We start from the raw sequence: 230,686 nt of genomic DNA on the forward strand, positions 1-230,686 counted from the left end.
TGAGCGTAAGAAAGTAAATGTTAGCAAGGATGTGCTCTTTTTAACTCAAGCAAACAACTGCTGGAGGCGTTCTATCAGATCTCCAAGGGGGGCAAATTTGAACATAGTTTTATCACTGCTGCTATTAGAAAGGTGTTGGGAAAATTCAAACCAATGCAACGTATGGGCGTGTAATAATCCAAGTAATTGCTGGGGGACTGTGGATGTGACCACAACAAACCAAGCTCAATATAGTGAAGATTTGTATTAGTATGAGTTTGAGGTTTTTTAAAGATGGAACCTTAATCAACGATAATTTAATTGATTATCCTACTGAAATTAACTACGAGTCACAAACAGTGATTGGTAGCAAGTCTCACTTTCGGGTATTGGGTGGTTTTGGGAATAAAGGGGTCATATGCGAAGTATAATTTTTTTGGTATCGATAATCCTAAATTTTGTATTAATTTATATAGCTTATGGTTATAACCATGATGAGAATGGGGTTTTTATTCTAGCTAATCCTTATGAAAGAAAGTGTCTAATGGACTGGAAATCTAAAGACCCAAACGTTTCTTATATCAAAGAACATAAAGTGAGCGGTCCTGAGCCTTTTAAGGAAAGTGTCATATTGGAGTTTGGAGGCTACCCTTCAAATGTATCTTTCGAATATGAGTTTTCCTCTTGTTTTAGTGATAGTTTTACTTGGGTAAAATCACTAGAAGAGTTAGATGTTACGGTGGAAATCTTCAAGTCTCAGTCAAAAAGTGTTGGATTCTATAAACCTATGGATTCAGATAGAATACTTGTTTATGGAGATCATGATCACTAAGGTGCCTCAATAGACTTTTAATCTAGAAAAATAGTTGTAATGGGTTAATTTAGCACTTTCTGATTTTGTGTAACTTCCTTTGCTGAAATGAACAGTCTAAACAAATTTGAAGGTTATTTTAAAACCAATAGGGTCAGGTCTTTCTTGTTGCCTTTTAGCTAGTCCAATGTTGTTTATAAGCAATGGTTTAATATAAGTTCTCAACGTGCTGGGCATTTTATGATGGAACAAGCACAAGTTCCGGAATGGATTTAAATCGATAAAGTGTTACTTCAATTTGGCAAATCTAAAGCGATAGCAAGCCGAAAATTTGCGCTATTTGTCGAGCAAGGAAAATAATTAGGTGATTATTTTCAATTACACTATTCGCGTGAAAGTAAGATAGTGGCAAAAGGAAAGACCTGACCCCGAGGTTCTTTAGTAGGAAGATCTTTAAGCAGTTTAACTGCCGAAGAAGCTAAACTATTGCTATCCAATAATCCATTGAATCAAGGAAAGATAAAGCTTGATGGTGGACATGTTAACTTTTCATGGGACAGCGAAGGTAGTAGTGTTTTCACCAGAGTTGCCAATACAACACCGGGGGTGAACTCAATGGCTGTGTTTCATGATGTATGGATGGCTAAATGGAACGTAACTAATGCTGTTGTTTTAGGCGTAACAATTGTTCCTGCTGCTTACATGAACTACGAAGCATTAGGTTTTAGTTACTACAAGTATTTGAGTGGTGAACTTGATGGTTAAGAAGATATTAACATTCTCTGTAGTGCTTATTGGATTAGTTGGCTGTACGACTAGTCAACATGTAAATATTGTTAATACATATTCATTGTCGCCTATTTCTTACCAAAAGGTAGGCTATAAAGACGAATGGAAAGACCTTTGGCCAATAGTTGACTTTCAAGATGGAGTGTTGGTTAAGATACACCCAGATTCATGGGAATCATTAACTTTTGGAATAAAACACTGCTCAACGAATCAGAGTAAGTTTTTCATCCAGTTCTGGTCCAATACAGATACTCTAATTGACTTTGAAAAATCATATTTCGTTACTGAGAAAGAAGATAAAGTTGCTATAAAGTCTGTCTTTTCATCAGATCAAAAAGAGACTTATTTCAGTAGTAGTAGCCACTCGCTTTTGACCAAATTAAGAAGAACAGAATTAGCTAAAAATGAAATTTTGGCTTTGTGGGAGAGCAACAATTATCAAGAATTAAAGAAAAACTCAGGGGCTTTAAGTTTAGCTTTAGAAACAGAGCGGTTTGTTGGTTGCCCTAGAGATAAATTTAAATTATTTATTAGCTTTAAGCATGAAGGTTCAGATGCTCAGCATGGTTACTGGCTCTATTTTGCTCCAATAGAGTTTAAAGCTTTTAGTAGATAAGTAATCTGCCGCTTCAGTGGTTTGGGAATAACCTAAACCGTGCAGAAGAAAGCCAGCGTGAGCTGGTTTTCTTTTATCTGGCGTTTAGCGCTTCGTGCTTCACTTCCTTTGGGTTGGTGCCAAGGGAGGCGAAGGTTTTAAATCGCTTAATATCCGCTTGGTGTCAAAGCGAGCAGATTTAATTCTATCTATTCAGAGTCAAATTGCTTAAAAAATGCCATGCAATCAAAGTAAATAAACAGGGACAGGTATTTCTTTTTAGCTAGTCCAATGTCATATATAAGCAATGTTTAATAGAAATTCTTAACGTGTTGGGCATTTTACGATGGGCAAGCACAAGTTCCGGAATGGATTTAAATCGGCAAAGTGTTACCCCTATTTGGAAAATCTAAAGCAACATCAAGCCGAAAGTTTGCTTACTTTGTTGAGCAAAGAAAAGAGTTGGGTGATTATTTTAGCCGCACAATTCAAGCATGAAGTATGATAGTGGCAAAAGAAAGACCAGACATATGGATTCTACATTCATGGATAGAAGCAATGTGCATGTATTTGATGCTCGTCAAAGCTTAAGTAATACAGGAGAATAACAAGATGAGAAAATTTATATTTTTATTATTAACACTAAGCTCTGCCATTCAAGTATCTGCTAGTGATGATGGTTATAAGCAAATAACTTGGAGTAATTTATTTGAAAGCCATAAAAAATTAGTAGGTGAAAAAGTATCTTTAACAGCTTTTTATAACTTCGCAGGTTTTTATAAAGTTCTCGAGAGTGCAGATAGTTTTTCAATGGAGTATTTGGTATTCCCATTTTATGGTGATGTTACAAAAGATTTTATTAAGCATTGCAATGAGAGATTGCTTATAGTGGAGGGGGTTATTTCTAGCCATGAAAAGAGTAGAGCCCCACGAATTAAGAAAGTAGTTAGATTAAGCCCACTTTCAGACCCTGAATATAACTGCTTGGATCAAATATCAGGTTTTGTGAATTAAAAACCAATAGGAACATTATTAACCAGCCTTTGAAAAGTTCACGAGTGGATTTCTTCCGAATATTTTTAGTAAAAACAAACAGGGATAGGTCTTTCTTTTTTACTTTTGCTAATCAAATGGTGAGTTTATGTAATGGCCTAATAAGAATCATTAAAATGTTGGGCATTTTACGATGGGCAAGCACAAGCTCCAGAATGGATTGAAATCGAGAAAGTGTTACTTCAATTTGACAAATCTAAAGTGATAGCAAGGCTAAATTGCGCGGTATTTGTTGAGCAAAGAAAAGAATTGGATGATTATTTTCAATTACACTATTCGCGTGTTAGTAAGATTGTTGCAAAAGTAAAGACCTGACCTCTAGATGCTTGCTGACACTGCTACAATTTCAATGACTCCAGCAGGTAAATAATGGACAAAATATTAGAAAAATTTTTACGTAAGCGTAAGCAAGCAATTAAAAACCCAGAAAAGTATAAAAATGTCTACGATAGAAATATAACGAGAATTACTTTTTACTTAGAACATGGCAAAACAAAAGGTGAAGAATTTTTTAATGAGAGTTTACCTTTTGCTCCTTGGGAAAAGCTTAATGTTGAATTGTCAATTCCAGGTTATTTTTGTGAAATGCAAGCACAAGCTAGTTTAGTGAAGGGTAGCGTACTCAATATCGAGCAGTTAGGATATTATTTGAGCTATGGGTATTATCAGCTAACTATTGCTCATATAAGACAAAAACGCTGTGTTATTCGCTTCGGGGAAGATAATGAAAGAGTGATATCACCTGGTAGTGTATTTCAATTAGCTACAGCTGTTTTATTACATCAGCATGATTATGCGCGGCAATTTTATAGATTATTCGAAAACGGTTATATGAAAAACTGGATAAACCGCTCAAAAAGTCATATTGGTGATTTTATCATCTTGTTGTTTGATAGGGCGAAAGGTGATAATACCCTAAAACCGATTGTAGATGACTTTGCTTACCAAGCTATTTTAGATAACTGGGATAGTACAGACTTAACAAAAGTTACCGCTTATCTAAATCAGTTATGTGATGATCAAGTCGCTCAGGTTGCATCACCACCGAGTAAAATGTTTTTTGAGTTCGATAATATGAACTGGCAATTTACACCTTATGCTGCACTTATGCTGCTAACGCTAAGAGCACAACATGGCCTTGAAAACCCTGATTTTGAGCACCCTGGTTTTGGCAATGTTACTTCTTTACTATTAACGCAGCCTGTAGCCCCTGAAAAAGATGATCTGCTTGAACAGCTTGTAGTCAAATTACATGAGCAAGGCTTTGATGAAAAAGCGTTACTAGCGTAGCATCTAAAAAGTGTCACTAAAATGGTCAGGTCTTTCTTTTTGCCTTTTAGCTAGTCCAATGTTGTTTATAAGCAATGGTTTAATAGAAGTTCTCAACGTGTAGGGCATTTTATGATGGAACAAGCACAAACTCCAGAATTGATTTAAATCGAGAAAGTGTTACTTCAATTTGACAAATCTAAAGTGATAGCAAGGCTAAAGTGCGCGGTATTTGTTGAGCAAAGAAAAGAATTGGATGATTATTTTCAATTACACTATTCAAGCGTGAGTCTGGTAGTGGCAAAAGGCAATACCTGACCCCATGGTCACGTAATATCACAGAGCGGTCGTGATTGGTATATACAGTGTTTATGCATATCAGACTACCCAAAAAGTTACTTATCACTATCAATATAACAGCAATAGTGGTAGATGGTCTTGTACTATATATTCAGGAGATGGTTAATGTTAAGGTCCCTTTTTCTTTGTTTTTTATTTTTTAGTTTTAGTTTACAAAGCAAAGTAGTGTTCACTAATATATATTCTTTGCTAGGAAACTCTGACAAATATTTAAATAAGGAAGTCAAATTTTCTGGCTATCTTGTGAAGAATACTGGCGGGATTTATGAGTTATATCCCTCAAAGTCAGATAGTGAGTTTTTTCTCAAAGATAGATATTTAGATGTCATCACCTTTTATGATGGAGTCAATTTACTTGATGCTTGCGTGCAAAGCTATGTGTTTATAAAAGCTAGATTTACTTTTCATAAAGATAATTCTGAAAGACGAGTCTTAGATAAGGTCTCTTTTGTTCATAAATATGATGAAAACGAAAAATACACTAAGTTTAGTCCTTGCTATATAAAAAATAAAAAGTAAGCGTTGAGATCTAGTATAAAAAAATCAATAGGGTCAGGTATTTCTTTTTAGCTAGTCCAATGTCATATATAAGCACTGTTTAATAGAAATTCCTAACGTGTTGAAAATAGTTGGGTGATTATCTTAAGCTTCATTACTCCTACTCAAGCGCGAGTCGGATAGTGGCAAAAAGCAAGACCCTGACCCCTAGATGCTTGCTGACACTGCTACAATTTCAATGACTCCAGCAGGTAAATAATGGACAAAATATTAGAAAAATTTTTACGAAAGCGTAAGCTGGCGATAAAAAATCCTGAAAAGTATAGAAAGGTTTATATAAATAATACAAAAGAGCTTAATTTTTATATTGAGCAAGGAGAAACGAAAAGAGGTATACCTAGCAATGATAAATTGCCTTTCTTTAACTGGGAGGTATTAAATACAGAGTTGTCAATTCCACGTAATTATTATGAGATGGATGCACAAGCTAGTTTTGTAGATGATAACTTACTTGATTTATGTAAGTTAAGCATATGCTTAACTTATGGATATCACCTGCTTATGATAGAAAACTATAACCTAAAACGCTTCACACATCGCTTTAGTCGTGAACCTTTAAGGTTGGTATCACCAACATCTGTATTTCAGCTAAGTATTGCAGTGATATTGCATAATAATGAATATGCTCGCCAAATTTATACGTTATTTCAAGCAGGTTACATGAAGCACTGGGTGAATAGATCAAAAAGTCACATTGGTGATTTTATTATCTTGCTGTTTGATAAGGTAAAAGGTGGCAATACCCTAAAGCCGATCGTAGATGATTTTGCTTATCAAGCTATTTTAGATAACTGGGATAGTACAGACTTAACAAAAGTTACCGCTTATCTAAATCAGTTATGTGACGATCAAGTCGCTCAAGTAGCATCGCCACCGAGTAAGATGTTTTTTGAGTTCGATAATATGAACTGGCAATTTACACCTTATGCTGCACTTATGCTGCTAACGCTAAGAGCACAACATGGCCTTGAAAACCCTGATTTTGAGCACCCTGGTTTTGGGAATGTGACTTCTTTACTATTAACGCAGCCTGTAGTCCCTAAAAAAGATGACCTGCTTGAACAGCTTGTAGTCAAATTACATGAGCAAGGCTTTGATGAAAAAGCGTTACTAGCGTAGCATCTAAAAACTGTCACTAAAATGGTCAGGTCTTTCTTTTTGCCTTTTAGCTAGTCCAATGTTGTTTATAAGCAATGGTTTAATATAAGTTCTCAACGTGCTGGGCATTTTACGATGGGCAAGCAAAAGCTCCAGAATGGCTTTAAATCGACAAAATGTTCGTTCAATTTGGAAAATCTAAAGCAACATCAAGGCGTAAGTTAGCTGTAATTGTCGAGCAAAGAAAAGAGTTGGGAGATTATTTTCAATTACACTATTCGCGTGTTAGTAAGATTGTTGCAAAAGGCAAGACCTGACCCATGTGTGGAAACATTATATCTCAAAGGGCTATATGAGCGTTTAATATTGCCTTCAGGAAATGTTGAACACAAATACTATGCTGGGAATACTGTAGTAATTGACAGTACTGATGCTAAGCAAAGTAAAACTTTATATACGCATAAGGACCATCTAGGCTCTGCCGTGACGGTAACAGACTCGAATGGCAGCGTTATTCAGCACATAAACTATGATGCGTGGGGGAAACAAAATCGGTTCTATACTAGTAGCTCATTATTTTCTTTGTTGAATCAACAAAGCCCCGTGGAAAGTAAAGGTTATACAGGTCATAAAGAAATATCGGATTTAGGTATTATCCATATGAACGGTCGGATCTACGATCCAACCTTGGGTAGGTTTTTGCGGGCTGATCTGTTTATTCAAGCTTCGGGCAATTCGCAATCATATAACAGATACAGTTTTGTGCTGAATAACCCGCTGAGTTATACAGATCCATCTGGATATTTTTTCAAGGCCCTTTTCAAAGCTATAGGCAAGAATAAATGGCTTTCATCGTTTATCAGTATTGCACTTAATTTCATACCCGGATGCCAAGTATGGTGTAGTGCAGTATTTAATGCTGCCGTGACTTATGCTGTGACGGGGAGCTTGAAAGCCGCTGCTATCGGATTTGTTGCTTCTGCAATTAGTCCGGGAGGAATGAACCCCGGAGCCTTTATTGCGAGGGGAATTATAGGAGGGCTAGCAAATAAAGCCCTAGGGGCGAATTTTGGGCATGGTTTCATTGCGGCGGGTGCTGGAGGTGCCGCAGGTGGAATAGGTAATGTACCGTTAAGAATATTAGCTTCGGCAGTAATAGGAGGAACTGTTTCAAAAATAACGAAAAGTGAAGATGGCACTTCAATGAGTATTGTTGCAACAATTAGCGGTAGTGCTGAAATTAGCGCTGCAGATCTTGATTCTTATGTGTCTGCCATAGAATCACAATGGACCGGGACATATTCAGATGATAATGGTAAACAGCTGTCATTAACTGTCGATCTACAAATAGTAGAGTCAGGTGGCGACATTTCAGTTTTAGCGTGTGCAAAGTGTGGCTATAGTTTAAACGAAAATAGACAACTTCGTCTTATACGTGGAATAGCGTTACAAGGAGGAAATAAAATGTGGTATAGCAAACAATACGGTGGGAAATATACAGCTGGTCACGAATTTGGCCACGTCCTTGGGTTCGACCATATTGGCACTAACCAACTAATGTCCTCAGGAGGCGGTGGTGGTTTAATTAGAAACCCTAGCTACTCGACTATAAAAACCTTGTCCGAGAATTACTAATGAAGCTAATAAATTTAATAAGTTATGTTGTTACTGTTAATTTACTTCTTGCATCACCTATTACAAAAAGTAGTGAAAAAGAAGTTTTTGTAAAAAATATTGCACCATCACTGACAACTGACGGATGGTGCAAAGGGTATGAAATTTTTTCGTTCGAAAATAAAACTACGTTAGAAAAGAAAATTTATTCAGAATCATATTGTCGTAATAGCGAAGATAGTCAAGCAAAGGTTATTACGTTAGGACCTAGCATATCGGATGAGCAAGTAAATTATGCAATGAGCTTACTGATGGCATTAGGGGTAATAGAAGGTGGATTTAATCGCTCCAGCAATAAGATTGAATTTGATTTGTCTACCCTAGAAAGCAAGGAACCACTACAGTCTATGCATGAATTAAAACACATCCATGTTGAATTAAATCAACAATGTTTACTAAATAGACATTTTAATGTTTTCGCTAAGTTAGGAAACAAAACTCACCTAGTCGAAGTTATTACTAGTGGAAAAACAGTTAAGACTATTAAAACTGAAAGAGTTGCGATTGATTGACCCGTGGTTAATTTCGAATTGAAATAGTTGGAACAAATTTTAGTTATAAGGACAAGGAGGATAAACGTTGGAGAAAAGGACTAGATATGCAAGTTCACTGGATGACCTGCTGCTAGGAGCTGTAACTGAGGTCTAAACTTCTGGGGTCAGTAGAACCAATGGGGTCAGTAGTGTTGTTTACAAAATTATCGTCATAGTTTTTACCAAATTATTTATCTGAGTTATGACGGGGATAAGAAAGGCAGCGGGAGCTGGTTTTCTTTTATCTGGCGTTTAACTTTTGAAGTTGGCGCTTCGCTTCCTTTGGTTTGGTGCCAAATCAGACAGACGCTGCTATATCTATTCAGAGTCCAATTGATTAAAAAATGTTTCGCCATCAACAAGGTCATTTTCGTCTAGATTTTGAAAACGGTTTTTGACTAACGCAAGTTTTTCAATCTCATCGACATCGCAATCGAGGTGATCTTCGCATCGAAAGATAACTTTCTTGCGAATAGCGTTAGGTCTATCTGGTGATGGTGCAATTATCTCAGTTCTAATATCGACATGCTTTTTGCAGCAGGCCGAGCATTCGGCATTGTGAAAATCAATTTTGCTTGTCGGCATTATTTGCTCCAACTTAGTAGTGGTTGATCGATGAAAACCCGCTTGGTGGCAAAGCTAATGGGCTAAAAGAAGCGATGAGCTTTATAACCCCCTAATTTACTCTGGCGAAAATCCGTGGCGAAGCATTTCGAAATCGTCTAAATCGATAACAGCTCGTTTTCCGCGTCCCTTGAGAGCGTAGCAAGAGTTGCTTGCTGTTATTACCTGCTGAGCCTTAACATTCATAACTGTAACAATATACCAGTCTTTTACTGTGGTGTTTATAAGCTGAGCCTCACATTACTCGATAGCCTATGATTGATCTTTTCATTCAACTCCAAACTAAACCCCCTCAAAAAAGTTAAAAATTTTTTCTTTACTCGCCTTTAACTAACTGCCCAAATCATAAGGGAAAATTTTTAGCTGTGTGCCATTTAGGAAAATTCGGTATAAATGTTATGCAAATATTGCCTATAACACTATTGCGAACTATTACCGTTTAGATTAATATGCTGACCATCAAGAGAAATGAGAGTGGTTTGCATTCATGTATATCTGTTTATGTCATGGTGTGACTGATAAAAAAATCGAACAAACAATTGATGATGGCGCTATGACGATGCGCGATTTATCAAAAGAGCTGCAAGTGGGTAGCCAGTGCGGCAAGTGTTGTGGTTGTTGTAAAAAAATTCTTAATCGCAAACTGATCGAAATTGCAGATATCACTGAGCAAGTAGCTTAATTACTTGCTCTTAAGCATGCGTGCTTAACAATTTTTCCTTCGTTTAATTCTTCTAATTTATCCCCATACTTACGAGTTTTTATTTGCTTTTAACCCCTTCATTTATTAGGGTTATAACAAAGCAGATACGTGTATCACACGGTCATTGGTAGGAAGCCATGATAATAGACTCTTCAAAATCACTTTTTTGTGCAGTACTCATTTTAATCACCGCGGGCTGTGCGCAGTTACCTTCACGAGAGTCCATTCAACCAAGCTATGCCATTGCAGCGGATACACCCAGTACCATAGGAGATGCAGTGGGTAATAATCATCCTGGGTTATCAGGGTTTTATCCTTTAGCAGATGGGGTCGATGCCTTTGTAGCTAGGTTGGCACTCATTGATTCTGCAGAGCACACCATTGATGTGCAGTACTATTTATACCACAGGCAGCAAACCACCATATTATTTACGGCCTTTTTATTAAAAGCCGCAGATAGGGGGGTAAGAATTCGCTTGTTGCTTGATGACTTATCGCAAGCCGACAGTGAGCTTGATTTAGCTGCACTGGCTGTTCACCCTAATATTGAAGTGCGATTATTTAATCCATTTCCTAACCGTCGTTTTAGAGCGCTTGGTTTTGTTACCAACTTTAGCCAGCTTTCACGACGCATGCATAACAAGAGCTTTATTGTTGATAATCGGATTTTTATCACTGGTGGGCGCAACATAGGCAATGCGTATTTCTCGGCTGAAGATCATTCTGAATTTATTGATTTAGATGTTATGAGTGTTGGCGAGATTGTGCCAGAGGCATCAAAAGCATTTGATTTATATTGGAATCATCAGCTGTCTTACCCTGTTGAAGATTTGCACGGTGAACGTGATGAGCAATCACTTATTGATATCACTAACACCTTATCGACCTATGTTGAGCAGAATCAGCAGAGTAATTATGTTGAGCAGTTACGCGAAAGCGCCTTTGTAAAACGTTTATTGCACGATGAAATAGAATTCGATTGGCAAAAGTCTGTGTTGTTTTATGATCATCCCGATAAGGTGATGAACGACGTCAGTGAAAAATCGGCTAATATGTCGCCAATGTTGTTTAAAGAAATGGGCGAGCCGAAACAAAAAGCAATTATTGTCTCGCCATATTTTATTCCTCGTGAGCAGGGCGTTAAATTACTGACCAATTGGGCAAAACAGGGCGTTGATGTCACTGTACTTACTAATTCTTTAGCAGCTACCGATGTATCCGCGGTGCATGCTGGTTATAAAAAGTACCGAGAAGATCTCGTAAAAGGCGGGGTTAAGCTGTGGGAGTTAAAACCCAGTGACTTAATGGCCATTAAGCGCAAAGCGGGGCGTAAAGTAACAGGGTCATCACAAGCAAGTTTACACGCAAAAACCATGACCTTCGATGATGAAAAGATTTTTGTGGGCACCATGAACCTCGACCCTCGCTCGCTTGATTTAAATACAGAGATGGGCGTATTAATCGAAAGCGAAAAGCTTAGCCGTTTTTTGGCCCACTGGGTTGATACGCAAATGCCTGAATATGCCTGGAAAGTTGAGCTTAAAGATAATGACTTAGTGTGGCTCGACACAGTGAGTAATGAGCAGTTTGATGAAGAACCACAAACGTCTTCGTGGCGACGTTTTCAAGTGTGGTTTATTTCGTTATTCCCTATCGAAGATGAGCTCTAAGCCATTCCTTAAGTATTTATACCTAAGCCCAACTTTTTAGTTGGGCTTTTTGTTTTCAGCCTTTAGTTGTTAACCATTTCGGGATAAAAAATGGCGTTTGAGCGTACACGTGTAAACCCATTGTATTCAAGTGCTTAGCGTGCAAAGAAAAAATAAATATAAAAAAATGTTAAAAAAACTGGTTGGACCAATTGATCTATTGCTCGTTTTATGACGTAATGTAGGTATTACTATCTGGTCGGATGAGTTTATTATGAGCTTACGTACAAAATTAAAAAAAGTATTACCTAGTATTTCAATTACAGAACAAGAAGCGTTAGATGCGGGTGATGTTTGGTTAGAAGGTTCAATCTACCAAGGTAAACCTGATTTCGATGCACTTCGTGACGTGCCAGCAGCTAAGCTGAGCGCTGAAGAGCAAGCATTCTTAGATGGCCCAGTAAAAGAATTATTATCAATGATTGATGATTCTGAAATTCAAAATGGTGTTCATCTTCCTGATTACATTCTTGATTTCTTGAAAAAAGAGCGTTTTTTCTCGCTTATCATTCCTAAATCATTCGGCGGTTTAGAATTCAGCCCTTATGCAAACTCTACAATCGTTGCGACTATCGCGACTAAGAGTTCTGCGGTTGCGGTAACCGTGATGGTTCCTAACTCATTAGGCCCAGGTGAGCTATTACTTCACTTTGGTACTAAAGAGCAACAAGATCACTACTTACCACGTCTTGCAAATGGTCGTGATATTCCATGTTTCGCACTAACTAGTCCAGAAGCGGGTTCAGATGCGGGTGGTATTCCAGATATCGGTGTTGTTAAACGTGGTCAGTTCAATGGCGAAGAAGTTTTAGGTTTAGAAATTACCTGGGACAAACGCTACATCACACTTGCGCCAATTGCGACAGTATTAGGTTTAGCATTTAAAGTAGTTGACCCTGATGGTTTACTAGGTGGCAAAGAAAACCTAGGTATTACCTGTGCGCTTATCCCTAAAGACCACCCAGGTGTTGAACTTGGTAATCGTCATGATCCTATGGGCATCCGTTTTTACAACGGTACGACTCGCGGTGAAAAAGTATTTGTACCAATGGACTTCATCATTGGTGGTCAAAAGAACATCGGCCGTGGCTGGCAAATGCTGGTTAGCTGTTTAGGTGCAGGCCGTGGTATTTCGTTACCAGCACTAGGTGTTAGCTCATCACAAGTAGCATTCAAAGGTGCTTCAGAGTACGCAGCAGTGCGTGAGCAGTTTGGTCTGGCGATTGGTCAATTCGAAGGTATCCAAGAGAAGCTTGCTGATATCGCAGGTAAAACTTACCTTCAAGAAGCAATGCGTGTATTAACAACAGAAGGTTTAGGCATGGGCTTAAAACCATCTGTAGTTACTGCGATTGCTAAATACCACATGACAGAAATTGGTCGTAACGTGCTTGATTCAGCAATGGATATTCAAGCAGGTAAAGCAATTCAAAATGGTCCGCAAAATACATTAGCAAGTGGATATGTTGCACAACCAATCGCAATCACGGTTGAAGGTGCAAACATTCTTACTCGTAACCTTATGATTTTTGGTCAAGGTGTAATGCGTTGTCACCCTTACCTACAAACTATGGTTGAGTCTATCCACAGCGAAGACAAAAATGCAGATAAAGAATTCAACAGCATTTTACGTAAAACAGTGGGTTACAGCGTAGCTAACAGCTTACGAGCTTTCCGTTTAGGTGTATTACCGTTTACTGCCGGTGCTAAATCGTCACTACCAGAAGTACGTGAATACGAAAAAGCAGCGCACAAACTATCTGCAAAACTTGCAGTTTACGCTGACTTCTCGTTATTGGTACTGGGCGGCAAACTTAAGCAAGCAGAAATGTTATCTGCACGTTTAGGCGACGTAATGAGCTTCTTATACGCTGCTATGGCATCAATTAAATACTACGAGCAAAAAGTAGCAAGCAGTGAACGTGAGCAAGCTGCGCCTTACTTCCACTATGCGACTCGCTTTGCACTACAAAGCGCTGAAGAAGCATTGCATAAGTTCTTAGATAACTTCCCTGCAAGTGGTACTCGTAAGTTTATGCGTTTCATTACGATGAATTACTCAATGAAAATGCCTAAGATCAGCGATGATTTAATCCGTGAACTTGCGACTCAAGCGCAAATGGATACCGCATTTAAAGCGCAAATCACTCACTTGGTTAATCCAATTGAAGGTGATGGTCATTACATCAATGAGCAAGCGTACAAAGCGAAAATGGCATGCCTTGACTTACTTAAGAAAGTTAAAAAAGCACTGCGTGCTAAAACTATTAAGCCGGGCGTTCGTTTTGCAGAAACGCTTGATAATGCACTTGTTGCAAGTGTTATCAACGAAGAAGAGTATGCAAAACTGATTGATTACAACAAGAAGCGTGAAAAAGCGATTCGTGTTGATGAGTTCGACTTTGATATGAACTTACTGGATGACAATGCAAAGCCAGTTAACCCACTTAAAAGTGTGGTAAACGAGTAATTCAACAATGCAAGTCCTGAGCAGTATTAGGACTTTATCTTCGAAAACCCGTGCTTAGCACGGGTTTTTTATTGCCTATAGGCCGTTGTGCCAATAGACAATATCACCTACCATTGCCATCGGTTTATATAAATTACAGAGCGTTATGGATCTTAGGCAATTCGTTACTTGTCACTTTTCAAATATTACAGAGCTACAGCAAGCTGCATTAGTATGGAGTGGATGCGGTGAGATTATTCGTTGCCAAATGAATGGTGCTGCTGCGGTAATTAAAGCGATTGAAGTGCCTAGCCAGATCAATCATAGTCGTATAAAACAAAGTGATTTTGCGCTTGCCAGAAAGCGGCAATCTTACTTAGTCGAATTTAATTGGTATAGGCATTACGCAGAGCAATTACCCCATGAAGCTGCGGCTATACACTGTATTGAGGCAATACAAGAGGGCAGTAAGCAAGCACTGCTATTTAGTGATTTCAGTGCACTTGGCTACCTGCAAGCAAGTGCTACACACAGCGACATTCAAGCAATTATAAGCTGGCTTGCACACTTTCATGCTTTTCATTTAGCAAGCTCTGCCGATGGCCTTTGGCCGCAAGGTAGTTACTGGCATTTAGCAACGCGGCCCGATGAGCTACAACGCATGAGCGATTTAAGCTTAAAAGCGCAGGCACACGCTATTGATATAGCGCTGAGTGAGTCACCTTATCAAACATTAATTCATGGTGATGCTAAGCTTGCCAATTTTGCGATTGCGCCACAAAACCAGCATGTTCTTGGCTATGATTTTCAATATGTTGGCAAGGGTGTTGGGGTGATTGATGTCATGTATTTTTTAGGCAGTTGCTTAAATGATACGGCATTAAAATCAGTTGCAGATGACTATTTAAATCGCTATTTTGACACCCTCACACAGGCACTAAAACGTTATCAACCGAATGTAAACCCAGCGCATGTTGTTAGCAGTTGGCGAGCGCTTTGGTGTTACGCATGGAGCGATTTTTATCGCTTTTTAGCAGGTTGGAGCCCTGATCATGTAAAAATAAACGGCTACATGCAGCAGCAATTTGTAACTTACTTAAAAATAAAGGATTAATAATGAATAAGCCAATGCGATTTGCCATTATCGGCTGTGGTGCTGTAACCGAAGTGAAAAGCGGCCCTGCTTATCAACAAGCAGAAGGTATTGCGCTTATTGGGGTGACACGCCGCGACTTAGAAAAAGCCCATGATTACGCTAAACGCCATAATGTCGCAAAGGTGTTCGCATCGCCAAGCGAACTCATTAACGATACCAGTGTTGATGCCGTGTATATTGCCACGCCGCCAGATAGCCATAAAGCGTATGCGCTTGAGGTTGCTGCGGCAGGTAAACCGTGTTGTATTGAAAAGCCACTGGCGCCAAGTTATCAAGACAGCCTTGACATTGTCGCAGCGTTTAAAGAGGCTAAACAGCCGCTATTTGTGGCTTATTATCGCCGTTCATTACCACGCTTTAATCACGTTAAACAGTTATTAGAACAAGGTGCGATTGGTAAGCCTCGTCATGTTAGTTGGCATTTAAGTAAAGCTCCTAACGCCCTTGATTTATCAGGTGAGTACAACTGGCGCACAGATCAAAATGTGGCACGAGGAGGTTACTTCGACGATTTAGCCAGCCATGGTCTTGATTTACTTGCCTACCTTTTAGGTGACTTTAGTAAGGTGCATGGTTTATGTGCTAATCAACAAGGCTTATATTCTGCATTCGATGCTATTACCGCGCACTGGCAGCATCAATCTGGTGTTACTGGCACCGGGAGCTGGAACTTTGCTTCATCTAATCGTTTTGATGATGTGATGATTTACGGCAGTGAAGGCGAGCTTAGCTTTAGTGTTTTTGACGAAAAGCTGATTGTGCTTAACAATGCACAGGGTAAACAACAGCTCGTAATTGATAACCCTGCGCATATTCAACAATATCATGTTGAAAATATGGCAAACTATTTTCATGCTCAGCAACCTCATCCATCAACCGGTGAGAGCGCACTACACACAAGTTGGGTTATGGAGCAGATTTTATCGGCTTAGTGCTCAAACGCAGCATTGAAGGCATTTACAATTTGTGTGTTTTCACCTTCGTGAAATAACTCCATCAGGCGCTCACTAATTAAAGTGCGTACCTTCTCGGTTTTAAGCGCTTTATCGAACAGCGCGATTGCTTGTTTGCCGACCTCTGTTGGTGAGCAAGCAATATAACCAAACACCGCGGCTTTTTCTGGTTTAAGGCTGATATAACGAATACTACTCAGACCGGGGAAACGTTTATAACGGTTGCTAAATACAGTTTGGTATTCTAAAACGGCATCAATTTTATTTTGAAATAACATTTGCCCGAGCCTTGGTGCATTTGTTGCCCCATCGAGTATAAAAAAGTGCTCATCATTTAAACGGACAAACTTATCAATCTCTTCTGAGTATGAACGGCCTTTAGTAACGCCAATTGTTAAGTCATAGTAATAGATAGCTTGTAGTAGGGTAATAGCGTCTGGAATGGTGGGCTTATTAAATACCACCAGTTTATTTGAAGGAAATGCCATTAGAGGGTACTGGCTAAACACAGCATGAGCTTCACGCTCAGGGGTTTTCAATTTATTGTACAAGCAAACATTATTCATTTTGCCTAATTCCTGCCACTCTCTTAAGCGGCTTGCAGGTATAAAATGTAGGCTGATTTCATCGCCTAATTCAGCTGCGGCAGCCAGCAAAAATGTGGTGGCCTCATTCTCAGGGTTGCCGCCATCTTGCGGAACAAAGTCTGCCATAACTTGAATATCGAGTGTTTCACTGTGGACCGGTAGGCAAATACACAAAAGTAGTATTAAAGTGAGGATAAACGTTTTCATTACTGCGGGCCCAAAATAAATAAAATGTTAAACATTGCCGGTGCGTGTTGTTGCAAAAAAATTAATATTTGCAGCTGGTAGTGTAATTTTAGACCAATTCAAAGAATTAATGCGATGAACATGCATTTTTGCAGTCGAGAAGACTATTTTGCGCTAAAATAGGCGTAATTTATCTCATTTAGGTTCTACTTATGTCTATCCATGTAATTACTCATCCGTTAGTTCAACACAAACTTGGCCTTATGCGTGCAGAAGGTATTAGTACTAAAAGTTTTCGTGAGCTGTCGTCTGAAGTAGGTACTTTGCTTACTTACGAAGCAACAAAAAACCTACCATTAGAAAGTGTTCAAATCACAGGGTGGGATGGTTCAACATTAGATGTAGAACATATCAAAGGTAAAAAAATTACTGTTGTGCCTATTCTACGTGCCGGCCTTGGTATGATGGATGGTGTTATGCAGTTATTACCTGCTGCAAAAGTAAGTGTTGTTGGTCTTCAGCGTAACGAAGAAACATTGGAGCCAGTGCCTTATTTTGAAAAACTGGTTGGTAAAATTGATGAGCGTTTAAGCCTTGTTATTGACCCAATGCTTGCAACCGGTGGTTCAATGATCGCAACTATCGATATGCTTAAAAAAGCAGGCTGTAAAGATATTAAAGTGATTGTATTAGTGGCAGCACCAGAGGGCGTAGAAAAAACTCTTGCAGCCCACCCAGATGTTGAAATTTTCACAGCATCTCTAGACAGTCATTTAAACGAAAAAGGATATATCATTCCAGGCTTAGGAGATGCCGGTGACAAAATTTTTGGCACAGTCTAAGGCGCTCACGTGGAAAACCATCAAACATTTTCGTTAAAAACTATTCTAACTGGCGCGCAAATGCTGTTTGTAGCATTTGGCGCACTAGTACTTGTGCCGTTACTAACAGGCCTTGATCCCAATGTGGCTTTATTTACCGCAGGTTTAGGAACCTTGCTGTTTCATGTGGTTACTAAAGGCCAAGTTCCTATCTTTTTAGCATCGTCTTTTGCTTTCATTGCACCTATTATCGCCTCGGTACAAATGTGGGGGATCCCTGCAACAATGGGCGGTTTAATGGTGGCAGGCTTTTGCTATGTTGCGCTTAGCTTGATTGTAAAATTTAAAGGCGTCAATGCACTGCATAAAGTGTTACCTCCTGTGGTTGTTGGCCCTGTTATTATGGTGATTGGTTTAGCCTTAGCCCCCGTCGCTGTGAATATGGCAATGGGTAAAGCAGGGGATGGCAGTGCACAATTAGTTCCTTATGAGCAAGCAATTTGGGTTTCTGGTTTATCATTACTGGTTACGCTGATTTTTGCGGTATGGGGTAAAGGTGTATTCAAACTTATTCCTATTCTTGCTGGTGTGGTAGCAGGTTACCTTGCTTCGTTATTTATAGGTATTGTTGAATTTAAGGCGGTCACCGAAGCAAACTGGTTTGCGGTACCGGCATTTACTTATCCTGAGTTTAAATGGCAGGCTATTTTATTTATGGTGCCTGTGGCCATTGCACCTGCAATTGAACATATTGGCGACATGATGGCTATTAGCCAAGTAACAGGTAAAGACTATTTAAAGAAACCGGGTTTACACCGCACTTTACTTGGTGATGGCTTAGCAACCTCTGCGGCATCGGTTTTTGGTGGTCCACCTAATACAACGTACTCTGAAGTAACAGGGGCGGTAATGCTTACACGTAACTTCAACCCTCGAGTAATGCTTTGGACCGCAATAATCGCTATTGTGCTCGCGTTTGTGGCAAAAATGGGCGCAGGTTTACAAACGATTCCGGTTCCTGTGATGGGCGGCATCATGATTTTACTATTTGGTTCAATCGCCGTTGTTGGTTTAAATACCTTAGTAAAATCAGGTGAAGACCTTACCGCGCCTCGCAACTTGACTATCATTGCACTGATTTTAGTGTTTGGCATTGGTGGCATGCATATCGGTGGTGATGAGTTTAGTTTGCAAGGTGTGAGCTTATGCGCAATTTTGGGGATTATCTTAAATGCTGTTCTCCCCAAAGCAGTGCAACAAGCTGATTAGAACTTAAAAACTGCTTGAATATTGCACCAAAAAAGCGCATTAAATATGCGCTTTTTTTGTAACTAACTAAAATTTAAGGAATTATAAAACTGGTCTACTAACTGCATTTATCTCTATGTCATACTGGTAGGAGCGATTATGCAAGAGGCAAATGTTGTGGATATTACCCCGTTTTTAGCGAAGCATCAGTTACCACTCAAGTATCAATACTTAAGTGAGCAGTTTTTTATACCCCTCGCGCACGATATCTTGAGCGCAAAAATGACCGGCCAACCTATGCTGGTGGCAATTAACGGCTGCCAAGGGTCAGGTAAAACGACTCTCGCTGATTTCTTAGTGACCTGGGTTAATAGCAATACCGAATTTAATAGCGTGTCATTATCAATCGATGACTTTTATTTAAGTCGTGATGCACGCAATGAGCTTGCTAAAGATGTTCATCCTTTGTTTGCGAGTCGTGGGGTACCGGGTACGCATGATACGCAATTAATGGAACAAACCTTATCAGCTTTGTTGGCAGGTAAAGTGGATGTGCCATTACCTCAATTTGATAAACTAACTGATGATCCGGTGCCAAAAGACCAGTGGTCTAGTAATCAAAAGCCGATTGATATCGTGTTTTTTGAAGGCTGGTGTGTAGCCAGTACACCTCAGCAGCCTTATCAACTGCAAACTCCGGTAAATGAATTAGAGCAACTAGAAGATGCCGACGGCATTTGGCGTCGCTGCGTAAATAGTTGCTTAGCGAATGAATATCAAAATGTATTCGCAATGGCCGATTACACCATTATGTTAAAAGCGCCTTCATTTGAAGATGTGTATGCGTGGCGCTTAGAGCAAGAGCATAAACTAATTGCCAAAAAAGGCCAGGGGCAGGGCACGTTTGACGAAGTGAGTTTAAAGCGTTTTATCTCTCATTTTGAACGTATTACGCGGGAAAATTTAGCCACTCTTGCGCACAGCGTTGATGCGTTACTATTGCTCGATACTGAGCGTGATATCACCAAGATGGAGCTTCTCGCTGACCAGATTGCTCAACCACTTATTTTTACTGACTTAGACGGCACATTGCTCGATCACGATAGTTACGAATGTGAGGTGATCAAACCATTTTTGGCAAAGTTGAATGATACCGGTGTCAATGTGATTTTTAACACCAGCAAAACCTTTGCTGAAGTCACTGATATTCAAAAAGGTTTGGATCATCATCAACCCTTTATTGTGGAAAATGGTGCTGCTGTTTATATCCCGAAAGACTATTTCAAAGTAAAGCCGATTGGCTGTGATGAATATAAAGGTTATTGGCGCTTTGCCATGACGCAAAGTACCGATAAATTGCATGAAGATCTTAAACAATATGCAAGCCAATTTAGTCATTGTGTACGTGTGTTTAGCCAATTTAGTGCACAAGAAATAGCCGAGTTAACAGGACTCCCCGTCGATAAAAGTGAATTGGCTCTACAAAGACAGTACTCAGATCCGGTTTGTTTTTCGGGCAGTGATGAAGAAAAGCAGGGCTTGATAGATGCAATGAGCCAAGCAGGCTACGAAGTGCTTGTTGGCGGGCGTTTTATCCATTTAACCAAAGGTAACAATAAAGGACTTGCACAAAAGTGGCTGTTAAATCAGTTCAAAAAAGCCTATCGCAATCCATTTACTGTGATAGCGCTTGGCGACAGTCAAAACGATGTAGCCATGCTAAAGGCGGCCGACACCGCTATTCTAATCAATAACCCTGGCAGCCAAGTACAATCACAAATATTACAAAAAGCATGGCAGCTCAGCGAAAAGCCCGCCCCTGCAGGTTGGGTTCAAGAAGTTTCTGCGTTAACTATCATCAAAGCGCGTTTTGCAGCAAAACAGGAGCAATCTCATGGCTGATTTTTATCAAAATGGCATTATCACGACCTTACACAATATTGCTGACCGCCCAGTAGAAGAACTAGAAAAAGAGTTGTTAGGCTTTTCAAAACAACGCCCAATGGGCCTGATTTTGCCCTCGCTTTACAGTGAGTTAGAAGGACCTGCTTTGCAAAATATTATTGCTGAGCTGAAACATGTGCCATATTTATCGCAAATTACCATAGGCCTTGATCGCGCCGACGAAAGCCAATATCGCCATGCACTGCAGTTTTTTGCGGAGCTTGATCAGCATCATAAGGTACTTTGGAATGATGGTCCGCGTTTACAAGCTCTTGATAAAGAACTACAAAAATTGGGCGTTGCCCCACGAGAACTAGGTAAAGGTCGCAATGTTTGGTATTGCATGGGCTATAAGTTGGCAACCTCAAAAGTAGAGTCCATTGCACTGCATGACTGCGATATTTTGACTTACGACAGAGCGCTATTAGCACGTCTAATTTACCCCGTTGCTCACCCTCGTTTTAACTATGAATTTTGTAAAGGGTTTTACCCGCGCACCGCTGAGGGCAAAATTAATGGTCGCGTGTCACGTTTGCTGGTAACGCCGTTATTGCGTTCTTTTAAAACAATATTAGGCAGCAACGATTACTTAGAATACATGGATTCGTTTCGTTACCCGCTAGCGGGTGAGTTTTCATTCCGCCGTGATGTACTCAACGATATTCGTATTCCAAGTGACTGGGGCTTAGAAATTGGCGTGCTATCAGAGATGTATCGCAATTACTCGCATAACCGTTTATGTCAGGTAGATATTGCTGATAACTATGACCACAAACACCAAGACTTATCGCTAGAAAACCAAGCGGCGGGCTTGTCGAAAATGTCGATTGATATTACCAAAGCTTTATTTAGAAAGCTGGCTACCCAAGGGGTGACTTTTACAACAGAAACGATTCGCTCATTAAAGGCAACCTATTACCGTATTGCACTCGATTTTATTGAAACTTATCACAACGATGCGTTAATGAATGGCTTAACACTTGATATTCATCATGAAGAAAAAGCCGTTGAAATGTTTGCTCAAAATATTATGAATGCAGGTCAGCACTTTTTAGAAAATCCAATGGAAGCACCCTTTGTGCCGAGTTGGAACCGAGTAGCTTCGGCAATGCCAGAGGTGTTTGCTCGCTTAGAAGAAGCCGTAGAGCTTGATAACAAAGAATATATTTAACGGGGAAGGCACGTGACTTTAGAGCTTTTGCAACAAAGGGTTATTCAGCATTTAACCTGCATCTACGGCGAGGTTGAGCTATCAACAACGCTTGAACAACTCGCAGATAGATTAATCAATACCATGTTAGGTGATGATCCTGTTCGAGACCCAACGCCGCATAAAAACCGTTGGGATGAGCAAGACATGATTTTAATTGCCTATGGTGATTCGATTATTCGTCATGCTAATACGGATGAAGCCGTTGCTAAGCCTGAAGAGCCGCCTTTGCAAACGTTACATCGCTTTGTAAAAAACCAATGCTTACCTGAACTTAATGCACTGCACATCTTGCCGTTTTACCCATATAGCTCAGATGAAGGCTTCGCGGTAATGAATTATGTGCAAGTGAATGAAGCGTTAGGTAGTTGGCAACATATCCGCGATATTTCAGCGGATGTTAGGTTGATGGCAGATTTGGTGATCAACCATTGCTCTAGCCGCAGCGTTTGGTTTGAAAACTTTATTCAGGGCAAAGAGCCGGGAAAAGGGTATTTTAAAACGGCAAGCCAGAGTGATGATCTTGTGCAAGTTGTTCGCCCGAGAACATCACCCCTTTTACAGGCGGTTGAAACTAAAGACGGTTTGCAACATGTGTGGTGTACCTTTAGTCATGACCAAGTCGACTTTGATTTTGCTAACCCAGATGTGCTCAATGAATTTGTCAGCATTATTCGTCATTATTTAGATAACGGTGTGCGTATATTCCGCCTTGATGCGGTGGCTTTTTTATGGAAAAAACTCAATACCCGCTGCATTAACCTGCCTGAGACACACGAAGTGATCAGATTACTTCGCACCCTTATTGAGCATTTTGAGCCTAATGTGATTATTATCACAGAAACTAATATCCCGAACCGCGAAAACCTATCGTACTTTGGTAATGCCAACGAAGCACATTGTATTTATAACTTCTCATTACCACCGCTGTTATTACACACTTTACTCAGTGGTGACAGCACCGCATTAAAACATTGGATGATGAGTATGCCACCTCCTCAAGAAGGCACGGCATACTTTAACTTTATAGCTTCACATGATGGTATTGGCTTGCGCCCCGTTGAAGGCTTGTTGGAGCAAAGTGAAATTGCCGAAATGGTCAATACTACGGCTAAATATGGCGGTAAAGTCTCATTACGTACCGCCCCAGATGGCACCAATACCCCTTATGAGTTAAACATTGCCTTATTTGATGCGTTGCAAGGTACCCATAAAGGCCCAGATAAATGGGGTGTTGCACGCTTTTTATGTGCGCATGCCATTATGTTTGCGCTTGAAGGTATTCCAGGTTTGTATATTCATAGCTTACTCGGTACCACCAATGATTATGAACGCTTTGAAAATAGCCAACATAACCGAGCGATTAACCGTCACCGCTGGCAAGAGTCAGATTTACTAGCAAAGCTGAGTAACGAAAATGCCCATCATCGTACTGTGTTTAAAGCGATGAAAAACCTAATGGCTATTCGTAAGGCGCAAAGTGCATTTCACCCTAATGCGACCCAATATACGTTACATTTAAGCGAAGGGCTCTTTGGTTTTTGGCGACAAAGTATCAACCGTTCGCAAAGTATGTTTTGTGTTTATAACATTAGTGACGAGCCGCAAACGCTTACGCTTGCCGACTTAAATTTGATTGGTACCGAGCAATGGCGAGATTTGATCAGCGGTGAGCAAATTACTGAGCAAACACAAACAATGTCGCTAACACCATACCAAGCTGTATGGCTCAGCAATAAATAATGTAAATGCCCTTTACAGTTTGCTATTGGTTACCTCTAAAAGAAGTGATTCAACACTGAAGGGAAGGGCATTTTTATTCGCATTACTGAAAACGCGAAAGTTAATTGCTAAGCTATCACTGTGAATTTGTTCAACTAGCTTAAGCGTTTGTTCGCTATGTTGGCTGAAAATGGCCACTTCATCATGCATAGTTCCGGTTGCGTAATTATTGAGTAGATCATGAACATTTACTATAGCTAAAGCTCCTAGCGTGACATGACCACCGATAGTGACGTCTATTTTTTCTGCCACAACTCTGAGCGGCCAATTTATTGCGCCAACCAATACATCTTTGCGTTTATTTAACTCATCAAGCGCTGCAATCGCCCCTAATGCCATGGCATCATTGGCAGCCCAAACCATATTGATGTTAGATTGATGGCTAAAGTAGCCAAGACTCTGGCGATACGCTTGTGTTGCTGACCAGTTGGCAACTGTTTTAGCGGTGATATTAGCATTATCATGCGTTTGAACACTTTGCTCTAAACCTTGCTCTCTATCAAGTGCTGCATGGGTAGTGTAATCACCATTAATCGCAAGAATATTTGCCGTGTGCTGAGTTCTTTCAATCAGTTTTTCAGCTAATAATTGACCCGCTTGTTTGTTATCGGGCACTACGCTACCTGCGATATTAATACCATGATCAATCAAGCGTTTTAGTTCTTGCTCTGATGGGCGGTTAAGTAAAAAATAGATGGGTGTAGAGGTGTGTTTTAAGCTCAAAAGTTGTTGGGTAAGCACACTTTTCTCATCAACTAAAATCAGCATATCTGGCTTTGCTTTAATCGCATTAGCCACTAATGACTTCATTTCAATATGATTTCGGTTGGCATAATGAATTGTTAAATCGAGATCAAAGTCTTTGGCAGCATCACGCATCAACTGCGACACTTCAAACCAAAACGGGCCTGTGACATTGGTATTGGCATGACCTGGGTTTATAAAAATAATTCTTTGCTTGGCAAAAACACTCGGTAAGCAAAATAGGCAGATAATGAAAAATACCGTTTTGAGCATAGTCTTATTAAGTTAAAAGGCCGATAGGGAAGAGTATAGCTTGAATTTTCAGGTTTTAAGTAAATGATTGGCATAGGATAGTTTTTAAATATCTGATAGAAAAAGGGCTACACAAATGTGCAGCCCCAAGAGAATCAAATATTTTACGATTAGAAATCGTAAGATAGTCTTAAGTAGCCGAAACGACCGATGTTGTCGTAACTTGCACTACCAGAACCTGTACCTAACGTACCGTATGGAAGTTTGCGGTTGAAGATATTATCTACACCCAGCTTAACACCAAAACCATTTTCAAAGTTATAACCAATTGTTGCATCAGAGATAACGTAAGTACCAAATGTCATTAAGCTATTTGGATTCGGGTTATCTGCAAGTTCTTGGTCAGTGTAAAGGCTTACTTCATCTAGATAACGCGTATCAAAGGTTGTAAAGAAGCCATCACGCTTATAAGAAATTGAAAGGTTTGCTTGCCATTTCGCTTCGCCAGTTGTGCCTGCGTACTCATAGTAGTCGCTCGGTTGGTCTTGGAATGGGAAAGTTTTACGCTCAATTAAGTACGTACCAATTAAACGTGTTGAGAAGTTGCCTTCTAGTGCATCAAAGTCATAACCTAATTCAAAGTCAACACCTGATGCTTCTTGACCAGACACGTTCAGAACTGAGTTTTGAATAAGTGTAATTTCACTTGACGCGCTATCACGTGTGATTAGGTTACAGTATTGGTTATTAATACCACCTTCTGCATCTACACAGCGGTCAAGAATGTCTTGTGAACCGATGGTCGAAATCGCGTCTTCAAGTTCAATTTTCCAGTAGTCAACTGTCACTACAGCGTTTTCGATGAATGAAGGTTGGTAAACAAAGCCAATTGTTGTACTGGTTGATTCTTCACCTTTCACATCTCGGTTACCACTTACTAAACCTTCAAGGGTTTGCGCATCGTAGTCTGATTCAAAATCAGCAGGTACACCAAGAGCTGCACAGTTCGCACGGCGTACTTCTGAATTTTGTAAATCATTCAAGTTATCAGCTAAACATGGATCGTCAACACTGTAGAATGTTTGGCTTGGCGCACCGAAGATTTCGCTAATGTTTGGAGCACGAAGTGCTTCTGATTGCGTTGCACGTACACGTAGTTGATCGTTAACTGTCCAATCTAAACCAAGTTTCCAGCTTGTTGCATCACCAATTGTACTGTAGTCAGCGTAACGTACCGCTGTATCGAGTACTAGGTCTTGAACAAGAGGTAAATCAGCAAGAAGTGGGATTGATGCTTCGAAGTAAATTTCATTTACATCAAACTCACCTTTGTCTTCGCCAAGCGCGTTAAAGAAGGTACCGGCTGCGTTGTCTGGCTCTTCAGTTTCGCTTTCTTCTTTACGGTATTCCACACCCGCTGCAAAACCAATGTAACCTGCTGGTAATTCATAAATTGCTGAATTTGCAAGTGAAGCAGACACAACTGTTTGAGTAATCTTTGAAGTACCTACTGAAACAGTATTGATGTAATCAATCGCTTCTTGGCTTGGTGCACCGAAGCCCATGATATTAACAGGTACACACCCTTCAGCACGTGCTTCTTCGCTGCGACAAACAACATTGCCTGAACCATCATCAATAGCATCTAGGGCATTGTAGTAGTTTGCCATGATCATGTTAGCGCCATTAACACGCTCTAAATCAGTTTGGCCATATACAACTGACGCATCTAATTCCCAGTCATTGAATACCGTGCCTTTTAAGCCTGCAACAAAACGGGTTGTTTCACGTGTATTGTTTTCAACACGACGACCTAAGTCAGTCATCATGCGGTTAACCATGATTGAGCTAACACCTTCTTGTTCCATCAGATCTTTAACACTTGAGTCAAGATAAGGGTTGTCAATCTTGATGCTGTTATTTGGGTTAAAGAAGAAGAATGCAGGCTGACCAATGCTTTGGCCTTCGCTGTTAACATACTTAGCTTCAAGATACGCATTCATGCCCTCTGCGATATCGTAGTTCGTTTTGAAGTTAATGTTGTAGCGTTCAAACTCAGGTTGAATTTGGTTAAACTGTGCTAGGTTAAATGAATCACAGTTAGCACATGCAAGGCCATCAACTTGGTCACCAATGTTAAGTTCACGATAAGTACCATCTGGGTTAAATGAATTTACATAGCCATTACTTAGCGCAAACACACCTGCGTTATTAATCGCATAGTAACCTGCATTTGGCGTATAAATGTAGTCAGGAAAAGCTGGATCATCTTTGTTTTCAGCTGTTTGAGCTGTATTACGCATATTGCGGTAAGAGCCATCAGTCCATGGGTGGTCTAACGCATTTAAAGTATCTTGACCCGAATACTCAACAGAGAATGCCACGTTACCGCGATCATTATCGAAGTTTGTGCCGTAAGAGAATGTTGCTTTTTCGTTGCTGTAATCGCTTAGGTCTGACTCGCCTCGAGTTACACTTGCGCTAAAGCCTTCGATATTCTTTTTAAGAATGAAGTTAACTACACCCGTTACAGCATCGGCACCGTATACAGCTGACGCACCACCGGTGATAATTTCAACACGCTCAACCCATGTGCTTGGAATTGTATTTGTATCAACTGATTGAGAGCCTGCAGAGCTAGAAACGTGACGCTTACCATTAACAAGTACTAGCGTACGGTCAGTACCCATATTACGTAAGTCAAGAATACTTAAACCCGCAGTACCGATGTAACGGCCAGAGTTTGAAAGTGAAAAAGTATTACCAAGAGCTGGTAATTTATTAAGTGCCTCACCGATATTAACCGCGCCTGTGTTAACTAAGTCATCACCACTGATAACTGTCACTGGCGCAGGGGCAATAGCACCTTCACGTAAAATACGAGAACCAGTTACTTCGATACGGTCGATTGTTTGTACACCTTCTTCATCAGCAGCAAATGACTGGCCTGAAATTGCAAGTGCAGATGTGCACAGGGCAAGCTTAATACTTGCACCTAAGATGTTATGTTTTTTCATTGTTTCACCTGTTAGTTTTTATTTTATCCCTTAAAGGGTTGTTAACAGTTGTTCTTAAAATGTTAACGCGGTGCACTTTATCATTGTCCCTATTATTTGCAAACAAAAACTACGTATCAATTTGTACACATCTAATTTCAATTTAAACAGTGTGTTAGATTCTTTGTGGGGTTCAGGTGTTTTTTGTTTGTTGTGAAAAGGTGATTACAGAATATTTACTTTGTTGCAGTATTAGGTATTTTAATGGTATTAGGTTTACGTAGCGTTTCGCTTTATAATGGGTGCATAATTTGTATTTGGTTGAGAGTGTATGAAAGCCATTTTTATTAGTTTTTTAATCGTTTTTTCCAGTCTGTGCGCGGCCAATAATATTGATCTTGAGGCCAATATGAAAAACATGGGGCTCGCTTATAAAAACTCAGTGCGAGCAACTGATTTAGCCACCTTTAATACCGCTATCGATGAATTTATTGAGTTGTTAGAGACTGCCAAAATAGCTGATTTTAAACAGCATAAAACAGCGTCTTTAGAAGGGCTTGATAAAGTCATAAATCAAGCAAAGCAAGCTAAGCAACTTGCAACGACCCGTGGCCTTGAAGCTGCAAAAGCGCCGCTTAAATCTATTGATGAGCTACGTAAGAAATACCATGAGCTACATGAGCCGCCAGGTTTTTGGGAGTTGTTATTTGGCAAGTAAAAATAAATTAACGAGTTAGATTTACTTTAATTTAAAAAAGGTGCCGAGGCACCTTTATTAACGCTTTTTCTTTTTACCCTGAACTGCCTTCAAGCGCGGATTGTCTTTATTAATAACATAGACACGACCTTTACGCTTTACGATTTGGCAGCCCGGGCGGTTCTTCGCGCTTTTTAATGAACTTAATACTTTCATGTTCTTTCCTATAGCAACTACTTGCTCGCTAAGTTTTTGAAACGACGATTAAACGCAGCAACACGGCCATCGCTTGCAACAGCTTTTTGCTTACCGGTATAAAACGGGTGTGAATCGCTTGATACGTCAATTGGCACATAAGGGTAGGTTTTTCCCTCAAGTTCAATCGTGCGCGAAGTTTTAATTGTCGAACCAATAATAAAGTAGCTGTCTGCCGCTGTATCATGAAACGCGACTTGCTGGTAATCAGGGTGGATATTTGGCTTCATAATGGAACTCTTTGTTATGTGATAATGTATCGATTATAGGGTGGTTGACTATTTAGATCAAGATAAAAATGATTCTTATTTATATTAATTTGTCTTAATTTTGTACAAGCTGAACAATCAATAAGCAGTTAGATTTAAAAAGCTGGATATTGTCGATAAGGCTGTTATAACTAGGTATGCGTGCTTATTTTAAAGAAGGATAAGGAAGTGAATGATAAAACTAGCCGTGAAGAACTAGATCAAAATGTAATGAACACGCTTCGCGATAAAGACCATTCTGTTTTAGCTAATCATGTAGACACCTTGTTATGTACTCACAACGATATTATTGAGTTGTTGGCACAGTATTTAGCTCTGAGTGAACAAGATGATGATGAGCGTTTCGATACCTGGTTTGATAATCTAAGTAAAGAGCAACACACCGTTGTGAAGACTTTCGAAGTGTATCGTGGTCAGTACGAGCATTTAGATTCTTAATACTTGATCAAGTTGTTTTTACATGAAAAAAGCCACCCGAAGGCGGCTTTGCTGATTAGCGCTAACTAATTAATCTAACATGTAAGCTCGCATGGTAATTTGCTCTGCTTGGCTTGAGCCGTAATCAGAAACAATCGTTCGAATATGGACAAAGTCACCAACGTTTCCTGTATTAGGGATCGTAGCTACCCATTCACCGTCAATGTGTTCAACTTGTGCATCTATCCAGTTTTCGCTTGAGAACTTCGTTGATACAGGGCAATAGATATAAGCAGGCACGTTAGCAATCGTACATTCTTGGCCGTATGCATATTGGAACTGTACATCTGCCAGCGCCACTTCACCAACACCGTCTAGTAAACCCGTTAACTTAACTTGAGCCGCTTCACCCGCTTTCATGCTGTTATTAATATCAACCGGTAAATCAACCATAGGCACTAAAATTGGCTGAACACCTTGTTGCTGCTCGTCAGCTGTAAATGTATAGAAGCCTTGGTAAAGAGAACCTAGCTTATCATTGGCTGGAGAGCGCTCACCGACACCGCGAGCATAAGATCGCATTTCTAAGGTAATTTGATGAGAGCCCGGCTCAAGGGTTAATGTGCCTTGATACGGAGATGCTGGCTCACCATTTACTTTTAAACCAAATGCTGAGCTACCCATAAAGCCGAAGATACCATCATGGTTTGCGGCATCGCCAAACGAGGCAAGATTAAAGTAAAGAACATTGGTATCGCGGCTAATAATCGCTGAGCCACTGCTGCCTAAGCTACCAGCGCGTGGACCTTTAAACCAAGTAGTGCTTTGCTCAGCACCTTCTGTCATTGCGCGTGGACCATCAAAATAAGCGCCTCCACTTTGAATTTTATAGTTTGGCATAACGACATTCGTCCATGCATTTTTTGCACTTGCTGTGTAATATTCATCACGTTGATGAGGCAACATAATTAACTGTGAGCTACCTGTTGAGTAGAACTCCCCTGTACTGTTGGTCATTGCCATAACATCAGTCCATGCAGGGCGCTCATCATTTTGCGAGTGATAAGACGCACTTATTTTATGCATTTTATGTTCAGCAATATTGATTTGCCCAGGTTGAATTCGGCCATCAGTAATATGGTTTATTGAATAAGCATAAGGTGAGCGTTCAGCCGCAATACCAGACCAGCTAACGATATTGTTGCCAGCCTCGATTTCTGCCATTAAGGCTTCACCTTGTTCGGTACTAATGCCAATCACGGGGACTTTTGGTGTGCCTGTGATTGCCCCTTTATATCGACCGCCACGACCAGGGCGATAAAAAATCACACCGCTAGCGCCTTTTTTCATCGCATTACCGACCATGTAAGACGTGAGGTAATTAGGGTTAGCAATAAGCGCAATTTTTCCGTCTAACTCAAATTGGCTCCAGTCAGTGCTGTAACCAGCATCACCTACTGGCACTACTTCTGCAGAGCCTTCACCATGAAAAGACAGTGCTAAACCTTGTTTGATGTAATCAAGTTCAACTCCGTTTTGCATAGTGACGGTTGTTTCTGGAGCCACTGCGCGGGTGGTGATAAATGAGCGAAAGCGATCGTCATGACCTTGTGACCATGCATACATATCATTTACGTAATCAGGAGCCATTTCGATAGCTGCAAGCTTCGCAACTTCTTGATCGTCGATCGCGTAAGTAAAGCCAAATGAATAACCTTGTGGATCAAGAGGCTGGTCAGCTTTAAAGGTGATAGGTTGAGCGTTACGTGCATCAAAGTTAATCTCTGTTTTGCCATCAATCTTACGATTTAATACAGCCATTTGTGCCGCTGATTCAACTAAACCAGAGCTGGTTTGCGGATTATCGTAAGTCATAATGTTAGCAATCAACGTATAGTAACCAGCAGGTACATCGATATTGGCTTTACCGCCAGTGAGCCTAACAAGACTGCCCCAATCATCTTCTTCATTTATTAAGTAAAGCTTAGATGGCGAGCCTGCTTGATTACCCCAGCGATCAGTCAGGTTAACAGTTAAATTAACGTGAGGTTGGTCAATCCAAAATGATACTGGCACAGTCACTTGTTGGTCGGTATTGCCAACGGTTGTGCCTGTGATACGACCTGTAATTGCACCATAAGCACTGTTATTAAGTGCCACACTTGGGTCTATCCACATAGGGACTTGAGCAACACCTTTGGCTGGGATTGTCACAGAGTTTACATCTAACCCTGCCAAGGTCGCTGGTAATTGTGTTTTGCCATCTTCACCAATTAAGTCTAATTTCAATTTTAATTTAATACTTTCATCAGACGTGTTTGTTAGCGTGATCTGTGTTTCTGTAAATGCACTATTGGCATTATCAAAGTAGCCAAGTTCACGGTTTGCAGGGGCCACAATAGCTTGGTCAATGGCACGGTCGATATTCATGGCACCGGCACCTTGCTCAAGTACGTGAGAATCACCACTAAATACAGATGATGTAAGCACGTCTTTAATTTCTTTTGGCGTAAGGTCTTGGCGAGCTTGCATAACAATTGCAGCACCACCGGCAACATGAGGGGCTGCCATCGAAGTACCAGAATAGACGCGGTAAGCCGTATCACCTAAGCCACCAGAAGCTGCAGCAATAACAGATACACCTTGCGAGGCAATATCTGGTTTTGCTGAGTGGCCATCTGGAGATGGACCGCGTGAAGAGAACGACGCCGTATTGCCGTCACGGTCAATGGCACCCACGGTTAATGCACTTGGTGCACAGCCCGGTGAACCAATCGTTTCGCGGGTAAAGCTATTGCCTGCAGAGATAACAAATAAAGCCTTATCACTCAGCGCTTCAACCATCTCAACCAATGGGCCACTACAGGTTGTTGCTGTGCCACCCAATGACATATTTACAATGTCAGCGCGCTCTGAAAGCACCGCCCATTGCATGCCATTTAAAATACCGTAGGTTGATCCTCCTCCTGTATTACCAAGTACTTTACCGATAATTAAATCGGCGGCTGGTGCCACACCGACCCATTTACCTTCTGACTCCTGACCATTGCCTGCAACGGTTGAGGCTGTATGAGTTCCATGACCATTTAAGTCATCTACACCGTTGCTCGAATACGTAAAATCACGGGATGCAATGACACGACCTAGTAAGTCTGGGTGCTCGGTATCGTAGCCTGTATCAAGCACGGCAACTTTAATACCTGCGCCATTATAGTTAATCGCTGACTCACCATATGCGCCGGTAAGCGGGACTGTTGGAGTCAGTGTTTCTGACTGGGTAACCTTGTGAGCATGAACGACAGCATCAAGCCAAAGACCTTCAACGTCAGCTTGTGCAACCAGGGTTTGCCAAGTTTGCGCTGCTTTGTCTTTGCTGATTGCAAATGCAGCGCTGTCGATTAGCTCAATTTCACCGGTTAATGACATACCAGCAAGCGTTGCTGGGACTGCAGGTCCTGCAAGGGTGCCGTCGCGGTATTCAACAATGATGGGGAGCGCGTCGGTTGATGCATCATCGTAACCCGATTCATATAACTTATTAATGTTAAATAACTCTAAATCGATCGCATTTGAATCAACTAAGGCTTGAGCATGGTTTGGAACAACATAGGTGTTGTTACCACGTTTAAAGATACTGGTGAATGTATCTGAACCATCTGCAGTGACTAATCGAATGCCGCCTAGCTTGCCGTCTTTATTGACAACAGCCGATACTTTGTCCCCAGTGATCAATGTGAATGTAAGGGCATCCGCTTCACTTTGTTGTGTAACAAATGATTCTTCAGCGGTTGCTGGCTGGGCAATCGATAAGCCGAGCATGGCTAAGTAGGTCGCCTTTAAGCGACCAAGCCTTGGAAAAGGTTTCATCTTTTCATCCTTTATTTTGATGTAATTAGTTTGGAAGAAAGGAGTTATTGCTAGGTGTCAAAACAACAAATATGACAAGAGCTATAACTCAACCAGACCAATCTATCGATCAAGCAGATGAAAACCTACAAAACAAAGGTAGCAAATTGTATTAACCTATTTGCAACAAAATAAACACTGCTGTAACTTTGTGCGATCGTTCAGTTTCGCTTCATTTTAAGCGCAAAAATGAGAGGTTATTTTACCGATAGATCGTACTTTGCCACTACGTCATCAATATAACGATGGCGTAAGGTGTTTTTACCTTCGTTGCCCGTACCATGACTTAACGCGCGGTTCATTAATTTGAGCGCCTTATGCAAGCTTTGGCGCTCTTCTACGCTTAAACCTGACTTAGTACGCAATTCAGTAATGTCATCAATCAATAACTTAGCTACGTCGAGCTGCACGGCTTCTTCAACTAAGCCATTTTGTGTCAGCACACCGTATTTACTGCAAAGAAATTGTTGCCAAACTTGCTGTAAGTGCTCGTCAATTTCACTGCCAAATAATTCTTCATCGATAGCAAAGCCTTGCTCGGCAAGCTTACTGAGTTGATTTGAATATTGCTGAGCAAAATAATTAAACGCTTGGCAGGATGAGCTTATGTCATGTTTGATAATTAGTTGCCCCCAACTAGCGGCACCACGAGGGTAATAGTCTTGATATTCTTCGCATTGATAAATGCCCGAATACGAACTGCATTCTAATTGACTCTGCAAACAGTAACTCGGCTTTGGAAATAAACTACTTTGTTGCCATGCTGATAGCGTTTCCTCATCAATTGAGAGGGTATGGCACAGCTCTTCAGTTGTATAAAAGTAGGTTGCCAAAAATTTTGAAAGTTGCATTATCAAATACTCACAATAAACACTGTTAATTTATACAGTGTTTGATTTTGGCTTAACTTTGATTTTTTCTCAAGTATTTTTATTTATTGCAGCACACTACTCGGAAAATGCCTGTGTTTGTGATACAACTAGCGCAAATTTTCCAAACATTAAAAAAGTTATGCGCAACCTAGAAACAATTAAACAAGCAAGTTTGATCACCGCTATAAAAACACCTTATTTAACCAATGGTGAAATTGATCTTGCATGTTATGACGACCTTGTTGAACAGCAAATTGCAGCTGGTGTTGATGGCATTATTGTCGGTGGTACCACAGGTGAAGGGCAATTAATGAATTGGGAAGAACACTTAATGCTAATTGCTCACAGTGTTAGTAAATTCTCTGACCGTTTATTAATTGTCGGTAATACAGGTAGCAACAATACACGCGAAGCGATTAAAGCAACCGAGTATGGTTTTGCCACCGGTATGGATGCAGCGCTACAAATTAACCCTTATTACGGACGTACGTCGCTGGCGGGTGTGAAAGAACACTTTAACCGTTTACTTGATATTGGTCCTGCGTTTATATACAACGTAGCAGGTCGTACAGGCCAAGACTTAACACCAGATATCATTGAGCCACTCGCTAAGCACGAAAACTTTATCGGTGTAAAAGAGTGCGGTGGCAATGAGCGTATTGCTCATTATGAACAGCAAGGTATTGCTTGTTGGTCAGGTAATGATGATGAAGCGCATGATGCAAGACACATTCATAACGCCCACGGTGTTATCTCGGTTACATCTAATATTATTCCAGGCTTATTTCGTCAGTTAATGGATGAGCAAAATGATGCACTTAATGCAAAACTACAGCCACTTATGGGCTGGTTATTCTGCGAGCCTAATCCAATTGCAATTAATACGGCACTGATGATGACAGGCGCGGTAAATCCTGTGTTCCGTCTTCCTTATGTGCCACTAACAAGTGCTCAGCAAGAAATTGGTTTAGGTTACATTAACGAACTTGATGTTGCTGATATAGTAGGCGATAAAGCACAACTTTTAACCGAAAAAGACGTTATTTTGCGATAAAAATGAATGAGTGCTTAATTGCGGCTGTAATTAAGCACCATTGTTTTACTTTTTTGTAGCTAATAGGTAAAATTAGCAATCGTTTGGCGTTATAAGAATAATATTTGTGAAATTTGTTGTTGAGAATTTGTGTTTATGGGTTGCACCCGAGCAACAAATAGCAGAATTAAGCCATCTCAATCTTCTTGACCTCGATTTAAGCTGGGTTGCACCGATGCAGCGCCGCCGCTTAAGCTCGTTTATGAAAATGGCTCTTCATACTATGCATCAAGCGCAAGGTGAGTATCAGCAGCTAGCTGTTAATTTTTCATCGCGTCATGGTGACTTACCAAAAACATCGCAACTATTGCATTCACTTGTTGAACAAGAGCCACTTTCTCCGACTGCATTTGGTTTGAGTGTACATAATGCTGCAACCGGATTGTTCTCGATTATTGCAAAAAATAAAGCCCCGATGAATGCTATCGCTGGTGGCCAAGACAGCATTATATCTGCCATGATTGATGGTTTTGCTCGTGTTTATAGTGGGGGTGAGCAACAAATTTTAATTGCTCATGCCGAAAGTGTATTACCAGATGAGTACTTACCATTTAGTGACGAGCAACAAATTGCACATAGTGTGTCGTTCGTATTATCAACAGCGCAGACCGGTAAGCCGTATTTTGAATTAACAAAACTTCCTGAATCAGAACATACTCAAAGTGACTCGTGTTTACCACTGAGTTTGCAATTAGCAGCTGCTTTAACAAGCAAAGGGTCACAATCGCTGCTTTCACATCAACAATCAGCTTGGATGCTACAGTACCATGGCGACTAACGTTTACATTAAGTTGAATAAAATTTGGCGGGTACTGGCAACCGGGTTTTGTTTTTCTGTATTTGGTTTTGGCGGTATTGTACTCACCTTGTTGGTTTTGCCTTTACAACGTTTATTTGAACCTTGCCAAGCGAAACAAGCGCTGTTAGATATTCCGCTGTATTTTGCTGATCAAAGTCATAGCAGCATTAAAACCAATTATGGTGAAGTGATCACCAACAAGAAAACCAACGCATTTAATAAAACTGACCGAGAAGCGTGTGAGTGGCTAATGCTGAGTGCATTAAAAGCATTACAAGAGCGTGCTGTTCGTGAAGGCATGAATGCAGTTGTAAATATTCAGTCATATTACAAAAAACGTGAGTTTGTTAGCCAAACAGAATATCAATGTGGTGCGGGTACATTTGTTGCTGGCGTGGCATTAAAAGGCACTTTAGTTAAGTTATAACTAACTAAAGTCATTTTTTTTCTGTATAATTTGCGGCCCTTGATATGATGGCCGCAGGTTATACAGCATGAATTTTAAATCATTTAGTTTTTCTTCTGAGCTTTTACAGGCATTAGAAGAGCTTAATTTCGAAACGCTTACTCCCGTTCAACGTAGTGCAATTCCTGCGGTAAGAAAAGGCAAAGACGTACTTGTCAGTGCGCAAACAGGCACGGGTAAAACCGCTGCATTTGCTTTACCACTTATCCAAAAATTATCAGAATCAGCGGTTAGTGAAAATAATGCACCGAGTGCATTAGTGCTTGCACCTACCCGCGAGTTAGCTGAGCAAATCGCCAATAATTTTAAAGCGTTTGCAAAATACACAGAACTCAAAACAGTGTGTTTGTTTGGTGGTATCAATATAGCGGGTCAAGCTAACGATTTGAAAGCAGGTGTCGATATCGTGGTTGCAACACCAGGGCGCTTACTTGATCATCTGCGTTTAGGTAACATCAGCTTAGCTAATGTTAAGCATTTAGTGCTTGATGAAGCTGACCGTATGCTAGACATGGGCTTTATCAGCGATATGCAAACGGTTATTAATGGTTGTGATGAAACGCGTCAAATATTGTTGTTCTCTGCCACTTTCCCGGCGGCAATTAAACAATTTGCGAGTAAAGTACTAAAGCAGCCTGAAATTATTCGTGTAGATCAAACCAACAGTACCGCAGAGACAGTGCAACACGTTGTTTATCCTGTTGAAGAGCGCCGTAAGCAAGAGCTTTTATCTGAATTGATTGGTAAGAAAAACTGGCAGCAAGTACTTGTTTTCGTAAACATGAAAGAAACCGCTGATGAGCTTGTAAAAGAGCTTAACCTTGATGGTATTCCTGCTGTTGTTTGTCATGGAGATAAAACCCAAGGTAACCGTCGCCGCGCTTTACGCGAGTTTAAAGAAGGTAAAGTTCGCGTACTAGTCGCAACTGAAGTAGCTGCTCGTGGTATTGATATTGAAGGGTTGCCACGTGTGATCAACATCGATCTACCTTGGCTTGCAGAAGACTACGTGCATCGTATCGGCCGTACAGGTCGTGCTGGTAAGCCGGGTCAAGCAATTTCGTTTGTGAGCCGTGAAGAAGAAAACACTTTATTCGATATCGAAAAGCTAATCGGACAGCGCATCAAGCGTGTTGTTTTACCAGGTTACGAAGTAAGCAGCCGTGAAGTACTGATTGATAAAATTGGTAAAAAGCCGTCGCATTTACGTCGTAGCCGTACAAATAAGGCTTCGGGTCAGGCAACGGGTGAAGCGCGTGCAAAGAACCGTTCACGAATCGCAAATGTTCGCAAATCTTTGAAAGGCAATAAATTAAGCCTTAAAAAGTAATAGATTTCGATAACAATGTATAAAAAAGCCCCATTGCTGTTTGGCAATGGGGCTTTTTTGGCTCTGTTAGTAGTACAAATGGAGTATTTTGTTAAATTTTATGACATAAAACTGAAAATTAGATTAACAAATGTACCTTGCTGAATTACAATCGCTTTGAAATCAGTCAAGTAGCGTTTCTTGCGCGTCAGTGTCTAAATGGATGTTTATGCAGTACTTAAAAAGAATAATAAAGAAAATAATCGCCCCTACTTTTTTACTTAGTGTTGTTTGTGTGCCTTTTTCTGCCAATGCATTTGATAAAGCAGAGTTCTCCCTTGCCCATATTAAAGAGTCTATTAGCGTTGATGGTGTGATGGATGAGTCGCACTGGCAATACGCCACAAAAGTGCCATTAAAATATCAGAATGAACCAACCGAAAAAGGCACGCCGCTCGTGCAAACCGATGCCTACATGTATGAAGATGGTAAATACTTGTATGTTGGTTTTATTGCAAAAGATAATGACCCTTCGCAAATTCGTGCAGCCCTTCGAGATCGTGACACACTTTGGCAAGACGACAATGTTGCCTTAATGATTGATACCTTTAATGATGAACGAACAGGCTATGAGTTTTATGTAAACCCTCTGGGTGCGCAAGGCGATATGCGCATGACGGATATTGATGATTGGGTGGAAGATCCATCATGGGATGCCATTTGGGACAGTGCAGGGCAAATTACCGACGACGGTTATGTGGTTGAAATGCGTATTCCATTCACTGCACTTCGCTTTCCAAAAGATCAAACAGAGTTAACCTGGAGTTTTGCAGTTTGGCGAAATTATCCGCGTGATGTGTATTATCAAATGTCGAATGTTGGTTTTGACCGAGATGTGAAATGTAGCTTTTGCCAGTTTGATAAACTAACAGGCTTTGCCAACATGACAGAAAGCCAAAACATTCAGCTTACGCCAACTTTAACTGCTCTTCGCCATGATACCAAAGATACAGTGCCGGGTGATTGGCAAAATGGTGATATTGATACTGAAGCGGGCTTGGACTTACGTTGGGGGGTGACGCAAGATGCGGTTATTAATGCCACCATTAATCCTGACTTTTCGCAGGTCGAGGCAGATTCACTTGAACTTGATGTAAATACTACTTACTCAATTTATTATGCTGAAAAGCGTCCATTCTTTTTAGATGGCGCCTCTTATTTTGATACCAGCCAACTAGAGCTTTTATACACACGAATGATTGCTGAACCTGATGTGGGTTTAAAATTAACAGGTAAAACCGGCGCGCACAGCTATGGCTTTATGTACGCTGACGATCAGAATACCAGTGTCTTACTCCCGACGAATCAAGGTTCGGGCTTTGCTAATCTGGCAGATAAAACGCAAGCCGTAGCAGGGCGCTATCAGTTTGATATTGGCCAAAAAGGTACTATTGGTGTGATGAGTACTCACCGTGAAAATGATGATTACCACAATACGGTGTTATCTCTAGATGGTAGTTACTGGTTTAATCAATCAGATAGTTTGCAGTATCAAGTAGCAAGCACAGATACTACTAACTCAGAATTTTTAGTTGATTATTATGGCGTTGATAAAAATCAATCAGATCAAGCTTATGCTATTGAATTTACAAGAACTAAGCGTGATTACGAAGTCTATGCTAATTACGAAAATATAGGTAAAGAATACCGCTCAGACTTAGGTTATCAAGCTAAAGTTGATTACGAGCAAGTACAATTAGGTGGTGGACAAACCTGGTATCGTGATGTTGATGATGCAATCACAGAGTACAGCTACAATGTTGAGTGGGATAAAACATGGGCGCAAAATGGCGACCTACTCGAAGAAGAATATGATGGTTTTTTTACCTTTAAAGGTAAGATGCAGTCGCAAACAGAAATTGGCTTTATTCATCGTAATGAGTTTTATGCCGGCGAGTTTTTTAATCAAAACATAGGTTATATCTATGGCGGTTTTAGACCGATCCGCGACGTGCGTTTTCTATTATATGCTCAATATGGCAGCAAAATTGACTACAGTAATGCAGCTTTAGGTACTATGGTCCGCATTGAGCCTGAGATGACGTGGGACATAAACGATCATTGGCAGGTTCAATTAGAGCACAGCTACAGCTATTTGGATAACGAGCAAAATGAACGTGTTTATACTGCAAACTTAACGGATCTGCGTGTTTATTATAAATTCAATATGCGCTCGATGCTGAAGCTCGTTTTGCAGTTTGAAGATGTCGATCGAAACAACGAAGCTTATCGATTTGATGTAAGCCAAACTAACCGCGATTATGGCAGTCAGTTAGTGTATTCGTACAAGATTAACTCGCAGACACTGTTTTATTTAGGGTATTCTGATAAAGGATATCAAGATGATTCATTGAAGAATCTTGAGCGCGACCAGCGCACCTTCTTCACTAAGCTAAGCTATGCATGGCAGCTTTAATCTTTAATGAGGCAACATTAGTTGCCTCTAATTATAAGTAGTTAATTAAGAAGTTTATTAAAGTCAGGGTGTGCAAATATTTCAGAGTTTAACTTCTGAACTGCTGGTACAAATGAACGCTGCATCTCTGAGCAAGCTGATGCAGCCGTGTAACTTGATTCGTAATCATATCGTGATTTGATGTCAAACCCATTTCCGTTTGAAGATCTTAGTGACATATCAAATTCCCAGTAGGCATTACCAATCACTGTACTTCCGTATATGTCATTCAAATTGGCGGTGATTGTACTTACAGATGCTTCATCATATAAATCTGCAACTACCATCTCAGAGAGTATTGAATCTCGTATGTAAGTTGCGAATGTTTTTCCTTCAGGTGTACCTATAGGTGTGGCTAACCTGCACATTACCTTACTTTCTTCTCTTTCTGAGTCTGTAAAATCACCTACTTTTGATTTTAATCCTGATTTTGAAACACTTCTAAGTTTCATCGTGTTTTCAGTTGAAGTTGAGTAAGTATGTACTTTATTGGCACAACCAGTTGCTAATAAAGTTACAAATAAAACTGAAGTTGTTTTTATTATTGACATTATTTTCCTTGCCCAAAATTATTTAGCAAAACTGTGCTGGGCTAAATTCGCACAGAATGCATATTACATGTATTATTTAAATACACATAAATTATACTTAACTTACTGTTTTTAATGAAATGTTTTAGTGATTACAAATGTAACTTTATGTAGCGAAGGTGACAACTGAATTGCTTAATAGTGATGATGTGCAGAGCAAAATTGGTCAGCTTATAGCTGACCAACTTCTTCGTTTACTTTACTTCTTACCACTCCTTCAAGGCTTTTTAAGCCCCATTGCTTACCAATCTCAACAGCTTCATCAACTGGCTTTTTTAAGGTTATGGCATTGTATAGCGCTACAAGAGCACCGACACGGTTGCTGCTAGCACAGTGCAGTAAGGTGGTTTGCTGTTGGTGCTCATTGAGCAAAGCCTGAAGTTTCGTAGCATTTTCAATGGTAATATCAGCCTTAGATTGCACAGGAATATGGTAATAGTTCATACCAAGCTCAGTGACTAACTCTTGCTCAGACCAATTCGTTTCGTTATCACCGCGAAGGTTGATGATGTTCTCAACACCAAGTTGTTTTAATTTCGCAAAATCAGTGTGACTTGGCTGCCCTGAAGTTAGCACATGCTCAGACTGCGCCTTAAGATTTAAAATATCCAGTTTTGTAGCAACGGTTTGTGCTGCTAATGCTGAAAATGACAGCAGCGCAGCACATGCCAATTTTATAAACTTATTCATGTTACTCCTTGAAAAGTGTTTAATTCTTGCTGTAGACGGTTTCACCGCGGCTAATGGTTTCTAGCACTTGTAAATTATGTAGCTCTGCAGGCTTTATTTTCAACGGATTGTTATCAAGGATAATTAAATCTGCTTGCATCCCTTGTTTTAATTGCCCTTTTAAGCTTTCTTCAAAGTGTTGATAAGCCGGCCATGTCGTCATTGCTTGTAGTGCAGTATACACAGAAACGCGTTGATCTGGGCCTAATACCTGATCTGTTCTAGTCGTACGGTTAACCGTTGCATCTAATACACGCAGTGCATTGGGCAGAGCTACAGGTGCATCATGATGGGTGCTAAACATTAATCCTTGTTTGCGAACCGCATGGGTGGGTGAAATAAAATCTGCACGGGGGTGACCAAGCACCGAATTTACATGCCAGTCGCCCCAATAAAAGGTATGCATTGGGAAGAGCGATGGAAATATGCCTAATTCTTTAAGACGGTTTACCTGATCTTGACGAATTGTTTGCCCATGAATAAGTACGGGGCGGCGGTCTTTTTTACCAAGCTTGTTATTAGCATTTTCAACAGCATTTAAAAATTGCTCTATAGCGGCATCACCATTTGCATGAGTCATCACTTGCCAGTCATTGGCAAAGGCAGTTTCAATATACTGATAGGCTTGTTCATCATTAAAAGTAGGGTAGCCTGCATAGCCTTGCTCCTGGCCTTCAGGTGCTTTTAAGTATGGGTGAGATAACCAAGCGGTTTTTCCTTGTGGTGAGCCATCAAAGTTAAGTTTTACACCACCAATACGAAAATGATTCGTGTAGTTTTTACTGTTATAGGGTGAGTCCATAAAACTGCTGCTGGTAGCCATATCTGCATAGGCAACCACATCAATGACAAATTTATCCGCTTTGGAAGCTCTTACCATCGAATCGTAGGCTTCTTGAGTTGCTCGGCCTTCTTGTGCTGTGGTGTAGCCGTATTTTGTGTAGAGATTTTGCCCTTCTTGCAGCATTAAATCTTGTAAGTCAGGATCAAACGACTGCATGAGTTTAAACAGTAAACCAAAGTGCGCGTTTTCTTCGAGCACCCCATTGGGTTCTTGTGAGTTGGCCATACGACGAATTAGCCCACCGTCAGGATTGTCTGAGTTTTCGTCGATGCCGGCCATGGCTAAAGCTTTACTGTTTGCAACACTTAAGTGCCCCGAAGTATGAATGATGATCACTGGCTTTTCGGTGCTAACGCGGTCTAAGTCCATTTTAGTTGGGTATCTATCAAGCTCAGCATCATCGTAACCAAAGCCTAAAATAGCACCCGTTTTTTCAATAAATGTGGTGTAGTCAGGGTTATTTTGTGCGGCGGTAAGAATATTAACGATTTGCTCAACACTATTGGCATCACCATCTGGGCTAGGTAATACATTGGCTACCATGGCTTGCAAACCAACACCATAGACATGGCTATGGCCATCAACAAAGCCTGGCATTAAGGTTTTGCCTTGCAAGTCAATTAGCTTTGTTTTGCCAAACTTATGCTCAAGGGCTTTAGTTTTATCACCCACAAAAATGATTTTTTCACCCTGCGTTGCGATTGCTTGTGCATATTCTGGTTCATCGCCAGTCATTGTAAGAATATCGCCACCAAAATAAATGGTATCTGCTGCACTTACTTGCAGTGGTAGCGTTTTAGCTGTTTGTTCTGGGGTTTTATCACAAGCCGTTAAGGCAAGTAATGAACAAGCGATTACAAGGTGATGTTTCATATAACTCTTCCTTGAATTTTGATTATGTCTAAGAATATAGTCTGTTTTAAAATTTTGTCTTTAAAAAATGGACTTAAATTTCGTTAAAGTACAAGACAATAGCTGCACCATCGAGGCTACTACCGTTGTGAATATTGATGCCGATACCAAAGTTGTCAAACCACGAGGTCCATTTCCTACTGTCCCATAAAAAGCCAATACCGTATTCATAAAAATGATCGGTCCCAAACGCTACGCGACTATCGCCGCCTAAATCGATTCGCTGGCCTTTGATGTAAAAAGCTTGCTCAAAAAGCCCAATTTTGAACATGTTAAATTTAGCTTTTATACCATTAAGTGTGCGCCATGTTTCAGGTGCTGCATTATTTATTCCATCAGGGTGAGAGAGTGCCCAGCCATAGTAGTAATTGAAGTTAAGTTTGTACTCGTAATAGCCCCAATGCCTAGGTAAGCGATAGATCATGGTCGCATTTGGGTTTAACACCAGCGCATTACTGTTGAGGTTGGTGTAAAGATTTTCAGCTAAAGGCTTAAAGTTACGCCTAGACTCGGGAGAGTTATACTCATAGTCATTGTTGTAATGTAAGTAGTGAGTATTAAAGCCAAATTGATATGACCATTTAGAGCCAAGTGCTTTTTCGGCATTAAAACCGATCATGCCGTTATATACAGTTTCTGAAATATAGTCGTCAGCCACATTATCAAATAGCGAAATGAAATCTGATTGATTCAAATAGCTTACCCTGCTGATCAAACTTAGTTTGTGTTGATAAATTGGCTCATCAAGCTGCCAAGTATAAGGAATACTGTAGAGTCTGAGTTTTTTTCTAAGCGCGATACTGTCTTCATCTTTACTGCTATGTTGTGGGTCAAACAGTGTTTGTGGGTCAAAATCCCCCATACCTAAGGTAATACTGTCCCCATCCGTTAAAACCAACGACGTTGCAAATGCGGTTTCAAGTTGCTTAGTTGGATTGGCATATAAATTAAATACACTTAATGCGTGCAACAGAAACCACAGCTTAAATAGCTTTTTCATATAAAATAACAATAAAAATTAATGTCTTAATAATAGTCGTAAAGTTAGCTTTCAACAATCTCAGGTACAAAAAAGCCAAGCTAATGCTTGGCTTTTTACCTCTCTAAGAAGATTAAGGCTGATAGTAAATCGGTGATTCAGGGCCAACTGGGAAGCCCAGAACAAATACCCATAAGTAGAATAACGCAACCCAACCAACAAAGAAGATCATACTGTAAGGAAGCATGGTCGCAACCAATGTACCAATACCCATGTCTTTCTTATACTTAGTGGCAACAGCCAGTATCAAGCCAAAATAGCTCATCATCGGAGTAATAAGGTTTGTTACCGAGTCACCAATGCGGTACGCCGCTTGAATGGTTTCTGGCGCATAGCCGATGAGCATTAACATTGGTACGAAGATAGGTGCCGTTACAGCCCATTGTGCAGATGAAGAACCTAAGCTTAAGTTTACTAATGCACACATTAAAATGAATAGCACAAATACTTCTGGGCCAGTTAGGTTTAATGCTTGTAACAGAGCGGCGCCGTTAATGGCTAAAATTGTGCCTAGGTTGGTCCATTTAAAGAAGGCAACGAATTGCGCGGCAAAGAAAACCAGCACAATATACATCCCCATCGAGCTCATGCTTTTACTCATGGCATCGATGACATCTTTATCGTTTTTCATCGTGCCAACAACGCGGCCGTAAACAAAACCCGGAATACCGAAAGTCACAAAGATAAAGACCACAATGCCTTTTAAAAATGGCGAGTGTGCAACAAGGCCTGTTTCTGGGTTACGCAAAATGCCATCTTCAGGAACAATTGTCCAAGCAAGTAATAATGAAACCACTAACAGAGAAACGCCCGCCCATTTAAGGCCTGATTTTTCTTTATCGGTTAAACCTGCAATGTCATTTTTAGGTAAATCATTGCTTGCTTCATCTGGGTTGTACTTGCCAAGACGAGGCTCAACGATTTTCTCTGTAACTAACGTACCTAGAGTCGCGATTAGAAATACTGAAATCATCATGAAATACCAGTTTGCTTCAGCGCCAACTTGGTAATTTGGATCAATCATTTGTGCCGCAGGCGTGGTGATACCAGCAAGTAGCGGGTCAATGGTGCCGAGCAATAAGTTAGCGCTGTAACCACCTGAAACGCCGGCAAATGCAGCAGCAAGACCGGCAAGCGGATGACGACCAAGGCTGTGGAATATCATGGCCGCTAATGGAATAAGTACGACGTAGCCAAGTTCCGATGCCGTATTTGATAAAATCGCAGCAAACACCACCATAAAAGTAACTAAACGCTTTGATGCGCCCATTACCATGCCGCGCATAGCAGCAGAGAGTAAACCTGAGTGCTCTGCAACACTCACACCTAATAAAGCAACCAGTACCGTACCAAGTGGTGCGAAGCTCGTGAAGTTTGTAACAAGGCCAGTAACGATGCGCTGAAGGCCTTCGGCGCTAAGTAGGCTGACAACTTCAATAACACCATCAGGATCGCGACCAGCAGCACCTTCTGGGCGTGGGTCGATAGCACTTAAACCATACCAATCGGCAATGCCGCTAAAAACTATAATGGCAACGCAGAACATTGCAAATAAAGTAATAGGGTGAGGGAGCATATTACCCAAAAATTCAACAGTGGCTAAAAATCGGTTAAACAACCCATTATTACCACCCTCATGGGTGTTGTGAGAGTTTATAGTTTTTGACATGTCCAGTTCTCGTTATTTCAAAATGGCGCTAACCTAGCATTTTTTACCGAACAGATCATGTTTTAGCGGTGGGATATCTAATAGGTACGTTCCAATACACCCTTATATAGCAAGGGGTAGCGGCGCAAACGTTTACCAATGTAATCATCGGCTAAAATTTGCGCACAGATTTGCTCTACATCGTTGCTTGCTTCAAATACCCAATCAAAGCGCTCAATAGCAAGCAAAAAGCCACGCTTGAGGAACTGTTGTTCGCGATAGTAGCTAAGGTTTTCGCGAATGATATCTAACTTATCTGGATTAGATTTTAGCTCATTAATAACTTGGTTGATAAATACCTGCTGTTGCTTTGACTCAGCTTTTACCCGTCGTTTCATTACTTCTTTACAGTTCCTGTTCTGCGATATAAAGCACTTTCTTTAAAAAGTCTTCTTTGTTCTTTTCATGTTGATAGTCAAGGTGATAGGTATTATGAAAGCCAAAGCGCAGTAACACACCACTGCCTTTTAGATATACCGTATAACCATCGATATCCGAAAAAGCGCAAATACCCTCATAAAGCTTTCCATCTTCATGATCTTCACCGTGTTGAATGATTTTTTCATACACAGATAGAATTAATTTACCGTCTAGCTCATTTTTCATGATGACTCCTTTTTGAAGTAATACGTTTCAGATCTATAAAAAGTTTAGTGCTATTTTATGCAGGTATTAAACGTGCTGTGTGTTTTTAAAACCTTACTTTGCGATAAATCACTAAAATCACATTTAGATAGCAGATGTCGAAAATTTACAATATTTTCTCTTACCTTAAACTTAAGATAGATTTTATTTGAGGGACACACAATGAAATATAAGTTTATACCCCTGATACTACTAACGGGCTTGTTGCTTGTAAGCCAAAACACATCGGCGAATACAGCCCCTTTGGTGTTAGAAAATGAAGCAGGACAAATAGTCAAACTTGGCAGCTACTTAGGCAAAAAACCAGTTTACTTAAAATTTTGGGCTACTTGGTGCAAGCCATGTATGGAGCAAATGCCGCATTTTCAGCATGCTTATGAGCAATATGGCGATAAAATTCAATTTGTGGCTATTAATATTGACCTAAATGATGACGCACACGCTGTTGCTAAGGTTAAAGAGCGCTTTTCACTCACTATGCCACTATTTACTGATCACACAGCCCAAGTTGCTAAACATTATGAATTTATGGGCACCCCGTTTCATGTGTTAATTGATAGCGATGAAAAGGTGATTTTTCAAGGCCACGAAGCTGATAAACCGCTCGATAACACGTTACGTTTGTTATCACACAATGGCAAAGTTGATAAAGCGCGTTTACTAGGCGAAAAGCACGGTCAAGCGACTCCTTTGGTTATTCCGAAACAGGGCAAAAAAGCCGTGCTGTTCACTGCAACGTGGTGCGACTGGTACTTAGTCGACACGCGCCCTGCAATGGCAAAACAGTGTGTATTAGCGCAACAACACGTTAATACGCTGGCAGAGCAAGGAATTGATGTCGAGGTTAAAGTGAGTCAGTTATGGACTGATCAAAGTGCAGTGCAAGAATATGTTGATAAATTCACTGCAACCATGCCGGTTTCTATCGATTATGGTAATGATTTATTTATCGAAAATGGCATTAATTCAGTTCCCAGTTTACTAATCTACAACGATGGAAAATTAGTTTCTAAGCAAGCTAAATTTTAGCTCAAAACCGCTTAATTTTACTTTGTTATTATGCAAATTTAGCCTATGCTCAAGGCTCATTTTACAGTGAGCCTATAGCATGATAGATAAGGCATTATTAGCAAAAACACGCGAGTTATCTGACCGATTAATCGCATTGCAAACACCCATTCGTATTCTTGATGCGATCAACTGGGATAAACAAATCAAAGAAGAGTTTTTTAAGCATAAATGCCAGAAAAACCCAACGGTTGATCAAGCCTATTACCAACAGCGTGATCTTGGTTTTGTACCAAGCGAGTTGCGCCGCGCGTTTTCTGATTTAAATCGCGATATCATCAGCCAGTTAGGCCAGCTAAATCCTATTGCCCAATACATGAGCAAGATGTGCACTGAATATAAAACAGTACTCAGTATGATTGAGTATCGTGGTACCCCAGAATTTCATGATCTGTCTGTTGAGCTGTTTGGTCATCCCAAGGATTTATTCCATGCAGGAGAGCCTTCACTTTCTGAGCTTGCAACCATGCTTGAGCAGCCGCTAAAGAGTATGCTTGATGCGGATATTTTACCGGATGATCCAAAAAACATAGATGCACAAGATGCGGTGAAAATTCTAGCGTCACAAGTGGCTCAAACGATGCCGGGTATCGATGTTGAGGTTATTCTGAGTGACGGTATTGTCAGTGATGCTGCGGCAGGTGCAAATAATATTAAACTTAATCAAGATGTTAAGTTTTCTCAGCGTGAGCTAGATATTCTTGAGGTGCATGAAGGCTGGATCCATGTCGGGACGACGCAAAACGGTCTTGCTCAGCCATATTTAACTTGTTTAAGTAAAGGCACACCGAGCTCTACGGTCACCCAAGAAGGCCTTGCTGTCTTGACCGAAATTATTACCTTAAAGTCGACGCCACGACGTTTAGCAAAATTAGTGAACCGTATTCAAGGTATTACTAAGGTTATTGATGGCGCGGAGTTCGTTGATATTTATCGTGACTATGTAGCGCAAGGTTTGAGTAAAGACGACAGTTATACACTTACTCAACGGGTGTTTAGAGGCAGCACAGCAACAGGCTTACCATTTACTAAAGATATCGCCTACATCAAAGGTTTTGTGCTGGTGTATAACCTTATTCGGGTTGCCATTCAGTTAGGTCGAATTGATCAATTGCACTTGTTATTGGTCGGTAAAATCTCAATTGATGATTTTAGACTGATATCGCAATTACATGATTTAGGTGTAATTGAAGACCCTAAATTTATTCCACCACACTTTAAAGACTTACGAGGCCTAGCAACCTGGCTAAGCTTTGGCCGCTTTATTGGTAACTTGTCGTTTGAACAATTAGAAAACGATTACAAACCACTCTTTCTTTAAACAAAGAAATAAAAAAATGCAGCTGGAATGAGCAGCTGCATTTTAAGAGTTAAAGCATGTTGCCTTACATGCTTTTAGTCGAGGAATCGATTAACCGGTGAGTGCGTCAACCTGCACTGCATCATTCAGTACTATAACTTCTGCACGTTTAAAGAAGTTAAAATCTGTTGCGGTTGCTAATGTGTAAGCGCCCATCATACGGCTGATGATTAAATCACCATTGTTTAATTTTGGTAGCATGATTGACTCACTTACTACGTCGATGCTATCGCAAGTTGGGCCTGCTAATACTGACTCTACGCGCTCGTTTGATTGCTTTAACGAGTCGATAGGGTACGAGGCTTCATCGAACAATAAACCACTGAATGAGCCGTAAATTCCATCATCTAAGTAGTACCATGGCTTGCCATCACGTATCGCTTGACCCATTACCGATGCAACACTGGTTACAGCACTAGCAACAATGAAGCGACCTGGTTCAGCAATTACGCGAACTGTCTCTGGTAACTGTGCTAAGGCATCATTGATCGGCGCACAAAACTCCTCAATTGGCAGCACATCTTTGCTGTAAGGCACTGGGAAACCACCGCCGATATCAAGCGTACTAAGCGCAGGTAATCCTAATGCGGCTACGTCGTTAATCACCTGATTACATGCAGCAATGGCAGTGACATATTTAGCTGGGCTCGCTGTTTGCGAGCCAACATGGAACGACAACCCTTTGATACGAATACCTAATTGTTGCGCGTAGCTAATGATTTCAATGGCCATTGCTGGGCTGCAACCAAATTTTTTCGATAAATCTGCGAATGCTTCCGCATTACGAAAACTTAAGCGAACAAGTAACTCAACCCGGTCTTTGTATGCAATGAACTTTTCTAATTCGTTGATGTTATCAACCACAAACACATTACAACCGTATTCAAGTGCATCACGGATATCACGATCACGTTTGATAGGGTGCGTGTGAATTGTACGATCACTAGGAACGCCTTGGCTGGCGACTAAGTCAACTTCGCCGCTGGTTGCTAAATCAAAGCTGGCACCTTCTTCTAAAAGCGTACGAACAACCGCAGGATGAGGAAGTGGCTTTAATGCAAAGTGTAAAACAACGCCAGGTAAAGCATGGCTTAATGCACGGTATTGGTGACGAACAGATTCACAATCTAGCACCATTAATGGCGCGCCATGTTGTGCAACAAGTTGCTCAATAAATTGGTTTGAAGGTTGTGCGACTGGTTCGTTTGCAGCAACCGACGCTGCAGGTAATTTGATTGTTAAGTCTTGTGTAAGTGTTGAAATAGCCATTTTACTCTCCGGCAATTAAGCAACTGCTCGGAAAAAAATGGAAGTCCGAGTCAGTTGAGTGTTATTAAGCGCACAGTATGTTCTGTGCAATCAAATACACTCTTGGATAGTTGCTCTATCGCCTTGCTACAAACAGGGTTTGTAATGTACTCGGATTGGCTATCATCAAGAAGCGGCGAGATAATAGATCTGCTTTTTTATTTGCGCAAGTATTTTTTAAATATTTTTTGAATTAATTTTGTACAGTAATTAATAGTCACTTAGTTACTGTTTTCAAAGCGTATTCCGTAGCTTTTTGAATAAATATCAAGCATAGCTTTTGCGTCATCGGGGTGATTACTTTGGCTGTGTAATTGCTGAATATAGGCTGCCATTTCTGCACTTTTCATATATTCATCGATAAGTGCAATGGCACGATAACCCGCCGCGGTTTTACTGCAGGTAAAAAAGCCATTAATAAATTCAGGGTATTCAGCAATACGCCTTGACGTGAGTTGGCTTAGTTCATGAGCAGGTATGTGCGCTTCAAGTGCTTGTTTGTAAGCAACAATGTAATCAATACGCTTATTGAGTAATAGTCGACTTAATTGTAAAAATGCATTTTCGCCATAAATAGCCGCGACGTTGTATTGTCTATTAGCAAAAACATCATCGAGTTCACGGTAGCTGGTGGAGCCAATAATGCCAAAACTACCTTTGTTTTTGAGAAGCTTAGTGACAGAAATAGGCGCAGAACCTGACTTTAAGGTGCTCTTAAGTGCATAGACTTGACGTTGCATATGCATATAGGTGGGTATTTTAGAAAATACCATGGACTCTGCTCGTTCAGGGGTTTTGATTGCGTTAAAGGTGCAACTGGCCTCATCACTAGATAAGCGCTTCATTAAGCGCGCATGATTGGTAAAGTCGACGTCTATATCGAATTCATCAGCAAGGGCTGGATTGATAACCGCAGCAAGGTGGAGGTTAATACTGAGTTTATCTGCTTCGTTGGCAAAATATGCATGAGACAAAATTGTAAGCTTGGATTTTTCTGTTGCCGTTGCTGTGTTTAGAGTAAATAGTATTACGATAAACGCAATTAGTCTCATACATATCCTTGTATACCAACTCGCTTATTTGTACTTAGCGAATTGGTATGTGCTAATTATCGAGCATTGGTGCTCTCAAAAATTTTGTCAGCTGATGCTGCTACAAAACCTGTGTATAGCTCACCATCTGGTTTTGCATAACGCAGAGCGAACTCATAAAAACAACTCGGTACGGCAACAACACCATCGCTAAATTCAACTTCGCTGTCATCAGCAAGGGTTGAAGATTGCTCAAGTAGTACTTCTGGTGAACCTTTGATTTCGCCGCCAGATGTATTTAGCGCAAAACCCGCGTCTTTAAGTGCTTGGTTTACACTTTCGATATCATCGAATTTAGCTAATTCATTGATGCTCACGGTAAAGTGATTAGCACGGTAACCCCATGCTGACATCCATGCAGCGTATTCGCTTTCTGCTAGCAACTTTTTGTAGGTGTCTGAGCTTACTTGCCAGTGCGTACCTGAATATAGGAAATTATCCGCTGTTACAGCGTTTTCGTCAATCTGATCAACCATGTCGTTAACGATAGCTTGTAATTCTTCTGAGCATTGCTCAACAAGTAATTCAGAAATGAAAACTTTAGGTTGCTTAGGATCTGAATGTTCGAAGTGCTTTGCGTATAGTTTTTTCGCTTCGAAGTGGTACTCGCCACATTCTTTGTAGCCAACAGCTAAAAAGTGCGCTGCTAGTTTTTCTAAACCGATTTTTTCATGGTTAAAAGTACGTAGTGCGATGTGATCGTTAATCACGTCATCTTTTTGTGTAGAGCCAAGTAACTCATGTACTTTTACCGCCGATGGCGTAACTGATAAATAGTTGTCCCATAGGTTTTCAAATAGGGCGTTTACATCTGTGTGCATGTTTAATTCCTTCAATTAAGGCGGCGAGGCCGCCAAACAATTATTCAATAATTAAGCCCGGCGCAAGGGTCTGTGGTAAGTTAACTTTTTCGGCTTCAACAGAAGCAACAGGGTATGCACAGTAGTCAGCAGCGTAATAGGCACTTGCTCTGTGGTTACCACTGGCACCAATACCACCAAATGGTGCAGCGCTTGATGCGCCTGTAATTGGTCGGTTCCAGTTAACGATACCGGCACGAATACGTTTTAAGAAATGCTGGTAGTCATCGCTATCATCACTTAATAAACCAGCAGATAAACCAAATGAGGTGTTATTTGCTTCATTAATCGCGCTATCGAAATCTGTGTAGCGGTAAACCTTGATAAGAGGACCAAAGTGCTCTTCATCAGGCATCTCTTTAACAGCCGTTACATCAATAATACCAGGGCTTACAAAACCAGTACCCGGTTCAAGATGCTTAAGTTCGACAAGAGAGGTTGCTCCCATATCAAGTAACTTCTGCTGAGCTGCAACCATACCTAAAGCTGCTTTTTCGCTGATCATTGCACCCATGAACGGTTGATCTTCGCTGAAGCTGTCGGCTACTTTGATATTTTTTGTTGCAGCAATTAATTTTTCTAAAATTGCATCGCCATTTGCCGAGTTCTCAATGAATAAACGACGAGAACAGGTACAACGTTGGCCAGAAGTAATGAAACCAGACTGAACAATATCGTGAACAGCCGCACTTACATCTGCGACATCTTTTACGATCAGTGGGTTATTACCACCCATTTCCAGCGCTAAAATCTTACCTGGGTGACCTGCAAATTGCTTATGCAATAGGTGACCTGTATTTGAGCTACCCGTAAAGAATAAGCCATCGATATCTTGGTGAGATGCAAGAGCAATACCTGTGTCTACTTCACCTTGAACAAGGTTGATGACACCGGCTGGTAAGCCTGCTTTTAGCCAAAGCTTTAAGGTGAACTCAGCAACCTGAGGCGTTAGTTCTGATGGCTTAAATACAACTGTATTACCCGCTAAAATAGCTGGCACAATATGGCCATTTGGTAAGTGACCAGGGAAGTTATAAGGACCAAACACCGCAACAACACCATGTGGCTTATGACGAATAAACGCTTTGGCGCCAGGCATTGGGTTTTCTGTGGTCCCAGTACGTTCGTTATAGGCTCTGATTGAAATGGCGATTTTACCCGTCATTGCACCTACTTCAGTACGTGTTTCCCAAAGCGGTTTACCTGTTTCACGGGCGATGATCGTTGCAAACTCTTCGCTGTGCTCTTTAAGCTCTGCTGCAAAGTTTTCAAGAATAACGATACGTTCTTCAAGGGTCATATCAGCCCAGCCTAGCTGCGCACTACGAGCTGCTTTTATGGCATCAGCGACTTGTTCAGCCGTGGCTGTTTTACCTTGCCAAACAACCTCGCCATTACTTGGATTGATTGAACTAAAATCATGACCAAGGCCTGCTTGCCATTGGTTATCGATAAGTTGAGTTGTGACACTCATTTTAAACTCCTTAAGTGGTTACAAACGGAAGAACCGTGCTGCATCCCCTTGTTTTAATTTAAGTGCATCTGCCACTTCTTGGCTGATGATTAAGGTGTGCTTGGCGTGGTTATAATGAGCATGTTTGGTAAATGTGGCTCTAAAGTCATTCACACCATGGTTGCAGATAGCTAATGTATCTGAGCTTTGCTCATTGATATGCGCAAGCTCACCAATAGTGATAGGGCACACTTGTGACTCACGAACACTACGAATGTTGCCAAGTTTTGCTTCAACAGTTGGCCCTGCATCGAATAGGTCAACATAACCACGGTGCTCAAACCCTTCTTTTTCTAGAAGTTTAAGTGCAGGCTTGGTTTTTTCATGAACCTTACCAATCACAGCTTGTGCTTTTTTGCTCAGTAAGTTGGCATAGATAGGGTACTTAGGCATTAACTCGCTAATAAAGACTTTATCGCCTAAACCTACTAAGTGATCAGCTTGCGGGAACTCAATGCTAAAAAAGTGTTCTTGTAACCACTGCCAAAAAGGTGAATGACCGTCTTCATCACTTACACCGCGCATTTCTGCAATAATGGTGTCAGCAAAACGTTCGCTGTGCTGGGCCATAAATAAAAAGCGAGAACGTGATAAAAAGCGACCTGTTAAGCCTTTGCGGTTTTGCTCACGTAAGAACAAGGTACAAATTTCAGAACAACCCGTGTAGTCATTGCACATACTCAGAATATCAACAGTGTTATATACGTTGAGAGTAGGTGAATGGTGAACAGTTTTACCTTGGTGGTAATGATACAAAGGAACCGACATTCCTACAGCAGCTTCGATAGCCGTTGTGCCGATAACGTCACCCGTTTCACTGTCTTCTAATACAAATAAATAGGTTTCGTCTTGTGGTTTATTAATATCTTTTGCAAAACTGCGTTCAGCGCGTTCAATTTTTTCTTGTAGTAAATTGTCGTCAACCGGTAAAGAGGTAAAACCATGACCAGATTCAACAGCAATTTGTTTTAACGCAGCAAAATCATTTGCTGTTATAGGACGTAATACTTGCATTAAGTGCACTCCAATGGCGCATGTTTAAAGCATGCGCCAACTAGGATTAACCGTTTACAACGTCTGCAACCGCTTTTTCAAAGCGAGCTAAACCTTCTTTGATATCCTCTAATGGAATCACTAAAGATGGCGTAAAGCGCACAACGTTTGTACCAGCAACAAGGCTCATTAAACCGTGTTTAGTGCTTGCTACTAGGAAATCCCGTGCACGGCCTTCAAATTTGCTGTTAAGAACTGCACCTAATAATAGACCTTTACCACGTACTTCACTAAATACGTCGTATTTTTCGTTGATTGCTGCAAAGCCATCGCGTAAAAGCTGTTCACGCTCTTTAACACCTGCAAGTACTTCTTCACTATTAACAGTATCAAAAGCCGCTTCTGCTACAGCACATGCAAGTGGGTTACCGCCGTAAGTAGAACCATGTGTGCCTACTTTTAAATGCTCTGCAATGCTAGCTGTTGTGATCATCGCGCCAATTGGGAAACCACCGCCTAACGCTTTTGCTGTTGTTAGAATATCTGGTGTTACATCTAAGCCTTGGTATGCGTATAAATCACCTGTACGGCCAACACCTGTTTGTACTTCATCAAAAATAAGTAAAGCATTGTGTTTATCACATAATGCGCGAACACCTTTGATAAAATCGCTCGTTGGCGAAATGATACCGCCTTCACCTTGTAGTGGTTCCATCATTACGGCACATGTGTTGTCACTGATAAGCGCTTCAAAAGCAGCTAAATCGTTATAATCACAGTGATCAACAGCAGCAGGCTTAGGGCCGAAGCCATCTGAGTAAGCAGCTTGACCACCTACGGTAACAGTGAAGAATGTACGACCGTGGAAACCTTTGTTAAACGCGATGATTTGGTTCTTTTGCTCGCCGTGTACATCTAATGCCCAACGACGCGCTAATTTTAATGCCGCTTCGTTAGCTTCTGCACCTGAGTTTGCAAAATACACTTTATCTGCAAATGTAGCGTCAGTTAACTTTTTAGCTAAGCGAAGTGCAGGCTCGTTTGTCATTACGTTTGATAAGTGCCAAATTTTTTCGCCTTGCTCTTTTAGGGCATTGACAAGAGCTGGGTGACAATGGCCTAAACAATTAACGGCAATACCACCTGCAAAATCGATAAATTCTTTACCGTTTTGATCCCAAACACGTGAGCCTTCACCGCGAACAGGAATCACCTCTGATGGGTTGTAGTTTGGTACCATTACGTCGTTAAAAAGTTCTCTTGTTACTTGCATTTGTTGCACCTAAATCTGGCTTAGTATGAAAAAAGTTAAATTGCAAAAAGTAGGTCAGTTAAGCCGTTCCTGCCTAATTAAGCACGATGAGATTATTTTTCTTATCTATTTTTCTTATTATCTGGGTTAGGGACTTAAATTTGCAGTGCTATTTTGTGAAAAATGACTAAAATAAAAAGCAAATTAACGAAAAGAGTAGTCAAAGTGATAACTTCACAAGATGAAAAACTATTAGCTATCTTAAGAACCAACGCGCGTGCGAGTATTTCTGACCTAGCGAGAGCGCTTAATTTATCGCGCTCAACAGTTCAAAGCAGAATGTTAAAATTAGAAGAAACAGGGGTGATCAAAGGCTATAGCGTAGACTATGGTGATGCCTATTTGAGCCAAATGGTATCGGCCCACGTTTCGATTAAAGTGAAACAAAAACTGACTACCAAAACGAATCTTGAACTAAAGCAGATTGATGCTATTTCACAGCTCTACGCAATTAGCGGTGAATTTGATTTGATTGCCGTTGTGCAAGCGCAAAACCTTGAAAAGTTAAGCCACCTATTAGATGACATTGGTAACTTAGATGGTGTTGAGCGAACAACGTCGTCAGTGATTTTAGAGACGAAGTTTAAGCGTTAACCCTTTATCGGGTAAAACTGGCTCTATTGTCTATAATGACTTTAGTTTGTTAGTTATTTAGGCTTATGTAGATGCTTGCTTCATTATTGCTTTCACTCACTGTGGCTCAGCCTTTTCAGTTAGGTACTAATCTGCCAATTAACGCACCACACAACGCAATTACGCATGTTGAATGTATTTTCAAGCAAATCAATGTGCCATTTCACTTGCAGAAGTTACCTTGGTTAAGGGCCAAAAGGGAAGTGCAGCTAAATCGTCTCGATGGTTACTTTACCGCTAACCTGTTATCGCAAATGCAAGAGTATGGTGAGCTTTCTGCCCCGATGTTTTTAGAAAACTGGTACTGGTTTACCCATGCAGATTCAGCTTCAATAGCTGAACACGATCTTCGTTATGGCGTCGTAAGAGGGAGTCATCAGGCTGATTGGTATCAATTAACCAATCGGAAAATTGAAGTCGAAGTTAACACCACCCAAGAGCTTATCAAAGTGTTCAAAAAACAGCGGGTAGATAGAATCTTGCTTGATTTAGAAGAGTTTGAGTTCAATGCTGTGCAGTTACAGATAAAGCCAGATGAATACACGCAAACATTCTATCGTTATGTGCCTTTGGGTTTATTTGCAGCAAATAAAACACTCGAGGAGTTTCCTGACTTTTTAAATGCCTTCAACAGTCACATAAGTAGTTGCTCACAAAGTCCCTTTGTATTGTCAAAAATTGAAAAACTTACTTTAGTGCAAGGGCTTTTAGAAAAAATACAGCAATTAGCGAATTCAGAACAGGTGCAGCAAGCAGTAATTAAAAATAATCAGCAACCACTCGCGCAGCAAGATCTCGAACAGCTTGATCATCAGTGGGCGCAACAAGTCCGTGACAATACACCTATACTGGCAGAGCGCTTCTTAAAACTTGAAGGTTCACAATTCTTACAAGTATGGCAAAAGCAAATGCAAGGCGTCATTACAGAAATAATTGTCACCGATAAACAAGGTAAAAATGTCTATATTAGTGAAGTCACAACTGACTATTGGCAGGGTGATGAAGCCAAATTTTTAAATATGTACCAGCAAGATGATGACTATCACATTGATACAGTGGAATTCGATGAGTCGACTAAACACTTTCAGGTGCAGTTTAGCGTGCCCATATTTGATAAGCAAAATCAGCACATGGGAGTGCTGATTTTAGGTGTAGATATCGAAAAAGCGCTCTCTAAATAATGCGCTTGGTTATTGATTGTTTTTGGGCGCTTTGCGAATGACCTTCTTTTCGGCTTCATCGAGCTTAATCACATAGGCATTACCGCCAATGCCTTTAAACTCTTCGTCTGTAAAAACAATTGTGTTGTCATCGTAAAAAGTGATTGCTTCTTTTTGTGTAACAATACCTAAGTCAATACGTGATACATCCCCTGAAAAAAACTTATCGCCTTGGTAGTTTTCAAAAAGCCAAATGCTGGTTGAATCTAGTAAAACTAACTTGGTTCTATCAGGACTAAGGGCCGCAGAAGTGATCCAACAAAGTTTTTCCATTGTGGTGCAAGTTTGAAACGAATCTATTAATTGTGCATCAAAGTTAGCCGCATGATCGCCAACTTTATACACTTTTGTAATACCATCAAATGGCTCAGTGCGATTCTTAGTAAATAAGTAGAGGTGTCGGCCAAGTGCTACAAAGGCTTCTAAATCAAAATTACGTTGTTCTGGTTGAATAGGGCTGCCATCCATTTCAGGGTAAGTGAACTTGATTATCTCTGCTTCTGTAGTGTTACTTTTAATATCGATTGGGTTTTCTATTTTATAAATGGTTAACCATTTTCTGTCGTTTTTGTTATTGCCAAAGTCCCCTAAAAAGAAGTGACCAAATTTGTTTTGTGTCATATCTTCCCAGTCAATGTTTTTAGCATTGGTTACCAAAATTTCTTTTGCTATAGAGCCATCTTCATTAAGACGGTATAGTTTTGGCTGGTCACCGCTGTCATTAATAGCCCAAAGTCGATTGAACTTATCAAATTCAATACCAGAGATTTCTCTCAGTTTTGGGTCCACAGTTAAACGTTTTTTGCTGTAAAGGGTATAAATAGAAGAGCCAACCAGTATTCCAATGATGGTGACTGACAAGATAAAAACTGTAAGTAAGCTTTTTTTTAACATTAACAAGGGAGTGGCTTTGAATAATGTGTTTAGTATAACTTACTAAAGTGGTTGCTGTATATTCCAAACCCCTGTTCCAGTAACAGACATAAAGTTAATGTTATCTTGCAATACTTTATGGCCAACATTAACAGACGACTCAGGGTGGCTCACTAGGTAGCCTTGAACACTGTTTATGCCCATCGATTTAACTAATTCAAATTGAGCGAGTTCTTCAACTCCTTCGGCGACAACTTTAAGGCCGAGTTTTCGGCCAAGCTCGCTGACAGAGTGCATGATTTCATTATATTTAAGGTTATCGTTAGCTTGTGCAACAAACAGTTTATCAAGTTTGATCACATCTACAGGTAAATCTGCAAGAGTACTTAACGAGCTAAAACCGGTACCAAAATCATCAATCGCAATGGTGATCCCTTCGCTTCTGAGTTTTTCTAATGATTGAATAATCTTGTTGCTTGCTTTGATTAAGGTTGATTCGGTTATTTCTAGCATCAGCGCTTTTGCAGGCAGCCCTGTTTTGGCAAGCTTCTCCATGACCCACTCATAAATATCGTAATGTTTTAATTGCACGCCGGATATATTCACAGAAATAGACACTTTCTTCATCCCCGCATTATACCAAGCAGACATTTGCCTACATGATTCCAGCATGATCCAATCACCAAGTTCTAGTATCAGATTAGACTCTTCAGCAATGGGGATAAACTCGTCAGGCGTGATTGAGCCTTCAACAGGGTGATCCCAGCGAACTAATGCTTCAAAGTAGTCAATGGCACAATCATCTACATGTACAATAGGTTGAAAAGACAAATGAAAACTGCTGCTAGCAATAGCAAGACGCATTTCTTCTAGCAAGTAATGATAGCGCCTAATCTTTTTACCCATTTCAGGAGAATAGACTTTAAAAATTCCACGACCATCTGTTTTGGCTCGATACATGGCAACATCAGCCATTTGCAGTAATGCTTGTGGGGTGGATGCACTATCTGGGTAAACCGCTATACCTATACTAGCGCTAATTTTGATTAGCTTGTTACCTAAGACAAAATCACGTTCGATTTCGTGCAGTACATTTTGTGCAACCTCTAATGCTTTGTCTTTATCATCTTTTAAGTTAATGAAAATAGAGAACTCATCACCACCAAGGCGTGCTAAGTTTTGTTCTAATTGACTAATTGGGGAAATATTACTTATTTTATGGTGGCGTAAAACACTGCTCAAGCGTGTTGCTACTTGAATTAACACATCGTCACCAAAACTGTGACCAAAAGAGTCATTTACCTGTTTGAACCCATCTAAATCTATAAATAGTAAAGCACAGCTGAATTTATCCATCTCAGCAAGTCTCAATTGTTTGGCAAGGTGTTCTATATAGGCATGTCGGTCAATAAGGTGGGTTAACTTATCTTGATAAATACTAACTTCAGATTCACGTGTGTAATTAGTTATATGGGTTGTAAGCGTTTGAAAATTTACTTGTAACTGTTCAAGTTGTTTATGCTTGTTTAGACCTGATTCACTGGCTAAGTTTAGACTATTGAGTAATTCAATTGCTTTAGTATTGAGCATCTTGAGAGCGTATTTCTCATGATTATTTTGAAATCTTAAGTTAACTAACCAACTGATGGCTAATGCTAACAAGATTAAAATGATAATGTTTACCGGTGAGAATAATGTAGTGAGTATAAGATCCGAAGTCGTAGCGGTTACGACTGACTCATTTGTTGTATTAATAACAATATAAGAAATATTATTATCGTAAACTAAATGCTGGCCACTTAACACGAGGTTATACCAAGGAGCTGTTACCACTGTAACATCTGTACCTTGGAAGGTATGTAGTTCTAAGCCTTTTGGCGCGTACATCAAATCATTGACCTGTTTAGTCAAGAAGATATTTAAGCCATATATAAAAGCTATTAAAGTTATAATACTTATTGATAAAGTTCGAAGAGCATTGGCCATACATTACTACCATTGTGGTGTCTTTGTTTTACAATAAAACCTCACCAGTTAATACATCGAGTATATTGTTTGTATCTAGATTAGACAAAACCTTTCTCATACTTTGGGGCATGGATGAGTATAGAATGTGAAAATTCATAGTTATTAGTGTTAATGCTCTAAAATGTTTTTCTTATGCTAATTAATTGAAGCCTTACTTTTATACTGCATTGTTGCTATTCATCGAGAAAACTTTAGCACTGTTTCCGACAAAAATGCTTAGATACTTTCATACTAATAGTGTTTATGGTTATTGTTTAGCTAAACAATAAGTCACTACTTTGTATTTATTTTATTATCTCTGATGGCTATGTGTGGAATTTATTATTTTTTTGGCTAATTGCTAATTTTTAAATGTTATATAGCAACTTTAGCTGTGGCCTGCTAATTTTATCCGAAACAGGTTTTAAGCTAGCTATTCTTGTGGTCAGAAAAAGTGGTTATAACATTACTGAAAAGCAGCACTGTTAATGCTTTCAGGGATTGGTAGTTCGTTCGAATTTACGCTTTTCTACTTATTGTGTTTGCATATGCACTGAGATAATTTTTAAAAACGTTAATTGGGTAGTGCGGGATTAGCGTCTGGTTTATAAAATTAAATTTGCGTTGCGTTTTATAAGTTTTCCTGTGATAAAAAATTAATAATCAGTCAAAAAATAAAGGTTTTATTACCATCTTGTTTGTTAATTTATTTAACGAGGCTGTACGATGTAAATCTGTTTTGTCTTTTTTTATAAATTGTTGGTAGTGTATTTTTGACGAAAGAAGTAGTGTTTATTTTAGTATGATTGCTCTAACTTTCCACTTCAATTTTATTCACTTTACCCAATCTAAATTGTTATCTACTTTTTTATAAGTTGCGAATGAGGTTGATAAAAAAGGTACTGAAAATAAAGTATATTTTATTATCAACTTGGTTCAGTTATTGCTCGTAATAATACAGCAATATGATTGTTGTAGTTTTTGTGTGTTTTATGCACTATGGTGGTGCGAAAAATATACAGATGCACTGTCATAATGCGTAAATATAGGTTTGATGTACTAGATACGAAATTGATGTTTAGTAAACAAGTTAAGAAACCTGAAACGCACAGCTTCCGCTGAATGAGTCGTTGAATGCGGTACTGTGGCAAGGATTAATTTACCAATTGGTTGAATTGGAGCCCACTATGCTAAGTAAACGTTTTTTTAAAACTAAAGACGAAACAGAAGTTACCTTTGAATTTCAACACCCTGATGCTGATGATGTGCAATTAGTTGCAGAGTTCACAGATTGGCAGCCAGTGCCAATGAAGTTTAATAAAAAAGAACAAGTATTCAAATGCAAGCAGCGCTTACCGCTTGATCAAGAATTTCACTTCCGTTACTTAATCAATGGCGAAACATGGGACAACGATCATCAAGCTGATGGTTATATTCCTAACGGTTTTGGTACTGATAACAGCATTGTTAATACCCAACGCGCTTAGGTGTTTTGATGCAGTCACTTTCGCAGTTATATTACCTGCATGGCATAGGCTATGAATATACTAAATACACTGGTGAGCATGTTATTTTCGGTGAAAGTACACGCATGCAGGCACTTAGTTGTTGTGGTGTAGATACTCAGGATACTGATGCAATTAACCAACTTAATTTTGCATTAGATGCAGGTACATGGCTGAATTTGTTGCCTCATACAAGCATTATTGAGGCACACCACCCAATTTTGAAAGTACGCGTTGATGAGCGTTTATTATCACGCTCATGTACTCTAAGCGTGCCTTCGCTTGATATTCATTTTACTTGTGAAAACTTACAAGGTTTAGCTATTCTTGGTGACTATGGTCTAAACGGTATTCGTTATCTTGAGCTTGCATTGCCAGTTCCTGAAATGCCAATTGGTTATCATGATGCCCTCATTACTGTGGCTGATCAGCAATCTCACAGTCAGCTATGGATCACACCTAAAGAAAGCTTCTCTATTGATGACAAAAAGCGTTTGGGCTTATCCATTCAGCTTTATAGCTTATGCAATGAAGAGGGGTTAGGAATTGGTGACTTCGCTGACTTAACAAAGCTTATTAAAGCAGCCGCGACAAAAAACATGGATTATGTGCTGCTTAATCCACTGCATTTACTGTTTGAACACAGCCCAGAGAGGGCGAGTCCCTATAGTCCAAATAGCCGAGCGTTATTGAACCCGCTGTATATTGCAGTGTCATTATGCGAAGACGCCAAAAATAATAATTCACTTATTAAATTGTTAGCGGATAAACCGCAAACCGATGCGACTTACATTGATTATAGATCAGTTAGTGACTTTAAATATCAAGTGTTTAGCTGTTTATATCAACACTTTTGTGAATTTGGCTCAGCAGAGCGAAAACAGCAGTTCACTCGTTTTTGTGAAACCCATAAACACAGCCTGTCGACCATGTTGGTTGGGGACCGTGATTATGCTAGCTATTTACAATGGCAAGCTCACCTTCAATTAAATATCTGCCAGCAAGCAGCCCGTGACAATGGTATGGCTATTGGCCTTATTAATGACTTAGCCGTTGGTTGTGCAGGTGATGGCAGTGAGTTCAAGAGCCAAAATGAATTATTTGCCGAAAATGCACATGTTGGAGCTCCGCCAGACCCTTGGGCTGAACATGGTCAGAATTGGGGCTTACCGGCACTTAATCCACAAAAGTTAAGTAAAGACAATTTTGCTTTTTATCGCTCACTTATCCGCGCCAATATGGAAGATGTTGGTGGTCTTAGAATTGACCACGTTATGGCGATACGCCGACTTTGGTGGTGTTTTGAAAATAACTCCCAGCAAGATGGTTGTTATGTCTATTATCCCTTTGAACAACTATTAGCAATTCTAAAGATTGAATCTCACCTCAATCAATGTGTGGTGATTGGCGAAGATTTAGGTGTTGTACCTAATGAAGTGCGTGAGGCACTAAAAGCAAGTGCAATCTATTCAAACGGGTTGTTCTACTTTGAAAAGGATCACCAAGGTGAGTTTTTAGCGGCTGAGCATTTTGCTCCTCATAGTCTTTTAATGATAGCCAACCATGACGTACCACCATTCAAAGGCTGGTGGATTGGCCATGATATTACGATTAAACAACAATATGGTTTGCTTGATGATGAGCAAACTCGGGCTCAATTCGATGCGAGAAACATTGAAAAGCATCGTATGCTTAATTTTATCGCACGAGAGTCAAATCAGCATTTATCGTTAGGAACAGATGCCTTTACGGTTTATGAAGCGTTGGCATCCTCATTAGCGGCAGCACCAGCAAAGTTATTTACCATTCAAATAGATGACTTAGATCAGCAAATACTGCCTGTAAATATCCCCGGTACTGATAAAGAGTACCCAAATTGGCGGCGTTTATTGTCGCGCTCAGCGGCGCAGATTATCGAAGCGCAACAGTCATTCTTAGCCAATTTAATTTCGATAAGGAATCAATAATGCGAAGTCGTGTTCGTCAAGAGCAAAGTGCACAACCTGTTATTTATCAAAAACAAATCGATGCATTAGCCAGTGGTTGTTTTAGAGATCCTTTCAGCTTTCTTGGGGCGCATAAAAGTGGCCCTACAAGCTATGAAATTCGTTGCTTTTTGCCTGGCGCAAGCAGTGTTTCGATTCTGCTTGGCGCAGAAAAAATCGTTGCGCAGCAACAAGGTGATAGTCATTTATTTATCGCAAATATCAAATCAAAAACTAAGCCTGACTACCAGCTAGATGTTAGCTATAGCAATGAATTTACTCATCAACAATACGATGAGTACAGCTTTGAAAGCAGTTTAGATGAACAGGCAATGTATCTGTTTAATGAAGGCAGTTTAGAGCATGCGTATCAACATTTTGGTGCACATTTTGTGACTCAACAAGGCATTGATGGTGTTCGCTTTACAGTGTGGGCGCCGAATGCCAGTAGTGTATCGGTTATTGGTGAATTTAACTATTGGCAGCGTAATCGTCATTTTATGCGTTTTCATCCTGCCAGTGGGGTATGGGAGTTATTTATTCCTGGGCTTAAAGAGCATCAATGCTATAAATTTGCTATCACCACTCTAACAGGAGAAGTGCTTGATAAAGCCGATCCATTTGCGTTTAAGATGCAACAAGCACCGGGTACGGCGTCAGTACTACAAAAGCTAAAAACAGGTATTCAGCTTTCTGAAAAGGCGTTAGCAAATCGTGCAAAACGAAACAGTATTGATGCGCCTGTTAGTATATATGAAGTGCATGCGGGTTCTTGGCAAAGACGAGATGATGGCGAGCGCTATCTCACATGGCGTGAACTTGCTGATAATCTTATTCCTTACACAAAAGAGCTCGGTTTTACGCATCTACAATTAATGCCAATCAGCGAGTACCCATTTGATGGTTCTTGGGGTTATCAACCTGTTGGATTGTTTGCCCCGACCAGTCGCTATGGCAGCTTTGAAGATTTTGTTTACTTCGTCGAGCAATGTCACGAAGCCGATATTGGCCTTATTCTTGACTGGGTACCAGGTCATTTCCCAAGTGATCCTCATGGTTTACATCGTTTTGATGGCACCCATCTATACGAACATGCTGATATTAGGCAAGGTTTTCACCCTGATTGGAATACCTATATCTACAATTATGATCGCGCAGAGGTTCGTAGCTTCCTAATTACGAATGCAATGTATTGGCTGCATGAATTTGGCATTGATGGTTTACGCGTGGATGCGGTTGCCTCAATGCTTTATCTAGACTATAGCCGTGAAGAAGGACAGTGGGTTGCCAATCAATACGGTGGCAGAGAAAACTTAGGCGCCATTGAGTGCTTAAAACAAGTCAATATGCGCTGCTATGCAAAAAATCCGGGCATTATGATGGTGGCTGAAGAGTCAACAGCATGGCCGGGTGTTACGCGCCAAGTTGACCATGATGGTTTAGGTTTTGGTTATAAGTGGAACATGGGCTGGATGAACGACAGTTTGCATTATATGCAGCGCGATTCCATTTACCGTTCGCATCACCACCATGAAATGACGTTTTCGATGGTTTACGCCTACAGTGAGAATTACATTCTACCGCTTAGCCACGATGAAGTAGTGCATGGTAAAGGCTCATTAATTGAAAAAATGCCAGGAGACGACTGGCAAAAGTTTGCAAATTTACGTGCATACTATGCCTTTATGTGGGCGCATCCAGGTAAAAAATTATTGTTTATGGGTGCAGAAATCGCCCAGCGTAAAGAGTGGAATCACGACCAATCGCTTGATTGGCATTTACTTGAACATATTAGCCACAGAGGCATGCAGCAAACGATTAAAGATTTAAATGCTGTATACACTAGCACGCCAGCTTTATACGAGCAGGATACCAGCCCTGCGGGTTTTGCGTGGCTTGATAGCAATAATGCTGAGCAAAGTATGTTTAGCTTTATTCGCTATGCAAAAAAAGCTGAAGATTTTGTGGTGGTGATCTGTAATTTAACGCCACAGGTCTATCACGACTACGTGATTGGTGTGCCAAAAGCTGGTACCTATCAAGTTATTTTGAATACCGACAAAGAGGATTATTTTGGTTCCGGCGTTGAAGCAACTAGTCATGCAGAGCAAATAATTGTAAGCCAAGCGAAAGAAAGCCATGGCTTTAATCAAAGCATAAGTGTGTCTTTGCCTGGCCTTGCGACAATTTACCTTAAGAAGGTGAGCGATGAGTCATAGTGTCGAACTAGAAGTCGGTGTGAGCTCGCCTTTAGGGGCGTCTGTTGTTGGTGAGGGCGTAAACTTTGCTGTGTACGCACCACAAGCACAACATATGTCTCTGTGCTTATTTGATAGCAGTGGTCATTCAGAAATTCTCACCCTTGCGATGCATATGAACGAAGGTGGCATCTGGACACTGAAAGTGAGCCCTCTGAAAAGTGGCGCCTTGTATGGCTTTCGCGCTGATGGTGAGTACGCACCCGAAAAAGGACTATTTTTTAATAATCACAAATTGCTGTTAGACCCGTATGCCCGAGATTTGTATGGTGAGTTTACCTGGAGTGAACGTCACTATGGGCAAATGCCTGTAGGAAAGTTAAGTCAGGTTAATAATGCTATTGATATGCCAAAATCACGAGTCCGTGAACTGGCACCTTACACAGGTAAAAAACCGAATCACTGCTGGGGAAAAACGGTTATTTATGAGTGTCATGTGGTTGGTGCAACCTGCCGCCACCCTGAGATCCCAAAACCGTTACAAGGTAAATTTTTAGGTTTAAGCCACCCTAGTTTTATAGAACATTTACGTACTATTGGTGTGACTTGCTTAGAGTTATTACCCGTTCATGCTTTTATCAGTGAGCAGTTTTTAACAGCCAAAGGCTTACAAAACTACTGGGGCTACAACACACTTAATTTCTTTACACCGCATAAAGAGTATCTGGTTAATGATGATATTAGCGAGTTTCAAGAAATGGTGGCGGCGCTTCACAAAGCAGATATCGAAGTAATACTCGATGTGGTTTATAACCACACTGCAGAGGCGGGCACTGATGGACCTATCTTGTCGCTACGTGGCTTAGACAATCTAGGTTACTACCGCACCGTTGCTGATAAACCCCAGCATTATATTAATGATACCGGCTGTGGTAACACCGTAAATATTGATTCGCCTCGCTCTTTACAGCTGGTACTTGATAGCTTGCGTTATTGGGTTGAAGTGATGGGAGTCGATGGCTTTCGTTTTGACTTAGCGACCATTTTAGCGCGTAACCCAAATGGTTTTAATCAGGCCCATGCGTTTTTCCAAGCGATTAATCAAGACCCAGTACTAAGCCAAGTTAAACTGATTGCAGAGCCGTGGGATATTGGCCCAGGTGGATATCAATTAGGGGCTTTTCCTGCGCCTTGGCGTGAATGGAATGATAAGTATCGCGATACGATAAGACGCTTTTGGAAACAAGAGCAGGGCGTAATTGGTGAGCTTGCAAAACGTTTACATGGTTCGTTTGACTTGTTTGAGCATAACCTACGTGGGCCACTTAACAGTATTAACTTTATCACCAGCCATGATGGCTTCACGCTTGCTGATTTAGTCAGCTACGAGCATAAACACAACGAAGCCAATGGTGAGCAAAATCGTGATGGCCACAGTGGCAATCACTCATTCAATTGTGGTGTCGAAGGGTTTACCAACGATCCACAAGTGAGCAAATTACGCTTACAACAACAAAAAAATATGCTGTTAACTTTGTTACTTTCTAAAGGCGTACCTATGCTTTCTTTAGGGAGCGAAATGGCACACTCACAAGGTGGTAACAACAACGCCTATTGTCAAAACAATCGTACAAGCTGGCTTGCATGGAAAGACTCTCAATTCAGTCATCCTCTAACTCGATTTATTGACGATGTACTACGCATTCGCAAGCAGTTCAGCATTTTTAAACACCGCTTTTTTGTTCACGATAATGACCCACGTTATGAAGTCGCGTGGTTCACCGAATCAGGCTCCAATATGCAACAAGACGATTGGCATCAAGGTGATCGCCAAGTGTTGATATACAGCCTGACCGACAAGCATACAAATCAAGCTTTATTGATCATATTAAATGCAGGATCAGAGCCGGTAACTTGCCAACTTCCTAGTTTAGATAAAGGAAAGTGGCAGTTAGCACTGACCAGCATTCATCCTATGTCAGCACAATTTGTTGATAAGGAACACCAGATTGCTGCAATGAGCAGCTGGGTTTTTACCGCCAATTCAGAGGATCTAAATCATGGCTAAAAATGCCGATCAAGTATGTATTGTAAAGGGCTGGCAGGATGCGCCTACAGTTGATGAAAGTACACTAGATGATGACTTATCACGCCATTTTTATTACACCCTTGGGCGTGACAAAGTGGGTAAATCACAGCTGTATTTATACCATGCATTAGCATTAACTATTCGTGACCGATTAGTTGCTCGTTGCCGTGTGACCAAACAGCAAATCCATGAACAAAAACGCCGTAAAACAGCTTACTTATCACTTGAGTTTTTAATGGGGCGTGCTCTTGGTAATGCGATTTTGAACTTAGACTTAGATGAGCAAGTCGCTAAAGCGTTACAAGAATACTGCACAGAGCTTGAGCAAGTTGCTGAGGCTGAGCATGATGCAGGCCTTGGTAATGGTGGCTTAGGGCGCTTAGCTGCATGCTTCTTAGATAGCTGTGCAAGCCTTGCATTACCTGTGGTTGGTTATGGTATTCGCTATGAATACGGCATGTTTAATCAAGCTATTGAAAATGGTCATCAAATTGAACAACCAGATAACTGGCTACGTGAAGGACACCCGTGGGAACTAAGTGCACCTGAGCAATCAAAGCGCGTAAAATTCTTTGGTCATGTTGAAAGTTATACTGATAAATATGGTCGTGAGCACCGTCAATGGCTAGACTCTCATGATGTCTTAGCTGTGCCTTATGATGTGCCAATTCCGGGTTACAAGAATGATATTGTAAATACCTTACGGTTATGGAAATCAGAAGCCACAGACGAATTTGATTTAAGCGAGTTCAATGCGGGTAGTTACTCAGAAGCTGTAGCGCGTAAAAACTTAGCTGAACAAATCACTATGGTACTTTACCCAAATGACAGTAGTGAGAACGGCAAAGAACTGCGTTTACGTCAGCAATACTTCTTATCATCAGCGAGCTTACAAGACATTATTGACACGTGGGTTAGCAAACATGGCGAAGACTTCTCTGATTTTGCTGATTACCATGTTTTTCAATTAAACGATACACATCCAAGTATTGCTGTCGCTGAGCTTATGCGTATTTTGGTTGATGAGTATGAGCTAGATTGGCAAGAAGCTTGGTCTATCACGACTAAGACCATGGCCTATACAAACCACACTTTACTTCCTGAAGCATTAGAGAAGTGGTCAGTATCTTTATTTGCTCGATTATTACCGCGTATTTTAGAAATTATCTACGAAATCAATGCACGTTTCCTCGCTGAAGTGGCTTTAGCATGGCCAGGTGATGTTGAAAAACAACGTGCGCTGTCGCTTATCGAAGAAGGCCCTGAGCCACAAATTCGCATGGCATATTTAGCGATTGTTGGTAGCTATTCGGTGAATGGTGTGGCTGCACTTCACACTGAGCTACTTAAAGCGGGCCTATTCAATGAGTTTTATCAGCTATGGCCAGAGAAGTTTAACAACAAAACCAATGGTGTAACACCTCGTCGTTGGTTAGCACATTGTAATCCTGAGCTGGCTAAACTGCTTAATCAACATATTGGTGATGAATGGGTTGCAGACTTTAGCAAAGTTAGTCAGGTACGTCGTTTATATGACGACCCTAAATTCCATAAACAATGGCAAGCTGTAAAACACAGCAATAAGCAACGCCTTGTTGAGTTAGTGAAAAACCGCTGTGGCGTAGAGTTTGATGCCGAAATGATGTTTGACGTGCAAGTGAAACGTATTCACGAATATAAGCGTCAGCTATTAAACGTATTGCACGTTATTCACCTTTACGACCGTATTCGCCAAGGCGATACAGCAAACATTGTTCCTCGTTGTGTGCTATTGGGCGGCAAAGCTGCACCAGGTTACTACATGGCGAAGAAAATTATTAAATTAATTAATAACGTAGCAGAAGTGATCAACAAAGATCCGCTTGCTAAGCCGTATTTAAGAGTTGCTTTTTTACCTAATTACAACGTGACAGCAATGGAAACTATTTGCCCAGCGACGGATTTATCTGAACAAATTTCTACAGCAGGTAAAGAAGCATCTGGCACAGGTAACATGAAGTTCATGATGAACGGCGCATTGACTATAGGTACGTTAGATGGCGCTAACATCGAAATTCGTGATGCTGTGGGTGCTGACAACTTCTTCTTATTTGGTGCACGTGCAGAGCACATTGATGATATCAAAGCGCACTATAATCCTGAGCAGATTATTCACCAAACTGACAGCCTCTATAAAGTAATGCAATTACTCGAGAGCGGTCACTTTAATTTGTTTGAGCCTAATTTATTTGACGACATTATTGCGGCGATTAAGAGCCCGCACGATCCATGGTTAGTCGCTCATGATTTTGCCAGCTTTGTAGAAGCGCAAGAGCAAGTTGAACAAGCCTACTTAGACACAGCTCACTGGACCAAAATGAGTATTTTGAATACTGCAGCCAGTGGCATGTTTTCGAGCGATAGAACCATTAGTCAATACAGTGAAGATATCTGGCATTTGGAGCCATTACTGGACACTAGTGCACAGCAAAACACACAGAAGAAAAGCAGCTAGCTTAAGACGGAGAGAGTTATGCCAAGTTATGCAAACCGATACATAAGTAGTTTAACCAGAGAAACGTATGCCCTAATTCTTGCCGGTGGACGTGGCTCACGTTTACATGAATTAACAGACTGGCGTGCTAAACCAGCAGTCTATTTTGGTGGTAAACACCGAATAATCGACTTTCCATTGTCGAATTGTATTAATTCAGGTATCCGTCGAGTTGGTATTGCTACTCAATATAAGTCGCACTCGTTAATTCGTCACGTAAACCGTGCATGGGGTCACTTTAAGAAAGAATTGGGTGAATCTGTAGAGATTTTACCTGCATCTCAGCGATATGGTGACGAGTGGTATTGCGGTACAGCTGATGCGGTATTCCAAAATATGGATATCATCCGTCATGAACTGCCTAAGTATGTCATGATCCTCTCTGGTGACCACGTATATTGTATGGACTACGGCGGTTTATTGGCAAAACATGTTGAGACAGGTGCTGATATGACGGTTTGTTGTATTGAAGTACCTTGCGAAGAAGCTGCAGATACATTTGGTGTAATGACGGTTGATGAAAGCAATCGTGTCCGTCGTTTTGATGAAAAGCCTGCTGAGCCAACGTCTGTACCGGGTAAACCAGGAACCTGCTTAGCATCAATGGGTAACTATATTTTCAATACTGAGTTCTTATTTGAACAATTGAAAAAAGACGCAGAAACGGAAGGCTCAGGCCGTGATTTCGGTCACGATATCATCCCAGCTATCATCGAAGAGCATAACGTGTTTGCATATCCGTTTAGAGATTCTAACACAGATGGTCAACCATACTGGCGCGATGTGGGTACGCTTGATTCATTCTGGGAAGCTAACATGGAGCTGGTAATGCCAGAGCCTCAGCTTGACCTTTATGATCCAAAATGGCCAATCTGGACTTATCAGGAGCAGTTACCACCTGCTAAGTTTATTTTTGATGATGATGACAGACGTGGAATGGCTGTTGATTCAACAGTTTCGGGTGGTTGTATTATCTCTGGCTCTAAAGTTAAAAAGTCACTGCTGTTCTCGAATGTATATGTTCACTCATTCTGTGAAATTGAAGAGTCTGTGATTTTACCTGGTGCGAAAATACAGCGAAATTGCCGAATTAGGCGTGCTATTATTGACCGTAATTGTGAGATCCCAGCAGGCCTAGAAATTGGCTACGATCACAAAGCTGACAAAGAAAATGGTTTTAGAGTCTCGAAAAAAGGGATTGTGTTGGTAACTCGTGATATGTTGAATGAACTTGCAAAAAAGTTAAAACAACAAGAACAAGATAATAAACGACTTGCTTAAGCAATCGCGTTAAATGAAAAAGGGAGGGCATGTCCCTCCCTTATTTATATTTGAATAATACCAATTCGCTTAATTAAGTATTATTGCTGATTGGTATAACAGTTTTATGGAGTACTGCAAAGCATGCATGTATTGATGGTAGCTGCAGAGAATGATGCATTACCGAATGCAAAAGTCGGTGGTGTAGCGGATGTTGTTAGAGATTGTCCTAAAGCGTTAGTAGAAAAAGGCCTTACTGTTGATGTGGTGATCCCTGATTATGGCTTTGATTATTTAGAGCGTCATCACATAGGTGTAGTGCATGTGCCATTTGCAGGTCAAATGCAAAAACTGGATGTGTGGAAGCTCGCTCAAAGTGATGAAGGTGTAACGCAACTACTTATATCTCATTGGGAATTTAGCCGCCATAATGGTGCTGTTTATTGTAATGATGAACCAGGCCGCCCATTTGCAACCGATGCAAGTAAGTTTGCTCTTTTCAACGCTGCAGTTTGCGAGGCCTTATTACAAGGGCTTATCCGCACGCCGGATGTTGTGCATTTACATGACTGGCACAGTGCCTGTGTTGCTCTATTACTAAAAACAGACAGCCGCTATAAAAAGCTATCGCACTTATTTTTAGCTTACACAGTACATAACCTTGCATTGCAAGGGATACGTCCTTTCAAAGGCGATAGCTCAAGCCTAGAAGCCTGGTTCCCAAGTTTAGGTTATAACGGCGAACGGTTATGCGATCCGCGTTATTTTGATTGCTTTAACCCAATGCGCAGCGCAATTAATTTGGTGGATAAAGTACATCTTGTATCGCCAACTTATTGCCAAGAAGTACTGCGCCCAAGTGATGCAGAAAAAGGCTTCTTTGGTGGTGAGGGGCTCGAAGCTGACTTGCGAGCTGCTTATGAACAAGGCCGCGTAGTGGGCATTCTTAATGGTTGCGAATACCCTGGAATGAAGCTTGAAGACATTAGTTTAGCGAGTCTTTATCGACATGCCGAAAGTGCATTATTTCAATGGATGGCAAAAAGTCCGGTCTTAGATTCAAGTTATTACATAGCGCATCAACGCTTACTTAAATTTAAAACTCAGCCGTTTTCAGGGCCATTAGTAACCAGTGTGGGCCGTTTAACGGACCAAAAAGCACTGTTACTTCGCCAGCCTTTTGATAAAGGACTGGTGTTAGATGAGTTGTGTCAGCGCTTAAAACAACATAACGGCTATATGATTATTTTAGGCTCAGGGGATGCTGAACTTGAGCAAATTATGACATCGGTTATGGCTCGCCAAGAAAACCTGCTATTTTTAAAAGGGTACGCACATTTTGTTGGCGAATACATGTATCACTTAGGCGATTTATTTTTAATGCCAAGTTCTTTTGAGCCATGTGGTATCAGCCAGATGTTAGCAATGCGAGCAGGCCAGCCATGTTTAGTCCATGGTGTAGGTGGTTTGCGCGATACGGTAGAGCATCATGTGAGTGGTTTTAGTTTTCAAGGTGAGAGTTTAGCATCACAAAGCTACGAACTTGTTACTAGTTTTAGCGATGCGCTTGAGCTTAAGAAATCACAACCAGAACAATGGTGTTCAATATGTGAACAGGCTAAAAATGCCCGTTTTACGTGGCAATCCGTTGCAGAAGGCTATTTATCAGGCTTATATCAATAAAAAATGCGTGATTCATGGTAATTAAGTGACTTTTTTGTCAATTTCAGCTATTAATTACTTAGTGTGAGATAAAATATAAAAAGTAGGTAAAGTGGCTGTATTTGTTGCTAGGCAAGCGGTCTTTAATCGTCGTCAACAAGTTGTCGCCTATGAGCTACTATTTAGAGATAGTTTAAAAAATAGTTTTCCTGATGTGTCAGAGAGTACGGCAACGGCTCGGCTGATTATGGAAAACCAGCTCAATTTAGGTACCCGTCATATTACGTCGGGCAAAAAAGCATTAATTAATATAGGTCCAGAGTCTTTGAAGCTGGACCTTTGCGCGTTTTTGCCAACTCAAGATGTGGTGATTGAGTTACTCGAAACTATGGAACCTACCGACGAAAATTACGAATATTGTCGCGAGCTTTTTCACAATAACTACAAGTTGGCACTGGATGATTTTGTCTACCAACCTGAGTGGGATCGCTTTTTAAAACTTATTCGTCTTATCAAGTTTGATGTTCAGCAAACACCCTTTGAAGAAATTGCCCCTGTTGTAAATAAGCTTAAAAAACATAAAAAAATAAAGCTTTTGGCTGAAAAGCTTGAAACAGCCGATGATTACGACAAAGCATATAAAATGGGCTTTGATTTCTTTCAAGGTTATTTCTTTGCTAAACCCAAAATGATTCAGCATCGCGATATTGATTACAACTACGCGCTGGTATTATCAATTTATGCTGAAGTCATGCGCCCAGATCCAAACATTAGCGAAATTGCAGGTTTGTTCTCGTTAGATACCGCACTTGCTTATAAATTGCTACGCTTAATTAATAGCGGCGTGTTTCCTATCAAAAGTAAAATTGGCTCTCTAAAACAAGCGCTTGTATATTTAGGACATGAACGACTGAAAAAGTTTGTAAGCCTAATTATTACTGCCCACAGTGCCCAGTCAAAACCAGCCGAGCTTACTCGGCTTTGTGTTGTTAGAGCGCGCTTTTGCGAATTAATAGCGCAGCGTGTTGCTAAGCAACAAACTGGTGAGGCATTTTTAACGGGACTGTTTTCGTTGCTCGATGCCATATTAGATCAGCCAATGGAAAAGCTATTGGATCGATTGCCGTTTCCTGACGAAATTCATGCCGCTCTCATGCAAGAAAAAAATATTCTCTACTACATACTAGAGACTGTCAAAGCGTACGAAACTGGTAGTTGGTGGGCACTCGAACAGGCTGTTGCCTATCTAAGTATTGAAAGTGCTGACCTTCCCAAGATATACGAAAATGCAGTAAATTGGAGCGATAGCTGCAGGCAAAACCTATAAGGGATTTATGCGCAATATAAATATGGATGTTTTACGAGGTATTGCGGTACTCGGCTTGATGTTTATGAACATCTACACCTTTGCTGTGTTTGAGTATGATTATACCCCAAGTGCTACGCCACCATTTTCAGATTCACTCATTCACACCATAAATACAGTGTTTATCGATGGGCGCTTTAGGAGCCTTTTTTGCTTGTTATTTGGTGCGTCTTTAGTTATTCAATGGCAGCTTTGGCAAAGCGTCGAGAAGCAACATAAGCGGCTAAAAGTTTTGGCTTTTATTGGCCTTGCCCATGGCTTTTTATTGTGGGCTGGCGATATTTTGTTTATTTATGCTTGTGCAGGCTGGTTAACCCTTAAATTTAGCCAGCAAGATAACGAAAAAATACTGCGTATGGGCATGTTGTTCTTAGTTCTCGGTGCCTTTATTTCATTTTTACTTGCCTTTGTAGAGCCTGAGTTTAGCCCTGTAACGAGAAGCTCTGAGAGTTTTTTAATGGCGTATGACGCGGCTTATTCTTCTTATTTTGCAGGATTCGTCAGTAACTTTTTGATTTTTATAATAATGCTTATTGCTGTGCCGCTTATCACTATGTGGATGACTGCAGGGTTAATGCTGGTTGGCGTTTATTTATATAAACAAGGGGTATTTGTTAAAGGTTTAACACACTCTCAGCTTAAATTGATTGTTCCGGCAGCGATAAGTTTAACGGCTCTAAGGTTGATGATAGAGCCTGACCAAAGTGTATTCATGTACGCGGTTGCTGAGCCAATTAATTGGCTTGCTGCTTTAGCTATGGCCATTTGTTATTGCCACATCATTGTGAAAATAGTTAAAAACTCCCCCAGTAACTGGTTATTGCTACAGCAAGCTGGTCGCATGTCATTAACGCTGTATCTAATGCAAACAGTGATTTTTATCCTGTTTTTTAAAGTCGCATACCCAACCGCAGCACTTAATTTTGATCGCATAGATTATTGGTTGGTTATTGCTATTGTGCTTGTTTTTCAATTGTTTTTTTGTAAAGTGTATAGTCAGTACTTTACACATGGTCCGTGTGAATTAATTTGGCGGAAATTGTCTAGATAATTCCTCGTATACTACAATCAAAGAAAAACAAAGCGGAGTGGTAATGCGAGTTTGCTTGTTGGTTTTTACATTGCTTTGCTGTTCACCACTTTATGCTGGCGAGCAATTCTCTGTGCTGTTAGTTAATCCCTCTGTTAAAAGCGATGTATTTTGGCAAAAAGTGACTGATGTGATGCAGGTTGCTGCCAAGCAAAATAATGTTTCCCTCACAACAATTTATGGTGGTGGAAATCGCCACATTCAATTAGCCGAACTAAAACAATACCTGCAATATAACCCTAAACCTGATTACGCAATTTTAATCAATTACCCAGGTGGCGCAGAGCAGTCAATGAGCTTGCTTGAACAACACAAAGTACAATTTATCACCCTTGAAGAAACGATTGTTGGCGTAGAGCGAGACGAAGTCGGTAAACCCCGTCAGCGTTTTAAATATTGGTTAGGTGAAGTATTTCACGATAACTTCAAAGCGGGTGAACAACTTGGCAAAGCCTTACTTGATGAGGCAAAAAATGCGCAGCAAACGCCTCACTTTGTCGCTATCAATGGCCATTATGGCACTGAATCTGACACCCGTAGTGACGGCCTTGTTCATTATTTACGAAAACAAGATGTTGAGCTTGAGCAAGTTGTGTATGCAAATTGGAGTAAGCAGGAGGCCGCTAATAAAGTGAGCCGATTATTACAACGACACCCAGATACGAATGTGATTTGGTGCGCCTCTGATTTAATGGCACAAGGTGCTCTTGAAGCAGTAAAAGGTGAAACAGATAGAGTCTATTTCATCGGTGGCATTGATTGGCTTGATGATAATTTAGACTTAATTGAACAGCAAAAACTCACGGCCAGTGTTGGCGGGCATTTTATGATGGGAGCGTGGGCACTAATTAGCGTTATCGATCATCATAATGGTAACCCTTATTGGAAAAACCACGATGCGATTAAGTTTCAGCTTGGGGTGATCACAAAGCACAATATTCAAAGTTACAGCTGGCTAAGAAACATCAAAGATTGGTCGGTAATCCCTTTTGAAACCTTCTTATTGCAAAACAGCAAAAGCACTGAGTACGCATTCGATTTTGATACACTACATAGTTTATTGAGCGAAAAGCCCAAAAACGCAGCACTACACTAAAAGTGCAGTGAAAGAGCCTAGATTCTACCTAGCTTGGTAAAGGCTTCTGGTATAAACTAGCGGCTTTAAAATCCAGACAGAAGTGTGCCATGACAGAGTTAAAGCGATTAAATAAATTTATCAGTGAAACAGGTTTTTGTTCACGCCGTGAGGCAGATAAATATATTGAAGAAGGTCGTGTTACTGTTAACGGCAACTTGCCTGAAATGGGCGTAAAAGTTAGTGACGCCGATGATGTACTTATAGATGGCAAACCTTTAAAAGCAAAGCCTAAGCTGGTTTATATTGCCTATAACAAACCAGTTGGTATTACTTGTACGACTGAGCGAAAAATCCAAAGCAATATTGTTAAAGCAGTTAATTATCCAGAACGTATTTTCCCAATCGGACGCTTAGATAGACCTTCAGAAGGCTTAATTTTCTTAACTAACGAAGGCGACATCGTTAATAAAATTCTTCGTGCTGGTAATAATCATGAAAAAGAATACGTAGTGACCGTTGATAAACCACTTAATCGTCAGTTCGTGAATAAGATGGCAAACGGTATTCCTATCCTCGATACAGTTACTAAAAAGTGTAAGGTTAAACAAACTGGCCCACAGCAATTTACCATAGTGCTAACACAAGGCTTAAACCGCCAAATACGCCGTATGTGTGAATATTTAGGTTATGAAGTGGTGACTCTAAAGCGCACTCGAATTATGAACGTGACCCTAAAGGGTTTAAAAGTAGGGCAGTGGCGTCACTTAACCGAACAAGAAATGGCTGAGATCAATAACTCAATTGCCGACTCAGGTAAAACGGAAGAGCGTTCGATTGATGAAAACAAACAGCCAACGCAAGCTCGTGCTAAGCAAAAGCCACGCAATGAAGAAGAAAAAAAGCGCGACTTTTCTAAATACGTGAAAAAAGCACGCAGTGATGCTAAGCAAGGTCAATCAAGAGCAAAGGCTGGCAATTCACATTCATCAAAACCAAATCAAACTAAGCGTAGCAGTACTAAACGCACAGGCACATTAAGTCTGAAAAAGTAAGCTCAGCGCATTAGAGCTCTGGCTAGTATTTATTTTAATTAGTTACCTTCAGCGTTCTAAATGATACTGATTTCAACCCTAGCCTTCATTAGGGTCAATGGCATCAGCTTTAAGACGGACTATTTTCTGTTGAAACTCTTTTTTAGTGAGTTTTTTCGCGATAATATCGTTAAGTTGATGTTTGTTTACAATGAAAAGCTCTTTCGTATTGTCATCTTCAAATAGTAATTGTGCTACTTCATTGTTTTTAACGCTTGCTTCAATCAATTTGAATCCATTCACAATCAAGTTAGGTCTAAAATACAGAGCAATCTGACTGTTTTGTGGAAAGTCGAAATGAGATTCAACAGTCGTGGTTGAAACAGAATCACACCCGAGCTCTAAATCGGGTGATTGTTGCCCTTCACAAATATCTGCGATTGGTGTGCCTATTTCCCCAAAAATCCATCTTGAGTTAAATATCAATCCATTTTGCCCTTCAATTGCTAAAACAGCATCATATAAACTTTCAACGGCAACGTGAAAAGCTACATTAGACTCATGCTGATAGTATGTATTTTCATTGGCACTTAAAGTGCTACTGAGTATTGCAATCAATAAGTAAAAACCATTTCTAAACATCTCAATCCTTCAAGTATTAAATCAGCAGCAATAGGTTAGCACACAAGCTGATAGGTTAATCATTAAATAGACACCCACTTTAAATAACAAAAAGCCCACCATAAATGGACATCCACATTAATGCTAATCATTAAACAGACACCCACTTTAAACAAACCTTTTGGCAGCTAAGAGCATACTTGCTAAGGTACTCTCACTGATAGGTTGACTTATTTAATAAAGCTGGTGCTAATTCTAGGTAGTTAGTGTTGATATTTGGAGAGGCTGAACCGGTTTTATTTGTATAGCATTTTTTAAAAGGTTGTTGATGGTTTGAATCAGGTGAAAAAATAAATGTTATTTACTTTTCTTGTAATCTCATTTTTGGGATTTATATATTTTAAGTTATTTGCGAGGAAAAGAAGTGGGCTTGCGATTTGGCTATTTTATATTTCTGCCGTCATTTTTGGCGTCTTTTCGATGAATGCTTTCATGGAGAGTGAAGAAATGTTTTACCTTGGAATTTTCTCTTTTTTTATCTTCGTAATTACTATTTATTTGATGAGTGTGAGAATAAAAAATAAGTAGAAGCGCGTCTTTCCATTTCCCATTTGTTACCTTTAAAAAGCTATCAAGCACAGTTAACCTCAGTAGAACTGATGAGCACTTGCTGACATTTGCAGTACAATCAGTGCCATTAAGTTAAATAGACACCCACTTTATTCACAACCATAACTAGACCACCATAAATGGACACCCACTTTAAAAGTAACTAGACACCCACCTTAAATAACAAAATACTTATGCTAGACACAGGCGAGCTCTCGTCATCCGACTTTACCGAGAATAATAAATAAGTTAAAAATTGATAGCTGACCAATTTTGCACGACTAATAAACAGGGTTATCAATGGCTAGCTTTCAGAATGCATTTATCTTTATTGCATCCCTATTGTTTGTTGGTTATGGGGTGTTGGGGTTATTAACGAATAAAATTCGTGTAGGTAGCCGAAGTTATACAGGGAGCATTAGCACCATTTATAAGCACCAAGAACCAGTGCGCTTTTATTTTTGGTGTTGCTTATTTTTATTTGCTGGCTGTGGCGGATTTTATTACCTTTTAAAATAATAGGTAATAAAGAAAAAGCCCTAACAGTTTGCTGATAGGGCTTTTGGTTGAGAGTCAATCTGTATTAATTAGCGTGACGCTGTTTAGGTACTCTGATCTTAAACAGCATGGTATAGAGCACAGGAACAACAATTAGTGTCAGCACTGTCGCAAAACCAAGACCAAACATAATGGTTACCGCCATTGACTGGAAGAACACGTCAAATAGCAGTGGGATCATGCCTAAGATGGTCGTAATTGCAGCCATCGCTACAGGACGAACACGGCTTACACCAGAGTCGAATACTGCTTTGTAAGGGTCTTTACCACTATCTAGTTCAAGGTTAATTTGATCAACTAATACAATGCCGTTTTTGATGAGCATACCGCTTAAGCTCAGTAAGCCAAGCAATGCCATAAAGCTAAATGCTGCATTCATTAGTAATAAACCAGCTGATACACCCACAATGGCTAGTGGCACTGTTGCCCAAATCACTAAAGGCTTTTTAACTGAATTGAATAGTAATACAGTTATAGCGAACATAGCTAAGTAACCAAGAGGTAATGAGCCGAAAATAGCTTTTTGCGCATCTGTTGATGACTCATACTCGCCGCCCCATTGCAATTCATAGCCACGAGGTAGTTCAATAGCTTCTATGTCTTTGCGAACACGTGCAAACAGTTTTGCAGGAGTTTCATCGCCAATAACATCGTGATCGGCCATTACAGTGATGGTGCGCTTACGGTCACGTCGCATGATCAAGCTGTCTTCCCACTCAACAACAAAATCATCAACTACTTGTGTCACCGGTACAAACACACCTAACACTGGGCTGTAAATTTGTAAGTCACGCAAGCTTTCAACGTTTAAGCGCTCTTCAGCTGGTGAGCGAGCAATAATTGGCAGCATTTGCGTGCCGTCTTTATATACGCCCACTTGTTTACCCGATAAGCTAGTTAACAGCAGTTGATCAAGGTCAGATTTAGCAATCCCTAAACGACGGGCTTTTTGCTCGTTAAATTGCGGACGAATTAACTTCGAGCGAGCACGCCAATCGTCACGAATATTAAATGCCCCCGCATCTTGATGCAGAATGTCTTTTGCCTGTTTTGCTAATTGGCGAAGTACCACAGGATCAGCACCAGAAAAACGCGCTTCAATTTTGGCATCTGTTGATGGGCCAATTTCCATACGTTTAACTTTAAGCTGAGCATCAAGTACATGTTCGTGTTGGTAATCGCGTACTTTTTTGATCATGGTTGTAACAGCTTCGCGGTCTTTTACTCGAATAATCAATTGCCCATAGGCTGGGTATGATTTTTCAGGTGCGTAAGTCAGCATAAAACGCGGTGCACCTTGACCAACAGTTGTGGTTATTTCTTCAACTAATGGGTCGGCTTGTAAAAATTTTTCTAGCTTTGCAACACCATCCATTGTGGTATGAATATCAGCGCCTTGCGTATGCCAATAATCAACATAAAACATAGGAGTATTCGATGCTGGGAAGAATGACTGCTTGATAAATTTAAAGCCATAAACTGAGCTAACAAGCAGGATCACCATCAGCAGTAGCGTAGTTTTACGGTACCGCATTGCTGTATGCAACACGCCTTTATAAACATTGAAAATAACACCTTGATAAGGGTCTTCATCGTGATGCGGCTGTTTTTCAGTGGCTTGTTTAAACATTAAATCAGCGAAGAAAGGCGTTAAAGTAATGGCTGTGATCCAGCTAAGTAACAATGAAATAAACAACACCCAGAACAAGCTGCCGGCAAACTCACCACTGGCATCTGAACTTAAGCCAATCGGTGCAAAGGCAGTAATAGCGATAACCGTAGCCCCCAGTAATGGCCACTTGGTTTGATTAACAATGTTAGTCGCCGCTTGCAGTTTTGTTTGTCCGCGTTTTAGGTTTATTAATATACCTTCGGTAACCACAATGGCATTATCAACCAGCATCCCTAAGGCTATAATCAAGGCACCTAATGAGATCCGCTGTAAATCAATGGCAAACAACTTCATGAAAATGAAGGTACCTAGTACAGTCAGCAGGAGTATTACACCAATCAATACGCCGCTCTTAAAGCCCATAAAAACTAAAAGCACGACAATAACAATAGCAACAGCTTCAAGTAGGCTGATAATAAAGCCACTTACTGACTTTTCTACTTCAGCAGGTTGGTTATAAACGCTGTTTATTTCCATACCATGTGGTCGTTGATATTCTAGTGACGCTAAATGGGCATCAATATTTGCGCCTACATCAACAACGTTAACGCCTGTGCTAAATGACACGCCAACCAGTAATACTTGCTGTTGGTTATAGCGAATAATATTGTTAGGGACTTCGGCGTACTCACGAAAAACGGTAGCAACATCACCTAAGTAAATAAGCTCATTTTCACCTGGTTTTGAAATTAGTAGGTTTTCGAGCTCTTTTACGTCTTTAAATTCACCAGTTGGGTGTAAGCGAATTGATTCGTCGCCAACGCGGACTTTACCTGCGTTCGACACGCTATTTTGAGTTTGTAAAAGCTGATAAATACGATTAGGGGAAATACCTAACTGGGCAAGCTTGCGGGTTGAAATCTCAACCATGACTTGTGCTTGTTGCTCCCCACCCACGGTTACTTTACTAACGCCATCAACCAAAACAAGCTCACGTTTTAAATAATCAACGTAATCTTTAAGCTCATCGTAAGAATAACCATCACCAGTGACTGCATACATCACTCCGTATACATCACCAAAGTCGTCCATAATCTTGCTTGGATAAACACCAGAGGGCATAGACGATGCCTGATCATTGATTTTGCGACGCAACTCGTCCCATATTTGACGTAAGTCTTGTTTACGATAATTGCTTTTCATCTCGACGGTAATTTGAGATTTACCCGGTGATGAAATACTGGTTACGTAATCAACATACGGTAGCTGTTGAATTGCATTTTCAATAGGGAAGGTGACTTCTTCTTCAACCTGCTGTGGTGACGCGCCCGGATAAAGGGTGATCACCATGGCTTTTTTTAGGGTGAATTCAGGATCTTCTAGTTGTCCTAAGCCAAAGTAAGCGACCGTTCCACCAATCAGTAAAAACAGCGCGAACATCCAGCTAATGACTTTTCTTTCAATAGCGAGTGCAGCAAAGCTCATTATAAGCCTCGCTCTTTTTGCCATGGACGCACTTTCATGCCTTCTTCTAAAAAGTGCACGCCAGCAGCCACAACGATTTGGCCTTCTTTAATACCTGAGAGTACTTCAATGCCATCACGGTGTAATTGGCCAACTTCAACAGCTTGCTTGTGCACTAGACCGGTGTTTTCGTTATAAAGCCACACATAGCTGTTGTCGTTTTCAGACTCGGTAGGTTCTGAGAATACCGCCTCAACAGGCAGTAGTGTATAAGGTGATTGTGAACTGGTGATTTTGCTTAAGTCTATATCAACGCGGCCTGTCATACCGGCAAGTAGATTAAAATCTTCTGGCACAGGTAATGAAAATACAACTTTATACGTTAAAGTAATTGGGTCGGCTTGGGTATCAAACTCTTTAACTGTTAATTGATATGACTTGTTTGGGTAACCATCAAATACAACTTCAGGTTGGTAATGTACGTCTTTATCGATACGTGCAATGAGCTTTTCAGGCACTTGAATAACCACGTCCATTAGATCGCGAGTTTCAAGGCGAAGGATGTTTTGTTTTGCTTGAATGTTTTCAAAGTTTTTTACAAACACCTTTGCCACAGTACCTGCGAATGGCGCGCGTAATTCACTATTATCTAGGTTGGTTTTGGCAATTTTTAGCGCTGACTCAGCAACCTGTTTATTGGCAAGGGCTTGGTCTAACTCAGATTGACTAGCTATAGAGCGGTTAAAAAGCTTTTGCACACGCTCAAGTTGAGACGCTGCAAGTTCAAAACGTGCTTTACGCTCTTCATACTGCAGTTGAAAATCTTCAGGATCCAGTTTTGCTAAAAGCTCTCCTTTTTCAACGTGTTGGCCCGCAAGAGCAGGGAACTCAAGTAACTCACCATTTACTCTAAAAGCGAGATAAGAACCTTGGTTAGCAACAACTTCAGCAGGAAAGCTGCGAATGCTTTGTTCTGAATTATTGCCAATATTAAAAAGTTTAACAGGACGTACTACCGGCTCTGCTTCATCTTGCTGTGCTTGCTCTGAACATGCCGCAAGAAGCAAAAACATGCTGCTCATTAACGCGGCGGTTGCCAATCTCATTGTCTTCTCCATAGATAAGAAAGCATAAATTTGCTGCAGGATACGCTGCAAAGATATAAAATAAAAATTATTAAATTTTAGAAACAGCATAAATTTTATTTATATAGTTTGCCATTAATGAATTTAAATCAATTAATCATTCTAGATGCTATTGTGCAAAGCTCTAGTTTGAGCCAAGCCGCACTTAAATTGCATAAGACTCAACCTGCGCTCACGTTAGCTATTAAGAAGCTAGAATCAGAGCTAGGGTTTGAGCTACTAGACCGAAGCCAATACAGGTTACATTTAACTGAGAAGGGCCGTATTTTTTATCGTGAGGCCAAGCAATTACTTAATGCAAACAGTGAGTTAAGCTCACTTGCAAAAGAGCTGGCACTAGGTAATGAAGCCAATTATAAAATTTGTTACGAGCAACTTTGCCATCAAAACAGTTATAACCAAGTGATCAGCCAAACCTTCAAACGCTTTGCTAGTACTGAGTTTAGTATTTCTTCAGGCAAGCGCTTTGTATCTCTAGAGCAGGTTAATAGTCATCAGGCTGATTTAGGAATAGGCCCTTGGTTTGATTTGTTTCATGCAACAGGGGATCTCGAAAGTTTACCGATTGGTAAATTTGATATAGGTATTGTTAGCGCGCCTGATGTAGTGCCAAGTGAAATCAGCTTTGCTGATATTCAAAACTACCCGTGTTTGGCCATGTTTGAAAGCGACTTGAGTTTTGACAGTGATAGGCTTTCTTATACGCTAGGCTCTGCATTAATGAAAATTGACGATATAAGCAGTGTTAAGTCGTTTTTGCTCTCTGGTGCGGGCTGGGCAATGATCAGTTTGCAACATTGCCAAGCCGAAATCGATGCTGGTTTATTGCAGCAAATTAAAATTGTTGATCGTGAACACCAGTTTGGTGCAGAAATTCGTGTATTTAGACAGCACTCAGTTCATCACGGCCCTGTTGCAAGAGCTATTTGGCAGGATTTTAGCGAGGTCAGTAAACAGTATTTGGAGTCGAGTCGTGCAGCAGGCAACTAAAGAAGATTTAATTTATACCATTATTTGTGCCATTCCTGAGGGGAAAGTAGCCAGTTATGGACAAGTAGCAAAGCTTGCGGGATACCCCAATAATTCAAGACTAGTGGGGCGGTTATTAAAAGTGATGCCCGAGGGCTCAAGTATTCCATGGCATCGAGTGGTTAATAGCCAAGGTAAAATATCGTTTCCAGAAGGCAGCAATAAACACCTTGAGCAACGACAAAAACTACTCAGTGAAGGTGTTACGTTTAATAAGGCTAAAATTAATATGCGCCTGCATCAATGGGACTAATAAACATACAAACTAATTGATAAGTAGTGACAAACACAGCCAACTAGCACGAATACATGCCAAACTGCATGGCTGTAATGGCGGGTTTTAGCGCTGTAAAACACAGTGCCTAAACTGTAGGCAATCCCGCCAGCTAGCAGCCACCATAAAGCGCTTAAATCGAGATTCAAATAAAGTGGATAAACAAGTGCTAATGCAAACCAACCCATTAATAAATAGGTAGCGAGAGAGACCTTTTTATTCGTGTTTTTGACCAGTAATTTATATGCAACCCCACCAAGCGCTAAAGTCCAAATAAACACCAAAGCAGCAATTGCCCAAGCCCCAGATAACGAAATAACCAAATAAGGCGTATACGTACCGGCAATAAGCAAGTAAATTGCACAGTGGTCACATTTTTTATAAATGGATCGTATACGATCTCTGGTACTGGCGTGATATAAGGTCGAGGCTAAAAATAATACCAGTAGGCTTGAGCCGTACACGATGGCACTTACCGTAGCTGACACAACGTTAGATTGTGAAATTAAGTCCCACAGTACATATACCGCAAACAGGACTCCCATGCCGTGAGTAAGCACGTTAAGTTGTTCTTCTTGGCGTGAATAAGGGAGTTGTTCTGTCATATCTATCTACTAAAAATGAGTGAATAAAACATTTTCAGTGTACAAGTGTGCGCTGAAGTTGGCAATGCTTATTTTTTCGCTAAATATTGGTCAAAATATTTAAATTCGTTGGTTTTATTAACCAACACTGAATAAGCTTAAAAAATAAATTAATTTTTAATCCATTAAAAATCAATGATTTAAAATTTATTTTCAGGGTGGCACAACCTTTGATTAAGTAATTACGACTAATTACTTAAAGAGACAAGGAATACCACTATGAATAACTCACTTAAATTAACTACTGCTGCGTTACTTGTATTAGGGTCAACTCAAGCAAGTGCTACTGACTTTGAATTAGATATCAGCAACACAATTACACAATCTGTTAAAAGCTATGTTCAACAAGCAAGTAACGAGTTGAAGGAAAGCGTAATGAACAGCATTGAGTTTGATGCTCAAAAGTTACTAGATACTTACATGAGTGAAGATGCAATTGCTTCTAAAGAAGAAGAGTTAAAAGTTGCTCAAGCTCCTAAAGCAACAAACAAGCAGTAAGGAAACAAGACAATGAGTAGTGAAATCAGCTTATTTTTACTTATGGTTGCACCGGTTTTGAGTTTACTCAGTGCATATGCATCTATCGAATTATTTCGTAACGTTGCACAATGGTTCAACTTCTAAGGTACAAAGTAGATATTAAGATTTCATGAAATATTGATCGGCGGATTAAAAGCGCACGTAATTAAAGGCATGTGGTTTTAGAATAGTAGACTTTATGAAGCGTGCGATTTTTCCTTTACCGGTTTTTATTTTACCTGAAGGGTTCACCAAGCTAAGAATTTTTGAACAGCGTTACTTAACGATGGTCAAAGAAGCTGTACAAGATAACACTGGTTTTGTGCTGTGCACTTACCAACACGATACAGATCTTAACTTGCCCGAAATTGGTTGTTTAGTGCAAATAACCGACTTCAATCAAGATGATAATGGTCAATTATTAATTGATGTTTATGCTGAGCATGCAGTGTCTATGCATAACGCTTTTCAGGATAAGCAGCAACTTCGACATGCTGACATCGAAATAATTACGTCACCTTCATGGTACGTAAGCACGCCAATTAATGACGAAAACACTTTATTGAGTGACACACTTCGTGCTGTATTTGCAAATCAGCCGGATTTAGCAGGCCTATATAAAGCCCCACAATTCGATAACCTTGCTTGGGTTGTTGCCCGCTGGCTTGAAATTTTACCTATATCGTTAGTTAAAAAACAACAACTTGCTTATAAATCTAACTTTGAAAACTTGCTAAGTTTCCTCCATACTCTAATCAACAACGAATTTACTGATTAATGTGATCTAACATCAACTTTTTGCCGTATTACTTTAAACGACAATAATTGGATGACATAAAGATGGTAAGTCAACAACTTCAAACAGGTTGTAAACCTAACACAGGTCAATACTCTGCCATGCCAGATACTCCAAGCAAAGAGCTTGCTGATGCTTTATTTGCTGTTGCTGAGCACCGTGATAAACGTGCGTTTGCAATACTTTTCCAATATTTCTCACCAAAAATAAAACGTTTTGGAATAAAGCAGTTCGGTTCTGAAGCACAAGCGATGGAATTAGTTCAAGAAACACTAACCTCAGTTTGGCGTAAAGCACACCTTTACCATAAAGAAAAAGGTGCAGCGACAACTTGGGTATACACAGTAATGCGTAATGCCTCTTTCGATATGCTAAGAAAAATGAAGAGCAGCAAAGAAGAATGTATTAGTGAAGATATCTGGCCATTGATTGATGAAGCCGAGCCGGGCCAGCACGAATTTAGTGACCACTTAGAAGATAAACAGATTAAACAATACCTTGACAAATTACCGCTTGCGCAACGTGAAGTTGTGCGCGGGGTGTACTTTCAAGATATGTCGCAAGAGCAGCTTGCTGAGCATTTAAATATTCCCGTAGGCACAGTGAAATCTCGTCTTCGCTTAGCCTTGCAGAAGTTACGCAATGAAATGGGAGATCACCATGATTAAGCACCATCCTAGCAACGAATTACTTGCCAAGTTCAGTGAAGGTAATCTACCTGCCACTTTGAGTGTTGCAGTCGCTATTCATGTTGAAATGTGCCCTGTGTGTCAAAAAGAACTCGCTGCGCTTGAAGCGAAAAATGCTGACAATGTATTTACTGAATCAGCTACAGACTTGGATGATATGTTCGATAAAACACTTTTTGATGCCATCACCGCTGATGATTCAATTGATGAAGTGTACGAGCAAGAACAGGTGTCGGTTGATGTTAAAGATAAAACCTACACTTTACCTAGAGCGCTCACACGCATTGGCCACAGCAACTTTATGCAAATAGGTAAACTTGCCCGCTCTCGTATTGATTTAGAGGATGGCCCATTACGTGCAAGCCTGCTTCATATTGATGCGGGTGGTGAAATACCTGAGCACACACATACTGGATTTGAGCTCACTTTATTATTAGATGGGGAGTTTAGTGATGAAGACGGACACTATGTACCAGGTGACTTTATAATGTTAGATGGTCGTCACAATCACACACCAAAAACGATTGAAGGGTGCTTGTGCTTTACAGTTGTCAGTAGTGCCCTACACTTCAATAAAGGTATTAGTAAATTACTGAACCCAATTGGAAATCTTATCTATTAGTAGAGTTTATATGCAGCAATCGACAATTAAAATTGGTTTAAGCGCCTGCTTAGCAGGCGACAAGGTTCGCTTTGACAGCGGCCACAAAAAATCTAATTTTTGCATGGATGAGTTGGCTAACCATGTTGAATATAAAAAGTTTTGTCCTGAAGTAGCGGTAGGCCTGCCAATCCCTCGGCCAACTATTCGTCAAGTGCGTGTTGGCGATACTATTAAAGTGTGTCGCCCAGATGGCACTGGCGATGTTGGCCCTAAATTAACAGAATACGGTAAACGTGTTGCGACAGAACAAACTGCTGAGTTAAGCGGCTTTGTGTTTTGCGCTAAAAGTCCTAGTTGCGGTATGGAACGTATTAAAATCTACAACGAAGCGGGTACAGGTAATACCTCAGAAGGGGTGGGTTTTTTTGCTGAGCAAATTATGGCACATAACCCATTGCTACCATGCGAAGAAAACGGTCGTTTAAATGATATGCACCTTCGCGAAAATTTTGTAATGCGTGTTTATACCTACAAGCACTGGCAAACATTAAGTGAACAACCACTCACAGTACATAGATTGACTCAGTTTCATGCCCAATATAAGTACTTATTGATGGCTCATAACTACGAAGCTTACCGTAGCTTAGGAAATCTACTTGGCACTTTTGATGGCGAAGATATCCAAACTTTGGCTGATGAATATATTTTAGGGTTAATGACTGCCCTTAAAAAACCAGCTTCACGTAAAAATAACGCTAATACATTAATGCACTTGCAAGGTTATTTTAAAAAATCACTTTCTAAAGTTGAAAAGCAAGAACTGCGTGATGCCATTGATGAATATCGCCAAGGGTTAGTGCCACTTTACGTACCACTTACGTTAATAAAGCATCATTTAAAAGTGCACCCAAACGAATATCTTGCTAAGCAAGTGTATCTTGACCCCTATCCGAACGAATTAAAACTACGCTACGGAATTTAATGAATACATTATTTTGGTTTAGGCGCGATCTGCGCCTTTTTAATAACGACGCCTTGTATCAGGCAATCGAAAGTGGTTGCAGAAATGCGGTATTTTTTATTACTGAAAAGCAATGGCAAAAGCATGATGTGGCTGCTATTCAGCTAGATTTATTAAAGCGTAGGCTTAGCTTCTTGGGGGAGCTTTTAGCTAGCAAAGGTATTGAATTACATATTATTGATGCAGCTGATTACGCCGGTTGTGTTGAAAAGTTAGCGTCATTTTGCGAGCAACATCAAGTAAAAAATGTATACGCCAACAACGAATATGAGCTTAATGAAGTAAACCGAGATAAAGCCTTTTTACAGCACGCTGATAGTAAAGGGATTGCTTTTTACGCATACGACGGCGATGTAATTGCGCCACCGGGAAGCATCAAAAATCAAAGCGGCGAAATGTTTAAAGTATTCACGCCATTTAAAAATGCATGGCTAAAAGTTTATCAAGACACCCACTTTTATTTTGCTGAGCCGCCACAGATGTTCGAACCCATTGAATGGCAGCCAAGTGAGTTATTAGCCTCAGACGGCAACTCAGAAAAGTGGCCTGTTGATGATGAAACGCTCAGCCACGTTTGCGCGCGCTTTATTGAAGAGAAGCTAGCAACATATCAAGACCAGCGTGATATCCCAAGCATTAAAGGCACCTCTGGTTTAAGCCCTTACTTAGCACTTGGCATTATCAGCGTTCATCAATTATTGGCACTGATCCAACAGCGCCACCCAGATGTACTACGCAGCAGTAAAAGTAACTTATTTTGTTGGGTTAATGAGTTGATTTGGCGTGAATTTTACCGCCATCTTATCGCGATTTATCCAAACCTAAATAAATACGATAACTTTAATGAGAAATACAACGCCGTGAAGTGGCGTGATGATGACAGCGACTTTAAAGCATGGTGCGAAGGTAAAACAGGCTACCCGTTAGTTGATGCTGCAATGAGGCAGCTACTGCAAACTGGCTGGATGCATAACCGTTTACGCATGGTGGTCGCGAGCTTTTTAACCAAGCACTTATTAATTGATTGGCGTAAAGGCGAACGCTTTTTTATGCAGCATCTTATAGACGGCGACCTTGCATCTAACAACGGTGGCTGGCAATGGGCTGCAAGTACGGGGTGTGATGCTCAGCCGTATTTTCGAATTTTTAATCCTATCACCCAAAGCGAGCGATTTGATCCAGATGGTGAATTTATCCGTAAATATTTACCAGAGCTGGAAAAAATACCTGCTAAACAAATCCATTTTCCGCATGATTATTTAGCGAAACAGGGTAAGTCGAGCAGTTATTGGCCAGCAATTGTTGATCATAAAGCCGCGCGAGAGCGAGCGCTAAACGCATTTAAGGTGTGACATGGACAAGGCGATCCTTGATAGGTTTATTGATGTTTATCAATCACTCAATAAAGACAACTTACAGTTACTGGATGAAATTTATCACTCAGATATTCAGTTTGCAGATCCCTTGCATGCGGTAAATGGTCTTGGGGAGCTGCATGACTATTTTAAAAACCTCTATGCCAATGTGCTTTCTTGTGAATTTGCTATTGAAGACAGCTATGTTACTGAAAATATTCAGAGCAAAGACGACATCGCCTTTATTTATTGGACCATGCATTATCGCCATCCAAAGCTCAATAAAGGCCAAGCAATCTCGGTTGCAGGCCATAGTCGTTTAAAATTTGCTGGCGATAAAATAATCAATCATCGCGATTATTTTGACGTAGGCGCTATGCTTTATAGGCATATTCCAGTACTAGGCTCAGCTGTGAAATACATCGACAAAAGAGCGAGTGCATAATGACGACATTAATTACAGGTGCTACCTCAGGTATTGGCGAGTCGTTGGCAACGCTTTATGCAGATAATAATGAACAGGTCATTGCATGCGGTAGAAATACAGAAAAGCTTGCTAAATTGAGCCAGCATCAAAATATAGAGTCTTGCCAATTTGACGCAACAGACCTTCAAGATATTCGTTCGAGCACAGTGGCTTATACGCAATTTGACCGGGTTATTCTCAATGCTGGCAATTGTGAGTACATTGATGATGCTCGCAATTTTGACAGTAGTTTGTTTGAGCGGGTGATCACGACCAACCTGCTCAGTATGGGCTATTGCCTGGAGGCGTTATTACCAAAAATAAAGCCCGGTGGTCAGCTTGTAATCGTAAGCTCTAGTGTGACTTATTTACCCTTACCACGCAGCCAAGCATATGGTGCGTCTAAAGCCGGTGTAAGTTATTTAGCCAATAGCTTAGCGGTTGATTTAAAAGATGTAGATGTCACTTTAGTTCACCCAGGTTTTGTTAAAACGCCGCTTACAGACAAAAATGACTTTCCTATGCCTATGGCTGTGAGTGCAGAAAAAGCGGCAAATTATATTTATAAAGGGGTCGCGAAAAGGCGCAAAGAAGTGCATTTTCCGCACCGTTTCACCTTCATTTTAAAATTTTTAAGAATGCTTCCTACGCCACTTTGGCTGAAGCTTGCAAAAGGATTATCACGTTGAAAAAAGTGGCTGTTATTGGATCTGGCATAGCGGGTTTAAGCTGTGCGCACCTATTGCATAAACACTACGATGTAACCGTATTTGAGAAAAACGACTACATAGGTGGCCATACTGCAACCATAGACGTAAAAGTTGATGGCGTTGAGTACGCTGTTGATACAGGCTTTATTGTCTTTAACGACCGAACTTACCCATATTTTGAAAAACTACTTAAGCGCTTGGGCGTTGAACGTCAGAAAACCCAAATGAGCTTTAGTGTGCATAACGAACAAACCGGCTTTGAATATAACGGCCATACTTTTTGGAGTTTGTTCGCACAAAAGCGCAATATCTTTCGCCCTAAATTCTGGAAACTTTTAAAAGACATTGTTCGCTTTAATGATGTATGTAAATCATTGCATGCTGAACAAAATTACAAGGAAAATCAAACCCTAGGTGAGTTTTTAGACGAGCATGATTTTAACGAGTTCTTCCGTTTTCATTATATCTTGCCGATGGGCGCTGCTATTTGGTCAACAAGCATTAAAGAGATGGCACAAGTTGGCGTAGAGTTTTTTGTTAAGTTTTTTTATAACCACGGTTTGTTGGATATCACTAATCGTCCGCAGTGGTATGTTATTCCAGGTGGCTCTCGCGAATACATTAAACCTATGATCCAAGGTTTTGCTGATAAAATTCGTTTAAATAGTAATATCAGCTCGGTATCTCGAAAAGATGATAGTGTGCATGTCCATTTCGATGATGGCCATAGTGAAACATTCGACAAAGTTGTGTTTGCTTGCCACTCAGATCAAGCTTTAAAGCTGTTATTAGACCCTAGCGAAGACGAAAAAAGCGTTCTCTCAGCCATACCTTATACGGCTAATTCAGTGGTACTACACACTGATACTTCACTTTTACCAAAACGCAAAGCCGCATGGGCGAGCTGGAATTATCTGTTAAATAACAACACAGACAAAGCCGCAGTGGTGACTTATCAGATGAATATTTTGCAAGGCATTAAGAGCGAGACACAATTTTGTGTCACGCTTAACCACCTTGAAGGCATTAAAAAAGACAAAATTCTGCGTGAGTTTACTTATCATCATCCGGTATTTAATAAACAGTCGATTGCCGCTCAGCAGCAAAAGTCTCTTATTGACGGTAAAAATAATAGCTATTTTTGCGGTGCGTACTGGTACAACGGCTTCCACGAAGACGGTGTAAGAAGTGCTGTAAACGTGGCAAAGCAACTCGGAGTCGAGTTTGAATAGCGCCATTTATGTAGGTGATGTTCGCCACAGGCGTTTTGCCGTCAAAGAGCATCACTTTAAATACCCGCTTTATATGATGTGGGTCGATTTAGCTAAGCCTGATGAGCTTAATGGAGTTCATCCTTGGCTTGGCTTAAGTGGTTTTAAGGCGCTTAAATTTAATCAGAGCGACTATTTTAATTATCAAACCGATATGCAGCTGCCACTCAAGCAGCGTGCACTTAATAAAATTAAAGAGCTTGGCATTGACGATGAATTTACCCATGTTTTTATGCTCGGACAGGTGCGCTGTTTAGGAATTTATTTTAGCCCGGTTAACTTTTTCTTCTTTCAAAATGGTGATGGCGATTTCACTCACATGCTTGCTGAAGTGAGCAATACGCCTTGGAATGAGCGTCATTATTATGTCGTACCCCTTGAAAAAAAAGTGAACTTTAAAAAGGTTTTCTCCGTATCACCTTTCATGAACTTAGATATGAACTATCATTGGCATATTAGAATGAATTCTGATAACACCATGATTCATATTGAAAATAAAAAAGACGACACTCTTTTGTTTGATGCAACCCTGCGTTTGCAAAAGCACCCTCTCACGAAAGAACAGGTTAGTGCCGTGCTTAAACAGTTTCCGGCTATGACGTTAAGTATTTTTAAAGGTATTTACCTTCATGCTTTGAAGTTGTTTTGCAAACGTGTGCCATTTATTGGCCACTCGGGCAAACAAGAGAATTCAACTAGGTGATGTGATGGAAAAAGTATCAAATTTAACACAAGCCCAAACGACCGGCTGGATGACAAAGCTTTATAAAAAACTGGTAATAGGTGCATTCAATAGTATCAATGTCGGTTGCATTACCCTAAAAGAGGGTAATCAAAAAGAGCAATTCGGTGACATTACAAGTGATTTACACGCAACGGTCACGGTAAATGATGCTGCTATGTATAAGTCATTTGCGTTATCTGGCAGTGTGGGTGCCGGAGAGGCTTATATTCTTGGCTATTGGGATTGTGACAACCTCACTAAACTTATTGAAATATTTGCCCTTAATCAAGATCAGCTAGATGCATTCGAGAAAAAATTCGCCTTCTTAAGTGGCATTGCGCATCGAGTTAATCACATTAAAAATAAAAACTCAGCAAGCGGTTCAAAAAAGAACATTGCGGCGCACTATGATTTAGGCAACGATTTATACAGTGCATTTTTAAGTGACGAAATGTTGTATTCATGTGCTGTTTACCCGTCAAAACAAGCTAGCCTTGAACAGGCCCAAGAGCACAAACTAGCATTGATTTGTGAGCAGGTTGATTTACAACCAGGTAATTCGGTGATTGAGATTGGCACAGGGTGGGGCGCCTTTGCGATTTATGCAGCAACACATTTTGATTGCCATGTAACGACGACCACCATTTCAGATGAGCAATATGCCTATGTTGAACAAAAGGTTAAAGAGCTTAACCTTGAGCATAAAATTACTTTATTAAAGCAGGATTACCGCCTCTTAGAGGGCAAGTACGATAAGCTTGTATCAATTGAAATGATTGAAGCTGTCGGTCATGAGTATTTGCCTGGCTTTTTTGCAAAATGTCAGTCTTTATTAAAAGACAGTGGTGCCATGCTTATTCAAGCAATCACCATAGCTGATCAGCGTTACAGCCATTACCTTAAAAATTCCGATTTCATTCAGCAGTACATCTTCCCAGGTGGCTGTTTACCTTGTTTAGACGAAATGAATAAGCAAATAAAGCAGCAAACAGACATGGTTGTGCATAGTGTAAAAGATATTGGTGTTCACTATGCAAGAACACTGGCTGATTGGCGCGAGCGCTTTGTCGCTAGCTGGCCTGAAATAGATAAAGTCAAATTTGACCAGCGATTCTATCGTTTGTGGTTATTTTATTTAGGTTACTGTGAAGGTGCGTTTAGAACCCGTGCTATCAGTACAGTTCATTTAGTTGCCCGTAAACCTCGTTTTGGCCATTCTGGCGATGATATCGCGCTCGATTATTAATTTTACTTTGTTTCAAGGAGTCTGGTTTATGGCCTTACTCCTTGAGCATAACTCTCTGATACCCGCTTTAGCTGTTGTCGCTTTGATGATTTACCTATCAAAGCAACGCCAGCAAGATATTTGGCTACTCTTATGTGGCTTGCCTCTCGCACTGGGCTATGAATGGCTTGCCAGCAGCTTAAATTTACTTGCCTTTAAAGTAAGCCCCTTTCCTTTATGGCTTGCTGTACTTTGGGCTGCACTGCTGTTAACCATTAATACTTCGATGCAGTTTTTACAAAAGCTGCCTTGGTATATTGCTTGGGGTGTTTGCGCGTTATTTGCTCCTGCTAGTTACTACGCTGGAATGCGCTTTGAAGTGCTTAATACTGAGCTCGTTCTTTGGCAGTTTTGGTTGGTTTATGGTTTGGGGTGGGCAAGTATGTTTATGGCGATAATCGCTATTAATAAGCGATTTTTAGCGGCTAAATGATCAGTTTTAGGTGGTTTTTCGTAGTGTTTGGTAACACAACTTTAAGGATTATTTGATGAAACAGTCACTTAATTTAAGTTTATTTGCTGCGTTACTGTTCTCTGCGGGTGTGTATGCAAATGGCTTTAAAACGGTGGGCCAAGCGAAAATGGAGTATCTGTTTTGGGATGTTTATAACGCTAAATTAGAGACCCCATCGGGTTCGTATCAGTTTGGCCAACACCCCAGTAAACTTACACTCACTTATTTGCGGGATTTCGATGCGAAAGACATCGTCAAAGCAACCAACGAGCAATGGCAACATTTAAAGCTCAATGACATGGTAGGTGTTTACGATAAACAATTATTAGCCCTTTGGCCTGATATCAAAAAAAACGATTCGTTGTCGTTTCAAACCAACGAGCAAGGGATCGGTACTTTTTACTTTAATGACAAAGAGCTAGGTCAGATCGATGATAATAAATTCGCTGACAACTTCTTAGCAATTTGGTTAAGCGCCGACACGTCTGAACCATCACTTCGTAAACAGCTTATTGGAGGGAAACATGATTAAGCTCAAAGCACTCTTTATTTTCGCTATGGTACTGTTAATTACCAGCTGCTCTGCGCCAGATGTTGATTATTATCAAGGAACAGAGCCTAAGTTTGACTTTAAGCAGTTTTTTAGTGGTGAGCTCAAAGCCTACGGCGTTGTGCAAGACCACAAGGGCGAGTTAACACGTAAGCTGGTAGTAGACATGCAAGCATCTTGGAACGGCAATCAGGGAGTGATTGACGAGCAATTTGTTTATGATGATGGCGAAACGCAAACCCGTGTTTGGTACATTACCATTAATGATGATGGCAGTATCACAGGGACAGCATCAGATGTGATTGGCGAAGCAAAGGGTGAGAGCAATGGAAGCGTGTTCCATTGGACATATTCTGTCGAGCTTCCATATGATGGTAGTACTTTAGTGGTAAATTTCGATGATTGGATGTACTTGGTAACACAATCACGCTTGATAAACCGTACCGCTATTGATAAGTTTGGCTTTGAGGTCGGGGAAGTTACCTTGGTTATCGAGAAAATTGAATGATGGTTTGGCTATCATAAAATTTTGTGATGGAAGTTAAATTAAGTCTTTATTAATACTGATGTCACTAACCTTGTGATTGATAGTTAAATAGTAGTCATTTTTGAATAAATTACGTAAAAATAGCAATTTGCTGTTGCTAACTTCTCAAAAATGCATAAAGATAGGTTTTGCGAAGGCAAAATAATAACGAATAGGAATCTAACAATGAATAAAGCTCAATTAGTTGAAAAAATTGCTACTGATGCAGAAATCTCAAAAGCGGCAGCAACTCGTGCACTAGATGCATTCACTGGCGCAGTTACTAGCTCTCTTAAAGAAGGTAACTCAGTAGCATTAGTTGGTTTCGGTACTTTCTCAGTAAAAGAGCGTGCAGCGCGTACTGGCCGTAACCCACAAACTGGTGCAGAAATCCAAATCGCAGCAGCAACTATCCCAAGCTTTAAAGCGGGTAAAGGTCTTAAAGACCAAGTTAATCCTTAATAGGATAACTTACAAATTTTTGAAAAAAGGGCTTATAGCCCTTTTTTTGTATCTGGAGTTTTGTCGTGCTAGCGAAAAAGGCTTATGCCTTTAACGCTTTATCACCACGACCAATGCCAACCGCACCTGAACGTACAACCTCAATAATGTCTGATTCATGGCGCAGGGTATCAAGGAAAGATTCGATCTTTTCTGTGCTCGCTACAAGCTGTAGTGTGTAGCTGTGGCGACCCATATCTAAAATAGCCCCTTGAAATACATCAGCAACACGCGTTACCGCTGCACGAGTGGTTTCATCTTGGGCAAAAACTTTCACCAATAATAGCTCACGCTCGATGTGCGCCATTTCGGTTAAGTCAATAATCTTTAGAACATCTACTAGCTTGTTCACTTGTTTAGTGATTTGCTCAACGATGCGATCATCACCCATAGTTGTAATGGTAATTCGCGAAAGAGAATGATCGTCAGTCGTGCCAACAGTAAGGCTATCGATGTTGTAAGCGCGCTGTGAAAATAAGCCTACAATGCGCGATAACGAGCCAGGTTCGTTTTCTAGTAAGATTGATAAAATACGGCGCATTATGCTTTTACTCCTTTACGTAACCACATATCATCGACTGCCCCTAGCTTGATTTGCATAGGGTAAACATGTTCTTTTTCATCTACACAGATGTCTAAAAATACCAATCTGTCGTTTATAGACATGGCTTTTTCAATAGCAGGCTGAAGCTCATCAATATGATCAACGCGAATACCTACGTGGCCATAGCTTTCTACTAATTTTACGAAATCAGGAAGTGATTCCATGTAAGAAGATGAGTGACGACCTGAATACATCATATCTTGCCATTGACGTACCATGCCCAATGAGCGGTTATTCAATGACACAACTTTTACAGCTAAATTGTATTGTAAACATGTTGATAGCTCTTGAATGTTCATTTGGATTGAACCATCACCCGTTACACAGATAGATTCTTTTTTAGGGAAGGCAAGCTTAACGCCCATTGCCGCAGGTAAACCAAAGCCCATGGTGCCTAAGCCACCAGAATTAATCCATTGGCGAGGGTGTTTAAACGGATAATACTGAGCTGCAAACATTTGATGCTGACCCACATCAGAGCTAATGTAAGCATCACCATTGGTTGCTTTGTAAATTGCCTCGATAACGGCTTGTGGTTTGATTTTATCGCCATCAGTGCTGTAGCTTAGGCATTTTTGTTCACGCCAGCTAATAATTTGACGCCACCAGTCTTCTTGTGCAGAACGATCAATAGAAATAGGACTCTTATCAATCGCCGTTTGTAACTGCTCAAGCACTGTTTTCAAGCAGCCAACAACCGGGATATGCGCTTTAATTGTTTTAGAAATAGAGGTTGGGTCAACATCAACATGAACGATAGTGGCATTAGGGCAGAACTTTTTAACGTTATTTGTTACCCGATCATCGAATCGAGCGCCCAAAGCTAAAATAACATCAGCATTTGCCATGGCTTTATTTGCCTCAAGGCTACCATGCATACCTAACATACCAATAAAGTTAGGGTGAGTACCGCTGATACCACCTAGGCCCATTAAGGTGTTAGTGATAGGCGCGTTTAATGATTCAACCAAGTGAGTTAGTTGCTCAGAGGTATTTGATAGAATAATGCCTCCACCTGAGTAAATAACCAGTTTTTTAGCTTCTAAAATTGCGCTAACTGCTTTGCGAATTTGTTTTGAGTGGCCTTTAGTGTTCGGGTTATAAGTTCGAAGTTCAGTTGTTTTTGGAAATTCGAATGGGAACTTTAGCTCAGGATTAAGCATATCTTTTGGTAATTCAACCACAACCGGGCCAGGGCGGCCTGTACTGGCTAAGTAGAATGCTTTAGCTAAGATTGTTGGAATATCTTTTGCGCTACGGCAGTTATAGCTGTGCTTTACGATAGGGCGAGAACAACCAACAATATCAGTTTCTTGGAATGCATCATCACCAATTAAACCAGTAGGAACTTGGCCAGATAACACCACCATTGGGATAGAATCCATGTATGCTGTCGCGATACCTGTTACACAGTTTGTAGCGCCAGGGCCTGAAGTTGCTAGCACCACACCGACTTCACCGGTAGCACGGGCATAACCATCAGCCATATGAGTAGCGGCTTGTTCGTGACGTACTAAGATATGTTCAATATCTTCTTGTTGAAATAACGCGTCATATAAATCAAGAACAGACCCGCCAGGGTAGCCAAAAATATACTTAACATTCAATTCTTTAAGTGCCCGAACAACTAGTTCGGATCCATTATATTCAGTTGTACTCATCCTCATTCCTCTGTGTGTGCAAGCAAAATGCATAAAAAAACCCCCGCATATGGCGGGGGTTTTTTAAAAAGCGTGCTTTCACCTTTTAATAGCCTCCCGCTGGGCTTGTAACTAAGACCAGTACGAGAACGTTGACGACTAAAAGGTGACGGCGAATATTCATTATTTTTTAATTTTCTTCTAAAAAATGCACAGCCGACTAGATGGCTGCTGTTTAAAAAATGTTAGGAGTATTTTTAAGCGTTTTGGAAACTGATGTCAACCGCAAATGTGGCTTTTTGCATTAATTTTTCTGTATTTTTATTTTTTGATATTTTTGTTGCATCTACATGCTTAATTGTCATTGTTTGGGGTGTAACTATGCATTGAATTGTTCGTGTGGCAAATTACTAACTATACCAATAGATAATGCATTTACGTTACTGCCTTGCATAACTTAGCTACTATCAGAATCGGATTCTTTTTATAATTAGACACCCACCTTAACACCTTGCTACCATAATATTTTTTTAATTAGACACCCACTTTAACACCTCTCTACCATAAGGTTTGGTTAATTTTAAAAAGACAGCCAACTTAAATATTTAACCAGACACCCATCTTATTTTTAATAAGAATCAGCTAAAAGAGATGTAAATTATTCAGAACAAGTTGAATTGCTGGGAAAGTAGTGATTTTTTCATTGCTATTAATTAAATTTCAGCCTTATGTGCTGAGTTATTTTTTAGTTTTACACACTGGTCAGCGATAGTTGCAAAAGTTGTTATGCCTCTAGAATTTAAAGGATTGGATTTGTAAAATTGATTTCTGGTGTCGAATGCGTAACTAAGTAAATAAGGCTAAGCTATTAGTTATAGAGCTTCTTCGTTTTCGCTTCATATGATTTGTATAAGCTGTGATTGCTTGTTCCTTACCTGCAGTATTTTTAAATGAGCGTGTAAATGACGTGGTGAGTGTGAGCCAGTTTTCTGTACAGATGTTTAACCTTTCAAGTATTGGTAATGCCTCTTTTGGGATTTTCCCAGGCTTATCCTCTCGGATTGAGCGGCCAGTCCAATCAACAAGTTGCAGGTATGTTTTGAGTTCAAATGGTAGTCCCTTAGGCATATGTTTACGAGGCTTACCTGCAAAGCGCATAAGCGATTTTGGTTGCTTATTATTTTGAGCTGCATTAAATCTAGATTTAATACTGGTGTAGTCAGATTGCTCAGGTAAATCAGCCGCCTTAGCTCGTACAGGGTTCAAGTCAACATAAGCAAGACAAGCGGCAAGTGCTGCTTCATCAAGTAAAGCTTGTGATTTAAAGCGACCTTCCCAAAATCGTCCGTTGCACTCATCTTCTTGATTCGCTTTTCGTGCAATGCTCTCATTAAGAACTCGCATAAACCAACTAATGCTGCTTAGCCGTTCTCTATATAAATTTACTCTGATATTAACCGCAGAAAGCTCTGCTTGTGTTAGCAATTCGCCATTTAAGAACCGTTGGCAAAGGAATGTACTTTTGAATAATTTGTGCCATCTAATAAGAATCGCTTTATTATTTAGGCGCTTTGCTTTTGCTATATCAATGTGAAGAACTAGATGTGTGTGATTACTCATAACCGCGTAGGCACATATATCAATACAAAATATCCTGCCAAGTTGAAGTAGTTTCTTTTCAACCCAATCCCGCCGGTGTTCATATGAACGACCAGTTAGTGGGTCTTGTCCGCACAAATAAGCGCGACGAACGCAACGTGAAATGCAGTGATAATAAGGTGTGTTTGAAACGCTAATTAAGTTTCTACGTGGGGTTGCCATGCTCTTCTCCTCCATGAGTTGAACAATTTAAGTTTAGTCATAATTTTGAGAAGTGAGAAATTGTAAGTTGGGTGTCTAGTTAGTCTTCTGGTTAGTCTTGTGGAAGTGTAGTGGTTAAAGTGGGTGTCTAGTTTTATGTTGAGGTTTTACTAAAAAGATAAAAGTGGATGTCCAAATAAGCTAAAAAAATAAAAGTGGATGTCCAATTAAGTATTCTAAAAAGATAAAAGTGGATGTCCAAATAAGCTAAAAAAATAAAAGTGGATGTCCAAATAAGTATTCAATTTAGTAGAGGGAATAAAAAAGCCAGTCGGAGACTGGCTTTTGCAAAGAGGTGTTTAAGGGTTATTAGCTTGTCATAAGCCTTAAACAAGTATTCTCTTATAGACGCTCAATTACAGCTTGAGTGAAGTCTGTAGTACCGTGGCTGCCGCCTAGGTCGCGAGTTGTACGGTCGCCTGATTTGATAACATCAGCAACTGCGCTGCGGATGCGCTCTGCAGTGTCGCCCATACCTAGGTGCTCTAGCATTTGAATAGATGCTAAGATCACTGACGTTGGGTTTGCAAGGTTTTTACCAGCGATGTCTGGTGCGCTACCGTGTACAGCTTCGAAGATTGCTGCATCTTCACTGATGTTAGCGCCAGGAGCCATACCTAAACCACCAACAAGACCAGCACATAGGTCAGATAGGATGTCACCGAATAAGTTTGTAGTAACGATTACATCAAACTCATCAGGAGTCATAACTAGTTTCATACAAGTTGCATCAACAATCATTTCTGTTGATTCGATTTGTGGGTAACGCTCAGCTACTTCACGTGCAACTTTTAAGAATAAACCAGATGTAGATTTAAGGATGTTAGCTTTGTGTACAGCAGTTACTTTTTTACGGCCTTCACGTACCGCTAGTTCGTATGCAAAAGTAACGATTTTTTCTGCACCTTCACGGGTGATTTTTGACATTGCTTCTGCTTCGTTACCATCTTCAGAAACCACTTGGCCAAGACCTGAGTACATGCCTTGAGTGTTTTCACGAATAGTGATGATGTCGATGTCGTCGTAACGAGCTTGTGTACCTGCGAATGATTTAACAGGTCGTACGTTAGCGTAAAGACCAAACTTTTTACGTAAAGTTACGTTGATTGAAGTGAAACCTTCACCAACTGGCGTCGTTAAAGGACCTTTTAAAGTGATCTTGTTACGCGCGATTGTGTCGATTGTTTCTTGCGGAAGTAACTCACCAGTTTTTTCTAGGGCAGCAAGGCCAGCATCAACGAATTCATAATCAAAATCGCAACCTGCAGCTTTAAGGATCTCAAGTGCTGAATCAATAATGCTAGGACCAATGCCGTCGCCTTTGATCACTGTGATGGTTTGTTTAGCCATTTACTTTTCCTATTTATGAGTAGATAAACACGTAAACTTATCGCGAAATAGCATGCGATTTACTTGTTAGAGGGTTTACGTGGATGTGTTTGAAAATTTAAGCGGCTTTTATAGCAATTTATTCAGCTTTTTGCCAGTTTATCCTGTGAATACTGACTATAAACAGACTAAAGTTCATATTTATTTAACGTTTTCGCACTTTTTAACAACACAATCTAAAAATTGTCTGCAAATTCATAGTTTTTCAGATATGCATAAAAATCTGCTTTTGATTGCCAACCAGCAGCCGATAAGCTGTCGAAAATAATCTGTTCTTGCCAACTACTAAATAGCGCTTTGGGTTGAAAAACATAATAAGTAAATAGCTTAATCGCGACCCAATGTTTTTCATTGATATCGAGAGTTTGTTTTTTATGTTGCTCACTACCAAGTAAATGCTGTGTCCAACTGTTATCGCCAATTAGTTGATTTAAATACGCCGTTAGTGGCTCTTGATTTAAGTGGCTAACCCCAAACAAACAGGCAAGCGGCGGGCTTATTACTTGCTCTTCGGCCTGCTCAAATACAGTTTTACGAGAAATACTGGTTGCTTGATGTTCACAAAGATAGAGAACATAGGCATATAAGGGCAAAGTAACTTGCTCAAATTGAATAGAATCGGTTTGCTTAAATAGCGCCTGAATAATGCGTACCATATTCTCAAGGCGCTTAGATATATGCTGAAAAAGCGGGTGAGAGGTGGTTGCAACCAAGCGTTGAAATAATACTTTTTGAATAATCGCAGGGGCGTTATCGTATCCGACCATAGATAAACAATGGCGCAAGTCTTTAGCTCTTTGCTGCTCTTTATTATAGGGTTTAGAGGCAACGGTAAGCTGTGTAATCAATTCAGGGTAGGGGCTTAAAAGCTTATTTAAGCCACGGTAGCTATATTCTTGCGATACTTTTAACGTGCTAATTAACGCTAGATAGTGCTGCCTACGCTGCTGATTTATTGGCTGTGGCTCAGCAAAGTTAATGTTTTCACTAAACCAAACTGTGTACAGCAAACGAGAGTCTTTACAATGCCTTTGTTTGTCAAAAATAGTTAAGCTTGCTTTGAAGCGATGCCAACGAATTTTTTCAGGGCGGCTGGCATCAACCAATATATGGCGGCCATGTTCATCTGTGGCTAAATAAATAAGTACTTGTTCGGCGTACTTTACTTCACTAGCCGGAATGTAAGGGCCAATATGCGCAATCAGTGCTTTTATAGCATTTTGGGCAAATTCGTTAGGGGTGCGTAAATAAATATCAGCTAAGGCTTTGTGAACACTAATGTGACCACCCGACTCGCGGTAAGTCGTATTCATGGCAATAATATTAGCCAAAGCAACTAAGGTTGTTGCGCCATCGTAAATCATAATTTTCGGCGCGCTTAATAAGGCTTGTTTATATTTATTTAAACGCGCTAATAAATGCTGAATAGAAAGCGTATGTGGGCCTGAGTCTTTTAGTAATTTTGCTGCTAATTGATGGCGGCACTGCCAAAGCTTTTTATCTTGAGCCGTCAGGGTCTGTCCTGCGGCCAATTTGTTGCTTTGGGATTGCACGCAGAGGTAGTTGGCTAAACAGCAGCTAATAATTTGTTCGCTAATGGCTTGGTTGTAGTTAAGGCTGCGGCACAAAATACAGGCTACAACACATTGGTTTACAACTAAGTTTGTGGTGTAACCATGGTTCGGAACATACAAGCTTAGTTGTGCTTGCATACCTTTTGGACAGGCTTGATACAGCAGGTAATAACGCTCAGCTAGGTTACTTAATAAAGGGAAAATTTGTGACCATTTTTGCTTTTGATGATAAAGCTTAAGTAGCTGGTGTGTACTATCAAATAAGCGTGCCAATTCCCGTGGCGTCACGTTTTCCATCATAAGCGGCTAGGTTTCTTGTTGATAGCTTTCATAGGCACTTGGCCCCCATAATACCAGCTGACCATTTTTAAATAGTAGGCCTGTGCACTCATCGATGGTGGTTATGCCATCAGATTTAACATGCTGAGTGCGGTAAAAAATAATCTGCCAAACATTGTCTTCGACTCGTTTAGCATAGGTTAGATCGGGGCTACCTAAATAATCAAGCACCGCATTAAGGTTTTCAGGCTTATCAATCGATAGTTTTGCGATATAGCGTTTATTAAAAGCTTCACGGTCTTGCCAGATCATGGCTTGCGGATCATCTTTATAAAAAGTGATCACTAGGGTTGCTATCAGTGCATAAACACCTAACCCAAGTACCAGATATTGGAAAACCTTTTTAAACATGTGTAACTCTATAAAACTAACGCGAATTTTCAGTATACGCTCAGTTGGCAAACTGTGCTACGAGATTGCGACTAATTGAGCCTTAACTGCTTTAAACTAAAGCCTAAGTTAATATCGGTACGCAGCATAACAAGGTTTTTTGATATTACGAACATGTCCATTTCTGAACTCAGCTTACGTTTAAGAGTCGGGTTTAGCTCATCATCGTTCATGGCCGCTTCTATCGACTCATAATCGTTTATTATTTGCTGCGCCGACTTATTACCTATCCCTTTAACGCCCGGAATATCATTGGTTTTATCACCAGCTAAAGCCCAAAAATCAGCAAGCCGATGTTTTGGTACATCGAAGCGCTCCTTGATATCTTCAAGCTCAATATACTGTTTTTTGAAGTAATCAAATATTGCAATTTGCTCAGATAAAAACGGCAAAAACCCTTTATCTGTCGAAACGATGGTAGAAGGCACATTATTAGATGCGGCTTTGTAAGCAAGAGTAGCAATTATATCGTCGGCTTCATCATTATCAGGTGAAAACACCACAATGCCAGTGTCTTCAATTGCTTGTTTAAAGCGTGATAAGTTTTGCTTGAGGGTGTCAGGCATTGGTGAACGAGTGCTTTTGTAGGCCTCAAAGTAGTGATAACGCCAACTTCTTTCACCATCAAACACGGCAATCGCGTGAGTCGCATTCGTTTGCTGGCGTAACTTTTTGCAAGCATGTGCCACTCGGGCACAGCTTGCTTTTATCATATGCTCTTCACTGTGATGACTCTGATTACTATCAACAGCATAGATGCGCCTAATAAGATTTAGCGCATCTATTAAAAGTAATTGGGTTGTCACATAGGCTCCTGTTAGGCTTTGATCTCATAGCAAGGAATATACTTACTGCCAGGCAACTTCATTCGGCCTTGCTCAACAAATGCTGCCAGTAGTTTGTCCATATCAGCCATAAGCGCAGGTTCACCACTTAGCACAAAGCGGCCATGTTGTTTGATGGCTTGTAAGCCTTCGTCTTTAACATTACCAGCTACAATGCCTGAAAACGCACGGCGTAAATTAGCTGCGAGTTGCTGAGTTGGTTGATCTAAATGTAAATCTAAGCTCGACATATTAGCATGAGTTGGTGCAAACGGCTGTTGGAAATCATGATCGATTTTTAATGTCCAGTTAAAGTAGTAAGCATCACCTTGGCTTTTGCGGTATTCGCGCACTTCAGCCATCTTCGCTTTAAGCGTTTTACCAACTCGCTCTGGATCATCGATGATCACTTCAAACTTATCTAGCGCCGCTTTACCGAGTGTTTTCTCAACAAATTTACACAGTTCAATAAAGTAGTTTTCACTTTCTTTAGGCCCAGTTAAGATCACTGGTAAACATTGTTTTTCGTTATCTGGGTGAAGCAAAATACCTAAAAGGTATAACAGCTCTTCTGCAGTACCCGCACCACCTGGGAAGATAATAATGCCATGGGCTGTACGAATAAATGCCTCTAAACGTTTTTCGATATCAGGCAAAATAACCAGCTCGTTTACAATCGGGTTAGGTGGCTCAGCGGCAATAATGCTTGGTTCGGTTAAACCTAAGTAACGATTATTAGTAATACGTTGCTTGGCATGGCCAATAGTGGCACCTTTCATTGGGCCTTTCATTGCACCAGGGCCACAGCCGGTACAAATGTTTAAGCCACGAAGGCCAAGCTCATAGCCAACTTGTTTGGTATATTTGTATTCCACTTCATTAATAGAGTGACCGCCCCAACAAACTATCATGCTCGGGTCACTATTTACTCTCAATGCGCCTGCGTTTCGCAGCATATCGAATACCATATGAGTAATGGCTTTTTGCTCTGTTAAGTCTTTTTCGTATTTTTGACAAATAAACAGAATATCGCGAATAACCGAAAAGATATGTTCATGAATACCGGTAATGATTTCGCCGTCAACAAAGGCAGATTCCGGTGGATTTTCAAGTTCGATCTTAATCCCGCGTTCGCGGCTTAATAAGCGAATATCAAAGTCTTCATATTTATTGTAAATTTCTAAGCTTGAATCGGTGTGGCTGCCCACATTGAGAACCGCAAGCACACAGTTCCTAAATAATTTATAGCGCTCGCTGGTGGATGATTGTTCGAGTAGATCAACTTCTAGTTGCGATAGTAAATCCAGTACACCTGTAGGATTCAGTTGTTTTAACATAAGCACTCTCCCGGCTCGTCTATGAGCCTTTATCATTGTGTGTCAAAGACCTCACATACTAGATGAGGCCTTTATTTGCTAATGCAAACTCTATTTCGTCCCTCATTCTTGGCTTTGTATAGTGCTTCGTCTGCACGGTCAAAGGCAATCAGCGGGGTATCACCTTTTTTCAACTGGGTTGCACCAAGAGAAATGGTGATTTCTACTTGCTTATTTTTAAATTTAAACGGAATGCCTTGAATTGTTTTGCGCAGTTTTTCAAGCGGCACAGTGGCATTTTCAATCGACATTCCACTCATTAGTAACACAAACTCTTCGCCGCCGTAACGGGCAATAAAGTCTGATTTACGAATTGATTTTTGTAATGCTTTAGCAATTACTTGCAGTGTTTTATCACCGGCACTGTGGCCATATTGATCATTGATTGATTTAAAGTGGTCTACATCAATCACTACAAAGGTAATGTCTGATTCTTGCACATTAAATAAGTTAAATTCGTGGTTAAAGCGCTCATCAAACGCTGCACGGTTTGGCAACTTAGTTAGGCCATCGAGTAAGCTTTTAAAGCGCTGCTCATTTAGGCGCTGCTTGTAGGTCGAAAGCTTGGTTTCTAAATGACTAATGCGGCTATTAATATCGTTAAAGCTAGCGAGTAAGCTTTCGCGTTCTGTTTGTTCTAGCTTTTCTTTTGCGATTAAATCATCACTTAATGATTTTAATTCTTCTTCTACAAGCTCTTTAAGGGAAGAAATAGACGTTGCTTGCTGTGTTTGCGTATGCAGGTTTTTAATCTTTGCTTCAATTTGTTTGTTAAGCGTGTCGTATTCAGCGCTCAGAGATTCTGAATGCTTGCTGGTAGAAACAATGGAATGATGTAAATCTTCGATTGTTTGATTTAATGAGATCAAAAAGCTTTGCGCTGATTGGCGCTCTTTGCTCATATTGCGCGTAACGATGCTGATAATATTCAGTGCAGAATCAAGCAGATCGTCAACACTATCATTGTGGGTTATTTTACTTTTGATAGTCTTAATTTGCTCGGCACTTTCATCTTCGAGCACTAAGTCATTGGCAAGAGAAAGCAGCTGTGTGGCAAGCTCTGGTCTTATTTGTGCCTCAGCTGTACTTGTTGTTGCAAGCTTGGCTTGTAAGGCTTGATGATAAATTAAAATCAGCTTTGAAAGTAGTGGCACAAAGTCATGATTAGACTGAATATTATTTAATTCGTGATCGAGTAAATAACGTAGCGAGCGACGAGCATCTTCAGGCAAGCCTCGTACTTTTTGCAGCTGCTTGCCAGCGTCAGTGACGCTTTCATTTAGCTCACGTTGCAGTGCCATTTGCTTAGTTTCTTGTTGTTTTAACAGGCCAAGCACATCATCGATGAAGGGGGTGAGTAATTCGAATTTAACCCCTTTTTTAAGGGCATTTCTAAATTTCGCTAAACGATTATCTAGTTCAATGTCTAGTCCTTTACAGCTTAGCGATAATTTCGCTGCAAACTGAGAAAGAACTTCAACTTGATGTTTGCGCGCATCTTCGACCACTGTTCGAGCGTCGATCGCTTGCTTTAACTTTTTATTAAGAACATCATGCTGTTGCTGCACCTAGTAATACCGCCATCAAAAATTCAAATTTCTATTAGCTAAGTTTACAACAAATTAATACGAAATGTAGGTTCCAAGTCAAAAACTTAGCTATTTTGTCTATCAAACTTGTTGCAATGGCTGTTTATCGGTTTTTAATTCACATTTTTTCTCGCAATTGTTAGGCTGTTTCGCAATTTTGATAGTAATAAAAAGAGTTGTTATGAAAAAGTTTTTGGCAATGTCTATTTTGGCGGCCTGTTCTAGCAGTGTGTTTGCAGATGTAAACTACTCACTGTCTATCACTCAGCCAGAGCACCATTTAGGTAATGTAAGTGTTGAGTTTCCGCAAACAGCACAAGCACATTTAGATATTAAACTTCCAGCTTGGCGTACTGGCCGTTACGAAATTTTAAATCTTGCCAATGGCGTGCGCTTTTTCGAAGCAAAAGATGATGATGGTAAGGCTTTAAAGTGGGAAAAAATTGACCACAGTACTTGGCGTGTTCATCTAAACGAACCTACTCAAGTCAATGTAGATTACCAAGTTTACGCTAACGAGCTAGGTAAACGTGCTCGTCATATTGATGACAGCCATGCCTTCATTGATGCATCTGGCTTTTTCATGTTCAGCGAATCATTCCGCCAAGACCCAGTTAAAGTTGAGCTAAATGTACCAAAAGAATGGCGCTCAGTATCGGGTATGGAAAATGCGGGTTCTAAACACAGCTTTAAAGCCGGTGATTACGATATTTTAGTTGATTCACCAATCGAAACGGGTATCAATGAACTACACAAGTTCACTGTTGATGGTCGTAAATATGAACTCGTTATTTGGGGTGAAGGCAACTACGATGTAGATCAAATGCTAACTGACCTTAAAAAGCTAGTGACGACGGGCAACGTAATTTGGGATAACTACCCATATGAGCGTTATGTGTTTATGGTACATGCTACGTCAGGTGCAGGCGGTGCAACAGAGCATTTAAACTCAACAATTATCCAGCGCCCACGTGACCGTTTTGGTTCTCGTAAAGATTACCTTGCGTTTATCAGCACCGCAGCTCACGAATTTATTCATACTTGGAACGTAAAAGCATACCGCCCTAAAGGTATTGCGCCGTATGACTACACCAATATTAACTACGCAAAAACATTATGGATTGCAGAGGGCTCAACCAGCTACTTTGAAGATCACTTAATGGTGCGCGCTGGCATTGAAACAACCGATGAGTTCTTCGGTACGCTAACGAAAACTGTTAATCGTCACTTACAAACACCGGGTCGCGAAGTACAAAGCGCAACTGAAACAAGCTTTGATAAGTGGATCAACCAAGGCGGCGACCACGCTCGCAACTACAGCACCAATATCTATTTAGAAGGTGCATTGATTTCAATGGCGCTTGATATTGATTTGCTAGAAAAAAGCGATGGTAAAATCAGTTACCGCGACGTTCACCGCGCGCTTTATAACAAGCATCGTTTACCAGATGGTTTTACGCCAGATGATGTTAAAGCAATTTTAAAAGAGCTTACAGGTCGTGATTATAGCGCTTGGTGGCAAGCGAATGTGGATGAGCCAGCTGCTATCGACTTTGATGAGCTACTTGCAAAAGTAGGCTTAGGTTTAATTCGCCCTGAAGGCGCAAAATCAATACCTAGTATTGATTCGTTTGCAAAAAACAGCGGTGAGTTATTAACCCTAACTCATGTTCGCCGTGGTGGCGCTGCATGGCAAGCAGGCTTAACGACTGATGACAAAATTGTTGCGTTTAACAAAAAGCATGTTGGTAAAGATTTAACAGCCAGCCTCGAAACGTTTAAAGCAGGCGACACAGTGACTGTTGATTTCATTAGACGCGATGCATTACAAAGCACAACGCTAACACTTAGCGAAGACTTTGATAAAGAGAAAAAGGTCAAAGCATTAAAAGATGCAACACCAGCTCAAATGGCATTGTTTAAAGCGTGGATGGGTGTTGACCACCCAAACCAGGCAAAATAATAGGCAAGCTAAATAAATCTTTAATGATTTTTTATTGGTAAGAGAGGAGCTGCGGCTCCTTTCTTTTTGTTCGGTACTAGCTGCGCTTTTACAAACTGCTTTGTGTACTTTGTGTTTAGTAGTGCACTATGAAGTTGCTGTTTTTTACGTCGCCAGAACGACTTTTTAACTTTGGTTGATCTATCCCGAATATCGCTTTGTGAATTATCGGGTTGTGACACTGGGTAGGGCAGCAAAGAGTATCCATAAACACCCGTTTCCCACACATGCTGTAAATCGCAGTCAACGGGGCGGCCAAATGTGGCTGTGGCTTTTAACAGCGCTTTTGCACCTTCAAAACTAACAGCCGTTGCACAGCAGCCAGACATAAGCTTTTTATGAATGACTAAGTGTTGCTCATCAGCAAGGTGTTTTGTAAAGGCAATTTCCCTACTTCGGTCTTTATAAGCGGCCAATTTTATTAGCTGCCAAGGCTGTTTTAATGTACTAATGTTTTCAATTGCACTGTGAATAGAGCGGTCGAGCACAAAGTCATCTTCTAAAATAATGGCGTAATCTAATTGCCTATCGACAATGGTTTGCCATGCTTTCCTGTGACTCAGGTAACAGCCAATTTCACCTTTACTCAAGGGCTTATGGTATTTTTTTAGGTTTAAATCAGCACTATAGTGCTTGGTTATCTCTGTATCAGACAGCTCTCTACCATCAATTGCATCAAGGCGTTCAAATGCCAAATTTTGTGCATTTAGCTCATGGCTAACACGGTTTAATCGTTCAGTAGAGCTTGCTAAGTTAATTACAAAAATAGCGGTCATTATCGTTACCTGATGGTCAGTTTAAATCAGGCTAACAAGCTTTAATGACGCTTGGGTGTCAGAACTATTTCGCTTTTATGTCAGGGCGAGGAGTATTTAAAATCGCTTGCTTTTCTTGCTCGGATAAAATGATCCAATCAAAAATTTCATCATTACTGCGACCACAGCCAGTGCAATAGCCATTTAGGCGATGACATTGACCGATGCAATCTGTTTTAAATTGGCTGGTTGTTTTTTTTGATTTTGTCATAGTGATGTGAAGGCTAATGTAGCCTTCATGAGTGTATTACTTACCTTCAATTGGCTTACCAATTTCAAGAGTGGTAGACCAAGGCTGTTTGCGTGATAGGGTTTTACCCGAATGAATTGAGATAACAGGGTTGTTTTCGTCAAGCACAAAAGTGGTGCGTAACGATTCAGCTGACTCTTTTTGTGTTTGATGCCAATTATTACCCGCTAAACAAGCTTGGGTAAAATTAACCGCACGGGTGTGATCAGCGACAGCTTGTTGCTGTTGCTCGTAGTTGCCTACACAGCGGTAGGTAACATTGTCTTTATCAAGCGCCGTGATTTGACAGTTATCGGCAATAAGGTTGTATTTCGCTGTCCATGTTTCCATGTATTTAGTATTTACACGGCTACGTTTTAAGCCTTCAAAGCGGTTGTCGTAAGCACCTAATAGGGCGTTAATTTTCTCGCAAGGGGTTAAGTTATCAATGGCCGTTTGTTGTTCAGTTGTTAGTCCTGTACAACCTGTTAAAACAAGGCCAGTTAGTAAGGCGGCGAGTGGCTTTTTCATATCAGGCTATCCTTTTAAATAGCAGTTCCTTAAACGTTTCCTAAAGGATACCTAAGCCCTTGTAAAAATGCTAATAAAGATTGGTAATTACAATTTAAAATGCCTTCGCAAAGGAAGGCATTTTAGTTGCTAAAAACTATAAAAGCGTGAGCTTACATCTTGGTTTTGCCTGCAATGTTGGTTACTTTTACTGAGCCAGAACCATCACTTAGTAACTCAAAGTTTGCTGCAGTATCAACGCGAATGCTGCCTGAGCCATCTGAAACGACAACATTACCCGAAATATCATTTAAGTCGATACCACCAGAGCCATCGTGTACTTCAATATTGCCCTGTGCGTTGGCAACATCAATATTACCTGAGCCGTCATGAATTTTAATATCACGGCTGATATTACGTGCTTCTATGCTACCCGAACCATCATTAATTTCTAATGTGCCAGTAATGTCATTTGCGGTAATTGAACCTGAACCATCGTTGATCACAGTATTTGCAACTTTGCTAATGATAATTTCGCCAGAGCCATCATGCACATTTACATTAAATGAGCGAGGGATAGCAACGGTTAAATCAATGCGATTTTGCTTATTGGTATGGTAATCACATTGACCTGCACTAAGTGCTGCGTTATTTCCTTTGGCTTCAAGGTTTAAGCAGTATTCATCATGAGGCTTTTCTTGATAAATCTCGGCTTTAACGGTTACTTCATCACTGTCACTACCGGTAATGTGTAAAAAACCAGAGCCCGCTTCTACTTTTAAAGCGCTTAATGAGGCTGCATCTAGCGTTAGGTTTTTAGTTTCTTGTAGAGGCATATCACCCCAAGCAAATGTTTGTGCTGATAATAAGCCTGCGGCAATTAGCGAGAGTGTTTTTACTGTACTTAACATGGTTCTTCCCTTTCATATGTGTGGTGTTATTAGCTTAGTCGCAAGTGCTGGTAAAAAAGGTTTAAAGGCTTTAAAAACTTTTTTACACAAATAGGCAAGAAAGCGCGAGCTTCAGGCATTTATGGTTTTTAACTATGCTTTAGACTGAAATAGTAGACCAAAACCTAAGCAACCCAAGGAGAAACATATGAGTGATTCAGCGCAAACAAACGATATGCAAGTAATTAAGTCAGGTTCTCAAGATCCAATCGCAGGGCCTGCAGAATGTTTCACAGGTAAAGTGCAAATCAGTACTTTATTTAATGCACCAGCACCTGCTCGCGTTGGTGTTGCTGTGGTGGAGTTTTCAAAAGGAGCTCGTACAAATTGGCATTCTCATCCACTCGGCCAAGTTTTATTAGTTACAGAAGGTCAAGGTTGGACACAGTGCGAGGGTGGTGAGAAAACAGTCATCAATCCAGGTGATTTAATTTGGTGTAACTGCGGAAAGAGGCACTGGCATGGTGCGACTGCTGATAGCGCAATGAAGCATGTAGCAGTTCAAGAAGCACTCGATGGTAAACCTGTTGACTGGTTCGAAGCTGTTTCAGATGAAGATTATTTAGCATAAGGTACATTGAGATGTGTGACAAACATGAAACGCAAGACTTATCACGTCGTAATTTTATTAAAACGAGTTCAGCTTTAGGTGCAGGCCTGTTATTAGGTGGCTTTGCGGCGCCTTCATTTGCAGCATCATCTGAGCAGCTTGCAAATGGCAATATAAAATCTCGTGGCTATGCGGCTTTTGATAATTCAGGCTTACTAAAACCATGGGAATTCGAAAGACGCCCAGTAGGCGATAACGATATTTTAATCGAAATTAAATTCGCCAGTATTTGCCACTCAGATATTCATCAGATGAAAGGGCATTGGGGCGCACAGCAATACCCTCAAGTACCAGGTCATGAAATTGCAGGTATCGTAACAGCAGTCGGTAAGAATGTGACTAAGTTTAAAGTGGGCGACCGTGCTGGTGTAGGCTGTATGGTTGATAGCTGTCTTGACTGTAATAGCTGTAAAGATCAAGGCGAGCAATATTGCCCAGAAACAAAATTCACTTATGGCTACCCTGATGAGCGCTCACCGACAGGTATCACACAAGGTGGATACTCGAATAACATTGTTGTTCGCGATCATTTTGCAGTGCATATTCCTGAAAACATTAGTTTAGAGCATGCTGCTCCTTTATTATGTGCCGGCATTACAACGTATTCTCCGTTGCTTAAATTTAACTTGAAAAAAGGCGATAAAGTAGGTGTTGTTGGTATCGGTGGACTTGGACACTTAGCTGTTAAATTGGCTGTGTCGCAAGGTGCTGATGTCTACGCGTTCACAAGCTCTAAAGATAAAGTAGCCGATATTAAAGCCTTTGGCGCTAAAGTGGTTGTTGTTGACGGTGAAGACGCTTACAACGAGCATAAGTCGCAGCTTGATTATTTAATTAATACCTTGCCAGTGAAATATGATATCGCTAAATATGCTTCATTAGTAAAACCATTCGGAACGTATACCCAAGTGGGCATGCCAGAAGAGTTTTCATTAAATATGAATGCATTAGCATTGGCTGCAAGCCGCGTAAACTTTAATGCTTCGTTAATTGGTGATATGCAAGAAACGCAAGAAGTTGTTGATTACTGCGCTAAGAATAATATTCTGCCAGCAACCCAGTTAATCAAAGCCTCTGAAATCAATAATGCATGGCAAAGCGTGGTGGAGAAAAAAGCGCGCTATCGTTATGTAATTGATGCCTCGACATTTTAATTTCAGTTTAGATTGAGTAAGCCAAACGCCATACCCAGTATGGCGTTTTTTGTTGTTCCTTTTTTATTCGGTGATTTGTCGCTTAAAGAGCGAATACTGCCGTAAAAACATATCATTATTTTTTTCTTTTGCTAACTTAAACTCTTTGGCCCCTAAGGAGTAATAATGAAAAAAATAACCTTCCTAAGTACGTTGTTGTGCTCCAGTTTTTTTGTTTGTAGCGAAGAAACAGATACAACTTTAAACGCTTATGCCGCTGGGTACGTCGCCAATTTTACCTGTAGTGCCACGTTTAACGCTGGTAAAAGCAAAGATCAAATCGATATTGATGAACTTACCGGTATTTACCCTTTAATTGCAGATACTGTAAAAACACTAAAAGCGAACATTGATACTGAGCACAAGAGAGTCATTGTTGATTACGATAAAGATAAACAGCGCATATCGGTGTGGCGTCCTCGTTTAGGCTGTGTTGATTTACCCGTAGGGGCAAGCCTTAAAGCTGCAACACTCGTGCAAGCACCGTTTAAAGAAAACTTAGCCTACCAAAAGGATGATGGTAAGCCTTGGCAAACATTAAATGGTGTTAATGAAGCGACGGGCAATAAGGCGCTTGATGAGGTTATTGCACAGGCTTTTACTCGTCATTATGGTGAAGGCGCACGAACTTCGGCAATTTTAATAGCAAGCCCTGAGGCGATTCTAGCAGAGCAATATAAAGCAGGTTTTACCTCTGAAACTGCCCAGCGTACTTGGTCTGTTGCAAAAAGTATTGGCGCGAGCATCATTGGTGTGGCGGTAGCGCAAAAGCGACTTGATGTTACAAAGCCTGCGGGGCTTGAAAGCTGGTCTCACCCGCTTGACCCACGTGGCGAAATTACCCTTGAAAACTTGCTTCACATGGCATCAGGTTTAGACAGTAATAAAGCGGGCAATCGTACTGATCGTGTGTATATGGGCGGCGGTTTAGTGTCTGATACTGCAACGCATACCGCATTAGAAGTAAAGCCTGGTAGCCGTTGGAAATACGCTAATAACGACACCATGTTAGCGCTACGTACCTTACGAGAAACGTTTAACGATGAGGCGAGTTATTTGCGTTACCCATATGACAACTTACTCGATAAAATCGGCATGCAGCACACGTTTTTAGAGTCAGATTGGCAAAGTGACTTTATTTTGTCATCGCAAGTGTGGACTACTTCACGGGATCTTGCTCGCTTGGGGCTATTACACCTGAATAATGGCCGCTGGCAAGGTGAGCAAATATTACCAAAAGACTGGTTAAGTTATATTAGTAAACCTGCCCCTGCTCAACCCCCTGTAACGGCACCGGGATACGGCGCACAGTGGTGGCTTTATAACGAACGTTTTCCTGAGTTACCAAACGATACCATTGCAGCGCGAGGCAACCGTGGTCAATTTTTAGTGATCATTCCAAGCGAGCAGTTAGTTATTGTTAGGCGAGGGTACGACCTTGCAGGGCTTAAAGGCTTTAGTGAGCATGATTTTGCTCGTGATGTTTTAAAAGCACTGGGCAGATAAAGTCAGGCAATAAAAAAGCTGCTTTGTGGCGTACAGAAGCAGCTTTGCTAACTGGAGAGTTAGTATCTACTACAAGGGCTCTATTGTGACATCCGCTTGGCCTAAACTTTTAAAGAACTGACTATCGCCCGTTATTTTGCCAAGTTTTATCAGACCATTTGCATAACTTTGCTGCTTATAAAAGAGCGCAAGGTTACCCCAAGGTGCGTAATAAGTGATGTCTCCTGCGTCGGCATCGGTGCCAGCAGGTAAGCCTTGTAGATTTAATTTCTCTGGTAAAGTGGCAATTTTCTCAGCATTGGCAAAGTCTTCTACTTTTAGAGTCAGTGGTAGAAGTTGATAAAAATGCTTAGCGGCATTGTTACTTTCTAAAGTCGCTTGCATAGTTTTGCCGTTACTGGTGAACTTTATTTGCATTTCACTTACCATCTTTACTGCTTTTTTAAATATTGCTTATCTGTTACTGGCTCTAACCAATCAACAACCTTACCGTCTTTTGACTCTTGAATAGCTAGGTGCATCATGGCTGTTTTATCTGTAGCGCCGTGCCAATGTTTAACATTAGCAGGAATATGTACAACGTCACCTGGTTTTATAACCTGAGGTTGTCCATGCCACTGATTAACCCAGCCCATACCTGATGTAACAATTAAGGTTTGGCCAACAGGGTGGGTGTGCCAGTTTGTTCGAGCGCCGGGCTCAAACGTTACCATGGCACCAGCGGCTTTCGCTTCGCCATGAGCTTGGAAACTAGGCTCGACGCGTACTTTGCCCGTGAAATACTTGTCGAGCCCAGTCATTGGGTACTGAGTGCCATTTTTTTGCACTGTGATTTGCGGTAATTCTAAACGTTGTGAAGAGGCGTTTTCTGCATGACTAAATGCACTCATCGTTAAGATAAGGGTACCGATAATATACTTCATACTTTTCTCCATGTGTTTGTAACCGAACGAATCTTAATTTTGGCTAAAAACTGTGCCTTTAAAAAGTACAATGCACGCAAGTTATTGCCTATTAGTCCGAGGCGGCAAATTTATCACTGGTCAATACTGTATAACCGAGCGTATAGTTAAGTATCTTGAATTTAATTGGGTTGGTTATGCATTCAGATTATGATGCTGTTGCTAAAATGAGCGCCGCTTTAGCAGATAAGATTGCGCCGCTTATCGGTCAGCAAGAAACCGCTGATAGCGTGATTGAGGATTTGTTTTTTTATCGACAAACACAGGCTGCCACCTCTTGTTCAATGTGTGTGGTTGAACCAAGTATTGCACTGGTGCTACAAGGGGCAAAAAGCATGACCTTGGGCGAAGATGTTTTCAAGTATGACCCACACAAGTATTTGATTACCTCTATTGATTTGCCTGCAAAAATGCAAGTTCTCGAAGCAAAAGACGACGCGCCTTATTTAGGTTTAGTGTTAAAGCTTGATTTGGCTATGTTAGGTGAACTGATTTCGCAAATACCGCTCGACAAATTAAACAAGCAATCACTCAATAAGGGAATGACTTTAGGTGAGATGACAGAACCGCTCCTTAACGCTTTTACACGATTAATTGAGCTGGTTGATGATCCGGAGTCTATGCCAGTGCTTGCGCCATTAATTAAACGCGAAATTTTTTGGCGTGTACTTAACAGTGAGCATGGGGCGGAGCTTCGGCATATAGTGTCAACAGGTAGCCAAGGGCTTAGAATTGCACGTAGTGTTAAGTGGTTAAAAGAAAACTATGATCAACCCTTGAGTGTAGAGGATTTAGCGGGTCTTGCGAAAATGAGTAAATCGACTTTCCACCATCATTTTCGAGATCTAACTTCAATGAGTCCGTTGCAATATCAAAAGCGTTTAAGGTTAATGGAAGCAAGAAGGTTGATGGTTGGCGAGAGTATGGACGCCTCAGGTGCTGCTTTTAAAGTTGGCTACGAAAGCCCCTCACAGTTTTCTCGCGAGTATTCTCGGTTTTTTGGTTTATCACCAAAACGAGATGTTGAGGCGTTTTTAGCAACCGCTAAATAGCCGGCTACTTATAATACCAATGGGCAATAATAGTTAATTAAGCGAATTGGTATAAAAAACGAATGGGCATATCCCTATGTCCCATTCGTTACCATGACACGTTTTAGTTAAAGACTTGCTGTGAAAAATTCAGCAATTTTAGTGAATGGAATTAAACCCACATCATCATATAAATCAACATGACCTGCATTTGGTACAACCAATAATTGTTTAGGTTCAGCAGCTAAATCATAGGCTTGTTGGCTAAACTCAAATGAGTGAGCGTGTTCACCAGCAACAAACAGTAATGGACGTGGTGAAATAGTCTCAATATCGTTAAATGGATAAAAGTTCATAAAACGCACATTGCTACTTAATGTTGGGTGTGTTGTTAAATCTGCTGATGAACGCTCTGGTGTATATTCACCACGTTCAGTGCGGTAAAAGTCATAAAACTCTTTTGCAATTGGGTGTGAGCTTTCATCAATGTGATGCGGGCAGCCGCCGGTGTATTGTACTTCGCCACCAAGGTACTCAACATTACGTTGCTCTGCAGCTTCATCAAGCATATCTTTACGCATATCAAGGTCAATCGAGTTGCCTAAACCATTGCGCGTTGCGCCACCCATGTCATACATACTAACTGTTGCCACAGCTTTGATACGTGGGTCAATTTTTGCGGCACTAATGATGAAACCACCACTACCACATACACCTAAACCACCAATGCTTTCTTTGTTGACGTATGAACGGCTAGCAAGGTAATCGACACCGGCACTGAATGACTCTGCGTATAAATCAGGTAGGACAGTATTACGTGGTTCGCCGTCACTTTCGCCCCAGAAGCTAAGATCAACTGCCAAAGTTACAAAGCCTAGCTCTGCAAGTTTAGTTGCATATAAAGTAGCACTTTGCTCTTTTACCGCACCCATAGGGTGACCTATTACAAGTGCTGGAAGGTTCGCACCTTTCTCTGCATTTTTAGGTGTAAAAAGATTACCGACTACATTCATTTGTAATTGGTTTTTGAAAATTACTTTTTCAAAGTTAACAGCATCGCTTTGGTAAAAATTATCAGTTGAGGTTGTCATAACACTCTCCTATTTTGTGATTAACAGGGACTGCAATTTGTTTTCACAATGCAGCTTTGATGAGGTTATTGTCGGTTATTTGTGCAGTTTAGCGTTATATTAGAACAGTCGATTTATTGCCTAAAAGTGTCGAATGTATTTTTAGGTGCTTAAAATGAACATTAGGTAGCCCAAATATGAGCTACCTAGTGATTTTTTAGGGTGTTTTTATAGTGAAATAGCTGGCAATAGCTGCAAAAAATAAGATAGCTGCGCTAACTAAGAAGGTAATAGGGTAGTCATAAACATCGAATAATATGCCGCCGAATGTTGAGCCTAGCGCTATAGAAAATTGAATAATTGCTACCATCAACCCTCCTGCAACTTCAGCATCTTTTGGTAAAGCACGAGCTACCCAGCTCCACCAAGCGACAGGCGCTGCAGTTGCAATAAACCCCCATAATCCAAGTAATACGATGTTGATGTTAAAAAGGGATATTTGATTAGCTAAACAAAATGCAATTAAAGCCATAACCGCAGGAGCAGCTATTAATGCAAACGCTAAACTGAGTTTTATGACCTTACTGATCAATAAGGTGCCAATAAAGCCTGCAAAACCAATAACAAATAACACCATAGAGACTTGTTGGCTGGTGGCTTGAAACGCTGACTCTAAAAAGGGCCTTACATAGGTAAATAAAGTAAATTGCCCCATAAATAGCAGCGCGACAGCTAGCATACCAAAACGGACGAGTGGCTTTTTAAATAACTTAAATGCAGAAAAAGGTCCTTTTGATTGCTGCTGAGCTGGCATGCTAGGCAAAGCCTGCCATTGCCAAAATACAGCAATAGCAATAAATGGCACTAAACACATAAACGCGCCTCGCCAGCCAAGAACACTGCCTAAATAACTGCCAAGTGGTGCTGCAATTATCATGGCAAGACCATTACCACCATTAAATACTGCCAGTGATTTAGGCACTTTTTCCTCGGGAACTAAGCGCATTGCAGAAGCAGTTGAAAGTGACCAATAGCCACCAATGACTAAGCCGATTAACGCACGGCCAAGCATATAAACAGCGTAACTATCAGCTATAGAGATTGTTAAAGTTGACAGTAACATTATCAAGGTCAGAGCGACTAGTAAGGTCTTTCGATCACTTTTAGCAAATAAAGGACTCATGAATAGACTTGTGATCACCGCAAAAAAGCCAGATATTGCAAGCCCCTGACCAACCATGCCTTTACTAATTGATAAATCTTCAGCCATAGGTGTTAATAAGCTTACAGGCATAAACTCGCAGGCTATTAAGGCGAAAATACATAATGTCATCGCAAAAACCCCACTCCAATTAGCTTGCTGCTCGATAGGCTGATCATCTTGATAGGTTGAGTAATTTGTCATGCTAGTCCATACAGTTAAATGTGATGGAGTATTTTTTCAAACATAGGTTGAATAGACTAGCTAATGAATACTAATATCCTTTATTAGTAATACTTATTAATGGGCTGGTGGATGATCAAACAAAACCTCAATGAATTGAACTATTTTGTCATTGTGGCAAGAACTGGCAGTTTTACACGTGCTGCTGCTCAGTTAGGCGTAACTCAGTCTGCCTTGAGTCAGGCTATTCGTTCACTAGAAGCAAACTTAGATATTCGTTTGTTAACCAGAACAACTCGAAGCGTATCGCCGACTCTCGCCGGGGAGCGTTTACTCAATGCAATAGGGCATCGTTTTGATGATATTGAAAATGAGTTAGAAGCGTTAACTGAACTCAGAGATAAACCTGCGGGCACGGTAAAAATTACTTGTGGTGATTTTATAATTCAGAGCACATTACTCCCTAAACTGGCCAATGTATTAAAGCAATACCCCGATATTAATATTGAGTTTAATGTTAACTATGGCTACACAGACATTGTTGCTCAGCGTATCGACGCTGGCGTTCGCCTTGGCGAAACTATAGATAAAGATATGATTGCAGTGCCTATTGGTAAAGAGCTCAATATGGCAGCCGTTGCAAGCCCTGAGTATTTTGCTAAGCATCAAAAGCCTAACACGCCAAAGGATCTTACTGCGCATAATTGTATCAACATTCGCTTTCCTACCCATGGCGGTTTATATGCGTGGGAGTTTGAAAAAGAGGGGGAGGAGCTCAATGTGAATGTACGCGGTCAATTAATCTTTAATACCTCTCATCATATTGTTGAGGCTGCATTACAGGGGTTAGGTATTGCGTTTCTACCTGAAGAAGAGTTTGGTGAGCATATAAAAAATGGTAATTTAATTAAAGTGTTAGCTGATTGGTGCCCCGCATTTCCCGGTTATTATTTGTATTACCCGAGCCGAAGGCAACCGTCTCCGGCATTTAAAATTGTGTTAGAAGCATTAAAACAGCAATAGAGTGCGGTATTTAGATACCACACTCTATAATTATTACTTATGGCGGCCTTGTAAACAGCTCACCACATCAGCCAATGATAAGCCTTGGCGCTGTAATAACACAGTTAAGTGATACAGTAAGTCTGCCGATTCATTGGTTAATTCATCGTTATCATGTTTCATGGCTGCAAGGGCAACTTCAACGCCTTCTTCACCCACTTTTTGGCAACTACGGCTTAAGTCTTTTGCAAACAAAGACGCAGTGTAGCTTTTGCTTGGATCATCGTCTTTACGCGAGACAATCACTTGTTCAAGCTCAGCTAAAAACGACAAGCTAGGTTTAGCATCATCGCCGAAGCAGCTTTGTGTACCAAGGTGGCATGTTGGCCCAAGTGGGTTTGCCAGCACTAATAGTGAGTCGTAATCACAGTCGGTGTGTACTGAGACTACTTCAAGGTAGTTTTCTGATGTTTCGCCTTTGGTCCATAAACGCTCTTTAGAGCGCGAGTAAAAGGTTACTTTCTGTTTGTCGAAAGTGGCAGCTAATGCATCTTGATTCATAAAGCCTTGCATTAAAATTACCCCAGAGCGTGCGTCTTGCACGATAGCTGGGATCAATTCGCTTTTGGCAAAATCGACTTGAGAAAGAGTGTCTTTGGTTAATTGCATAGTCTTGCCGCTACATTATTATCAGTTAAAAATTGTTTTAGTTCGCCAATATCAATGACGTTCTTGTGAAATACGCTGGCAGCGAGCGCGCCATCAACTTGGCTTTGTTGAAACACATCAACAAAGTCTTGCATCGTACCTGCACCGCCCGATGCAATTAGTGGAATATCGCACAGTGCTCGCATTTTTGATAGCTGAACATTGTCGTAGCCTTTACGCACGCCATCTTGGTTCATGCAATTGAGTACAATTTCACCAGCGCCTAGGTCTTGCACGCGCTTAACCCATTCTTCGGTTTTATAGCGAGTACGGCTTGATGCATTAGGATCGCCAGTCAGCTGGTACACTAAATATTCGCCAGTGGTTTCATCATAAAAGCTATCAATACCTACGACCACGCATTGTTTACCAAACTCATCGTGTAATTCTTTGATAAGCTCAGGGCGAGCAATTGCAGGGCTGTTAATACTGATTTTATCTGCACCACGTTCTAAAACACGTGCTGCATCTGCAACAGATTTAATGCCGCCAGCCACACAAAATGGAATATCAATGTGGCGCGCAATGTTCTCTACCCAATTGACATCAAGTAGGCGTTTTTCGACGCTGGCACTGATTTCATAAAACACCAGTTCATCCGCACCGGCATCGCTGTAAGCTTTGGCAAGCGTTAAAATATCACCAACCACTTCATGGCCTTTAAATTTAACACCTTTAACGACTTGGCCGTCTTTAACATCTAAACAAGGGATTATGCGTTTTGATAACATGCTAACGCCTCCTCAACATTAAAGGCACCATCGAGCAATGATTTACCTAAGATAACACCGCCAACACCCAGTTTTTTCAGCTTTGCAATATCATCCAGTGAGCTTACACCGCCTGATGCTTGAACTTTAATCTCGCTGTTGTGGTTGGTTAAATCTTCATAAAGTGCAAACGAAGGGCCGGTCATGGTGCCGTCTTTGCTGATGTCAGTACACAGAAAATCAACCACACCAAGTGCCACGTAAAAATCAACAAGTTCGAACAAGCCAAACTCAGATTCACTTAACCAACCATGTGTTGCTGGTGCCCAGCCGTTGTCAGTTTTATTAACATCTAGTGCGATTACAAAGTGTTCACTGCCAAATTTTTCAATCCAAGCCTTTACTTGCTCACGCTTTTCAACGGCCATTGAGCCAATCACGACTTGGTTAGCACCGGCTTCAAGCCAGTCGGCAACATCTTGCTCAGAGCGAATACCGCCGCCCACTTGATAAGGAACATTAAGCGCTTTGGTTGCAGCTTGTATATGCTGCCACTGTTTTTTATTTGGATCGCGCGCGCCTTCTAAATCAACCAGGTGCAGCTTACCTGCGCCGCTGTTAGCGTACTCTTGTAAGCGTGCGCCAAGTTCGTAAGGGTAAAATTGTGCGGTATCATACTTACCTTGGTATAAGCGCACAATTTGGTTTTGTAATACATCGAGTGCTGGAATAATCACGTTTATTTCTCTTATTTTTTTGCTGCGCTTACAGCTGCCAATCTAAAAAGTTTTGTAAAAGTCGGGTGCCTACTTTGGCGCTTCGCTCTGGGTGAAACTGCATGCCTGCGTAGTTATCTTTAGCAACAATTGCTGAAAAAGCTTGTCCGTATTCACCACTAACTAGGGTGGCATCGTTCACTGTGTGAGCAAAACTATGCACAAAGTACACTTGATCTTGCGCCGATAACCCTTTGGTGAGGGCATGCTCTTTTAATACGCTTAGGTCGTTCCAGCCCATGTGCGGTGAAGTTAATTCACCTACATCTAAGTGCTTAACAATACCTGGAATTTTGCCAAGGCAATCAACGTTGCCTTCTTCAGTGCTGTCGCAAAGTAATTGCATGCCTAAACAAATGCCCATCAACGGGCGCTGATATTCATCAATTGCTTGCTGCCAACCACCGTCTTTTAAGCGTTTCATGGCAACAGAAGCATGGCCTACGCCTGGTAAAATAGCACGTTCAAAGCCTTTTAGTTGCTCAGGTGAGGTGATCACCTCAGGATTTTTACCTAAGCGTTCAAAGGCAAAACGAACAGAGTTAATGTTGGCACAACCTGTATTAATTATGGCAATCATAAACACCCCTTAGAGCTTGCTGTTTGTTGTGAAGCATCTTTTGCAATCGCAGCGCGAAGTGCTCTTGCAAACGCTTTAAATAGACCTTCAACTTGGTGATGACAATTACCATCGCTAACCGACAAAATAAGGCTCATGGCGGCATTATCACTTAAGCTTTTAAAGAAGTGCTCAACCATTTGTACGTCTAAGTCGCCCACTTTTTCACGGCTAAAATCAGCATTTAATACAAACGAGGCACGGCCCGATAAGTCAATTTGCGCTTCTGCTTTGCATTCATCCATAGGGAGTGCAAAGCCATAACGACCAATTTGCGTTTTTGTACCTAGCGCTTGTTTAAGGGCAAGGCCAAGTGCAATGCCGATATCTTCAACTAGGTGGTGCTCATCAATGTGTAAGTCGCCAGTGGCTTGAATATTAAGTCCGATATTGGCGTGTGTGCGAATTTGGTCAAGCATGTGATCGAAAAAGCCAAGGCCAGTGCTAATTTCGCCATTTTTTGTTTGGTCTAAATTAACTTGCACATCGATTTGTGTTTCTTTGGTGTTGCGAGTGATACGGCCTTCACGGTTCGCGGTTGTCAGCTTAGTGACTATGGCATCCCAACTGCCGTCATACAAAATGCCTTCACAACATAAGTTATTGGCAAGTCCAATATCAGTTTGGCGGTCACCAATCACAAATGAGCGTGCTAAATCGACTTTACCCGAGCGCATCAGCTCAGTAAGTAAGCCAGTTTTTGGTTTACGGCAGTCACAATTTTGCTCATCAAAGTGAGGGCAGATCAGAACTTCATCAAATTTAATCCCTTGGCTATTTAAGATATCCATCATCTTGTCTTGAGCAATATCAAAATCAGCGGTCGGGAAGCTATCAGTGCCTAAACCATCTTGGTTTGAAACCATCACAAGGCGGTAACCTGCCGCTTGAAGTTGTAATAGAGCAGGGATCACATTCGGCAAAAACACTAATTTTTCTAGGCTATCAACCTGTTTGTCGGTGATAGGCTCTTCGATAATCGTGCCATCGCGGTCAATAAATAAATACGGGTTGCTCATGATAATTCCTGTTCTACTGTTTTACTGGTCAGTGATAAGCCATCTAACCAAACTTTTACTTGTTCTAGTTCTTGCTCGTTACCGATAGAAATTCGTAACCAATCATCTTCGCCATATAAAGTGAAGGCACGCATTACGAGTCCTTGCTCAAGTGCGATATTAAATGATTGTTTGTCTTTTAATTTTAAAGTGACAAAGTTACCTTCACCGCTCAGTACTTTGATAACGGCAGGTGATTGCTCGAGCCAACTTTTTAGTTTGCTTTTTAAGCTATTTAGAATTGTCACCTGACGGCGCATTGAAGCGATGTTGTCACTACTTAATGCATCTGCTGCAATGCTCGCAACCACCGTTGATACAGGGTATGGCGCAATCACTTTACGAATAGGCGCAAGTAGCTCGCTGTTGGCTAGCGTGAAGCCTGTTCTTAAACCCGCAAGTGCAAATGCTTTTGATAAGGTTCTTAGTACCACCAGGTTACTAAACTCGTTTATTAGGCTTGCCGCTGTTTGTTCTGGACAAAATTCTATATAAGCTTCATCCACCACTACAATCGCTTTACCCGCAAGTTGTTGGGTGATTTTTCTGATTTTGTCTAGGCTTGTCATGCTGCCGGTAGGGTTATTTGGATTACAAATAAACACCAGCTTTGAATCAGCAACCGCAGTTACAATCTCATCAACCGTGCCTTTTAATAATAGCTCTTGAGTTAAACCGTTAATCGCAATGTTGTGGGTATCAGCAGTCACTTTGTACATGCCGTAAGTTGGCAAAAAGAGTGCAATGCTATCTTTAGCGGGGCTACAAAAAGTACGTACTAATAGTTCGATACCTTCATCAGCGCCACGAGTCATCAGTACTTGCTCTGGCTCTAAATTAGCATAGCAAGCGTAACGATTGATCACTTGCTGAGGCTGCGGATCTGGGTAGCGATTTAAATCAGCTAAATTGATATTTGGTGTACGTGAATACGGGCTTTCGTTGGCATTTAACCAGGTTGTGCCTGTCAGCTTTTCACTTTTCGCCGAACTGTAGGCTGTAAGCGCTGCAATGTTATCTGGCAACAGTGTTGTTATTTTTGAATTATCGCTCATTGTTCATAGCCTCAAGACGAATCGAAACAGCATTAGCGTGAGCATCAAGCCCCTCTGCTGCGGCCAAAGGTAAAATTGCTTTAGATAATTCACGTAAGCCATTTTTGCTGATGGTTTGCACTGTGTAAGTTCTAAAGAAGTCCAGTAAGTTTAAGCTCGAATAGGTCGCGCTGTAACCATACGTTGGTAGTACGTGGTTCGTGCCAGACGCATAGTCACCGGCAGACTCCGGGGTGTAATCACCCACAAATACTGAGCCGGCATTTTTCACTAAGCTTAAATAAGGCTGCGCATCAGCAAGTTGTAAAATAAGGTGCTCAGGACCATATTCAGCAGACACCGAAAAGGCTTGCTCAACCGAGTCCACTAAAATCAAGCTTGAGTTTGCAAGGGCTTGCTCGGCAGTGTCTTTACGACTTAATTTTGCTAGCTGCTCTGTTAATGCTTGCTGTGTTTTTTCAATGATGCGTTCGCTGTTACATAGTAAAATAACTTGCGAATCAGCGCCGTGCTCAGCTTGCGACAATAAATCTGCCGCAATAAACTCTGGGTTTGCACGCTCATCAGCAATCACTAGCACTTCAGAAGGGCCTGCTGGCATATCAATCGCCATGCCCGGAATAGTTTGCGCAACAAGTTGTTTTGCCATGGTGACAAAGCTATTTCCTGGGCCAAAAATCTTGTTCACTTTAGGCACTGACTCTGTGCCGTATGCCATTGCAGCAATGGCACCTGCGCCGCCACTTTCTACAATGGTTTTAATACCACATAGTTTTGCCGCATATAAAATGGCTGGGTTGATGGTTTCATCGGCTTTTACAGGTGTAGTAAGCACCACAGTTTGTGCACCACTTAACTGTGCAAGCACCCCTTGCATAATTACTGACGATGGCAGTGGCGCACTGCCACCTGGCACGTAAATACCCACCGCTTCAATGGCTTGATATTTAAGTTCACACAATACGCCAGGTTGCGTTGTTAACTTAATGTCTTTAGGTAATTGTGCTTGGTGAAAGCGTTTTACATTGGCATAGGCCGTTTCGATGGCGGCTTTTAACTCGTTTGATAATAACTGCTCAGCTTGGTTTATTTCTTCAATTGGCACTAATAAGCGAGGTGTTTCGCGCTTATCAAACTCTTTTGCCATTTTTAATAGCGCTGCGTCACCCTCAGTTTTAACTGCATTTAAGATATCGATGCAAATTGCTTCAACCTCTTTACTTGCAGTAACAGCAGGGCGGGTAAGAACCGCCTGCTGTGCTTGTTGATTTTCCTCATTCCAGCGAAACATGGATAATTACTCCATCATTTTTTCAATTGGCATAACAAGAATTGAGTTGGCACCTAGTGCTTTTAACTGTTCCATTGTTTCCCAGAAAAGGGTTTCGCTGCTAACCATGTGTAGTGCTACATAATCGTCGCTACCAGCAAGAGATAGTAAAGTCGGTTGGCCTGTGCCTGGTAGTAAGTCGCATACTTCATCAAGCTTTGCTTTTGGTGCGTGTAGCATGATGTATTTACTTTCTTTTGCTTGGCGCACACCACGTAAACGCGGCATTAACGTGTTGATTAAATCAAGTTTGCTTTGATCAGTAAGGTCTTTGTTTTGAATTAAACATGCATTTGATTCTAAGATGGTGTCGCCTTGCATTAAGCCATTAGCTTCTAAGGTTGCGCCAGTAGACACTAGGTCACAAATTGCATCAGCTAAACCAGCACGCGGTGCAACTTCAACAGAGCCCGTTAACATTACTGTGCTTGCATTAATGCCTTCACGTTTTAGGTACTGGCTTAAGATTTCTGGGTAAGTAGTGGCAATGCGTTTACCTTCAAACCAGCTTTTATCTTGTGGACCAAGTTCTTGTGGCCATGCAAGTGCAAGGCGGCAGTAACCAAAATCAAGCTTAGAAAGTTTATTTACCTCGAATGCCACGCCTTGGCGTTCGCGTTCGGCTTGAACTTCAACAAGTACGTTTTCACCAACGATACCTAGGTCACACACACCGTCCATTACTAGGCCCGGAATATCGTCATCGCGTACACGAAGTACGTCAATTGGCATGTTGGTAGAGTGTGCGATTAAACGTTGTTCACGAAGATTTAATTTAACACCAAGTTGCTTTAGTAACTCTTGGCAGTCTTTTGATAAGCGGCCGCCCTTTTGGATGGCGATTCGTAAACGGTTGGTATTGCTCATTATTCATTTTCCTTTAATTCAAAAACTAAAAACCCCGAGGGAACCTCAGGGCGAAAATAAATAATTTGGTTGATTACTCGCCAGAGGTTCCTTTTAGGAATAACCTCTCAGCGAAAAACCTGACAGGCTATTCCGGTGAATGATGGTGATGATGGATAGTTGTCAGATTGAAGCGCATAATTTTTCCTGTATTGCACTCGTTTGTGTAAACCAGTGCGTATATCTGTTTAAATAAGTTACGTATATAGATAAACATGCTTTGCTAATCTTTGGCAAGCATTTTTTTGCGAAATTAAAGTATATCTTATAACTGCCGATATATAATGGTTAGATAGGAGGTACAGCAGGAGGTACAAATGGATATCATGATCCCCTTTTTAGGTCGAATAACGCGTTTACAAGTGGAAAGTAAAGGTGCGTTTCATATTGCGGGCGTAAAAGATGCGAACGTGCAGCGAATTGAGCTCGAAAAGCGTCAAAAACGTGAAATAGAGCGCCGCAAAAAAGCCGCAAAAAAAGATGATAAAAGCAACAAAAATGCGATAGAAGAAGATGAAGAGGGTAATAAACACCTAGATACATGGGCTTAATACTTCATATAAGAATTTGTATTTATGCACTTGTGTGGTTTTTTCTGCTAACGTTAAGAGACACTTGTGTTGTAACTTTCAAGGCAATTCAATGGAACGACCCTCAGTGCCATTAAATGAGCAAGCTAGGCTTGAAGAGCTTCGCTCATTAGATGTTTTAGACTCTCAAAGTGAACCCGCCTTTGACCGAATCACTCGCCTTGCCCAGCAATTTTTCTCTGTACCCATTTGTGTTATTAGCTTAATTGACGAGCACAGACAGTGGTTTAAGTCATGTGTGGGGCTAGATGTGACAGAGACCGCAAGAGATATTTCATTTTGCGCCCATGCAATTTTATACAAAGACCCGCTAGTAGTTGAAAATGCCTTAAACGATAAGCGTTTTGAAGATAACCCACTGGTAATGGGTGACCCAAATATTCGCTTTTATGCGGGCTGCCCAATTACACTTAAATCAGGAAATAGAATTGGTACTTTGTGCCTTATCGATCATCAACCACGCAGTTTTAGCAAACAAGAAACTAAAGCGCTAATAGACTTTGCTGCAATCGTCGAGCGAGAGTTTGCAATTATGCAGTTAGCCACTACCGATGAGCTTACCTTATCGCCTAATCGTCGCGGCTTTTTTGGCACTGCAGAGCATTACCTTGATTTATGTATTCGCCAGCACTTAAAAGCTAAATTAGTGTTTATTGATTTAGATAATTTTAAAGCAATTAACGATAAATTTGGTCATGCTGCCGGGGGTAGAGTACTGAAAGATTTTGCAGGATTACTAGAGAACTGTTGTCGCAAAGCGGATTTATTTGCACGTTTGGGCGGTGATGAGTTTGTAATTTTATTTACAGATTTAAATACCAGTGAATGCGATACCATAATGCAGCGCTTGTTGTTATCATTCAGTCACTTACCTAATAGTTTCAATAATCAAATTGAACTTAGTTTCTCTTATGGCATTGCTGATTTTTCTGATCAGCAGCCTTGCTCGCTGACTAAATTGCTGTCTGTTGCAGATAGTCGAATGTATGCAGAAAAAGCACAAAAAAAGGCTCGATAAACGAGCCTTTAAAATAAAAAAACTGTGCTTAATTTTTCGCTTCTGCTGATTGAATACTACTTTGGATCAGCGGAGAAATTGTTAAACCTTGTACGATAATCGAAAAGATCACTACTACGTAGGTCACAATTACAATTAAGTTGTGAAGATCTGAGCCTGCAATCATTACTTGATCGCGTGGGATAGCAGCCGCCATTGCCAGTGCCAAACCACCCCGTAAGCCACCCCAAGTGAGTATTTTTACTGAGTGCTTATCGTATTGGCGATACTTTTTAAAGAACACAAATGGTGCACCTACACTCACAAATCGAGCCAGCAACACCACAGGTACCATCAGTAAACCTAAGCCAATTTCTTCAAGGGTGATAGGCATAGTGACAATTAGCATACCGATGATCAAAAACAGCAAGGCGTTTAAAAAGCTGTCGGTGGCATGCCAAAAGTCTTTTACGTAGCGAGTATCTTCAGGCCCAGTACGCTCAGTTGCTTTTGAACGAGTAATATTGCCTAGTAAAATACCACTGGTGACCATAGCAAGCGCGCCTGAGATTTCCCAAATATTTGCTGCAGCAAAGCCGGCTGTTGGAATGGTCAGGGTTAGTAGTAAACGAATGTTCACATCTCGGCTATTAATAATTAAAAAATGCCCGACTAGTGCAATCACGAGACCAAACACGATACCGCCAATTGCATCAACTAAGAACAATTCAGCAACGTCAGTAAAGGTGGCTTCGGTGCCATAAAAGGCCACTGAAAATATCGTTGTGAATATCACCAAACCAATACCATCATTAAACAAAGACTCACCTTCAACTTGCACAGAAATACCTTCTGGGGCTCGCATTTGTTTAATAATGGCTAACACTGCAATCGGATCGGTTGGGCTGATTAAAGCACCAAACAACAAGCAATAAATAAACGGCACGGGCCAGCCAACAAAAGCAAATAAATAATAGCTTAAGTAACCAACGATAACCGTTGAGGTAATGGTTGAAAATAACACTAATGCGGTAATTTCCCATCGCTGCTTACGAAGGGCTGCTAAGTTGATTTCCAGTGCACCTGCGAATAGTAAAAAGCCGAGCATGCCTTTTAATAGCAACTGATTAAAGTTGATACTAGAGACAATTTGGGTCATTTCGAGGGCGGTAGTATCGCCAAGCATTTTAACGGCAAGAATAAGTAGTAAAGAAATAACAACAGAGCCAGTTGTTATAGCAATCGTGGTTTGCATTTTGAGGATGAATTGGTTAGCAAAAGCAATAAAAATAGCTAATGCTGAAAGAAAACAAATGAGGTACCAAGCATTCATTGTTTGACCTTAAATATTTGTATAACAAGACGCAGAAAGCAGTCACTTTCTGGCCGCATATAGTACGCCTCTAAAATAGGTATGTCACAGTGTTTATGCGATTTTTATGACATTTTAGAGTAAAAATTCAAGGCGCTGATTGCATATGTATAATCACTGTTAATAATGTCTCAAAAGAGACAAAATAAACCTGACAAAAGCGCAATTATGATAAGTTCAGTTAGGTCAATCAGTCTGTTTAAACTGGGCTGATTCTTGGCTGGTATTAATAGCTCTGATTGGGTAAGGAATAACAATTCCTTCTTCTGCGTAACGTTGGTGTAATGCTTTAATAAAAGCTGATTTTACCCAAAAGCGGTTAAAGTACTCTTTTGCTCTTAACATCACCGTAAAATTGATGCTTGATTGATCAAATGTATGAAAGACCACAAAGGTCTCGTAATCATCAACGCCCCATTCATGGCTTTTTAATATCTGCCTAGCAACCTCCAACGTAACCTGCTCAACTTTTTCAAGGTCGGAGCCATAATGCACTCCCACCTCAACGGGAACGCTGAGCTCTTTTTCTGGGTAAAAATAGTTAATGATGCGCGATTTAGACAGCTGACTATTTGGGATGACTATCATGTTATTTGGCAACATTTTTACCCAGGTTGAGCGCCAACCGATTTTATCAACAAAGCCTTGGTCGCCACTTTCAAGCTCTATAAAGTCGCCGACCCGAATAGGTTTATCAATCACCAACTGAACGCCAGAAAAGAAGTTTTCGAGTGTCGGTTGTAAAGCCAAAGCGACGGCAAGAGAGGTAATGCCCAAAGAGGCAATAATCGGAGTGATTGATATACCCAATGTGCCTAATAACACCAATAAGCCAACACACACAATTGCGCAGCGGATCAAGCCTTTAATGATGCTATGACTATTAGAAACTACCACTGAGCGGGCACTGTAATAATCAACGGTGCCAAATAAGAAATGGTCTAAAAATAAAACTAAGGCAAAAATACAAATGGCTTTAGCGGTGGCCGCAATAGGTAAGGGGTGCTCAGCCATAAAGCCGGTGGTGTTTAATAACTGACCAAAAATGATCACAAGCACCATCATTGTGCACAAGGTCAATGGTGTAGAGAGTGAGTCAACCAGTAACGAGTCGAACACAAAGTCGGTTCGTTGGGTCCATTTCCTTAAGCAATAGATGATTACAAACTTTAATAAAAACAGGGCTGTGGCGGCTAATACAGTACCACCGATGACGACCAGCCATGGCTCATTTAGCCATTCGTTTTGTATCAGATCAGTAATCATGCTTAGTCCTTAAACCCTAGATACTTGGTATTGTTGCAAGTTATGTACCCAGACTTTTTTATGGATATCTAATCCTTTTAGCTGTGAATCACAAATATTAAGGTGAGCAAAATAAAAACAAATAAAAGGTACAAACGTTTAATAAATGTTATTATTTTGTATCAATAAATTTACACTATCATTTGGTTTGTTAACAATTAATAAACTTAAAATTTATTATCCTACTGTTAATTATAGACTTTTAATTTAGAGCTAATACTTTATTTGTAAATTTTTTGTTTCATTTTCAATTTCGCTCCATTCAATCTAGGCTGGTCACTAATCGGGAACAGTGCAGTCCGGTTACAAGGAAAATATTAAATACATAACAATCTAACGGAGCGTAAACGTGAATTTATCTAAAATCACATTAGCAACTCTTGCTGCTTTTGCTTTGACTCAAGCAACAAGTGCAGTAGCTGCGAACAAGAAATACCTAAACGAACAAACAGGGATTAACCAAGCTTTGCAAACCAATGCGTCATCAGTATTGAGTGCAAATCCAAATCAGTTAGTTGGTTTAGGTGCAGGGAATGATTTAGTTGTATTAAAAGAAATCAAAACCAGTAACGGCAACACCACGCGCCGTTATCAGCAGATGTATCAAGGTCTACCCGTTATCGGCGATACGGTTAGCCTAACATTTGATGATAATGGTCAATTAAAACGTGCACATGGTGCAGCGGTGTATGATATCGCCGCCGACATCGACTCAGTGTCTCCGGCACTAAACAAGAAAAAAGCAATGGCGAAAGGCCTGGCTAATTCACCTGCTGCAATTAAATCGGTTGGGTTAAAAAAGCATAATGAACAGTCACGTTTAGCAATTTGGCTTGATGAAGATAGCGTTGCACACCTAGTGTATGAAGTATCTTATGTGACTTATGGCGATAACCCATCTCGTCCGTATCAGATTATTGATGCCAACAGCGGTGAAGTTTTATTTAGCTTCGATAACTTACAACATGCTAGTGCAACAGGCCCTGGTGGTAACTTAAAAACCGGTAAATACATCTACGGTACTGACTTTGATAGTCTAGATGTTACTCAGTCTGGCAATACTTGTACGATGAATAACGCCAATGTAAGAACCATTAACTTAAATGGTAGTACAAGTGGTTCAACAGCGTATTCGTTTACATGTCCTGAAAATACCTTTAAAGAAATTAACGGTGCGTACTCGCCTTTAAATGATGCGCATTATTTCGGTAATGTAATTTTTAATATGTATAACGATTGGGTAGGCACTGCACCATTAACTTTCCAATTAAAAATGCGCGTTCATTACGGCAGTAATTACGAAAATGCGTTTTGGGATGGTAGTGCTATGACCTTTGGTGATGGTCAAAATACTTTCTATCCACTGGTAAGTCTTGACGTATCAGCGCATGAAGTAAGCCACGGTTTTACCGAGCAAAATTCTGGGCTTATTTATTCTGGTAAATCAGGTGGTTTGAATGAAGCGTTCTCTGATATGGCAGGTGAAGCGGCCGAGTTTTACATGAAAGGCTCAAATGACTGGTTAGTGGGTCAGGAAATCTTTAAAGGTAACGGTGCATTACGTTACATGAATAACCCAACCCAAGATGGCAGCTCAATTGATCATCAAAACAACTATTACTCTGGTATGGATGTACATTACAGCTCAGGTGTATTCAACAAGGCATTTTATAACCTTGCAACTACACCAGGTTGGGATACGCAAAAGGCGTTTGTTGTGATGGCGCGCGCTAACCAACTTTACTGGACTGCCAGCACAAACTGGGATTTAGCAGGTAACGGCGTGATGGATGCGGCTTGTGATTTAAGCTATGACCCAGCAGATGTTCAAGCAGCGCTTGCGGCGGTTGGTGTGACTTCGAGCTTAAGTGCGGGTAGTAGCTGTGGTACAACTGAGCCACCTCCGGGCGGTGATGAAGAGCTAACCAATGGCGTTGCACGCACAGGGATCAGTGGTGCTGCTAAAGATCAAATGTTCTTTACTCTTGAAGTACCAGCAGGTGCAACGAATTTACAATTCAATACAACTGGTGGAAGTGGTGATGCAGACCTTTACGTTATGTACGGCGCAAAACCAACACTGAGCAACTTTGATTGTAAAAGCACTTCATCTACTAGCACAGAAAGCTGCGCTATCAGTAATGTGCAAGCGGGTACTTACTACGTAATGGTAGAAGCGTGGAATCAAATTTCAGGTGTATCACTTACTGGTAGCTTTGATTCGGGCAGCGGTGGTGGTGTAACACCGATAAACCGTACTGAGTCTAACTTAAGTGTTGGCACAAATAGCTGGACTCGTTTCACGCAAGACCTAGATGCGGGTTATTCATCACTTGATGTGACTATTTCTGGTGGCTCTGGTGATGCTGACTTGTATGTGAACTTTGGTTCGCAATCGACCACCTCTAGCTATGATTGCCGTCCTTATAAAAACGGCAATAGTGAAACCTGCACATTTACAAACCCACAAGCGGGTACTTGGTATATCGACCTTCGCGGCTATCGCGCTGCAAGTGGTGTAACACTCACCATTTCGGCTAACTAGCCACCCTTTTAGGGAGCTTCGGCTCCCTTTTTTATTTTCATTAAAATGCAAATCATAAAAGGATTGATTATGACAACCCGCCTAACACAGTGCTTAGTGGGCTTTGCCACAATATCACTGAGCCAACTAAGTTATGCAGCGCAAGACGAAACAATTTGGGTCACCATTGATGCCCTTGCTGCAGAGCACTTTCAACAAGATACACTGAGTAAACGTAAATTAAACAGCAATTTTGCGATGCAAAAATCGGCTTTGAATCAAGTTAATTTTATGCGCGTTAACAAGCAGGATATCGCTGGTTTAAGTGAGTTTATGCACGATAACTATCATCGCTGCGGTGGTTTTGTAGCCCATGATTCATTAGCAGATGCAGAGCTCTATACTCAGCAATTAAATGCTGTATCTCAGACAGCTATGAATGCGAGCCTAGTAAACTACAGTATTGATAATGCCTCGACAGTTAACGCGCTAATATCATCGATTGATAGTAGTGAGCTGAGCGATACAGTTAATAGCATGATGAACTTTCATAACCGATATTATTCAGTGCAAAGTGGTGTTGATGCAGCTGATTGGTTAAAGAGCCATTGGCAGCAAATAGCCAGTAGCCGCAGTGATATAAGCGTTGAGTATTTTAACCATAGTTTTTCGCAATCATCAGTTATTGTGACCATTCCTGGTGCAGAAAAAGCAGATGAAATCGTCGTTATTGGTGGTCATTTAGACTCAATCAATCAGTCTAATCCAAGTAATGGTCGTGCTCCTGGTGCAGATGATAATGCCTCTGGTATTGCAGTGCTCACACAAACCCTCAAAGCAATTGTGGAAAATAACTACCAACCTCAGCGTACCATACAAATTATGGGGTTTGCCGCTGAAGAAGTAGGCCTTAGGGGCTCAAAAGATATTGCTCAAAGCTATAAAACACAGGGTAAGAATGTTGTAGGCATGGTGCAGTTTGATATGACTGGTAATAACGGCAGCAGCACAGATATTGTGATGATGACTGATTACACAAACTCCTCGCAAAATCAGTATTTATCGCAGTTGCTTGATGCTTACCAGCCCGCAGTGAGCTATGGCTTTGATCAATGTGGTTATGGTTGCTCAGATCATGCCTCTTGGTATCAACAAGGGTTTGCCGCCTCAATGCCATTTGAATCAACAATGAGTGATATTAACCCATTGATCCACACATCAAATGATGCCCAATTTGATGCGGCTCACGCGAGTAAATTTGCAAAATTGGCAGTGAGCTATGTTGCTGAAATGGCAAAGAACGCTGGTGATGTGGTAACTGAGCCGACTAATCAGCTTGAAAATGGCGTAGCTAAAACAGGTTTGTCGGGCGCAGCAAAAGAGCAGCTATTCTTTACGCTTGAGGTACCTGCAATGAGCAGTAACCTTGAGTTTGTAACCGAGGGCGGCTCGGGCGATGCCGATTTATACGTTAAATTTGGCAGTAAGCCGACCTTACAGGACTTTGATTGTAAAAGCACAACCTCTACAAGTAATGAAAGCTGTGTGATGTCGTCAGTTCAAACTGGCACGTATCATGTCATGGTTGAAGCGTGGAATGAGATTTCGAATGTGTCACTCACGGGAAGTTATAGCACCTCAGGTGGCGGCGAAAACGTTGACCGAACTGAGACAAACGTGAGTGTGGCTACCGGAAGTTGGCAGCGCTTTACTCAACAAATACCCGCAGGCCTAAGTAATTTAACAGTGACTATTTCTGGCGGTAGTGGCGATGCAGATTTGTATGTTAACTATGGCTCAGCGTCAACAAGTTCAAATTATCTATGTCGGCCGTACAAAAATGGTAACGAAGAAAGTTGTCAATTTGATAACCCACAAGGTGGTACTTGGTACATAGATTTACAAGGTTACCGAGCTGCATCAGGCGTTACATTAACGATTCGAGGGCAATGATTTAAATCCAATCATACTTTTAACCATGAGGAAGCCTTGCTTCCTCATTTAGTCTTGCCCTTGGCAAGTCAGTTACGTAAAATCTGCCCATCACTTTTAATCTATTGGCGAAGTTTATCAAACAACTTTTCAGTGCCACTGGCCCCCTTGCACTTTCTCTTGATGGATATACTCCTCGGCAGCCACAAATTGACATGGCTGTTGCAGTTGATGATGCCTTAAAAAAACGTCACCAATTAGTGGTTGAGGCGGGCACAGGTACGGGTAAAACCTACGCTTACTTAGCGCCTGCGTTAAAATCAAAAGGCAAAACCATCATCTCAACGGGTTCAAAAGCACTACAAGAGCAGTTGTTTCACCGTGATTTACCCAACTTAGTCAAAGCACTGAGCGCCACTAAAAAAGTTGCACTTTTAAAAGGACGTGCGAATTATTTGTGTACCTATCGCTTAAGTCAGCATGTTGCGCATGTACCAACAGATGATCCTGATGTAATGCATCAACTCGCGATGGTGGCAAAGTTTGCAAGTGAAACCCGTTCAGGCGATTTAGCAGATTGTATAGGCATAGAAGAAGACGCCAAGGTACTGCCTTATGTTAGCTCAACCGCTGATAACTGTTTGGGTAAAGAGTGCCCCGATTTTCAAGATTGCTATATTCGTAAAGCCCGCTTAAATGCCATGGAAGCTGACGTGGTGGTGATCAACCATCATTTATTCTTTGCAGATATGGCTGTAAAAGACACAGGCTTTGCTGAATTAATGCCTACGGCAGACGCCTATATTTTTGATGAGGCTCATCAGCTCAGTGAAATTGCCAGTGACTATTTTGGTGAAAGTGTTAGCACCAAAAAGCTGGTGGATTTAATAAATGACTTACGAGCAATTTACCGTGCCGATATCCCTGATATGCTGCAATTAGGTAAAACCCTCAACAAGTTAGAAACCAGCGTGGCAGATTTACGCTTGCAGTTTGGGGTTGATGGTAGCCGTGGTGATTGGCGTGAAAAGCTGGCTGATAAAGATATTTGTGCTGCACTGCACCGGGTCATTAGCGATCTCGACTTTTTATACCAAGTATTAAAGTTATGCTTAGACCGTAGCGAAAAGATAGAGCATCCGTTTGAGCGTACGCTGGCCTTTAAAGGTCAGTTAGAGCGGGTATTTGATACAGCCCAAACGGGCTATAGTTATTGGTACGAAACCACTCGCCGATACCTAACGGTAAACATTACACCGCTAAATGTATCGGCTAAATTCGCTCAGATGATGAAAGACACAGGAGCAGGTTTTGTGTTTACATCGGCGACTTTATCGGTCGATAACGAATTAGAACACTTTAACGCTAGCCTTGGCTTAAAGCCAACGCAAAGCATGATTGTTGAAAGTCCATTTGATTATCAACAACAAGCGCTACTTTGCTTACCGCGTTACTTACCTGAGTCTCATGCGAATAATATGCCCCATGCCATTATCAAGCTGACCCTTGAGTTGATTAAATCAGCAAAAGGTCGCTGTTTTGTGCTGTTTACTAGTTATCGTATGATGCACTTAGTGGCTGAAGGTTTAACCACACAAATGGATTATCCGGTTTATATGCAAGGGCAAATGTCTAAACGCATTATCCTTGAGAAGTTTACCCGTCACGGAAATGCCGTTTTACTCGGCACAGCCTCATTTTGGGAAGGCGTAGATGTTAGAGGCAGCACATTAAGTTGTGTTATCATTGATAAATTGCCGTTTGCTGCACCTGATGACCCATTATTACAAGCTAAAATGCAAGATTGCCAGTTACAAGGCAAAGACCCATTTGCACATATTCAATTACCTCAAGCGGTCATTGCATTAAAGCAAGGGGTAGGGCGACTTATTCGCGATAGTAAAGATAAAGGTGTGTTGGTTATTTGCGATAACCGCCTAGTAACACGCCATTACGGCCAAGTATTTTTAAAAAGTTTGCCACCTATGCGCCGCACGCGCGACTTAGCAATGGCAAACGCGTTTTTAGAACAGATCAATTAGAGTAACTTAGATGATTAAACACAATATTCTTGCCTTAGATGCATCAACTGAAGCTTTATCGCTGGTGCTACATTATCAAGGGCAAACATTTCATCATTTTGAAGAGTGCCCTCAGCAGCACAGCCAAAAGATTTTGCCTTTAATTGATGAGTTACTCGCAAAGGCGCAATGTAAACTAACCGATTTAGATGTGATTGGTTTTGGTCAAGGACCGGGTAGCTTTACGGGCGTGCGTATCAGTGTTGCAATTGCTCAAGGTTTAGCTTATGCCGCACGTTTACCTTTGGTTGGCGTATCAACATTGCAGATGATGGCACAACAAGCGTTTGAGCAAGACCAAGCTAACGATGTGTTTTCTGCGATTGATGCACGTATGGGTGAGATTTATTACGCTCATTATAAAGCTGATGATAATGGCTTAATGCTGCTTGTTGATGAAGAGCAAGTCATTAAACCTGAGTTGCTAACGTTACCTGAATCAACGGCGGCAGCGGTGGGTACGGGTTGGAAAACCTATCCTGCACTTGTTACAGAACTAGCAAATGTAAGTTTAAATGAAAACATTTTACTACCTGATGCGAAGTACATGCTGGCCTCGGTTGCCACTGCATTCGCTAATGGTGAAACGGTGACTGCAGCCAATGCACAGCCTAAATATGTTCGTGATACAGTGACTTGGAAAAAGCTACCAGGCAGAGAGTAACTGAAAGAATAACGGGACTTGCGTGCCCGTTAGTTATGGCACATAATTTAGTCATGTTTGATGTGGAATTACGAGTTTGACTTTACCTATTGGCTCAGGCTTTTATACCGGTGACATTCCCGGTCAATATAGCCGTAAAAATACCGTTACTGATAAGCCCAAAGCGATATCAGACCAAACGGCTGAGCAAAAATCGTCAACAGAGTATGTTAAATCAAGCCCTCAAGCTGTTGCTATTGCTGATGAATTTAAAGCTGAGTCGCAAAACTATCAGCAAACAATTTATGACAAACCAAGCAACCCAAAAACCAGTCGCGCGATTTCAACCTATACGGAATTTGCTAACTTAGAGCGCCGCGCCGAAGTGCAAAGCCTTATTGGCGTTGATGTATATGCTTAGCGAATTGGTATAAATTAATAAAAGCTAAAACTGAATTCACAAAAAAGCCTAAACAAATTGTTTAGGCTCTTTTTATGATTGGACAGTATTCAAGATAAATTACTGTTTAATATAATCAATCAGTTTGTCGGCAATCGCAGTATTGTTTTGCGAACCGTAGAAATCTTCAGCACGTTTACCATAGGCAAATACTTGTACATCAATAGCGGTGTGGCCGCCAGTAGTCCAACCTGTGAAGCTGGCATGATTGATAATATCTTTTACTGCAAGTAGTAGTGCTTTATCACCCATTTTCTTAGCTTGGCTAAGCTTAATGCTGTTTGCATCAGTAAACTCGATATCAGAATACTTTTGCCATACTGCTTTTAAGTCATCGCTTTCAAGTAAATCTTTTGTGATAGTGCCAGCAGTTGCTTTAACACCTTTAACAACGTCTGTTTCCCACTTATATTGACCATGAGCACCGAGTGTTAAGCCACCTGTTGAGTGATCGGCAGTGATAACAAGCAGAGTATCTGGGTTTTTATCTACATACGCTTTTGCTTGTTCAATCGATTTAGCAAAGTCATCCATTTCGCCCATTGCACATGCAATGTCGTTTGCATGACCACACCAGTCAATTTGGCTACCTTCGATCATCACAAAGAAACCTTTGTCGTTTTGACCATCAAGTAAATCAAGTGCTTTAGTTGTCATTTGCGTAAGGCGCGTTGGATTTTCGTCAAGCGCAAACGGTAAACCAACTTCAGCAAATAAACCAAGAGCAGGAACTTGCTTTAAGTCATTCATTGCTGCAAAGTCATCGCTGTATTGATAGCCAGCCGCTTTAAACTCTTCTACAAGGTTACGGTCTTCACGAACGTAATATTTCGTGCCGCCACCTAGCATTAAATCAACCGGTAATTTACCCGCGATTTTGTTATCGATATAGTCGTTAGCAATCTCGTCGTAGTTTCGGCGTGATTCGTTGTGTGAAGCAAAGCTTGCTGGTGTAGCGTGATTGATTTGCGAAGTAGCTACGAGTGCTGTTGTCATGCCACGCTCTTTAGCAACCTCAAGCATGGTTTTTACTGGTTTTTTATCAGTATCAACGGCAATTGCGCCATTATAACTTTTATGACCACTGCTTAGTGCTGTTGCACCTGCTGCGCTGTCTGTTACATAGGTATGATCGTCAGGGTAGGTATGTGCCATACCACGCAAAATAGTATCGAAAACAGTTGGGTCAACAACTTTAGTATTTGGATCATCTTTAAAGTAACGATATGCAGTTGTGTACGCCGGGCCCATACCATCACCAATCATATAAATGATGTTTTTTGGTGCTGATTCAGCCATTACTGAGCCTGCTGAGCATAATAATGCTAAAAGACTTAATTTTAATTTCATTGATGTAACCTTATTATTGTGCCCTTATTTATACTGCGAGGATTATTGTATACTAGCCAGACGATAAATAAACGCCTTTAAGTTGAAACGCTTAATAAATAGGAGCAATTGTGCAACCTTTTTCTTTTCAAACTGGCACTCAGGCAATGCATGGCCTAACCTTTGGTGATGGCGAAGAGGTTGTGATTGCCTTACATGGTTGGCTTGATAACGCACATAGTTACATACCTATGTTACAAAACGAGCAGATAAACCAGCGTTGGTATTGTCTTGATTTTCCTGGCCATGGTTTATCTGATTGGCGAAGTAGTGACGCCCATTATTACTTTATTGACTACATTGATGATGTATATAAGTTTATTGAGTCGCTTGATGTAACGAAAGTGCATTTAGTTGGCCATTCTATGGGCGCCATGGTCGCTGGCGTTTTTGCTAGCTGCTTCCCTGAAAAGGTGGCATCGGTAAACTTTATTGAGGGAATTGGCTGCGTTACAACCAACAGCAATGAAATGAGCGGCCAACTTCGTAAAGCAATATTAAATAGAGCGCGGGTAAACAGCAAAGGCCCTCGTGCATTTGACTCAAAAGCGCACATTATTAGTGCAAGGCTGGCAAGTGGCGACCTTGAATACCCACAAGCAGAGCTATTAATGACACGAAATAGTTACGAAAAAGCAGGTAAGTGGTATTTAACAACCGATCCTAAGCTTAAAAATCACTCAGGATTTCGCTTTGATGAGGCACAATGTATTGCAACCATCAAACAAATAAACGCACCATGTCAGCTTATCCTAGGGGATAAGGGTTACCCTTTTGTTAGAGATAACCTAGAGGCATATGGTAAATATTACAAGGAGTTAAAAATTCATGAGATACCTGGAGGTCACCATTGCCATATGCAAAGTCCTGCATTAACCTTAGAGCACATTCATGCATTTATTGGGCAGTATAAAGCAAGTTAATTGTATAATTGCACCAAATGTGGGATTATCTGCACCATTAGAGTATTTACTCCATTGAGAAACGGCCTTAGTTAGATTAAGGTTATTAAAAAAATATAATTATAAACAGGAGCTAAGAGTGGAAAAAATCTGGCTTAAACGCTACCCAGAAGGTATGCCTGAAACAATCGACCCTGAGCATTATCACTCGCTACTCGACTTGTTTGAAAAAAGTTTTGCTGACTATAGTGACCTTCCAGCCTTTACCAACATGGGTAAAGTGTTGACCTATAGTGAGTTAGACAGTGCTACAAAACGTGTTGCGTCGTACATTCAAAATGATCTTGGTCTGAAAAAAGGCGATAAAGTAGCGGTGATGATGCCGAATCTACTGCAAACGCCTGTGACTATTTTAGGTATTCTTCGTGCAGGCTGTGTAGTGGTGAACGTAAACCCACTTTACACTGTGCGTGAATTAGAGCATCAGTTAAATGACTCAGAGTCATCAGCAATTTTCATTCTTGCTAACTTTGCCGATACCCTAGAAAAAGCATTACCAAAAACCAACGTTAAGCACATTGTGGTTACCCAAGTGGGTGATATGGTGGGCGGCCTTAAAAAGCACATCGTTAACTTTGTGGTTAAGCACGTTAAGAAAATGGTGCCTAGCTACTCATTGCCAAATGTAATCAAATTTGCCGATACACTTGCTGGTAACGAAGCGAGCTATAAAAAGCCAGATGTTGATTTAAACGACTTAGCATTCTTGCAATACACAGGCGGTACAACCGGTGTATCTAAAGGTGCAATGCTATCGCATGGCAACATGGTTGGTAACCTTGAACAAGTATCAGGTTGTCTAGATAACGTGTTAGATCGCGGAAAAGAAGTGGTTATCACGGCACTGCCGCTTTATCACATCTTTGCTCTGACAGCGAACTGCCTAACATTTATGAAATACGGTGGTTTAAACGTACTTATTACAAACCCTCGTGATATGCCGGGCTTTGTAAAAGAGTTAGCACAACACAAATTTACTGCTGTAACGGGTGTAAATACGCTATTTAACGGTTTACTAAATACCCCAGGTTTTGCTGAACTTGATTTTTCAAGCCTAAAAATGTCACTTGGCGGTGGTATGGCGGTACAGCGTCCAGTTGCTGAAAAATGGCAAGCTGTAACAAAAACCAAATTAATGGAAGGTTATGGCCTAACTGAGTGTGCACCACTTGTAACAGTCAGCCCATACGACCTTGAAGGTTATAACGGTTCAATTGGTTTACCTGCTCCAAGCACTGACATTAAGCTTATGCTTGAAAATGGTGAAGAGGCAGCAAAAGGGGAGCCAGGCGAGCTTTGGGTTAAAGGCCCACAAGTTATGCAAGGTTACTATAACCGCCCAGATGCAACAGCCGAGTGCTTAAAAGACGGTTGGTTTGCAACAGGTGATATTGCAACTTACGACGATGAAGGCTTTTTCTATATTGTTGATCGTAAGAAAGACATGATTATTGTATCTGGCTTCAACGTGTTCCCAAATGAGATCGAAGAAGTTGTTGCTATGCACGATGGCGTGCTTGAAGTAGCAGCTATCGGTATCCCTCACGAGGTCAGTGGCGAACAAGTTAAAGTTTTTGTCGTGAAAAAAGATCAATCTTTAACTGAAAAAGATATAATAAAGCACTGTCGTGATAATTTAACGAACTATAAGGTGCCTAAACTCGTTGAGTTTAGAGATGAACTACCAAAAACAAACGTTGGTAAGATTCTAAGAAGAGCCTTAAAGGACGAACAAAAATAATTAAAGCCGGCATTAGCCGGCTTTTTTATGGTAAAGAAAGGGGTATAAGTGCAATATCAACTGATCGAAACTCAAAATCAATTAAATGATTTTGTAGAAAAAATAACAGGAAAACCGGTACTGGCAATTGATACCGAGTTTATGCGTCGTCGTACGCTTTACCCTGAAGTTGCACTTATTCAAGTATACGATGGTGAGCATTTAGCGTTAATCGACCCACTGGCTGAGTTGTCGCTTTTTGATTTTTGGCAAGTACTTAAAAACCCAGAGGTGTTAAAAGTATTGCATTCACCGTCAGAAGATATTGAAGTGTTTCAAAAATACGCTGGCTTTGTACCAACACCGCTGTTTGATACCCAATTTGCTCTACAAATACTAGGTCATGGAAACTGCATGGGCTTTGCGCACATGGTTAAAGAGTTGCTTGATATCGAAATAGATAAAAGTGAATCGCGCACTAACTGGCTACAGCGCCCACTAACAGAAAAGCAGCTAGATTATGCCGCTGCCGATACGTACCACTTACTGCCTTGTTTTGAAATTATTAAAAAACAAATTGATGAAGCTGGCTTTTTTGACATCGTGATCAGCGAAAGCGAGTTAGTCGCGCAAAAACGTGCTTACCAACCACCTGCAGAGCAGCTTTACAAAGATATTAAAAATGCTTGGCAATTACGACCGCACGACTTAGCTGTATTGCGCGAACTTGCCGCATGGCGCCGTGAAAAGGCAGAGCGCAAAAACCTTGCGCTTAACTTTGTGGTAAAAGAGCACAACATGGTTGAAATTGCTAAGCGTAAGCCTGCAAGTTTAAATGCGTTACGCAGAGTGCCAGGTGTTGAGCCAATGGAAGTGAACCGTTCAGGCGTAGAAATTTTAAAATGTATTGAGCGTGGTAAAGCCGTTCCTGTAAGCGAACAACCTGCACAATTAAAACGTTTAATTGATTTTCCGGCATACAAAAAAGCGGCTAAAGATATTAAACAAAAAATTACCAAAGCTGCAAAAGAGCAGGGTATTCCTGAAGATGTATTGGCTTCTAAAAAACAGATTAACCAGCTGATCAGCTGGAATTGGAAGCTCGATGCCGATGAGCGTAAAGCCGCATCAAAACCAGATCTATTCAACTCATGGCGCTATGAGTATGTGAAAGACGTACTTAAAGAGTGGCAAAATTAAGTAACCATCTCAAAGGGCTTTTTCTGCTTTGATTTGCATTAAAAGCCCTGAAACTTACTGCGTTTACGCGTTACCTCTAACCAATGCAGCAAGTTATTATCATATCGTTTAAGTCGTTGTTTTTGTTTCGACGTTAAATAATAAAATGGCGCGAATATAAAATAGCCATGACCAATGATTACCACACAATTAAAACCATATTTAGAGTATTGTTTAATTAGTTTAGTTTTGTTTGGCTCAATATGAACACTTCCAAACGCTGAACTGTAAAAAATTCCATGACGACATATAGTCAGCTCATTTTTACTGCTCAACACTAATAAAATAATTACTATTGATGTAAGCATAAAAGCCAGCAAAAGTAGGTCATAAAGTGGATGCTTTTGGGATGTCGCTTTTAGAATAGACAAAGTTAAGACGGCTAAAGTCACGAGGAACGCAAGTGTGCTTTTCTCTGAACTCTTCCTTAAATTCAATACTTTCATTCTCAGTCCTTGAGAGGCTTTTTTAATATAGTACTTCGCTACTTAGATAAAACAATCTGCCGAACAAATGAAAGTAAACGCTATTTTTAATGTTTTATTATTAATTTTTAATGCTGTGTTTTATTTAGCTTGTTGAAATTAAATAAGATGTTAAAAGTGAAGGGTGTAAGAATATATGTGAAATAGGGTGGTAGAATAAGTTTCGTTATATATCTTCATTAAGGATTATGAGTCATTGAAATGGCCAAGCTGTTCTTAGCACATATTTTTATTGAAATGAACGACGCGAGTATATTAATGTATTTAACTTTACATAAAAGATTTTAAAAAACTTGTGATAGCAATACCTTAAGTAATTTGTTAAAACTATATCAAAGAGGTAAGCCACATAACAAACCGCTGTAGATCTGGGAGGAACATGCTGGGATTAAAGAATGTGAATCGTCCTCGCTTGTTAATATAGTCACCCTTTTTGTCCCTATGCGAGATGGGTGGTACATTTAAGGATATTCCCGCAATTAATTTTGACGTTGGTATTTTTAAAATATAAACAGATGCATTGAACGGAAATTTAGGAGTGCTTTTGTGAAAGGGACTGCATTCATTCTTCTCATCGTAGCAGTTTTCGGTATTCTAAAACTCATTGCTCCGAAGATTGTGGAGTTTTTGCCTGAGTGGTAAATGGACTTATTTTTCTCATTGTATTTTTAGTTTTGTGTTTTCAATTTGGGCGATTTATCTTTAAACACCGAAGAAAGGACGATTAGCTGTTCGTTTTAAAGCGTATAACAAACAATTTAAGCCGTCGTTCGGTCGTTTCCACAGTTAGCTTACGACACTTTAGAAATAGTAAGGAATAAATTTGCTTATTAATTTTCCCAAGGTGAGTCCGACTATGCGGACTTTGTTTTCTTTAAGTGTGCTGCTAATTTTAGCTGCGCTGTTTTACTACGTGGGTCAACTTAACGTTATAAACTCAATATTGTTAAGTTTATGCAGTGTATTTCTAGTAGCTTGCTTTTTAGTTTTATCGCGTTGGAAAGCATATATTAATTTTTTGAAGCAGGTCGGTGAGAAAATCGAACGTGATAGGTTTTATAGAAATGAACACACGGTATCGGCGGTACCATTCAAAAGCCTACCAATAGCAGTTCATGCTTGTATGGATGATTCGGCCTTATTAATCAAAAAGGCAAATAGCTATATAGCTGTTAATGTTGAAAATATTCACTCGTTTGAGCCAACGGAATATTGTGGGCATCCAATTGCAAAAGTAGTTTTAGTTGAGCAAAAAGATCTGGAGTTTCCATTGTATGTACCTTGGAATGAAGAAATGGCGCAACGTACAATTTCTGAGTAAAGCTTAGAATAGAGCAATCTCACAGTACGTTTGCTATTAAACTATCTAATACCAACCCGCAATAATACTTAATCATTTTGAGGGATTAAACCTGTCGCTAACTGCGTTAAAAATTTCTCATTTAGAACAACTAAATAACGAAATTTTTGCCTTGTTATCAACGAGGTTTTATTGCCTTAAAATAGACTACTTAATTAAGCGGGTTGGTATAAGGAAACAGATTATTAGAGCTATATGCATTAAGTAATAATTGCGTGTATCTAATAGCTACACTACAATATGTGTATCAATCAGATACACAGGAGTTCACTATGGCTACTAAAACAGCACCAATAAATATGCGAGTAGAGCCATCAGTTAGAGATATAATAGATGCTGCAGCAAGTTTAATGAAATTAGACAGAACCGTTTTTATCCAAAAAGCTGCATTAGCTGAAGCACATGAAGTTATTTCTAATCATAGAGACTTTATTCTGGCTGAACAAGCGTATGATGCTTTTGAGCAGGCGCTAACTGCTGAGCCAATAAAAGACAAAGGAATGAATGAGCTATTGAATAGGAAATCACCTTGGGAATAAAGGCCCCAGAATTACTGACAGATGAGCATGTGTTAGATGTGTTTAGTTGCGGTAAACCAGAATTAGACGACTGGCTTATAAAAAAAGCGCTAAAAAACCATAAAAGAAATAACACTAGGGTGTATGTGGTTTGTGATGACAATAATAAAGTAATAGGATACTACGCCATTGCTATGGGGTCAGTGCAAAGAGAAAGCGCTTTGTCATCTCTCAAAAGAAATAGCCCCAATCCAATCCCTATGGTTGTTCTGGCAAGGCTAGCAGTTGATGAAGGATATAAAGGTCGTGGGATAGGTGTGGGCTTATTGAAGGATTGTGTCTTACGCTCTGTACACGCGATGAATGTTGTTGGTGGAGCTGGAATCTTAGTTCACGCTCTCGATGACGAAGCAAAGGCATTTTATAAAAGGTTTGGATTTAATGAATCGCCGATTGATGCTATGACTCTAATGGCGAGAGTTATTGATATCGAAGCTTCACAGACATAAAAATATGTTTTTATATAGCGCGGAGTAGTGAAACTGTAATATTAAAAATCAATGCTTTAACTCTCTCCTTCAAATTAAATCCAAGCCATGAGCTCACGTGTTTAAAGCGAGCTCATTCCTAAAAAACCTTATAAACCAAGTAAGATCTTATCTAAGTTTTGTTTTGATTTAGCAACGCTTTGTAGTGGGGTTAACCCGTTTGGATATTCTTCTTGCTCAAGCACTAACCACTTGGTGTTGCCGTGCGACTCTAAAGTATCGATGATGGCAGGCCAATCAATGTTGTTTTCGCCGATAATAGGGCTCATGTTGCTTCCCTCAATCGTACGTACTTTAATGTGCGTAGCAAGCGTGCGGTTAGGGTACTTTTTAATAAAGTAGATTGGATCTTTAGCAGCATAATTGACCCAGCCAATATCTAACTGCAATGGCATGGTCTTGGGTGTATTAGTGGCAATGTAATCCCAAAACGTTGCATTATTAAAAGCATTAAACTCTTTATTATGATTGTGAAAACCGATCTTCATATCAAAGCGGGTCGCATAATCACTGACTTTAGTAAGCTCTTTAACTAGAGATTTAACTCCCTCAGGGTGCCATGCTCTTTCATCCCAAGGTACATAAAGTGTAGTAACGCCAAGGGTCTTGTAAAACAGCAGGGTGCTATCAATAGTGTTTTCACTGAGTGCATCAAAGCCTATATGGGCACTACTGGCAACTAAGCGTAATTCACTGAGCTCTGCTTTTAAGGCTGCTGGATTATTTGTGTATGGGCCAAAGTCTCCGGCAAACTCCACGCCGTCAAACCCCATTTCGGCAAGAGACTTAAGCGTACCATGAAAGTCATTTTTTAAGGTGTCTTTGACTGACCATAGCTGTACACTCACGGGCAGTTTTGCGAATAATTGACCACTAAATACAAGGCTAATAATGAGCAATAAAATGCGGGTTTTAAACATACTTAAATCCTAAAAAAGCAGGGGAGTGACCCCCTGCACTGTGTTACAAATAACACAAGGGGGAAAGTTAATCGGTATAGGCGTACTCACTTAAACCAAGCTCAGCTAAAACCTGATCTAAATGGGCTTTTGCTTCATCAGAAGGGCCAGGGTAATCACCTGCAATAGGCACATTACCAAGGTAACCAATGTCTTTACAGCCCTCTGGCGTACAGAAAAAGGCAGCAAGCACTAACTCTTTAAAGCGTAAAAAGGCTTTACCAATTCGCTGAAATTGAGCAGGTGTTTGCTCGTTTAAAAACGCAATATCGTCTAAAATCGCGCGATGTTGCTTTTCATTAAGTGCAACAAATTGCTTTTTAAAACGAAGTTGTGCTTCATCGTTAAGCCATGCTAATGAATTTAAAATTTTAATTCTATCGCGTTGCTGGCCTTCATACGGTGCGCTCACCCATTCATTAATAACAGCCGGTACTTGTAGCTCACTGGCTGAAGGAATAGCGCCTTCGCGCGGTACAATGTAATCAGATAAAAGCGCTACTAACGTAAGCTCGTCTGCTGTTAAGGTCAGCGGCCAAGGTGATTCTGGTGGCATCACTAAATTTGGATCTTGACCATAGCCTTTAGCGGTTACAGGCTTGATATCTAAATCAGGCCAATGCTCTTTTGCAGAGACAGCAACGTCATCTTCCAGTGCTTTTGTGCAGCCAGCAGTTAAACCAACCGCCGAGCCCGCAGCTAATAGACCAAGCCATTTTAAAGACTCACGGCGGCTCATGTTAGAAACATAGTTATATGAGTCGTGTTCGTTACGATGATGCATAATTAAAGTACCCCGTTATCAATTTGTTGAGCAAGCCAAGTTGAATTACGCATTGCCAGTGTCATGATGGTGAGCGTACAGTTTTTATGAGGGTTAGAAGCAAATACACCCGCATCCATTACAAATAGGTTATTACAATCCCATGTTTGACCCCATTGATTGGTGACAGAGTCTTTCTTTGAGCTGCCCATTCGAGTGGTGCCCACTTCGTGAATGATTTCGCCACCTTTTGAAATTGCTTTTTCAGCAGGCGGGAGTTCGCCAACGGTCGCCCCCATGTTTTCTAGGATTTGCTTCGCGGTCTTTAAACCATGTTCAATTTGCTTTAATTCTCTGTCAGACCACTTAAAGTGGAACTTTGATACCGGAATACCCCATTTGTCTTTAACGTTTTCGTCAATTTCCATGTAGGTATCTTTGTTTGGTAACATCTCGCCACGCAGAGCAAAACCAACATAAGAGCCATATGCATCACGAATTTGCTGTTTAAGGGCTGGGCCATAACCTTGTTTATCACCCGATACACCTGAGCCTGGTTGTCTAAAGCCACCGCCAATTTCAAAGTGATAGCCACGTGGGAAATCTAATTCATTGTTAGCTTGTGCTTGATGACCCCACCAAGGAATAAATAAGTGATTAGCAGTATGTCCATCTTCGTTATAACGTGGGCGACCTTTGAGTGCCGGGATTTGCGCACCTAACCATGCACCTGTCGAATCCATCAAGTTTCGACCTACTTGGCCACTTGAGTTAGCAAGGCCTTTTGGGTGCTTTTTATTCTTTGAATTTAATAAAATACGCGCTGATTCACAGGCGCTAGCCGCTAAGATAACCACATCGGCATCAATAGCGTGCTCGGTAACTGAATGTTTATCAACATAGGTGACGCCAGTGACTTTACCTTGCTCATCAACTTTGACTGATTTAACCATGGCATCGGTAATGACTTTTAAGTTACCTGTGGCTTTTGCCATCGGTAATAGCGATGTCGTAGTTTGGAAAGCTGCGCCAATTGAGCAACCAGAGCCACAAGGTGTTGCATAAAAACAAGCCATGCGATCATCTTTAGGGCGGGTTAATACCGCGCGATGCATAGGTACTGCTTGAATGCCCATTTTCTTTGCAGAAGCGGCAATTAAAAGCTCAGGAACACGCGGCTTTGGTGGCGGCTGTAAAATACCTGGTGACGAGTCTGGCATATCTTCATGGCCTGTATTGGTGCCACATACACCCACAAGTTCTTCGGTTTTATCGTACCAAGGTGCTAAATCAGCGTATTCAAATGGCCAGTCGGCACCGTGACCATCTCGGCTTTTGCCTTTAAAATCGTGCTCACTAAAGCGTAATGAATAGCGGCCCCAGTGATTAGTTCGACCACCTAACATACGTGCGCGCCACCAATAAAAGTCGCTTCCTTTAGCACTTGTGTATGGCTCATCAGGTACTTGCCAGCCGCCATCAACGGTTGCATCGTAAAAGCCAAAGTTTTTGTCTTTGTTACCTGCACCCATAAGTGGGGCTTCGTTGTTACGACGAAACATCGGGCTTTCTGTTTTCGGGTCATAATTACGACCTGCTTCAAGTAATAACACTTTGTGGCCAAGTTTGGTTAACGTATATGCGGCCATTGCACCGCCAGCACCAGAGCCAACAACTAATACCTTATGTTTAAAATCAGACATATTATAGCTCCTTGATTTTTATATTTTTAAACCACACTTTGTCACCATGGTCTTGAAGCCCAATATGACCTTGTTCAGCCGTTGCAAAGTTTTTCCAAGTTGCAAACTTACTGCCTTTAACAAGGGTGTTCCATGTTGTACTGCCAATCACAATGCTGGTGGTGCTAATACCGTTTTGCCAAACTTGTAAGTGGTTGTCTTGCATTTTAATGCGTACATGGTTCCAGCTATTTGCTGGTTTGTGCGCCGCAACTGGCGCTGCAAATAAATCGTAAATTGACCCAGCTAAGTGCGAGTCAATTTCGGTATCTGGGTGTTCTTCGTTATCGATGATTTGAATTTCAGGCGCATGAGAGTAAATCATCTGTCCTGTTTCATCAGCTAACACAAAAATACCGCTATTGCCTTTGGTAGAGATTTTCCAATCAATCTGTAATTCAAAGTTTTGGTACTGTTTTTTAGTAAGCAGGTCGCCACCACCTTTGGTTAATGTCATAGCGCCATCTTCAACGACCCATGCAGGATTTAAAGATTCACTTTTAAAATTACGCCACTGCGACATATCTTTGCCATCAAATAATAACTGCCAACCAGCTTGCTTTTCTTGTTGTGTTAGCTGATTGTCAGCCGCATTAGCGAGTGCACAGCTACTAACGGTGAGCATTAAAGTCAGTGCTTTAAGAGATTTAAACATAGTGTTCCTCGACGATTTACTTGCTTAAGACGCACATTTTTCGGTGCGTTTGTTGTTATTAATTACTAAATGCAACCCAATGAATGCGACGATTAAAACAATTGGGAAGATCAGTAGGTTTTGTAATACAGCCTGTCCGGCTAAAATTTCAATTTGTTCTGCGCTTGCGCCACTTGCCTGTGCCGTTGAGCGTGCCGTATCTATCCAGCTACCAATTACAGGGTTCCAGATGCTCATAGCAAACATGCCTGCACCGCCCATTAACGACATACCCAGCGCCCCTGACTTTGGAATGTATTCTGCAACGCAGCCAAGCATGGTTGGCCAAAAGTAGGTAACGCCAAGTGCAAATAATATGGCCGCTATATAAATCATGCTGCCCTCGGCTTGGCTCATCATGAAGATACCTAAGCTTGCACAAATGGCAGAGCCAAGTAATACACCGGTAGGGTTGAGCTTATGCACAATAGGGCCTGCAAAGAAGCGACCAACTGCCATTAGGCCGGTGATCAAGGCTAACACCACCATAGGAGAGGCACCCGATGAACCTAAAATACGCTCAATCCATTGTTGTGTGCCAAATTCAGTGGTTGCGGTAAACGTCATGCAGGCAATTAAAAAGATGTATAACGGCGTAAATAAGTGGCGAATATTGCTGCTGGTAGAGTGAGTACGTGTATCAAAGCGTGGAAACTGCGCTTTGATCAGCATAGCGCCATAGATAACCGTAGGAACTAAAATTAACGCTACTTGCCATTGCCAGTTTAAACCTGCTCCCGACATAAAATTCGACGCAAGTGCGCCAATCACAATGCCACCTGGGAACCAAACATGAAAACGGTTTAACATAGTGGTGGTGTTTTTAGGGTACATTTCTGCAATCAGTGGGTTACAGCCAGCTTCAACAGCGCCGTTGGCAAAACCAATTAAAAAGGTAGAAACCAGTAAGCCCCAAAAACCATCTGCGGTGATGGTTAAAACAAGGCCAAGTAAATGACAGATAAACGCTAACGCCACTAACTTCTTCGCGCCGATGGCATTATAAATAATGCCGCCGACCATAGTCGCAACCGGAAAGCCTAAAAATGCCATGGCATTAACCCAGCCTAATTCGGTATCGGTTAGTCCAAATTCACTGCCAAGTTGACCCAAAATACCAGCTCGAATGGCAAAGGTCATAGAGGTCACAATCAGTGCTATACAGCAAAGCCGAAAGACTATGCGGTTATAATTATTGTTGTCCATATTGTGTGTCCTGTGTGTTCTATTGTTGTCGGTTTATAAACCTAAAATTCGATTATTACGCTCAGTGTTTGTTGTGCCACTGGCAAAATCGTCAAAGGCTTTGTCTGTTGGGTTTATTAAGTGTGCTTTAATAAACTCAGCGCCTTCTCTTGCCCCATCTTCTGGGTGCTTTAAGCAGCATTCCCATTCAAGTACAGCCCAACCATCAAAACCATATTGAGTTAACTTGCTGAAAATTTGCTTAAAATCTACTTGGCCATCTCCTAAAGAACGAAAACGCCCTGGTCGGTCTTGCCAGTTTTGAAACCCGCCATAAACACCTGAGCGGCCATTTGCGATAAATTCGGCATCTTTGACATGGAACGCCTTAATGCGCGAATGATAAATATCGATAAACGCTAAATAGTCGAGCTGTTGCAGTACGAAGTGGCTCGGATCATAAAGAATATTCACGCGTGGGTGATTATTGGTTGCCGCTAAAAAGCGCTCAAATGTCACACCATCATGTAGGTCTTCACCCGGATGCAATTCATAACATACGTCCACACCATGCTCGTCAAAGCAATCTAAAATAGGCAACCAACGCTTAGCTAGCTCACTAAAGCCTTGTTCAACAAGTCCTTGTGGACGCTGTGGCCACGGGTAAAAGGTATGCCATAAAAAAGAACCCGAGAACGTCGCATGGGTTGTTAAACCAAGGTTTTTACTTGCTTTAGCAGCCATCATCAGTTGCTCTGTTGCCCATTTTGTTCTCGCTGCAGGGTTGCCTTTTACATGCTCTGCGGCAAAGTTATCAAACATTTCATCGTACGCAGGGTGCACAGCAATTAACTGGCCTTGCAAATGTGTTGATAGCTCTGAAATTGTAAGTCCATATTCCATGGCAATACCAGTGACTTCATCGCAGTATTGCTGGCTTTGAGCTGCTTTTTCTAAATCGAAAATTTCAGGGTTTGAGGTTGGTAATTGAATCGCTTTGTAACCTAAACCGCTTGCCCACTCGCATAAACCTTGAAAGCTATTGAACGGGGCTTGATCTGAAATAAACTGCGCCAAAAATATTGCTGGCCCTTTGATTTTATTCATTCTTTATTATCCAATCTGTAATTTGTGCCATTTAGTATCTTGTTTAGCTGAAGCAACAACATGCTCAATAAACGCCATACCACGCACAGCCTCATTGATGCCTGGCACATCAAATGCTGAATTTGTTGCGTTATCGCCTTGCTTAAATGCATGGATCTGCGCTGCAAAATTGCTGTAAATGTTTGCAAATGCTTCAAGGTAGCCTTCTGGGTGACCGGCAGGGGCGCGCAGGGCATTTTGCGTGTCAGGGTGTAATTCACCTACGCCCGCTCTAAGTAATGTTGCGGCTTGATTGTGGCCTCGTAGCCATAAGCTATTTGGCTCAAGTTGCGACCATTCAAGACTGGCTTTATCGCCATAAATTCGCAGACGTAAGTTGTTTTCATCGCCAACAGCAATTTGGCTTGCCAGTAAAACGCCTTTACAACCATTATTGAATCTAAGTAGCACAGTGCCATCATCATCAAGGGCTCGGCCTTCAACTACATGGTTTAAATCGGCGCAAAGCTCGGTGATTTCGAGAGCAGATACATATTCGGCTAAGTTAGCTGCATGCACGCCAATATCGCCCATACAACAACTAATGCCAGCCTTACTGGTGTCTAAACGCCAGCTTGCTTGTTTTGAACCCTCGTCTTCACTTTGAGATAACCAACCTTGGGTGTACTCAACAATGACTTTACGTATGGTGCCGAGCTCGCCTGCTTTTACGCGATGCTTGGCTTCTTTGACCATAGGGTAACCGGTGTAAGTGTGGGTTAACCCATATAAAACCTGCTGCTTTGCAATGATGTTTTGTAATTGCTCTGCTTCTGCGAGAGTCAGTGTTGCAGGTTTATCTGAGAGCACATGAAAACCATGTTCAAGCGCCATTTTCGCGACCGGAAAATGCAAATGGTTTGGGGTGACAATAGCCACAAAATCAATGCGCTCATCCGCGGGTAACTTTGCTTCTTCGGTAAATAGCGTCTGGTAACTGTCGTAGCAACGGCTGCTATCAAGCCCAAGTAGTTCGCCAGTTGCTTTACATTTGTTTGCGTCTGAACTGAATGCACCTGCAACAAGCTCAATCATTCCGTCTAATCGCGCTGCAATTCGATGAATAGCGCCAATGAAGGCACCATCGCCACCGCCTACCATTGCCATGCGGATCTTAGCTTTGCTCATCTTAAGCGCTCCTAATTTAAATAGCGTTTGCTACTGTTAATATCATGTTATTGATAATAGGAAAGCTTAACCAATAAGCGCTAATAAAAATTCGGTTGACAATGAAACAAAATCGGCGTTTAAAATATATAGGGCTGTTCTTTATTGAGACAAAATTAAGCGATGGATATTCAAGAAATAATAAAAAAAGCTGGCGTAAATCAGCTAATTGCTGCATTTGATTTACTGCCAGATATCCTCTTTTGGGTAAAAGACACAGATAGTAGAATCTTGCATTGTAATCAGCATTTTATTGAGCATCAGGGTTATAAAACACTGGAGCAAATATTGCTAAAAACAGACTTCGATTTTTCGCCAAAGCACCTCGCGTTTCAATACGTCAATGACGATAAACGAGTGATGGAAGGCTATATAGTGACTGACCGTTTAGAGCTCAACCAAACCCAACAAGGTGAGCTTGGTTGGTTTTCTACATCAAAGCATGCTTTAAAAGATCACGATGGCAATGTGATTGGCACTTACGGAGTGACCCGACATTTACAAAAAACCTCAAAAGCGCTTTCACATGTAAGGGCAATTGAAGAGCCGGTAAAATTTATTCGCGAGCATTATCATCGTCAGATTAGCATTGATGAATTAGCAGAGCTTGCGCATTTGTCGGTAAGTGCTTTAGAGCGTCGTTTTAAAAAGCACTTAGCAAAAACACCTAATCAATTTATTAACGAAGTACGCCTCGAAAATGCCCGCAAGCTACTGATTGAAACGCAACTGCCCATTTCACAAGTGGCCTATCAGTGCGGGTTTTCTGAACCGAGTTACTTCAGTAAACAATTTCGGCGTTTGTTTGGCGAAATTCCCTCACAAATGCGCTCGCAATTAGGTGATTAAATTGCAGCTCTTGCCATTAAAATAGCCCCTTGCTCTGCACTGGCAAGGGCGGGGGTTAAATGCGCTTTACTGGCATCAGATAAGTAAAGCGTGATAGCACTAGCAATACCGCCCATCAAAGTAACGTTTTCAATAGCTTGTTTTTCAAAGTAAGTGATATAGCGGGTAATGTATGCGCACGCTTCATTGATTAATTGCTGACAAAAAGCATCGTCAGAATGGCTAAAAACGAGCGGCGCAAATTTGGCAAGCTCTGCAGGGCGCGCTGATATTAAACGCTGACTTAACGCTTGGCTTGAGTCGCAGTTAAGCTGGGTGAGTAGGGTATCTATTGCAGCTGAACTTTGCGCAACACCATCAAGCACTTCAAATGCTTTACGGCAAAGTTGTAAGCCTAACCAACCACCACTGGCACCATCGCTCAGTAATAATCCGTAACCACCTAATTCGCTAAATTGGTTTTGCTGCTGGTAGCCTGCGCAAAAGCCCGTACCAAGAATAATCACCGCACCATCATGGTGTTGATGTGCGCCTTTACAGGCAATCAGCATATCTGTTGACAAGGTAAACTTAGCAAAAGGGTGCTGCCATTTGGTCATAGCTTGGTAAGCTGAGTCGATATTGGCACCGGCAAGTCCTGCATGCGCATAAGTGTTTTTCAGCTCGCTTAAGGTAAGCCCTGCCTCACGAAAAGCAAGTTCAGTAGCGTGAAGTATTGATTCTTGGCTTTGTTGGCAGCTGGTGGCCACGTTTGCTGAGCCACTTATGGCTTCGCTAAGTAGTGAGCCGTTTTCGTTTTCTAAACGAACTTTACACTTACTGCCGCCGCCATCAATACCTAAAAAATACGTTGCCATGCTTAATCCTTTGAAAGAAGCTTATTGATAGCCTCAGCATTAATCGAACCATTTTCGTTGTGCACGCATGAGTGTACATGCACAGCCGCCTTTGCTGAATGGTTTTTTATTAATTGCCAAAGTGTTGCCGCGTTTTCTAAAGTAACGCCACCACCCATAACAATTTCTATCTGATTAGCGCTGTGCACTAAGTATGTGTTGAGCTGATTTAGACCATCTGCAGCACTTTGACCGCTTTGCCATGGCGTGCCTGCTGTTAAGATGCGGTCAACTCCTAAGCTAATCAGTTTATCAAGTGCGCTTAACGGGTTTGTAAGGGTATCGAATGCACGGTGAAAGGTCACCATCAGGCCATGCTGTTTGGCTGTGGCAACTAAAGAGCGGGTCACTTCTAAATCAAGTTCGCCGTGTTTAACTGCCCCAAATACCACGCCATGCGCTCCCGCATTCGCTGCCATTGTTATTTGTTTTTGCATTACGTTGTGACACTCAGCATTAACAAAAAAATTACCTGCTTCGGGGCGTATCATCACCACTAACTCTGCGCTATGAGTCAGGCTTTTTACAGCGCAATCAATTGCTTTAACACTTGGTGTTAGGCCACCTAGGTGTAAATTGCTGCACAATTCAAAGCGTTTTGCGCCTAAGTTACTAGCCACCGAAATGTTGTTAGTAAGCTGCTTAAAGCACCCTTCGTTTAGGCATACTTCAAGAAATTTACCATTGTTCATGGGCGTGTTTCTACCATATCTATTACACCTATTTTTTAGTTACTCAATTTGTGAGTGATTAGTAAATATATGAAATCGAAAATTCTTATTTATTATCAATATATTATATTTATTTTAAAGTTTGGTTTTCTGAGCCTGTTAACTCAAATTCGCTGAGCTTAACTATAATTCAGAAAATCTAAAAATGAATATAAAATATTCCTAACGCCGATTTTGTCATATCTCTCACCGAATTTTTATTATCACTTTTTGACCACTCACCCTATTCTGAATTTGAGTTTAACAAGCTGTTAACTACCAATAATCAGTTTAAAAACCGACAACAATAAATCGTTTTTGCAGGGGCTAAAGGCTCTTAAACAAAAACAGAACACACAACTGGAGATAGGCATGGGCAAGCAAACTGTAATAAAAACAAATGGGCAAGGAAGGCATTTTAAGCGTAATGCAATTTTGATTTCGCTACTGGCGGCCATCAATACAAGTTACGCGGCAGAGCAAGCAAATGATGATGTAGAAGTGATTGAAGTACGTGGTATTCGTTCTTCAACCGCAGAAAACTTAGCAATAAAACGACTTTCAACGGCAACAGTTGATGCAATCACCGCAGAGGATATTGGTAAGTTTCCTGATAAAAACGTCGCTGACTCATTGCAACGTGTATCGGGCGTTTTGATTGACCGCGACGGTGGCGAAGGTAGCCGCGTGAGTATTCGTGGTACGTCACCAGATTGGACTCTCACCCAATTAAACGGTAACTATATTGCTTCATCAGGTTCTGGTACTCCTACCCGTAGTTTTAATTACACGTTATTGCCTTCAAGCATGATCAAAAGTGTAGAAGTGTACAAAAGTGCAGAAGCACGCATCGATGAAGGCGGTATTGGTGGTACGGTTATTTTACACACCCGTAAACCGCTTGAGATGGAAGCAAACTCAGGGGCGTTAAGTGCAGAGGTGACTTACGATGATGTGTCTGAAGACACTAAGCCGCAAGTCAACGTGCTGTATTCTTGGAAAAATGACAACGAAAACTTTGGTGTACTGGCCGGTTTTACTCGTCAAGATCGCACCGTAACAACCATCACGAACAACGCATCACACTGGCGTTTTCACTCAGATACCGTTGAAGGTGCAGAGCGCCCGGCGCTGGTAGACCAAGCTACTGGCGAAGTGTACAACAATGTGTGGGCACCGCGTGCGATGAGTGTTAATAACTCAAACCAAGACCGTACACGCGATGGTTATCAAGTGGCTGTTCAGTGGGCACCGAGTGACAGACTTGATTTAAACTTTAACTATTTTGGTGCCAAGTTAGGCTACGACCAAACAGGGCAAAGCATTACTTTTGCCGAGTGGAACGATAACCACAACCCGTATTACGGCATTGTGCTTGATGGCGATACAGTGGTTGCCTACGGTAATGGCGATAATGGTTTACTCAATGATAATAACTGGGGTGATGCCGATGTAAATGGTGGTGTGGCTGTTCGCCGTGGTTTGTTATCGCCGCAGTTAACAGGGCGTGAGCGTTTTGGCGAGTCAAAATCAAATACCTATGATTTTGAAGGCACATATTATGGCGATACTTACAGTGTTACAGTAAAGTTTGGTCATACTGAAGCTGAAGGCGGTACTTCAAAAGAAACCTACGCCAATATTGATGCGCGTTTAGGCTCAGTAAACAGCTGGTTATGGTCAATTGAAAACGGTAAACCAAGCTACGAAGTGTCGACTGATTTAGCCACCGATAAAGAAGCATATCAATATTACGATTGGTTTGACTCATACTCATCTGAAAATGAAGACTCAGAAGATTATATTCAAACAGATGTAAAATTTGACCTTGATGGCAACTTTTTCACACGTGTCTATGTAGGTGCTAAATACCGCGACCACGAAATTAAAGGCATTCGTAACGACTTTCGTTGGGATGACGGTATAGCGGATAACGGTGGCTACCGCGGCTACCTACCAGGGACTGAGTGGTTCCATAATCCAGATTTTCACCCAGATGCACCAACATTGGTAAGCGACCATGTAGTTGATAACAGCGCGGGTGATACAGGCGCATTTAACTTTTTAGCGTTTGATTTTGGAGCCCTTGATAACTACTTAAAAGAAAACTTTAGCCAGACTGTAGTGCCAACACTTTCGGGCACCTACGCCCTTGAAGAGAAAATTTGGTCTGTTTACACCCAAGCTGATTTTGAATGGCAAGATTTCCGCGGTAATGTCGGTGTGCGTTATGTGAATACTGAACTAAGCACCTTGACCTACGATGATGTCATTGGTCAAGACGATGACGACACGGATCCAAACGAGCGCAGCAGCGATGGCAGTGAAGTATTACCAAGCTTTAACCTTGCATGGGATGCAACCGAAAATCTTGTGGTGCGATTTGCAGCAGCACGCACTATGGCAAGAGTGAGCTATTCAGACTTAAGCCAAGCAGAGTCATACGGTCCTCCAGTGAACATTAACTCGCCAGATTCATGGACTGGCCGTGGTAATGGCACCTCGGTAAACACAGGCCTTGAACCTATGTTATCTGACCAATTCGATTTAGGTATTGAATGGTATTACGGCGATGGCTCTGCACTGGGTGCGACATTATTCTCTAAAGATATTTCTAACTTACCAATCTCGACCGTAGAAATTGTAGAGCGTGAACACGATTGTTGTAACGGCCCAATCGAAGTCGAAATGAACACCAAAGTGGGTGGGGGTGATGCAAAATCAGAAGGTTTAGAGCTGTTCTTCCAGCACTCATTTGATAATGGTTTTGGTATTTTAACTAACTATACCTACACAGATACCAGCACCAGCGAAGTCTCGACAGACGGGCAAAAAACAGAGGCTGAAATACCAGGCACCGCTAAGCACCAATATAATGTGTCGGTGTACTTTGAGAATGACGACTTTAGTGTTCGTGCGTCGTATAACTGGAAAGATGACCGTGCCAACGGAATTCACCAAGGCTACAACTTATATACCAAAGACTATGGTCAGCTAGATGTGAATGCCTCGTATAACCTAACAGAGGATCTTTCGTTTACTGCGTCAGTGGTGAACCTAACGGAAGAAATAGAAGAAGGATATTGGAAACAAAGCAATCGCTTTACCTATAACCAATATTCAGGCCGCCGTTTTTACTTAGGCGCAAATTATAATTTCTAACCCAAGAGATGTTGTTTGTTGCAACCTAAAAAGGTACTTTTATTAGAGTACCTTTTTCTTTTTTAAGACAATAATGATTAAATTTGTAGCAGCTACAGAGCAAGACAAAGCTTATTTACTCGACTTAAGATTGAATACCATGGTTGAGCACTTAGAAAATCAGGGGTTATTTTTATCACTTGAGCAACATCAAGCAAGAGTGGCAGAGCATTTTGAGCACAGTCATTTAGTTTTAAATGATGGGCAATGTGTAGGCGCAGCCAAGTTCATCGTGAGTGACCAAGCAATCAGTTTATTACAGCTACAAATTGCACCTAAAGAGCAGGGCAAAGGGTTAGGCACTAAGGTGTTAGATGCACTAAAAGCACAAACAGCAGAGATTAATTTAACGGTGCTAAAAGCCAATCCAGCGTATGGGCTTTATCAACGGGCAGGGTTTAAAACTCTAGGCGAAGACGACTATGAGTTTCATATGCAGTGGCAGAAATAAAAAAGGGCGCTGTTAAAAAACTAAGCGCCCAATTTTGACTATTTCTTTTCTTCGTCAGGTAAGGTGACGTTTAGCTCAAGTACTGCTAAGTCATCTTCGTTTTGGTCAAACTGCACCTGAACTGCATCAGTGTTTACATTCACATATTTACGAATAACATCAAGGATGTCTTGTTTTAGCTGTGGTAAGTAATCTGGTGTACCACGCTGTGAACGTTCGTGCGCGACAATGATCTGCAATCGCTCTTTTGCTAATGACGCACTGCTTTTCTTTTCTGAGCGGAAGTAGTCAAGTAAAGACACATTAACCTCCAAAAATCCGTTTAAATAAGCCTTTTTTCTCTACGTCTAAGAAACGAAAATCAACAGTTTCGCCTAATAAACGATTGATTGCATCTGTGTATGCTTGGCCTGCATCCGATTCACCATCAAGGATAACCGGTTGACCAGAGTTCGATGCACTAAGTACAGCTTGTGATTCAGGAATAACGCCCAGCAGTTTAATCGCTAAGATTTCTTGTACGTCTTCTACCGAAAGCATTTCGCCTTTTTCAACACGCTCAGGATTATAGCGAGTTAATAGTAGATGTTCTTTTACGCTTTCAAGGCCTTCTTCAGCACGTTTTGATTTGCTGTGTAAAATGCCAAGAATACGGTCAGAGTCACGTACTGATGATACTTCTGGGTTCGTTGTTACAATCGCTTCATCAGCGAAGTACATTGCCATCATTGCACCAGCTTCGATACCCGCTGGAGAATCACACACAATGTAATCAAAATCTTTTTTCAGCTCGTTTAGTACGCGCTCAACACCGTCACGGGTTAGGGCGTCTTTATCACGGGTTTGTGAGGCAGGTAAAATATGTAGCTTATCAACGCGCTTATCTTTAATAAGTGCTTGATTTAAGTTAGCTTCGCCATTGATTACGTTTACGAAATCATAAACAACACGGCGTTCACAACCCATGATAAGGTCAAGATTACGTAGACCGATATCAAAGTCGATAATAACGGTTTTAAAGCCTTTAAGCGCTAAACCTGTGCCAATCGCAGCACTCGATGTGGTTTTACCAACACCACCTTTACCAGAAGTAACGACAATCACTTTTGCCATGAGATTTATCCTTTAACCAAAGCTGAAATTTCTAATGAATCATTTTTTTGTTGGATTTGTACTGCGCTGCCCCAGTGTTCACCTTGTAGAGAGTCGCTGATCCAATAACTACCATTAATCGAAACAAGTTCTGCTTCTAATTTTTGGCAAAATATATTTGCTTCGTTGTAACCTTTAGCCCCTGCAATTGCACGGCCGCGAAGGGTGCCATAAATGTGCACGTTGCCATCGCTAATCACTTCGGCGCCATGACTTACAGCACCAATTACGATTAGGTCGCGGTCTTTTGCATACACTTGCTGGCCCGAACGTACAGTGCCATGAATAACTTGCGCAGGCAGGTGAACGGTTTTTTCAACGATAGATGTATTTGTTTGTTGTTTAGCGGTTGCACCCTTAACGTCTTGTGAATAATTTAACACCGACAGGCCCGCAGCTTTTGCGCTTTCGTTTTGCTCTTGAGAGCCATTACAAACCCCAACAGGGTTTAACGAAAGGCCGCTTAACATTGATTTTAAGAAAGAGAAATCAAGCGCTTCATCTTGTACGTCGCTTAAGTTTTGTACGTCGCTTAAGTTGATTACGATAGGCGCACCGGCAAAAAACTTAGGTGCTTGGGCGATTTTCTCATCTAACTGCTTACTTAAAAGGGCTGTATCTGCTGAAAATAAATGTAAAACAGATAACGTAAAAAGGTTCCCTTTTAATTCAAAAATTTGTTCCGACATACACGCTCAATTGAATTGTCTGGATTAGCATTATTTAAGTATAAACACAGGCTGAACAAGGCATATACAGTAAAAATCTAATCTATTTTTTCTAACTTATTATATCACTCATGTTATAGTGTGCGCCTTCGTTAAGCAAGATATTATAGGGCCATAATGCTAACTGCGGTGTATAAAAGTATTAAAAAAGCGGATACATACCTTTTTGTAGAAAAAAGAGATGATTTCTCACGCGTACCTGAACCATTACTAGAAACGTTTGGTCAACCTAAGTACGTGATGATGATTAATCTAGCAAGCCGCGAAAAGTTAGGTGTGGCAGACTTAGACGCGGTTAAGCAAGCGTTAATTGACCAAGGGTTCTACTTGCAATTACCTCCGCCGGAAGAAAATCTGTTAACCCAATTTAAAAAAGACAAGGGAGTTGAGAGTGATTAAAAAACTTGCCGTCATTTTACTCAGTGCTTCACTAAGTACTTCAGTATTGGCAGAACAAAAGACACAAGCTGATTTTGACGTTTACGTTGCAGCATTAAAAAAAGAAGCACTTGAAAAAGGCTATGATGAAGCCTTAGTTGATCAAGCACTTGCAACAGCTAAATTCAAAAAGAAAGTGATCTCAGCTGATAAAAATCAGCCAGAAGTAAAAGAAACCCTCGAAACTTATTTACCAAAACGTGTGCCGCAATGGAAAATTGACCGCGCGCGTAAGTTATACAAAGAAAACCAAGACGTTCTTGAAAAAGTAGCCAAAGAATACGGCGTTCAGGCACGTTTTATTGTTGCACTTTGGGGCCTTGAAAGTAACTTTGGTAAAATCCAAGGTGGTCATAGTGTAATTGCATCATTAGTTACACTTGCTTTTGATGGTCGCCGCGAAACCATGTATAAAAACCAACTTTGGGCAGCGCTTGATATCTTAAAAGAGGGCCACATTACCCTAGATAAGTTCAAAGGCTCTTGGGCTGGTGCAATGGGGCAAACGCAGTTTATGCCAACATCATTTAACGCTTACGCTGTTGATTACAACGGTGATGGCCGCAAAGACATTTGGACCACAGAAGAAGACGCATTCGCTTCAATTGCTAACTACCTTAAACAAGCAGGTTGGAACGATGATTTAACCTGGGGTCGCCAAGTTAAATTACCTGAAGGCTTTGATAACGCAAATATTCTTAAGCGTGGCACTAGAACACGCAGCCAATGGTTAGAGTATTGGAAAGATTCAGAGCGCAGCCTTGCTGATTGGCAAGCAATCGGTGTTCGTAAAATGGATGGTAGCGACCTACCAAACGTTGATGTTACCGCCGCAATGGTAATGCCAGATGACGTAAACGGCCGTATGTATCTAGCCTACGATAACTACAAAGCACTTATGCACTGGAATCGCTCGTATTACTTTGCAACCAGTGTTGGTTACTTATCAGATCGCATCGGTTACCCAGCGATTAAGTAATTGATTAATAAAAGTTAGCAAGGTCCAAGGGTAAAGCTACAAGTTTTACCCGAGCAACTTGCTAACTTATTCGGCGTTAAAACGCCTCCTACAAACTCGCAAACTTTTCCATCGATAAAACATTTAAACGTTTATATTGAGTGCTTTTTGCAGTGCATCAGCGTCTTTACAGCCAAGGTATATGTTTTTTCCGTCATTTAAAGTTATTTTAACGGCTTGTCCAACTGACGCATTGTATAACCAGCCATCGTTTAGCATACGAATGCCAATCCCTTGATACCACTTTGTTTTGTAAACTGAGGTCTGTGCAATCTGAGATAATTCAACATCTTTGCTAATAATCCCAAACCCAAAATACCAACGAAGCGTTTGCTCATCGATGACTATTGTGAGCGAAAAGAACAACAAAGTAACAACCAGGTTTATCGATAATATAATTATTTTGAGGTCAGCCAGTTCAGGGGATAAAATTACAAAGGCACTAATTACTAATAAAATAATAATTAACGAGTAATTTATTTCTGTCTCTTTATACATAGCTTAATATCCATTTAAGTCAGAACGTAAATAAACGCTTAGTTATTAGTATAGCAAAGGCAAGTTTAGTTATGATTATCCATTCAAAACGCGCTAAAGCACGACCTACAAGAGTGCGCGCGAAACAAGTTTCATGGTAACGATGAATCCCGTAGGAACGGCTTCAGCAGTGAACCTCAAATATTCGGCGTTAAAACGCCTCCTACAAACTTTACTCTTGTAACTCGAAACTTTCCCCTTGAAACTCGCTAACTTATTCCCCTTTACCCGGCTTTTTCAAAATCTTGTCTTTAAAATCAAGTACCTTGCCAATGCCAGAACCCAGTTTCATTAGGCTTTGAAGTTGCTCAGGGCTTAAGCGTTGTAGCTCTGCTGACCATTTGGTTACAGTTTCCAGTAGGTCATGAATTTCTTGCATTTGCTGTTGAGCAAAGCGCTCATCATCATTGTGGGCTTCTTCTAAAATGTTATCGCGAAGCAGGCTAAGGGTTGGGTCTATCTCGCGCTTTTTACGCTCTTCGAATACGCGGTTGGCCATATCCCAAATGCTGCCAGCAGGGCCGTAGTATTCTTTACGGTCACCCGGAATATGATGCACTTTAATTAAGCGCCAAGACTGTAGCTCTTTAATGCCCATACTGACGTTTCCGCGCGAGATACTTAAAGTATCGGCAATTTCATTGGCGGTCATAGGCTCTTTAGTAATGGTTAATAATCCACACATTTGACCAATGGTGCGGTTAAAGCCCCAACGGCTACCCATTTCACCGCAGTGCATAACAAAAGCTAAGTTTTTTTCAGATAGGCTCATAATTTTTAGTATTCAAAAATTTCAGAAATTAAATGCTAGCACGCTCGGGGTATAACTAAAAGAAATAGCCACTATGCAATCTGCTACTACTAAAGTATAGATACGCCATATTTAAAATTTAAGTTATTGAATTTAAAGTGTAGTTTAATTAAATGCCGCAGTGGTTAGCTATTTGATGTGGATCAATAATAGTGACAGTTAATAAGTTTATCGTATAGGCTGAAATCCAATAATACCATGGAGGAACGTTATGAAAGCTGCAGTAAATAAAGAGTACAAAGGTAAATTAACTATCGAAGATATCCCATGCCCAGAGGTGGGAATTAACGATGTGCTAGTTAAAATTGCCGCGTGTGGGGTGTGCCACACAGATTTACATGCTTGTCATGGAGATTGGCCCGTCAAACCGAAAATGCCATTAGTACCGGGCCATGAAGGGGTAGGTACTATCGAAAAAGTAGGTGCAAACATTAAACACTTATCAGTAGGCGACCGTGTCGGTGTTCCTTGGTTATATAGTGCCTGTGGTCATTGTGAGTTTTGTTTAGAAGGCAAAGAAACCTTATGCCTTGAGCAGCACAACACAGGGTATTCAGTTGATGGTGGTTACGCCGAGTACTGTGTAGCCCATGGTGATTACGTGGTTAAAATTCCTGAAGGATTAGGCTTTGCAGAAGCCGCACCTTTGTTTTGTGCGGGGGTTACAACCTATAAAGCGCTTAAAGTGACTGATGCAAAAGCGGGTGATTGGGTGGCAATTGTCGGTGTTGGCGGCCTAGGTCATTTGGCAGTGCAGTACGCAAAAGCAATGGGCTTTAATGTGATTGCCGTTGATACCGGCGAGAGCAAGTTGGCACTAGCCAAAGAGCTTGGCGCAGACATCACCATCGACTTTATGAAGCAAGTGCCTTCAGAAACCATTTTTGAACAAGTGGGTGGGGCACATGGTGTTGTGTGTACGGCCGTATCAAAACCTGGTTTTGAGCAAGCTTATAAAAGCGTACGCCGTGGCGGTAAATGCGTACTTGTAGGTTTACCACCAGAAGATATGCCATTGCCAATTTTCGACACCGTGTTAAATGGGGTGTCTGTTGTAGGCTCAATTGTTGGTACGCGTAAAGACTTACAAGAATGCCTCGACTTTGCTGCTAAAGGTAAAGTTAAAGCAATTATTGAAGAAAAACGCCTCGAAGATATCAACGATATATTTGACGACATGCTAAAAGGCGATATCACAGGCCGAATCGTGATGACGCTTTAAGCTGAGTCAGTTAACGCTGTCAGGTTTGTTGAGTAATCAATTGAACCTGACAGTTTTTTATATGCTAAAAAGCAGGGTACAGTAACTCTTTATTGCCTCTAGATGAGTTAACGTAATTACTCTATAGGTCTGCTTTGAGCGATCCGATACAGTGCTATGCATTTAATGCTATTGGCTAAACTCCATAAATCTGACATACCACTAACTTTTATGTCATTACCAATATAAGGAACTGTGTAAATATATAGTTTTCTTGTTGTGCTTCCATATTCAAGAAAACAAGCTACGAGCGTATTTTATTTTTCTGAGTCTCTCTACTATTAATAAAAAATTATAGTTGGTAATACATTACGTTATTTGTTAAGAATAGATTTATTAATACATGATCGTGACATCTGCAGAAAGATGCGCGAAGCGTGCAATATAAAAATTATTATACGTCGAACAGGCATCACGGATGATTTTTAATAAATTCATGAGAGTATTCAAAGAAACGAAAGGGATGCCAAAGTTGTTCCAGTTTCAGCATATACTTAACTCAATAACATATTCACTGATAGTACTTTTTGCTTTCTGGCCTTGGCCAAACGGAGAGTATTCGTTGAATGGGCGCAGCCTTACTTACCAAGAATTTTGGTTAACAGGCTTGGCACCTGGTTTCCTATTATTTTGCATACTAATCATTGCAATTTGCTTCGCTTCAGTGAATAAACACTGGGCTGGCCGTGTAGGTACTTTTTTATACTGGGCATCTATTATTGCTTTCATGTCTTTTTATTCTTTAACTGGGGTAGTAATAGGTGGGGCAATAATTGCTTCTTGGGCGTACTATGTGTTCTATAGTACTGGCATGAGGCAGTTTTTTGCTCAGTCAAAAGTATAACAAACAAATTATGGTACTAGCTACCGCTCGTTGGGACGCAAAACCTTGGTGTGCGCTCTAGGGACTAATTTTAACCAAGCACAACAACACATAGTTTTTCGTTATCTACCTAGAGAGAGCCTGAATTAAATGGATTCATTGAGCAAGCTTCAAGAAAAAAATAGAATCCACTCTAAGCATCAGCGTAATGCTAGCTGGAGCACAGTTTGGGTGTTTTTACTAATGAGCCCATTGTTGTCTAGCTATGGGAGCGAATTTTACTTTTCTGTGATAAAAAACATTCAAATTGAGGCTCCGCACCCATTTAAAGTCTTATTTGGCTCGTTATGTTTTGGTTTACCTTTATTAGCTATCGGTGACTGTATTCTTTTCAAGCGCGTTAATAAATTACTTCTTTTAATTATCGCAGAAGCTTGGTTCATCTGGTTTTGGGTTGTTAATCCATTATCTTGGTTGGCTTTTTTACCATTGATTCCTGCATTTGTTATATTGCAAATACAACTCCCTCAAATAAGAACAGGTAAGTAAAGGGGTTATAACAAGACAGTAAGTGGGTAAATTAACAGTTGGCTGTTTTCATTGTTTTAAACAGTGTCAGCGAACTATAAATTTATTGATTAGGAGAGAGTTATCCATGGAAGCACTAGAAAGAATCACTGAAAGAGTATGTCGCAACGGTCATCCAGATGACCCGGAGACACCAAGACCATTACTTTCAATTGATGAGTTTTTCGAGGGAAACGATGTAGTAGGAAGCATAGGATGCAATTTAATTGATATTCCGCATCCCAATGATTTTTTAAGAGTATTTAAGGCTATTATCCACCGACCTGATGTAAAGGATATTAGAATTCAAGTGTCTGCTTTTGATGATCCAGATTGGCCATTTTCGGATACAGTGTACATAATGACCTCTGCTTCTGAATCTGAGGTAGGTTTATGGTTCCCTGAACACTTAAAACCCGACGAAATTTGGGAGGGCTTTGTTAATCAAGATTACGAGGCTTATGAAATACCCGCTGAAACCCGACCAGTAGCAGTTTGGTGGGATTAATAAGCAATTTATCATGCATTGATTATGTGCTTAATTATTGGAGCGTAAGATCCCGTTGTATTACTTACAACCTAAATGGGTCGGTAACTGTCAAAAGGATATTCAAAATTAATAAGTTAATATTGATTTGTCTTATCTATGCTTTATCGGGGTGTGCTTCTTCTAATCTGGAACCTGTTCCAAAAGGCTGGGTTTTGCTTTCGTTCGATATTGATAGCAATGGAAATCCTATTAATATCAAAGTTCTTGAGTCAAATCCGTCTATCGTTTTTGATAAAGAAGCTGTTATTGCCTTGGAGAAATGGAAATTCAAACCTAAAGTTGTAAATGGTGTTCAAGTTGCTCAAAAGGAATTGCAAGTCAGGTTGGATTTTGAGTTGAATGACGAAAATTAATAATCCAATAAAAGCTCATATTACTCATTCTTTGTTTTAAACAATCACAATAGGCTAAAAGTGGGTGCTAACCTTGAATTGAAAAGGAATTATTTTATATTCGACGATACTCGTTTCAAGCATATAAATGGAACACCATTTTGAAACTAGCTAACCTGTCGGGTTAATTTTTAAATGAGACTATACATACTCAAATTTATAAAACTTGAATGCTTACCAACCATCCAAATATGTACCTATTTCTTTACCCTTTTCAATATCCTCTTTAGCTAAATAGCTGATACGACTTTGTTCATTTCGCATACTAAATCGATGAAATGAAATACATAAAAGCAAATACATCAACCAGAAAAATAACAGAAGCCCTGTGAATAATAAGGCTTTTTCAATGAGATCAAGTCCATCCCTAAAAAACACTATTGGAATACCGATTAATGCAACTAGCCAAGTGATATAAAAAAACGATGCTTTTGCTGCAGTCTTTATAATTGTCGAATTGTAGTATTTCAATGGCAGACCTTATGGTATTTCATAACATGTATATCTAAAGTTTGGCTGTTATCCTATCAACTCTCATCGAAGTTACAGTTCAGACTGTAATAGCCTACCTAACTCTTGCAGTATTCTGCTAGTAGTGAATTAACGTAATCTGCACCAAGCTCTTTTGCTTTTTTCCAATTCTGACAAGCGGCTTCTAAATCGCCTAAGGCTTTGAAGGAGTTTGCCATATTAGCGTAAGCGCGCTGCAATGTAATTTCATCCTTCGGGATAATTTCAATTACAGTACCATAATCAGCTATTGCCCCCAGATGATCGCCGTTGTCATCTTTTAACGCTCCTCTATTTAATAATGCGCTAGAAAAGTTTGGTGCTATCTCTATCGCTTTATCATAATCAATCATTGCAGCATTAGAAGCATATAATTCATTCTTTGCTATCGCTCTCGAATAAAGAGCGTCTACGTCTTTGCTATTCACTTTAAGTGTATTTGTCCATTGCGCAATGGCAGCAGAAAGATTGCCTTGATTATAGTAATCAAAACCTTTGTTAAAAAATTCGTCTGCTGTTGTTGCCTCAAATGGCGGAAAAAATTGATTGTTTTCATCGAATGGAGCTCCAAACCCATCAAATTTTGCATCAAACTCGTACCCTCTTTTGTACATATCTAATGTCCAATACACCAAGTTATCTGCGGTTACAGGGAAGGGACTCGTTTTTCCTGATAAATCCCATACACCATTTTCGGTCTTAACTGGCTCTAAAACTTTAAATCCGTAACTATTTTTCAGAAGTAAAGCCAAATTATTTAATTTGGCTTTACTGTCAGAAAGAAAATGAAAATCGAAAGCGAGCATTGAATACGGTGTTAAGCCATTCGACTCCATGCTGAAATAAACAGAATCTGCACTATTAATTTCATCGTTATAATTTTTAGAGAACTCCGCCCATGTGAAGTATGTGTTTTCCATTGCGATTCCTTTAAATGAAACTAGCGTTGCAACTAGAAAAATTGCCTTAAAATTCACAAAATCCCTGCATAATCATCTTTCATCTAAAATCTATCATCTTATATTCAATATCAAAATCCAAACAAAAAAGCGCGGCTTAACTAAGCCGCGCTTTTTGCTATCAACTCACAATTAAAGTGTGTAGCTAAAGGTTAATTTAGCATTACGCTCTTCTCCTGGCATACCGCCTAAGAACATTGCTTTTGAGTAATAAGTTTTGTTAAACAAGTTATTTAGGTTTAACTGTAGTTTCCAATCATCTGTTTGGTATTGAATTGCGGCGTCGTATACCGTGTAGCTTGGTACGTAGCCATCAGGAATACCAAACGAGGTTGAGTTAGTGCTGCGGTCATCAACATATTGCACGCCTGCGCTAATTGTCAGTGGTTCGGCTAAATCAAACCATTTAGCGTCATAGCTTAACCAGCTGCTTGCTGTTACATAAGGCACACCTTTTTGGCGAGTATCGAAAGATGATGAGTTAGGGTTTTTCTTATCGCGGGCGTCTTGATACACCGCGTTTACGTTAAGTTTCCACTGCTCGTTTAAATCGGCATTTAAATCAAGTTCAACACCTTTGGTTTGCTCTTCACCATCGTAAAAGCTTTTTGGTACTGAGGCATCAGATACACCGGCTTCGTAATCTGGGTTGGCATACTCAAGGTTTGTACGGGCACTATCAAATACCACAAGTGATGCTAGTAGTTGATCGTCAAAGGCTTTTACACGCATACCAATGTCGTTACTGACTGACTCGGCGTCATCGCGGTCAGCTTCGTTTCCCGATACACTACCAAGCACGCTGTAGGCTGTACGACCTTTAGAGTGGTTTACAAAGAACGAAATATCATCGCTCAGTTTGTAGGTTGCACCTAGGTTGTAGGTCATACCGCTGTCTGATGTATCTGCTTCTGGTGTTGGCTCGGCGGCACTTGCACGGTAGCGCGCATCAACACCAAAGTGTTCGTAGCTTTGTTTAATACGGTTAAAGGCAACGCCTACACGGGTTGTGAAAGTGTCGTCAATATAGGCAACATGTTGAATACCCACACCCCAAGCCTGAACCTTTTTGTTGTAATCGCTGGTTTTTAGCGGATCGTAATCAAAAAAGCTGCCTTCGCCCCAGTTCGGGTTACGAATATCAAAAATGTAAGGTAATTGACCTTGGTAAATAACCTCTCCATCTTTGTTTTTAATGACTTTGTCGGCATCGTAAATTGAGTATTGTTTAAAACGAATATCGCGGTCTTCGTAGTTGGCGTTTACAAGTAGTTCGTTATCGATTCCGGCAAAGCTAAAGTCATAACGCAAATCAGCAAAGTATTGCCATGATTTTTCGTCAGCTTCTACTTGGCGGTACTCTTGGCGACGAGCGGCAAATGGGTAAAGTACATCATCTACCACTAAAGGAGCGCGCGGGTCGGCATTGATCACGCCTCTGCGGTTCCAATAAACATAGTTATAAGCACCCGTTTGGCGGGCAAAGCTTGATTCGTAATTACGGTATTGTAGTTGCTGATTTAAAAATAAATTATCTGTAATAAAGTAATTATGAGTTAACTTAAAGCGTAGTTCTTCGCCTTCGTTATCATTCGCCATTGGCGAGATAATACCGTTATGGCCAAAGGTGTAAGGTGTTAAGCCATCATTTGCTGCCAGTGAATCTGCTAATTGCTGACGTTGCTGATCGGTTAGTTGCAGACCGTTTGCCGTTGCATCGTTAATTAAATCGGCAGCGGTTACTTCACCTGCGGTTTTACCATTCACTGAGTCGCTGTTAAAAATACGAATAGGGTGGCCAATTGAATCAACGGCAATGGCATCTTTGATATAAGCGGCAGAAATCATGATGTCTTGTTTGTCGCTTAATACATATTTTAACGCACCATAAATTTCATCTCGGTCGTCTTTTAAGTCGCGGTAACCATCGCTGCGAGCAGTTTTTGCATTTACGCGATAAGCAAGGTTGTCGGTTAATGCTGCTGTGCTATCAAAGCCTAATGAGTAGCTATCCCATTGACCAAGCTCAACATTAACAATGTGCTGCTCAGTAAATTGTGGTTTCTTTTCAATAAGGTTGATAACACCGCCTGCGCTACCCATACCATATAAGCCCGTTGCAGGGCCTTTAAGTACTTCTACAGATTCAACGTTGGTCATTGAGCGGGTTGGGTTAAAGGTGTTACCTAGGCCTGCACCGCCGTACATGCCATCGTATGTATAGTTTGCACCTAAACCGCGGATCACTAAGTTATCGCCAATACCGTAGTTATTACCGGCTTGGGTTACACCACTGATGTTACGTACTAAGTCTTGTAAGTTTGTTGCGCCTTGCGAGTTGATAAGCTCTTGATCAACAACTACAACCGGGGCTGGCGTTTCCATTAGGGTCATATTTGATTTAGTGGCAAGGCCAGATTCAAGTACTACACGGTTTTGTTTGTCGTAAACGGTAATACGCTCAACTGAATCTAAATCGTTGGCGGCTGCATTGAATGCGCTTAAGCAGGCTAGAGCTAAAATTGAGTATTTATATGTCGTCATTATAGGTAAATTGTCGAAATTTTTCGGCAATGATAATGCGAGCTATTTTCATTTCAAGTTTTATTTATCTGTTTTGGGTAATTTCTTTGTTTAGATACAAGTTGCTAACAACTGGTTTTATGGTTGGTAATTTTGTTTACGATATGGATACAAAGAAGGGTTGCTGACTTCACTAATGCAAAGCCAGCATAATAGCTTATTTAAAAACTTTACCGTCTTTCATAACAAATTGTACATCTTCAAGTACTGCAATGTTTTCAAGTGGGTTGCCTTTTACGGCAATTATATCGGCTAAGAAACCGCTTTTGATTTGGCCAAGTTGATCGTCAGCTTTAAGTAGTTTGGCACTATTGATGGTGGCAGACTGCAATGCTTGCAGCGGTGTCATACCAAACTCAACCATACGCGAAAACTGCTTTGCGTTATCGCCATGCGGGTAAATCGCTGCATCGGTACCAAATACCATGTTTACGCCTGCTTTTACTGCGCGGTTAAAGCTATCACGTTGTTTTTTAGATACTTGGCGTTCTTTATTGAGGTTTTCTTCTGCAACCCCGTTTTGTTCGCCAAAGGCAAGGGTGTACTCAGTGTTGTAAATATCCATTGAGAACCAAGTGCCGTGTTTTTTCGCAAGTTTAATGGCTTCGTCATCAACAAAACTAACGTGCTCAACACTGTCTACACCGGCAACAATGGCCGCTTTAATACCACTGGTACCGTGCGCATGGGCTGCAACGGTTAGGCCGCGTAAATGAGCTTCGTCAACAATGGCGTTCATTTCGTCTTGGCTATATTGTTGAATACCGACTTTTGTGCCTTTTGAAAAAACGCCGCCTGTTGCACAAAACTTAATGGCATTGGCACCGTACTTAATGTTTTCACGCACTTTAGCGCGCACAGCCCAAGGGCCATCAGCAACGCCTTCGGCGGTGTATTTCATTTCTGGTGGTAAACGGTTGTTATCGCAGTGACCGCCAGTAACACCTAAAGACGGGCCAGCCGCCCAAATACGTGGGCCAACAATATCGCCTGCGTTAATGCCATCGCGTACTGCAATCACGCTGTAGCCTTCTGCGCCTAAGTTACGCAGCGTTGTAAAACCTGCATACAGTGTTTTTTCGGCAAAGTGCGCCGCTTTAATTGCTTTGCGCGGAATCGATTGACCAATTCGCTCACTGCGTGGCACGGTAGGGTCGCTCGTTAAATGCACATGCATATCCATTAAACCTGGCACCAGAGTCAGCTCTGGTAATTGAATATGCTTATCGCCGTCTTTTAAGCTAGGCTGTTTATTACTTTGTACGGCTGTAATTTGACCGTTATCTATACTAACAAGTGGTGATTTAATCAGTTTACCTGAATTTACATCTACCATGGCTTTTGCCGATAAGTAGGTGGTTGCGTAGGTATTTAAAGAGGTTAGGCAAGCTAGGCCTAGGCTAATAGCAAGAGCTGTCTTTTTCATTTTTATTCAAAATTGGTAAGTCGAGCCGCCACTCTAGCAATCAGCTTACAAAGTGTAAATAGACTGCGATAAGTTGCAGCGATACTTGCTAAATAGGGAACTAAACCCTCATAATTTACGCGTACTTAATATAAGGGCAGGGAAAGAATGAAAAACGTAAAACTAGCACTACTTAGTTCAGCGGTGATGTTTGCATTACTTGGTTGTAATGAATCAACGCCAAGCAACGAAAAAACAACTCAGGCAGTAAGCAAACAAGCACCAAGCGCAACGTCAGCCACAGAGCAACTTGATATATTACTAGCAGACTACTTTGAAGCAGGCCTAAAGTTTAATCCAATTGGTGGTACTTACATTGGCCGTAGCGAATATAACGACCAATTTATTGCACCTATTAGTAAAGCAAACCGCGATGAGCAGCTTAATTTTGTTAAAGAATACAAAAACAAACTAGCAAATATCGACAAAGCGCAATTAACGGGTCAGTCATTATTGAGCTACGAAATTCTAGCCCGCGATTTAGACCTTGCGATTGAAGGCGCTCAATTTCCAAGTTACTTAATGCCGATTAACCAAATGGGCGGGGCGCACAATACTTTTGCTGCGCTAGGCTCTGGGCAAAGTGCACAACCTTTTAACACGGTTGAAGATTATCAAGCATTTGAAAAACGTGCTGATGGTTTCATCGCGTGGTTAGACAGTGTTGAGCAATCAATGCGCCAAGGCATGAAAGACAAAGTGGTTCTTCCTAAGCCGCTTGCTGAAAAACTATTACCGCAATTTCAAACTCATATTGTAGAAAAACCAGAAGAGTCACTATTCTGGGGGCCAATTGCTCAGTTACCTGAGTCTTTTAGCGACGAGCAAAAAGCACAGCTAACAAGCGCATACACGGCAATGATCAGCGAGCGTTTAGTGCCTGCGTATCAAAAAATGGCTGACTTTTTAGCGAATGAATACATTCCAAATGCCCGTGAAAGCATTGGTTACAGCGACCTGCCAAATGGTAAAGCATGGTATGAGTATCAAATTAAGCAGCATACAACGCTGAGCTTAAACGCCGATGAAATTCATGACATTGGCTTAAGCGAAGTGTCGCGTATTTTATCTGAGATGAAAAAAGTCAAAGAGACTGTCGGTTTTGAAGGCGATTTAAAAGCGTTTTTTGAACACCTAAGAACCTCAGATGAGTTTTACTACGATACGCCAGAAGAGTTAATTGCCGCGTACGAAGCTGTAAAAGAAAAGATTGATGCTAAGCTACCACAAATGTTCGATATTGCGCCAAAAGCGCCATACGTTGTAAAAGCAGTTGAAGATTTTCGCGCTGAATCAGCTGCGGGTGCATCTTACCAGTCGCCAGCACCAGATGGTTCGCGCCCGGGTATTTTCTATATCAATACCTTTAACCTAAAAGCACAGCCTAAGTATTTACTTGAAACCTTGTCTATTCACGAAGCCGCGCCGGGTCACCACTTTCAAATTGCCTTGCAACAAGAAATTGAAGGGTTACCACTATTCCGTAAATTCGGTGGCTACACGGTATTTGCAGAAGGTTGGGCATTGTATGCAGAAAGCTTAGGTAAAGAGCTGGGCTTATTTACCGACCCTTACATGTGGTACGGCCGTTTATCAGATGAGCAATTACGTGCAATGCGCTTAGTGCTTGATACTGGTTTCCACGCGAAAGGTTGGACACGTCAACAAGGTATTGATTACATGTTGGCTAACTCATCAATGGCAGAAAGCGACATTATCGCCGAAGTTGAGCGTTACATTGCATGGCCGGGCCAAGCGCTGTCGTACAAGTTAGGTCAGTTCAAAATTCAAGAATTACGTGACTACGCGAGCAAAGAGCTAGGCGATAAGTTCGACATAAAAGCTTTCCATACGCAAGTTCTGATTGATGGCGCATTACCTATGCCAATTCTTGAAGAGAAAATTAAGCGTTGGGTTAACGAGCAAAAGTAGTTCAAACACGCTAAACTTTGCGCGCATGCTGGCTTTACGCTAGAATGCGCGCTGTTTAGGGGCTTTGAGTAATACCATGTTAGAAGATCAATTTTGGCTTAAGCGCTCGCTTGAGCAAATGTCACAACCCGAATGGGAAGCCATTTGTGACGGCTGTGGTAAATGTTGTTTAAACACATTTATCGACAGTGAAGACGAAGATGAATTTACCGCAACGGATCAACTTCGCGAGGGTGAAGAACTCATTTTCACTAATATCGTTTGCCAATACCTAGACAACGACACCTGTGGGTGTAGCGAATATGCGAACCGCCAAACCTTGGTGCCTTCATGTGTAAAGCTCACTAAAGAAAACCTAAAAGATATCTTTTTTATGCCGCAAAGCTGTAGCTACCGTCGCCTTTACGAAGGCCGTGGCCTTGCGTCTTGGCACCCACTGTTGAACGGTGGCAGTAAAGATATGATGCATGAGCTGGGTATTTCTGTGCGTGACAAAACAGTGAAAGACTGTGATGTAGACCTTGATGACTTTGATCTTTATGTGGCCGATTGGCCAACCAGAGACATTGATTAATGAGCGCCCTTAAAGCAAGCATTGGCTTGTTAAACCCAAAAAGCCCAACCAATGTGGGTGGGGTATTACGTGCCGCGGGTTGTTACAATGCCAAGCAGGTTTTTTTTACTGGTAGCCGCTATTTACGCGCTAATAAGTATCACACCGATACCAAAAATGTGCTTGAGCATATTCCCCTAACACAAGTTGAAAGCCTTGAGCAAGCAAAGCCTGAAGGTGCCACAACGGTGGTGATTGAGCTTGTTGAAGGTGCAACGCCGCTGCCTGAATTTAAGCACCCTGAAAACGCATTTTATGTGTTTGGCCCTGAAGATGGCTCGGTCAGTAAAGACGTGCTGAAATGGTGTGATGAAGTGGTTTATGTACCAACTATAGGCTGTATGAACCTAGCCGCAACCTGCAATGTTGTGCTGTACGACCGACTTGCCAAACTCGGTGGTATTGAGAGTTCAAACGACACCATTTGTAATAGTCGAGACACTAACAACTCACTAAAATGGCAACAAAAAAAGAGCGCTAAATAGCGCTCTTTTTAGATTCAAACTCAAAATTACTTTTTAGTAATTTGTACGTTACTTTCAAGTCCAATGCCGTTGTCGGTAATGTCTGTGGCAAAATAAACACCCACAGGTTGGTCTCGTAGGGAATCAAGCTCAGCCATTTCTTCATCACTTAATTGACCCGTTGCCGCAATCGTATCAAGTAAAGGTAATAAGATTTTTTGTACGTCGAATGCCATGTTCACAAAGCCATTTTTAGTGACACTTTGCGACTCTAAAGTCTCGGCAATCTGCGCTGACTTATCACCCGTGAAAATCACAATATGATTGCCTTTTAGGGCCATTTTTATATCAAAGTTAAGTGGCACAGGCGATGGAATGTATTCATTGATCAGTACGGCATCACCATTGGCTGGTAGTTTTATGTTCGCAAGCGGCGGCACAAAACCTTGCGCAATTGAATACAAGCCATGGGCATCAGTCGCAGATAGGGTAACGATGGCATCAAGTTTGTCTATTTGTGGGCCATTGTAGTCATCGATTGTAAATGCAGCATCTTGAACGCTCACACTCATGCCTTGAACGCCATTTGCAAAGCCCGACATCATAGCAAGGCCAGCAGTGCTCACTTCTTGCATTTCATTTTGTAGTGCGACAATTGGGCCACAGTTAAACTCAGCTGACTTAATTGCACCGGTTAGTGTATTAGCCAGTGGCAGTACTTTTGCTACATCAATACCATAGGCAACACTCATCATTTGCCCGTCAAGTCCAGTGGTATGTTTTGGTACAAATCCACGCACGGCTTGTAGTGTATTAAGTAAGTCTTGATCTGTGCTTTGCAGTACTGCTTTTACGTCAAAATCGGCGTAGTCGGCGGTAATACGGGTTTTTGTTGTGCCAGATACTGTTGCAGGCCATTTAGCGGCAATAGCAGCAATATCATCTTGACACTCAGGTGTTGAAATCATTGCTAATGCGTTTGATTGCTGGGCTTTATCAAGTAGCTCTTTAAGCATCTGGTGTAAGCGAGAGTCTTCTTTGCCTGTTACAGCATTGGCGATACGTTGATGATCAACAAAGCCAACCGAGTTACCATCAAGTGAGAAAGTTTTAATAAGCTCAGGTAGTTTTTTAGTCTCAGCCAGTGATTGAGCCGGTTTTTCTACGCCAAGGGCAATACGTAAATCTTGATCGTTAGAAAGCGCAGTGGTTAGCGTGATGGTAGCCCAATTGTTGTGAGTTGATGCAATTAGGTTGAAGTTATCTAAGCCTTCAAGCTCAATGGTAAAGCGTGTGTAGCTTACGCCTTCAAGGCTTTCAGTTGTATAAGCAATACCGGCTTCATCAGCAGATTGTTTAATGCTATTGATAATGCTGCTTTGATCAGCGACCTGAAAACGCACAATCGGCATTAAACCTTGCGCGTACATCATGCCTTTGTAGTCATCACCAAAGCCCCAAATCGATTTGAAGGCATCGTAAGAGCTCAGTGATTGTTGGTATTTTTCCATCAGTGATGCAAGGAATAGGGCATTCTTATCATCAACTGTTTTAAGCTCAGCAATGATGGGCGTTAAATCGCTCGTGCCTTTCATTGCATCTGGCATAAGCGCAAAGTATTTACTGTACGGAAACGGTTTAAGCTGACCATAAAAAACCGCCGTATCGGCAGGTACGTATGCAAGCTCAGGTAAATCTACATCAACACTGGCTTTATTTTGTGAGTACAACAACGCACCTGCAACAATGGCAATCGCGCCCCCAGCAAGAAGCTTATTATTCATAGGATGAATTCCTTTTTCTTTAATTAGTTAAAAAACATACCATGAAATTTAAGCACTCTCCACTAGAGTGCTTAATAGATTTGTAAGCAATTATGAGCTGTTATAGAAGATCTTCGGCGCTAGGTAATGATGCAAATGCACCATAACGGCTTACTGCAAAAGCGCCGGCCTTCGCTGCGTAAGCAATGGTTTGTTCGATATTCGCTGGAGTTTGGCAAAACGCTTTAAAGCTTTGTTTGTTTTCACAGTGCTGACCAATCTTTGACAGCATACCGCCAATAAATGCATCGCCTGCGGCTGTGGTATCAACCACTTTTGTAGCTGGTGGGCTAACTTGGCCTTTAAAGTCTACGTGGTAAAAGCTGATTGCTTCGCCGCCATTGGTAACTAGCAAACAGGTTACACCGGCCTTTAAAATGGCATCGATAGTATGCTCAAGTGGCATTTCTTGATGGCTTTTTTGATTTAAAAACTCAAGCTCTTCAAATGAGAGTTTTACGATATCTGTAAGAGAAATAACGTGCCACATTCTATCAAGCGTATGGCGCATACTTGGCCATAGATTTTCGCGCAGATTCATATCAAAGCTACAAATTGCACCGGCTTTTTTGGCCTGAGTTAAACCATAAATTGTTGTTTGATAGATGTTGTGCTCAGTCAAACTGTTGCTGCATACATGCATGATGGCGTGATTTGCAAACATTGCATGGTCAAAATCGTCTACGCGATATAGTAAATCAGCAGCTGGTGGGCGATAAAAGCTAAACGAGCGCTCGCCACTGTCATCAAGTGATACAAACGCCAATGCTGTTTTAGCCGCATCGGTGAATGTACAGTACTGGGTGTTTACCGCATGCTGGTCAAGCTCTTGTTTAATAAAGTGACCAAACATATCATCGCCTAACATGCCGCAAAAACTGGTGTTTAGGCCTAGTTTTGCTGCTGCAACAGCCACATTGGCAGGTGCGCCACCTGCGTATTTGGTAAATGACTCTGGTTGTTTACCATCTGATAAAAAGTCGATTAATGCTTCGCCAAAACACACTAAACTCATTATGCATTCCTCAAGGTTAAGGTTCTTAATACTTCGTAGCAGGCACCCATAGTATGGTAATCGGTTTTACCTGCTGGCGATTTTTCGTCACTGTATGGTTGGTTTTGTGCTGATAAAATGCGATACCACGCACCATATTGGTGATCTACCATATGTTGCCAACTGTACTGCCAAATTTTTTCGTACCACTGCCAATAGCTTTCGTCATTTGTGGCATCAGCGAGTAGGGCTGCTGCGGCTAATGATTCGGCCTGCACCCAAAAGTATTTATCGCTATCACAGATTTGTTTATCTGGTGCAAAGCCATAGAAAATGCCCCCATGTTGCTGATCCCACGCGATGCTGAGTGTCTCATCAAACAGGCTTTTAGCGCGCTTTACCAGCCAAGGTTCATCAATATGGCGGTTTAAAATAAGTAACAGTTTTGCCCACTCAGTTTGATGACCTGGTTGAAATCCCCAAGGCCTAAATAAATGCTGCGGGTCATCTTTGTTGTAATCTAAATCGATTTGCCAATTTTTAGAGTAGTGCTCCCACACCAACTGCTGGCTGTGGGCTGCCAGTTTTACTGTAAAGGTTTCGGCAAGCTCTGTAGCACGTTTTAAATAACGGGTCTCGTTGGTTGCTTCAAAACACATAAGTAAGGCTTCGCATAAATGCATATTGGCATTTTGGCCGCGATAGTTATCTGCACAGCTAAAGTCGGTATTTTGCTCATCTAAATAGGCATTATGCTGTGGTTCAAAGTAGTGCTGCTCTAATAAATCCCAGACCTGCGAAATGGTATTTTTGCAGTCGTTCACCCCTGCTTTTAATGCAACCGCGTTTGCAAGCATTACAAAGGCAAGCCCGTAGCAATGGTTGGTGTCGTCTAAAACAGTGACTGCGCCGTTATCACCTTGCTCAATAAGCCAAGCATAACCACCAGATGCTTGTTTATGCGCATGTTCAAGGTGGGCTAAACCATGTTTAGTGAGGCTTAAATATTCTGGGTCTTTAAACTCGATATACGCCATAGCGTAATTAAACACAAAGCGGGTGCTCGACACTAAATGGCGAGTGTGTTTATCGTAAATCGCGCCATTATCTTTAAAGAACTGATAAAAGCCAGCTAAACCATGGGCTGAATGATCAACACAATGGGGGTGATAAAAAGCAAGGGTATCTTGGATATGCTGCTTAAGAAAATCAGGGCTTTTAAAGTCAACTTTGGCCATGGGTTATTAATAAATCTGAGTACATCTTGCAACTATAGCAGGAAATAAAAATATTGGAACGTTCCTAGTAAATCTTTGTGCTATTTTTACTTCAATGTGTAGAATCAAAGGTAACTTGTTAACGGAGTGAAAACCACGTGAGTGAAATTAATACAAACCAATCGTTTGTCGCCGATGGTTCGCAGCAAAATAAAAACTACCTGCTACCACTGACAGCAATGACAACCCTGTTCTTTTTGTGGGGTTTCATTACAGTTTTAAATGACGTGTTGATCCCGCGCTTAAAAGGGGTATTCGATTTAACCTACACAGAGGCAATGCTGGTTCAGTTTTGTTTCTTTGGTGCTTACTTTATTGTTTCGCTACCTGCGGGTATGTTGGTTAAAAAAATGGGCTACAAAAATGGCGTACTAACCGGCTTAGTCGTGGCATCAATTGGCTGTATGTTATTTTACCCAGCGGTTGTTGTGCATGAGTACTGGTTATTCTTAGGTGCGTTATTTGTTCTAGCAGCAGGTGTTACCGTGTTACAGGTATCTGCTAACCCATATGTTGTAGCGTTAGGCCCTGAAAAAACGGCGTCGTCACGTTTAAATTTAGCTCAAGCACTTAACTCACTAGGTACCACAGTTGGTCCATATGTGGGTGGTATTTTATTCTTTGGTACAGCAGGCACGTTAGCTGCAAACGCAGCAACTGCAGAATCTGTAAAAGTGCCTTACCTTATGCTTGCAGCAGCACTACTGACTATTGCCGTGGTATTTGCCTTCTTTAAATTACCTGTGATTACAGAGCATACAGAAGAGCAAGACTGCAAAGCGAAAGGCCACAGCCTAGCCGAAGCACCTCATTTAATGATGGGTGTTGTAGGTATCTTCTGTTATGTAGGTGCTGAGGTTTCAATTGGTAGCTTCTTAGTCAACTACTTTGGCGAAGAACACATCGCTGGCCTTGAAGAGCATGCGGCTGCAAGCCTAATTGCTTATTACTGGGGCGGTGCAATGGTGGGTCGTTTCATTGGCTCTGCAGCACTGCAAAAAATTGCGCCTTCAAAAGCGTTATTCTTTAATGCCATGATGGTTATTGTATTGCTGTTAGTGACTATTTTCACTGAAGGTGATGTGGCGCTTTACTCTGTACTTGCGATTGGTTTATTTAACTCAATCATGTTCCCGACTATTTTCTCTGTTGCTATTGAAGGTTTAGGCTCACTAACCAGTAAAGGTTCGGGTTGGTTATGTTTAGCAATCGTTGGTGGTGCCTTAGTACCATTAGTACAAGGTGTAGTTGCTGATACAGTAAACATCCAACAAAGCTTCTTTGTACCAGTGATTTGTTATGCATTTATCGCTTGGTATGGCTTAAACGTTGTACGTTTAGCTGATAGCTGGAAAAAACGCATCGGCTAAAAATAACAATTAATAAAAACCCCGCACTGAGTTGCGGGGTTTTTTTGTGCCATTTTTTTGCTATAGCGAACAAAACTAGATGACAGAATGATTTAATGAATACGTATTCAGGGACGGCTTAAGTGATAATTTATAGGAACGTTCCAATTGGTTTTTGCTGCTTTTTTATCAATGCGACTTAAGAAGTGGAATTGGCTGCCGTTAACAAAGTAATTGATTTTCAAAGAAAGCGTACTTTAATAAAAGGAACGTTTTTCTAGTTTTAGCTTAATTTTATAAGACAAAGAGCTTTAAATTTGTTAAATATAAAGAGGCTAACAACGAAAAAAATAACAAACAGGTTTGTCATGCAAAGCACTCTTAAATTTACCACCAAGGTAACTGTGGCTGCATCACTGGTTTTAGTGATAGTGCTCGGTTTATTCACCATTAATAACTTCATCTCTATGCGCAGCCAAACGCAGGAGCAGCTTTCGCTCGTTCTTCAAGAGATTTCTCAGTCAGTGTCGCAAAACATAGCTAACTGGTTAAATGCTAAGTTAGCGATTGTTTCGTCAGTTGCTGATACCTATCAACTTGGTGATAGCAAAGAGCTTACACTTACGCAGCTGAACACAGCCGACAAAGCGGGGAGTTTTAAGAATACCTATATCGGTATCACTGATGGCACCTTTGTATTAAACGACCAATCTGTTGTCTTACCGCCAGACTACGATGCAACAACACGTCCGTGGTACAAGCTTGTTGAAAACAAAACAAACACTGCCTTTACTGCCCCTTATATTGACGTAACCACCAATGAACTGACTATTTCAGCTGTAGCGCCTATGCAAGCAAATGGTGTATTTAGCGGGGTTGCAGGTGCCGACATCGACATGAAAACCATTACTAAAATCGTCAACGAAATTGACTTTTTAGGGTTTGGTTATGGCTTTTTACTAGATAGTGAAGGGCGCATTTTAAGCCACCCAGAAACTAAATTTAACGACAAAAACATGAGTGACTTATTCGGTAAAAGCTTGTCGTTACAATCTGAGTTTGTAGAAGTACAGGTAGGTGGTTTAGACAAATTGGTATCGTTTACCAAAATCAAAGGAATTCAAAACGTTGATTGGTATTTAGGTGTGGTGATCAACGAAGAAATTGCTTATTCATCTGTAGCCTCATTTAGAAATATGGCGGCTATTTACATGCTAATGGGTATAGTGGCGATTGTATTAATGATGCAGTTTTTACTTCGCTATTTAATGCGTCCAATGCAACGCTTAAACGATGCAATTAAAGATATTGCGCAAGGTGAGGGCGATTTAACCCGCCGTCTTGAGGTTGAAAATAATGACGAGTTTGGCGAGCTAAGCCATTACTTTAATGCGTTCATCGAGAAAATTCATACATCAATCGAGCAAGTTAAAAATACCACCGTTGAGCTTGAGCGCTTAGTTGAGAGTTTAGTTAACCAAACTCAAGGCACGCTCGACATGTATGCTGACCAAACAAAACGTACTGATAATGTTGCAACTGCAATCAATGAGTTGACATCGAGTGCGGTAGAAATCTCAAATAGTGCAAGTAATGCGTCAACGTTAGCAACCAGTGCTAACAGCCAATCATTACAAAGCCAATCTGCATTAGCTGACAACTTATCAGCTATTAATGCTTTATCTCGTAATATGGAGCAGGCGCAAAAAACCATTAATAGTTTAGATGCACACACTGTAAGCATTGGCCAAGTCCTTGAAGTGATCAAAGGTGTGAGTGAGCAAACTAACTTGCTAGCACTTAATGCAGCGATAGAGGCAGCACGTGCGGGTGAAGCGGGTCGTGGTTTTGCGGTTGTAGCCGACGAAGTACGTCAACTTGCGCACCGTACACAACAATCAACTCAAGAAATCGAAGACACCATTTCTCAGTTACAACAAGGCTCTGCGTCTGCCGTTGAAGTTATGACGGCCAGTATCCGCGACAGTGAAAAGAGTGTTGAGCAAGCTCATGTAGCAGGCGATAAAATGGCTGAGGTAACCCGTGCCATTGAGTCAATTGATGAGGTGAACCACAGTGTTGCCAATGCCACGACTGAGCAGAATCAAGTGATTCAAAGCCTAGACAGTGACATACACTCAATTAGTGAGCTTTCAAATCAAGGTCAAAGTAATCTTAATAACACCTTGAATGAGTGCACTAAATTGAAAGCCCAGTTCTATGAGCTAGAACAATTGGTACTTAAATTTAAAGTTTAGTTGTTAAGAGACTGCTATTTTGGATCAAAATTGGCTTAATGCCATTACGTTAAACAGTGTCGACACGGCGGATAAACAGCGCCGTGCCTTCACGTTATTTACCATGGCTTTTTTTGCCATCGTATTAATCACTTCGTTAGTGTTATCTAACTATCAAATTTACGCCTTACCGCTCACTATTATGCTAGTGGTGAGCGATATAACTATTGTACTGTGCATGCTCTATTACTTTCGTACCGGCGCGTTGGTGTCTATTAGTTGCATTATTTTATCGATTATCTTGCTGCTCTGTGTGGCTTTGGTGTACACCGGCGGCAAAGAAAACACCGCTTTATATTGGCTTATGTTTTACCCCATTGTGGCTTATGTCACCTTAGGGTTAAAAGTAGGCAGTGTGTTGGTTGGGATTATGTATGCTAGTGCAGTTGCACTGCTGTTTAGCCCCAACTTTGGCCAAGCGCATTACGGGCAAGTTGAAACTTCACGCTTTTTAGCCTCTTTCACTATGGTGATTTTGTTTTCTGGGATCAGTGAATACTTTAGACAAAAAAGCCATCAAAAAATTGCTGACATTACCTTAATAGAAAAACGCGATGCATTAACAGACCCACTAACAGGGCTTGCCAATCGTCGTTACATTTATGAGCATATTCAGCCGCGCCTTGAAGCTGAAGCGGCTAATTACTTACCTATGTCGGTATTATTGATTGATTTAGATAACTTTAAATCACTAAATGATACTTATGGTCATGACTTTGGTGATCAGGCATTAATAGCCTTTACCTCTATGCTGCACGATAAATTACGTGGCACAGATATAAAAGCCCGTTATGGCGGCGAAGAGTTTATTATTTTGCTGCCAAAAGCGGGGCTTAACATTGCCCATGCCGTGGCTGAAAAGCTGCGTAGTTATGTTGCCGAAAAACAGATCCCTTATGATGTGGGGCAGTCTGTGACTATTACGTGCAGCATTGGTATTGCAAGCCTCGAACGAGGCAGTCAATTTAGTAAAGCGATTAAACAAGCAGACGACAACCTCTATAAAGCCAAAGCAAAAGGGCGTAATGTAGTGGTATCTGATTTAACCGAGATAAGCTAAATGGCAAAGCTAATTTATGTATACGACCCGATGTGTAGTTGGTGTTGGGGCTACAGAGAAACCTGGTTAAAACTCCAAGCTGCCCTTGGCGATAAACTGGCTATTGAATATAAAGTGGGTGGCCTTGCGTCTGATTCAGATGAGCCAATGCCTAAAGAGATGCAGCAGTTTTTACAGCAAACATGGCAACGTATTGAACAGCAGCTTGGCACGCCATTTAATCATGAATTTTGGCATACCGCGAAACCGCGTCGCTCTACTTACCCTGCATGCCGTGCTGTGCTTCTTGCAAGGCAGCACAATAAAGAATGTGAAATGCTACACGCCATTCAAAAAGCCTACTACTTAGATGCACAAAATCCATCTGACATCAGCACTCTTGCAAGCCTTGCTGAGCAAATAGGGTTAGAAAAAAACGCATTCATTAACGAAATTGAAAGTGAAAAAATAAATTCGTTACTTTTGGCCGAAATAAACCAAGCCAGAAGCTTACCAATCCAAGGCTTTCCGTCTTTAGTCCTTGAAAATAAAGGCCTCTACGCTGCTATCCCTGTTAATTATCAAGACTGGCAAAGCACTTATCAGCAAATCCTATCCCATATTTAGTTCCCGAAACCCTGCAACTTTTGCCTTATCTTTGCGCAATATAAACTAATTGTTACAGCTGTCATATTTTTGTATTTTTTGCGCAACATGCTTGTCATTTTTCATCGTTATCCTTTCGCACAATAAAACAACCCAACTAGCAAATTAAGCTAACTTAACGAGTAAAGGTGTATGCGATGAAAGGCGTTAAACCACTGATTTTAGCAGGTATTGTAGCGGCATCTGCAGCAGTACATGCAAACGATCTAGATAAAGTAATTGATAAAAGCAGCGAGATAAACAAATCTGCAGCGCAATCACAAACTAAAATCGACAAGATTGCAGATTCAATGCAAGGTCGTTTACAACAATTTAAAGCCCTTAATAAAGAAATTGACGGCTTAACTGTTTATAACGCGCAACTTACTAAGCAATTAAATAACCAAATTGCAGAAATGGACGCGTTAAACGAGTCAATGGATCAGGTATCAGTTATTGAGCGTCAAATTACGCCGTTAATGATGCGCATGATCACAGGTCTTGAGCAATTCGTTGCACTAGACGTGCCTTTCTTAACTGAAGAACGTAGTAAGCGTATTGCATCATTAAAAGAAATGATGGACCGCGCAGACATCACTTCAAGTGAAAAATTCCGCCGCTTACTTGAAGCTTACCAAGTAGAAGTTGATTACGGTCGTACTATCGAAGCGTACACATCATTACTGAATGTAGATGGCCAAGAGCGCGAAGTGGATTTCTTACGCATCGGTCGTTTAGAACTTATTTATTTAACACGCGACGGCAAAAAAGCAGGTAGCTGGGATAAAGAAACAAAATCGTTTGTTGAATTACCAGATTCTGCAATCAGCCAAATCAATAAAGGTTTACGCATTGCTCGTAAGCAACTTGCCCCAGATATGTTAACACTGCCAGTCCACGCTGCTGAATAAGAGGTTTGAGATGAAATTATTGACTAAAATGACAAAAATGGCCGTGTTTGCAGCTGGCCTTGGTTTTGCTGGTAGCAGCCTAGCGGCTGAGCCAATGGATTTAGACTCATTACTAAAAACATTAGAGCAAGGAAAAGCACAGCAAAGCGCCGAAAATAAACAACGTGAACAAGAGTTCATGGCACGTCAAAACGAACAAGTACAAATGCTTAAAGATACACAAGCAAAACGTACTGCAATGCTTAACGAGTCTGAGCGTTTAGAAACTCAGTTTGAAGAAAACGAAGTAAAGCTAGCTAACTTAACAGATACACTTTCTAACCGCATGGGTTCACTTAAAGAGCTATTCGGTGTGTTACAACAAGTAGCGGGTGATTCAAGCAATAAATTCATGACGTCAGTTGTTTCTGCAGAGCTTCCTGGTCGTAGTAACTTCATGGATGAGCTAGCACAAAAAATGGGTTCAACGTCAAAGCTTGCTTCTATCGATGATATAGAAAAAGTATGGTTTGAATTACAACGCGAAATGACTGAGCAAGGTAAAGTATCTCGCTTTACAACAGATGTAATCGTTGAAGGTGGCAGCAAAGCACAAAAAGAAGTGGTGCGTGTTGGTGCATTTAACTTAATCGCAGACGGTAAATACCTTGAGTACACACCGGCTACAAATACAATCAGCCAGCTTACACGTCAGCCTAGCAGCCGCTTCACAGCAACTGCAGCTGATTTACAACAAGCAAACTCAGGTGTTGTACCGTTCGCACTTGACCCTACAGGCGGTTCAATCTTAGGTCTTTTAGTACAAGCACCAGATACTGAAGAGCAAGTTCACCAAGGTGGTACGGTTGGTTACATCATCTTAGGTGTTGGTTTAATCGCTTTACTAATCGCACTTGAGCGTTTTGTATCTCTAATGATTATGGGTAGCAAAATCCGTCGTCAGCTTAAAGATACTGTGGCACGTGATGACAACCCACTTGGTCGTGTAATGAAAGTGAAAGACCAGTACCCAGATGTAGCGTACGACACGCTTGAGCTTAAACTAAGCGAAGCTATCATTCGTGAAATGCCAAAAATTACTCGTAACCTGACGCTAATTAAGATTATCTCTGTGGTAGCACCACTACTTGGTCTACTAGGTACGGTAACCGGTATGATTAACACATTCCAAGCGATTACCTTGTTCGGTACAGGTGACCCTAAACTAATGGCGGGTGGTATTTCTCAGGCACTTGTAACAACGGTACTTGGTCTGGTTGTGGCTATCCCAACAGTATTCTTATACACACTTCTTAACACGCGTTCTAAAAACATGCTGTTGATTTTACAAGAGCAAAGCGCAGGTATCATCGCAGAGCGAAGCGAGAAAGGAGCATAAATCATGGTGCTATTGATTGATGCAATCAATGCTCTACGTGATTTCCTCGACACAGGTGGCCAAGTTCTCTTGGTCATCGGGGTCCTCATCTTCGCTATGTGGTTATTGATACTTGAGCGCTTTATGTACTTCTTTGGTGGCTTTAAACGCTACAAGAAAGACGTAAAAAGCACTTGGAGCAATAGAGCAGAGCGTAACAGCTGGAACGCAGAGCAAATTCGCCAAGCGATGATTTCACGCGCTGGCATGCAACTAAATAATAACCTTGCGCTAATCAACGTAATGGTTGCGTTATGTCCACTTTTAGGTCTGTTAGGTACCGTAACCGGCATGATCGAAGTATTTGATGTAATGGCAATCACAGGCACAGGCAGTGCACGTTCGATGGCATCAGGGGTGTCTAAAGCCACTATCCCAACAATGGCCGGTATGGTGGGTGCACTTTCAGGGGTTTTCGCATCAACGTTTTTACAACGTCGTGCAAAACGCGAAGTGCAATTACTTGAAGACAACATGGTCTTAGACCACTAAACGAATTTTAGGGTGATGTAATCATCACCCACTAGGAGACTAACAATGAGAGCGCCACTAGGTAACTTATTTCAAGAAGACGACGCTGAAGAAATCAACATGACGCCAATGCTAGACGTTGTTTTCATCATGCTTATCTTCTTTATCGTAACAGCATCATTCGTAAAAGAAGCCGGTATTGATGTAAACCGCCCGGAAGCGGCAACGGCAGTGAAAAAAGAGCGTGCCAACATCTTAGTTGCTATTTCTGACAAAGGTGAAATTTGGATCAACAAACGCCAAGTAGATGTTCGTGCAGTACAAGCAAATATCGAGCGCTTAAAAGCTGAAAACCCACAAGGTAGCGTGGTTATTCAAGCTGATAAGAAAGCCACAACCGATGTACTTATTAAAGTAATGGATGCATCGCGTGCTGCAGGCGCATTTGATGTGTCGATTGCTGCGCAAGAAGCATCATAAGGAATGTGAGCGATGCGTTATATAGTTGCATTAATCATCGCTGGTATCGTGACTGTCATGCTGTTTTTAGGCATGCAGGCACTGATCACCGGTGGTGAAGGGGCCATGTCTGAGCCCGTAAAAGGAAACGTACTTGATTTTGTTCGTCTGAAAAAAGAAGAGACAGTGCAAAAGAAAGAACGTAAACCGCAAAAGCCACCAACGCCAAAAGAGCCACCTCCGCCAATGGAATCACCGCAAATGCAAAACAGTGATCCTAACGCGAGCAATGCCAATTTTGACTTTGGTGCCAGTGTTGAAGCCGACGTTAACTTAGCTGGCGGCTTAGCCCTTGAATCAAGCGACGGTGAATACTTACCGATTGTAAAAGTAGCGCCTGTTTATCCGCGCCGAGCTTTATCGCGTGGGATCGAAGGCTATGTGATTGTTGAGTTTACAGTAACCAAGCAAGGCACAGTACGTGACCCGAAAGTTATTAAAGCTGAACCAGAGTCACTGTTTGACCGCGCTGCGATGGATGCAGCACTTAAATTTAAATATAAACCGCGCGTTGTTAACGGTGAAGCTGTTGAAGTAGCGGGCGTACAGAACAAAATTTCTTTCCAAATTAACGGTTAGAAAAGAGGAATGCGATTATGAAACCTTTAAAAGTTGCTGTGATTTGCGCGGCTGCTTTCACAAGCAGCCTTGTAGTCCCAAGCGTTGTTAGCATGTTACCAGGTGTTACACTGGCAACAGCTTACGCTGAGGAGCAAAAAACCAAACGAGTACCTGCACTGCGCGAAAAAGTGTATAGCCAATTAGCACGAGCACAAAAGCTGGCTGATGATGGAGATGCAAAAGCAGGGTTAGAAGCTCTTGATAGTATTCAAGAACGCTCTTCAAGCATGAACTCATATGAAATTGCCATGATGCATAATTTCTACGGTTTTATTTACTACAACGAAAACGACCTTGATAAAGCAATTGCGTCGTTTGAAAAAGTAGTAAACGAAGATGCGATTCCAGAAACATTACGTGTAAGCACCACCTTTAGCTTAGCGCAACTTGCAATGGCTAATAGCGATTACGAAAAGGTAATCAAATATTTAGCACAGTGGGATGTGATTAACGACAAGCCTAAAACAGATGCTTATTACGTATTGAAATCTCAAGCGTATTATCAGCTTAAAGATTACCAAAAAGGCATTGAGAACATTAACCTAGCTATCGCAGAAGCCGACAGCAAAGGTGAGATGCCAAAAGAAAACTGGTTAATCTTACAACGTGCAATGTACTACTCACTTAATCAGTCTGACAAAGTGGTCGAGGTACTTGAGCGTTTAGTTAAGCTTTACAACAAGCCAGAGTACTGGGTTCAGTTAGGTGGCATGTACGGTGAAACGGGCGCAGAGAAAAAGCAATTAGCGATTTTAGAAGCGGCATATCAACAAGGTTTCATGAAATCTAAATCAGATTTACGTCAATTATCACAAGTGTATTTATACAACGGCCTGGCTTTTAAAGCGGCGAACGTGATGAGTAAAGCAATGCAAGACGGTGTCGCTGAAAAATCAGCGAAAAACTATGCCTTTGTTGCAGAAGCAATGGTACAAGCAAAAGAAGCTGAAAAGTCACTTGCTTACTTTGCAAAAGCCGCTGATTTAGTAACGCACGGTCAGTACGAACAACGTATTGCAGAGGTAAGCATTAATCTTGAAAAATACGAAGAAGCAGCGGATGCAGCACGTAAAGCCCTAGATAAAGGCGGCTTAGAGTTTGAATCAAATGTGTATGTTGCCTTAGGTATGGCGCAATACAATTTACAAAACTTTGATGCCTCGATTTTAGCGTTTGAGCAAGCGGAAAAACACAAAAAGTCGCAGCGATTAGCTGAGCAATGGATCAAGTATGTGAAGCGTGAAAAAGTGCACGCCGAAACATTACGTACCGCTTTACTCTAAATCGTATTCAACAGGTAAGCGTACAAAAGAACTAAATTATAATCGCAACACCAAAGCTGCCTTCGGGCGGCTTTTTTCCGTTCCTAAAATTAACTAACCTACTCTTTTTTATATAATTAATATTGTCATTTTATGTTTATTAAAGTGTAACTAGTTTGTCATACAGCTCCCGTAAGGTAGTCGCAGTTTAAAACTCAAGTGACCCAAAAGCATTAAGTTTCAGTGCTTTTTGGTGACTTGAGTTTATGCGCTAACACAATAATTAAATATCTATCTTAACGGAGTGAACAATGAAATTATCTGACTTATTCAAAGTTAGTTTGGTAGCTGCAGCAGTTTCTTTAGCTGGTTGTGGTGGTGATTTAGTCGTTAAAGAAGGCGACACCACTGTCAACGAAGGCGATAACGTCACTAACATCATCGATAACGGTGGGGACAATGGTGATAACGGCGGCGACCAATCAGGTCGTGATGATTCTCAAAACGCAACAACTGGTTTCCCAACTGACATCGAAAATGCCTTAACACAAGGTTTAGCAACAGATGTTTCTTCAGAATTCCCAACGATTACAGATAAACCAGTTTACCGTTTATCAGCAGACACTACATTCACAGCTGATGTAACACTAACAAACGATGCTCACTGGATTTTAAATGGTCGTACAGCTGTAGGTAATGACCGCGCTGATAACGCTGTTTTATATATCCAACAAGGTACTACATTAATCGGTGAATCGGGTGACGACTTCTTGGTTGTTCGTCGTGGTTCACAAATCGAATCAGTAGGTACTGTAAGCCAGCCAATCACAATGACTTCGATTCAAGATGTGACTAATGTTGAGACGTCTATCGGTCAGTGGGGTGGATTAGTTCTTCTTGGTAATGCACCTGCAAACTCATGTGGTGACCAAGAAGGCGAAGCAACTGCAGACGAACTTGCAAACTGTGGTGTTGCTGCAGAAGGTGATGCAGGTCAATTCGGTGGTAACGTTGCAGATGATAACTCAGGTACATTGAAATACTTAGTTGTTAAACATGCAGGTAAAACACTGGGTAATGGTGACGAATTAAACGGTATTTCATTTGCTGGTGTTGGTTCTGCAACAACTGTTGATTACATTCAAGTACACGAAAACTTAGATGATGGTATCGAGTTCTTTGGTGGTACAGTAAACGTAAGTAACGTGGTACTTACAAGCATTGGTGATGACTCACTAGATTGGTCATTTGGTTGGACTGGTACGGCGAAAAACGTATACATTCAACAAGCTGCGAACTTAGGTGACAACGCGATTGAAGCGGATAACTCAGAGTTTGATTCAGACGCTACACCACTGACTAACCCTACAATTGAAAACGTTACAATCGTAGGTGCAGAAGGTAACAATGGTATTCGCCTACGTGCAGGTACTGCAGGTATGCTGAAAAACGTTTTCGTTACAGGCCCTGCAACGTATGAAAACTGTTTACGTGTTGGTTCTGATTCAGTGCCTCGTGCAGAAGATGGCTCTCTAACTATCACTAACTCAATTGTTGCTTGTCAAACTGCTGCGAATAACTTCGGTAGCGAAACAATTAATGGTGGTACTGTACAAGCATGGTTTGAAGGCCAAGACGGTAACCAAACTCTTACACCAGCAGATTTAATGCTAGATGATAATGGTTATATGCCTTTAGCGGGTTCACCATTATTAGCGAATGGTCAAATCGGTGCATTTAGCGCAACAAATAACTGGATGGAAGGTTGGACTGTTGCTATCAATGGCGGTTTCCCAACGGATATTGAAAATGCAATGGCGCAAGGTCTTGCGACAGACGTTTCATCTGAATTCCCACAAATCACTGACAAGCCGGTTTATCGTTTAGCTGAAGATACAACCTTCACTGCAGATGTAACATTAACAAATGACGCTCACTGGATCTTAAATGGTCGTACAGCAGTAGGTGGTGACCGTACTGATAGCGCAACATTATATGTTCAAGCGGGTACTACATTAATTGGTGAAACAGGTGATGACTTCTTAGTTGTTCGTCGTGGCTCACAAATTAACGCAAACGGTAATGCAACAGCACCAATCACTATGACATCTATCCAAGATATGACAGGTGCAGAAACAGGCATCGGTCAATGGGGTGGTTTAGTATTACTTGGTAATGCACCGGCTAACTCATGTGGTGACCAACAAGGTGAAACAACACCTGAAGAGCTAGCAAACTGTGGTGTTGCAGCTGAAGGTGATGCAGGTCAATTCGGTGGTGATGATGCAGAAGACAACTCAGGTGTTGTTCGTTATGTTGTTGTTAAACACGCAGGTAAAACACTGGGTAATGGCGATGAGCTAAATGGTATTTCATTCGCGGGTGTTGGTTCTCAAACAAAAGTTGAATACATCCAGGTTCACCAAAACCTTGACGATGGTATCGAGTTCTTCGGTGGTACTGTTAACGTTCGTAACGTTGTACTAACTGATATTGGTGATGACGCGTTTGACTGGTCATTTGGTTGGACAGGTCGCGCACAGAACGTTTATATCCAACAATCATCTGTTGAAGGTGACAATGCAATTGAAGCAGATAACTCTGAATTCGATTCAAACGCTACACCATTAACTAAGCCATTACTTTCAAACGTAACGATTGTTGGTGCTGACGGTAAAAACGGTGTTCGTCTTCGTGCAGGTACTGCGGGTGTTATCCGTAACATGGTTGTGACAGGCCCTGAAGGTTACAAAAACTGTTTACGTGTAGGTTCTGACTCTGTAGCAAATGCTGAGTCTGGTGAGCTTTCTATCGAGAACTCAGTGGTAGCATGTAGTGCAGACAATAACTTCGGTTCTGAAGCAATCGGTTCTGGTAATGTTCAGTCTTGGTTCGAAGGTCAAACTGGTAACCAAACACTTACTGCAGCGACATTAAACCTTGCTACAGATGGTTTCACACCTAAATCAACCTCGCCATTATTAGGTGCAGGTGTTGATGCGTCAGACCTTGACCCATTCTTCACTAAAACAAGCTACATTGGTGCATTTGACGGTGACAACAACTGGATGGAAGGTTGGACAGTTGCTGTAAACCCTAGCTTCCCTGCTGATATCACAAACGCAATGGAGCAAGGTTTAGCGACTGATGTTTCTGCAAGCTTCCCACAAATTACCGATAAACCAGTTTATCAGTTAGCACAAGATGTTGTTTTCACATCTGACGTGACATTAACTAACGATGCTCACTGGATACTTAAAGGCCGCACAGCAGTGGGTGGTGACCGTACTGATAGCGCAACACTTTATGTTCAATTTGGTACAACGCTAATCGGTGAAAGCGGTGATGACTTCTTAGTTGTTCGTCGTGACTCGAAGATTGAAGCGGTAGGTACAGCAACTCAACCAATCGTTATGACATCAATCCAAGATATGACAGGTGCTGAAACAGGCATTGGTCAATGGGGTGGTGTAGTGCTTCTTGGTAATGCACCAGCGAACTCTTGTGGTGACCAAGTAGGCGAAACAACGGCTGATGAACTAGCAAACTGTGGTGTTGCTGCAGAAGGTGATGCTGGTCAATTCGGTGGTAACCAACCAGAAGATAACTCAGGTACACTTAAGTATGTTGTTGTAAAACAAGCCGGTAAAACACTAGGTAACGGTGATGAGCTTAACGGTATTTCACTTGCAGGTGTTGGTAGCCAAACTGAACTTGATTATATCCACGTTCACGAAAACCTTGATGACGGTGTTGAATTCTTCGGTGGTACTGCAAGCATCAGCCACTTAGTACTGACAAACATTGGTGATGACTCGCTAGATTGGTCATTCGGTTGGACAGGTAATGCACAATACGTATTAATCAAGCAGTCTTCATCTGAAGGTGACAATGCAATTGAAGCTGATAACTCAGAGTTTGATTCAGATGCATCACCTTTAACAACACCTACTATCTCTAACGTAACTATCATCGGTGCAGATGGTTTAAACGGTATCCGTTTACGTGCAGGTACTGCGGGTATGCTGAAAAACGTAGTAGTAACAGGTGGTGAAGGTTATAAAAACTGCTTACGAGTTGGCGCAGATTCAGCACCTCGTGCTGAAGATGGTTCACTTACTATCAGCCACTCAGTAGTTGCATGTGCAACAGATAACAACTTCTCAAGCCAAGCAATTGGTACGGGTAATGTTCAATCTTGGTTCGAAGGCCAAGAAGGTAACTCTATCATGGACGCAGCAATGTTAGGTCTTAGCGACAACGGTTATCAACCAAGTGCAGAATCAGCACTACTTGGTAGCGGTTTCGATGCTTCAAGCCTTAATAGCTTCTTCGACCAAGTAGATTACATCGGTGCAATGGATGCGCAAACAGACTGGACAGCAGGTTGGGTAAAAGTAGGTCTTAACTAAGCCCTTCTAATCCATGGTCGGGGGCAACCCCGGCCAGCTTCTAGTTTTGTTTTCGGAGTATAATAATGAAATCTTTTACCCCCTCTAAACTTGTGCGTTCAAAGATAAACCACGCAGTGCTTGCAGCATTAGTTGGCTTATCAGTGAATACTGCCTATGCAGCAGATGAAGCACAAGAAATTGAAGAAGTGGTTGCTGTAGGACAGCGTTTAAAAGGGAGTGCTGGCGCGGTTCTTCAAGAGCGTCAAAATCAAGCTTTCGTTGCCGATATCATGGGTGCAGAGCAAATCTCTCGTACTGGTGATGGCGATGCTGCATCGGCACTTCGTCGTGTAACAGGTTTGACACTTGTTGATGGCAAGTTCATTTATGTTCGTGGTCTAGGTGAGCGATATTCGAGTACTCAGCTTAATAGCATGTATGTACCAAGTCCTGATCCAACTCGCTCAGTTGTACCGCTTGACTTATTTCCATCAGATATTATTGAAAGTTTAAGTGTTCAAAAATCGTTTTCACCCGATATGCCTGCGCATTTTGGTGGTGGTAACGTAAATATTAGAACTAAATCAATTCCGACTGATTTTTTATTTAAAGTCGATATTGGTACTTCTTATAACACCAATAACAGTGATACAGGCTACTTCTATGAAGGTGGTGATGATGACTGGATGGGGCGTGATGATGGTACTCGTGCGTTACCTAGTGAGTTCATCGATGCCTTTTATGGTGCGGGCCTTGAGGGCGATATCAATACAACACTGGCTGAACGCCAAGCATTGATGTCGGCTCTTGATTGGAACATTTCAGCAACAGAAAAAGATGTTGATCCTGAAATGAGCTTTTCAGTTTCGCTAGGCGATCGCTTTGAAAGTGAAATGGGCACATATGGTGTGTTAGCTGCGGTTTCTTACGAAAATGAGTGGGAAGTAGCACAAGAAAAAAGTGGTACAAACCTCGGTAGCTTAGGATGTGAAGACAAGTGTTTTGCTCAGTATTACGATGGTACATCGACTGAACAAAATGTACGTTGGAGCGGTACCTTCAATATTGGTTATGAGTTTAATTCAAACCATAAAATTGAACTGACTAATATTGCCCTGCATGACATGCGTGACCGCGTTCGTAATCGTAATTTCTATGATGCCAACGAAACGGAAGAAGGTGTACGTGATCTTCGCCGTGTTGATGTTGTGTATGAAGAGCGTGAAATGTTCTCTAGCCAATTAAAAGGGACACACAACTTTATCGACTTTAACAACTTGTTTGTTGATTGGTACGCCGGTACAAGCCGTGCAAACCGTGATGCACCAGGTGGTGTAGACGCTGTTTTTCAACGTAACTACGACGATGGAGTATTTGTTTCTGAGCAATTACAAGACGTTTCAGCAACTAACGTAACACGTGAATTCCAAGTGCTTCATGACGAAGTTGATACCTGGGGTTGGAACATGGGTATGCCATTTTATGGTGAAGGCTATGAGCTTGAGCTAAAAGTGGGTGGCGATTTCTCAGAGAAAACCCGTACAGCAAACAATACTACATTTGGGATTACACACCGCGGTATTTCAGATGATTATTCATTTGGTTCACGTTTAGATGAGATTTTTGCTTACGATAACATCAATAATGATGCTTTCTATGCAAGCTCAACGGGTTCTGGCATTTTTGATGACAGAACAACAGACGGCGATAAATACAGTGCAGCCCATAAGTTAGATGCATATTACTTTATGGCTGATTACTTCCTAGACAACACGTGGCGTATTACCGGTGGTGTTCGTTGGGAAGATTTTGCCCAAGTATCAGTACCATTTAAGGCGCATAGTAACTTATTTGATGCCACAACGGATGAACTCGCTGAAGTAGCAATTAAAGAAGACGATTTTTATCCTTCTTTAGCTGTGACTTATATCATGGATGAAGAAATGCAATTTCGTTTAAATTTAAGCGAAACAACGATTCGCCCTGATATGCGTGATGTAAGTTCTACGTTCTTCGTTGACCCGTTAACAGAGTTCCTAGTTCGTGGTTCACCAACACTACAAAGTTCAAAACTGAAAAATGCTGACTTCCGTTTTGAATGGTATATGGCATCGGGTAATAACCTATCAGTTGCATTGTTCTACAAAGACATTACAAACCCTATTGAAATGGTAGAACTTGCAGGTGTAGGTGGTGCTGCGCCACAGTTATTAACTGCAAACGCTGAATCAGGTGAGTTAACGGGTATTGAAGTTGATTTCTTGACTGACTTTAGCTTTATCAGTGCAGATTGGTCGAGTGTGTTCTTGTCGGGTAACGTTACGCTATCTGATTCAACTGTGAAACTAGGTATTGATGATTCTGACGGCGTTGATTCGTTGTTTGAGCAGCAATTAAAAGATGCACTTGATGCAGATACAGTGTCTAACATTGTTACTAACGATGAGCGCCGTTTAGTGGGTCACTCTGAGTGGGTAGCAAACTTACAGATGGGTTATGACTCTGCTGATGGTTTCCATTCGACATCACTTGTATATAACGTGTTTGGTCCACGTATTATTGTACCGGGTACTCGCGGTAATGAAGATGCTGAAGAAAAGCCATTCCATTCGCTTGATTTAGTTTATTCTTACTTCCCGAACTTCAACACAAAAGTTAAGTTCAAAATTGAAAACATCCTTGGTCAAGATAAAGAAATTGAACAAGAAGGTTTATCGCTTTGGAAGAAAGAAGAAGGCACTAAGTTTAGCTTAGGCTTCAGCTACGAGTTTTAATTAAACTCCCCAAGGAAGGATACAATAATAAATCCTAACGTTGATTTAGCCCTGCAATAGCAGGGCTTTTTTGTCTAATTGCGTGTTATGGTAGTTCTAAGTGTTAAAACAGGGATTAAAAATGGACTTACGGTTAATTATAAATGGTAAAAAAGCGGCTGATGAGCAGCTTCGTGACGCCATTGGTCAATTTCGAACTAGTCAGCAACTTGCGGTGCGAGTTACCTACGAAGGCGGTGACATTGAGCGCTTTATCAATGAAGCCGTGGCAGAGAGTGTAAAACGTGTTGTAGTAGCTGGTGGTGATGGCACCGTTAATGAAGCCGTTAATGCATTAATGAAACTGGAAGAGTCAAAGCGTTTAGAGCTTGCAATTTTACCTATGGGTACAGCGAATGATTTTGCTACAGCTGCTAATATTCCTCACGGGTACTTGCCAGCACTGAAACTTGCCGCAGATGGTCAGCCGCATGCAATTGATACCGTAGAGGTTGATAAGCGTTATTTTGTGAATGTAGCCAGTGCTGGCTTTGGGGCAAAAATTACCGCAACCACACCGCCTGCACTCAAAAACTTACTCGGTGGTGGAGCGTATACTTTGGCTGGGCTTGTACAAGCGCTGAGTTTTGTACCTTACAGTGGCGAGTTAACGCTGCCTGATGGTGAACGTACTTCGGGGGATATTATTGCCGCTGCCGTATGTAATGGCCGCCAAGCGGGCGGTGGCCAGCCACTTGCGCCACATGCGTACATAAATGATGGCTTGGTTGATTTAGTGGCGTTTACATCATTTGCAATTTCAGATGTACCAGCGGTTATCGAAGAGCTAAGTAACTATCCTAATTCATCACAACAATGGGTAAAACGCTTTCAAGTGCCTTGGCTTGAATGGCAAACACAAACAGAAATGCCAATAAACTTAGATGGCGAGCCAATCACCTCAAAACAACAGCGTTTTGAAGTGCACGCTGGCGCGCTAAATATGGTGCTACCAGACGCTTGCCCAATGCTAAGATGAAAAATTTTGATGTTACTCGGTTTGCGCTGGTTTTGCTTTGGCCGCAATGCTAGATTACTCCTGTAAAAATTAAATTCTCACGCAATGGACTTTAATTTTTAACAGTTTAGGTAATTTGAATGAATCAAACAGTGGAACAAACAATGAAAAAAGTAGGATTAGTCGGTTGGCGGGGCATGGTTGGCTCTGTGTTATTAGAACGTATGCAGCAAGAAAATGATTTTTCTAATATCGACACGACTTTTTTCACCACCTCACAAACCGGTCAATTAGGCCCTGATCTTGCTGGCCCAGCTAAACCGCTTTTAGATGCTAATGATATCGCTGAGCTTTCGAAGATGGACATTATTGTCACTTGCCAAGGCGGTGACTATACCAAAGCCGTTTACCCGCAATTACGCGAATCAGGTTGGCAAGGTTACTGGATTGATGCGGCATCGGCACTACGTATGAGTGACGACAGTATTATTGTGCTAGACCCGGTAAACAAAGATGTTATCAGTGCAGGCTTAGAGCAAGGTGTTAAAACCTATGTGGGCGGAAACTGTACCGTATCACTTATGCTATTAGCCCTAGGCGGTTTATTTGAACAAGACTTGATTGAATGGGTAAGCCCAATGACATATCAAGCGGCTTCTGGTGCAGGCGCACGCAACATGAAAGAGTTAATTGCGCAAATGGGTGCAATTCACGAAACAGTGGCAGACAAGCTTGCAGATCCAAATGCTGCGATTCTTGAGATTGATAAGTTAGTCACCGAAAAAATTGCCTCAAGCGATTTACCACAAGACCAGTTTGGTGTGCCTTTAGCTGGTAGCCTTATCCCTTGGATTGATGTACCAATGCCAAGTGGTCAAAGTAAAGAAGAGTGGAAAGCGCAAGTTGAAGCGAACAAAATTTTAGGTAGCAGCGAACAACCTGTACCCGTTGATGGCTTATGTGTTCGCATTGGCGCAATGCGTTGTCACTCACAAGCAATGACAATTAAGCTGCGCAAAGACATTAGCGTTGAGCAAATTGAAGAAATTCTTGCTTCTCACAATGAGTGGGTCAAAGTGATCCCGAATGATCGCGATATTACCGCTACAGATTTAACCCCTGTAAAAGTAACTGGCACGCTGTCTATTCCGGTAGGTCGTATTCGTAAATTAGCGATGGGACCAGAATACATCAGTGCATTTACAGTGGGTGACCAACTGTTATGGGGTGCAGCAGAGCCACTTCGTCGTATGTTACGCATTATTGTTGATGGCCAACAATAATCACACAACTCAATATTAAGGCTAGCATTTTGCTGGCCTTTTTTAGCACTAAAGGAAAGTAATGCACACCCCTAATAAATGGAAAATGACACCAGAGCGAGTGTCGCAGTTCATTAAAACCTACAGCTTTGCACTGATGGTTGATAGTGAGTTTGAGGCAACTCATTTACCTTTAGTTTATAAGCCCGATGAGGGCGAGTTTGGTACTTTATATGGTCATGTGTCACGGGCTAATAGTCACGGCAAAAGCTTGCAAGGTACCAGTGTATTAGTGGTTTTTAACGGCCCGCATAGTTATATATCACCCACTTGGTATAGCGAGAAGCCTGCTGTATCGACATGGAACTACGCTGCGGTGCATGCCAAGGGCACAGTAGAATACCTCGATGATGATCACACCTTAGCTTGTCTTGATGAGTTAATTAGCCAATACGAGCCGAGTATTTTAAACGACACCAGTTTATTGCCAGCTGATTATCAAGCCAAGTTACTCCGTGGCATTGTTGGTATTAAAATCGAACTTGATTCAATTCAGGCAAAAGAAAAGTTAGGCCAGCATAAATCGGCAGCGGATCAACAAGGTGTTGTAACAGGGTTAAAATCAGATAAACACCCAGATGCCCAAGCTTTACTCAGCTATATGCTTAAACATGAAGTAGGAATAGGCAGCTAATTTGCATCCCGCAAATGCTGCCAATTGGTTGGAAAGTACCTAGCATGGCTTTGTTAAAAGCATGTTAATTACTAATGTTAAAGTTAGTACATTCCATGTGTCTGTCAACTAAATGTCATATTTAGAGAAGGTAAGTTTCAAGTTAAGGCAATCTAAGAAGGTATGTAAAATTCAATGATTTTATTTATCCTAATCTACTTTGCTCCGAAAAAATAAACACTTAATTATTTGCCGAACTTCCAAGGCCTCACTATATTTTCTTAAGTGCTTAGTTGGAAGTTGGCTATGAACATTTCAAAAAAATTAAAACTCGCCTTTGCGTCAGCCATTGCGCTGCCGCTTATCATCATTGCTGTGCTTGTAATTACACAAACAAGACAGCAGGCACTCGATAGTTTTGCCGAGCTTAGTGAAAGAGAAGCGAGACAAGTCGATAATGGTATCAGTATGTTTTTTGCAGAAATCGAGAAAAACGTCGATTACCTTGCCTCCCATGCCGCTATATTAGACGCCAAGCAAGGTGTTAAAACCCATATGCAGTCACCTAGTGCAGAAAAGCTTGATCATTTAAGTGGCAGCAGCACCGAACAAAACGCCTTTAGTTTGTTTGATCACTTTGGCGCCACCCACCCGGGACTTGCATATATTTATATGGGTAATGAGCAAGGCGGTTATATTCAATGGCCAGAGGGTGAAGTTACAGCGAATTATGATCCAAGAGTGAGGCCTTGGTACGAAACAGGCAAAGCAGCAGATGGTAAAACGGTAAGAACCAATGCCTACTATTGGGCAGCCGATGACATGGTCATTGTTTCTACTGTTAAAGCGATTAAACAAGCGGGGGAGTTTATTGGTGTGCAGGGCATGGATGTATCATTGCAGGGCCTTACCGATATTATTGCGAACATTAAACTTGGTGAAACTGGCTATTTAATGTTGATCGAAGATAGTGGCAATGTACTCGTTGACGTTAAAAATGCTGATTACAGGTTTAAGCAGCTAGCACAAGTCAATAACGGAAAATACAAACAGCTCGCTGAGAATAATCAGGGTCAATTTGAAATTGACATTAATGGCAAAGATTACTTAGCGAATATTTACACCTCGCAAAAACTAGGCTGGAAATTTATAGGTTTAGTTGAAAAATCTGAAGTGATGAGTGCCGCAAACGCAATGACGATTACCATTTTAGTCATCAGTGCAATTCTGATTGCTGTATTCATTCTAGTAGCTAGCTATATTTCTAAATTAATTTCTGCTCCTATTGTTGAAGTAAGTGATGGTCTTACCGAGATATCACAAGGTGGTGGTGATTTAACGAAACGGTTAGTGATTAAAACACGCGATGAAACTGCCAAACTGGCTAACAGTTTTAATTTATTTTTGAATTTAATATCGGATTTAGTCACGCAAATTAATGATTGTGCTCAAAACGTAAGTGATACCTCAGCGCAAACATCATCACAGGCGGGGCAATTATCTGGCTCAACATCACAGCAACAACAAGCTCTTGAAATGGCGGCCACTGCGATTAATGAAATGGCAGCGACTGCTAATGAAGTCTCTGCCAGTTGTGCCAATGCAGCCGAACTTGCATCGCAAACACAGCAGGCCTCTGAGCTTGGGCAAAGTGTTATATCTGAAACGGTTGATAGTGTTGTGTCTTTGTCTGAGGTGATCACCAAAGCAACCCAAGATATAAACCAACTCGACGCTGAAAGCGAAAACATCATGTCGATATTAAGCGTGATAAGAGGCATTGCAGAGCAAACCAATTTGTTAGCCTTAAATGCAGCAATTGAAGCGGCGAGGGCAGGCGAGCATGGTCGAGGTTTTGCGGTTGTTGCAGATGAGGTGCGTGCGTTATCACAAAGGACCTCAGAATCGACAGAAGAAATAGCAAGTCAGTTAGATACTTTACGTAAAATGTCTGATCAAGTGTCTAAAGAAATGACAACCAGCTTAAACCGTACAAATAAAACGGTTGATTTAGCTCATTCAGCACAGCAACAATTTAGCGAAATAACTGCGTCTATCGTTAATATTAGCGATTTAAATACACAAATTGCTACCGCAGCCGAAGAGCAACAGCATGTAGCAGAAGACATTAACCGCAATGTTGTTGAAATAAAAAATGCGGCTGATGATGTAAGCGAAATTGCCGATAGTGCAAGAGGCAATGGAGAGAAACTAAACCTGTTATCGAATACTCTGACTGATTTAGTGGGTAAGTTTAAGGTGTAAGTGAGGCATTATTGAACCTTTGTTGTTATTTGATGTTAAGCAGGTTTACAAGCTGGATCAATTTATCAAAAAATAATTACCCGTTTTAGGTTCTAGGACTTGATTTGATAATACAATATGATTAAGTTTTAACAGCAACCAACAACACAGTAATGAGCTATGCAGGGAAGAACATTCAACTTGAACAAATTGCCACTTATTGTTTGTTTACTAATGTTCTTTCTAACCTGCGTTTTTCATGTGTCTGTAAGTTATTTTCAGGTAAGACACCAAAAGCAATTTTCGAACGTTTTATTAAATAAGGCTGAGCATATATCTGCAGATATCTCATCAGCAATAAATGCCGCTTCACGGATATCATCTCGTCAATGTGACACTCAAACCATTAATAAATTACGGGTGATTTTGGCCAATTATGAATACGTCCATGACTTAGGTCTAATTCAAAAAGGTAAGGTTAAGTGCTCTGCAAATTGGGGTAAGTTAGACAAAACAACATTACTTACTCAGCAATTATATAATTCATCTTCAGGGTATGATTTTGCAGCAGAGGTTGCAGGTGTTTTTCCGGTAAAAACAAAGTATGACGTCACTAAACGTGACGATATCATCGCATTCACTGTAAACAAGCCTTTTAAACATATTGATGAATTAAAAAAGCACTTTGAATTTAAAATTATTTCTAAAAATAAAGAGTATGTTTTTCATCACTATGAAACCCAATATCAATTTAACAGCAAAACATTATTGCCAACTCAACAGGTAGAAACGTGTAGTACACAATTTTCTTATTGTGTTGTCACTGAGAATAATCGCCCAGGTATTTTGTATTTCCCGCTGTACATATCTGTATTGATCATATGTATGCTTGGTTTAATTAGCTTTTTAATAGCGTATTCTTTGAGCTCATATTTTGATATGCAAAACTCCATGGAATTCAGACTTCGAAGTGCAATCAAAAATGCACAGTTGTATCTTGAGTATCAACCGATCATAGATGTTAAAACTAACAAAATAATTGGTGTTGAGAGTTTAGTCCGCTGGAAAGACGAAATACATGGGCAGGTTTCACCGGAACTATTTTTAGGTGTTGCTGAGCAGTTATCTTTGTATCCTATGTTGGCCTATGAATGCGCGACGAAGGCCCTTCAAGAATTAGCACCAATTATGAAAACCGATCATGGTTTTTCTGTCGCAATTAATGTTAATGCATATGAAATTGAAAACCCCGAGTTTTTAGATTACTTACATCAGCTTTGTAGTGAGTATGAGCTAAGGAATGAGCAAGTAAAGATAGAGATCACAGAGCGCATTGGCTTGCCTTTAACTTTATTAGCTTGCTTCGCTTTAAAGGCGAAAAAATATGGCTTTAAAATAGCGCTCGATGATTTTGGAACCGGAGTATCTAATCTTGTATGGCTTACAGAAATCAACTTTGATGTAATCAAGATAGATAAGGTATTTACCCAATCAATTACAGATGGTGTAAAGCAAAAAATGGTTTTGGCGATAATGTCATTAGTCTCAGAGCTCAACCGAACTGTTATCTTTGAAGGGGTTGAAACTGAGGACGAGTACAATTTTATCGAGAGTCATAATGAGGATTACCAAATACAAGGTTGGTATTTTTATAAATCATTGTCTTTGCAAGAGTTACAAAATGCTTTGGTTGGTAATGACAATGCTCAAACGCTCTAGACTTATTTTGCTGTTACACATTAGTATGTAACCGGCAATCGCTGTAGAACAAAATGGAAAACAATGAAAGTAGACAATGCGACCGCTGAGGATTATCCAGAGCTACTCGCTGTATGGGAAAACTCAGTACGAGCAACTCATGATTTTATAACAGAAGACGACATAGCCTTTTTTAAGCCAATTATTATTGAACAGGCATTTCCTAATGTGACTTTAAAGTGCATTAAGGATGAGCATCAGGCAATTTTAGGCTTTATTGGCGTACATGAGTGCAAAATAGAAATGTTGTTCATTTTAGATGCCGCAAGAGGTAAGGGGATAGGTAAAGCACTCTTGAACTATGCGGTTGAGCAATTAGCAGCCAACAAAGTGGATGTTAATGAGCAAAACCCACTTGCAGTTGGGTTTTATCAACATATGGGGTTTAAAGTTGCCTCACGCTCGCCATTAGATGATATGGGCAAGCCATTTCCAATATTGCACATGGAACTCGTGTAGGAATGGCTCTTATAAACAAACGCGCGAAACAAGTTTCACGCCTACGATAGAAAACATTAGGCGCTAGGATTCAGGCTCTGGGACGCGATATAAAATCGCTGCTACTTGTTCGGCGTTGAAACGCCTCCTACAAACTTTACTCTCGTAACTTGTAACTTTCCCCTCAATCGCGCTAAAGCACGACCTACAAACACGCGAAACAAGTTTCACGCCTACGATAGAAAACATTAAGCACTAGGATTTAGGCTATGGGACGCGATATAAAATTGCTGCTACTTGTTCGGCGTTGAAACGCCTCCTAGAAACTTTCCCCTTGTAACTCGCTAACTTTACTCTTCTGACGCGCAAACTAAAAAATCATTACTTGTCATACAAAATAATCTATTGTATTTTCAGGGAATTAAGGTTTAAAAATAAAAGGATTTTAGTAATGGTTAAACTAAATGGATTCACAGTTTTAATTTTGATTGCTATCAGTTCGCTAATAACTTATTTGGTTACTTCAACGAGCAACAATAGTGAGGTGACGGCTACCGTTATAGAGAGTCAAGTTAATAGTGATTCTAATAAAGAAGTGATCTCGGCGAATAACAAAGATATACATCAAAGCACTATTCAAGTTAAACAATTAGCCAGTTCAGATCCTGAAGGTAATAAGGTGAGTGAAGAGCAAGGTCAACAAACGAATTTAGCTGATAGACATTTTTCATCATCAGAATCTGTTACCAATTTATTCATCACTGATAATGAGCAAATTAAACAGCAAAGCGTATTTGGCGCAATCACAATTCCTGAATTTCATGACTTTTTGAATAATGTACGAGGTGCAGAAGAAACCGATAATTCAATAGAAAGAGAAGTTAAGCTGCTCGAAATGTTGAATCAAATTCGCACAAACGATGTTTATGCTGAAGACTTTGCTTGCAGAGGTAAAGTCTGTGCTATGTCATTTTACCATGAGGCTAACTCTGATTTTGATCTTGATAAGTTGAGTACTTTTGATGAAAACTACCTTTTCACAAACACATCAAAAGACGAATCAGGTTCAACAGTGACAAGAGTCTTGTTTATTCAAACAGACAACCCATCTCAATTAGTTTTTACCAATGGATAGTCTTTGTAAGTCGCTATTTATGGCGACAATACCTTTAACATTTTCATGTAGGAACGGCTTTAGCGGTGAACCATAAATGTTTGGCTTTGAAACGCCTCTTATAAACAAACGCGCGAAACAAGTTTCACGCCTACGATAGAAAACATTAGGCGCTAGGATTTAGGCTCTAGGACGCGATGTAAAATCGCTGCTACTTGTTGGGCCTTGAAACGCCTCCTGCAAACTTTGCTCTCGTAACTCGCTAACTTTCCCCCTCAATCGCGCTAAAGCACGACCTACAAACGCGCGAAACAAGTTTCACGCCTACGATGAATCACGTAGGAACGGCTTCAGCCGTGAATTTAGATATTCGGCGTTGAAACGCCTCCTACAACTTTCCCCTTGTAGCTTGCTAACTTTACTCTCGCAACTTGCTAACTTTCCCCTTGAAACTCGCTAACTTTACTTTCGTCACTTATCTTTTGCTTAATTTAATGAACGCGATATGCTGAAGCAACGAATAAAGCATTACATGGGAGTAGCAAATGAATCTCAATCAGGTGACGTTACCTGTAAAGGATATGAATGAAGCGGTAGCTTTTTACTTAACACTAGGAATGATTCAGATTGTGGATACCCCGCATTACGCACGCTTTCAATGCCCAGATGGTGAAGCCACATTTTCGCTGTCATTAGAAACTGAAGAGTTTAGTAATAGTGCGGTCATTTATTTTGAACATGAGCAGCTCGATGAGCTCTATGCAAGCCTTGTTGAAAAAGGCATTAGCTTTGAACAGCCGCCAACAGACCAGCGTTATTTATGGACGGAAGCAATTCTAAAAGACCCATCAGGGAATAAGATTAAATTGTATTGGGCGGGAGAAAACCGCTTAAACCCACCATGGAAGGTAGAAAAGCGAGGGTAAAAAAGGCGCTAGAGTCTAGGTCCTAGCGCCCAATATCTAAAAACTATTATTTAAAAAACCTTACTGCTTTTCTTTCAGTAATTGTTTTAGTTCAGCCATTTCAGCTTGCAGCTGAGCAATTTGCCCTTTGGTTGCTGGCATGTCGGCATCAGATGTTTGCTCTTCACGGGCGTTACGATGCTCTTCAGACATGACCTCTAAAATCGCACCAACCATCATGTTTAAAAATACAAAGGCTGTTAAGAAGATAAACGTTAGGTAGAAAATCCAGCTGAGTTCATACACAGCCATAGTTTCATACATAACATCGGTCCAATCCTCAAACGTGGCAATCCTAAATAATGTGAGCATAGAAATAGACACATCGCCCCACAGTACAGGGTTTATATCAGCAAACAGCATGCTACCCATGGCGGCATAAATATAGAAGATCACAAACATGAGTAGGGCGATATAGCCCATTTGTGGAATGGCTTTTAAAAGCGAGTTAACCAGCAGTCTAAGCTCTGGGATCATAGATACAAGTCGCAACACGCGGAAAATACGCAGTAATCGAGCGATAAAAATCGTAGAGCCAGCAGCGGGGTAAAGGCTACCCACCACAATTATAAAATCGAAGATATTCCAGCCTTTGGTGAAAAAGTCTTTAAAACCACGGCTTGCGATAAAGCGGATCACCAGTTCAACTAAAAAGAAAACGGTGATACCTAAGTCCATCCAATGCAAGGCAAGCTCAGCAGTTGGATGTAAAGAGTAGGTGTGTGCACCCACTGTTAGCGCTGAAATAACAATGACAGCAATAACAAATGATTGAAAAATTTTACTTTTATCGATACGCTGAAACAGCTGTTGTAACTGCGACAACATCATATAGAACCCTTTGGTAATAATATTTAAACCCACGCAATATACAGGAAAACGCAGCACCAATGTATAACTACATAAAGGAAATTTAATGTTTTTAAATGCCTTAAAACTGGCCGTGATTGCGACCCTTGCAATACTTTTATCGGCTTGTAGCTCAGATGCCCGTTATCATGAAATTCAATCGGCGCGTTTAAGAGAATGCAATCATATGGCAGATAAAGAGTACCATGAGTGCGTAAAGCGCCAGCAAGACAGCTACGAAGAATTTAAAAAACAACAAGCAGAACATGACTAAAACTGAAAAGCGCCTAGATAAGGCTATTCGAGTTGCATTAACGCAAGCGTGCGAACAAGCAAAAGAACAAGTACACGAATTTTCATGGTTAACGCATACTGCTGATCTAAAAAAGCTACCGCAATCACTAAAAGTAAGTTGTTATTGTAAAGAACTGCCGATAACCGCTGAACAAACCCAGTTAATTACCAGTTTAATTATCAAAGAATTGAGCGCTATAGATTTAGCTATCAATGCAAAAGCAATTGCGTTTTTAAAGGAATAATAATGTACGTAAATTTAACCCCTAAACAGATGGTTAGGTTAAATCTAGCCCTTGCAATGTTATTTATTTGTATAGGTGTGTACAGCTTGCAATCAGACTCATTACCTATTTCAAGTTTTACCGGTTTTATATTTGCTATCGCTTTTATGGTGCAGGCCTATCGCTCAACAGAAAAGTTTGCAGCCAAAACAGCGCTTAGTAAAACACTCACGGCAACAGACACAAGCTTAACGGTTAAGCAGGTTTATTATGGCGATAAAGAAGAGACTCTTGAATTAAGCCGTATTACGCAACTGAAAGTTGCTGATAACTATTTAGCCGTCATATTAGATGGCAACGGCCAAGGTTATGACTTTCAAATAAAAGGCAAAGCTGAAGCTATCATTGAACGTTTAAATGAGATATTGCCAAAGGCGCTGCTTAAAAACAGCCCAATCAAACAGGTTTAATTTGGTAAGCCAGCTGCAAATGGCTATAATCGGCAAAAATTATTGAAAGAGATATAGCAATGGCAGTGCCTACGCGTTCACAAATTTCAATTGGCTGCGAAGTCAACATTGTTTTAAAACAAGATCAACGAACTGGCCAGTTAACTCAAGGTGTGGTTTCACGTATTTTAACTAAATCCCCAAACCACCCGCATGGTATTAAAGTTCAACTTGATGATGGTCAAGTAGGGCGCGTGAAAGAGATTTTATCATGAGTGTTTTAAGCGAAAGTGAATTTTGGCAACTTGTGACCGCCGAAGATAAAACTGCTGAGCCTGAGTCTGTTTGTAACGCATTAAAAGCAAAGCTGACTGATTTATCTGACCAGCAGCTTATGGAATTTGATAAGCAGTTTAACCTACGTATGCGTAAAGCCTATACCTGGGACTTATTTGGTGCCGCTTATGTAATGGCTGGTTGTAACGACGATTATGGCTTTTCAGAGTTTTTATGTTGGCTTATTTCACGTGGTGAACAGTCCTTTTTAAAGGCGCTTGAAAACCCGGACTCAATTGCCGAGTGTACGCCAGTTTATCATTTAAACGAACAGCCTTACCCGTATTTAGATGAGTACGATTTAATTGCTGGTATGCTTTACGAAGAACGTAATGATGACGAATTACCCTTTGTGCCATCAGGCCTTGAGCAACCAAAAGGTAAACGTTTTAAAGATAAAGCTAAGTTTTTAAAACAAACCTACCCAAATTTATACGCCAAATATTGGCAACAACCGAGTTAATTAAAAGCACCTAAGGGTGCTTTTTTTATGTCTTTAGGTCACTTGTTCGTAGTTTTTCAGCAATTTCTTAGTACCCAAATCCAATCATTTTGTGTTATCTTATTCATGCTTAATTCAGCACTATTAACAACATAAATCAGCAGACTAGATTAAAACTGTTTGCTACAACACATATCAAAGGAAATGACAGTGTCAGAAAACGTATATCAAGCCCCAGAATCAAACCTTGCTACAGCATCAACAGAAACAACCACTTTAAGCATGAAAGAAATTTTGTTTTCTTTTAAAGGTCGTATTCCTCGTAAGACCTATTGGTATTCTTTCTTAGGTATTATTGTAGCTTCATTTGTTTTTATGTTCGTAGTTGCATTATTAACAGGTGGTAATGAAACAGCAATCTCTGTGATCACACTAATCTTTTATATCCCACTTATGTGGGTTTCGCTTGCAGTTCAAGTAAAGCGCTGGCATGACCGTAATAAATCAGGTTGGTGGGTACTGATTGGCTTAGTTCCAGTTATTGGTGGTATCTGGGCGTTAATCGAAAATGGCTTTTTAGCAGGTGATGAAGCTGAGAACCGTTTCGGTCAACCTACTAGCTTATAAGCTATACTGCGTGCTCTGAATATCAGAGCACACAGACTAAACTTACCCGATGAAGCATTTTACTACGATTCAAATAGCTCGATTTATTATCAGCTTTAGTTGGCTTTATCATGGGCTGATGCCAAAACTTATTCACATTGCCCCCCTTGAACTAAAAATGACGGCCAGTTTTGGCTTTAATGCTGAAATCTCAACGCTCATTACCCGAGCTGCTGGCATAGGTGAAATTATATTTGCCGTGCTGTTTTTTATTTTCTATCGTTCAATCTTAATCAATATTCTCAACATAGCTGCTTTAGTAGGGCTAATGCTGTTTGTTGCTGTTTTACAACCAGCACTTTTAATAGAAGCGTTTAATCCTGTGACTACAAACATTGCTATGATCGCCTTTAGCCTCGTATTAATTAAAGAACTCAAAGAACCACAGCTCAATGCTTAATACGCCGCACCAGTCACCAATAACTCAATTCACAAAAAAAGAAGAAAAAAAATTTTTATCTTCTTATTTATTTTTTATAGGGTTAGTACAGATTATTGCCGCATTCTATTTTTTGGATTTGCCTATAAAAGAGCAACTAATAGATGAGCAGGGCGTAGTACAACGCTTTTATGATTCACATAGAAATTGTGGCAAATTTAAATGTAAACTTATGACAGTTGTTGGTACTGAAAAGACGACTACATTCCTTAGACCAATTAACTTACCAATTGGCTTAAATGATAACGTTCAAACTTTGGCTTCTTATGATAAAAGTGCCGAAGCGTATAAAGTTCATCAATTAAAGCTTAATGGTAAGATGATTCAAAGTTATGAACAGGCGCTATTTAAAAGCAATATAGCTCGTATATTGCTTGGTATTTTAGGTCTGATTTTGATTGTTTTTAGCTTAATCAACAAGCTTAAAACTAAACCGAATAACAACGCTTAATTTCATCAATCATGGCATTTGCTAAAGGCGAACTGGCATTTGTTTTTGAGGTGATCAATACCACAGGAATATCGTAGTGATATTTACTCGGTTGAATAGCTTTAAAAATGCCTTTATCAACCCAGAACTGTGCGTAGTGATCGGGTAAATAACCAATAAACTCACCCGATAAAATCAAATGTGCAATACCTTCATCGTGATAAGCAACAGCACTGTTTTGATAGTTTAATCCGTCGTTTCGGCTTTCTTTATCGCGCATGTAGTTACTGGTAATGACTTCGGCTTCTTTAATGAGCTCATCTATTTGTTTGTCTTCACACTCAAATAATGGGTGACCGACTGCGCAATACAAAAAGTTAGTTTCGTTATGTAGGGCGGTGTAATTTAATCCGCGAATATGATGGCGGCTAACACCAATCCCAACCAACGAGCGGCCATTGGCTACTGCGGTTTCTACCTCTCGTGCCTCGCACACATTAATATCGAACTGAATGTTTTTACCTTTGCCTTTTAACCTTGCTATCGCGCGGGGAATGGCACAACGTGGGTCACTGACCATGGTATCTATCATGGCAATACTTAAACGTCCCGATAACTCGTTTTTAGAGCTGGCTACGGTATTAGCAAAGGCTTCGCATTGCTGAAGCAGTTCAATCGATGCCTGATAAGTGATGGCGCCAGCGTCTGTAATTTCAAAACCACTGCGGCCACGTTTACATAATTTAATACCAAGCCTTACTTCTAAATCTGATAAATGCGCACTAATGGTGGAGCGGCCAATATTCAAACGTGACTCTGCGGCTGAAAGCCCACCACACTCAACAATTGCTACAAAAACGCGCAATAAGCGCAGGTCTACGTCATGAACTTGCATAGCTCTTCTTTTAGTTCGATAAATCTGGAATGAATAACGATAATTATGCATTTGTAAAACAACTAGAGCAAGCTAGACTCCATCTAAATAAAACTTAATCCTGTTCTTTAGGAGTTATAAATGACATTTAAGTATGGTGTTGACCAATTAACGTTAGACAGCGTTAATGCTATTGCAGCCGGTACGTTACAGGCAGAGCTTTGCCAAGAAGCAATTGATAAAATTAATAAAAGCCGCCAAAACGTAGACAAAATGGCTGCCTCAGATAAAGCCATTTATGGTATCAATACGGGCTTTGGCCCATTGTGTGATACACAAATTTCTCCAGAAGAAACTAACCTTTTACAAAAGAACTTATTGATCACACACGCTGTTGGTGTGGGTGAGCCAATCGCTAAACCTATTTCAAAGCTAATGCTAATCACCAAAGTACATGCATTAAGCCAAGGTTTTTCGGGTATTCGTTTAACCGTTGTTGAGCGTATGCTTAAGTTTATTGAACTTGATATTATCCCAGTTGTTCCAGAGCAAGGCTCAGTAGGCGCGTCGGGCGACTTAGCACCGTTATCACACTTATTCTTACCTCTTTTAGGTGAAGGTGAGTTTTGGGTAAACGACACAATCAAGCCAGCAGCAGACGTATTAAAAGAGCACGGTTTAGCGCCTTTAGATTTACATGCTAAAGAAGGCCTAGCATTAATTAACGGTACTCAGTTTATTTTATCGCATGCCATTACAGCACTTACTAAAATGCGTTACTTATTAGACCTTGCTGATATCGCAGGTGCTATGAGTATTGAAGGTATGCAAGGTAGCGAATCGCCGTTCCGTGAAGAGTTACACGCAATTCGTGCTTTTAAAGGTAACGTTGAAGTTGCAGCGCGCATGCGTAGCTTTTTTGCAGGCTCTGAAAACATGGCTTCACACACTGATTGTGACCGTGTTCAAGACCCTTACTCATTGCGTTGTATTCCACAAGTTCATGGTGCATCACGTAACGCGTACTACCACTTAAAAGAGCTTGCTGAAACAGAAATGAACTCTGTAACAGATAACCCAATTGTGATCAGTGAAGAAGAAGCTATTTCGGGTGGTGGTTTCCACGGCCAACCACTTGCTATGGTTTTAGATTACGCATCAATCGCAGCGGCAGAGCTTGGTAACATTGCTGATCGTCGTTGTTACTTATTGCTTGAGGGCTTACACGGCTTACCTCGCTTGTTAACGACATCGGGTGGCTTAAACTCTGGCATGATGATCCCGCAATATGTGACTGCGGCACTGGTAACAGAAAATAAATCATTGTGTTTCCCGCCATCAGCAGACAGCGTACCAACATCAATGGGCCAAGAAGATCACGTATCTATGGGTAGTATCTCTGGTCGTAAGTTAAACCAGATTTTAGGTAATCTTGATAAAATCTTTGCTATTGAGCTGATGTATGCAGCGCAAGCAATCGAATTTAGACGTCCTAACAAGTGTTCAGACATCATTGAAGAAAACTTTGCGCTAATCCGCAGCAAAGTTACCAAACTAGAAGAAGACCGCTTACTTAAGCCAGACATCGACGCCATGGTAGAACTTGTTAAATCGCAAGCGTTTAAAGTTAACTAAGGGAGCAAATAATGACTTTTCAAGAACAAATTAAGCAAGGTATCCCGAGCGTATTACCAGAGCCAAAACCGTACCCAAGTGATGCAAACCGTGCTCCAAAACGTAAAGACATTTTATCGGCTGACGAAAAGCAATTAGCGATTCGTAACGCATTGCGTTATTTCCCTAAAGAATGGCACAAAGAATTAGCCGCTGAATTTGCCGCTGAGCTTAAGCAATTTGGCCGTATTTACATGTATCGCTTTAAGCCTAACTATGAGCTTAAAGCGCGCTCAATCAGCGATTACCCGGCTAAATGCGAACAAGCTGCCGCTATCATGTTAATGATCGACAATAACCTTGATCCTGCAGTAGCACAGCATCCTGAAGAGCTAATCACTTACGGTGGTAACGGTGCGGTATTCCAAAACTGGGCGCAGTACTTATTAACCATGAAGTACTTAAGCGAAATGGAAGAAGACCAAACGCTACACATGTACTCGGGTCACCCTATGGGACTATTTCCATCATCAGTTGAAGCACCGCGTGTGGTTGTAACAAACGGTATGATGATCCCGAACTATTCAAAGCCGGATGACTGGGAAAAATACAATGCACTGGGTGTAACTCAATACGGTCAAATGACTGCGGGTTCATTTATGTATATTGGCCCACAAGGCATCGTGCACGGTACAACTATTACCGTAATGAATGCGTTCCGTAAAGTACTGGAAAAAGGCGAATCACCAAAAGGTAAGATCTTCTTAACTGCTGGTTTAGGCGGTATGAGTGGTGCTCAGCCTAAAGCGGGTAACATTGCTAACTGTATCACCGTATGTGCCGAGGTTAATCCTAAGGCAGCTATTAAGCGTCATCAACAAGGTTGGGTTGATGAGCTAATTGATAACATGCCAGAGCTTGTTGAGCGTGTACGTACGGCTCAGCAAAATGAAGAAGTGGTTTCAATTGCCTTTATCGGTAACGTGGTTGATGTATGGGAAAGCTTCTTAGCTGAAGATATTTTCATTCACTTAGGTTCAGATCAAACTTCACTTCATAACCCATGGTCAGGCGGTTACTACCCGGTTGATATTAGCTATGAAGAGTCAAATCGTTTAATTCGTGAAGAGCCAGAAGTATTCAAAGAAAAAGTACAAGCGACGCTTAAACGCCACGCCGATGCTGTTAACAAGCACACGGCAAAAGGTACTTACTTCTTTGATTATGGTAATGCGTTCTTGCTAGAAGCATCACGTGCTGGTGGCGATGTAATGGCTGAAAATGGTATTGATTTTAAATACCCATCGTACGTACAAGATATTCTTGGCCCAATGTGTTTTGACTACGGCTTTGGCCCGTTCCGCTGGGTATGTACATCAGGTAAACCAGAAGATCTTGATAAAACAGATGCGATTGCTGCAGACGTTTTAAATAAAATCATGGCGGACTCGCCTGAAGAGATCCAACAGCAAATGCAAGACAACATCACGTGGATCAAAGATGCGAAGCAGAACAAACTGGTTGTTGGTTCGCAAGCTCGTATTCTTTATGCAGACGCACAAGGCCGCGCTGAAATCGCTAAAGCCTTTAATGATGCCATTAATCGTGGCGAAATTGGTCCAGTTGTACTTGGGCGTGACCACCATGACGTTAGTGGTACAGATTCACCTTTCCGTGAAACATCAAACATCTATGATGGTAGCCGCTTCACAGCAGACATGGCGATTCACAATGTAATTGGTGATGGTTTCCGTGGTGCTACTTGGGTATCTATCCACAATGGTGGCGGTGTTGGCTGGGGCGAAGTGATCAACGGTGGTTTTGGTATGCTACTAGATGGTAGTGAAGCTGCCGAGCGCCGTTTGAAATCTATGCTATTATTTGATGTAAACAACGGTATTGCTCGTCGTAGTTGGGCGCGTAACGAAGAAGCTAATTTTGCGATTAAACGTGAAATGGCTCGTACCCCTAAACTTAAAGTGACCTTGTCTAATAACGTTGATGATGAAGTTTTATCAAACTTAGATTTCTAAGTTGTGTCAATGCAAAAAGGCCATGTTGTAAGTGCAACATGGCCTTTTTTATTGCCAAAAATTATTAAATAGCGCATCGTTTAGGGAATAAATTTTTAGTTCAGCGAATAAGGAAATAGATATGACTAGACTACTTACTGGCGGATGCTGTTGCGGCGAAGTCAGCTTTAAAGTCGCTGATAACTTTAGGCGTTTTTTCTTCTGCCATTGCGAACAATGCCGCAAACTAACCGGCACTGCTCACGCTGCAAATTTGTTTACCTCACCTGATGCTATCGAATGGATTAAAGGCCAACATCACATCACGCGGTTTAATTACCCTGGTCGTGCATTATCTAGGGCGTTTTGTAAAACCTGTGGCTCAGCACTGCCATTTGAATCACAAGACAGCAAATACCTACTTGTGCCTGCAGGCAGTTTAAATGAAGAGCCAAGTAAGGAATTAGACGCGCAAATATTCTGCGAAGAGCAAACCGAATGGCATAAAAAAGGTTTAAATGGCAAAAAGTTGATTGGTTTTGGTCGCGATTAAGCCTGATTAAAGAGTAAAGTTAGCGAGGTACGAGAGTAAAGTTAGCGAGATACGAGAGTAAAGTTAGCGAGATACGAGAGTAAAGTTAGCGAGATACGAGAGTAAAGTTAGCAAGATACGAGAGTAAAGTTAGAAAGGGGAAAGTTAGCGAGTTACAAGTTTGTATGAGGCGTTTCAACGCCGAACAAGTAGCAGCGATTTTACATCGAGTCCCAGAGCCTAAATCCTAGCACCTTATGTTTTCAATCGTAGGCGTGAAACTTGTTTCGCGCGTTTGTAGGTCGTGCTTCAGCGCGTTTAAAAGAGAATTTAGATAGATGCTAGAGTAAAGTTAGCGAGTTACAAGTTTGTAGGAGGCGTTTCAACGCCGAACAAGTAGCAGCGATTTTACATCGCGTCCCAGAGCCTGAATCCCAGTGCCTGAATCCTAGCACCTAATGTTTTCTAACGTAGGCGTGGAACTCGTTTCACGCGATATGATGTAGGTCGTGCTTCAGCGCGTTTAAAAGAGAATTAAGAGAGATACTAGAGTAAAGTTTGACCAATTAATCGAGTTTGATTAATCTGTAAAACACATTTTAAAAGGAGGTTTAATATGTTTAAAGTTTTAACCTTAGCTGCTTTAGTCTCGTTAGCTGTACCTACAAACGCAAATGAAATTACAGCTGAGTTTCTTAAAAAAGAGCTTGAACTTGCTCATTCTCAGTACATCAAAGGTTCGAGCGATAGTGCGCTTTATGCGTTAAATGCACTAGCAAGAATTCTTGAGCTTGATAGCGCTAAAACGCTGCAAACAGAGTTAGGCCCTAATAACCTTGCTTTTACTTATCTTCGAATTGGACTCATTCATGAGCATGCTGGTGATCAGCAGAAAGCCAACAGCTATTTTGCCAAAGCGATGAATGCTCACCAAGGCGAAAAACTTCAGCTTGCAGAGCTCAAAGCTTATATAACTAAATTAGATATATCAGCTGCTCACTTAATTTAAATATAATTGGAAATACAAGGAAGACGATGATCAAATGGCACGAACTAAATAAATATCAAAAAGCTGCATTTTGGTGCTTGATAGCTATTGTTGGTTGGTTCTCACCTGAGATTGCACTGTTATTTCATTTTGGTGGAATAGAAGTTGTATTTGCTTTTTTAGCAATGTACAGCTTGCCTATCATCAGAGTAGTGCGTTCTTACTTTCTAAAAATTAAAGAAAATCTGTTACTTGCCTATGTGTCATTTCAAAAAAGTGCCTCTGGTAAACCCAACGTATTTTTAATGCAAACGGCATTTTGCTGTCTTGCAGTCGCACTCACCGGCTCATTCTCTTTTGCAATGGTATTTTTAATGCCAGGAATGATGTTAAACAATATGCTTGTTTGATTGTATTAAAGTTAGCGAGTTACAAGTTGTAGGAGGCGTTTCAACGCCGAACAAGTAGCAGCGATTTTACATCGCGTCCAAGAGCCTAAACCCAAGTGCCTAATGTTTTCTAAAGTAGGCGTGAAACTTGTTTCGCGCGTTTGTAGGTCGTGCTTTAGCGCGTAAGGTATAAATTTAAAGGTTAATGCACAAATGGATTTAGATGAATTAAATGCTTACCTCGCAGGGTTGCATGGGCAGGCAACAGTTGAAAAAATTAATGTACCAACAGAACAAGCTTCTGGTTCCTTAAAAATAAAGTTTAATGGTGATATTGGTACTAGAGACAACGGGGAAATAGAAGTAGAGTTTTTAGATGTTGATTCTTTAAGTTTAGCATTTAGTTTAGTTGGGCCTATTAAAATTGTTATCGCAAATGAGCTTGTATCAAGCTACCTAAATGAGAATTACCTAGAAACAAATTTTAACTTTTATAAATTAATTGATGATGTAGGAGTTAAATGGTGGATATACGCTAAAAACTTTAGAGCAAAGAGATTGCCTGCTTTTTACAAATAATGTTTAAATTTTATAGTTTATTTTCGACCGTAAAAAAATTACTTAAATCAAAGATTATCATGAACGAACAAGATCAGGTTGCTTTAAACAACATTGAACACTTTGGATGCCATGTATTGAAAGTTATGGAAGGGGAAGATGCGCCTGAATTTACTTACTCAATTGGTATTAATAAAAAACAGAAGAAACCGGACTTAATCATTCTAGGTTTAGATAATTCATTGGCTCACTCAATGATTAATAACTACAAAGATAGATTACTTAAAGGTGAGGTTTTTGAAGTAGGTAAATTTTATAGTGATTTTCTTGAAGGCTTCGATGTGACTTTCATCTATGTAGATAGTTCACATTATAAAGAATACTTAGGTTATGGCCTGTGGTTACATAATGGAAGTAATTTTAAGATGCTTCAAATGGTATGGCCAACAACAAAAGGTTTATGGCCATGGGATGAAGGTACTTCTGATTATTATCAATGGGCACAACCTATATTAAATAAGACAGGAATAATTGAAAAAGTTTGTTTGTAGGAGGCGTTTCAACGCCGAACAAGTAGCAGCGATTTTACATCGCGTCCCAGAGCCTAGAGCCTAGTGCCTAATGTTTTTCACGCGTTTGTAGGTCGTGCTTTAGCGGGATTAAAGAGTAAAGTTAGCTAGTTACAAGGGTAAAGTTGCTAGGAGATTTTACGCCGAATAACTAAGAATCATGGCTCAAGCCGTTCCTCCCAGAGCAATGGTAAAACACTGTAAATTATGAATTGATAGAGATAGGTTTAAGCACAGTAAAGCAGCATCAGTCTTTACCGTTTTCGATTTACTGCGCTAATGATGAACAACATATTGTTAATGTGCCTATCGCAAACCCATTACTTGTCGTTGTATTATCTGGCAGCAAAACGCTAATAGATACAGAAGAAGTTAACTGCAATGCAGGTGATTTTGTCTTTATGGCAAATACACCACAGGTTGCGATGCGTAACATTCCGCGAAACTTTGGCTATATTGCGCTATTGATTGAATTTGATTACACCGACTTTGAGTGCTTGAAATATCAAGCCAGCACAAAGAAAAATTTCATCACTGGGCAAGTCGATCCACTGTTTCAAATGACCTTAAAACAATTCATTGAATGGGCTGCAGTAACACCACCACAATTATGGCAAATTAGAAGACAAGAGCTGCTGCAAGTACTATATTCGCAGGGCTTCAAAGACTTAGGTTCAATTATTGAGCCACCAACACTGACTCATAAAATACATACTATCATCGCTGGTGATTTAACGCATGATTGGGATGCAAGCAGTATTGCAGCTACGTTAGCGATGAGCGAATCAACACTCAGAAGAAAGTTAACCGCAGAAGACAGTAGTTTTCAGTTAATTAAAGATAACGCGCGTTTAAGCCATGGACTACACTTGATTCAAAGTAGCTCACAGTCTATTGGCACCATTGCACAGCAATGTGGTTTTTCGTCGCAATCTAGATTCACCGATAAGTTTAAACTTTTGTTTAATACGACTCCAACAGCCCTTCGTAAAGCAATAATGAGCGAAGCAGGCTAATAATTGACAGTTTTGGTACTAATTTGATCTGTCTTTGCTAGGTATTATGATTATTCTTATTAATCGGAGAATATTATGAAATCATCAACATTGAAAATTGCTACACCGTTATTTTTGCTATGTTTATCTGGCACCACACTCGCTGAGACATTTGCTCTAACAAGCAAAGACATTGCCCATGGTGATTTTATGGGGAGTGCGCAAGAGTTTAAAGGGTTTGGTTGTAATGGCGATAACCTTTCTCCACAACTTGCTTGGCAAAATGCACCTAAAGGTACAGAAGCATTCGCATTGACAGTTTATGATCCTGATGCGCCTACAGGGAGTGGCTGGTGGCATTGGCAAGTTGTGAATATCCCTAAGTCGGTATCAAGTTTAGCAAGCGGTGCAGGCAGTGCAGAGAAGAACGCAATGCCAAAAGGCAGTGTGCAGATAACAAATGATTATGGTTTTAAAGGCTTTGGTGGCGCTTGCCCACCGGAGGGACATGGCGCTCACAGATATCAATTTACACTACATGCGTTATCACAAAAACTTGAATTACCAGAGAACGCATCAGGCGCGTTAGCAGGCTATATGATCAATGCTTATTCGCTTGATTCAGCAACAATTGAAGCGCTTTATAAGCGTTGAGAGAGTTAGCGTGATACGAGTTACAAGGGTAAAGTTAGCGAGTTACAAGTTTGTAGGTCGAGCTTTAGCGCGTTAAAAGGGTAAAGCTAGCGAGTTACAAGTTTGTAGGAGCGTTTCAACGCCGAACAAGTAGCAGCGATTTTATATCGAGTCCTAGAGCCTAAATCCTAGTGCCTAATGTTTTCTAAAGTAGGCGTAAAACGTGTTTCTCTAGTTTGTTTTTAAATAGTCGCGGCGCAAAGGCGCCGCTGCTTGTGAAACTGTATAGGCTCTAACATCCTGACTCGCATCTCGCAACTTTAATCATCTTTCTTTGCTTTTTTCGCGAGAATTTCAACTTCGGCTTTTTCGGTTACGCCTGCCATACTGAGGGCTGTGCTGCCTACTGATTCATATTCAAGTTTGATTTTATCGAGTTTAGCGTCGTTTTTGTCTGGCAAATTTAAGCTACGTGATGACATTCCTTTGGTTAAAACACCTAGGTTATCAAATACTTTTTCTTCACCGTTGTTCATAACGACTTTAATTTTCTTAAGATTCACAGTGCCATGGGTGCACTTAACTTTAATATGGCTGTAGTGGCTGCTGGTGATAGGGTTAACGGTATCGGTTTCGCTTTTGTAGCTGACCTTTTTCTCTGCGATTGTTTTCCAATCGTCATCACCAGCTAGGCTTTGAGTACTGGTTAAGGCCAAAAATGTGGTTAAAGCGATGAGTTTGACTATTTTCATTTGATTCCCTCCAAAAATTATCATCATTAAAATTTATAGCATATAAACAGGTTGGTTGCCTATGCAAAGTTCATAAAATAGAACCAAAAGCATTTTTTAATCGTATTAACTAATACGTTATAAATTCACCAACCTTAATCAGCATGCTATGCTAGTAAAGTGTCTATAAGTTTATGGATTTTCAATGAGATATTACTTTTGTTTAGTGGCTTTTTTACTATCAACCTCGTCAATTGCCAGCGCTCTGCTGGATGTAAAGCCGAGCAATAAAACACAGTTTTTGGCTCTGATAAAAGACAAACAAGGTGATTACAAAACAAAAGAGGGCAGCGATGCGGTTTGTCAAAGCGCATCTTTTTCATTGATAAAAGACCCAACGCAAGGCTTTAGCTTAGGGACGTTAATCGATTTTAGTGACTTACATAACGGCACACAGGTAAAGAAGATACCTAACTTTTGCGTTGTCAGTTCGAAGTTAAAATACTTTGTAGATGGCATTGTTAGAACCAAGCGATATTTTCGATGTGATAATGAAGACGACAACGGTTCAACAACTGAAGATCTGCGTTTTAAAGATAATGGCAATATTACTTATACACTGAGTAAACCTAACGTTTCTTGTGTGTTTGAAAAGCAATAATTGTATACCTCGCGCAATTTTAAGCCTATGATGGGCCTTATTTTTACTTGAAAACCTTATGACTGGCCAATTTATTCAAGCATTTTTAGTGCTTGCTGTTTTTTACATAGCAAGCCTTATTATTGACCGTGCTATTAAACAGTTTCAACGTCGCTTTGATTCAACAGCTCTTGAAACTTTCCGGCTGATTTCTAACTCGCAGCGCGCTATTTTATTATTTATTGGTATTGTGCTGGCGTTATCGAAACTGGGTTTTGACGTAGCCGCGTTAGTTGCCGGCTTAGGCCTAACAGGCTTTGCTTTGGGTTTTGCGTTGAAGGATGCTATTTCAAACCTAGTAGCAGGTGTAATGATTGTGCTTTATAAACCCATTAAGCTTGGTAATTACATTGAAGTGAGTAATTCAAAGGGCACTGTGATTGATCTTAATTTGCGCTATATCACAATTAAAGGCGAGGGAGCGGTGCATTTAATTCCTAATTCTTTAATTTTAAGTAATAAAGTGTCAATCATTGACCGCGATGACGATTAACCACAAATTTTAGACATAAAAAAAGCAGCCTAGGCTGCTTTTTTAAGTTTTAGCAAATTACATTTGAGATTGCAGGTAATTCTCAAGCCCTGCGGTTTTGATTAACTGCTGCTGTGTTTCAAGCCAATCAATCTGTTCTTCTTGCTCATTTAAGATGTTATCTAGCGCTTCACGGCTGATGTAATCTTTTTTCTCTTCAGCAAGTTTAATTGCCGCTTTAAGATCAGGAAGAGAATCAAGTTCAAAGCTCATGTTAGCTTCGATCATTTCTTCAGAGTTTTCACCAATACGTAGGCGACCTAAATCTTGTAGGTTTGGTAAACCTTCTAAAAACAAAATACGCTCAATCAAACGGTCGGCGTTTTTCATTTTTTGAATAGATACTTTGTAATCAGCTTTGTCTAATTTAGAAAAACCAAAATCTTTAAACATACGAGCGTGTAAAAAGTATTGGTTAATACCTACTAATTCATTCGCTAATACTTTATTAAGTGCAGCAATGACGCTTTTATCGCCTTTCATACAATTAGCCTCTATTCGCCCATTTGAGATTGATGGTAGTTTTGGCTACCAATTTTGTCGATTAGACCAAGCTGTTGTTCTAACCAGTAAACATGATCTTCTTCTGTATCAAATAATAGCTTTTCAAGCACTTCGCGTGATTGATAGTCTTTTTCTTGTTCACAGATAGCAATTGCTTCTTTAACACAATCAACCACTTCTAGTTCAAGTGTTAAATCGTTTTGCATCATGCTCTTCACGTCTGAGCCAATTAATAGATCACGACGCTTAGTCATGTTTGGTACGCCTTCTAAAAACAGAATACGTTTGATCAACCAATCAGCGTGATCTTTTTCTTCTTCCATTTCGTGGTTAAGACGTTCATACAGCTTATTTAGGCCCCAATCGTCATACATACGAGAATGAATAAAGTATTGATCTATAGCAGCTAATTCGTTTGCGAGTAGTTTGTTAAAACTATCTATGACTTTTTGATTACCTTTCATAATGCTGTCCTCAAATTCCAAGTTGCGGTAATTGTAGTATATAAAAACAAGATTGCAAACTTTTTCCTTTGTAAATCAGTTGTTTACTATTGAGTGTGATTCTCGTTTAAGTTTGCGTTAATGGTTGATAAATGAACAATTTATCGTTTCTATTCTTAAATGAAAAAAGCCCTTACTAAGAAGGGCTTGTTGTTCTAAATAAAGTTTAATTTAGAAACTATAGGTTGCACCAAGCGTAACAGTGGTACCTAAACCTTTAATGTTATAGCCACCGTAGGTGTATGACTGGGCACGGGCAGGGTAGTAATCATTGTTAAATAGGTTTTCTACACCCATAAACGCTTGCCAGTTATCGCTAAAGTTATAACGACCGCTTAGGTTAAATAGGTTGTAACTGCTAATTGGCCCTTGGTCGCCAACATAGTCGCCGTCTGCATTTGGTTCAAAGCGTTTGCGTGAACCCACATATAAATAACTCACCGTCAGTGATAACTCATCATTAGGCTGCCAGTTTAAGTTAGCAGTGCCTTTTGGTGGGCTTATTTGGCGTGAACCTAAGTAAATTTCGTCTTCGGTATTTTTACCTTCAACATAGCTGTAAGTTGCAACCAGTTTTAGAGTTGGGTTAATTTTATAATCGACTAGTGTTTCGTAACCCCAAATCTCTTGAGGTGCACGCACCGGCTCATACACACCGGTTACTTCATTAAAGCTATTCGTGGTGCCAAACTCTGATGTACTACGGTAAGCTGCAAATTCAAAACGTAAGTCATCAAACTGTGAGGTAAAACCAATTTCATAGTTATCAATGATTGATGCTTCTGTTTGAATTAGACCAATATCATTCACCGTTGCTGAACGTAGTAGGCGGCCAATATCTGAGATATCAGACCCTTGTGAATAATTGGCAAATGGGCTGAAAGCCTCAAGTAAATTGTATTTAACACCTACATTATAGGTGGTTGCATCGTAATCAATGGTGTCGCCTTTTACGCTAAGTGGCACAGAGCACTGTGTTTCTGAACGGCAAAGCTTTAAGGTGTTGTAATCATCAACGGTTAAATCAATGCTCTCTTGGCGCACACCTGCTTTAATAACTAAATCATTATCGATTACCCATTTTGTTTGTAAAAAGCCAGCAAGGCTTTCCATATCCATTTCTGGTACCCAAACTCGGCCATCTACAAGTGGCTGTGAAGTCACGTCATTTAGAGCATCTAGGCCATAAATGAAGGTGGCTTCAACATTGTCAAAATCAACAAGGGTATTAAACGTAGCGCGTGCACCTTTCTTTTCAGAGCGAATAATTGATTGGCCACCTTCGTAACCTTCGTCTGGGTTAGCTAAGTTTGTAGAAAAGAAAAACACATTCTCGATATCTTGCATGTAAAGGTCGAGCGTCATTTGTGTATTAGTAAACAGGGCGTAGTCTGTGTATTTTAGGGTAATGTTTTCGTTACCATCTGGGCCTTGTGGTTTACCTTGCTTTTGTAGCTCTTTAGGTACATGAATGGCATACGTTTTTTCGCCATCGTTTAGGTTACCAACAACGTCACCTAAATCGGTTTTTTGTTGAGAGCTAAAGTAGTTATAGCTAAATTGCAGTTGCTTCTCATCGTCAAAATCATAACCAAGTTTGGTGAAGTAGTTTTCTGTTACTGCATCAGATAAACCATACTGTAAGCCAAGAATATCGCCTTCGGCGTCACGTTGAACACCATTTTCTTCGTAACTTGCGGTAAATAAATAGCTGAGTTTATCTGCTCGGCCATTAACCGCAGCAGAGACTCGCGCACCGGCGCTTTCTTCTAGTTTTACTGCACTAAAACGTGACGATAGGCTGATCTCACCTTCTGGCTGACCATCACTTGTTGCCTGCTTTGTGATGTAATTAATAATACCGCCC

213 protein-coding genes (1 of these 213 cut by a window edge) are annotated in these 230,686 nt (G+C 40.9%); 130 read left to right on the top strand and 83 right to left on the bottom strand.

The annotated features are described in order from the left end of the window. Positions 1-251 precede the first annotated feature (251 nt). From AUR67_RS21135 to AUR67_RS03140, 10 genes are all read left to right on the top strand, one after another. Complete coding sequence (locus AUR67_RS21135; RefSeq protein ID WP_161936926.1) at positions 252-410, top strand: hypothetical protein; 159 nt, start codon at positions 252-254, stop codon at positions 408-410. Between the two features lie 113 nt (positions 411-523). Then, the gene (locus AUR67_RS03105; RefSeq protein WP_150114719.1) at positions 524-811 is read left to right on the top strand and encodes a hypothetical protein; all 288 of its coding nucleotides are present in this window, start codon (positions 524-526) and stop codon (positions 809-811) included. Positions 812-1,294: 483 nt separating this feature from the next. Beyond that, on the top strand, positions 1,295-1,555 hold the full coding sequence (locus tag AUR67_RS20995; protein WP_161936927.1) for a hypothetical protein: 261 nt from the start codon (positions 1,295-1,297) through the stop codon (positions 1,553-1,555). After that, positions 1,548-2,195 (top strand): hypothetical protein, encoded by a 648-nt coding sequence (locus AUR67_RS03110; RefSeq protein WP_058584086.1) that lies wholly within the window; start codon positions 1,548-1,550, stop codon positions 2,193-2,195. Before AUR67_RS20995 ends, AUR67_RS03110 begins: the two co-directional genes overlap by 8 nt. Positions 2,196-2,786: 591 nt before the next feature. Next, on the top strand, positions 2,787-3,188 hold the full coding sequence (locus AUR67_RS03115; protein ID WP_058584087.1) for a hypothetical protein: 402 nt from the start codon (positions 2,787-2,789) through the stop codon (positions 3,186-3,188). A gap of 408 nt (positions 3,189-3,596) precedes the next feature. Further along, a complete protein-coding gene (locus tag AUR67_RS03120) occupies positions 3,597-4,517 on the top strand; it encodes a hypothetical protein (RefSeq protein WP_058584088.1) in 921 nt (306 codons plus the stop codon). Between the two features lie 444 nt (positions 4,518-4,961). Next, positions 4,962-5,375: a hypothetical protein gene (locus tag AUR67_RS03125; protein ID WP_058584089.1), complete on the top strand. Its 414-nt coding sequence runs from the start codon at positions 4,962-4,964 to the stop codon at positions 5,373-5,375. Positions 5,376-5,612: 237 nt separating this feature from the next. After that, complete coding sequence (locus tag AUR67_RS03130) at positions 5,613-6,533, top strand: hypothetical protein (protein ID WP_058584090.1); 921 nt, start codon at positions 5,613-5,615, stop codon at positions 6,531-6,533. Between the two features lie 303 nt (positions 6,534-6,836). Continuing rightward, on the top strand, positions 6,837-8,147 hold the full coding sequence (locus AUR67_RS03135; protein ID WP_235591779.1) for an RHS repeat domain-containing protein: 1,311 nt from the start codon (positions 6,837-6,839) through the stop codon (positions 8,145-8,147). Next, on the top strand, positions 8,147-8,698 hold the full coding sequence (locus tag AUR67_RS03140) for a hypothetical protein (RefSeq protein ID WP_058584092.1): 552 nt from the start codon (positions 8,147-8,149) through the stop codon (positions 8,696-8,698). Before AUR67_RS03135 ends, AUR67_RS03140 begins: the two co-directional genes overlap by 1 nt. 339 nt (positions 8,699-9,037) lie before the next feature. On the opposite strand, the gene AUR67_RS03145 is transcribed toward AUR67_RS03140, so the two are convergent. Beyond that, complete coding sequence (locus tag AUR67_RS03145; RefSeq protein ID WP_058584093.1) at positions 9,038-9,304, bottom strand: hypothetical protein; 267 nt, start codon at positions 9,302-9,304, stop codon at positions 9,038-9,040. A gap of 526 nt (positions 9,305-9,830) precedes the next feature. Between AUR67_RS03145 and AUR67_RS03150 the strand changes: the two genes are divergently transcribed. The 5 genes from AUR67_RS03150 (at position 9,831) to AUR67_RS03170 (ending at position 16,292) form a co-directional block, all read left to right on the top strand. Continuing rightward, positions 9,831-10,025, top strand: a complete 195-nt coding sequence (locus AUR67_RS03150) for a (2Fe-2S)-binding protein (protein WP_054554573.1) — start codon at positions 9,831-9,833, stop codon at positions 10,023-10,025. A gap of 158 nt (positions 10,026-10,183) precedes the next feature. Beyond that, positions 10,184-11,716, top strand: a complete 1,533-nt coding sequence (locus AUR67_RS03155; protein WP_058584094.1) for a phospholipase D family protein — start codon at positions 10,184-10,186, stop codon at positions 11,714-11,716. A gap of 253 nt (positions 11,717-11,969) precedes the next feature. Then, on the top strand, positions 11,970-14,225 hold the full coding sequence (locus tag AUR67_RS03160; RefSeq protein ID WP_054562441.1) for an acyl-CoA dehydrogenase: 2,256 nt from the start codon (positions 11,970-11,972) through the stop codon (positions 14,223-14,225). A 145-nt stretch (positions 14,226-14,370) separates the two neighbouring features. After that, positions 14,371-15,318, top strand: coding sequence for a phosphotransferase (locus AUR67_RS03165; RefSeq protein ID WP_058584095.1), 948 nt, complete (start codon positions 14,371-14,373; stop codon positions 15,316-15,318). A gap of 2 nt (positions 15,319-15,320) precedes the next feature. Beyond that, positions 15,321-16,292 carry a Gfo/Idh/MocA family protein gene (locus tag AUR67_RS03170; protein ID WP_058584096.1) on the top strand — a complete coding sequence of 324 codons (972 nt, stop codon included), beginning with the start codon at positions 15,321-15,323 and terminating at the stop codon, positions 16,290-16,292. Here AUR67_RS03170 and AUR67_RS03175 read toward each other — a convergent pair. Continuing rightward, complete coding sequence (locus AUR67_RS03175; RefSeq protein WP_152996471.1) at positions 16,289-17,107, bottom strand: ABC transporter substrate-binding protein; 819 nt, start codon at positions 17,105-17,107, stop codon at positions 16,289-16,291. The two genes, AUR67_RS03170 and AUR67_RS03175, sit on opposite strands and share 4 nt — an antisense overlap. A 191-nt stretch (positions 17,108-17,298) precedes the next feature. On the opposite strand from AUR67_RS03175, the gene upp reads away from it, so the two are divergent. From upp to AUR67_RS03200, 5 genes are all read left to right on the top strand, one after another. Continuing rightward, on the top strand, positions 17,299-17,928 hold the full coding sequence (gene upp / locus AUR67_RS03180; protein WP_054562437.1) for a uracil phosphoribosyltransferase: 630 nt from the start codon (positions 17,299-17,301) through the stop codon (positions 17,926-17,928). A 9-nt stretch (positions 17,929-17,937) separates the two neighbouring features. Next, the gene (locus tag AUR67_RS03185; protein WP_058584098.1) at positions 17,938-19,176 is read left to right on the top strand and encodes a uracil-xanthine permease family protein; all 1,239 of its coding nucleotides are present in this window, start codon (positions 17,938-17,940) and stop codon (positions 19,174-19,176) included. Positions 19,177-19,314: 138 nt separating this feature from the next. Beyond that, positions 19,315-21,057, top strand: a complete 1,743-nt coding sequence (locus AUR67_RS03190; protein WP_058584099.1) for an HAD-IIB family hydrolase — start codon at positions 19,315-19,317, stop codon at positions 21,055-21,057. Next, positions 21,050-22,270 (top strand): hypothetical protein, encoded by a 1,221-nt coding sequence (locus tag AUR67_RS03195; RefSeq protein ID WP_058584100.1) that lies wholly within the window; start codon positions 21,050-21,052, stop codon positions 22,268-22,270. Before AUR67_RS03190 ends, AUR67_RS03195 begins: the two co-directional genes overlap by 8 nt. Before the next feature lie 12 nt (positions 22,271-22,282). Next, a complete protein-coding gene (locus tag AUR67_RS03200; RefSeq protein ID WP_058584101.1) occupies positions 22,283-24,052 on the top strand; it encodes a sugar phosphorylase in 1,770 nt (589 codons plus the stop codon). Between the two features lie 12 nt (positions 24,053-24,064). Here the strand turns inward: AUR67_RS03200 and AUR67_RS03205 are convergent, their stop codons facing one another. Both AUR67_RS03205 and AUR67_RS03210 read right to left on the bottom strand, forming a co-directional pair. Continuing rightward, a complete protein-coding gene (locus AUR67_RS03205; RefSeq protein WP_058584102.1) occupies positions 24,065-25,108 on the bottom strand; it encodes an ABC transporter substrate-binding protein in 1,044 nt (347 codons plus the stop codon). 149 nt (positions 25,109-25,257) lie between these two features. Further along, positions 25,258-28,104 carry a TonB-dependent receptor plug domain-containing protein gene (locus AUR67_RS03210; protein ID WP_058584103.1) on the bottom strand — a complete coding sequence of 949 codons (2,847 nt, stop codon included), beginning with the start codon at positions 28,102-28,104 and terminating at the stop codon, positions 25,258-25,260. Positions 28,105-28,414: 310 nt separating this feature from the next. On the opposite strand from AUR67_RS03210, the gene AUR67_RS03215 reads away from it, so the two are divergent. Continuing rightward, positions 28,415-28,801, top strand: coding sequence for a cytochrome b562 (locus tag AUR67_RS03215; protein WP_058584104.1), 387 nt, complete (start codon positions 28,415-28,417; stop codon positions 28,799-28,801). Between the two features lie 57 nt (positions 28,802-28,858). Here AUR67_RS03215 and ykgO read toward each other — a convergent pair whose 3' ends face one another. Then, positions 28,859-28,996 carry a type B 50S ribosomal protein L36 gene (gene ykgO / locus AUR67_RS03220; RefSeq protein ID WP_058584105.1) on the bottom strand — a complete coding sequence of 46 codons (138 nt, stop codon included), beginning with the start codon at positions 28,994-28,996 and terminating at the stop codon, positions 28,859-28,861. 17 nt (positions 28,997-29,013) lie between these two features. Continuing rightward, on the bottom strand, positions 29,014-29,265 hold the full coding sequence (locus AUR67_RS03225; protein WP_058584106.1) for a type B 50S ribosomal protein L31: 252 nt from the start codon (positions 29,263-29,265) through the stop codon (positions 29,014-29,016). Between the two features lie 249 nt (positions 29,266-29,514). On the opposite strand from AUR67_RS03225, the gene AUR67_RS03230 reads away from it, so the two are divergent. Next, the gene (locus tag AUR67_RS03230) at positions 29,515-29,742 is read left to right on the top strand and encodes a hypothetical protein (protein ID WP_414858321.1); all 228 of its coding nucleotides are present in this window, start codon (positions 29,515-29,517) and stop codon (positions 29,740-29,742) included. A gap of 69 nt (positions 29,743-29,811) precedes the next feature. Here AUR67_RS03230 and AUR67_RS03235 read toward each other — a convergent pair whose 3' ends face one another. Beyond that, positions 29,812-33,588, bottom strand: a complete 3,777-nt coding sequence (locus AUR67_RS03235) for a S8 family serine peptidase (RefSeq protein WP_058584108.1) — start codon at positions 33,586-33,588, stop codon at positions 29,812-29,814. A 236-nt stretch (positions 33,589-33,824) separates the two neighbouring features. Further along, positions 33,825-34,478, bottom strand: a complete 654-nt coding sequence (locus AUR67_RS03240; protein ID WP_058584109.1) for a DUF6058 family natural product biosynthesis protein — start codon at positions 34,476-34,478, stop codon at positions 33,825-33,827. 160 nt (positions 34,479-34,638) lie between these two features. On the opposite strand from AUR67_RS03240, the gene dapA reads away from it, so the two are divergent. From dapA to AUR67_RS03265, 5 genes are all read left to right on the top strand, one after another. Continuing rightward, the gene (gene dapA, locus AUR67_RS03245; protein WP_058584383.1) at positions 34,639-35,553 is read left to right on the top strand and encodes a 4-hydroxy-tetrahydrodipicolinate synthase; all 915 of its coding nucleotides are present in this window, start codon (positions 34,639-34,641) and stop codon (positions 35,551-35,553) included. Positions 35,554-35,659: 106 nt separating this feature from the next. Continuing rightward, a complete protein-coding gene (locus AUR67_RS03250; RefSeq protein WP_152996472.1) occupies positions 35,660-36,370 on the top strand; it encodes a beta-ketoacyl synthase chain length factor in 711 nt (236 codons plus the stop codon). Then, positions 36,360-36,818 (top strand): excinuclease ABC subunit A, encoded by a 459-nt coding sequence (locus tag AUR67_RS03255; RefSeq protein ID WP_235591781.1) that lies wholly within the window; start codon positions 36,360-36,362, stop codon positions 36,816-36,818. The genes AUR67_RS03250 and AUR67_RS03255 overlap by 11 nt, the downstream gene beginning before the upstream one ends. Before the next feature lie 67 nt (positions 36,819-36,885). Continuing rightward, the gene (locus tag AUR67_RS03260; RefSeq protein WP_058584110.1) at positions 36,886-38,187 is read left to right on the top strand and encodes a DEAD/DEAH box helicase; all 1,302 of its coding nucleotides are present in this window, start codon (positions 36,886-36,888) and stop codon (positions 38,185-38,187) included. A gap of 208 nt (positions 38,188-38,395) precedes the next feature. Next, the gene (locus AUR67_RS03265; RefSeq protein WP_058584111.1) at positions 38,396-40,642 is read left to right on the top strand and encodes a carbohydrate binding family 9 domain-containing protein; all 2,247 of its coding nucleotides are present in this window, start codon (positions 38,396-38,398) and stop codon (positions 40,640-40,642) included. Between the two features lie 41 nt (positions 40,643-40,683). Here AUR67_RS03265 and AUR67_RS03270 read toward each other — a convergent pair whose 3' ends face one another. The 7 genes from AUR67_RS03270 to AUR67_RS03300 form a co-directional block, all read right to left on the bottom strand. Then, entirely contained in the window at positions 40,684-41,232 is a 549-nt protein-coding gene (locus tag AUR67_RS03270) for a hypothetical protein (RefSeq protein ID WP_058584112.1), read from the bottom strand. 210 nt (positions 41,233-41,442) lie between these two features. Next, the gene (locus tag AUR67_RS03275) at positions 41,443-41,961 is read right to left on the bottom strand and encodes a protein tyrosine phosphatase family protein (protein ID WP_058584113.1); all 519 of its coding nucleotides are present in this window, start codon (positions 41,959-41,961) and stop codon (positions 41,443-41,445) included. Positions 41,962-41,980: 19 nt separating this feature from the next. Beyond that, entirely contained in the window at positions 41,981-43,717 is a 1,737-nt protein-coding gene (locus AUR67_RS03280) for an amidohydrolase (protein WP_058584114.1), read from the bottom strand. Positions 43,718-43,790: 73 nt separating this feature from the next. After that, entirely contained in the window at positions 43,791-44,756 is a 966-nt protein-coding gene (locus AUR67_RS03285; RefSeq protein ID WP_058584115.1) for a Solitary outer membrane autotransporter beta-barrel domain, read from the bottom strand. Positions 44,757-44,868: 112 nt separating this feature from the next. After that, positions 44,869-46,464 carry an AbgT family transporter gene (locus AUR67_RS03290; RefSeq protein WP_054562399.1) on the bottom strand — a complete coding sequence of 532 codons (1,596 nt, stop codon included), beginning with the start codon at positions 46,462-46,464 and terminating at the stop codon, positions 44,869-44,871. A gap of 77 nt (positions 46,465-46,541) precedes the next feature. Next, on the bottom strand, positions 46,542-46,841 hold the full coding sequence (locus AUR67_RS03295) for a hypothetical protein (protein ID WP_058584116.1): 300 nt from the start codon (positions 46,839-46,841) through the stop codon (positions 46,542-46,544). 7 nt (positions 46,842-46,848) lie between these two features. After that, a complete protein-coding gene (locus AUR67_RS03300; protein ID WP_054554528.1) occupies positions 46,849-47,109 on the bottom strand; it encodes a DUF3081 domain-containing protein in 261 nt (86 codons plus the stop codon). Between the two features lie 201 nt (positions 47,110-47,310). Between AUR67_RS03300 and AUR67_RS03305 the strand changes: the two genes are divergently transcribed. Together AUR67_RS03305 and AUR67_RS03310 are read left to right on the top strand one after the other, a co-directional pair. Continuing rightward, the gene (locus AUR67_RS03305; protein WP_058584117.1) at positions 47,311-48,177 is read left to right on the top strand and encodes a TlpA family protein disulfide reductase; all 867 of its coding nucleotides are present in this window, start codon (positions 47,311-47,313) and stop codon (positions 48,175-48,177) included. A gap of 79 nt (positions 48,178-48,256) precedes the next feature. Then, positions 48,257-49,537, top strand: coding sequence for a flavohemoglobin expression-modulating QEGLA motif protein (locus AUR67_RS03310; RefSeq protein ID WP_058584118.1), 1,281 nt, complete (start codon positions 48,257-48,259; stop codon positions 49,535-49,537). Positions 49,538-49,627: 90 nt separating this feature from the next. On the opposite strand, the gene AUR67_RS03315 is transcribed toward AUR67_RS03310, so the two are convergent. The 6 genes from AUR67_RS03315 to AUR67_RS03340 form a co-directional block, all read right to left on the bottom strand. Further along, a complete protein-coding gene (locus AUR67_RS03315) occupies positions 49,628-50,845 on the bottom strand; it encodes a type III PLP-dependent enzyme (protein ID WP_058584119.1) in 1,218 nt (405 codons plus the stop codon). A 260-nt stretch (positions 50,846-51,105) separates the two neighbouring features. Continuing rightward, positions 51,106-51,936, bottom strand: coding sequence for a hypothetical protein (locus AUR67_RS03320; protein ID WP_058584120.1), 831 nt, complete (start codon positions 51,934-51,936; stop codon positions 51,106-51,108). A gap of 56 nt (positions 51,937-51,992) precedes the next feature. Beyond that, positions 51,993-52,796: a DUF1338 domain-containing protein gene (locus tag AUR67_RS03325; protein WP_058584121.1), complete on the bottom strand. Its 804-nt coding sequence runs from the start codon at positions 52,794-52,796 to the stop codon at positions 51,993-51,995. A 40-nt stretch (positions 52,797-52,836) separates the two neighbouring features. Further along, the gene (astD, locus tag AUR67_RS03330; protein ID WP_058584122.1) at positions 52,837-54,309 is read right to left on the bottom strand and encodes a succinylglutamate-semialdehyde dehydrogenase; all 1,473 of its coding nucleotides are present in this window, start codon (positions 54,307-54,309) and stop codon (positions 52,837-52,839) included. An 18-nt stretch (positions 54,310-54,327) separates the two neighbouring features. Next, positions 54,328-55,362, bottom strand: coding sequence for an arginine N-succinyltransferase (gene astA, locus AUR67_RS03335; protein WP_054562391.1), 1,035 nt, complete (start codon positions 55,360-55,362; stop codon positions 54,328-54,330). A gap of 46 nt (positions 55,363-55,408) precedes the next feature. Then, complete coding sequence (locus tag AUR67_RS03340) at positions 55,409-56,614, bottom strand: aspartate aminotransferase family protein (RefSeq protein ID WP_054562390.1); 1,206 nt, start codon at positions 56,612-56,614, stop codon at positions 55,409-55,411. Between the two features lie 204 nt (positions 56,615-56,818). Here AUR67_RS03340 and AUR67_RS03345 point away from each other — a divergent pair, with 204 nt between their 5' ends. Both AUR67_RS03345 and AUR67_RS03350 read left to right on the top strand, forming a co-directional pair. Continuing rightward, positions 56,819-57,247, top strand: coding sequence for an Lrp/AsnC family transcriptional regulator (locus AUR67_RS03345; protein ID WP_054554593.1), 429 nt, complete (start codon positions 56,819-56,821; stop codon positions 57,245-57,247). 71 nt (positions 57,248-57,318) lie between these two features. Then, positions 57,319-58,467, top strand: coding sequence for a hypothetical protein (locus AUR67_RS03350; RefSeq protein ID WP_058584123.1), 1,149 nt, complete (start codon positions 57,319-57,321; stop codon positions 58,465-58,467). A 9-nt stretch (positions 58,468-58,476) separates the two neighbouring features. Here the strand turns inward: AUR67_RS03350 and AUR67_RS03355 are convergent, their stop codons facing one another. Continuing rightward, positions 58,477-59,400: a hypothetical protein gene (locus AUR67_RS03355; protein ID WP_058584124.1), complete on the bottom strand. Its 924-nt coding sequence runs from the start codon at positions 59,398-59,400 to the stop codon at positions 58,477-58,479. A gap of 42 nt (positions 59,401-59,442) precedes the next feature. Continuing rightward, positions 59,443-61,365 (bottom strand): putative bifunctional diguanylate cyclase/phosphodiesterase, encoded by a 1,923-nt coding sequence (locus tag AUR67_RS03360; protein ID WP_058584125.1) that lies wholly within the window; start codon positions 61,363-61,365, stop codon positions 59,443-59,445. Positions 61,366-62,573: 1,208 nt separating this feature from the next. Here AUR67_RS03360 and AUR67_RS03365 point away from each other — a divergent pair. From AUR67_RS03365 to rluF, 11 genes are all read left to right on the top strand, one after another. Beyond that, positions 62,574-62,873 (top strand): isoamylase early set domain-containing protein, encoded by a 300-nt coding sequence (locus tag AUR67_RS03365; RefSeq protein WP_054562386.1) that lies wholly within the window; start codon positions 62,574-62,576, stop codon positions 62,871-62,873. Positions 62,874-62,881: 8 nt separating this feature from the next. Further along, complete coding sequence (malQ, locus tag AUR67_RS03370; RefSeq protein ID WP_058584126.1) at positions 62,882-64,858, top strand: 4-alpha-glucanotransferase; 1,977 nt, start codon at positions 62,882-62,884, stop codon at positions 64,856-64,858. Beyond that, entirely contained in the window at positions 64,858-67,095 is a 2,238-nt protein-coding gene (gene glgB / locus AUR67_RS03375; RefSeq protein ID WP_058584127.1) for a 1,4-alpha-glucan branching protein GlgB, read from the top strand. Before malQ ends, glgB begins: the two co-directional genes overlap by 1 nt. After that, complete coding sequence (gene glgX, locus AUR67_RS03380; protein WP_058584128.1) at positions 67,085-69,142, top strand: glycogen debranching protein GlgX; 2,058 nt, start codon at positions 67,085-67,087, stop codon at positions 69,140-69,142. The genes glgB and glgX overlap by 11 nt, the downstream gene beginning before the upstream one ends. Continuing rightward, positions 69,135-71,657 (top strand): glycogen/starch/alpha-glucan phosphorylase, encoded by a 2,523-nt coding sequence (locus tag AUR67_RS03385; protein ID WP_058584129.1) that lies wholly within the window; start codon positions 69,135-69,137, stop codon positions 71,655-71,657. The genes glgX and AUR67_RS03385 overlap by 8 nt, the downstream gene beginning before the upstream one ends. An 18-nt stretch (positions 71,658-71,675) precedes the next feature. Beyond that, positions 71,676-72,977 carry a glucose-1-phosphate adenylyltransferase gene (gene glgC, locus AUR67_RS03390; protein WP_054562381.1) on the top strand — a complete coding sequence of 434 codons (1,302 nt, stop codon included), beginning with the start codon at positions 71,676-71,678 and terminating at the stop codon, positions 72,975-72,977. A 123-nt stretch (positions 72,978-73,100) separates the two neighbouring features. Then, positions 73,101-74,639 (top strand): glycogen synthase, encoded by a 1,539-nt coding sequence (locus tag AUR67_RS03395; RefSeq protein ID WP_058584130.1) that lies wholly within the window; start codon positions 73,101-73,103, stop codon positions 74,637-74,639. A gap of 91 nt (positions 74,640-74,730) precedes the next feature. Beyond that, positions 74,731-75,945, top strand: a complete 1,215-nt coding sequence (locus tag AUR67_RS03400) for an EAL and HDOD domain-containing protein (protein ID WP_054562379.1) — start codon at positions 74,731-74,733, stop codon at positions 75,943-75,945. A gap of 22 nt (positions 75,946-75,967) precedes the next feature. After that, positions 75,968-77,035, top strand: a complete 1,068-nt coding sequence (locus AUR67_RS03405) for a DUF418 domain-containing protein (RefSeq protein ID WP_058584131.1) — start codon at positions 75,968-75,970, stop codon at positions 77,033-77,035. A 43-nt stretch (positions 77,036-77,078) separates the two neighbouring features. Continuing rightward, entirely contained in the window at positions 77,079-78,170 is a 1,092-nt protein-coding gene (locus AUR67_RS03410) for an ABC transporter substrate-binding protein (protein ID WP_058584132.1), read from the top strand. 89 nt (positions 78,171-78,259) lie between these two features. Continuing rightward, positions 78,260-79,204 carry a 23S rRNA pseudouridine(2604) synthase RluF gene (gene rluF / locus AUR67_RS03415; protein ID WP_058584133.1) on the top strand — a complete coding sequence of 315 codons (945 nt, stop codon included), beginning with the start codon at positions 78,260-78,262 and terminating at the stop codon, positions 79,202-79,204. A 78-nt stretch (positions 79,205-79,282) separates the two neighbouring features. Here rluF and AUR67_RS03420 read toward each other — a convergent pair whose 3' ends face one another. The 3 genes from AUR67_RS03420 to AUR67_RS03440 all read right to left on the bottom strand — a co-directional run bounded on the left by AUR67_RS03420 (position 79,283) and on the right by AUR67_RS03440 (position 85,153). Continuing rightward, on the bottom strand, positions 79,283-79,825 hold the full coding sequence (locus AUR67_RS03420; protein WP_058584134.1) for a hypothetical protein: 543 nt from the start codon (positions 79,823-79,825) through the stop codon (positions 79,283-79,285). 1,171 nt (positions 79,826-80,996) lie between these two features. Next, positions 80,997-84,068 carry an efflux RND transporter permease subunit gene (locus tag AUR67_RS03435; RefSeq protein WP_058584137.1) on the bottom strand — a complete coding sequence of 1,024 codons (3,072 nt, stop codon included), beginning with the start codon at positions 84,066-84,068 and terminating at the stop codon, positions 80,997-80,999. After that, the gene (locus AUR67_RS03440) at positions 84,068-85,153 is read right to left on the bottom strand and encodes an efflux RND transporter periplasmic adaptor subunit (protein WP_058584138.1); all 1,086 of its coding nucleotides are present in this window, start codon (positions 85,151-85,153) and stop codon (positions 84,068-84,070) included. Before AUR67_RS03440 ends, AUR67_RS03435 begins: the two co-directional genes overlap by 1 nt. A gap of 117 nt (positions 85,154-85,270) precedes the next feature. Between AUR67_RS03440 and AUR67_RS03445 the strand changes: the two genes are divergently transcribed. Together AUR67_RS03445 and AUR67_RS03450 are read left to right on the top strand one after the other, a co-directional pair. Next, positions 85,271-86,182: a LysR family transcriptional regulator gene (locus tag AUR67_RS03445; RefSeq protein ID WP_058584139.1), complete on the top strand. Its 912-nt coding sequence runs from the start codon at positions 85,271-85,273 to the stop codon at positions 86,180-86,182. Beyond that, the gene (locus AUR67_RS03450; RefSeq protein ID WP_054562368.1) at positions 86,166-86,474 is read left to right on the top strand and encodes an MGMT family protein; all 309 of its coding nucleotides are present in this window, start codon (positions 86,166-86,168) and stop codon (positions 86,472-86,474) included. The genes AUR67_RS03445 and AUR67_RS03450 overlap by 17 nt, the downstream gene beginning before the upstream one ends. On the opposite strand, the gene trhA is transcribed toward AUR67_RS03450, so the two are convergent. Further along, positions 86,471-87,100 (bottom strand): PAQR family membrane homeostasis protein TrhA, encoded by a 630-nt coding sequence (trhA, locus tag AUR67_RS03455; protein ID WP_058584140.1) that lies wholly within the window; start codon positions 87,098-87,100, stop codon positions 86,471-86,473. The genes AUR67_RS03450 and trhA overlap by 4 nt on opposite strands. Positions 87,101-87,358: 258 nt before the next feature. Here trhA and AUR67_RS03460 point away from each other — a divergent pair, with 258 nt between their 5' ends. The 15 genes from AUR67_RS03460 (at position 87,359) to AUR67_RS03530 (ending at position 98,571) form a co-directional block, all read left to right on the top strand. Further along, entirely contained in the window at positions 87,359-87,637 is a 279-nt protein-coding gene (locus tag AUR67_RS03460) for a hypothetical protein (protein ID WP_054562366.1), read from the top strand. A gap of 220 nt (positions 87,638-87,857) precedes the next feature. Then, positions 87,858-88,436 carry an LON peptidase substrate-binding domain-containing protein gene (locus AUR67_RS03465; RefSeq protein WP_055021069.1) on the top strand — a complete coding sequence of 193 codons (579 nt, stop codon included), beginning with the start codon at positions 87,858-87,860 and terminating at the stop codon, positions 88,434-88,436. A 62-nt stretch (positions 88,437-88,498) separates the two neighbouring features. Further along, positions 88,499-89,122 carry a sigma-70 family RNA polymerase sigma factor gene (locus tag AUR67_RS03470; protein WP_054562364.1) on the top strand — a complete coding sequence of 208 codons (624 nt, stop codon included), beginning with the start codon at positions 88,499-88,501 and terminating at the stop codon, positions 89,120-89,122. Continuing rightward, positions 89,115-89,765, top strand: coding sequence for a ChrR family anti-sigma-E factor (locus tag AUR67_RS03475; RefSeq protein ID WP_058584141.1), 651 nt, complete (start codon positions 89,115-89,117; stop codon positions 89,763-89,765). The genes AUR67_RS03470 and AUR67_RS03475 overlap by 8 nt, the downstream gene beginning before the upstream one ends. A 10-nt stretch (positions 89,766-89,775) precedes the next feature. Continuing rightward, positions 89,776-90,729, top strand: a complete 954-nt coding sequence (locus AUR67_RS03480) for a YbgA family protein (RefSeq protein WP_058584142.1) — start codon at positions 89,776-89,778, stop codon at positions 90,727-90,729. Next, the gene (gene phrB / locus AUR67_RS03485; RefSeq protein ID WP_058584143.1) at positions 90,729-92,120 is read left to right on the top strand and encodes a deoxyribodipyrimidine photo-lyase; all 1,392 of its coding nucleotides are present in this window, start codon (positions 90,729-90,731) and stop codon (positions 92,118-92,120) included. The genes AUR67_RS03480 and phrB overlap by 1 nt, the downstream gene beginning before the upstream one ends. Before the next feature lies 1 nt (position 92,121). Then, on the top strand, positions 92,122-92,568 hold the full coding sequence (locus AUR67_RS03490; RefSeq protein ID WP_058584144.1) for a nuclear transport factor 2 family protein: 447 nt from the start codon (positions 92,122-92,124) through the stop codon (positions 92,566-92,568). Further along, positions 92,568-93,278, top strand: a complete 711-nt coding sequence (locus AUR67_RS03495; protein WP_058584145.1) for an SDR family NAD(P)-dependent oxidoreductase — start codon at positions 92,568-92,570, stop codon at positions 93,276-93,278. The genes AUR67_RS03490 and AUR67_RS03495 overlap by 1 nt, the downstream gene beginning before the upstream one ends. Continuing rightward, positions 93,275-94,531: an NAD(P)/FAD-dependent oxidoreductase gene (locus tag AUR67_RS03500; RefSeq protein ID WP_058584146.1), complete on the top strand. Its 1,257-nt coding sequence runs from the start codon at positions 93,275-93,277 to the stop codon at positions 94,529-94,531. Before AUR67_RS03495 ends, AUR67_RS03500 begins: the two co-directional genes overlap by 4 nt. Then, positions 94,524-95,273, top strand: coding sequence for a DUF1365 domain-containing protein (locus tag AUR67_RS03505; RefSeq protein WP_058584147.1), 750 nt, complete (start codon positions 94,524-94,526; stop codon positions 95,271-95,273). The genes AUR67_RS03500 and AUR67_RS03505 overlap by 8 nt, the downstream gene beginning before the upstream one ends. Before the next feature lie 4 nt (positions 95,274-95,277). Continuing rightward, positions 95,278-96,540, top strand: a complete 1,263-nt coding sequence (locus AUR67_RS03510; RefSeq protein WP_058584148.1) for an SAM-dependent methyltransferase — start codon at positions 95,278-95,280, stop codon at positions 96,538-96,540. Continuing rightward, entirely contained in the window at positions 96,518-97,012 is a 495-nt protein-coding gene (locus tag AUR67_RS03515; RefSeq protein WP_058584149.1) for a DUF2878 family protein, read from the top strand. The genes AUR67_RS03510 and AUR67_RS03515 overlap by 23 nt, the downstream gene beginning before the upstream one ends. A 55-nt stretch (positions 97,013-97,067) precedes the next feature. Continuing rightward, positions 97,068-97,565, top strand: a complete 498-nt coding sequence (locus AUR67_RS03520; protein WP_058584150.1) for a chalcone isomerase family protein — start codon at positions 97,068-97,070, stop codon at positions 97,563-97,565. Then, the gene (locus AUR67_RS03525) at positions 97,558-98,091 is read left to right on the top strand and encodes a DUF3833 domain-containing protein (protein ID WP_054562353.1); all 534 of its coding nucleotides are present in this window, start codon (positions 97,558-97,560) and stop codon (positions 98,089-98,091) included. Before AUR67_RS03520 ends, AUR67_RS03525 begins: the two co-directional genes overlap by 8 nt. 204 nt (positions 98,092-98,295) lie before the next feature. Further along, entirely contained in the window at positions 98,296-98,571 is a 276-nt protein-coding gene (locus AUR67_RS03530; protein ID WP_004586404.1) for an HU family DNA-binding protein, read from the top strand. Between the two features lie 82 nt (positions 98,572-98,653). Here AUR67_RS03530 and ilvN read toward each other — a convergent pair whose 3' ends face one another. The 9 genes from ilvN to AUR67_RS03575 form a co-directional block, all read right to left on the bottom strand. Then, complete coding sequence (gene ilvN / locus AUR67_RS03535; protein ID WP_054551998.1) at positions 98,654-99,151, bottom strand: acetolactate synthase small subunit; 498 nt, start codon at positions 99,149-99,151, stop codon at positions 98,654-98,656. Further along, positions 99,151-100,875: an acetolactate synthase 3 large subunit gene (locus AUR67_RS03540; RefSeq protein ID WP_058584151.1), complete on the bottom strand. Its 1,725-nt coding sequence runs from the start codon at positions 100,873-100,875 to the stop codon at positions 99,151-99,153. The genes ilvN and AUR67_RS03540 overlap by 1 nt, the downstream gene beginning before the upstream one ends. 825 nt (positions 100,876-101,700) lie before the next feature. After that, positions 101,701-102,675 carry a transposase gene (locus AUR67_RS03545; RefSeq protein ID WP_058584152.1) on the bottom strand — a complete coding sequence of 325 codons (975 nt, stop codon included), beginning with the start codon at positions 102,673-102,675 and terminating at the stop codon, positions 101,701-101,703. 381 nt (positions 102,676-103,056) lie between these two features. Beyond that, positions 103,057-104,064, bottom strand: a complete 1,008-nt coding sequence (locus AUR67_RS03550) for an isocitrate dehydrogenase (protein WP_054563906.1) — start codon at positions 104,062-104,064, stop codon at positions 103,057-103,059. 215 nt (positions 104,065-104,279) lie between these two features. Continuing rightward, complete coding sequence (locus AUR67_RS03555) at positions 104,280-105,977, bottom strand: hypothetical protein (RefSeq protein WP_152996473.1); 1,698 nt, start codon at positions 105,975-105,977, stop codon at positions 104,280-104,282. A 6-nt stretch (positions 105,978-105,983) separates the two neighbouring features. Continuing rightward, on the bottom strand, positions 105,984-106,367 hold the full coding sequence (locus tag AUR67_RS03560) for a DUF3192 domain-containing protein (RefSeq protein ID WP_054563904.1): 384 nt from the start codon (positions 106,365-106,367) through the stop codon (positions 105,984-105,986). A 71-nt stretch (positions 106,368-106,438) separates the two neighbouring features. Further along, positions 106,439-107,212, bottom strand: coding sequence for a flap endonuclease Xni (gene xni, locus AUR67_RS03565; RefSeq protein WP_058584154.1), 774 nt, complete (start codon positions 107,210-107,212; stop codon positions 106,439-106,441). Positions 107,213-107,223: 11 nt separating this feature from the next. Beyond that, entirely contained in the window at positions 107,224-108,567 is a 1,344-nt protein-coding gene (gene ppnN / locus AUR67_RS03570; RefSeq protein ID WP_058584155.1) for a nucleotide 5'-monophosphate nucleosidase PpnN, read from the bottom strand. 71 nt (positions 108,568-108,638) lie between these two features. Then, on the bottom strand, positions 108,639-110,174 hold the full coding sequence (locus AUR67_RS03575; protein WP_058584156.1) for a GGDEF domain-containing protein: 1,536 nt from the start codon (positions 110,172-110,174) through the stop codon (positions 108,639-108,641). 202 nt (positions 110,175-110,376) lie between these two features. Here AUR67_RS03575 and AUR67_RS03580 point away from each other — a divergent pair, with 202 nt between their 5' ends. Further along, positions 110,377-112,158: a M61 family metallopeptidase gene (locus tag AUR67_RS03580; RefSeq protein ID WP_058584157.1), complete on the top strand. Its 1,782-nt coding sequence runs from the start codon at positions 110,377-110,379 to the stop codon at positions 112,156-112,158. 20 nt (positions 112,159-112,178) lie between these two features. Here AUR67_RS03580 and AUR67_RS03585 read toward each other — a convergent pair whose 3' ends face one another. The 4 genes from AUR67_RS03585 to AUR67_RS03600 all read right to left on the bottom strand — a co-directional run bounded on the left by AUR67_RS03585 (position 112,179) and on the right by AUR67_RS03600 (position 114,662). Continuing rightward, positions 112,179-112,973, bottom strand: a complete 795-nt coding sequence (locus AUR67_RS03585; protein ID WP_055021703.1) for a glycosyltransferase family 25 protein — start codon at positions 112,971-112,973, stop codon at positions 112,179-112,181. Positions 112,974-113,037: 64 nt separating this feature from the next. After that, positions 113,038-113,223: a DUF1289 domain-containing protein gene (locus AUR67_RS03590; protein WP_058584158.1), complete on the bottom strand. Its 186-nt coding sequence runs from the start codon at positions 113,221-113,223 to the stop codon at positions 113,038-113,040. Positions 113,224-113,259: 36 nt separating this feature from the next. Further along, on the bottom strand, positions 113,260-113,772 hold the full coding sequence (locus tag AUR67_RS03595) for a hypothetical protein (RefSeq protein ID WP_055021702.1): 513 nt from the start codon (positions 113,770-113,772) through the stop codon (positions 113,260-113,262). 152 nt (positions 113,773-113,924) lie between these two features. Beyond that, positions 113,925-114,662: a hypothetical protein gene (locus AUR67_RS03600; protein WP_058584159.1), complete on the bottom strand. Its 738-nt coding sequence runs from the start codon at positions 114,660-114,662 to the stop codon at positions 113,925-113,927. Positions 114,663-114,849: 187 nt separating this feature from the next. On the opposite strand from AUR67_RS03600, the gene AUR67_RS03605 reads away from it, so the two are divergent. The 3 genes from AUR67_RS03605 to AUR67_RS03615 all read left to right on the top strand — a co-directional run bounded on the left by AUR67_RS03605 (position 114,850) and on the right by AUR67_RS03615 (position 118,010). After that, entirely contained in the window at positions 114,850-115,272 is a 423-nt protein-coding gene (locus tag AUR67_RS03605) for a cupin domain-containing protein (RefSeq protein ID WP_055021700.1), read from the top strand. 11 nt (positions 115,273-115,283) lie between these two features. Then, positions 115,284-116,465 (top strand): NAD(P)-dependent alcohol dehydrogenase, encoded by a 1,182-nt coding sequence (locus AUR67_RS03610; protein ID WP_054563894.1) that lies wholly within the window; start codon positions 115,284-115,286, stop codon positions 116,463-116,465. A gap of 165 nt (positions 116,466-116,630) precedes the next feature. Then, positions 116,631-118,010, top strand: coding sequence for a serine hydrolase domain-containing protein (locus tag AUR67_RS03615; RefSeq protein ID WP_152996474.1), 1,380 nt, complete (start codon positions 116,631-116,633; stop codon positions 118,008-118,010). A gap of 69 nt (positions 118,011-118,079) precedes the next feature. Here the strand turns inward: AUR67_RS03615 and AUR67_RS03620 are convergent, their stop codons facing one another. Both AUR67_RS03620 and AUR67_RS03625 read right to left on the bottom strand, forming a co-directional pair. Further along, complete coding sequence (locus AUR67_RS03620; protein WP_055021712.1) at positions 118,080-118,427, bottom strand: cyclophilin-like fold protein; 348 nt, start codon at positions 118,425-118,427, stop codon at positions 118,080-118,082. A gap of 14 nt (positions 118,428-118,441) precedes the next feature. Then, positions 118,442-118,933, bottom strand: a complete 492-nt coding sequence (locus AUR67_RS03625; RefSeq protein ID WP_105181850.1) for a cupin domain-containing protein — start codon at positions 118,931-118,933, stop codon at positions 118,442-118,444. 176 nt (positions 118,934-119,109) lie between these two features. Here AUR67_RS03625 and AUR67_RS03630 point away from each other — a divergent pair, with 176 nt between their 5' ends. Next, entirely contained in the window at positions 119,110-120,024 is a 915-nt protein-coding gene (locus AUR67_RS03630) for an AraC family transcriptional regulator (RefSeq protein ID WP_058584161.1), read from the top strand. Positions 120,025-120,131: 107 nt separating this feature from the next. On the opposite strand, the gene AUR67_RS03635 is transcribed toward AUR67_RS03630, so the two are convergent. Next, positions 120,132-121,094: an alpha/beta hydrolase gene (locus AUR67_RS03635; RefSeq protein ID WP_058584162.1), complete on the bottom strand. Its 963-nt coding sequence runs from the start codon at positions 121,092-121,094 to the stop codon at positions 120,132-120,134. Positions 121,095-121,290: 196 nt separating this feature from the next. Beyond that, a complete protein-coding gene (locus tag AUR67_RS03640) occupies positions 121,291-122,478 on the bottom strand; it encodes an MFS transporter (protein WP_058584163.1) in 1,188 nt (395 codons plus the stop codon). A gap of 111 nt (positions 122,479-122,589) precedes the next feature. On the opposite strand from AUR67_RS03640, the gene AUR67_RS03645 reads away from it, so the two are divergent. Continuing rightward, positions 122,590-123,480 (top strand): LysR family transcriptional regulator, encoded by an 891-nt coding sequence (locus AUR67_RS03645; protein ID WP_055021695.1) that lies wholly within the window; start codon positions 122,590-122,592, stop codon positions 123,478-123,480. A 33-nt stretch (positions 123,481-123,513) separates the two neighbouring features. On the opposite strand, the gene hisIE is transcribed toward AUR67_RS03645, so the two are convergent. Genes hisIE through hisG form a run of 8 tightly spaced genes read right to left on the bottom strand, consistent with a single transcriptional unit; the run spans position 123,514 to position 130,582 of the window. Continuing rightward, a complete protein-coding gene (gene hisIE, locus AUR67_RS03650) occupies positions 123,514-124,128 on the bottom strand; it encodes a bifunctional phosphoribosyl-AMP cyclohydrolase/phosphoribosyl-ATP diphosphatase HisIE (protein WP_054552013.1) in 615 nt (204 codons plus the stop codon). Then, positions 124,119-124,898 (bottom strand): imidazole glycerol phosphate synthase subunit HisF, encoded by a 780-nt coding sequence (gene hisF, locus AUR67_RS03655; RefSeq protein WP_054563887.1) that lies wholly within the window; start codon positions 124,896-124,898, stop codon positions 124,119-124,121. Before hisF ends, hisIE begins: the two co-directional genes overlap by 10 nt. Next, a complete protein-coding gene (locus AUR67_RS03660) occupies positions 124,880-125,614 on the bottom strand; it encodes a 1-(5-phosphoribosyl)-5-[(5-phosphoribosylamino)methylideneamino] imidazole-4-carboxamide isomerase (RefSeq protein WP_058584164.1) in 735 nt (244 codons plus the stop codon). The genes hisF and AUR67_RS03660 overlap by 19 nt, the downstream gene beginning before the upstream one ends. A gap of 28 nt (positions 125,615-125,642) precedes the next feature. Continuing rightward, positions 125,643-126,233 (bottom strand): imidazole glycerol phosphate synthase subunit HisH, encoded by a 591-nt coding sequence (gene hisH, locus AUR67_RS03665; protein WP_058584165.1) that lies wholly within the window; start codon positions 126,231-126,233, stop codon positions 125,643-125,645. Continuing rightward, the gene (gene hisB, locus AUR67_RS03670; RefSeq protein ID WP_058584166.1) at positions 126,230-127,291 is read right to left on the bottom strand and encodes a bifunctional histidinol-phosphatase/imidazoleglycerol-phosphate dehydratase HisB; all 1,062 of its coding nucleotides are present in this window, start codon (positions 127,289-127,291) and stop codon (positions 126,230-126,232) included. Before hisB ends, hisH begins: the two co-directional genes overlap by 4 nt. Further along, positions 127,288-128,385 (bottom strand): histidinol-phosphate transaminase, encoded by a 1,098-nt coding sequence (hisC, locus tag AUR67_RS03675; RefSeq protein WP_058584167.1) that lies wholly within the window; start codon positions 128,383-128,385, stop codon positions 127,288-127,290. The genes hisB and hisC overlap by 4 nt, the downstream gene beginning before the upstream one ends. Next, positions 128,375-129,676, bottom strand: a complete 1,302-nt coding sequence (gene hisD, locus AUR67_RS03680) for a histidinol dehydrogenase (RefSeq protein ID WP_058584168.1) — start codon at positions 129,674-129,676, stop codon at positions 128,375-128,377. Before hisD ends, hisC begins: the two co-directional genes overlap by 11 nt. 6 nt (positions 129,677-129,682) lie before the next feature. After that, a complete protein-coding gene (gene hisG / locus AUR67_RS03685) occupies positions 129,683-130,582 on the bottom strand; it encodes an ATP phosphoribosyltransferase (RefSeq protein ID WP_054563881.1) in 900 nt (299 codons plus the stop codon). A 356-nt stretch (positions 130,583-130,938) separates the two neighbouring features. Between hisG and AUR67_RS03690 the strand changes: the two genes are divergently transcribed. Continuing rightward, the gene (locus AUR67_RS03690) at positions 130,939-131,172 is read left to right on the top strand and encodes a hypothetical protein (RefSeq protein WP_058584169.1); all 234 of its coding nucleotides are present in this window, start codon (positions 130,939-130,941) and stop codon (positions 131,170-131,172) included. Between the two features lie 91 nt (positions 131,173-131,263). Beyond that, complete coding sequence (locus AUR67_RS03695; protein WP_058584170.1) at positions 131,264-132,229, top strand: sensor domain-containing diguanylate cyclase; 966 nt, start codon at positions 131,264-131,266, stop codon at positions 132,227-132,229. 28 nt (positions 132,230-132,257) lie between these two features. Here AUR67_RS03695 and AUR67_RS03700 read toward each other — a convergent pair whose 3' ends face one another. Together AUR67_RS03700 and AUR67_RS03705 are read right to left on the bottom strand one after the other, a co-directional pair. Continuing rightward, a complete protein-coding gene (locus AUR67_RS03700) occupies positions 132,258-133,541 on the bottom strand; it encodes a cation:proton antiporter (protein ID WP_058584171.1) in 1,284 nt (427 codons plus the stop codon). A 225-nt stretch (positions 133,542-133,766) separates the two neighbouring features. Then, positions 133,767-134,846 carry a mechanosensitive ion channel family protein gene (locus tag AUR67_RS03705; protein ID WP_082665556.1) on the bottom strand — a complete coding sequence of 360 codons (1,080 nt, stop codon included), beginning with the start codon at positions 134,844-134,846 and terminating at the stop codon, positions 133,767-133,769. A gap of 388 nt (positions 134,847-135,234) precedes the next feature. On the opposite strand from AUR67_RS03705, the gene AUR67_RS03710 reads away from it, so the two are divergent. The 5 genes from AUR67_RS03710 (at position 135,235) to AUR67_RS03730 (ending at position 142,486) form a co-directional block, all read left to right on the top strand. Continuing rightward, positions 135,235-137,430, top strand: a complete 2,196-nt coding sequence (locus AUR67_RS03710; protein ID WP_058584172.1) for a M4 family metallopeptidase — start codon at positions 135,235-135,237, stop codon at positions 137,428-137,430. A gap of 69 nt (positions 137,431-137,499) precedes the next feature. Further along, positions 137,500-139,362, top strand: coding sequence for a M28 family metallopeptidase (locus AUR67_RS03715; RefSeq protein ID WP_058584173.1), 1,863 nt, complete (start codon positions 137,500-137,502; stop codon positions 139,360-139,362). 104 nt (positions 139,363-139,466) lie between these two features. Next, complete coding sequence (locus AUR67_RS03720) at positions 139,467-141,383, top strand: ATP-dependent DNA helicase (protein ID WP_054563876.1); 1,917 nt, start codon at positions 139,467-139,469, stop codon at positions 141,381-141,383. A gap of 10 nt (positions 141,384-141,393) precedes the next feature. Further along, positions 141,394-142,086 (top strand): tRNA (adenosine(37)-N6)-threonylcarbamoyltransferase complex dimerization subunit type 1 TsaB, encoded by a 693-nt coding sequence (gene tsaB, locus AUR67_RS03725; protein WP_058584174.1) that lies wholly within the window; start codon positions 141,394-141,396, stop codon positions 142,084-142,086. Positions 142,087-142,162: 76 nt separating this feature from the next. After that, positions 142,163-142,486, top strand: coding sequence for a hypothetical protein (locus AUR67_RS03730; RefSeq protein WP_058584175.1), 324 nt, complete (start codon positions 142,163-142,165; stop codon positions 142,484-142,486). 99 nt (positions 142,487-142,585) lie between these two features. Here the strand turns inward: AUR67_RS03730 and AUR67_RS03735 are convergent, their stop codons facing one another. Then, the gene (locus AUR67_RS03735) at positions 142,586-143,875 is read right to left on the bottom strand and encodes an alkaline phosphatase (protein ID WP_054563873.1); all 1,290 of its coding nucleotides are present in this window, start codon (positions 143,873-143,875) and stop codon (positions 142,586-142,588) included. 110 nt (positions 143,876-143,985) lie between these two features. On the opposite strand from AUR67_RS03735, the gene AUR67_RS03740 reads away from it, so the two are divergent. The 3 genes from AUR67_RS03740 to rnd all read left to right on the top strand — a co-directional run bounded on the left by AUR67_RS03740 (position 143,986) and on the right by rnd (position 147,796). Then, positions 143,986-144,837 (top strand): alpha/beta fold hydrolase, encoded by an 852-nt coding sequence (locus AUR67_RS03740; RefSeq protein WP_058584176.1) that lies wholly within the window; start codon positions 143,986-143,988, stop codon positions 144,835-144,837. Positions 144,838-144,955: 118 nt separating this feature from the next. Next, positions 144,956-146,617, top strand: a complete 1,662-nt coding sequence (fadD, locus tag AUR67_RS03745; RefSeq protein WP_058584177.1) for a long-chain-fatty-acid--CoA ligase FadD — start codon at positions 144,956-144,958, stop codon at positions 146,615-146,617. 48 nt (positions 146,618-146,665) lie between these two features. After that, positions 146,666-147,796, top strand: coding sequence for a ribonuclease D (gene rnd, locus AUR67_RS03750; RefSeq protein ID WP_058584178.1), 1,131 nt, complete (start codon positions 146,666-146,668; stop codon positions 147,794-147,796). A gap of 38 nt (positions 147,797-147,834) precedes the next feature. On the opposite strand, the gene AUR67_RS03755 is transcribed toward rnd, so the two are convergent. Then, a complete protein-coding gene (locus AUR67_RS03755; RefSeq protein ID WP_058584179.1) occupies positions 147,835-148,281 on the bottom strand; it encodes a hypothetical protein in 447 nt (148 codons plus the stop codon). Between the two features lie 862 nt (positions 148,282-149,143). Between AUR67_RS03755 and AUR67_RS03760 the strand changes: the two genes are divergently transcribed. From AUR67_RS03760 to AUR67_RS03770, 3 genes are all read left to right on the top strand, one after another. Further along, positions 149,144-149,641 carry a hypothetical protein gene (locus tag AUR67_RS03760; protein WP_152996475.1) on the top strand — a complete coding sequence of 166 codons (498 nt, stop codon included), beginning with the start codon at positions 149,144-149,146 and terminating at the stop codon, positions 149,639-149,641. Positions 149,642-149,952: 311 nt separating this feature from the next. Further along, positions 149,953-150,219 carry a DUF1778 domain-containing protein gene (locus tag AUR67_RS03765; RefSeq protein ID WP_055199007.1) on the top strand — a complete coding sequence of 89 codons (267 nt, stop codon included), beginning with the start codon at positions 149,953-149,955 and terminating at the stop codon, positions 150,217-150,219. Beyond that, positions 150,210-150,707, top strand: a complete 498-nt coding sequence (locus AUR67_RS03770) for a GNAT family N-acetyltransferase (RefSeq protein ID WP_058584181.1) — start codon at positions 150,210-150,212, stop codon at positions 150,705-150,707. Before AUR67_RS03765 ends, AUR67_RS03770 begins: the two co-directional genes overlap by 10 nt. 128 nt (positions 150,708-150,835) lie before the next feature. On the opposite strand, the gene AUR67_RS03775 is transcribed toward AUR67_RS03770, so the two are convergent. From AUR67_RS03775 to AUR67_RS03805, 7 genes are all read right to left on the bottom strand, one after another. Then, positions 150,836-151,666 (bottom strand): sugar phosphate isomerase/epimerase family protein, encoded by an 831-nt coding sequence (locus AUR67_RS03775; RefSeq protein WP_058584182.1) that lies wholly within the window; start codon positions 151,664-151,666, stop codon positions 150,836-150,838. A gap of 67 nt (positions 151,667-151,733) precedes the next feature. After that, a complete protein-coding gene (locus tag AUR67_RS03780; RefSeq protein ID WP_058584183.1) occupies positions 151,734-152,489 on the bottom strand; it encodes a gluconate 2-dehydrogenase subunit 3 family protein in 756 nt (251 codons plus the stop codon). 2 nt (positions 152,490-152,491) lie between these two features. After that, the gene (locus AUR67_RS03785; RefSeq protein ID WP_058584184.1) at positions 152,492-154,171 is read right to left on the bottom strand and encodes a GMC family oxidoreductase; all 1,680 of its coding nucleotides are present in this window, start codon (positions 154,169-154,171) and stop codon (positions 152,492-152,494) included. Position 154,172: 1 nt separating this feature from the next. Beyond that, positions 154,173-154,865 (bottom strand): DUF1080 domain-containing protein, encoded by a 693-nt coding sequence (locus AUR67_RS03790; protein WP_054552038.1) that lies wholly within the window; start codon positions 154,863-154,865, stop codon positions 154,173-154,175. Between the two features lie 24 nt (positions 154,866-154,889). After that, positions 154,890-156,110 carry an MFS transporter gene (locus AUR67_RS03795; protein WP_058584185.1) on the bottom strand — a complete coding sequence of 407 codons (1,221 nt, stop codon included), beginning with the start codon at positions 156,108-156,110 and terminating at the stop codon, positions 154,890-154,892. A 33-nt stretch (positions 156,111-156,143) separates the two neighbouring features. Continuing rightward, entirely contained in the window at positions 156,144-157,196 is a 1,053-nt protein-coding gene (locus AUR67_RS03800) for a sugar phosphate isomerase/epimerase family protein (protein WP_058584186.1), read from the bottom strand. A gap of 6 nt (positions 157,197-157,202) precedes the next feature. Then, on the bottom strand, positions 157,203-158,363 hold the full coding sequence (locus tag AUR67_RS03805; RefSeq protein WP_058584187.1) for a Gfo/Idh/MocA family protein: 1,161 nt from the start codon (positions 158,361-158,363) through the stop codon (positions 157,203-157,205). 162 nt (positions 158,364-158,525) lie between these two features. Here AUR67_RS03805 and AUR67_RS03810 point away from each other — a divergent pair, with 162 nt between their 5' ends. Beyond that, a complete protein-coding gene (locus AUR67_RS03810) occupies positions 158,526-159,251 on the top strand; it encodes an AraC family transcriptional regulator (RefSeq protein ID WP_054552042.1) in 726 nt (241 codons plus the stop codon). Here the strand turns inward: AUR67_RS03810 and AUR67_RS03815 are convergent. Together AUR67_RS03815 and AUR67_RS03820 are read right to left on the bottom strand one after the other, a co-directional pair. After that, positions 159,248-160,108: a BadF/BadG/BcrA/BcrD ATPase family protein gene (locus tag AUR67_RS03815; RefSeq protein ID WP_058584188.1), complete on the bottom strand. Its 861-nt coding sequence runs from the start codon at positions 160,106-160,108 to the stop codon at positions 159,248-159,250. The genes AUR67_RS03810 and AUR67_RS03815 overlap by 4 nt on opposite strands. Positions 160,109-160,110: 2 nt before the next feature. Beyond that, complete coding sequence (locus AUR67_RS03820) at positions 160,111-160,839, bottom strand: copper homeostasis protein CutC (RefSeq protein WP_058584189.1); 729 nt, start codon at positions 160,837-160,839, stop codon at positions 160,111-160,113. 390 nt (positions 160,840-161,229) lie between these two features. On the opposite strand from AUR67_RS03820, the gene AUR67_RS03825 reads away from it, so the two are divergent. Both AUR67_RS03825 and AUR67_RS03830 read left to right on the top strand, forming a co-directional pair. Next, positions 161,230-164,019, top strand: a complete 2,790-nt coding sequence (locus AUR67_RS03825; RefSeq protein WP_058584190.1) for a TonB-dependent receptor — start codon at positions 161,230-161,232, stop codon at positions 164,017-164,019. 73 nt (positions 164,020-164,092) lie between these two features. Then, positions 164,093-164,509, top strand: coding sequence for a GNAT family N-acetyltransferase (locus AUR67_RS03830; protein ID WP_054563857.1), 417 nt, complete (start codon positions 164,093-164,095; stop codon positions 164,507-164,509). A 38-nt stretch (positions 164,510-164,547) separates the two neighbouring features. Here the strand turns inward: AUR67_RS03830 and minE are convergent, their stop codons facing one another. From minE to minC, 3 genes are read right to left on the bottom strand one after another with little or no spacing between them, the layout of a single operon-like run. Next, positions 164,548-164,811: a cell division topological specificity factor MinE gene (gene minE / locus AUR67_RS03835; RefSeq protein ID WP_054552047.1), complete on the bottom strand. Its 264-nt coding sequence runs from the start codon at positions 164,809-164,811 to the stop codon at positions 164,548-164,550. 1 nt (position 164,812) lies between these two features. Further along, a complete protein-coding gene (minD, locus tag AUR67_RS03840; protein ID WP_054552048.1) occupies positions 164,813-165,622 on the bottom strand; it encodes a septum site-determining protein MinD in 810 nt (269 codons plus the stop codon). Positions 165,623-165,627: 5 nt separating this feature from the next. Then, on the bottom strand, positions 165,628-166,350 hold the full coding sequence (gene minC / locus AUR67_RS03845) for a septum site-determining protein MinC (RefSeq protein ID WP_058584191.1): 723 nt from the start codon (positions 166,348-166,350) through the stop codon (positions 165,628-165,630). A gap of 156 nt (positions 166,351-166,506) precedes the next feature. Here minC and AUR67_RS03850 point away from each other — a divergent pair, with 156 nt between their 5' ends. After that, positions 166,507-166,788 (top strand): YcgL domain-containing protein, encoded by a 282-nt coding sequence (locus AUR67_RS03850; protein ID WP_054552050.1) that lies wholly within the window; start codon positions 166,507-166,509, stop codon positions 166,786-166,788. Continuing rightward, positions 166,781-167,806: a lytic transglycosylase domain-containing protein gene (locus AUR67_RS03855; protein ID WP_058584192.1), complete on the top strand. Its 1,026-nt coding sequence runs from the start codon at positions 166,781-166,783 to the stop codon at positions 167,804-167,806. Before AUR67_RS03850 ends, AUR67_RS03855 begins: the two co-directional genes overlap by 8 nt. A 123-nt stretch (positions 167,807-167,929) precedes the next feature. Here AUR67_RS03855 and AUR67_RS03860 read toward each other — a convergent pair whose 3' ends face one another. Together AUR67_RS03860 and AUR67_RS03865 are read right to left on the bottom strand one after the other, a co-directional pair. After that, positions 167,930-168,343, bottom strand: a complete 414-nt coding sequence (locus tag AUR67_RS03860) for a hypothetical protein (protein WP_058584193.1) — start codon at positions 168,341-168,343, stop codon at positions 167,930-167,932. A gap of 253 nt (positions 168,344-168,596) precedes the next feature. Continuing rightward, complete coding sequence (locus tag AUR67_RS03865; protein WP_054552053.1) at positions 168,597-169,154, bottom strand: GbsR/MarR family transcriptional regulator; 558 nt, start codon at positions 169,152-169,154, stop codon at positions 168,597-168,599. A gap of 250 nt (positions 169,155-169,404) precedes the next feature. Here AUR67_RS03865 and adhP point away from each other — a divergent pair, with 250 nt between their 5' ends. The 5 genes from adhP to AUR67_RS03890 all read left to right on the top strand — a co-directional run bounded on the left by adhP (position 169,405) and on the right by AUR67_RS03890 (position 172,747). Next, positions 169,405-170,415, top strand: coding sequence for an alcohol dehydrogenase AdhP (gene adhP, locus AUR67_RS03870; RefSeq protein ID WP_054563854.1), 1,011 nt, complete (start codon positions 169,405-169,407; stop codon positions 170,413-170,415). 457 nt (positions 170,416-170,872) lie between these two features. Then, complete coding sequence (locus AUR67_RS03875; protein WP_058584194.1) at positions 170,873-171,298, top strand: hypothetical protein; 426 nt, start codon at positions 170,873-170,875, stop codon at positions 171,296-171,298. A gap of 129 nt (positions 171,299-171,427) precedes the next feature. Beyond that, complete coding sequence (locus AUR67_RS03880; RefSeq protein ID WP_058584195.1) at positions 171,428-171,826, top strand: hypothetical protein; 399 nt, start codon at positions 171,428-171,430, stop codon at positions 171,824-171,826. A gap of 106 nt (positions 171,827-171,932) precedes the next feature. Next, the gene (locus tag AUR67_RS21240) at positions 171,933-172,352 is read left to right on the top strand and encodes a hypothetical protein (RefSeq protein WP_058584196.1); all 420 of its coding nucleotides are present in this window, start codon (positions 171,933-171,935) and stop codon (positions 172,350-172,352) included. Between the two features lie 122 nt (positions 172,353-172,474). Beyond that, positions 172,475-172,747 carry an energy transducer TonB gene (locus AUR67_RS03890; protein WP_235591783.1) on the top strand — a complete coding sequence of 91 codons (273 nt, stop codon included), beginning with the start codon at positions 172,475-172,477 and terminating at the stop codon, positions 172,745-172,747. A 213-nt stretch (positions 172,748-172,960) separates the two neighbouring features. On the opposite strand, the gene AUR67_RS03895 is transcribed toward AUR67_RS03890, so the two are convergent. The 4 genes from AUR67_RS03895 to AUR67_RS03910 all read right to left on the bottom strand — a co-directional run bounded on the left by AUR67_RS03895 (position 172,961) and on the right by AUR67_RS03910 (position 178,264). Next, positions 172,961-173,257, bottom strand: a complete 297-nt coding sequence (locus AUR67_RS03895) for a hypothetical protein (RefSeq protein WP_058584197.1) — start codon at positions 173,255-173,257, stop codon at positions 172,961-172,963. A 98-nt stretch (positions 173,258-173,355) separates the two neighbouring features. Next, positions 173,356-174,216, bottom strand: a complete 861-nt coding sequence (locus tag AUR67_RS03900; RefSeq protein WP_058584198.1) for a tetratricopeptide repeat protein — start codon at positions 174,214-174,216, stop codon at positions 173,356-173,358. 171 nt (positions 174,217-174,387) lie between these two features. Beyond that, entirely contained in the window at positions 174,388-176,799 is a 2,412-nt protein-coding gene (locus AUR67_RS03905; protein ID WP_058584199.1) for a TonB-dependent receptor, read from the bottom strand. Positions 176,800-176,995: 196 nt separating this feature from the next. After that, positions 176,996-178,264, bottom strand: coding sequence for a metal-dependent hydrolase family protein (locus AUR67_RS03910; protein WP_058584200.1), 1,269 nt, complete (start codon positions 178,262-178,264; stop codon positions 176,996-176,998). Positions 178,265-178,411: 147 nt separating this feature from the next. Between AUR67_RS03910 and AUR67_RS03915 the strand changes: the two genes are divergently transcribed. The 3 genes from AUR67_RS03915 to AUR67_RS03925 all read left to right on the top strand — a co-directional run bounded on the left by AUR67_RS03915 (position 178,412) and on the right by AUR67_RS03925 (position 181,333). Continuing rightward, positions 178,412-180,235, top strand: coding sequence for a DUF885 domain-containing protein (locus AUR67_RS03915; RefSeq protein WP_058584201.1), 1,824 nt, complete (start codon positions 178,412-178,414; stop codon positions 180,233-180,235). A gap of 76 nt (positions 180,236-180,311) precedes the next feature. After that, positions 180,312-180,809 (top strand): YcgN family cysteine cluster protein, encoded by a 498-nt coding sequence (locus tag AUR67_RS03920; RefSeq protein WP_058584202.1) that lies wholly within the window; start codon positions 180,312-180,314, stop codon positions 180,807-180,809. Next, the gene (locus tag AUR67_RS03925) at positions 180,809-181,333 is read left to right on the top strand and encodes an RNA methyltransferase (RefSeq protein ID WP_054552060.1); all 525 of its coding nucleotides are present in this window, start codon (positions 180,809-180,811) and stop codon (positions 181,331-181,333) included. The genes AUR67_RS03920 and AUR67_RS03925 overlap by 1 nt, the downstream gene beginning before the upstream one ends. A gap of 26 nt (positions 181,334-181,359) precedes the next feature. On the opposite strand, the gene AUR67_RS03930 is transcribed toward AUR67_RS03925, so the two are convergent. From AUR67_RS03930 to AUR67_RS03940, 3 genes are all read right to left on the bottom strand, one after another. Further along, a complete protein-coding gene (locus tag AUR67_RS03930; RefSeq protein WP_058584203.1) occupies positions 181,360-183,096 on the bottom strand; it encodes a hypothetical protein in 1,737 nt (578 codons plus the stop codon). 100 nt (positions 183,097-183,196) lie between these two features. Continuing rightward, positions 183,197-184,150 carry a carbohydrate kinase family protein gene (locus tag AUR67_RS03935; RefSeq protein ID WP_058584204.1) on the bottom strand — a complete coding sequence of 318 codons (954 nt, stop codon included), beginning with the start codon at positions 184,148-184,150 and terminating at the stop codon, positions 183,197-183,199. Next, positions 184,150-185,367 carry an AGE family epimerase/isomerase gene (locus tag AUR67_RS03940; protein ID WP_058584205.1) on the bottom strand — a complete coding sequence of 406 codons (1,218 nt, stop codon included), beginning with the start codon at positions 185,365-185,367 and terminating at the stop codon, positions 184,150-184,152. The genes AUR67_RS03935 and AUR67_RS03940 overlap by 1 nt, the downstream gene beginning before the upstream one ends. 137 nt (positions 185,368-185,504) lie before the next feature. Between AUR67_RS03940 and fucP the strand changes: the two genes are divergently transcribed. The 20 genes from fucP (at position 185,505) to AUR67_RS04040 (ending at position 212,517) form a co-directional block, all read left to right on the top strand. Beyond that, positions 185,505-186,776: an L-fucose:H+ symporter permease gene (gene fucP, locus AUR67_RS03945; RefSeq protein WP_058584206.1), complete on the top strand. Its 1,272-nt coding sequence runs from the start codon at positions 185,505-185,507 to the stop codon at positions 186,774-186,776. Positions 186,777-187,123: 347 nt separating this feature from the next. Beyond that, positions 187,124-189,013, top strand: a complete 1,890-nt coding sequence (locus tag AUR67_RS03950; RefSeq protein WP_058584207.1) for a methyl-accepting chemotaxis protein — start codon at positions 187,124-187,126, stop codon at positions 189,011-189,013. A 19-nt stretch (positions 189,014-189,032) separates the two neighbouring features. Beyond that, on the top strand, positions 189,033-190,112 hold the full coding sequence (locus AUR67_RS03955; RefSeq protein WP_235591784.1) for a diguanylate cyclase: 1,080 nt from the start codon (positions 189,033-189,035) through the stop codon (positions 190,110-190,112). Continuing rightward, positions 190,113-190,718, top strand: coding sequence for a DsbA family protein (locus AUR67_RS03960; RefSeq protein ID WP_058584209.1), 606 nt, complete (start codon positions 190,113-190,115; stop codon positions 190,716-190,718). Positions 190,719-190,894: 176 nt separating this feature from the next. Beyond that, positions 190,895-191,647, top strand: a complete 753-nt coding sequence (locus AUR67_RS03965) for a DUF3450 domain-containing protein (RefSeq protein WP_054552068.1) — start codon at positions 190,895-190,897, stop codon at positions 191,645-191,647. A 10-nt stretch (positions 191,648-191,657) separates the two neighbouring features. Further along, positions 191,658-193,025, top strand: a complete 1,368-nt coding sequence (locus AUR67_RS03970) for a MotA/TolQ/ExbB proton channel family protein (RefSeq protein ID WP_058584210.1) — start codon at positions 191,658-191,660, stop codon at positions 193,023-193,025. Between the two features lie 3 nt (positions 193,026-193,028). Next, positions 193,029-193,556 (top strand): MotA/TolQ/ExbB proton channel family protein, encoded by a 528-nt coding sequence (locus AUR67_RS03975; protein WP_054552070.1) that lies wholly within the window; start codon positions 193,029-193,031, stop codon positions 193,554-193,556. A gap of 45 nt (positions 193,557-193,601) precedes the next feature. Further along, positions 193,602-194,015: an ExbD/TolR family protein gene (locus tag AUR67_RS03980; RefSeq protein WP_036971869.1), complete on the top strand. Its 414-nt coding sequence runs from the start codon at positions 193,602-193,604 to the stop codon at positions 194,013-194,015. Between the two features lie 12 nt (positions 194,016-194,027). Then, positions 194,028-194,633 (top strand): energy transducer TonB, encoded by a 606-nt coding sequence (locus AUR67_RS03985; RefSeq protein ID WP_054552071.1) that lies wholly within the window; start codon positions 194,028-194,030, stop codon positions 194,631-194,633. Positions 194,634-194,650: 17 nt separating this feature from the next. Continuing rightward, positions 194,651-195,958 (top strand): tetratricopeptide repeat protein, encoded by a 1,308-nt coding sequence (locus AUR67_RS03990; protein WP_058584211.1) that lies wholly within the window; start codon positions 194,651-194,653, stop codon positions 195,956-195,958. Between the two features lie 290 nt (positions 195,959-196,248). Then, the gene (locus AUR67_RS03995) at positions 196,249-200,349 is read left to right on the top strand and encodes a hypothetical protein (RefSeq protein ID WP_058584212.1); all 4,101 of its coding nucleotides are present in this window, start codon (positions 196,249-196,251) and stop codon (positions 200,347-200,349) included. Between the two features lie 65 nt (positions 200,350-200,414). Continuing rightward, positions 200,415-203,105 (top strand): TonB-dependent receptor domain-containing protein, encoded by a 2,691-nt coding sequence (locus tag AUR67_RS04000; protein ID WP_058584213.1) that lies wholly within the window; start codon positions 200,415-200,417, stop codon positions 203,103-203,105. A gap of 121 nt (positions 203,106-203,226) precedes the next feature. Further along, positions 203,227-204,123: a lipid kinase YegS gene (gene yegS / locus AUR67_RS04005; RefSeq protein ID WP_058584214.1), complete on the top strand. Its 897-nt coding sequence runs from the start codon at positions 203,227-203,229 to the stop codon at positions 204,121-204,123. 119 nt (positions 204,124-204,242) lie between these two features. Further along, positions 204,243-205,385 (top strand): aspartate-semialdehyde dehydrogenase, encoded by a 1,143-nt coding sequence (asd, locus tag AUR67_RS04010; RefSeq protein WP_058584215.1) that lies wholly within the window; start codon positions 204,243-204,245, stop codon positions 205,383-205,385. Between the two features lie 61 nt (positions 205,386-205,446). After that, positions 205,447-206,058: an FMN-binding negative transcriptional regulator gene (locus AUR67_RS04015; protein ID WP_058584216.1), complete on the top strand. Its 612-nt coding sequence runs from the start codon at positions 205,447-205,449 to the stop codon at positions 206,056-206,058. 285 nt (positions 206,059-206,343) lie between these two features. Further along, complete coding sequence (locus tag AUR67_RS04020; RefSeq protein ID WP_058584217.1) at positions 206,344-208,302, top strand: methyl-accepting chemotaxis protein; 1,959 nt, start codon at positions 206,344-206,346, stop codon at positions 208,300-208,302. 240 nt (positions 208,303-208,542) lie between these two features. Then, complete coding sequence (locus tag AUR67_RS04025) at positions 208,543-210,000, top strand: EAL domain-containing protein (protein WP_161936928.1); 1,458 nt, start codon at positions 208,543-208,545, stop codon at positions 209,998-210,000. 63 nt (positions 210,001-210,063) lie between these two features. Then, positions 210,064-210,498: a GNAT family N-acetyltransferase gene (locus AUR67_RS04030; protein ID WP_058584219.1), complete on the top strand. Its 435-nt coding sequence runs from the start codon at positions 210,064-210,066 to the stop codon at positions 210,496-210,498. Between the two features lie 430 nt (positions 210,499-210,928). Next, positions 210,929-211,612, top strand: coding sequence for a hypothetical protein (locus AUR67_RS04035; RefSeq protein WP_058584220.1), 684 nt, complete (start codon positions 210,929-210,931; stop codon positions 211,610-211,612). A gap of 524 nt (positions 211,613-212,136) precedes the next feature. After that, on the top strand, positions 212,137-212,517 hold the full coding sequence (locus tag AUR67_RS04040) for a VOC family protein (RefSeq protein WP_058584221.1): 381 nt from the start codon (positions 212,137-212,139) through the stop codon (positions 212,515-212,517). Positions 212,518-212,577: 60 nt separating this feature from the next. On the opposite strand, the gene AUR67_RS04045 is transcribed toward AUR67_RS04040, so the two are convergent. After that, positions 212,578-213,384: an ion transporter gene (locus AUR67_RS04045; RefSeq protein ID WP_171037160.1), complete on the bottom strand. Its 807-nt coding sequence runs from the start codon at positions 213,382-213,384 to the stop codon at positions 212,578-212,580. 88 nt (positions 213,385-213,472) lie between these two features. Here AUR67_RS04045 and AUR67_RS04050 point away from each other — a divergent pair, with 88 nt between their 5' ends. The 8 genes from AUR67_RS04050 to AUR67_RS04085 all read left to right on the top strand — a co-directional run bounded on the left by AUR67_RS04050 (position 213,473) and on the right by AUR67_RS04085 (position 216,706). Then, positions 213,473-213,679 (top strand): hypothetical protein, encoded by a 207-nt coding sequence (locus tag AUR67_RS04050; RefSeq protein ID WP_058584223.1) that lies wholly within the window; start codon positions 213,473-213,475, stop codon positions 213,677-213,679. After that, positions 213,672-213,944: a hypothetical protein gene (locus tag AUR67_RS04055; protein ID WP_058584224.1), complete on the top strand. Its 273-nt coding sequence runs from the start codon at positions 213,672-213,674 to the stop codon at positions 213,942-213,944. Before AUR67_RS04050 ends, AUR67_RS04055 begins: the two co-directional genes overlap by 8 nt. Positions 213,945-213,946: 2 nt before the next feature. Further along, the gene (locus AUR67_RS04060; protein ID WP_058584225.1) at positions 213,947-214,393 is read left to right on the top strand and encodes a hypothetical protein; all 447 of its coding nucleotides are present in this window, start codon (positions 213,947-213,949) and stop codon (positions 214,391-214,393) included. Between the two features lie 59 nt (positions 214,394-214,452). Further along, the gene (locus tag AUR67_RS04065) at positions 214,453-214,647 is read left to right on the top strand and encodes a YwbE family protein (RefSeq protein WP_036971837.1); all 195 of its coding nucleotides are present in this window, start codon (positions 214,453-214,455) and stop codon (positions 214,645-214,647) included. After that, positions 214,644-215,171, top strand: a complete 528-nt coding sequence (locus AUR67_RS04070) for a DUF4240 domain-containing protein (protein ID WP_058584226.1) — start codon at positions 214,644-214,646, stop codon at positions 215,169-215,171. The genes AUR67_RS04065 and AUR67_RS04070 overlap by 4 nt, the downstream gene beginning before the upstream one ends. A 189-nt stretch (positions 215,172-215,360) precedes the next feature. Then, the gene (locus AUR67_RS04075; RefSeq protein ID WP_082665559.1) at positions 215,361-215,777 is read left to right on the top strand and encodes a DUF805 domain-containing protein; all 417 of its coding nucleotides are present in this window, start codon (positions 215,361-215,363) and stop codon (positions 215,775-215,777) included. 49 nt (positions 215,778-215,826) lie between these two features. Beyond that, a complete protein-coding gene (locus AUR67_RS04080; protein WP_058584227.1) occupies positions 215,827-216,216 on the top strand; it encodes a DoxX-like family protein in 390 nt (129 codons plus the stop codon). Beyond that, positions 216,209-216,706 carry a hypothetical protein gene (locus AUR67_RS04085; RefSeq protein ID WP_058584228.1) on the top strand — a complete coding sequence of 166 codons (498 nt, stop codon included), beginning with the start codon at positions 216,209-216,211 and terminating at the stop codon, positions 216,704-216,706. Before AUR67_RS04080 ends, AUR67_RS04085 begins: the two co-directional genes overlap by 8 nt. Here the strand turns inward: AUR67_RS04085 and AUR67_RS04090 are convergent. Further along, the gene (locus tag AUR67_RS04090; RefSeq protein WP_058584229.1) at positions 216,684-217,580 is read right to left on the bottom strand and encodes a LysR family transcriptional regulator; all 897 of its coding nucleotides are present in this window, start codon (positions 217,578-217,580) and stop codon (positions 216,684-216,686) included. The genes AUR67_RS04085 and AUR67_RS04090 overlap by 23 nt on opposite strands. Before the next feature lie 120 nt (positions 217,581-217,700). Between AUR67_RS04090 and hutH the strand changes: the two genes are divergently transcribed. From hutH to AUR67_RS04135, 9 genes are all read left to right on the top strand, one after another. Next, positions 217,701-219,194 carry a histidine ammonia-lyase gene (gene hutH, locus AUR67_RS04095; protein WP_054563827.1) on the top strand — a complete coding sequence of 498 codons (1,494 nt, stop codon included), beginning with the start codon at positions 217,701-217,703 and terminating at the stop codon, positions 219,192-219,194. An 11-nt stretch (positions 219,195-219,205) separates the two neighbouring features. Further along, positions 219,206-221,206 (top strand): urocanate hydratase, encoded by a 2,001-nt coding sequence (locus AUR67_RS04100; protein ID WP_058584230.1) that lies wholly within the window; start codon positions 219,206-219,208, stop codon positions 221,204-221,206. A gap of 121 nt (positions 221,207-221,327) precedes the next feature. Next, entirely contained in the window at positions 221,328-221,738 is a 411-nt protein-coding gene (locus AUR67_RS04105) for a GFA family protein (protein WP_058584231.1), read from the top strand. Between the two features lie 595 nt (positions 221,739-222,333). Beyond that, on the top strand, positions 222,334-222,726 hold the full coding sequence (locus tag AUR67_RS04110) for a hypothetical protein (RefSeq protein WP_058584232.1): 393 nt from the start codon (positions 222,334-222,336) through the stop codon (positions 222,724-222,726). 26 nt (positions 222,727-222,752) lie between these two features. Continuing rightward, complete coding sequence (locus AUR67_RS04115; protein ID WP_058584233.1) at positions 222,753-223,115, top strand: hypothetical protein; 363 nt, start codon at positions 222,753-222,755, stop codon at positions 223,113-223,115. A gap of 192 nt (positions 223,116-223,307) precedes the next feature. Then, complete coding sequence (locus tag AUR67_RS04120) at positions 223,308-223,673, top strand: hypothetical protein (protein ID WP_058584234.1); 366 nt, start codon at positions 223,308-223,310, stop codon at positions 223,671-223,673. 59 nt (positions 223,674-223,732) lie between these two features. Next, entirely contained in the window at positions 223,733-224,203 is a 471-nt protein-coding gene (locus AUR67_RS04125; protein ID WP_058584388.1) for a DUF4262 domain-containing protein, read from the top strand. A 230-nt stretch (positions 224,204-224,433) separates the two neighbouring features. Further along, the gene (locus tag AUR67_RS04130) at positions 224,434-225,237 is read left to right on the top strand and encodes a helix-turn-helix transcriptional regulator (RefSeq protein WP_058584235.1); all 804 of its coding nucleotides are present in this window, start codon (positions 224,434-224,436) and stop codon (positions 225,235-225,237) included. A gap of 75 nt (positions 225,238-225,312) precedes the next feature. Next, entirely contained in the window at positions 225,313-225,870 is a 558-nt protein-coding gene (locus AUR67_RS04135) for a YbhB/YbcL family Raf kinase inhibitor-like protein (protein WP_058584236.1), read from the top strand. A gap of 299 nt (positions 225,871-226,169) precedes the next feature. On the opposite strand, the gene AUR67_RS04140 is transcribed toward AUR67_RS04135, so the two are convergent. After that, the gene (locus AUR67_RS04140) at positions 226,170-226,601 is read right to left on the bottom strand and encodes a hypothetical protein (protein ID WP_058584237.1); all 432 of its coding nucleotides are present in this window, start codon (positions 226,599-226,601) and stop codon (positions 226,170-226,172) included. 184 nt (positions 226,602-226,785) lie between these two features. On the opposite strand from AUR67_RS04140, the gene AUR67_RS04145 reads away from it, so the two are divergent. Both AUR67_RS04145 and AUR67_RS04150 read left to right on the top strand, forming a co-directional pair. Beyond that, entirely contained in the window at positions 226,786-227,241 is a 456-nt protein-coding gene (locus tag AUR67_RS04145) for a hypothetical protein (RefSeq protein WP_058584238.1), read from the top strand. 58 nt (positions 227,242-227,299) lie between these two features. Next, on the top strand, positions 227,300-227,773 hold the full coding sequence (locus tag AUR67_RS04150) for a mechanosensitive ion channel family protein (protein WP_058584239.1): 474 nt from the start codon (positions 227,300-227,302) through the stop codon (positions 227,771-227,773). A gap of 57 nt (positions 227,774-227,830) precedes the next feature. Here the strand turns inward: AUR67_RS04150 and bfr (AUR67_RS04155) are convergent, their stop codons facing one another. From bfr (AUR67_RS04155) to AUR67_RS04165, 3 genes are all read right to left on the bottom strand, one after another. Further along, on the bottom strand, positions 227,831-228,295 hold the full coding sequence (gene bfr / locus AUR67_RS04155; RefSeq protein WP_054552095.1) for a bacterioferritin: 465 nt from the start codon (positions 228,293-228,295) through the stop codon (positions 227,831-227,833). 11 nt (positions 228,296-228,306) lie between these two features. After that, entirely contained in the window at positions 228,307-228,780 is a 474-nt protein-coding gene (gene bfr, locus AUR67_RS04160) for a bacterioferritin (RefSeq protein ID WP_054552096.1), read from the bottom strand. A 210-nt stretch (positions 228,781-228,990) separates the two neighbouring features. Beyond that, positions 228,991-230,686: the 3' portion of a TonB-dependent receptor gene (locus AUR67_RS04165; protein WP_058584240.1), read on the bottom strand. It continues 440 nt past the right edge of the window; the window shows 1,696 of its 2,136 coding nt (coding positions 441-2,136); the start codon falls outside the window, past its right edge; it ends in the stop codon at positions 228,991-228,993.

This window comes from Pseudoalteromonas sp. XI10 (assembly GCF_001469895.1).
Lineage (GTDB): Bacteria > Pseudomonadota > Gammaproteobacteria > Enterobacterales > Alteromonadaceae > Pseudoalteromonas.

Coding starts and splice junctions, on each gene's coding strand:
- glgC (WP_054562381.1), top strand. CDS start 71,676: ATGCCAAGTTATGCAAACCGATACATAAGTAGTTTAACCAGAGAAACG.
- AUR67_RS03645 (WP_055021695.1), top strand. CDS start 122,590: ATGATCAAACAAAACCTCAATGAATTGAACTATTTTGTCATTGTGGCA.
- AUR67_RS03780 (WP_058584183.1), bottom strand. CDS start 152,489: ATGCATCATCGTAACGAACACGACTCATATAACTATGTTTCTAACATG.
- AUR67_RS03970 (WP_058584210.1), top strand. CDS start 191,658: ATGAAATTATTGACTAAAATGACAAAAATGGCCGTGTTTGCAGCTGGC.
- AUR67_RS03915 (WP_058584201.1), top strand. CDS start 178,412: ATGAAAAACGTAAAACTAGCACTACTTAGTTCAGCGGTGATGTTTGCA.
- AUR67_RS03775 (WP_058584182.1), bottom strand. CDS start 151,666: ATGTTTAAAACCCGCATTTTATTGCTCATTATTAGCCTTGTATTTAGT.
- AUR67_RS03285 (WP_058584115.1), bottom strand. CDS start 44,756: ATGAAAAAGCTATTTAAGCTGTGGTTTCTGTTGCACGCATTAAGTGTA.
- AUR67_RS03530 (WP_004586404.1), top strand. CDS start 98,296: ATGAATAAAGCTCAATTAGTTGAAAAAATTGCTACTGATGCAGAAATC.
- ppnN (WP_058584155.1), bottom strand. CDS start 108,567: ATGTTAAAACAACTGAATCCTACAGGTGTACTGGATTTACTATCGCAA.
- AUR67_RS03120 (WP_058584088.1), top strand. CDS start 3,597: ATGGACAAAATATTAGAAAAATTTTTACGTAAGCGTAAGCAAGCAATT.
- AUR67_RS04060 (WP_058584225.1), top strand. CDS start 213,947: ATGTACGTAAATTTAACCCCTAAACAGATGGTTAGGTTAAATCTAGCC.
- AUR67_RS04045 (WP_171037160.1), bottom strand. CDS start 213,384: ATGTTGTCGCAGTTACAACAGCTGTTTCAGCGTATCGATAAAAGTAAA.
- AUR67_RS03940 (WP_058584205.1), bottom strand. CDS start 185,367: ATGGCCAAAGTTGACTTTAAAAGCCCTGATTTTCTTAAGCAGCATATC.
- AUR67_RS03765 (WP_055199007.1), top strand. CDS start 149,953: ATGGCTACTAAAACAGCACCAATAAATATGCGAGTAGAGCCATCAGTT.
- AUR67_RS03600 (WP_058584159.1), bottom strand. CDS start 114,662: ATGTTAAGTACAGTAAAAACACTCTCGCTAATTGCCGCAGGCTTATTA.
- AUR67_RS03350 (WP_058584123.1), top strand. CDS start 57,319: ATGCTTGCTTCATTATTGCTTTCACTCACTGTGGCTCAGCCTTTTCAG.
- AUR67_RS03280 (WP_058584114.1), bottom strand. CDS start 43,717: ATGAAACATCACCTTGTAATCGCTTGTTCATTACTTGCCTTAACGGCT.
- AUR67_RS03155 (WP_058584094.1), top strand. CDS start 10,184: ATGATAATAGACTCTTCAAAATCACTTTTTTGTGCAGTACTCATTTTA.
- AUR67_RS03265 (WP_058584111.1), top strand. CDS start 38,396: ATGCAGTACTTAAAAAGAATAATAAAGAAAATAATCGCCCCTACTTTT.
- AUR67_RS03290 (WP_054562399.1), bottom strand. CDS start 46,464: ATGTCAAAAACTATAAACTCTCACAACACCCATGAGGGTGGTAATAAT.
- AUR67_RS03110 (WP_058584086.1), top strand. CDS start 1,548: ATGGTTAAGAAGATATTAACATTCTCTGTAGTGCTTATTGGATTAGTT.
- dapA (WP_058584383.1), top strand. CDS start 34,639: ATGCGCAACCTAGAAACAATTAAACAAGCAAGTTTGATCACCGCTATA.
- AUR67_RS03735 (WP_054563873.1), bottom strand. CDS start 143,875: ATGAAATTAAAATTAAGTCTTTTAGCATTATTATGCTCAGCAGGCTCA.
- AUR67_RS03255 (WP_235591781.1), top strand. CDS start 36,360: ATGGCGACTAACGTTTACATTAAGTTGAATAAAATTTGGCGGGTACTG.
- AUR67_RS04035 (WP_058584220.1), top strand. CDS start 210,929: ATGGTTAAACTAAATGGATTCACAGTTTTAATTTTGATTGCTATCAGT.
- bfr (WP_054552096.1), bottom strand. CDS start 228,780: ATGAAAGGTAATCAAAAAGTCATAGATAGTTTTAACAAACTACTCGCA.
- AUR67_RS03910 (WP_058584200.1), bottom strand. CDS start 178,264: ATGAAAAAGACAGCTCTTGCTATTAGCCTAGGCCTAGCTTGCCTAACC.
- rluF (WP_058584133.1), top strand. CDS start 78,260: ATGACAGAGTTAAAGCGATTAAATAAATTTATCAGTGAAACAGGTTTT.
- AUR67_RS03165 (WP_058584095.1), top strand. CDS start 14,371: ATGGATCTTAGGCAATTCGTTACTTGTCACTTTTCAAATATTACAGAG.
- AUR67_RS03615 (WP_152996474.1), top strand. CDS start 116,631: ATGAAAAAAATAACCTTCCTAAGTACGTTGTTGTGCTCCAGTTTTTTT.
- hisH (WP_058584165.1), bottom strand. CDS start 126,233: ATGATTGCCATAATTAATACAGGTTGTGCCAACATTAACTCTGTTCGT.
- AUR67_RS03640 (WP_058584163.1), bottom strand. CDS start 122,478: ATGACAAATTACTCAACCTATCAAGATGATCAGCCTATCGAGCAGCAA.
- AUR67_RS03555 (WP_152996473.1), bottom strand. CDS start 105,977: ATGATGGAAAACGTGACGCCACGGGAATTGGCACGCTTATTTGATAGT.
- astD (WP_058584122.1), bottom strand. CDS start 54,309: ATGAGTGTCACAACTCAACTTATCGATAACCAATGGCAAGCAGGCCTT.
- AUR67_RS03795 (WP_058584185.1), bottom strand. CDS start 156,110: ATGGACAACAATAATTATAACCGCATAGTCTTTCGGCTTTGCTGTATA.
- AUR67_RS21135 (WP_161936926.1), top strand. CDS start 252: ATGAGTTTGAGGTTTTTTAAAGATGGAACCTTAATCAACGATAATTTA.
- AUR67_RS03630 (WP_058584161.1), top strand. CDS start 119,110: ATGCATTCAGATTATGATGCTGTTGCTAAAATGAGCGCCGCTTTAGCA.
- hisG (WP_054563881.1), bottom strand. CDS start 130,582: ATGAGCAATACCAACCGTTTACGAATCGCCATCCAAAAGGGCGGCCGC.
- ykgO (WP_058584105.1), bottom strand. CDS start 28,996: ATGAAAGTATTAAGTTCATTAAAAAGCGCGAAGAACCGCCCGGGCTGC.
- AUR67_RS04100 (WP_058584230.1), top strand. CDS start 219,206: ATGACTTTTCAAGAACAAATTAAGCAAGGTATCCCGAGCGTATTACCA.
- AUR67_RS03325 (WP_058584121.1), bottom strand. CDS start 52,796: ATGCACACAGATGTAAACGCCCTATTTGAAAACCTATGGGACAACTAT.
- tsaB (WP_058584174.1), top strand. CDS start 141,394: ATGATTAAACACAATATTCTTGCCTTAGATGCATCAACTGAAGCTTTA.
- AUR67_RS04115 (WP_058584233.1), top strand. CDS start 222,753: ATGATCAAATGGCACGAACTAAATAAATATCAAAAAGCTGCATTTTGG.
- AUR67_RS03150 (WP_054554573.1), top strand. CDS start 9,831: ATGTATATCTGTTTATGTCATGGTGTGACTGATAAAAAAATCGAACAA.
- AUR67_RS03460 (WP_054562366.1), top strand. CDS start 87,359: ATGAATAACTCACTTAAATTAACTACTGCTGCGTTACTTGTATTAGGG.
- AUR67_RS03340 (WP_054562390.1), bottom strand. CDS start 56,614: ATGCAAGTAACAAGAGAACTTTTTAACGACGTAATGGTACCAAACTAC.
- AUR67_RS04015 (WP_058584216.1), top strand. CDS start 205,447: ATGCACACCCCTAATAAATGGAAAATGACACCAGAGCGAGTGTCGCAG.
- AUR67_RS03820 (WP_058584189.1), bottom strand. CDS start 160,839: ATGAACAATGGTAAATTTCTTGAAGTATGCCTAAACGAAGGGTGCTTT.
- glgB (WP_058584127.1), top strand. CDS start 64,858: ATGCGAAGTCGTGTTCGTCAAGAGCAAAGTGCACAACCTGTTATTTAT.
- AUR67_RS03545 (WP_058584152.1), bottom strand. CDS start 102,675: ATGGCAACCCCACGTAGAAACTTAATTAGCGTTTCAAACACACCTTAT.
- AUR67_RS03385 (WP_058584129.1), top strand. CDS start 69,135: ATGGCTAAAAATGCCGATCAAGTATGTATTGTAAAGGGCTGGCAGGAT.
- AUR67_RS03230 (WP_414858321.1), top strand. CDS start 29,515: ATGAACACGCTTCGCGATAAAGACCATTCTGTTTTAGCTAATCATGTA.
- AUR67_RS03210 (WP_058584103.1), bottom strand. CDS start 28,104: ATGAAAAAACATAACATCTTAGGTGCAAGTATTAAGCTTGCCCTGTGC.
- AUR67_RS04085 (WP_058584228.1), top strand. CDS start 216,209: ATGCTTAATACGCCGCACCAGTCACCAATAACTCAATTCACAAAAAAA.
- AUR67_RS03170 (WP_058584096.1), top strand. CDS start 15,321: ATGAATAAGCCAATGCGATTTGCCATTATCGGCTGTGGTGCTGTAACC.
- AUR67_RS03495 (WP_058584145.1), top strand. CDS start 92,568: ATGACGACATTAATTACAGGTGCTACCTCAGGTATTGGCGAGTCGTTG.
- AUR67_RS03115 (WP_058584087.1), top strand. CDS start 2,787: ATGAGAAAATTTATATTTTTATTATTAACACTAAGCTCTGCCATTCAA.
- malQ (WP_058584126.1), top strand. CDS start 62,882: ATGCAGTCACTTTCGCAGTTATATTACCTGCATGGCATAGGCTATGAA.
- AUR67_RS03465 (WP_055021069.1), top strand. CDS start 87,858: ATGAAGCGTGCGATTTTTCCTTTACCGGTTTTTATTTTACCTGAAGGG.
- AUR67_RS03475 (WP_058584141.1), top strand. CDS start 89,115: ATGATTAAGCACCATCCTAGCAACGAATTACTTGCCAAGTTCAGTGAA.
- AUR67_RS03270 (WP_058584112.1), bottom strand. CDS start 41,232: ATGTCAATAATAAAAACAACTTCAGTTTTATTTGTAACTTTATTAGCA.
- minC (WP_058584191.1), bottom strand. CDS start 166,350: ATGTCGGAACAAATTTTTGAATTAAAAGGGAACCTTTTTACGTTATCT.
- AUR67_RS04020 (WP_058584217.1), top strand. CDS start 206,344: ATGAACATTTCAAAAAAATTAAAACTCGCCTTTGCGTCAGCCATTGCG.
- AUR67_RS03295 (WP_058584116.1), bottom strand. CDS start 46,841: ATGAAACGACGGGTAAAAGCTGAGTCAAAGCAACAGCAGGTATTTATC.
- AUR67_RS04040 (WP_058584221.1), top strand. CDS start 212,137: ATGAATCTCAATCAGGTGACGTTACCTGTAAAGGATATGAATGAAGCG.
- AUR67_RS03810 (WP_054552042.1), top strand. CDS start 158,526: ATGGATATTCAAGAAATAATAAAAAAAGCTGGCGTAAATCAGCTAATT.
- AUR67_RS03235 (WP_058584108.1), bottom strand. CDS start 33,588: ATGAAACCTTTTCCAAGGCTTGGTCGCTTAAAGGCGACCTACTTAGCC.
- AUR67_RS03755 (WP_058584179.1), bottom strand. CDS start 148,281: ATGAAAGTATTGAATTTAAGGAAGAGTTCAGAGAAAAGCACACTTGCG.
- AUR67_RS04065 (WP_036971837.1), top strand. CDS start 214,453: ATGGCAGTGCCTACGCGTTCACAAATTTCAATTGGCTGCGAAGTCAAC.
- AUR67_RS03160 (WP_054562441.1), top strand. CDS start 11,970: ATGAGCTTACGTACAAAATTAAAAAAAGTATTACCTAGTATTTCAATT.
- AUR67_RS04110 (WP_058584232.1), top strand. CDS start 222,334: ATGTTTAAAGTTTTAACCTTAGCTGCTTTAGTCTCGTTAGCTGTACCT.
- AUR67_RS03785 (WP_058584184.1), bottom strand. CDS start 154,171: ATGTCTGATTTTAAACATAAGGTATTAGTTGTTGGCTCTGGTGCTGGC.
- AUR67_RS03190 (WP_058584099.1), top strand. CDS start 19,315: ATGCAAGAGGCAAATGTTGTGGATATTACCCCGTTTTTAGCGAAGCAT.
- AUR67_RS03605 (WP_055021700.1), top strand. CDS start 114,850: ATGAGTGATTCAGCGCAAACAAACGATATGCAAGTAATTAAGTCAGGT.
- AUR67_RS03445 (WP_058584139.1), top strand. CDS start 85,271: ATGAATTTAAATCAATTAATCATTCTAGATGCTATTGTGCAAAGCTCT.
- AUR67_RS03195 (WP_058584100.1), top strand. CDS start 21,050: ATGGCTGATTTTTATCAAAATGGCATTATCACGACCTTACACAATATT.
- AUR67_RS03105 (WP_150114719.1), top strand. CDS start 524: ATGGACTGGAAATCTAAAGACCCAAACGTTTCTTATATCAAAGAACAT.
- AUR67_RS03225 (WP_058584106.1), bottom strand. CDS start 29,265: ATGAAGCCAAATATCCACCCTGATTACCAGCAAGTCGCGTTTCATGAT.
- AUR67_RS03930 (WP_058584203.1), bottom strand. CDS start 183,096: ATGAATAATAAGCTTCTTGCTGGGGGCGCGATTGCCATTGTTGCAGGT.
- yegS (WP_058584214.1), top strand. CDS start 203,227: ATGGACTTACGGTTAATTATAAATGGTAAAAAAGCGGCTGATGAGCAG.
- AUR67_RS03635 (WP_058584162.1), bottom strand. CDS start 121,094: ATGACAACCTCAACTGATAATTTTTACCAAAGCGATGCTGTTAACTTT.
- AUR67_RS03205 (WP_058584102.1), bottom strand. CDS start 25,108: ATGCTCAAAACGGTATTTTTCATTATCTGCCTATTTTGCTTACCGAGT.
- AUR67_RS03525 (WP_054562353.1), top strand. CDS start 97,558: ATGATTAAGCTCAAAGCACTCTTTATTTTCGCTATGGTACTGTTAATT.
- AUR67_RS03145 (WP_058584093.1), bottom strand. CDS start 9,304: ATGCCGACAAGCAAAATTGATTTTCACAATGCCGAATGCTCGGCCTGC.
- asd (WP_058584215.1), top strand. CDS start 204,243: ATGAATCAAACAGTGGAACAAACAATGAAAAAAGTAGGATTAGTCGGT.
- AUR67_RS03240 (WP_058584109.1), bottom strand. CDS start 34,478: ATGCAACTTTCAAAATTTTTGGCAACCTACTTTTATACAACTGAAGAG.
- AUR67_RS03480 (WP_058584142.1), top strand. CDS start 89,776: ATGCAGCAATCGACAATTAAAATTGGTTTAAGCGCCTGCTTAGCAGGC.
- AUR67_RS03965 (WP_054552068.1), top strand. CDS start 190,895: ATGAAAGGCGTTAAACCACTGATTTTAGCAGGTATTGTAGCGGCATCT.
- minD (WP_054552048.1), bottom strand. CDS start 165,622: ATGGCAAAAGTGATTGTCGTTACTTCTGGTAAAGGTGGTGTTGGTAAA.
- AUR67_RS03610 (WP_054563894.1), top strand. CDS start 115,284: ATGTGTGACAAACATGAAACGCAAGACTTATCACGTCGTAATTTTATT.
- AUR67_RS04105 (WP_058584231.1), top strand. CDS start 221,328: ATGACTAGACTACTTACTGGCGGATGCTGTTGCGGCGAAGTCAGCTTT.
- AUR67_RS03960 (WP_058584209.1), top strand. CDS start 190,113: ATGGCAAAGCTAATTTATGTATACGACCCGATGTGTAGTTGGTGTTGG.
- AUR67_RS03585 (WP_055021703.1), bottom strand. CDS start 112,973: ATGACCGCTATTTTTGTAATTAACTTAGCAAGCTCTACTGAACGATTA.
- AUR67_RS03905 (WP_058584199.1), bottom strand. CDS start 176,799: ATGACGACATATAAATACTCAATTTTAGCTCTAGCCTGCTTAAGCGCA.
- AUR67_RS04050 (WP_058584223.1), top strand. CDS start 213,473: ATGTTTTTAAATGCCTTAAAACTGGCCGTGATTGCGACCCTTGCAATA.
- AUR67_RS03315 (WP_058584119.1), bottom strand. CDS start 50,845: ATGGCTATTTCAACACTTACACAAGACTTAACAATCAAATTACCTGCA.
- glgX (WP_058584128.1), top strand. CDS start 67,085: ATGAGTCATAGTGTCGAACTAGAAGTCGGTGTGAGCTCGCCTTTAGGG.
- hisD (WP_058584168.1), bottom strand. CDS start 129,676: ATGTTTCGCTGGAATGAGGAAAATCAACAAGCACAGCAGGCGGTTCTT.
- adhP (WP_054563854.1), top strand. CDS start 169,405: ATGAAAGCTGCAGTAAATAAAGAGTACAAAGGTAAATTAACTATCGAA.
- AUR67_RS03850 (WP_054552050.1), top strand. CDS start 166,507: ATGCTAACTGCGGTGTATAAAAGTATTAAAAAAGCGGATACATACCTT.
- hutH (WP_054563827.1), top strand. CDS start 217,701: ATGACATTTAAGTATGGTGTTGACCAATTAACGTTAGACAGCGTTAAT.
- AUR67_RS03365 (WP_054562386.1), top strand. CDS start 62,574: ATGCTAAGTAAACGTTTTTTTAAAACTAAAGACGAAACAGAAGTTACC.
- AUR67_RS03995 (WP_058584212.1), top strand. CDS start 196,249: ATGAAATTATCTGACTTATTCAAAGTTAGTTTGGTAGCTGCAGCAGTT.
- AUR67_RS03830 (WP_054563857.1), top strand. CDS start 164,093: ATGATTAAATTTGTAGCAGCTACAGAGCAAGACAAAGCTTATTTACTC.
- bfr (WP_054552095.1), bottom strand. CDS start 228,295: ATGAAAGGCGATAAAAGCGTCATTGCTGCACTTAATAAAGTATTAGCG.
- AUR67_RS03470 (WP_054562364.1), top strand. CDS start 88,499: ATGGTAAGTCAACAACTTCAAACAGGTTGTAAACCTAACACAGGTCAA.
- AUR67_RS04055 (WP_058584224.1), top strand. CDS start 213,672: ATGACTAAAACTGAAAAGCGCCTAGATAAGGCTATTCGAGTTGCATTA.
- AUR67_RS03410 (WP_058584132.1), top strand. CDS start 77,079: ATGCGAGTTTGCTTGTTGGTTTTTACATTGCTTTGCTGTTCACCACTT.
- AUR67_RS04070 (WP_058584226.1), top strand. CDS start 214,644: ATGAGTGTTTTAAGCGAAAGTGAATTTTGGCAACTTGTGACCGCCGAA.
- upp (WP_054562437.1), top strand. CDS start 17,299: ATGTCTATCCATGTAATTACTCATCCGTTAGTTCAACACAAACTTGGC.
- AUR67_RS04030 (WP_058584219.1), top strand. CDS start 210,064: ATGAAAGTAGACAATGCGACCGCTGAGGATTATCCAGAGCTACTCGCT.
- AUR67_RS03125 (WP_058584089.1), top strand. CDS start 4,962: ATGTTAAGGTCCCTTTTTCTTTGTTTTTTATTTTTTAGTTTTAGTTTA.
- AUR67_RS03305 (WP_058584117.1), top strand. CDS start 47,311: ATGAAATATAAGTTTATACCCCTGATACTACTAACGGGCTTGTTGCTT.
- AUR67_RS03320 (WP_058584120.1), bottom strand. CDS start 51,936: ATGAGACTAATTGCGTTTATCGTAATACTATTTACTCTAAACACAGCA.
- AUR67_RS03440 (WP_058584138.1), bottom strand. CDS start 85,153: ATGAGATTGGCAACCGCCGCGTTAATGAGCAGCATGTTTTTGCTTCTT.
- AUR67_RS03900 (WP_058584198.1), bottom strand. CDS start 174,216: ATGGAAAACACATACTTCACATGGGCGGAGTTCTCTAAAAATTATAAC.
- AUR67_RS03700 (WP_058584171.1), bottom strand. CDS start 133,541: ATGAATGCTTGGTACCTCATTTGTTTTCTTTCAGCATTAGCTATTTTT.
- hisC (WP_058584167.1), bottom strand. CDS start 128,385: ATGAGCGATAATTCAAAAATAACAACACTGTTGCCAGATAACATTGCA.
- AUR67_RS03540 (WP_058584151.1), bottom strand. CDS start 100,875: ATGAGTACAACTGAATATAATGGATCCGAACTAGTTGTTCGGGCACTT.
- AUR67_RS03990 (WP_058584211.1), top strand. CDS start 194,651: ATGAAACCTTTAAAAGTTGCTGTGATTTGCGCGGCTGCTTTCACAAGC.
- AUR67_RS03355 (WP_058584124.1), bottom strand. CDS start 59,400: ATGTTAAAAAAAAGCTTACTTACAGTTTTTATCTTGTCAGTCACCATC.
- AUR67_RS03950 (WP_058584207.1), top strand. CDS start 187,124: ATGCAAAGCACTCTTAAATTTACCACCAAGGTAACTGTGGCTGCATCA.
- AUR67_RS04145 (WP_058584238.1), top strand. CDS start 226,786: ATGAGATATTACTTTTGTTTAGTGGCTTTTTTACTATCAACCTCGTCA.
- ilvN (WP_054551998.1), bottom strand. CDS start 99,151: ATGCGCCGTATTTTATCAATCTTACTAGAAAACGAACCTGGCTCGTTA.
- AUR67_RS03560 (WP_054563904.1), bottom strand. CDS start 106,367: ATGTTTAAAAAGGTTTTCCAATATCTGGTACTTGGGTTAGGTGTTTAT.
- AUR67_RS03620 (WP_055021712.1), bottom strand. CDS start 118,427: ATGCAAATAAAGTTCACCAGTAACGGCAAAACTATGCAAGCGACTTTA.
- phrB (WP_058584143.1), top strand. CDS start 90,729: ATGAATACATTATTTTGGTTTAGGCGCGATCTGCGCCTTTTTAATAAC.
- AUR67_RS03985 (WP_054552071.1), top strand. CDS start 194,028: ATGCGTTATATAGTTGCATTAATCATCGCTGGTATCGTGACTGTCATG.
- AUR67_RS03925 (WP_054552060.1), top strand. CDS start 180,809: ATGAGCGCCCTTAAAGCAAGCATTGGCTTGTTAAACCCAAAAAGCCCA.
- AUR67_RS03395 (WP_058584130.1), top strand. CDS start 73,101: ATGCATGTATTGATGGTAGCTGCAGAGAATGATGCATTACCGAATGCA.
- AUR67_RS03865 (WP_054552053.1), bottom strand. CDS start 169,154: ATGAGCCTATCTGAAAAAAACTTAGCTTTTGTTATGCACTGCGGTGAA.
- AUR67_RS03935 (WP_058584204.1), bottom strand. CDS start 184,150: ATGAGTTTAGTGTGTTTTGGCGAAGCATTAATCGACTTTTTATCAGAT.
- AUR67_RS03690 (WP_058584169.1), top strand. CDS start 130,939: ATGGATATCATGATCCCCTTTTTAGGTCGAATAACGCGTTTACAAGTG.
- AUR67_RS03435 (WP_058584137.1), bottom strand. CDS start 84,068: ATGAGCTTTGCTGCACTCGCTATTGAAAGAAAAGTCATTAGCTGGATG.
- AUR67_RS04125 (WP_058584388.1), top strand. CDS start 223,733: ATGAACGAACAAGATCAGGTTGCTTTAAACAACATTGAACACTTTGGA.
- AUR67_RS03515 (WP_058584149.1), top strand. CDS start 96,518: ATGATATCGCGCTCGATTATTAATTTTACTTTGTTTCAAGGAGTCTGG.
- AUR67_RS04000 (WP_058584213.1), top strand. CDS start 200,415: ATGAAATCTTTTACCCCCTCTAAACTTGTGCGTTCAAAGATAAACCAC.
- AUR67_RS03215 (WP_058584104.1), top strand. CDS start 28,415: ATGAAAGCCATTTTTATTAGTTTTTTAATCGTTTTTTCCAGTCTGTGC.
- AUR67_RS03975 (WP_054552070.1), top strand. CDS start 193,029: ATGGTGCTATTGATTGATGCAATCAATGCTCTACGTGATTTCCTCGAC.
- hisF (WP_054563887.1), bottom strand. CDS start 124,898: ATGTTATCAAAACGCATAATCCCTTGTTTAGATGTTAAAGACGGCCAA.
- AUR67_RS03260 (WP_058584110.1), top strand. CDS start 36,886: ATGAATTTTAAATCATTTAGTTTTTCTTCTGAGCTTTTACAGGCATTA.
- AUR67_RS03595 (WP_055021702.1), bottom strand. CDS start 113,772: ATGAAAAAGCCACTCGCCGCCTTACTAACTGGCCTTGTTTTAACAGGT.
- AUR67_RS03625 (WP_105181850.1), bottom strand. CDS start 118,933: ATGAAGTATATTATCGGTACCCTTATCTTAACGATGAGTGCATTTAGT.
- AUR67_RS04140 (WP_058584237.1), bottom strand. CDS start 226,601: ATGAAAATAGTCAAACTCATCGCTTTAACCACATTTTTGGCCTTAACC.
- AUR67_RS03815 (WP_058584188.1), bottom strand. CDS start 160,108: ATGGCAACGTATTTTTTAGGTATTGATGGCGGCGGCAGTAAGTGTAAA.
- AUR67_RS03275 (WP_058584113.1), bottom strand. CDS start 41,961: ATGAATAAGTTTATAAAATTGGCATGTGCTGCGCTGCTGTCATTTTCA.
- AUR67_RS03715 (WP_058584173.1), top strand. CDS start 137,500: ATGACAACCCGCCTAACACAGTGCTTAGTGGGCTTTGCCACAATATCA.
- AUR67_RS03705 (WP_082665556.1), bottom strand. CDS start 134,846: ATGATTACTGATCTGATACAAAACGAATGGCTAAATGAGCCATGGCTG.
- hisB (WP_058584166.1), bottom strand. CDS start 127,291: ATGAGCAACCCGTATTTATTTATTGACCGCGATGGCACGATTATCGAA.
- AUR67_RS03590 (WP_058584158.1), bottom strand. CDS start 113,223: ATGACAAAATCAAAAAAAACAACCAGCCAATTTAAAACAGATTGCATC.
- AUR67_RS04150 (WP_058584239.1), top strand. CDS start 227,300: ATGACTGGCCAATTTATTCAAGCATTTTTAGTGCTTGCTGTTTTTTAC.
- AUR67_RS04090 (WP_058584229.1), bottom strand. CDS start 217,580: ATGCAAGTTCATGACGTAGACCTGCGCTTATTGCGCGTTTTTGTAGCA.
- AUR67_RS03880 (WP_058584195.1), top strand. CDS start 171,428: ATGGATTCATTGAGCAAGCTTCAAGAAAAAAATAGAATCCACTCTAAG.
- AUR67_RS03860 (WP_058584193.1), bottom strand. CDS start 168,343: ATGTATAAAGAGACAGAAATAAATTACTCGTTAATTATTATTTTATTA.
- AUR67_RS03360 (WP_058584125.1), bottom strand. CDS start 61,365: ATGGCCAATGCTCTTCGAACTTTATCAATAAGTATTATAACTTTAATA.
- AUR67_RS03300 (WP_054554528.1), bottom strand. CDS start 47,109: ATGAAAAATGAGCTAGACGGTAAATTAATTCTATCTGTGTATGAAAAA.
- AUR67_RS03800 (WP_058584186.1), bottom strand. CDS start 157,196: ATGAATAAAATCAAAGGGCCAGCAATATTTTTGGCGCAGTTTATTTCA.
- AUR67_RS03550 (WP_054563906.1), bottom strand. CDS start 104,064: ATGGCTAAACAAACCATCACAGTGATCAAAGGCGACGGCATTGGTCCT.
- AUR67_RS03980 (WP_036971869.1), top strand. CDS start 193,602: ATGAGAGCGCCACTAGGTAACTTATTTCAAGAAGACGACGCTGAAGAA.
- AUR67_RS03510 (WP_058584148.1), top strand. CDS start 95,278: ATGGAAAAAGTATCAAATTTAACACAAGCCCAAACGACCGGCTGGATG.
- AUR67_RS21240 (WP_058584196.1), top strand. CDS start 171,933: ATGGAAGCACTAGAAAGAATCACTGAAAGAGTATGTCGCAACGGTCAT.
- AUR67_RS04135 (WP_058584236.1), top strand. CDS start 225,313: ATGAAATCATCAACATTGAAAATTGCTACACCGTTATTTTTGCTATGT.
- astA (WP_054562391.1), bottom strand. CDS start 55,362: ATGCAAGTATTACGTCCTATAACAGCAAATGATTTTGCTGCGTTAAAA.
- AUR67_RS03405 (WP_058584131.1), top strand. CDS start 75,968: ATGGATGTTTTACGAGGTATTGCGGTACTCGGCTTGATGTTTATGAAC.
- AUR67_RS03175 (WP_152996471.1), bottom strand. CDS start 17,107: ATGAAAACGTTTATCCTCACTTTAATACTACTTTTGTGTATTTGCCTA.
- AUR67_RS03310 (WP_058584118.1), top strand. CDS start 48,257: ATGATAGATAAGGCATTATTAGCAAAAACACGCGAGTTATCTGACCGA.
- AUR67_RS03920 (WP_058584202.1), top strand. CDS start 180,312: ATGTTAGAAGATCAATTTTGGCTTAAGCGCTCGCTTGAGCAAATGTCA.
- AUR67_RS03805 (WP_058584187.1), bottom strand. CDS start 158,363: ATGAGCAAAGCTAAGATCCGCATGGCAATGGTAGGCGGTGGCGATGGT.
- AUR67_RS03140 (WP_058584092.1), top strand. CDS start 8,147: ATGAAGCTAATAAATTTAATAAGTTATGTTGTTACTGTTAATTTACTT.
- AUR67_RS03580 (WP_058584157.1), top strand. CDS start 110,377: ATGAAAAAGTTTTTGGCAATGTCTATTTTGGCGGCCTGTTCTAGCAGT.
- AUR67_RS03420 (WP_058584134.1), bottom strand. CDS start 79,825: ATGTTTAGAAATGGTTTTTACTTATTGATTGCAATACTCAGTAGCACT.
- AUR67_RS04080 (WP_058584227.1), top strand. CDS start 215,827: ATGAAGCATTTTACTACGATTCAAATAGCTCGATTTATTATCAGCTTT.
- AUR67_RS03875 (WP_058584194.1), top strand. CDS start 170,873: ATGATTTTTAATAAATTCATGAGAGTATTCAAAGAAACGAAAGGGATG.
- AUR67_RS03825 (WP_058584190.1), top strand. CDS start 161,230: ATGGGCAAGCAAACTGTAATAAAAACAAATGGGCAAGGAAGGCATTTT.
- hisIE (WP_054552013.1), bottom strand. CDS start 124,128: ATGCAATTAACCAAAGACACTCTTTCTCAAGTCGATTTTGCCAAAAGC.
- AUR67_RS03520 (WP_058584150.1), top strand. CDS start 97,068: ATGAAACAGTCACTTAATTTAAGTTTATTTGCTGCGTTACTGTTCTCT.
- AUR67_RS03130 (WP_058584090.1), top strand. CDS start 5,613: ATGGACAAAATATTAGAAAAATTTTTACGAAAGCGTAAGCTGGCGATA.
- AUR67_RS03490 (WP_058584144.1), top strand. CDS start 92,122: ATGGACAAGGCGATCCTTGATAGGTTTATTGATGTTTATCAATCACTC.
- AUR67_RS04120 (WP_058584234.1), top strand. CDS start 223,308: ATGGATTTAGATGAATTAAATGCTTACCTCGCAGGGTTGCATGGGCAG.
- AUR67_RS03695 (WP_058584170.1), top strand. CDS start 131,264: ATGGAACGACCCTCAGTGCCATTAAATGAGCAAGCTAGGCTTGAAGAG.
- trhA (WP_058584140.1), bottom strand. CDS start 87,100: ATGACAGAACAACTCCCTTATTCACGCCAAGAAGAACAACTTAACGTG.
- AUR67_RS03790 (WP_054552038.1), bottom strand. CDS start 154,865: ATGTTTAAATCTCTTAAAGCACTGACTTTAATGCTCACCGTTAGTAGC.